Below are 227,569 nucleotides of genomic sequence, written 5' to 3'. Positions count from 1 at the left end.
ATCGATGGAGGCCACCGCGTAGCCGCACGACGCGGAGTACCGGGCCCGGGCCACCAGCCGGGGTTCCCCCTTGGACAGGCCGTTGTTGTGGGCCATCAGGATGAGCGGGGCCGGGGCGGCGGATCCGGGCGTCCACAGGGTGCCGGGGATCTCGCCGAGGGTGAACTCGCGTTCGAGGACGCCGTCGTCGAGGCGCCGTTCGGAAGTGAATCGCATGGTCGTGCCTTTCAGGAGTGCGCTTCCACGGCGCTCCCGGACGACCTACCGCCCGACCGTGACCCCGGAGGGGAGCACCCATGTCGATACTGCGTTCACGGGTACCACCTCCTCGTTCTCTCGCACGGCCGCCCGAAAGGTAGCAGTGGCCGACGGGTGCCTCCAACCGGTTTTCCGCACATCGGGTACCGAAGGGCCGAACGGGTACTCTCGCTGACACGACGTCACCCGGAGGGACCCCCCAACAGGCGCCATCTCATATCTGAGATAACCTCTGTCTCATGTCAGACGACTACCTCGTACGCATCGGCAAGCTCATCCGTGACGCCCGGCAACACCGTGGCTGGACACAGGCACAGCTCGCGGAGGCGCTCGGCACCAGCCAGAGCGCTGTCAACCGCATCGAGCGCGGCAATCAAAACATCAGCCTTGAGATGATCGCCCGAATCGGTGAAGCCCTGGACAGCGAGATCGTCTCCCTGGGCTACGCGGGCCCGATGCATCTGCGGGTGGTCGGCGGCCGTCGGCTGTCCGGTGCGATCGACGTGAAGACCAGCAAGAACGCGTGCGTGGCCCTGCTGTGCGCCTCCCTCCTCAACAAGGGCCGTACGGTGCTGCGCCGGGTGGCCCGCATCGAGGAGGTGTACCGCCTCCTGGAGGTGCTCAACTCCATCGGTGTGCGCACCCGCTGGATCAACGACGGGGTCGACCTGGAGCTGGTGCCGCCCGCCGACCTCGACATGGCGTCCATCGACGCCGAGGCCGCCGTGCGCACCCGCTCGATCATCATGTTCTTCGGTCCGCTGCTGCACCGCATGGACCACTTCAAGCTGCCCTACGCCGGCGGCTGCGACCTCGGCACCCGGACCATCGAGCCGCACATGATCGCACTGCGCCGGTTCGGTCTGGACATCGCGGCGACCGAGGGCCAGTACCACGCGCAGGTGGACCGCTCGATCCGCCCCGACCGGCCGATCGTGCTGACCGAGCGCGGCGACACGGTGACCGAGAACGCGCTGCTCGCCGCCGCCCGGCACGACGGCGTCACCGTCATCCGCAACGCGTCCTCCAACTACATGGTCCAGGACCTCTGCTTCTTCCTGGAGACGCTCGGGGTCCGGGTCGAGGGCATCGGCACCACCACCCTGACCGTGCACGGTGTCCCGAACATCGACGTGGACGTGGACTACTCCCCCTCCGAGGACCCGGTCGAGGCGATGAGCCTGCTGGCCGCCGCGGTGGTGACGGAGTCGGAGCTGACCGTGCGCCGGGTGCCGATCGAGTTCCTGGAGATCGAGCTGGCGGTCCTGGAGGAGATGGGCCTCGACCACGACCGCAGCGCCGAGTACTTCGCGGACAACGGCCGTACCCGCCTGACCGACCTGACGGTCCGGCCCTCCAAGCTGGAGGCGCCGATCGACAAGATCCACCCCATGCCGTTCCCCGGTCTGAACATCGACAACGTCCCCTTCTTCGCCGCCATCGCCGCGGTCGCCCAGGGCAAGACGCTGATCCACGACTGGGTCTACGACAACCGCGCGATCTACCTCACCGACCTCAACCGCCTCGGCGGCCGCCTCCAGCTCCTCGACCCGCACCGGGTCCTGGTGGAGGGTCCGACCCGCTGGCGTGCCGCCGAGATGATGTGCCCGCCGGCCCTGCGCCCCGCCGTGGTCGTCCTGCTCGCGATGATGGCCGCCGAGGGCACCTCGGTCCTGCGCAACGTGTACGTCATCAACCGCGGTTACGAGGACCTCGCCGAACGCCTGAACTCGATCGGCGCCCAGATCGAGACGTTCCGGGACATCTGAGGGTCCTCGGAGCAGGCGCCGTCACACCCCTGCTGACCCGCATGCATGCGATGCGGGAGGGGAGGTGGCGGCGCCTCTGGGACTCTTCTGCGTCATCGGAGTCATGACGTGCGCCTCAGCGGGACCCCGGCCCGAGGTCCGCGAGCAAGTCGTCCAGCACCGTCTCCTCCTCGACCCGGACACCGCACTCGGCGAGAGCGACGGCCAGAGCAGGGTCCCAGGGAGTCGCGGCGGGCGAGCCCGACAGGGCCGGGGCTTCGGCCGCCGCGGTCACTGCTGCTCGGTAATCGGCGGCCGTGTAGCGCCAGGGCCGCCAAGGAACGCTTCGCGCCAGCGCTGCGGCGATGCGCACACCGCCCCAGTCGAAATCGCCGTGGTAGAGAAGGCGGGCTCCACGCTTGGACAGGTCGCGCAGCAAGGTGAGCGCGGCGGCCGACGGTTGCCCCTGGAGGCACACCATGGGCGGGCAGTCCGGGCCGAGAGTGTCGGCGGCGGCGGACAGCACGGCCGGGTTCTCACAGATGTGAACGGCTCCCGTCGGTGGAACGGGCGCTACCGGTGCACGACGGGTGAGGGAGCGAAGGGTCAGCACCGTCGGCTCCCCCGCGTCGGCCATCCAGTCGAGGGGTGGCGTACCGCGCAGGTTGAGGGTGAGGACGGTCGACGACAGGTCGTCCTTGAGCAGGCCGACCGAGGCCCACGCCTCCCGCCGCCACTGCGCACCGGAGCCGGCGGGGAAGCCGGTGAGGCAACGGATGCCGGACAGGACGAGAGTGGCGAGCGGCGTCCCCTCGTCCAGGGCATGGGCGCCCGAGAGGTTCTGTGCCGCGAACGTCGCCCGCGATGTCGGGGGTGACGCGGGCAGCGCACGCAACGCGCGCACGGCAGCCTCCACCAGCGGGCCCGCGGCCTCCGGTGTGCGGGCGAGGCGCCGTACGAGACCGTCACTGCGGATCCGCTCGGCCCAGCGGGCCAGCTCTGCGTCGAGAACGGCGAGCGGGGCGTACGCCTCCTCCCAGGCCCGTTCCTCCCTGTTCCGTGTCTCGGCGTGGAGTATGACCGGGCCGGTGAGCGCGACGACGGCCGCCGCCAGTCCGTCGGGGCTGACACCGGAGCGGCGCAGGATCTCATCAACGGTGGCGAGGCGAATGCTGAGGGAGCCACTGGATCGCGGTGCCCGTCCGAGCAGGCGATCGGCGGCGCGCCGTTGGGATTCGTCGGGGTCGGACAAGGTGATGGAGCCGGTGAGCGGTCGGCCGCGGGCCATGCGCTGCCGCGCGCGTTCTACGAGCCAGGCAAGGCCGGGATCGCCGAGCAGACGTCCGAGGCGCTCGGTGTCCACGTCGGTCCGGGCTTCTCCCGCCTGCGGCCCAGCCGGCACCGCGTCCGCGGTGGGGTCCGCCGGTGTCGTGCGTCCGGCCGCCGCCCGGCCTCCGTCGCTGTCAGGCGGGGTCGCCGAACCGTCTACGTCCACAAGGCCCCCTGTCCACCGACGCTGTCGACGGCGGCTGTCCGCCCTGGCTCACCGAAAGGACTCACCGGCCCGTCGTCGGTCCCCTCGCCGGAGCCGTCGGCGCCTGCAGCCGCCCGGGCTGCGCCTGTCCGCGCACCCGGCTCCGTGCCGCGCCGCCGTTCGCTGCCGTCCCATTCCCACCGCGTCACCAGTACGGCGTCGATGTCGTCGACGCGGGAGAGCTGGGCGATGGCGATGCCCGGCACCTGCGGGTAGCACGCCCATTCGCGTTCGCTGGTCATGACGACGTCGAGGTCGAAGGCGCGTAGCAGACCGAGGCACTTGGCGCGTGAGTCGTCGTCGACACCGGCGAACGCCTCGTCCAGGGTGACCAGGCGTGGGGCATGCGCGCCGCCCGCGCTCGCGTAGTGGGAGGACGCGGCGGCGAACAGGGGGACGGACGCGGCCAGTACCCGCTCCCCGCCCGAGGCGGGTCCGGTGGCCGGCACCCACTTGCCGTGCTGATGGCGTTCGACGCCGAACTCGTGCCATGACCGGTAGTCGAGGGCGGCGGTGAGGTCCTCCAGCCAGCTGCCGGCGCTGTCGTCGGCCTGTCGGCGGGCGATCTGTTCCTGGAGGAACGCGCCGACCGCGGCCCGGTCCTCGGGCGACCATGCGTCGGCGGACTGGCGCAGCCGTTCGCGGGCCTGGGCCAGTCCCTGCGGGGCCCGGCGGGACGCCCTCCACACCAGCCGCAGTTTCATTCCTGTGGAGGTCGGGCGTTCCTCCAGCTCCCTGTTCATGGCGGCCACCTGCCGTTCGGCCGCCCCGATCAGTTCCTGGAGCGTCCCGGCGACCTCGGTGATCAGATGAGTCTGGAGGATCTCGCGCTCGCGTGCGGACAGGATGCGGGTCAGTTCCGCGACCTCCACGGCCAGTGCCTCGGCGAGTTCGGGCACGGCGCGTTCCCTGCCCTGGTAGACGATGTCGACTCGCATGCCGTCCTCGCTCGGGCGGGCGGTGGCGGTGTGGCCGTGCCGCGACAGCGCGTCCTGGAGCCTGCCGAACTCCTCACTCAGCCGCTTCTGCACGCGCTCCCAGGCCGCGTCGGTGTCGTCGACCGAGGACAGCCGGGACTCGACGGTCCGCGCGAGGGCGATGGCCGGGGTCGTCGCCCACGTCCCTCCGCCGTCGTCCGGTACATCGATGTCGGGGAGCGCGACGGCGAGCAGCCCCGTCGCGGCGAACCGCTGAAGCGCCGCGACGGCTTCCGCACGCGCGGCGGTCGCCTCGGTGACGTCTTCGGCGAGCCGCTCGATGCGTCCCTCGGCGCGGCTGGCCCGCCGGTCCGCGTCCCCGTACTCCTCCCGGACCTGCCGCTGTTCCTGCTCGCAGACCCGGGCCGCCTCGGCCGTCTCCTCCAGTTGGCTCTGGAGCTCGGCGACTGCCGCTCCGACGGTCGAGCGGAGCGTCGTGAGGTGTTCGTCCGCCGCCGCGGCCACCCGGGCCGCCTCCGTAGCGCGCTCCGCGAGTTCGGACACGAGGAGTCCGGCCCGGCGGGTCTCCTCCTGTTCGCCGGTCACCGCACGCTCGGCCTCCGCGCGTTCGCGCAGTGCGGGCCACAGGGCCGCCAGGAGGGCGGTGTGGTCGGCGAGCGCCTGGCGCACGGCGCCCAGTGCCGTGTGGTCGGTGGGGAGGTTCAAGGCTGCCGCGGTGTCGGCGAGTTCGGTCGCCGCGCGCTCGGCCTGTCGCGCCGCCGGAGCCAGTTCCGCGGCCCGTTCGTCCCGCCGGGCGCGGGCGCGGCGGACCGCCTCGGCCGCGGCGGTGACGCGGGCGTGGGCGTGCCGCAGGTCGTCGTCGCCGGGCAGTGCGGCGAGTTCGGCGTCCAGCACGGCACGGCGCCCGGCCACGGCGCGGGACTCCTCGGCCAGTCGTTCCCGCTCCGCCGTCAAGCCGTCGATCTCGGCACGCAGTTTTCCGATCCGGACGCGACGTGCCTGTTCCCGCGCTCCTTCCCCCACGTACTGGGCGCTGTCCTTGGCCCAGCTTCCGGTGAGCGCCCCGACGCGGAAGCGCCCGTCCGCGCAGACCCAGGTGTCGTGGCCACCGACCTCCCATGAGGCCTCGCCGGGCCCGTGCCCGCCTACGGCCAGCCCGATCGAGGCGAGCAGGCGCGCGACCGTCTCCTCCCCCACGGCGGCGGCCCCCGCGTCCCCGGGGTCGACCGCCGGGCACAGCACGCGGTCGAGGCCGGTTCCGCCGAACAGCCCGACCGGGTCGAGCAGCACGTCATGGCCGTCCACCGCGACCGCGGAACCGTCCGGCCGCACCCAGGCGTCCAGGAGTCCCGACGCCTCCAGCGCGGCCTCCAGTCCCGCGCGGTCGGCCTGGGTGACGTGCGGGCGGAAGTCGACGAGCCGCCACAGCGGAGCACCGGGTCCGCGGTCCCGCACGCCGGGTGTGCGCGTCGGGGGAGCCGCAGGGCCGCGCTCCCCACCCGTTTCCAGGGCAGTCAGTTCCTCCGCTGCCAGCCTCTGCCGCTCCGCCGTCGCCGCTTCGCGGTGGGCCAGTCCTGCCGCCCGGTCGGCCAGCCGGGAGGCGGCGGCGCGATGCGCCTCGCTCGCCGCCGTACGGGCCGGCGGCGGACCGTCCAGTGAGCTCGCCCAGTCCTGTACGGCGTCCAGGACCCCGGGCAGTCCGGGCACCCGCAGCTCCAGGCACCCGGAGAGGTGCTCCCGTACGGCCGTGACCAGCGCCCGCTCCTCCCGGGCGACGCCCTCCTCCGCCTGGGCCGACCGCTCCTCGGCGTGCACGGCCTCCTCGTCGGCCTCGTCGACGCGCAGCCGGGCGGCCCGGTGCCGCTCCTCGGCCTGCTCGGCCCGCGTGGCGAGTTCCGCCACGTGCTCGACGGCGCGCCGTCTGCTCGCGATCGCCTCGTCCGCCGCCCGGCGCAGAACCGTGTCGGGGGCTCCCTCCGTCCTCGGGAGGTCGAGCCGAGCTGCCGCGGCGCTCTCGGCCACCCGGTCCCGGATGCCGTCCAGCGTCTCCCGGGCGGCCGTGAGCCGGTTGTCCGCGGTGGCGAGCCGGCCCAGTGCCCGCGTGTGCGCCTCGGACGCCGTACGCCGGTCCGCCTCGGCCCGCTTCAGCTCCGCGGCCGTGCGGGAGGCGTCGTCCGCCGCCCGGTCGAGCGCGCGGGCGTCGCGCATCTCGGGCCGGGACCGCAGCGTGGCGTCCTGGGCGGCCAGCCGCGCGGCCCGCTCGTCGAGGGCGGCGCCCCTCGCCCTGGCCTCCTCGCGGTCCGCCACCGCGCGGTCCCGGTCCGCCTGCGCCCTGGCAAGCTCCCGTTGCAGGTTCTCGTACCGGGCGTGTTCGCGGCGGGGCAGGCGGGCGCGGCGCCGGGAGGCGAGGCGGGCGTAGCGGCGGTAGTGGTCGAGGAACGCCGAGGACGCCTGTTCGGCCTCGCGGGCCGCCCGCAGTTCCTCCTTCTCCTCGTCCAGCGACCGGAACGCCTCCGCCGCGTCGGCGACGACCGCCTGGTCCATCGGCGGCAGCGCCTCGGTCAGTGCTCGGGAGAGGGCGGCCTCGCTGGGGCGCTTGGACAGCTGGGGCTGACGCAGCTGGATCAGGAGGTCGACGAGGGCACCGTAGCGCCGCTCCCCCAGCCCGAAGAGGGCTTCGTCGACGGCCCTGCGGTAGGCCTTCGCCGTGTCGTACACCATGCCGTGGCTGCCCACGGCCTCGGCGAGCCGGTCCCGGGACAGTGCCGTCCCGGTCGCGTCCAGCAGGTCGAGGCCTGCGCCGATCCGTTGGTCGGTGACCGCGAACCAGTGGCGGGCGATGCCGCGTCCGGCGACCGCCTTCAGTCCGCACAGCAGCGTGCGGAAGTGCGCCACGCCCGTGGTGCCGTCGAGCCGTCCGAACTCGATCCAGGTGTAGCCGAGCCGCTCGGGATGCGGGTGCGCGCCTCCCAGGAGCAGGTTCCACTCCATGCGTTTGCCCGGGTCGCCGTCGGGTTCGACGCGGCGGGCGGACAGATCGCCGTCCAGGAGGAACGGCAGGGTGAGGGCGAGCACCTTCGATTTGCCGGTGCCGTTGTTGCCGCGCAGCAGCAGCCGGCCGTCGCGGAACCAGAACTCCTCGATGTCGTAGTGGAAGAGGTCGACGAGTCCGATGCGCAGGGGCCGCCACCGGCCGGGAACGGGAGCGGGGAGCGCGGTCACTGGGTGGTTCACCTTTCGTCCTGCACGGGCTGCACGGGCTGCACGGGCTGCGCGGTCTGCACGGTCGTGGCGGGGGGCCGTCGAGCGCCTCCGGGTTCCCTGACGACGGGCTCGCCGACCGCGTACCGGGCCAGGGCAGGCTGCGGTACGACGCCCCGTTCGGTGCGCTCGGCGAGTCCCAGCGCCACCAGCTTGGTCAGCGCCTGCTCGACGAGTTCGGGCTCCGCTCCCGGTTCCCTCGCCGTCTTGGACCAGAACCCGCCGTGCTCCAGGGCCAGTTCCCGTACGCGGGCCGCCAGCTCCGCCGGCTCCACGGGCCCGGCCGCCCGGGCCAGGTGCCCCGCCAGCAACAGGGTGATGTGGCCGTGGGTGCCCTGCTCCGGCATGCGCACGTCCGTGAGGTCGTCCATCGGGTCGACCATGGCGATGCCCTCGGCCCGGATCTCCGGGACGAGTCCCGTCAGTTCGTTGATGCGGGCGGTGATGAAGCCGCGCTGCCGGGTGAGGTAGGCCAGTTCGTCGTCGGTCAGGTCGTCGAAGTACAGCACCGGGTCGTCCAGCAGGATGCGGGTCAGCTTCCAGCGGACCGCCCGGAACCTGAGCTCGTCGCTGTCGAGCGCGGTCCACGCGGTCATCTCCGCCAGGCGCTCCTCGAAGCCCTCGGCCTCGACCATGGAGGGGCCCCGCAGGGAGGCCGGCATCCCGGCCAGCACCCGTCGCCGCACGTCGTACAGCACATCGCCCGATCCACTGACGTAGGCGTCCTCGTCGCCGGCCACCCGCCGCAGCACCCCGAGCCGCAGCAGCAGCCGGACGACGGCCGCGAGGTCGAGGCGCTCGTCGCGCCGCTCCAGAGTGAACGCGATCCCGGCGGCGACGAGTTCGGGATCGGCGGCGGCCAGGACGACCTGCTCGGCGAGGCGTCCGAGCGCCACCTGCGACTCGCCACGTTCCAGCGCGGCCAGGGCCAGGCAGAGCAGGACGTAGCGGCGGCGGGTGAAGGGCAGGGCGCTGCGGGCGGCCTCGCGCGCGGGGTGCGTGGCGTCGATGAGGGTGCCCGGCGTCTTGCGCAGCCGTGCGGCGTCGGCGTCCGTGCGCAGCGTCCAGCCGACGTTGCGTTCGAACCACTCCCGCAGCTCGACGGTGTGCCGGCGCACCAGCCGGAACTCGTCGGCGTACGGCCCGTCGGCGGTGAGCAGCGGCTCCTTCAGCAGGGCGCGTGCGGCTTTCTGAAGGTCGGCCTGGCGCTGGCCGTCGAGGACCTCGGCGAGCGGGCCGCTCATCGGTCCTCCGCGAGCTGGGGAGCGGTGTCCCGTCGGGGGACGGAGAAGGGAACGGAGGGCGGTGCCGGCGCGGCAGCGTGACCGTGCCCGACCGTGAGGTCGACGATGTCGATCAGGTGGTCGGGGCCGCTGAACACACCGTCGGGGGTGTGCACTTCGGCTGTCGATCCGTCGTCGAGGGCGGTCAGCCGGATCTCCATCGAACCGTCCCCGCTGGTGGCCGCGGTGCTGGTCGTGCCCGGCCGCCAGGTGGCGAGCGCGTCGCCGAGCAGCCGCAGGAACAACTGGAAGGCGAGCGGGTCGAGTTCGCCGAGCCGGGACAGCCGCACCGGTCCGCCCGTCACGAGACGGTCCCGGGCCCGTCTGGTCTCCTCCGTCTGCCGGGCGGCGATCTCGGCGAGCCGGCGCTTCGCCTCGCCCCGGTCGGCCACTCTGCGCGGCTTGCCACGCCGTTCGTAACTACCCGTACTGCGTAGTTGGGGGCTGATCCGCAGCGGTCGCGCCTCGCTCCACGGGGTGGCGGCCGGCTCCGGGGTGGCCGTCCGTTCGGCGAGGGTGTCGGCGTCGACGGTGAGGTGTCGGGAGGAGTGCAGCCCGAACGCCACGCGCCACAGCCGGTGCCGTGCCGCGTCGTCCGGCGCCTGGGCGAACCAGCGTGCGAGAGTACGGAAGTCGGCCGAACGGTCCGAGCGTCCGGCCCGGCGCTCGTTGAGCTGCCGTACGACGGCCAGGAGCTGCGGGATCGAGCCCAGCGCCCGCCCGCGCAGCAGCCTGGCCTGCGACTCCCGTCCCTCCCCCGACACGAACCACTCGGCGAGCCCGGACCACCGCGCGGCCCACCGCTCGTACGCCACCGCCTCGGCCCGCTCGGCCTCCTCGGGAGCGGCGTCGGCGGCCTCGCGGGCGGCGGCGAGCCGCAGCAGCGGACCGACCCGCTCCTGCTCCTCCAGTTCCCCGATCAGCAGGGCGATCCGCCCGCCGAGGGTGATGAGGTCCTGGATGAAGCGCTCCAGGTACTGGATCAGCCGGTCCTTGTAGGCGAGGAACGCCTCGACCTCGATGTCGTGCAGGTCGATGGTGCGCTGCAGCGAGCCCATGAAGGCACGGGCGTTGTCCGCGAGGTCGGTGAACCGCGCCGTCAGCACGGACAGCGCCACGTACGTCTTGGCCGGGTCCGGCTCGTCCTCCATGGCGATCACGAGGAGCGCCCGCAGCTGCGTGACGATGTCGTGCAGCGCGACCGCCTGGAGTTCCCCGCGCCGTCCCAGCACCTCGTCGTACGTCCCCAGCGCCGCCTCCGCCGCCTCACCGGCCCGGGTGAGCTGGTAGATGAAGCGCCTGCGGTAGAAGTCCTCGACCGTCGTGACGTGCGCGTGGTCCGGGTCGGCCCGCAGATTGCCCCACTCCACGAGCTTGTCCAGCGCCTGCGTCACCGCTTCGAGATCGGCGGGCCGACTCCCCGCGTCCAGGGCGGCGTACACGTCCTCCGGCCGCAGATGCACCGCGAACCGCTCCTTGGCGGCGAGGAACGCTCGCATCACCTGTCGGTAGAGGGGGGCGTTGGGGGTGGTGAGGTGGGCGAACGGAGAGTAGTCGGTGGCGGTCATCTCGGCACATTCTTCCACCGCGGCCACGAGCTCACGCGGGAGTTGCGAACACGCACTCCGCCCAGACGGTCTTGCCCGGGCCCTCGGGCCGCAGGTGCCAGCCCCAGCGGGCGGCGAGCGCCGCGACCAGCAGCAGCCCTCGGCCGCGGGTGCCCTCGGAGCCGGGGGCGGGCAGCGCTTCCGGTTCGGGCGGCGTGCGTTCGGCACGGGTGTCGGTGACCTCGATCCTGACCGTGCGGGCGGGTGCGCTCACGTGCAGGAGCAGATGGAAGTCCCGGCCGGGGACGTGGCCGTGCCGTACGGCGTTGGCGGTCAGCTCGCCGAGGACCAGCACGACGTCTTCGTGCGGACCGGTGCCGTACGGAATGCCCCAGGTGTCCAGCCGATGCGCGGCCAGGCGGCGGGCGAGGCGGGCGCCGCGTGGCGTGGAGGTGAAGCGCATCTCGAAGGTACGGCTCAAGTCGTCGCTGGGGTGTACGGGTTGGCAGGCGCCGATGGGGCTGGGGAGTTGGCTCGTCATGCCGACAACGGTGTCTCCGGTCGCGTAGCGTGACCAGCGGTGACGCACCGACGCGGGCCGTTGTACGCGTGGAGGCGGTACGGGTACGAGGTGCGCGGCGTGACGAGGCCGCCGGTGCGGCGTTGGGCCAGGGAGGCGGTGGCGATGACCGAGGGTACGGACGAGAGGGCCGGGACCGTGATGGCGGACGACGCGGCACAGGCGACGGCGGACACGTCCGGCCAGGCCGTGGTCATCGCGTTCGGGCAGACGATGAAGACCCTGCGGGTGCGGGCGGGCCTGGAGCGCGAGGAGTTCGGACGGCGGATCGGATACTCGGCGTCCACGGTCGCGTCGTACGAGCAGGGGCGGCGGATTCCGTCGCCCAGGACCATCGAGCGGGCGGACGAGGTTCTGGACGCGGGCGGGTTGCTGACGGTGTGGAAGGAGCAGGTGGAGCGGGCTCAGTATCCGGTGTTCTTCCAGGGGATGGCAGCCTTGGAGAAGGAGGCCATCGAGTTGCTCTCGTATGACACGTTGGTGGTCAAGGGCCTGCTTCAGACCGAGCAGTACATGAGGGCGGTACTAGCCATGCGGCGGCCCCCTCTGGACCAGGAAACCATCGAACAGCGCGTGGCCGCTCGGCTCGCCCGGCAGGACATCTTCGACCGGCAACCCGCCCCACTTCTCAGCTTCGTGATGGACGAGTCGATATTGTGGCGTCGGCTTGGTGGAAAAGACGTTCTTCGAGGGCAGTTGGAGCATCTGCTACTCGTCGGCCAGAAGCGAAACGTCGAAATCCAGGTCATGCCGCTCGACTGTGAGGAAAGCGCGGGCGTGGACGGAGCATTCACGGTCGTCACGCGCGACGACGGCAAGAAGTTCGCATACACCGAGGCGCAGGGATCCAGCACGCTTCAGACCGACCCGCAGCGGGCAGCGCTCGCCGCCGCCCGTTATGGGATCATCCGATCGCAGGCTCTCACTCCACGAGAGTCCCTGGAGTTCATCGAGAGGTTGCTGGGAGAGCTATGAACACCGCTGAGTCCTCGGCAGTCGCGTCCGGCCTCGCCTGGTTCAAGAGCAGCTACAGCGGAGCGGAGGGCGGCGACTGCGTCGAGGTCGCGGCCGACATGGGAACCGTACACATCCGTGACTCCAAGGCCTCGGCCGGACCCGTCATCCGTGTGTCACGTGAGACGTGGGCGGGGTTCGTCGGGGAGGCCTGACGGTCGTACGCCGAGCGTGAGCACACCCTTGCCTGGGCAGGTCCGTACGCGGTCGGCGGCTGGCTAGGGTGGTGTACATGGACGCTCGCACAACTCCCGTGGATCCGAACGCCGTTGGCGAGCTGCTCGCCGACCCCTACGCCGGGTATGCCCGGCTCCGGGAGGCCGGGTCCGTGCACCGGGTCGTCGGGACCGACGGGCTCCCGGCCTGGCTGGTGACGCGGTACGAGGACGTACGGCACGCCCTCGCCGACCCGCGGCTCTCGCTCGACAAGGCGCACGCCGCGCCCGGCGGCTACCGCGGGCTCGCGCTGCCGCCCGCGCTCGACGCCAACCTGCTCAACATGGACCCGCCGGACCACACCCGGGTCCGGCGCCTGGTGTCCCAGGCGTTCACCCCGCGGCGCGTCGCCCGGCTGCGCGAACCGGTCCGGCGGACCGCCGACGCCCTGCTCGACGCCCTCGCGCCGCTCGGCCGCACCGACCTGATCGCCGCCTACGCCGCGCCGCTGCCCATCGCCGTGATCTGCGAGCTGCTGGGCGTCGCCGAGTCGGACCGGCCGGACTTCCGGTCCTGGACGGACGCGCTCGTCGTCCCCGACCCCGCACGCCCGGAAGGGGCCAAGGAGGCGGCCGGGGCGCTGCTCGCCTTCTTCGCCCGGCTGCTCGCCCGCAAGCGCGCCGAGCCCGCCGACGACCTGCTCTCCGCCATGATCGCGGTCCGCGACGAGGAGGACCGGCTCAGCGAGGACGAGTTGATGTCCCTGGCCTTCCTCATCCTGTTCGCCGGGTACGAGAACACCGTCCACCTCATCGGCAACGCCACCCTGGCCCTGCTCCGCGACCCCGCCCAGCTGGCCGCGCTGCGCGCCGATCCCACCCGGATCGGCCCGGCCGTGGAGGAGCTGGCCCGCTACGACGGTCCCGCCCCGCTCGCCATCCGCCGCTTCCCCGTCGAGGACGTCGTCATCGGCGGGGTCACCGTCCCGGCGGGCGAGACCGTGCTGCTGTCCCTGGCGGCGGCCCACCGCGACCCGCGCCGCTTCCCCGACCCCGACCGGCTGGACCTCGGCCGGGACACCAGCGGGCATCTGGCCCTCGGCCACGGCATCCACTACTGCCTCGGCGCACCGCTCGCCCGTCTGGAGACCGAGATCGCCCTGACCGCCCTCCTGGAACGTCTCCCCGGTCTCGCACTCGACACTCCCGTGGACCGGTTGCGCTGGCGTCCCTCGATGCGCACCCGGGGCCTGCTGGCTCTTCCGGTGCGGTACTGAGGGAGGGTCAGAGCGCCGTGGACGTGTCCCGGCGGGAGGCGGCCAGATAGCCGACGAAGCAGACGATGGCCGCCGTCCAGCCGAGGGTGACCGGCCCCAGTCCGAACGCGAGCCCGCCCCGGCCGTGGCCGAGCGCCATCCAGTCGGCGAGGGAGGCGCCGAGGGGGCGGGTGATGACGTAGGCCGTCCAGAACGCGGGCACGGCGCCCAGGACCCCGCCCCGGTGGGCGACGGCGGGTACGCAGATCGCGACGGCGAAGAGGACCGCGGAACCGAAGTAGCCGAGACCGGCGGTGGCGCTCAGGTCGCCGGCCGCGGTGCCGAGGGCGAAGGTGGCGAGGACGGCCGCCCAGTAGAAGGCCTCGCGCCGGCGGGTGCGGATGCTGTGGATGGACAGGGTCCGCTCGACGGCGTACCAGAGGGCGAAGACCGCGGCCAGCGCGAACAGGAAGAACGGCGTCGACAGCGTGTAGGGCACGCCGAGGCCGACGTGCAGGACGTCGGCGGCCATCGTGCCGAACACGCTGACCATGACGACGGCCGTCCAGTACACCCAGGCGATGTACCGGCGGACGGCGAACTGGACCGCCAGCGAGGCCGCCAGAGCGAGTCCGCCGAGGGCGACCGCGGGCACCGGGCCGAGGACCTTGGCGAGCAGGTCCGACGCGGTCTCCCCCATCCCGGTGGTGAGCACCTTGATGATCCAGAAGTAGGCGGTCACTTCGGGAACCTTGTTCGCCAGCACGCGCAGGGTGGCCCGGGGGCGGTCGTCGAGGAGGTGCTCTGGGGTCATGAGTCGCACCATGACACGACGCACCTTCGGTGCCACAGATGTCTTTGCCATTGTTTTGAGGCTTCTGGTGCATGAGTTTCATCAACGCCCGGCGAACCTGAGCGCAACCTGAACACGGCGGCGAATCCCCTGGTCGGCGCGGCTCCCGCGGTGGTAGGCGCCGAGTGCCTGCCCCGCGGGCCTTCCCTCAGGCCCGGCGCTCCCGGAGCCGCGCGTAGGTCATGAGGCCGAGCAGGACGGCCAGCAGGACCGCCGAGGAACCGGCCGTACCGAGGTTCAGACCGCCCTTGGCGACCGGTTTGGTCAGGAAGTCGCCCGCGGTCGCGCCGAGCGGGCGGGTCAGGACGAACGCGATCCAGAACAGCAGGACGTTCGGCACCGCGGGTACCGCCATGAGGGCGGCCAGCACCGCGAGCGCCCCCGCCACCAGCAGCGCGCCGCCGGCGTAGCCGAGGCCGGAGCTGTCGGAGAGGAAGTCGCCCATGGAGGTGCCGAGCGTGTTGGAGACGAGGATCGCGGACCAGAACAGCGCCTCCCCGCGGAAGCTGACGATGTCGCGGATCTGGAAGGTCGTCCCGGTCAGCCGCCAGACGGCGAAGACGGCCATGAGCAGGGAGATGAGGATCGCCGCCCCGGCCGGGTAGCCGAGGCCGAGGCCCTGCGGCCCCCAGCCGAGCGAGGTGGCGCCGGCCGGCAGGTACTTCGCGTCGGCGTCGCGGTTCATGAAGTCGGACATGGTGGTGCCGGCCATGCTGGTCGACAGGATCACGGTCCAGTAGAAGAACGGGTTGTAGCGGTCGGCGCGGAGCTGGACGACCAGCGTCACCACGAAGACCAGGAACAGCGCGATCGTGGTGAGGAAGTAACCGAGCTTCAGGGTCTGGGAGAAGAGGTCGCCGGCGGTCTCGCCGAGGGTGGTGGCGGCGATCTTCATGATCCAGAACGCCAGGGTCACCTCCGGGAGTTTCTTCATCGCCGACGTGGCCGGGGCCGGGAGGTCCGGGCCGGTGCGGATTTTTGACTGCTGCACGGTGGGGGGCTCCTGTTCGGTCGGGCGACCGTGGGACGGTCACCAGGAGCGACCCTGGCAGTTCCGGCCCGAACGGCTCCGGCACGACTCCGGTGTTACCCCCGGGAGAGTGAATCGCCGTTCTCGCGGCTCACCTCGTGGTGACGGCCGCCGGGTCCGGGCAGCGGCTTGAGGTCGACCTGGATGCGGTGGGTGGAGTCATGGCTCACCGAGCCGCCGAGGCGGGCGTCGACCACGCCCAGCCGCAGACCCGCGCCGCCCTCGCCGGCCCGGTGGAACTGCACCGCGAACTCCAGGCTGACCTGCTCGACGCTGAACCGCCAGTCGCTCTCGGCCCCTTCGGCCTGGGCCCGCGCCAGCTCGGCGCGCACCGTGCCGATGGCCTCCGCGAGGCCGATCGGTTCCGGATCCCCCATCACCACACTCCCGTCGGCTTCCGTTGAGACCTGTCCGAGCCCCTCACAAGTCTAGGGACGCGGCATGCCCCGCGCGTAGTGTGGGACAGCATGGGGGAGCTGCGTGCGGACTGGAGACTCAGGCTGCGACGCGAGGACGCGCACGGACCCGTCTGCGGGGCCGGTGTACTCGTCGACCAGCACACGGCGCTGACCTGTGCACATGTGGTACGCCACCCGGACGCGGTGATGTGGCTGGAGTTCGCCGAGAACGCCGCGCTGGAGCCGGTCGCCGCGCGGGTCATGCCGGGCGGCTGGCTGCGGGACGGCGAACGCGGCGCGGACGTGGCCGTGTTACGACTGGAAAGCCCGCGCCCGTGGGCCCGTCCCGCCCCGCTGGAACGCCGGCTCAGGGCGGGCCTGGAGGTGTACGCGACCGGCTACGCCGAGGGCTTCGACGACGGCATGAGCCTGTGGGGCCGGATCGGCGGGGCCAGCGGCGAGCGGGTACAGCTCGACTCCGTCACCAAGGCGCACGTGGTGCGCGCCGGTTTCAGCGGCGCGGCCGTGTGCACCCGGCCGCGGGACGGCGGCCCCGCCCGCGTGGTCGGGCTCGTCGTCAGCTGGCGCGGCGACCTGGGCGCACCGCTGCCCGAGGACAACCGGCTCGCCTTCTCGTATCTGGTGCCCATCGACCGTATCGCTGAACTCTCGCCTTTGATCGCTGAGTTGAGCGGGCCGGACGCCTGGGACCGCGGGTTCGAGGAGCGGCTGGGGCGATGGTTCGAGGACCCCGACGAGGACCCGGTGAAGATCAGCGTGGTGGCCCCGGGCAGCGGCAAGGAGCGCTCGCTGCGCCATCTGCTGCACCGTGCCGACGTGGTCCATCGCGCCGGCGACAGCAGACCGCGCCTCGCCGACCGGGCGCTGGGGGTGGTCTCCTTCCCGGTCGGCGGCTATCTCGCGCACTGGGAGTGGTTGCTGGGCACCAGGCGCCGGCCGACGCCTGCGGCCGAGGTCCCGGCCGCGCGGCCGGTCACGGTGGTCGTCCTGGGTCTCGACGAGGAGCCGCAGCCCGGCCCGCTGATCGAAATCCTCGCGCGATTACTGGAGTTGGGGTTCCGTCTGTTGCTGGTCTTCCACCATGAGGGCGGCGCCGGCTGGACCGCGGCCCGCGACGAACTGCTGCGTCCCGCGCTCCTCGGGCACACGGACGCCCTGCTCGACCGGCTGGAGCTGGCCGAGTTCGGCAAGGCGGCCCGCCGGGGCGTCGTGGCCAGCGCCTCCCTCGGTTCGGTCACCGAAACCGCCGACCTGCGCCGTGCCGAACGCCGCCGCCTCGACGCGGTACGGGACCCCCAGCACCACCTCACCCGCCTCCGCACCCTGATCGACACCCTCCGCACCGACCTGGCCCGCCAGGAGAACCGCTGATGCGGCGCGACGGACGGGAACCGGCGCCGACCCACCCGCCACACGACCCCACGCCGACGTCCGCCGCACACGGCACACGGCACCCACGGGAAGGCAGGGAGGCGATGAGTCGGTGTCCGCATCGTCGGTTCGACGGGACTCCCTGTGCGGGGGCCGTGCTGCCGACCGGCTGGTGTGCCGTGTGCGGTCGCGCGGAGCGGCACCCCGGGCTGCCCGCGCTGCCGGCCGACCCGCGGGAGCTCGGCCCGAGCGACCTCCTCGCGCTCCCCGAGCGCACCGCCCGCCCCGCCGAAGCCCGCCTGATCCGTCCCGAGGCGCCGCTGCGCATCCGGATGGGCTGTTCGGCCGTCGGCTGCGGCATCACCTTCGCCCCGCCGTACACCGCGGGCCCGGTCCCCCTCAAGGGGCACTGCCCGGCCTGCGGCACCCGCTACTCGTACGAACCGGAACTCGCCGCCGGCGACCTGCTGCGCGACCAGTACCGGATCATGGGGCCGATCGCGCACGGCGGCCAGGGCTGGGTCTACCTCGCCGAGGACACCCACCTGGGCGAGGTCGTCGCCGTCAAGGGGCTGCTCAACCGGTACGAGGACGACGGCGCCCGGCTCGCCGACGTCGAGCGCCGCAACCTCGTCGCCATCCGCCACCCCCGTATCGTCCAGATCCGCGACTTCGTCGCCCGGCGCGCCGACAGCGGCGAGACCACCGGCGGTCACATCGTCATGGACGACGTCGGCGACGGCACCCTCGCCAAGGTCGTCGAGGAGACCAGGCGCGGCGAGTCGGTCCTGGACATCGAGCATGTCGCGGCCTACGGCTGCCAGATCCTGGAGGCGCTCGCCCATCTGCACGCCGGCGGCGAACGGCCCTTCGTCTACGGCGACATGAAGCCCTCGAACGTCGTGCACCACGGGGCCGGCGTCAAGGTCATCGACCTCGGCGGCATGCGCGAGGAGGGGCAGAGCCGGCCGCCCGCCCATGTCACCCCCGAGTACATGGCGCCGGAGATCGCCTTCTCGGGCCTGCCCACCGTCGCCCACGACCTGTACACGGTCGGCGTCACCCTGCGGGAGCTGGCCGACTGGGCGGTCACGGTGGTGCCCGGCCTCGGCACCGACTCCTTCCGCCGGGTCGTCGAGCGCGCCCTCCGCGAGGACCCGGGGCGGCGCTTCGCCGACGCCCGCGAGATGGCGAACCAACTGCGCGGCGCGCTGCGGGAGATCCGTGCCCTGCGCGGCAAGAGCGACCCGCCCGAGCCGTCGGACTACTTCCGGCCCTCCCCGCAGCTGCTGGGGGCCCGGCTCGGCACGGTGCCCGGCATCGAGCACTGGCTGTACCGCCCGCGACCCGACCGGTACGCGCCGCCCGTGGCCCCGGCCCTCGACCTCGGCGCCCCGACCCCCGCCGAGATCGCCGGCTGCCTGCCGGTGCCCCGCCGCTACCCGGGCGACCCGCAGACCGCCCGCTTCGAGGTGAGCAGCGGCTACGACCCCGGTCAGCTCCTCGCCCAGGAGGACGAGAAGCCGCGCTCGGTGGAGATCTGCCTGCACAACGTACGGGTCCTGCTGGGCCGCAACACCAGGGAGGACCTGGAGCTGGCGCAGACGGAACTCGACACCGCGGACTCCATCCCCGGGCCGTCCGCCGTGCGCCGCTGGCGGCTGGAGTGGCACCGCGCCCTGCTCGCCCTGCGCAGCGCCGGCCTGGACGACAGCCCGCAGCAGGTCGCCGAGGCCAGGGCCCACTTCATGCGGGTCCACCTCGAACTGCCCGGCGAGTACGCGCCGAAGCTGGCCCTCGCGTACTGCGGGGAGCGGCTCGGCGACGACACGGCCGGACCCACCGCCCGGGAACTGTACGAGGCGGTGTTCGCCCGGAACCCCGCGCACGGCGGCGCCGCGCTCGGCCTCGCCAGGCTCGCCCTGCGCGCGGGCGACCGCCGGGCGGCCCTCGACGTGCTCGGCAGGGTGGGGCCGGGCACCCTGGACCACACCGTCGCCCGGATCGCCGCGCTGCGGATCCGTGCGGCCCGGCTGCCCGGGGACGTGGATCCTCCTCCGGACCTCGTCCGGGGGGACCCCCGTCTCGCTTCGCTCGCGGCGCCCGCGGAGGTGGACGCGGCACTGGCCGAGCTGCCGCAGCTGGTGGGCCGCAGACCGGGCGCGGCCGAGCCGAGTCTGTCCGAGGACGAGGCGCTGCGGCTCAGCATCGAACTGCACGAATGGAAACTGGACGCGCTGCACAGCCTCGACGACCGGCCGGGGCCGCGGGGCGGCGGAGCCGGCCGGCTGGACGCCCGCGGGCTGCGGCGGCTGAGCGCGGCGGAACGCGCGCTGCGCGCCCGGTTGGAGTCGCTCTACCGCCAGCTGGCCGCCCGGCACCACGAGTCGCCCGCCACCCACGAACACCTGGTGGACCTCCTGCACGCGGTCCGCCCCCAGACCCTGTTCTGATCGCACCCTGTTCTGATCGCGCCCTGCTGCGATCGCACCCCGGAAGGAGCGGTGACACAGGACATGAGCAGCCACACCCGGCCGCCGCAGCCGGGCATCCGGCTCCACGTCGACCTGGACCGCGATGTGCTTCCGCACCGCAGCGCGAAGATCGAGGCCCGGCTCCGGGTCGACGTGGCCGCCGACGGGGCGCCCACCGACCTGCCCGCGGTGGAACTCGCCGTGATCATCGCGGTGGACGTCGCCGAGGCCCACCGGGCGGCCGTCCGGCACGCGCTGCCCGCCGCGTTGCGCGCGCTGCCCGACCGGATCTCGTTCGCCGTGCTGGGCAGCGGGCCCGAGCCGGTGCGCTGCTATCCGCTGGGGGCCGACGAGTGGGCCGTCGCCGACCAGTACCAGCGGCGCCGGGCCGCCTTCGCGGCGGGCTCGCTGCCCCTGCACCGGGACCGGCCGCGTCCCGCCGGGTACGCGCACTGGGTGGCCGGGGCGCGCGCCCTGCTGGCCGGCCGCCCGCTGTCCGTACGGCACCTGGTGCTGATCACCGACGGCAGCAGCGCCGCCTTCCAGGAGCCCCGTCGGGAGGCGGAACTGGACGCCTGCGCCGGGCTGTTCACCTGCGACGTGTTCGCGGTGGGCGCCGACTGGGCCCCCGACCCGCTGCTGGTCCTGGCCGAACGGCTGCACGGTACCGCCCAGTTCGTGGACGACGGGCTGGGCCGGGCGATCACGGACGCCATCGCGCGGCTGCGCCGGGTGCACTCGCCGCAGCTGCCGATCGAGGTGACCCTGCGGCCCTCGGTGCGCCAGGTCTCGCTCAGCGAGAAGGCGCCCCGGCCGCACCGGCTCGGCGGGCTGCCCGAACCCGGCCGGCCGCACCGCTGGAGCTTCCCGACCTACCAGTGGGAGCAGGGCAGCCGTGACTACCTGCTGACCCTGGTCGCCGACGCCGACGCCGATCCGCTGGAGACCGAGCTGCAGTTCGCCATGGTGTCCGTGGGGGACGTGCACGAGCCCGTCGTCGCCCGCTGGCACCTCGCCGACCGGTCCCTGCCGCCCGCCCTGGCCGGTGCCGGAAGTGTGCAGAGCCTCAACGCCACCGCCCAGATGCGCGGTGCGCTGCGCGAGGGCCTGGCCGCGCTGCGGGACCACCGGCGGGACACCGCCGAGCACTGCCTGGGGCGGGCCGCCCGGCTCGCGGCGCGGTTCGGCACGGGATGGGTGCTGGACGAGATCCGGACGGTCGCCGACATCGAGGACGCCGCCGAGGGACGGATCCGGCTGCGCGCCGTCGACGCCGGGACGCTCGCCCCGATGATCCTGCGCGCGGGCTCGGGTCCCGGCGCGGCCCCGGCCGGCACCGTGGGCATCCGGCCCGGCCCCCGCTGCGGCAACTGCGACACCCCGGCCGGGAGCGAGGCCCGGTACTGCATCACCTGCGGGAAGGAGCTGCTGTGACCGCCGCACCGGGCGGCCGGCGAGTGACGGTGGCGGGGACCGTACGCGCGGTCCCCCGGCGCCGCCGCTCCCCCGCCGCGTCCTGGCGTCGCCGCTCCCCCGCCGCGTTCTGGCGCGGGCGGTTGCGCCGCCGGCGGACCCGGTGGCTGCTGGAGGCGCATCTGCTGGTGCTGTTCCTGTGCGCCGTCCTGGCGGCGACGTCGCTGTCCCTGTCCTGCCGGCAGGCCCAGCGCAGCGCCGAGGCGCTCGCCTCCCGGGAGGCACCGGCCGTGCAGGGGCTCGCCGCGACCCGGCTCGCGGCGCTGCGTTCCTACCAGGAGGCCCAGTACCTGGTGAACCGCGATCTCGTGGACGTGGCGGGGTCGAGCGAGGCCTACCGGGCCCAGCTCTCGGCCGCCGACCAGGGCCTGTCCCGGATCGCCGACCGCACCGACCAGGACCTCGGCACGGTCAACGGCCTGCTCGCCACCTACGGCAACTCGCTCGGCCTCGGCACCTCGCAGTACCGCGACCAGCCCCTCATGCGGGAGCAGAAGCTCCGCGAGGCGTACTCACTGCTCACCCGCCCGGAGGTGGGCGTGGTGCCCCGGCTGCACCGCCTTGAGGGGAACCAGCTGCGGCACGCCGAGGCCACCGCCGCCCAGGGCCGCTGGCGGCGCGCCGGCTGGTGGCTCGCCGAACTCGCTCTTGCGGCACTGGCGTTGACGCTGCTGTCGGCGCTGTTCGTGCTGCGCGACCGCTGCGGCCGGGACTGGAATCCCTACCTGCTCGCGGCCTTCCTCCTGACCGTGCTGCTCGCGGTGGTCCCGCTGACGGCGGTGTCCGCCGCCGGTCGCGATCTCGACCGGGCGGTCGGGAACCTCCACCTGATCACCGAGGTGTCCGGGCGCGGCGGGCTGGCGGAGGCGCAGCAGAGCGTCACGGACCGGTCGGAGCTGGTCCGGGGGGAACTCGGCGGCGGCACCTGGGCCGCCCGGGTGTACGAGGGCACGCTCGTCGGCGGCCTGCTGGTCGTCGTCCTGCCCGCGCTGGGCCTGGTGCTCCGGCTGGACGGCGACTACTGGAGGCGGCGATGACCCGGCGGCTGGGGATCCTGGTCTTCTTCGTGGCGATGGTGCTGATCGCGGCCGGCGGTCTGGTGGTGGCCTGGGCGCGGCACGACGACGAGGAGCCGGTGTCCATCCTCGGTACCTGGACCGGGGAACAGGCGACGCAGTTCAAGACCCTGCTGCGGGGCTTCGGCATCCCGTTCCGCTACCAGGGGACCGCGGCCCAGCGTGAGGTGCTGCTCTCCAAGGTGCAGTCGGGGGAACCGCCGGACCTGGTGATCATGCCGGGGCTCGGCGAACTCGCCGAGTACGCCGACCAGCACCGCCTCTACCCGCTGAACGGGCTCTACGACCCGCAGGAGTACGGGGCCCCCTGGAAGCCGACGGGCACGGCCTCCGCACACGTCTACTGGGTGCCGGTCAAGGCGGACCTGAAGAGCGTCGTCTGGTACCGCCAGGACGATCCGCCCGCCGACTCGCCCGCCCCGATGGGGAGTTGGTGCGTCGGCATGGGGGACGACGGCGCCTCCGGCTGGCCCGGCACCGACTGGATCGAGGACCTCCTGCTGCAGCGGTCGGGTCCGGCCGTCTACGAGGACTGGGTACTGGGCCGGGACGGTGTGACCTGGACCAGCACGCCGGTGCGCGCCACCTGGGAGGCGTGGGCCGGCCTGCTCCGGAAGGACCGGGCCGCGGCCCGGCACGCCCTGCTCACCGACCACCGCGGCGCCCCCGGCGGCCGGGGGCTGCTCTTCGACGCATGGCACGGCTGCTCCCTGGAGCACCAGGGCTCCTTCGCCCGTTCCTTCTACGACGCGGCCGACGCGAAACGCGCCCGGCTGACGGACTCCGCCCCGCTGCTGCCCGGCGGCCCCGCCGTCCGGGCCCACGAGGTGAGCGGTGACTTCGCGGCGCTGTTCAGCGACCGCCCCGAGGCGCAGGCACTGCTCAGACGGCTGGCCTCGCGGGAGGGCCAGCAGAAGTGGGCGGAGGTGGCGGACGTCTTCTCCGCGAACCGCCGGGTGGCACCGCGGGGCGGCACGGTGGAACGCGGGATCGCCGAACGGCTCCGTACGGGCCCCCGCTGCCTGGACGCCTCGGACGTGATGGCACCCGCCGTACGGGACGCCTTCTACGAGGCCGTCCTGGGGACCATCGCACGGGTCGCCGAGGGCCGGGCCCCGGGCATCGCGACCCTGCTGCGGGATCTGCAGCGGTTGCAGGACGCGCAGTCCGCGCAGGCGGGCGACGGCAGAGCGGCGCCGCAGACGGTGTGCAGCACGCGGTGAGCGACCGGTCGGCGCCCCGCCGCCGCCCGCTCGGACGCCCCGGACCCCTTTGTTGGAACGTCAGGACAAAGTGATTGACATCCCCTGGGAGCGACCCCATAGTACGTGTCACTAGAGCGCGCTAATAAAGCGCTCTAGGTCCTACACAAGTCGTCGACGGCCGCACCCCTGGCCGTCGGCACGGAGCTCCGTCCCCGTTCGTGCGAGGCACCCGGTCGGCCGCCGGTGCCGGACCGCCGAAGTCACGCTCTCCCCCTTTCTCACGGCTCTTCCCACTCTCCCGAGCCGACCCATACCGCACAGCGAGGTGCCAGGGACATGCACAGAAACCACCGAGCCGCAGCCATGGCCGCCACCGTCCTGGCGGGCGCCCTGCTCGCCACGGGCTGCTCCAGCAGCTCCGGCGGCAAGAAGTCCGAGGACGGCGGCGCGGCCGCGGCCGCGGGAAAGGCGTCCACGCCCCGCATGACGGTGGCCATGATCACCCACGCCCAGCCCGGCGACACCTTCTGGGACCTGATCCGCAAGGGCGCCGCCGCGGCCGCCGCCAAGGACAACCTCAAGCTGGTCTACTCCGCCGACCCGAGCGCCGCCAACCAGGCCAACCTGGTGCAGAACGCGATCGACCAGAAGGTCGACGGCATCGCCCTGACCGCCGCCACGCCGGACGCCCTGAAGGCCGTCGTGACCAAGGCGAAGACCGCCGGCATCCCGGCGGTCGGCTTCAACTCCGGCCTGGACGCCTGGAAGAAGCTCGGCATGCTGGAGTACTTCGGCCAGGACGAGAACATCGCCGGCCAAGCCTTCGGTGAGCGCCTCAACCAGCTCGGCGCCAAGCACGCCCTGTGTGTCGTGCAGGCCCAGGGCCAGGTCGCCCTCGAAGCCCGCTGCGCGGGCCTGACCAAGGGCTTCAAGGGCAAGACGGACAAGATCTACGTCAACGGCACCGACATGCCCTCGGTCAAGTCCACCATCACCGCCAAGCTCCAGCAGGACTCCTCGATCGACCAGGTCGTCACCCTCGGCGCCCCGATCGCCCTGACCGCCGTCCAGTCGGTGAAGGACGCCGGCAGCAAGGCCAAGGTCGCCACCTTCGACCTCAACAAGGACCTGGTCTCCGCCATCCAGAACGGCTCGGTCGAGTTCGCCGTCGACCAGCAGCCCTACCTCCAGGGCTACCTCGCCGTCGACTCCCTGTGGCTCTACAAGAACAACGGCAACTACAGCGGCGGCGGCACCGCCCCCGTCCTGACCGGACCGGCCTTCGTCACCAAGGACAACGCCGACACCATCGCCAAGTTCGCCGCCAACGGCACCCGCTGACGAACCGTCAGCACCTAGCGGACACTCGGGCCGTCCCCAGCGGGGGGCGGCCCGGTCGTGCCCCGCACCACCAGCTTCGGGTCGAGGACCGCCTCGCGCGGCGCCAGTTCGGGGTTCTCCAGCCGCTCCACGGCGAACCGCACCGCGTACTCGGCCATCAGCCCGGCGTCCTGACGCACCGTGGTGAGGCCGATCGGCATGAGGTGGGAGAGGTGGCTGTCGTCGAAGCCGACCACGGAGATGTCCCGCGGCACTTCGACCCCGCCGCGGGTCATGGCCATCAGCACACCCATCGCGCACCGGTCGTTGCCCGCGAGCACCGCGGTCGGCAGCGGCGCCCCCCGCTCGCGTTCCGTCAGCAGCAGACGCCCGGTCTCAATGCCGGACCGCTCGGTGTGCTCACCGGGTATCACCCGGATCTCCGGTTCGAGACCGTGACGGCGCATCGCGGCCCGGTACGACCGGCGCCGCTCGGCCGACCCGGGGCCGCGGCCCCCGTCGATGTGGACGATCCTGCGGTGTCCGAGCTCGACCAGGTACTCCATGGCCTGCCGGACGCCCTTGCTCTCCGCACTGTGCACGAAGTCCACCCGGGCCCGGGGCACCCGCCGGCTGATGGACACGGTCACGACGCGCTGGCCGAGCCCGTCGAGGTAGACGGGGTCCGCGTCCGGGCCGAGCAGGATCAGTGCCTCGCAGCGGTGCCCGAGCAGCGCCTCGACCGCCTTCTCCTCGCTGCGGCCCTGGGCGGCGGCGGAGAGCAGCACGTCATAGCCGAGCCGCTCGGCCTCCGGGTAGATGCCCTCGATGAGGTCGGTGTGGAAGGTCTGGTGGACGGTGAACATCACACCGAGGGTTCGGCTGCGGCCGCGGGCCAGCAGCCGCGCCGCGCTGTCGGGGCGGTAACCGATCTCGTCGGCGACCCTCAGCACCCGCTCGCGCGTCTCCTGGCTCGCGCCGGGCTGGTTGCGGAACACGATCGACACCAGCGCCCGGGAGACACCGGCTCTCTCGGCGACGTCGGCCATCGTCGGCCGCTGCCTGCCCGCTGCATCCACCTGCGCACCCACCCTTCGACGGAGCCCACCCTAGGGCCTGTCGTCATGGCTCCAGGAAATCCCCCGGCAACAAGGTATTGACATGACATTTGGACAGGGGTCATCTTACTCGCACTAGAGCGCGCTAGTAGAGCGCAGCAGTCCGCTGACGATACGACGTTTTCGTCCCCTCCCCCGAAGGACACGCCATGGCAACGGCGCCAGCTCCCCTCCGCACGACCGTCGGCAACCTCTGCCTCGGCTCGGCCCCCGACTCCTGGGGCATCTGGTTCCCGGAGGACGAGCACCAGGTCTCGTACACCCGCTTCCTCGACGAGCTGAAGCAGGCCGGTTACGAGTGGTTCGAGCTCGGGCCCTACGGCTACCTGCCCACCGACCCGCTGCGGCTGAAGGAGGAACTCGACACCCGTGGCCTCAAGGTCTCCGGCGGCACCGCGTTCGGCGCGCTGCACCGGCCCGAGGCGTGGGACAAGATGCTCGCCCACGTCCGTCAGGTCGCCACCCTGACCCAGGCTGCCGGCGCCCACCACCTGGTCCTCATCCCGCCCATGTACCGGGACGAGAAGACCGGCGCGTTCACCGAGTCGCCGGAGCTGACCGCCGAGCAGTGGGCGGGCTTCGGCAAGGCCGCCGACCGGCTGGGCAGGCTGCTCCTCGATGAGTACGACGTGCGTCTCGTCGTCCACCCGCACGCCGACAGCCACATCCAGACCCAGCCGGAGATCGAGCGGCTGCTGAACGAGTCCGACGGGCGGTACACGAACCTGTGCCTGGACACCGGGCACGTCGCCTACGGCGGCGGTGACAACGTCGACCTGATCAGCCGCTTCGGCGAGCGCGTCGGTTACGTCCACATCAAGCAGATGGACCCGGAGATCCTGGCCCAGGTCGCCGCCGAGGACCTCGGCTTCGGTGAGGCCGTCAAGCGGGGCGTGTGCGTCTCGCCGCCGGCCGGTGTGCCGAACCCGGCCGACGTGGTGGCGGAGCTGGCGAAGCTCGACGCCGAGCTGTTCGTGATCGTCGAGCAGGACCTGTACCCGTGCGCCCCCGAGGTGCCGCTGCCCATCGCCACCCGCACGCGTGAGTACCTGAACGGCCACGGCCTGTCGGGTACCCGTCGCCCGAACCCGAACCGGTAGGAGGCGGCCACATGGACGTCAGGGACGACGCGATCCGGGCCACCGCCACGGACAACGAGCCGCCCTCGCCCGCGGTCTCCCGGCGGCTGCGGATCGTCACGATCATCGCCACCTTCGGCGGACTGCTCTTCGGCTACGACACCGGTGTCATCAACGGCGCGCTGCCGTACATGAGCAAGGACCTCGGGCTGAACTCGGTCACCGAGGGCATGGTCACCAGCTCGCTGCTGCTGGGTGCCGCGCTCGGCGCGGTGGCCGGCGGCCGCCTTTCGGACGCGCGGGGCCGCCGCCGTACGATCCTCACCCTCGCGGTGCTGTTCTTCATCGGCGCGCTCGGGGCCACCCTCGCCCCGACCACCGCCGTCATGATCGTGGCCCGGTTCGTGCTGGGCCTCGCGGTCGGCGGCGCCTCGGTGACGGTGCCGGTCTACCTCGCGGAGATCTCCCCCGCCGAGCGGCGCGGCGCGCTGGTCACCCGTAACGAGCTGATGATCGTCAGCGGCCAGCTTCTGGCCTTCACCTCGAACGCGGTCATCGCGAACGTGGGCGGCGAGTCCGGCGGCGTCTGGCGTTGGATGCTGGTGATCGCGACCGTTCCGGCCGTGGTGCTCTGGTTCGGCATGCTGGTCATGCCGGAGAGCCCGCGCTGGCTGGCCTCCCAGACCCGCTTCAGCGAGGCGCTGGAAGTCCTGAAGCAGGTCCGCTCCCAGCAGCGTGCCGAGGCCGAGCTGGCCGAGGTGTCCGCACTCGCCGTGCAGGAGGAGCAGGAGAAGCTCGGCGGCTGGCAGGACATGAAGGCCACGCCGTGGATCCGCAAGCTGATGTTCATCGGCTTCGGCATCGCGATCGTGCAGCAGATCACCGGCGTCAACACGATCATGTACTACGGCACGCAGATCCTCTCTGACGCCGGATTCGCCTCGGACACCGCGCTGACCGCGAACATCGCCAACGGCGTGATCTCGGTGCTGGCCACCTTCGTCGGCATCTGGCTGCTCGGCCGGGTCGACCGGCGGCCGATGCTGATGACCGGGCAGCTCGGCACCACGGTGGCGCTGCTGTTCATCGGCGTCTTCTCCCTGGTGCTGCCCACCGGGGACGGCCGGGCCTACGCCGTGCTCGCCATGACGGTCACCTTCCTCGCCTTCCAGCAGGGCGCGATCTCCCCGGTGACCTGGCTGATGCTCTCCGAGATCTTCCCGATGCGGATGCGCGGCTTCGGGATGGGTGTCGCGGCGGTGGTGCTGTGGCTGACCAACTTCGTGATCGGACTGGTCTTCCCGTCGCTGGTGTCCGCGATCGGGATCTCCAACACCTTCTTCCTGTTCGTCGTGGCGGGGATCTTCTCACTCACCTTCGTGAAGCTCTACGTCCCCGAGACCAGGGGCCGCACCCTCGAAACCCTCGAAGCCGAGCTCCGGGCCCGCTTCTCCTGATCCCCTCGAAGGACTGACCCATGACTGTACGTATCGGCGTCATCGGCGCCGGCTGGATCGGCAACGAGCACATCCAGCGCCTCACCCACACCGTCACCGGCGCCCGGGTCACCGCGGTCACCGACATCGACCCGGCGCGTGCCGCCGAGGCCGCGGAGCCGGTCGGCGCCCGGGTGCTGCCCGACGGCGCGTCCGTGGTCGCCGCGGACGGCGTCGACGCCGTCCTCGTCACCTCCTGGGGCCCCACCCACGCCGAGCACGTGCTGAACGCCGTCGCCGCCGGGAAGCCGGTGTTCTGCGAGAAGCCCCTCGCGACCACCGCCGAGGACTGCCTGAGGATCGTCGAGGCCGAGCAGGCGCACGGCCGCCGGCTGGTCCAGGTCGGCTTCATGCGCCGCTACGACACCGGCTACCGGCAGATGAAACAGGTCATCGAGTCGGGGAGGATCGGCGAGCCGCTGATCGTGCACTGCGCCCACCGCAACCCGGCCGTCCCGGAGACCTACACCTCCGCGATGGCCGCGCTGGACACGGCGGTGCACGAGGTGGACGTACTGCGCTGGCTCCTCGACGACGAGATCGTCTCCACCCAGGTGATCACCCCGCGCGCCACCGGCAAGCGGTTCGAGCACCTCAAGGACCCGCAGATCATGCTCTTCGAGACCGCCAAGGGCGTCCGCATCGACCTGGAGGTCTTCGTCAACTGCCAGTACGGCTACGACATCCAGTGCGAGACCGTCGGCGAGGAGGGCCTGGCCCGGCTGCCCGACCCGGCCGCGGTCGCCGTCCGCACCGCCGCACAGCACAGCACGGCCGTCCTCACGGACTGGGTGGGGCGCTTCAAGGACGCCTTCGACACCGAGTTCCGGGAGTGGATCGCCAACCTGGAGGCGGGCCACGCGCCCACCGGCCCCTCGGCCTGGGACGGCTACGCCGCCACCGTCATCACCGCCGCGACCGTCGAGGCCCTGGAATCGGGCACCGTCGTCGCCACCGACATCAAGCCCCGCCCGGCCCTCTACGGAGGCATCGCGTGAAGATCGCACTCGACCCCTACATGTTCCGCGCCCTGCCGATCGACGACATGGTGCGCACGGTGGCCGAACTCGGCTACGGGTACATCGAGTTGTCGCCCCGCGACGACTTCATGCCGTTCTTCCTGCACCCGCGCGCGGACGACCGGCGGATCGCGGAGCTGAAGAACGCGCTGCGCAGGTACGGGGTGCAGCTGTCGTCCGTGCTGCCGCTCTACAAGTGGTCGTCCCCGGACGAGACCGAACGGCAGGCGGCCGTCCGCTACTGGAAGCGGATGATCGAGATTACTTCCGACCTCGAATGCCCTTTGATGAACAGCGAGTTCAACGGCAGGCCGGAGCGGGCCGCCGAGAGCGAGGCCGCGTTCTGGCGCTCGCTGGAGGAGTTGCTGCCGGTGTTCGAGCGCGAGGGCATCGCGCTGAACCTGGAGGCCCACCCGGACGACTTCTGCGAGGAGAACGCCCCGGCGGTCGACCTGGTCCGCGCGATCAACAAGCCGTGGGTGAACTACCTGTACTGCGCCCCGCACTCCTTCCACCTCTCCGGTGCCGACCCCACCGCCGACATCGCGGCGATGATGCGCTACGCCGGTGACAGGCTCCAGCACGTGCACATCGCGGACTCCTTCAACCACAAGGGCTCCAGCGGACTGCGCTACATCCTCAACCCGCCCGGCACCGCGGCCCGGATCCACCAGCACCTGGACATCGGACAGGGCGAGGTCGACTGGGACGCGTTCTTCGGCACCCTGCGCGAGCTGGACTTCGACGGGGTCGCCACCGCCTGCGTCTTCGCGTGGGAGGAACGGGCACGCGAGTCCTCGGCGTTCATGCTGGACCGCATCAAGAAGGAGCTGGCCGGCTAGCGGAGCGCCTGCTCGATCGCCGCCAGCCAGGTGTCGGTCGGCCCTGCCGTCAGCAACCCGCTTCCCGCGGCTGCGAGTTGGCCGGCGGCCGGGCGCAACCGGTCCAGGCACCGGCGCAGCGTCGGGTGGTCGCCCAGTTCCAGGGCGACGGCCGCCACGACACACCACAGCGCCTCCTGCACAAGGTCGGCGGGAGGTTCGGGCAGCTCGCGAAGGGTGTCGCGAGCTGCCCTCCCGCCGTCCGCGACGAGCACGAGGGCGGGCCGCACCCAGGGGAGGTACGGCCCCCAGTCGGCCCCCGGCTCGACGGCCTCCCGGATGCCGTACGGAGACCGGGCGAGGCGGGCACAGAGCAGCGCCAGGGGCAGCAGCCCGTCCCGCACCCCGGGCATACCGGGCCCTTCGAGCATCCGCCCGACCTCGCGGTAAGCGGCCTCGACGGCCTCGGAAGAGGTGTCCGGCGTACGGATCCCACGGCCCGGCGGAAGACCGGCCCCACTGCCCGGCCCCGCCGCCCCGGCCCCACCGATCCCCCCGCCCGCAAGGGACCCGACGCCCGTACCCGCACGGCCTCCCGGCCCCCTGGGGCCCGTGACGCTGCTTGGCTCCGCTCTCCCGTTCCGTCCCCGGAGTCCGTCGGCTCCTCCCCCGGTGTGCCCGGGATGGCCCGTAGCCGCCAGCCGCACCGCCCGGTAGCCCGCCGTGAAGACGCTGACCAGCGGGAGTTCATGGCGGTCGGCCAGGTGGTCGGCTGCCTGGGCGTGCGCGTCGGCGGTGGTGAAGTCGGCGAGGGCGGCGCGTGCCTGGACCCGGATCAGATGGCCGAGCACCTCGTAGGTGACCAGGCCGTGCCGGGTGGCCAGGGTGACGAGTTCGGTGCCGATGGCGTCGCGGCGCGGGGCGAGCCCGGCCCGGGTGCAGGACTGCATGAAGACACCGTTGAGGGCGAAGGCGAGCAGCGCCGGGTCGTCCAGGCGGCGGGCGAGGCGTTCCGCCTCGGCGGCGGCCGCCAGGGCGGGCGCCGACCGGGTGCCCCGGGACTCCAGGGCGATCGTGGCGAGCAGCCGGCAGCGGCTCGCGTCGTGGGTGCCGGTCGCGGGGAGCCGGGCCAGCGCCCGCTCGGCGGCCTCGGTCACCCGGCGGGCGCCGGCCGGGTCGTCGGACCGGGTCCAGATCGCGGGGACGTCGTAGGCGCCGATGACCCGCGCCGTCAGTTCCGGGTCGCCGGTCTCCTCCGCCGCGGCGATCGCGGCGAGCCGGTGTTCACGGGCGGCTGCGAGGCCGCCGGAGCCGGTCACCGCGAGGGTGCGCAGCAGGCCGACGGTGGATTCGAGACGGGCCCGGGCACCGGTGGCCACCGTACGGTCGTACGCCTCGGCCACCCGGGACCACACCCGGGCGGCGGCGCCCCGGTCCGCGCCCCGGTCCGCGTCCAGGGCGGGGTCCTGGGCGAGGATGCCGGCCTCCAGTCGGCGCAGCGCGGGTCCGGGGTCCAGACCGAGCCGACCGGCGAGGACGGCGCGGGCCCTGCGCAGCACCCCGAGGGCGTCGCCCTGGCGGCCGGTGCGGTAGAGGGCGAGCGCCAGCAGCCGCCAGCCCTCCTCCCGCCACGGGTGTTCCGCGAGGTGGGCGTCCAGATCGGGCACCGCGTCGGCCGGCCGGCCCGCGGCGAGCAGCACCGTGGCCCGCTGCTCGACCGCCCGCAGCCGCAGTTCGGCGAGCCTGCCCCGTTCGCCTCGGCACCATGGCTCGTCGGCGAACTCGGCGTAGGCGGGGCCCCGCCACAGCTCCAGTGCCGCGCCCAGCAGCCGGGCGGCCTCGGCGGGCTCCGCCTCCGCGGCGGTCTCCAGGGCCGCCTCGAACCGCCGGGCGTCCACCGCGTCCGTGCGCAGTGCGTAGCCGGGGCCGTCGGTGACCAGCAGCCGGGCCGGGGCGCGGGGCGGCCGGCCGGGTTCGAGGGCGCGCCGGAGGTCGCCCACGAAGGTGCGCAGGGCGCCGACCGCGGCGGGCGGCGGCTCGTCCCACAGGTCGGCGACCAGGCGGCCGACGGGTACGACCCGGCCGCGGGCGACGATCAGCCGGGCCAGTACGGCGCGGTGCCGGGGGCCCTTCAGGGCGAGCGGGACACCGTCGCGCTCGGCCGAGACCGGCCCGAGCACCGCGAAGGCGACCTGGTCCATGCTCACCCGTCCACGGTACGTGCTGCTGATCGGCTGCTGATCCGGGCGGGAGAGGCTCGGCGCATGAACATCCCCGGTTTCCAGACCCACCGTGTCGAGGTCGCCGACGGTGTCCGGCTGCACGCCTCCGTCGGCGGCACCGGCAGCCCCGTCGTCCTGCTGCACGGTTTCCCGCAGACCCACCTGATGTGGCGGCACGTGGCGCGCGCCCTCGCGGACGAGCACACCGTGATCTGTCCCGACCTGCGCGGCTACGGCGCCAGTGACAAGCCGGCCGACCCGGACGGGACGTCGTACGCCAAGCGGACCATGGCCGCCGACGTGGTGGCGCTCGCACGGGAGCTCGGGCACGGGCGGTTCGCGCTGGCCGGGCACGACCGGGGCGCCCTGGTCGCCTTCCGGGCCGGCCTCGACCACCCGGACGCGATCACCCGGCTGGCCCTCCTCGACGTGCTGCCCACGCTGGACATGTGGGAGGTGCTGCACGGCACCACGGCGGCGGTCGCCTTCCACCTCTATCTGATGGCCCAGCCGCCCGGCCTGCCCGAGGAGCTGATCGGGGCGGCCCCGGACGCTTTCTTCGGCCACTTCCTCGACCTGTGGTCCCGTGACCCGGCGGCGCTCCCCGCCGACGTCCGGGCCGCCTACCTGGCCGCCTGCCGGGCGGCCGTGCCGTCGATCGTGGCCGACTACCGGGCCTCGGCCGGCGTCGACACCGAACACGACCGCGCCGACCGTGAGGCCGGGCGCACCCTGCGCATGCCGGTCACCGTGCTCCAGCAGGACTGGGGGGCCGCCCTCGGCTACGACGCGCCCGCGCTGTGGCGGGCCTGGGCACCGGACCTGGAGCACCGCACGGTGGACTGTGGGCACTTCATGGCCGAGGAGGCCCCCGGTGAGGTGGTCTCCGCGCTGCGGGGGCTGCTGGCCCGCTGACCGGCCGCGCTCCCGGCACCCGGGCCGCCCGGTCCGGGCGCCCGAGCGGCCCGGTCCTCCCGGCAGCCGAGGGGGCCGGTACCGGCCGGGAAACGGGGGTCAGGCCTTGACGAGGGTGATGTCCTGGTCCTTGGTGGCGTGGAAGTACGGCAGGGGCAGGCCGCCCGCGGGGCGCAGTTCCAGGATGGTGGCCTGCACCTGGGCCTTGCCCGGGGTCAGTTTCTCCGAGGAGACCTTGCCGGTGTTCTGCCACTTGTGCGCGGTGCCGTCGCACTCGGCCTGGGTGCCGCCGATGCCGTGCCGGAAGGTGGGCGAGTCCTGGCTGATCGAGGAGCTGATGAACACCGGCCCGGTGGCAGCGGTGCAGGTGTAGGTGCCGGAGAGGGTGACCGTGCCGTCGCCGGCGAGCCGGCCGGTCGTCTCGACGGTGACGGATTCGGTGGGGCCGGCGGTCGCGGACGCGGGGGCGACGGCGACGCACAGCAGGGCGGCCGAGCCGAGGGCCGCTGCGAGTACGGGGCGTACGGGGCGTACGGGCATGGTTTCCTTCCCGGAATGCGGAGGTGGGGGCATGCCCTGGATACCGGGCGGCCGGGCCTCGCAGCGTGACCGTCACCCCTTCGGTGGCGCGTCCCGTGGGGGTTCCGTGTCCCGGCGGCGCGGCGACCGTCGTGACGGCGTCCGAAGGTTGTCCGCGTGTTGTCACAGGTCGCGGCGGTCGGTTCCCCGGCGTTCACGACGGGAGCATGGTCTGGGTATGCCGGTCGGCGACCGTGCCGGAGGCAGACCCGTGGAGGTGCGCCATGTGTTCCCACCAGTTCCCGAGCGCGACGGCCGACCGCGGCCCGGCGCACATCGTCGCCGCCCACCCCGAGCAGGGCTGGAACCTGCTGTGCGACGGGGCGATCGTCTTCGACGACACGGGTGAGCTGCGCGCCGACGGCAGCGTGGTCCCGCCGCGCCGCGGCCCGGCCGAACGGCTCGCCGTCGCCGCCTGACCCGACCCGGCCGCCGCCGTCCGGCGGACCCCGGAAGCCTGACTCTCATTCAGCCGGGCACCAGAGGTGACCAGCAGCGATGCCGGGGACCTAAAATGATCAACGTGCCCGAGCAACACGCCCCGAGGTCCCTCATCGTCACGCTCTACGGCGCGTACGGCCGCTTCCTGCCCGGTCCGGTGCCCGTCGCCGAGCTGATCCGGCTGCTGGCCGCCGTCGGCGTGGACGGCCCCTCCGTCCGCTCCTCGGTGTCCCGGCTGAAACGACGTGGGCTGCTGGTCCCGGCGCGGACCGCGCAGGGCACCGCCGGGTACGAACTGTCCGCGGAGGCACGACAGCTGCTCGACGACGGCGACCGCCGGGTGTACGCCGAGGCGCCCCCGGAGGACGAGGGCTGGGTGCTCGCGGTGTTCTCGGTGCCCGAGTCGGAGCGGCAGAAACGGCATGTGCTGCGCTCCCGGCTGGCCGGGCTCGGCTTCGGCACCGCCGCGCCCGGGGTGTGGATCGCCCCCGCCCGGCTGTTCGAGGAGACCCGGCACACCCTGCGCCGACTCGGCCTCGACCCGTACGTGGACTTCTTCCGGGGGGACCACCTCGGGTTCGCGCCCACCGCGGAGGCGGTCGCCCGCTGGTGGGACCTGACGGCGATCGCAAAGGCGCACGAGGAGTTCCTGGACGCCCACGAGCCGGTGCTGCGCGGCTGGGAACACCGCGCGGACACGCCTGCGGAGGACGCCTACCGCGACTACCTCCGGGCCCTCGACTCCTGGCGCCACCTGCCGTACACCGACCCGGGCCTGCCGACCGGGCTGCTGCCCGCCGACTGGCCGGGCATCCGCTCGGCCGCGGTCTTCCGGGCGCTGCACGAGCGGCTGCGGGACGCGGGAGCCGCTTTCGCCGGTCTGTAGCCGTCACAAGGTCACGGCGCGTCAATAAGGCGGTAACAGTGAGGGGGGATGTGCGAGAGGGGCGATCGGCCGGGGTAAGCCCCCTGCCGACGGCCTCCGGGACGGGGCCCGTACCATTCCTACAGTTGAAAGCAGGACAAGCTGTGATCGCCTGCGCCATGAACGGACCAGCCGTGTACGAACCGCCTTCCGCCTCCCCCGCCTCCTGGCGCGTCGCGCTGCCGCACACCGTCGCGGCCGTGCCGGTCGCGCGTGCCCTGGTGCGTTCGGCGATGGAGGAGGCGGAGCACGCGGCGGACGCCGACACCGCCGAGTTGCTGACGGCGGAACTGGTCGCCAACGCCGTGGAGCACACCGCCGGCCGGGGGCCCATAGAGCTGGTCGTCGAGCTGCTGCCGGGGGGCTGCAAGGTCGAGGTGCACGATCCGGACCCGGCGCCGCCCGGCCATCTGACCCGGCCGGTGATCGAGGAGCCCGACCTCATGCAGGAGGGCGGCCGTGGCCTGCTGCTGATCCGCGCCCTGAGCTCGTCCTGCGGACACCGCCCCACCGAGTCCGGCAAGGCGGTGTGGTTCAGGCTTCCTGTAGTACCGCGTCAGTGGCGTCCGGCGTGACGTCCGCCGCGGTGGCCAGCGTGGAGTTCCGGCGCCCGTAGCCGAGGTAGACCAGCAGGCCCACGGCCAGGAAGACGGCGAACTGGAGCCAGGTCGTCCACCCGGTCTCGTACATCAGATAGAGGCAGAAGCCGACGCCGAGCACGGGCACGACCGGGTAGAGCGGGACCCGGAAGGTGCGGGCGAGGGCCGGTTCGCGGCGGCGCAGGGCGAGCACCGCGATGTTCACCACGGCCATGATCGCGAGCGTGCCGACGGTGCACAGGTTCATCACCGCGTCCAGCGAGGCGAAGGCCGCGGGGAGCGCGAAGACGGCCGCGACGATCAGGGTGCCGGCCACCGGGGTGGCGGTCCGCGGGGAGACCTTCTCGAAGACGCGCGGGATCAGGCCGTCCCGGGACATGGACATCAGGATGCGGGTCTGCCCGTACATCACCGCGAGCACGACGGAGGCGATGGCGACGACCGCGCCGAAGGCGATCACCCCGCCGCCGACGGTGGACCCGGTGACCCGGTTGACGACGTAGGAGAGGGCGGCGGGACGGCCCGCGACCTGGCCGCCGCCGATGGCGCCGATCGCGGCGAGCGCGACCGCGCAGTACAGCAGGGTGACCACACCCATGCAGACGAGGATCGCGACCGGGATGTCCCGGCGCGGGTTCTTCGCCTCCTCGCCGGCCGTGGTGATCGCGTCGAAGCCGATGTACGAGAAGAACGCGGCGGTGGTGCCCGCGCCGATGCCGCCGAGGCCGGCCGGGGAGAACGGGACGAGGTTGCCGTCCTTGAAGGCGCTGAAGCCGATCGCGCAGAAGGCCAGCAGGATGGCGAGCTTCACGGCGGCCATCGCGGCGGTGGCCCGGGCGCTCTCCCGCACCCCGCGCACCAGCAGGACGGCGGCCATCGCGATGACGATCACCGCGGGGAGGTTCACGATGCCGCCGTCGCCGGGTCCCGCGGACAGCGCGTGCGGGAGCTGGAGCCCGGTGAGGCTGTGCAGCAGTTCGTTGACGTACTGGCTCCAGCCGACCGCGACGGCCGAGATCGAGACGCCGTACTCCAGGAGCAGACACCAGCCGACCAGGAACGCGGTGGTCTCGCCGAGGCCCGCGTAGGCGAAGGAGTACGACGATCCCGAGACCGGGATCGCGCCGCCCAGCTCGGCGAAGGAGAGGGCGGTGAACACGCAGGTCACGGCGGCCAGGACGAAGGAGACGACGACCGCTGGACCGGCCTGGGCGACCGAGTCGGAGAGGCCGACGAAGATGCCGGTGCCGACGATCGCGCCGATGCCGAAGCAGATCAGCTGGAAGAGGCCCATGGTGCGGCGCAGGCCGTGGCCCGCGCGGTCGGCGCCGGATTCGGCGAGCAGCAGGTGCGGGGACTTGATGCGGGGCATGCGGGTGGTGCTCTCTCTGGTGGTGCGGACGTCCTTCTTGGGGACGCGGTGGCGGCATCGGCAGGGGTGGCGCCGGGCCGCCGGAAAGAATAGGGCCTTATCGCGCTACCGGGCGCGGGCGAGTGTGGCCACCAGGACCGCCTTGATGGTGTGCATCCGGTTCTCGGCCTCGTCGAAGACGACCGAGTACTCGGACTCGAACACCTCGTCGGTGACCTCCAGCTCGGTCAGTCCGTGCCGCTCGTGGATCTCGCGGCCGACGTCGGTGCCGAGGTCGTGGAAGGCCGGCAGGCAGTGCAGGAACCTGACGTCGGGGTTGCCGGTGGCGCGCAGCACGTCCATGGTCACGGCGTAGGGGCCGAGCAGCGCGATCCGCTCGTCCCACACCTCCTTGGGCTCCCCCATCGACACCCAGACGTCGGTGGCGACGAAGTCGGCGTCGAGCACCCCGTCCTTCACGTCGTCGGTGAGCGTGATCCGGGCGCCGGAGGCGGTGGCCAGCTGCTGGGCCAGCTCGACGATGGTCTCGTCCGGCCACAGCACCCGGGGCGCGACGATCCGGACGTCCATGCCGAGCAGGGCTCCGGTGACGAGATAGGAGTTGCCCATGTTGTAGCGGGCGTCGCCGAGGTAGGCGAAGGTGATCTCGGCGAGCGGCTTGTCGGTGTGCTCGGTCATGGTGAGCACGTCGGCGAGCATCTGGGTGGGGTGCCACTCGTCGGTGAGACCGTTGTAGACGGGGACCCCGGCGAACGCGGCGAGCTCCTCCACGACGCCCTGGCCGTGGCCGCGGTACTCGATCGCGTCGAACATGCGGCCGAGGACCCGTGCGGTGTCCTTCACCGACTCCTTGTGACCGATCTGCGAGCCGGACGGGTCGAGGTAGGTGGTGACGGCGCCCTGGTCGGCGGCGGCGACCTCGAAGGCGCAGCGGGTGCGGGTGGAGGTCTTCTCGAAGACCAGCGCGATGTTCCTGCCGCGCAGGTACTGGATCTCGGTCCCGGCCTTCTTCGCCGCCTTCAGCTCGGCGGCCAGCTCGACCAGCCCGCGGAACTCCTCCTGGGTGAAGTCCAGCTCCTTGAGGAAGTGGCGGCCGGCGAGGGCGGTCGGGACAGTCGCCATGGGGGCGCTCCAGCGGTAGGGGTCGACTTCGGGGACGATGGAAGTCTATACGATATTCCACATTTCTATACAGCGACCCTCCCCTCACGCATGCGGTACCTCACACCGGGTCCCGCTGGACCGGACAGCTCATGCAGCGGGGGCCGCCCCTGCCCCGGCCCAGCTCGCTGCCCGGGATCTCTATCACCTCGATGCCCTGTTTGCGCAGGTGGGTGTTGGTGGTGGAGTTGCGCTCGTAGGCGACCACGACACCCGGTTCGACGGCGAGCACGTTGCAGCCGTCGTCCCACTGCTCGCGCTCGGCCGCGTGCACGTCCTGGGTGGCGGTCAGGACCCGGATCTCGCTCAGGCCGAGGGCGGCGGCGATCGCCCGGTGCATGTGCTCCGGCGGATGGTCGGTGACCTTGAGCTCGTTGTCGCCGGCGCCCGGTTCGATGGTGTACGAGCGGAGCATGCCGAGCCCGGCGTACTGGGTGAAGGTGTCGCCGTCGACCATCGTCATCACGGTGTCGAGATGCATGAAGGCACGCCGCTTCGGCATGTCCAGGGCCACGATGGACCGCGCGGAGCCCGCCGCGAACAGCTTGTGCGCGAGCATCTCGACGGCCTGTGGGGTGGTGCGCTCGCTCATGCCGATGAGCACCGCGCCGTTGCCGATCACCAGGACGTCCCCGCCCTCGATGGTGGACGGGTAGGCGGCCTGCCCCTCCGACCAGACGTGGAACGGCTCGGCGCGGAACAGCGGGTGGTGCCGGTAGATCGCCTCGAAGTGCACGGTCTCGCGCTGCCGGGCGGGCCAGCGCATCGCGTTGATGGAGACCCCGTCGTAGACCCAGGCGGAGGTGTCACGGGTGAAGAGGTGGTTGGGGAGCGGTTCGAGGAGGAAGTCGTCGAGGTCCATGGCGTGGAAGCGGACCGAGGTCGGCTCCTCGTGCGCGTCCAGGAACTCCCGCTTGGTCATGCCGCCGACCAGCGCCTCGGCCAGTTCCTGCGCGGGCAGCGTCTCGAAGGCGGCGCGCAGGTGGTCGGTGGCGAGCGGGCCGTACTCCTTCTCGTCGAAGACCCGGTCCAGGACCAGGCCGCGGGCGGCCGGGACGTCCAGGGTCTCGGTGAGCAGGTCGCCGAAGAGGTGGACGGCGACCCCGCGGTCGCGCAGCACGTCGGCGAAGCCGTCGTGCTCCACCCGGGCCCGGCGCACCCAGAGGACGTCGTCGAAGAGGAGGGCGTCCTTGTTGCTCGGGGTGAGCCTTTTGAGCTCCAGATCCGGCCGGTGCAGGATGACGCGGCGCAGCCGCCCGGTCTCGGAGTCGACGTGGAATCCCATGACTCCATCCTGACCACCGGAGGCCGGGTTCACCCCCGCCTCGACCGTTTCCCCGCCCTCTTGTTCTCGCCGCCCTCTTATTCTCGTCCCCTTGACGACAAACGGAACCAAGATTATGGTCATGATGACTCTAAAGCGAGGGGGGCCTCATGGCCGACATCACCCGGCGCCTGGGCTGGCGCCATCTGCGCGGGGCTCCGACGGCGCACGTCAGACACCACCACGCCGGGAAGCTGACGCACGAGGGAGCGGGGCTGAGCTTCTGGTTCCGGCCGCTGGCCGCCGCGATCTCCGAGGTGCCGGTCGACGACCGCGAGCTGGCGATGACCTTCCACGCCCGTACGGCCGACTTCCAGGACGTGGCGGTCCAGGCGACGGTCACGTACCGCATCGGCGACCCGGCGGTGGCCGCCGCCCGCCTCGACTTCTCCCTCGACCCGGACACCGGCGTCTGGCGCGGCACCCCGCTGGAGCAGCTGGGCACGCTGCTCACCGAGACGGCCCAGCAGCACGCGCTCGCCGTGCTGGCCCGTACCGCGCTGGCCGAGGCGCTGGTCGACGGGGTGGCGGCGGTGCGGGAGCGGATCGCGGCCGGGCTGGCCGCGGAGCCCCGCCTGCCGGCTACCGGGATCGAGGTGGTGGCCGTGCGGGTGATGGCGCTGCGGCCCGAGCCGGAGGTGGAGCGGGCGCTGCGCACCCCGGCCCGTGAGCAGATCCAGCAGGAGGCCGACCGGGCGACCTACGAGCGGCGGGCGGTGGCCGTCGAACGGGAGCGCGCGATCGCCGAGAACGAGCTGGCCAGCCAGATCGAACTGGCCCGCCGCGAGGAGCAGTTGGTCGAGCAGCGAGGCACCAACGCCCGCCGCGAGGCGGAAGAGCACGCGGCGGCGGACGCGGTCCGCGCGGAGGCGGAGGCCACGCGGTCGGTACGGCTCGCGGAGGCCGAGGCGGCGCGGTCCCTGAAGCTGGGTGAGGCGGAGGCGGCGCGGGCGGTCACGCTCGCGCGGGCCGAGGCCGCCGCGGCACGGGAGGTCGGTGAGGCGCGCGCTGCCGCGCAGGCGGCGTGGCTGCGGGTGCACGGCGAGGTGGACGTGGCCACGCTGCACGCCCTCACCGGCACCCGGCTCGCCGAGAACCTGCCGCGCATCGACAGCGTGACCGTCTCCCCGGACGTCCTGACGGGTCTGCTGGCGAAGCTGGGTTCAACGGACCAAGCATGAACACGCCCCCCAGCCCCCCGTCCGGACACCGCACGACACCTCCGCCTCCGGCCGCCCGGCCCCACCGGCTCGTGGAGGTGGGGTCGTGAGTCTCGCGCCGCGGGCCGTGGTCGTGCATCGCACCACGGAGTACGAGGAGTTGCTGGCCCGGCACGGCACGCACGGGCAGGCCGCCTTCTTCCTGGCCTCCCGGGGCCGGGACATCGCGGAGGTCTCCGCACGACACCGCCGGGCCCGCCGGGCGCTCGCCGAGGTCACCTCGGCGATCCCGCTGGCCTGGCGCCGCACCCAGGTCGAACGGGCCGATCTGGACCGCTTCCTGTTCGCGCCCGAGGACGTGGTCGTGGTGGTCGGCCAGGACGGACTGGTCGCGAACGTGGCCAAGTACCTGGACGGCCAGCCGGTGGTCGGCATCGACACCGATCCCGGCCGCAACCCCGGGGTCCTGGTACGGCACCGGCCGGAGCAGGCGTCCGTGCTGCTGCCCGCCGTCGGGAGCACGCACGCCGACGAGCTGACGATGGTCGAGGCGGTCGCCGACGACACCCAGCGGCTCGTGGCGCTCAACGAGATCTACCTCGGTACCGCCGGTCACCAGACCGCCCGATACCGCCTGGGCCTCGAGGACGACGGGGGTGCCGTCGAGGCCCAGGCCTCCTCCGGGGTGCTGGTGGGCACCGGCACCGGGGCCACCGGCTGGCTGCGCTCCCTGTGGCAGGAGCGCGGCGCCCGGTCGGCCCTGCCCGCACCCACCGAGGACCGCCTGCTCTGGTTCGTCAGGGAGGCCTGGCCGTCGCCGGCGACCGGCACCTCCCTGGTCGCCGGCGAGCTGACCGCCTCCGCGACCCTGACCCTCACGGTCGAGTCGGACCGCCTGATCGCCTTCGGCGACGGCATCGAGACCGACGCCCTGGAGCTGACCTGGGGCCAGACGGTCCGCGTCGGCGCCTCCCGCCGCCGCCTGCGGCTGGTCGGCTGACCCCTTCACAGCCGGGGGTCGACCGGCTCCGACTCCAGGGCCAGCACCCCGAACACCGCCTCGTGCACCCGCCACAGCGGCTCGCCGTCCGCGAGGCGGTCCAGGGCCTCCAGACCCAGGGCGTACTCACGGACCGCCAGGGACCGCTTGTGGTTGAGGAACCGCTTGCGCAGCCGCGTGAGGTTGTCGGCGCGGGTGTACTCGGGGCCGTAGATGATCCTCAGGTACTCGCGGCCCCGGCACTTGATGCCGGGCTGGACCAGCCGGCCGTCCGGGCCCCGTACGACCGCGCCGACCGGCTTGACGACCATGCCCTCGCCGCCCCGGCCGGTCATCTCCAGCCACCAGTCGACGCCCGCGCGGACCGACTCCGGGTCGCCGGTGTCGACGTACAGCCGGCGGGTGGTCCTCAGCAGACCGCTCGGGTCGTGCTCCACCAGCCGGTCCAGGAGGGCGAGCTGCTCGTCGTGCGGGAGCGCGGCGAGGCTGCGGCCCTGGACCGCGAGGAGTTGGAAGGGGGCCAGCCGCACCCCGTCCAGTCCTTCCGTGGTCCAGCAGTAGCGGCGGTACGCGTCGGTGAACGCGTTCGCGTACGCGGCGCGTTCCCGCTGCCGGGCGAGCAGCCCGGTCACGTCGACGCCACGCTCCACCGCGCTCTGCAGGGCGGCCAGCGCGCTCGGGAACACCGCGCCGGAGGCGGCGCCCACGGCCGCGTACTGGGTGCGCAGCAGACCGCCGGCCTTGAGCGACCAGGGCAGCAGCTCCGCGTCCAGCAGGATCCAGTCGGTGGCGAGCTCGTCCCAGAGGCCGGCCGCGTCGACCGCGGCCCGGATCCGCCCGAGGACCTCCTCGGTCACCGTCTCGTCGTCGAAGAACGGGCGTCCGGTACGGGTGTAGAGGGAGCCGGTGGGGCCGGGAGCGACACCGAAGCGCCGGTGCGCGACCTCGGCGTCCCGGCACACCAGCGCCACCGCCCGCGAGCCCATGTGCTTCTCCTCGCACACCACCCGGGCGACGCCGTCCCGCGCGTACTGCGCGAACGCCTCCACCGGGTGCTCCAGGTAGCCGTCGAGGTGACTGGTGGCGGTCGGAGCCATGGTCGGCGGCAGGTAGGGCAGCAGACGCGGGTCGACCGCGAAGCGGCTCATCACCTCCAGGGCCGCCGCCGCGTTCTCCTCGCGGACCGCGATCCGGCCCTGGTGCCGGGTCTCGACCGTCCGGCGGCCGTGCACGTCCGCGAGGTCCAGCGGCCGTCCGTCCGCGCCGCCGGGCGCCTCGGGGCGCAGCGGCCGGGCCGGTTCGTACCAGACCCGTTCGGCCGGGACGTCCACCAGCTCCCGCTCCGGCCACCGCAGCGCGGTCAGCCGGCCGCCGAAGACCGCGCCGGTGTCCACGCAGATGGTGTTGTTCAGCCAGGTCGCCTCCGGGACCGGGGTGTGACCGTAGACGACGGCGGCCCGGCCCCGGTAGTCCTCGGCCCACGGGTAGCGCACCGGCAGGCCGAACTCGTCGGTCTCGCCGGTGGTGTCGCCGTACAGCGCGTGCGAGCGGACCCGGCCGGAGGTGCGGCCGTGGTACTTCTCGGGCAGCCCGGCGTGGCAGACGACCAGCCGGCCGCCGTCGAGCACGTAGTGGCTGACGAGCCCGTCGACGAACGCGCGCACCTGCGCCCGGAACTCCTCCGGCTCCCCGGCCATCTGCTCGACGGTCTCGGCGAGTCCGTGGGTGTGCTGGACCTTGCGGCCCCTGAGGTACCGCCCGAACTTGTTCTCGTGGTTGCCGGACACGCACAGGGCGTCGCCCGACCCGACCATGGACATCACCCGGCGCAGCACGCCGGGGCTGTCCGGGCCGCGGTCGACCAGGTCGCCGACGAAGACCGCGGTACGGCCCTCGGGGTGCACGCCGTCCTGGTAACCCAACTTGGCCAGCAGGGACTCCAGTTCGTGGGCGCAGCCGTGGATGTCGCCGACGATGTCGAAGGGGCCGGTGAGGTGGGTCAGGTCGTTGTAGCGCTTCTCGGTGACGACGGTGGCCGACTCGATCTCCTCGGCACCGCGCAGGATGTGCACCTTGCGGAAGCCCTCGCGCTCCAGGTGCCGTATCGAGCGCCTCAGTTCGCGGATGTGCCGCTGCACGACCCGGCGCGGCATGTCGGCGCGGTCGGCGCGGGCCGCGTTGCGCTCGGCGCACACCTCCTCGGGCACGTCGAGCACGATGGCGATCGGCAGCACGTCGAACCGCTTGGCCAGGTCGATCAGCTGACGCCGGGAGTCCTGCTGCACGCTGGTCGCGTCCACGACCGTGCGGCGGCCGGCGGCCAGCCGCTTGCCCGCGATGTAGTGCAGGACGTCGAAGGCGTCCCCGCTCGCGCTCTGGTCGTTCTCGTCGTCGCTGACCAGCCCCCGGCAGAAGTCGGAGGAGATCACCTCGGTCGGCTTGAAGTGGCGGCGCGCGAAGGTGGACTTGCCGGAGCCGGAGGCGCCGACGAGGACGACCAGGGAGAGGTCGGTGACGGGGAGGACCCGTCCGGTGCTTTGTGTCTCGGTCATGCTGCCTTCGCCTCCTTCGCGGCGGACGTGAACGTGGCCATCTGGGTGGGCGGGCCGACCTCTGGGTCGTCCGGGCCCACGGGGGTGAACTCCACGTCGTAGCCGTGGCGTTCGGCGACCTGCCGCGCCCAGGAGCGGAACTCGGCGCGGGTCCACTCGAAGCGGTGGTCACCGTGTCTGCGGTGTCCGGCGGGGAGCGTCTCCCAGCGGACGTTGTACTCGACGTTCGGGGTGGTCACGAGGACCGTGCGCGGGCGGGCGGCGCCGAACACCGCGTACTCCAGGGCGGGCAGCCGGGGCAGGTCGAGGTGCTCGATCACCTCGCTGAGCACGGCGGCGTCGTATCCCTTGAGCCGTCTGTCGGTGTAGGCGAGCGAGCCCTGCAGGAGCCTGACCCGGGCAGCCTGCCGCTCCCCCATGCGGTCCAGCTTCAGCCGCCGGGAGGCGATGGACAGGGCCCGTATCGACACGTCGACACCGACGACCTCGGTGAACGACGCGTCCTTCAGCAGCGCCTGCACCAACTGGCCCTGGCCGCAGCCGAGGTCGAGGACCCGGGCGGCGCCGGCGCGCTTCAGCGCGGTGAGGATCGCCTCGCGCCGCTGCGCGGCGAGCGGGGTCGGCTTCTCCTCGGTCTCCGTCTCCTCCTCGACCGCGTTGTCGATGTCCTCGACCTCGCTGTCGTCGGTCTCGGCGAGCCGCACCAGTTCCAGCCGTTCCATCGCCTGCCGGGTCAGCGACCAGCGGCGGGAGAGGTAACGGCTGGTGATGAGCCGCTGCTCGGGGTGGCCGGGCAGCCAGCCCTCGCCGGCCCGCAGCAGCTTGTCGACCTCCTCGGAGGTCACCCAGTAGTGCTTGGCGTCGTCGAGGACCGGGAGCAGGACGTAGAGGTGGCGCAGTGCCGCGGAGAGGGTCAGGGTCTCCGACTCCAGGACCAGCCCGACGTAGCGGGAGTCACCCCACTCGGGGAACGCGCCGTCCAGGGCGACCGGTTCGGCGGTGACGGTCCAGCCGAGCGGCTCGAAGAGGCGCCGTACCAGGTCGGGGCCGCCCCGGGCGGGCAGTGCGGGGACCTCCACGCGCAACGGCCTCGGCTGCGCGGGGGCCTCGGGGAGGGCGCGGCACACGCCGCGCAGCGCGCTGGAGAAGACGTTGCCGATCGCCACCGCGAGCAGCGAGGAGGCCGCGTACGGGCGGTCGTTGACGTACTGCGCGAGCGCCGCGTCGGGTGCTCCGCCGCGTCCCTTGCCCTTGCCGCGCCGGATCAGCGCGACCGCGTCGACCTCCAGCAGCAGCGCCGCCGTGCAGCGCTCGGCGTCCGCCTCCGGGTAGAAGACGTGCGCGACGCCGTAGGAGGTCGAGAACTGCTGCGCGCTGTCGGGATGCTTGTGCAGCAGGTACCCGAGGTCGGTCGCGGGACGTACGGGGGTGCCGGTGGTGGTGATCGTCAGGAACACGGTGGGTCGCCTCGGAAAGGGTCGGAAAGAGCGCGAAAGCGCTGGTCGTGCGCTTGTTCGCGGCTCCAACGTACCTAGGATCCCGGTACGGGACCCGGGATTTTTCCCCGCTACCGGTCGGCCGGTACCCAGGCACCGACGCCGAGTCGTCCCGTGGTGCCGAGGTCCAGGTCCGGGGTGACCGTCACGGGTGCGGCGCCCGGCCCGGCCAGGACGCGGACGTAGGGGACGGTCACCGGGGTGCCCGCCAGTGTCGTGTTGCGCCAGACCAGGCCGGAGCGGGCGGCCTGGCCGGGCTTGAGGGTGAAGGGGGCGGGCGGGTCGTCGTAACCGGTTCCGGAGGCGATGGCGGCGCCGCCGTGCAGGATGCGGACGCCGGGGACGGGCTCGCGGTTCTCGTCCAGGAGGCTCAGCCGCGGATAGCCGTCGAGCGCGTGGTCCCTCTTCCCGCAGTTCTCCAGGTGGAGTCCGACGACCCGCAGGCCCATCGCGGCGTCGCCGTCGTCGGCCCACAGCCGCAGACCGGAGGCCGGGCAGGCGCCCGTGCGGGCCGGTGCCTCGGCGGCGGGCACCCTGCTGACCTTCTCGATCTTCACCCTGGTCACCGGGGAGGCGCCGGGGGCGAGCACGCCGAGGTCGACTGTGCCGCTCCTGCTGCCGCCGGGAGCGACCCCGCTCACGGTCACCTCCCTGTGGTCCATCACCCCGCCGGTGTCCGTCGTGAAGGCGAAGAGCACGGTGTAGGTCATGGCCTCGTCGCCGTCGTTGCTGACCTGGTAGGCGGCGGAGACGCCGGAGTCGCCGGGCAGCCGGTCCGGGTGGACCGGGCCGAGGGTGGCCGACGGGGTCGGGGAGGCGGACGGGAGGGTGACCGAGGTGATCCGGACGCCGTCCACCGGGGGGTCGGTGACGGGGGCGCGGGGTGCCGGGACGGCCGCTCCGGCACCCCGGTCCTGGTCCGGGTGGTCCGCGCCGCACGCCGTGGCGAGGAGCAGGGCGGCGGCGGGGGCGAAGAGGCGAGTGCGGGAGCTGCGCATCCGGCCACCCCATCAGGGCGAACCCCGGGGCGACTGTGGCGGAGGCCATACCTCCGGTCACAGCCGTGTCACAGCCGGCCGGATGCGCGGGTCCGTACCGGTTACGACAGCTGGGACTGGACCTGGGCGGAGATCAGCTCCAGGTGGTCCAGGTCGGAGAGGTCGAGGATCTGGAGGTACATCCGGCGGGAGCCGACCTCGGCGTAGCGGCCGATCTTGTCGACGACCTCGGCGGGGGTGCCGGCCAGGCCGTTCGTCCTCAGCTCGTCGACCTCGCGGCCGATCGCGGCGGCACGGCGGGCGACCTCCTGGTCGTCCTTGCCCACGCAGACCACGAGGGCGTTGGAGAGCACCACCTCGTCGCCCTTGCGGCCGGCGGTCTCGACGGCGGTGCGCACCCGGCCGAACTGGGCCTTGCTGTCCTCGACCGAGGCGAACGGCATGTTGAACTCGTCGGCGTACCTGGCGGTCAGCCGGGGCGTGCGGGTGGCGCCGTGCCCGCCGATCAGCACCGGGATCCTGGCCTGGGCGGGCTTGGGCAGCGCGGGCGAGCCGGTGAGGTCGTAGTACGTGCCGTGGAAGTCGAAGGTCTCGCCGACCCGGGTCTTCCACAGGCCGGTGACGATCGCGAGCTGCTCCTCCAGGCGGCCGAACTTCTCCTTCGGGAAGGGGATGCCGTACGCCTTGTGCTCCTCCTCGAACCAGCCCGCGCCGAGACCCAGTTCGACCCGGCCGCCGGACATCTGGTCGACCTGGGCGACCTGGATGGCGAGGACTCCGGGCAGGCGGAAGGTTCCTGCGGTCATGAGGGTGCCGAGCCGGATCCGCTTGGTCTCCCGGGCGAGCCCGGCGAGCGTGATCCAGGCGTCGGTGGGACCGGGCAGGCCGTCGCCGTCGCCCATCCTCAGATAGTGGTCGGAGCGGAAGAAGGCGTCGAAACCGAGGTCCTCGGTGGCCTTGGCGACGGTGAGGAGGGTGTCGTAGCTCGCGCCCTGCTGGGGCTCGGTGAAGATGCGAAGGTCCATGCGTCCATCCTGCACGGCCCCGGCCCCGGCGACCGCATCGGCACCACCCGCCGCGCCTGCCCCCTCGGGTGCATGGCGTCAACCTGGGTCGTCGGTCGTCGACATGGCCGGTGACCGGCACGTTCGGTGATCGTTGAGCGAGGGGAGCCGGACCGCCCGGCACCCGTGCCGGACGGCCTTCGCCGTCGCGCGTGGTCGTGGCCCGTCGACGCGGGCCGGGGGCCGAGGAGGCCGTCTTGTCCTTGTCCGAAGAGTCCGTTCCACCGCCGGGCGGCCGGTCCGGTCGACCGGAGGGGCTGCTCCAGCAGATGGAGGAACTCATGGCCGCCCTGAACGCCGGCCTGTCCGCGCTGGACGCGGATCTCCAGCGGGCCCCGGAGACCGAGGCCGCCCCGGGCCGGGAGAGCGCGGGCTAACCGTCGCGGACCTCCTCGCGGGCCGCGAGTTTGCGGAGCATCTCCAGGACCCGGTCGCGGGACTCGTCGGCCGCGTCGATGGCCTCCATGCACTGCCAGTACGTCGTCTCGTCGGCCGCGGCGCTGGCCATGCCGACCAGCGCGATGCCGGTCTCGGCGAGCAGGGCGCCGAGGGAGAGCAGCGTCACGCGGGCGTCGTCCAGTTCGGTGAGCTGGGCGGCGCGCAGGGTGCCGGGGTCCAGGTCGGGGGTGGTGAGGACGCCGCAGCCGCGGCCCGCCAGCTCGGTCAGGCCGAGGGCCTCGCCGCGCAGTTCGGGCGGCCCCGAGACGGCCAGCCGGCTGCCGATCGCCTGGGCCAGGGCCTGGGCCTGCCACACCTCGGTCATCAGTTCCGCCACGCCCGCGCCGTGCGCCAGCGCCCGTCTGCTCGCCATGATGAGCCGCGTCGCGTCCATCCGTCGCCCCGTCCCCGTCGGTCCGAACTGCCTTGCCGCACTCAGTAGTTCACTACCCAGAGTGAGAGTGCGCGAGACGTGAAGCCAGAGGAAGGCGGAAATCTGTGGACAACAATTCGGATTCGGGCGAGATTTTGGTTACCGAGCGTCAACCATGCGTCCGGTTCACCGGGGCCGACGGGGTGTCAGGCGGGCGGGAACCGGTTCTCGTTGCGGTCGATCTTGGCGGCCAGCGCGGCCAGCGGGTCGATGTCCAGGACGTCGCAGAGCTGGAGCAGATAGGACAGGACGTCGGCGACCTCGTCCGTGACCCGGTGCGCGGTGCCGGGATCGGCCATCACCCGGGACGACTCCTCCGGGGTCAACCACTGGAAGATCTCGACCAGTTCGGAGGCCTCCACACTGAGGGCGGCCACCAGGTTCTTGGGGGTGTGGTACTGCCGCCAGTCGCGGGCGGCGGCGAAATCGGCCAGTCGGCGCTGGAGTTTCGCCACGTCGAGGGGTTCGTCGGTCACGCGTCCAGGTGTACCACTGTGATCGCCCCCGCTCCGTCCGCCCACGACGCGTCGCCGACCGCACCGACGAAGCGGATGTGCCCGCGTTCGCCCATCAGGACCGCCGTGCTGAGGAGTTCGGTGCGCTGGCGGGGGTCGAGGCAGCGGTCGAAGCCGTCGGCGAGGACGGTGAGTCCGCGCATGGCGTCGGGGACCTCGCCGGGGGCGTCGACCTCGAGGACGCCGGGGCCGGTGAAGAGGACCAGGGCGAGCGCGAGATAGCGCAGTTCGCCGTCGCCGAGCCGCGCCAGCTCCGTACGGTGGCCGTCGCCGCGGTCGAGCAGCGCCCGTACCGTGCCGTCGCCGAGCAGCTCGGCCACCAGGTCGGTCACCGGTCCCGCGCACCCGGTGCGCACGGCGTCGACGAGAAGCCCGTGCCGTCGGCCGCATTCGGCGCGGGTGCGCCACAGGACGTCGGCGAGGTTGTCGCAGCCGCGCAGCAGCCGGCCGGAGCCGGTGAGGACCGGGGTGCGCATGCTCTCGGGCCGCGGGTCGCAGGGGAACACCGACCGCAGGGCGACGACCATCTGCTCGGCGGCGGCGAGGACCCGCCGCTGACCGTCCGTCTTGCCGGCGACGCGCAGCGGCAGCAGCGCGGTGCCGAGGCGGTCGTCGGGCAGCGGGGCCCTGGTCACCGGTGCGGTGCCCGCGGTGTGCCACGCGGCCTGCACGGACCGGCGGCCCGGGTCCCGCAGGGCGGTCTCCAGGAGGACCAGCCCCCCGGCGGTCAGCCGCTCCCCCACGACGCGCAGTTCCGGCTCGGCCTGTACGGCGACGTCGAGCCGCACCGGTCCCTCGGCGCCGTCGGCCGTACAGCCGATCCGGAACCCGCGGCGGTGCTGCGCGTCGGGCCGGGCCCGCTCGGGTACGAGCGCGCCGGGATCCGGGAACACCTCGGCGAGCGCGGCGCCGCCGCCGAGCCGTGCGAGCGCCTCGTAGGCCGCGAGCACCGTGCTCTTCCCGCTTCCGCTGGGCCCGGCGAGAAGGGTGACCCGCCCGACCGGAAAGGCGGCGCCGCGGTGCCGGGCGAAGGCGGAGAGCCGCAGTTCGGTGACGCGGGGACGGGGGTCGCGGCGGAGGGGGGCGGCCGGGGGGCCGGAGGGCCCGGGAAGCCGGGAAAGCGCCGAGGAACCGGGGGAACGACGGAGATCAGCGGCGTCGGGAGAGCCGGGCGGCGGGGCGGAGGCGGAGGGGGCGGAGGGGGCGGCCATATGCGGACCGTAGGACTCCGCCCGTCAGCCGAACCGTTCCGCCCACCGCCCCTTCCTCCGATCGAGCGACACCGGACAGAGCCACCCGAGCACGCACCGCCGACAGCGGCACCCCGTCGGTGGAACCGCCCGCCGCCCCCCTCTCCCCCGCCCCTCAGCCGCCGGAGGCGCCCGCGTCCTGCATCAGGCCGCTCACCTCGGTGCCGGGCGGGGTGAGGAGGAACACGTTGCGGTCCACCCGGTGCATCCCGCTGGCCAGGCCGAAGACCACGCCCGTGCTGAAGTCGAGGACGCGCTTGGCGACCTCCGTCTCCGCACTGGTCAGGTCGAGCAGGACGGGTATCCCGGCCATCAGTGTCTCCGCGACCTCACGGGCGTCGGCGAAGATGTTGACCCGCAGGACGACGAATCGGCGCCGCGTCTCGGTCTCCGCGTCCGGCAGCGCGCGATGGTCCACGGCCGACGGCCAGGCGTCCCGGCCCCGTAGCGGCACCACCTGGGCGAGCCCCTCCCACTGTTCATCGGTGACGTCGTAACGGCTCACCGGCTCCCCCTGACCTGACTCGCACCCATTGCATGCACCAGCCAATTCTTACGCCAAGTCACCCGTTCGGCCCAACAGCGACACGAAGCGCGAACGAATGGGCAGGCCACACCGGACCAGAAGGTGGATTTTCGTACCATCACCCTGATTGTGGTGCATTGGAGGCTTCTTACCGGCCTCACACCGGACTCTTCACCTCTGGCGACGCCCCGTTCACCGCCCGCGATTACCGTCCGGTGCGTGCACTTGGCAGAATCTCAGCAGGTGGCACCCGGCCGGCGGACACAGTCGGCGGTGTCCGCCGCTCCGGGGGACACCGGTGCCCCCGCCCACTGGCACCGCGTCCTCACCCTCCTCGCCGACATCGGCCTCTTCATCGGCACCCGGTCGATCTGGACCCAGGCCGCGACGCACCATCTGGTCCTGGCCGCCCTGATCTCCCTGTGCTACGTCTCGATCCTGGTCACCGGGGTGCTGACGCTGACGGTCCGCAGGACCCGCTCGCTGGCCCGCCTCGACCTGCTGGTCCTGGTCACGGCGGTGGTCCTCGCCCTGTGCGGCTGGGCGCTCAACCACGCCGGCGGCGACGAGGGCGCCCTCACCACCCAGGCCGCCAGGGAACTGGTCGCCGGCCACGCGGTCTACGGGCGGCCCTGGCCCTGGCTGTTCCACGGCACGGGCATCGCGCTGACGCCGACGACGAGCGGCGGTTACGACTACACGTACGGTTACCCCCCGCTGGCACCGCTGCTCACCGCCCCGCTGCTGTGGCTCGGCCACCAGGGCGCCCCGGCGACTGCGGCGTGCACGGGCGCCCTGATCGCCGGCACGATCGCGCTGTGGCGGCTGCTCCCGGTGCCGTGGCGGTCCGCGGCGACGCTGTGCTGCCTGGGCTTCGGCCTCCTGACGGGGTACGCCCGGGTCGGCTACCCGGCGGTCGTCGCGCTGGCCCTGCTGGTCCCGGTGGCGGTGCGCTGGCCCCGGATCGGGCGGGGCGGCCGGCTGGGCGCGTCCGGGATCGCCCGGGCCGCGTGCCTCGGCGCCGCCTGCGCGGCCCAGCAACTGCCGTGGTTCGTCGCCCCGTTCCTGCTGGCCGGGATCTACGCGGTGCGGCGCGGTGAGCTGGGCGGCCGGGCCGCCGCCGGGGTGGTGCTGCGGGTCGCCGGGGTGGCCGTGACGGTGTGGCTGCTGATCAACGCGTACTTCATCGTGTCCGAGCCGGCCCGCTGGCTGCGCGGGATCGCGCTGCCCCTGATCCAAGGCGCCGTGGTGCACGGCCAGGGTCTGGTCGACATCTCGCTGTACTACACGAACGGCAGCGACCGGCTCGACTGGTACTCGTACGCGAGCCTGCTGCTCGCGGCGGCCCTGCTCGCCCTGTTCGTGCTCTTCGTGCGGCGGCTCGGCCCGGCCGCGACCGTCCTGCCGTGGCTGGCCTTCTTCCTCGCGACCCGCTCCCAGGACGGCTACTACCTGCTGATGACCCCGCTGTGGGTGGCGGCGGCGGTGACCGCTCCCCTGACGGAGTTCGAGCGGGCCTGGCAGCCGCGCCCGGCCGTGCTGACGGGCTCCCGCCGCCGCCCCGCGCTGGTCGTCGCGGTCGCGCTGCTGCTCGTCCCGGCGCTGGGGAGCGCGGCGCTCGCGGTGACCGGCGGGCCGCCGCTGCGGATGGAGATCACCTCGCTGCGGCGGGTGAAGCACCACGACGCGGTGGTCAGGTCGATGACGCTGAAGGTGGTCAACACCGGAAGCGTGCCGCTCACCCCGCACTACACACTCACCACCGGTCAGGGCATGAGCATGTACTGGCTGCTGGTGCGGGGGCCGGCGACGATCCCCGGGCACGGCACGGCGAGCGTCGAACTGCGACCGGCGAACGGCCGGTTCGACATCCCCGCCAGGCCGAGCACCCGGATCCGGCTGCGCGCCTTCACCGCGGACCCGCAGACGCTGTCCAGTCAGGACGTGAAGCTGCGCAGGACGGCGGGTTAGGCCGCCGCTCGCGTGAAGCGCAGGGTGGCGGTCACCGTGGTCGGGCCGCCCATCATGCGCAGCTGGTTGAAGGTGACGCCGAACTCCTCGCGGATCACCTGGAACTCGGTCTCCAGCGTCAGCCCCTCGGCATCGGCCGCGACCAGCTTCGCGGTGACCTGCTGGGGGCGGCTGATGCCGCGGACGGTCAGCCGGCCGTCGACCCGCACCGTGTCACCCTCGCCCCGCTCGGCCCCGCGCACCGCGAAGGTGATCTCCGGGTGGTTGCCGACGTCGAGGAAGTCGGCCGAGCGCAGGTGGTCGTCGCGCTTCTTGTTCCTGGTGTCCAGCGAGGCCGCGTCGATGACCAGGGTGCCGGCCGCGGTGCCGTCGGGGGCCACCTCGCCCCGGCCGCTGACGCCGGTGAAAGTGCCCTTGACGGTGACCAGACCCCAGATGCTCTTGTGCCGGAAGGCCACGGCGGAGGCGGTCGGGTCGAGCTGCCAGAGGCCGGTTTCCACGCTGACGGTCATGGCCGTGCTCCGATCGATCGTGATGTTCAAATTTGGATGACTGACACGCTAGCCCACTATCCAAATTTGGACAACGGGTAGGATCGATGTCATGGCCGCATTCCAGGAACACCCCGTCGAGCTGCCCGAATGTCCGTCCCTGGCGGGCGGCGGTCTGCTCCCGGCCGAGCTGCGCGCCTGGATGGTGCTGCTGGCCGCGACGGGCGCGGCGGAGCAGCGGCTGCGGTCGGTGGTGAAGGACTCGCTCGACGTCTCGCACGACGAGTTCCTGATCCTGTGCCTGCTGGCCGAGCAGCCGCACGAGGGCCTGCGCATGACGCGCGTCGCCGAGCTGCTGGGCCGCCCCAAGACCCGCCTCACCTACCAGATCGCCTGCCTCCAGCACGCCGGCCTGGTCACCCGCAGGTCCGTCTGCGGCGACAAGCGGGGCATCGAGGTCGCCCTCACCGACAAGGGCCGCCGGCAGCTCCAGGAGGCCTCCGCCGACCTCGCGGAGACGGTCCGCGACGCCGTCGGGCACGTCATCGGCCCTGAGCAGCGCGAGGCGCTGTGCGCCCTGGCCCCCGGCCTCGCGAACGAGCCAGACCGACCCTCCGAATCAGGCCACTTCCCCCCGCGAGGCCCAGGTCACAGCGACGGCGAGGGCAAGGTCACAGCCGTGCCGCCGGGCCCGTCCGGGCAGTCTGCCCTAGCATCCGAGCATGACGGTCCTGCCTGACGACGGGCTCTCCCTGGCCGCCGAGTTCCCTGACGCGACGCACGAGCAGTGGCAACGCCTGGTCGAGGGCGTGCTGCGCAAGTCGGGCAAGGAAGTCTCGGGCGAGGCAGCCGAGGACGCCCTGTCCACCACGCTGGAGGACGGGCTGCGCACCCGCCCCCTCTACACCGCGCGCGACACCGCGCCCGACCCCGGCCTGCCCGGCTTTCCCCCCTACGTGCGCGGCGGCCGCCCCGAGGGGAGTGCCGCGGGCGGCTGGGACATACGGCAGCGGCACGCGGTGGCTCCCGACGGCGCGGTCCTGGCCGACCTGGAGAACGGCGTCACCTCGCTGTGGCTGCTCGTGGGCCGGGGCGGCATCCCGGTGTCCGGCCTCGCCCACGCCCTCGACGGTGTCCACCTCGACCTGGCCCCGGTGGTCCTGGACGCGGGCCGCGACACCGAGGCGGCGGCGGCCGAGCTGCTGCGGCTGTACGACGCGAAGGGCGTCGCCGCCGAGGCGGTACGCGGCAATCTGGGCGCCGACCCGCTCGGGTACGAGGCGCGTACGGGTGAGCCCCTGGACTTCGCCCCCGTCGCCGCGCTCGCCCGGCGCACCGCCGAGGAGTTCCCGGGTCTGCGGGCGCTGACGGTGGACGCGCTGCCGTACCACGAGGCGGGCGGCTCGGCCGCGCAGGAGCTGGGCGCCTCGCTGGCCACCGGCGTCGCCTACCTGAGAGAGCTGACCGAGGCCGGCCTCGGTGTCGACCGGGCCCTCCGGCAGCTCGAGTTCCGGTACGCGGCGACCGCGGACCAGTTCCTGACGATCGCCAAGCTGCGCGCCGCGCGCCGGCTGTGGGCGCGGGTCGCCGAGGTCAGCGGCGCGGCCGACGCGGGCGCCCAGGTACAGCACGCGGTCACCTCGCCGGTGATGATGAGCCGCCGCGACCCGTGGGTGAACATGCTGCGCACCACGATCGCGACGCTGGCCGCCGGGGTGGGCGGCGCCGACTCCGTGACCGTGCTGCCGTTCGACCACGCGATCGGCCTGCCCGACGCGTTCGCCCGGCGCATCGCCCGCAACACCTCCACGATCCTCGTCGAGGAGTCGCACCTGGCCCGGGTGATCGACCCCGCGGGCGGCTCCTGGTACGTCGAGCGGCTCACCGACGAACTCGCCCACGCGGGCTGGGAGTTCTTCCGGACGATCGAGCGCGACGGCGGCCAGGCGGCGGTGCTGCGCTCGGGCCGGCTGCGCACCGACCTGGCGGCCACCTGGGCGCAGCGCTCCAAGAAGCTCGCCAAGCGGCGCGAACCCATCACCGGCGTCAGTGAGTTCCCGCTGCTCGCCGAGAAGCCGGTGGAGCGCGAGCCGGCGCCCGAGCCGCCGTCGGGCGGCCTGCCCCGGGTCCGCAGGGACGAGGCGTACGAGGAGCTGCGGGCCCGCTCCGACGCCCATCTCGCGGCGACCGGCGCCCGCCCCCGGGTCTACCTCGCCACGCTCGGTTCCGCCGCCGAGTACACCGGCCGGGCGACCTTCGCCTCGAACCTCTTCCAGGCGGGCGGCATCGAGCCGGTGACCGGGGGGAGCTTCGAGGAGAGCGGCGCCGACGAGGCCGTGCTCTGCTCCAGCGACGACCGGTACGCCGAGCAGGCCGAGTCCGCCGCCCGGTCGCTGAAGGCGGCCGGGGCCCGGCACGTCTTCCTCGCGGGCCGCGGCGGGTACGCGGGCGTCGACTCGTACGTCTTCGCGGGCTGCGACGCCGTGGCCGTGCTGTCCGAGACCCTCGACCGCATGGGAGTGTCCTGATGGGAATCCCCGACTTCTCCGGCATCGAGCTGGGCACCCCCGTCACCGAGGGCAGCGCCGACCAGTGGCGGGCGGCCGGCGGTGACCTGCCGGTGTGGGAGACCCCGGAGGGCATCGGGGTCAAGCCGCTGTACACCGGACGCGACCTGGAGGGCCTGGACTTCCTGGGCACCTACCCGGGCATCGCGCCGTACCTGCGCGGCCCCTACCCGACGATGTACGTCAACCAGCCGTGGACCATCCGCCAGTACGCGGGCTTCTCCACCGCCGAGGAGTCCAACGCGTTCTACCGGCGCAACCTGGCGGCCGGCCAGAAGGGCCTGTCGGTCGCCTTCGACCTGCCCACCCACCGGGGTTACGACAGCGACCACCCGCGCGTGACCGGTGACGTCGGCATGGCGGGCGTGGCCATCGACTCGATCCTCGACATGCGCCAGCTGTTCGACGGGATCCCGCTCGACCGGATGACCGTGTCGATGACGATGAACGGCGCGGTGCTGCCCGTGCTGGCGCTGTACATCGTGGCGGCGGAGGAGCAGGGCGTGCCGCCCGAGAAGCTGGCCGGGACCATCCAGAACGACATCCTCAAGGAGTTCATGGTCCGCAACACCTACATCTATCCGCCGAAGCCGTCGATGCGGATCATCTCCGACATCTTCGCCTACACCTCGCAGCGGATGCCCCGCTACAACTCGATCTCCATCTCCGGCTACCACATCCAGGAGGCGGGCGCGACGGCCGACCTGGAGCTGGCGTACACGCTCGCGGACGGCGTCGAGTACATCCGGGCCGGCCGGGAGGCGGGCCTGGACGTGGACGCGTTCGCGCCGCGGCTCTCCTTCTTCTGGGCGATCGGCATGAACTTCTTCATGGAGATCGCCAAGTTGCGGGCGGCCCGGCTGCTGTGGGCCAAGCTGGTCGCGCAGTTCGAGCCGAAGAACTCCAAGTCCCTCTCGCTGCGCACCCATTCGCAGACCTCGGGCTGGTCGCTGACCGCGCAGGACGTCTTCAACAACGTCACGCGTACGGCCGTGGAGGCGATGGCGGCGACCCAGGGGCACACCCAGTCGCTGCACACCAACGCCCTGGACGAGGCGCTGGCCCTGCCGACGGACTTCTCGGCGCGCATCGCCCGCAACACGCAGCTGCTCATCCAGCAGGAGTCGGGCACCACCCGGGTCATCGACCCGTGGGGCGGCAGCGCCTACGTCGAGCGGCTGACCTACGACCTCGCCCGCAAGGCCTGGGCGCACATCCAGGAGGTCGAGGCGGCGGGCGGCATGGCCAAGGCGATCGACGCGGGCATTCCCAAGCTGCGCATCGAGGAGGCGGCGGCCCGCACCCAGGCCCGGATCGACTCCGGGCGGCAGCCGGTGATCGGCGTCAACAAGTACCGGGTGGACAGCGACGAGGCGATCGAGGTCCTCAAGGTCGACAACTCCTCCGTACGCGCCCAGCAGATCGAGAAGCTGCGGCGGCTGCGCGCGGAGCGGGACGAGACGGCGTGCCGGGACGCGCTCGACGCGCTGACCCGGGCGGCCGACGGCGACGGCAACCTGCTGGAGCTGGCCGTGCGCGCGGCCCGCGCCAAGGCCACCGTCGGCGAGATCTCCGACGCCCTCGAGAAGGTGTACGGCCGGCACGCGAGCCAGATCCGTACGATCTCCGGTGTGTACCGCAACGAAGCAGGCGAGTCGCCGAACGTGGACCGCACCCGGGCCCTGGTCGACGCCTTCGACGAGGCCGAGGGGCGCCGCCCGCGCATCCTGGTCGCCAAGATGGGCCAGGACGGTCACGACCGCGGCCAGAAGGTGATCGCGACCGCCTTCGCCGACCTCGGCTTCGACGTCGACGTCGGCCCGCTGTTCCAGACCCCGGAGGAGGTCGCCCGCCAGGCGGTGGAGGCGGACGTCCACGTGGTCGGCGTGTCCTCGCTGGCGGCCGGTCACCTCACCCTCGTACCGGCGCTGCGTGAGAAGCTCGCCGAGGAGGGCCGGGGGGACATCATGATCGTGGTCGGCGGGGTCATCCCGCCGCAGGACGTGCCGACCCTCCTGGAGATGGGCGCCACGGCCGTGTTCCCGCCCGGGACGGTGATCCCGGACGCGGCCTACGACCTGGTGCGGCGGCTGTCGGCGGAACTCGGGCACGACCTGTGATCGATGTCGACGCCTATGTGAAGGGTGTGCTCGACCAGAAGCGCGCGGTCATCGCCCGCGCGATCACCCTCGTCGAGTCCACCCGGCCACAGCACCGGGCGCTGGCACAGGAGTTGCTCACCGAGCTGCTCCCGCACAGCGGCCGGGCCCGGCGCATCGGCGTCAGCGGGGTGCCGGGCGTGGGCAAGTCGACGTTCATCGACGCGTTCGGCACCCTGCTGACGGGGCTGGGACACCGGGTGGCGGTGCTCGCCGTGGACCCGTCGTCGACGCGGACCGGCGGCTCCATCCTCGGTGACAAGACGCGGATGGAGCGCCTCGCCGTCGACCCGAACGCCTTCGTCCGCCCCTCCCCCAGCGCGGGCACGCTCGGCGGAGTGGCGAAGGCGACCCGCGAGTCGATGGTGGTGATGGAGGCCGCCGGGTACGACGTGATCCTGGTCGAGACGGTCGGCGTCGGGCAGTCCGAGACGGCGGTCGCCGACATGGTGGACTCCTTCCTGCTGCTCAGCCTGGCCCGTACCGGCGACCAGCTCCAGGGCATCAAGAAGGGCGTCCTGGAACTCGCCGACGTGATCGCCGTCAACAAGGCGGACGGCCCCCACGAGCGCGACGCCCGGTCGGCCGCCCGGGAACTGGCGGGCGCGCTGCGGCTGATGCACGGCAAGGACGCGTTCTGGACCCCGCCGGTGCTCAGTTGCAGCGCCCGGGAGTCGACCGGCCTGGAACTGGTCTGGGAACGGCTGGAGCAGCACCGGGCGCTGCTCGACTCCACCGGGCGGCTCGCCGCCAAGCGCCGGGACCAGCAGGTGGGCTGGACCTGGTCGATGGTCCGCGACGAACTGCTGGGCCGGCTGCACGCGCACCCGGCGGTGCGCGCGGCCGCCCCCGGCCTCGAACAGCGGGTCAGGGACGGCTCGCTGACGGCGACGCTGGCCGCCGAGGAGATCCTCCGGGCGTTCGAGGGACCTCAGGACAGCTGATCCTGGAGCGCCTCCCGGGCCCGGGCGACCCGGGAGCGGACCGTGCCCACGGGGCAGTCGCTGACCTGGGCGGCCTCCGCGTACGGCAGTCCGAGCAGCTGGGTGAGGACGAACGCCTCCCGCCGCTCGGCGGGCAGCGCCGCCAGCAGGTCGAGCAGCGCGACCCCGTCCTCGAAACCGGGCAGCCCGTGCGGCTGGGCGCGCTCCACGGCGAGCTGCCAGTCGGGGACGTCCGCGGCGCGCGGGCGGGCGGCGGCGTAGCGGTGGCTGTCCACGACCGCCCGGCGGGCGATCGACAGCAGCCAGGACCGGGCCGAGCAACGGCCCTCGAACCGGTGCAGGCTGCCCAGCGCGCGCAGGAACGTGTCCTGCGCGAGGTCGTCGACCGCCTGCGGGTCGGCGCACAGATGGGCGACGAAACGGGTCACGTCACGGTGCAGGGCCCGTACGAAGGCGTCCACGGCGGCCGGGTCGCCGGAGCGGGCCGCGAGGGCCCAGGCCGTGACCGACGCGTCGCGTTGCGCGTCCGGCGCGGGGCGTGCGGGCAGGACGGAAGTGATCACTCGGTGTCCTCGGGAGAAAGGTGCGGGGGCGGCGGCCCGCCGTGCGGCGCCCAAGCGGGGGACGCGGGCTCAGGGGGCCGCCGTGTTCGTCCGGGGCGCGCAGGGGCGGCCCGGACCACCGGCTGTCGTCAGGCGACAGCGGTCCCCGCAGGCGGGCCCCGGGTGGTGATCGCGTGACCGAGGAGCAGCAGCCGCGGCGCCCGGTCCGAGCGGCGGCGGTACGGCCGGGGGCGCGGCGGCCCGGCCGGGGCGGGCAGGGCGAGCAGCAGGCGCAGCGGGGCGGTGAGCCGGCCGGCCACGGCCCGCAGGACACGGAACGCGGCGCGCTCGCCGTGGCCGAGCCACAGTCCGCACAGCAGCGCGGCGAGGAGGTGGGCGGCGAGCATGCCGGCCGCGGCGGGGCCGGTGCTGCCGAAGCCCAGGTACGCGAGGGGGTTCGACGGCGCCGCGGCCATGTGCATGTCGGCCATGCCGCCGGTCGCGGCACTCGACGCGCCACTGGTCATGTCCATGTGCATGGCGGTCATGGGGGCCGTCTGGGCCGTCCACGTCTGGACCGCGGAGAACCCGGAGTGCAGCGCCGTCTGGGCGCCCACCGCGGCGCAGACCACCAGCGGCAGCCCGCGTTCGCGTCCGGCCAGGGACCAGCCGACGGCCGTGGTGGCCACCAGGCCGGTGGCGAGCGCCCAGGGCGGCACCGCACTGCCGGACATCAGGACGTGACCGACGGCGGCGAGCAGCACGCAGACGGCCGCGAACACCGCGGACCGTAGCGTGCGCGCACACCGACCTGCCGTCATGGCGCCTCATCCTTGCATCCGGCGCTGGGTTGTCAGGGAGTGGTACGCAGACGCACAGGCGGCGTGCTCAACTCACAGGTCCGCCGATCCGGTTCACAGCGGGCCGCGGGGCCGTCAGCCCGGTGCCCACGCGCCGTCAGCCTCGTGCCCACGGGCCGTCCGGCACCCCCGGGCGTACCCGGGTGGCCGTCATGTCCACCATGATCGTGCGGTCGTCGTCCAGGTCCTCCCTGACGCGCCGCAGCCGGCCCGTCCCGTCGACCCAGAACCGCAGCGACGGGGGCGCGGAGAAGATGTCGTAGCGGCGGCCGCCGATGCGGTCCTGGCCCACGTGGCGCCGGGCCGAGCGGGCGAACAGGCGGGCGCTGTCCGGGCGCTCGGCGGCCAGGGACAGGGTCAGCCGCAGGGCCGTGTCCAGGGACGCGGGCCCGTAGCTCCGGCGGATCCACACCCCGCGCCGCAGCCGCCCGGCCTCTGCCACCGCCTGGGCCAGGGACGCCGGCCGGGTCAGCGGCGCCGCGCTGCCGTCGGTCCTCGGCCGGGCCACCGCCAGGCCCCGGGTGTCCCACGCCAGCAGGCCGCGCTCCGCCGCGTCGCCCGTGTCGAACCAGCCCACCGCCCGCTGCCGGTGCTCGTCGACCACCGCGCGGACCACGGCCGTGCCGCCGGGCAGCGGCGCCCGTACCGTCACCGCGGCCGGACTGTCCCGGTAGGCGCGGAACCGGGTGAGGGCCAGCCGCCGGGCCTCGTCCGCCGTGAGCGGCCGGGGGGCGTCGCCGCCTGTCACGGCGTACGGGAGCACCCCGCACACCGCCGTCACGACGGCGAGGGCGGCCCAGGTCCAGGGGGATCGCATCGGTGTCCGCATGGTCACGTACCTACACGGGGACGGGCCGCGCCCGGTCGACACCGGTACGCGGCCCGCGCTGCGTCACCCTTGCGGGGTGCGTGGTGTACTCCGTGCCTGCTCCGTGCCTACTCCGTGGCGAGGGACAGCACGGCCGCACGGATCACGTCGGCGACCTCCCGCGGGTGCGCGAGCATGACCAGGTGCGACGAGTCGACCTCGACGGTCGTCATGCCGGCGCGCGTGTAGCCGTAGCGCTCGACGTCCGGGTTGATGGTGCGGTCCGAGGACGACACCAGACCCCAGGACGGCTTGGTCCGCCAGGCCGCGACCGGTGCCGCCTCGGCGAAGGCGGCACCCGCCAGCGGGCGCTGGGACACGGCCAGCACCCTGGCCAGGTCCGGCTCCACGTCGGCGGCGAAGATCTCCGGGAACCGGTCGGGGTCCACCGTCACGTCGGTGCCGGGCTCGTCGGAGCCTTCGACCGGGAACGGCGTGTACACGAGGGCCGAGGCGAGCTCCGAGTCCGGGAAGCGGCCCTGCAGCTCGCCGAGGCTCTCGCCCTCCGCCAGGGCGTACCCGGCCAGGTAGACCAGGGCCCGGACGTTGGGTTCGGCGCCCGCGACGGTGATGACGGCACCGCCGTAGGAGTGGCCGACCAGGACGACCGGGCCGGGGACGGCCCGGACCACCGAGGCGATGTAGGCGGCGTCACCGGTGAGACTGCGGTTGGGCACCGCGGGCGCGAGGACCTTCAGGCCGTCGGCCTGGAGTTCCGGGATCACCCGGGCGAAGCTGGAGGCGTCGGCGAAGGCCCCGTGCACCAGGACGATCGTGGGCATCGAGTCGGTCATGTCAGGCCGTGTGCAGGGCCGTGTGCAGGGTGCGTGCGGCCAGCGAGATGGCGGCCTCGGCGGCGTGCGTCCCGCGCAGCGCGTTGAGCATCACGAAGTCGTGAATGATGCCCTGGAAGCGGACCGCGGTGACCGGGACGCCGGCCTCGCGCAGCTTGTTGGCATAGGCCTCGCCCTCGTCGCGCAGCACGTCCGCCTCGGCGACGATGACCAGCGCCGGGGGCAGGTCCTTGAGCTGCTCGGTGGTGGCGCGCAGCGGGCTGGCGGTGATCTGCGCGCGCTCGGCCTCGTCGGTCGTGTACTGGTCCCAGAACCAGAACATGCCGTCACGGCGCAGGAAGTAGCCCTCGGCGAACTGGTGGTAGGAGGCGGTGTCGAAGCTCGCGTCGGTGACCGGGTAGAACAGCACCTGCTGGAGCAGCGGGACCCCGCCGCGCTCCTTGGCCATCAGGGTGAGGGCCGCGGTCATGTTGCCGCCGACCGAGTCACCGGCGACGGCGATCCGGGTGGGGTCCAGGTCCTTGGTCGCGCCCTGCTCCACGACCCACTTCGCGACCGTCCAGTTCTGCTCGATGGCGACCGGGTAGCGGACCTCGGGCGAGCGGTCGTACTCGGGGAAGACGACGGCGGCCTGCGCGCCGACGGCGAGTTCGCGGACCAGGCGGTCGTGGGTGTGGGCGTTGCCGAAGACCCAGCCGGCGCCGTGGATGTAGATGATGACCGGCAGGGTGCCGGTGGCGCCGGCCGGCTTCACGATGCGGGCCCGGACCGCGCCGGTGGGACCGCCGGAGACCGTGATCCACTCCTCGTCCACGGCCGGCTTGGCGATCTCGCCGGACTGCACCTCGTCGACGGCCTTGCGGCCCTCCTCCGGGGCGAGGTCGAAGAGGTACGGCGGATTGGCGGTGGCCTCGACGAAGGCCTGCGCGGCGGGTTCCAGCACCGGCTTGACGGGCGAGGGGGCTTCGGACATGCGAGTCTCCTGGGTTTGCGTGCGGCGCACCGGTCGGTTCCGGTGCCGCCGGGCCCCACGCTAGGGGCGTCCCGGCCACGGCAGTTGACCGCGAGCGCACATCCGGCGACCCCGCAGCGCACGCCGGGCGCGACGCGTCGCTCATCTCTGCCCGAGATGACTGACATCCCGGATGATCGCCGTGTACTGGGAAGTACGGCGGGCGGCGCGGCGCTGTGGGGGTACGTGAGTACACAGCCTCCTGTGAGGAAAGTTCCCGTGTCCCAGTCGTCGTCCGATCTCAGCTCCCCGCGCGGGGAGGCGCCCGCCGGATCCGCCCACGGGGTGCCCGGCTGGCTGATCGCGCTGTTCGCCGTCGCCTGCGGGATGACGGTCGCCAACCTGTACTACGCCCAGCCGCTGCTGTCCGAGCTGCGCGGGGTCTTCCACATCGGCGAGTCCGCGGCGGGCGGGCTGATCACGCTCACCCAGGTCGGCTATGTGATCGGCATGGTCTTCCTGGTCCCGCTCGGTGACCGGCTGGAGAAGCGCAGCCTGGTCACCGCCCTGCTGACGGTGACCACGCTCGCCCTGGTGGCGGCCGGACTGGCGACCGGGTTCCCCATGCTGCTGGTCGCCTCGCTGGTCAGCGGTGCCACGTCCGTGGTGGCGCAGATCCTCGTGCCGTTCGCCGCGAGCCTGGCGCCCGACCACGCCCGGGGCCGGGTCGTGGGCCGGGTGATGAGCGGCCTGCTGACCGGCATACTCCTGTCCCGCACGCTCAGCAGCCTGGTCTCCGGGGTCGCCGGCTGGCGGGTCGTCTACCTCGGCTCCGCCGTGCTGATGGCCCTGCTGGCGGTCGCCCTGCGGCTGGCCCTGCCCCGGCACGCGCCGACCACGTCCGTGCCGTACCACCACGTGCTGCGCTCCACCGCGGCACTGGTGCGCACGCATCCGGTGCTGCTGCGCCGCGGCCTCTACCAGGCGGCCATGTTCGGCGCCTTCAGCGCCTTCTGGACCACCGTCTCGTACGTCCTGACCGGGCCGCGTTTCCACTACTCCGCCGTCGGTGTCGGGGTGTTCGCGCTGGTCGGAGCGGCCGGTGCGGCCGTGGCCCCGTTGGCCGGGCACTGGGCCGACCGGGGGCTGACCCGACCGATGACCGGGGCCGCGTTCGGCGTCGCCGCGCTGGCCTTCGCCGTGGCCGGTCTCGGTCAGCACAGCGTCGTCCTGATCGGCCTCGCGGCCGTCGCCCTCGACACGGCGGTGCAGACCAGCCTGATCCTCGGACAGCACACGGTCTACCAACTGGACCCCCTGGCCCGGGCCCGCCTGAACAGCGCCTTCATCGCGATCTTCTTCATCGGCGGCGCCATCGGCTCCCAGGCGGCCTCCTTCGCCTTCCGAGCGGACGGCTGGACCGCGGTGACCCTGCTCGGCGCCGCCCTGCCGATCCTGGCCCTCCTGTACTGGCTGACCGAACGGCGACGGGGGGTGACGCGGTCGGCGTAGGGCCCTGGGGCCGGGGACCGGGGTGAGGGCGTGTCTAGGATGCGGCGGAGGTCGTCGCTCGGCTCGGACGGGCGCTGTGTCGGTGGGAGCGGATGATGGACCTGCGGCAGATGGAAGTCGTGGTCGCGGTGGCCGACGCGGGTGGGTTCACGGCGGCGGCACGGCGGCTGCACGTGGTCCAGTCCGCCGTCTCCGGTACGGTCCGCGCCCTCGAACGCGAGCTGGGCACCCCGCTGTTCACCCGGACCACGCACCGGGTCGGCCTCACCCCGGCCGGCGAGGCGTTCGTGCCGGCGGCCCGGCAGGCGCTGCGCGCCGCCGAGGCGGCCAGGGAGGCGGTCGACGCGGCGCGGGGCGAGCTGCGCGGCCGGGTGACGGTGGGCACGATGCAGGGCGTCTGGGCGGACCTGCACCTCGCGCTGGCCGCGCTGCGGGCGGAACATCCCCGGGTGGGCGTCCGGTTGCGGCAGGCCGCGGTCACCGACATCCGGCAGGCGCTGCGCGAGGGCACGGTGGACCTGGCGGTGGTGGCACTGGACCGGCAGCAGCAGCGCGGGCTGGTGACCCGGCTGCTGTCCCGGGAGGAGATGGTCCTGGTGGCCTCGCCCCGCCGTGATCTCCCCGTGAGCGGCCCGGAGGACACCGTCGACCTGGCCGACATCGCCGAGCTGCCCCAGGTGGAGTTCACCCCCGGGTGGGCCATCAGGGACGCGGCGGACCGCTCGTTCCGGGCGGTCGGCGTCGAACGCGCCACGACCTTCGAGGTCAACGACATCGTGGCCGCGTCCGAACTGGTCCGGGCCGACCTCGGCGTCTGCATCATGCCGCCGACCATCGCCCACCGCTTCCCGGACCTGACGTCCTACCGGTTCACCCGGCACGCGCCGAGCTGGAAGGTGATGGTGGTACGATCGCCCGGCGAGCCCCCGGCGGCGGTCGCGGCTCTGCTACGCCACCTGCACCGGCCACCGGCCCCGAACCGACCACCGGCCGCGAGCGAACCGTCGGACGTCCACGGCCCCTCGGACCCGAACTGAGCAGAACCTGAACGGAGCACCGGACCCGAGCCGACCTCGAACCCGAGCCGACCTCGAACCCGAGCCGACCCCGAACCCGAGCGACCTCTGACCCGAGCGACCTCGAACCCGAGCTGCCACCGGACCCCTACCGACCACCGCACCCGGCCCGAACTGGCCGACCGGCCCGAACTGGCCGACCGGCCCGGGCGGGTTGTCGGGCGGCGCTTGGATGCGCCCCCCCGCCACGGGGCCGGAAGGGGCGGCGGTCGAGTCAGTAGGTGTCGGCCTCCGGGATCACGTGCATCGCGGCCTCCTCCGCCGACGCGCCCGCGCCGTCCAGGCCCCGGTCGGAGGCGAACAGGTCGGAGTCGGTGACCTCGTGCGTCCCCTCGTCCGGTGCGAGGAGCCGTCCGGCACGGTGGTCGCCGACCTCGTCGTCGATGAGTTCGCCGTCCGTGTCCCAGGCGTCGCCGATACCGTCGCCCTCCGGGACGCCGAGGTCGGGCACCTCCTCGGCGAGACGCTCGTCCAGGGTCTCCCCCCGCTGCCCCTCCGCCGCCGTCACACCGGTGTGCTCCACGGCCCAGGGCCGCTCCGGCGGCGAGTAGCCCTCGTCCAGGGCCTCCTCGCCGGCCCGGTAGTCCAGGGTGTCCGCGGCGTCCAGCAGCCCCGCGTCGTCCTGCACCTCCGAACCGTCCGGCTGGTAGACCTCGTCACCCATCGCCTCGTCGGTCATGTCCGCTCCATCGCTCCCAAGGGGCAGTTCCCGAAGGACGGACCCCAAGCGGCAGCCCCACCCCATCGACCCCAAGTATCGGGGCGCCGGCCCCCGCCCCGCCCGCCGATCGGGCATCTGTGCGCTCCCGGAGCACGACAGGGCACTGTCGTCACTGTTCCTCGGCCGCCGCCCGCCGCCACTGCGCCGGTGACATCCCGTACGTCTCGCGAAAGGCCCGGCTGAAGTGGGAGGCGCTGGTGAAACCCCACCGGGCGGCCACCGCGGCGATCGACCGCCGGGCGGCGCCGGGCCCGGCGAGTTCCGCACGGGCCGCGGCCAGTCGGCGGGCCCGCACCCAGGCACCCATGGTGGTGCCGTGCCGCTGGAAGAGCCGGTGCAGGTAGCGCAGCGAGATGGCGTGCTGGTCGGCGATGTCCCGCGGGGCGAGACCGGGTTCGCCGAGCCGGGCCTGGACCGACGCCGTGATCCGCTCCCACAGGGCCGACTCGGGCGGCTCGCCGATCCGCTCGACGGCGAGGGTGGCCAGGATCTCCGGGACGGCACGGGCGAGCTGCTCGCGCCGGGACGCGCCGGACCGGGCGACCTCGTCGAGGAGCCCGTCGAGCAACGGCAGCAGCAGCGCCGCCGCTCCCCCGGCGGCGTCGTCCACGACGGTGGCCGTGAGGGCGTGCAGCTGCCGTTCCTCCAGCCGCAGCAGGGCGCGGGGCAGCATCAGGATCCGCGCCCGCTGCCGTTCGGGGAGCACGAGGCGGAACGGGCGGCGGGCGTCGTGGAAGGCCAGCCGGCCGGGCGTGAGTTCGGCGGTGCGGCCGTCCTGGAGCAGCAGGGCGGTGCCCGCCAGCTGCCGTCGGACCAGGATGTGGGTGCGCGGGTCGGCGGCGACGGTGCGGGCGTCGCGCAGGATCGCGCCGGGGCCGAACTCCTCGGTGGCGATCTGGAGGGCGCCCAGCCGTTCGGCGGCCAGGGTGCCGGTCCACGGGCGGTCCCGCTCCACGCCGACCTCGACGTCCACGAAGGTCCGGGAGAGGGCGCGCTGCCAGGCGGCGAGGCGCTCGTCGGGTGCCGGTTCCCGGGTGGCGCGGGTGACCGCGGTCAGCATGGCGCCCCGCCCGCCCGTACCCGGTCCAGCCAGTCGGTCGGGGACAGTCCGTAGGCGGTGCGGAAGGCCTTGCCGAGGCCGGCGGGGCCGCTGAAGCCCCAGCGCCGGGCGACCCGGCCCAGGTCGACGGAGCCGGGCGGCTGCGCGGCGAGGTCCCTGCGGCACTCCCGCAGCCGCAGTTCGCGGATGAACCGGCACACGGTGGTGTCCTCGTCCTGGAACAGCCGGTGCAGGTAGCGGACCGAGATGCCGTGCGCCCGGGCGATGCCCGCCGGGGTCAGCCCGGGGTCGGACAGCTGCCAGCGGATGTACGTCCTGACGCGCAGCAGCAGGACGCCGTCGGCGCCGGGCAGTTCGGCGGGATCCTGAGCGAGCTGGTCCGCCGCGGTGGCCGCCACCAGGTCGACGACGCTCCCGGCCAGCCGCTGAGCCGTCGGGGTCGCGTACGACTCCGAGGTGTCCGCCAGCCGTTCCAGGAACGGCGCGAGCAGGGCGGGGAGTCCTCCGCGGGGGCTGACGGCGCGGCCGGTGAGCCGCCGCAGGTCGGCCTCCGGGAGGTCCAGCAGACGCCGGGGCACCGCGAAGATCTTCATCCGGAAGCGTTCCGGGAAGGCGGTGCGGAAGGGTCGTACGGTCTCGAAGAACCCGATGTCCCCGGCCCGCAGTTCGGTGCTGCGGCCGTCCTGTTCGACCCGGGCGCGGCCGGTGCTCTGGACGGCCACGAAGACCTGCTGCCCGTCGCCGCGGGCGATGAAGCGCGGCGCGCGGTGGACCGTGCCGGGGTCGGCCTCCACCGTGGTGATCTGCAGGTCGCCGAGGCGGTCGGTGCGCAGGGTGGCGTCGTAGGTGCGGCCCTCGGCGGTGATGTCCATCCCCACCAGGGTGTCGAGCACGGCGTCGTGCCAGTAGTCCAGGCTCTCGCCCGGCGGCACCGAGCGCGTGGTCAGCACCCTGGCGCGGGGGCTCTCCTCGGGGGAGTCGATGACGGTCGGCATGGTGTCAGCCTCACCCGGCGACGGGCGCCGGCGCATCAGTCGCCCGACTGGTCCTCAGTGGCAGCGAGGGCCGCGATGGCCGCTGTGGTGGTGGTGCCGGGCTCCGTCCGGGGTGGCCGCGTGGGGTCGAGGCGGGCGCGCAGGAAGGAGCCGCCCGTGCGGATCGCGGCCCTGGTGGTCTCGCTGTCGGCCAGGGCGTGCAGCGCCACGAAGTCGTGGACGGTGCCGAGGAACCGGACGGACAGCGCCTCGACGCCCGCCTCGGTGAGCAGCCGCGCGTACTGCTCGCCCTCGTCCCTGGCCACGTCGGCCTCGGCGGTGACGACCAGCGCGGGCGGCAGTCCCGCGAGTTCCTGCGGGCGGGCGCGCAGCGGCACGGCGGTGGGTTCGGCGCGCCCGGCCGGGCCGGTGACGTACCTCGCCCAGTAGGCGCGCAGTGCCCGGCGGGTGAGCAGGTGGCCGGTGGCGAACCGGCGTTGCGAGGCGCTGTCGCAACGGGCGTCGGTGAGCGGGTAGTAGAGGAGCTGCGCGGCGATCTTCGGACCGCCCCGGAGCTTGGCGAGCATGGTCACGGCGGCGGCGAGGGTGGCGCCGGCGCAGTCCCCGGCCACCGCCAGCAGGCCGGGGGCCAGGGCGAGTTCGCGAGCCTGGGAGACCGCCCAGGTCAGCAGGGCGTAGCACTCTTCGAGGGCCACCGGGTAGCGGGCCTCGGGGGTGCGGCTGTACTCGGGGACGACGGCGCACACGCCGGCGTCGGTGACGAGTTCGCTGATGAGCCGGGCGTGGGTCTGGGCGTCGCCCAGGGTCCAGCGGCCGCCGTGCAGGTACAGCAGGACCGGGAGCGGTCCCGGGACCCCCGCCGGGCGGACCGTCCAGAAGCCGAGCAGCCCGGACGGACCGACCGGTGCGGTGCGGAAGACGGCGTCCACGGCGAAGTCCTCGAACCGGTCGGCCTGGGTCTCCCGCAGCGCCTGCCGTGCGGTGTCCGGACCGAGGTCGTCGAGGGCGGGCGGTGCGGCGGTGGCGCCGAGCAGGCGCCGCACGGCCTGGTCGAGGACGACGGCCGTGGCCGGCCTGCCGGGTGTCACGGGCACTCCCGCGACCGGTGTCCCGATGTCATGGGCGTCCGGCCGGCCGGGCTCCTGGTGTCACGGGCTGTCCTCCGGCCGCCGTCCGTCGGCCCGCTCACCGTCCCTGCACCAGGTCACGGAGCTGGTGGCGGCTGCTGATGCCGAGTATGGGATACACCTTGTACAGGTGCGAGCCCACGGTACGCGGCGAGAGGAAGAGCCGCTCGCCGATCTCCCGGTTCGACAGGCCGCCCGCGACGAGCTGGACGATCTGCCGCTGCTGAGCGGTCAGTCGCTCCAGCGGACCGACGCCTTCGGGGGCCGGTGCGGCGCCGCTGGCGCGCAGTTCGCGGTGGGCGGCGTCCGCGAGGGTACCCGCGCCGAGGTGCTCGGCGGTCTCCAGGACGGTGGTCAGCTGTGCGCGCGCCTCCCGGGTGCGGCGGGAACGGCGCAGCCAGATCGCGTAGCTGAGGCGGGCGTGCGCGCACTCCCACGGCCAGCGGTTCGCGGAGTGGTTGACGAGGGCGAGCTGGTAGTGCTGCTCGGCCTCGCGCTCCGCGCCGACCAGGGCGGTGGCGTGGTGCAGCAGCAGGGTCATCCTGGTGCTGGGGCGGTCGCCCAGGGCCGCCCCGACCCGCTCCAGGACCGGCAGGGCTTCGGCCGGGCGGCCGGTGCGCTGGGCGGTGACGGCGAGTTCGGCGATGCCGCGGGGCGACAGGTGGGGATGCAGAGGTGATCCGTCGGCGGTGAACAGGCCGCGCAGGTGCCGCCAGCCGTCCTCCATGTCCCCACGCAGGACGGCGACCAGGCCGCGGGCGCGCAGCAGCCGGGCGTGGGTGGCCAGGTTCTCCTGAAGGCAGACGGCACGCCAGACGGACGGGGTGAGCCGGGGTTCCGGGGACGGGGCGCCGCGCAGCGCCCACAGGGCCAGGGCCTGTGCCTCCAGGTCGGCCGTCAGGCCCGGCAGCCGCAGTACGGCGGCCTCGGCGCGGGCGTCCTCGATGACGGACCCGGCCTCGGTGAACCGTCCGACGGCGAGCAGGGTGTCCACGTGCGGGACGACCGACCAGCCGCGCAGCCCGAAGGCGCGGGCGGCCCGCAGCCGGTCGTCGGCCGTGCGGGACCGCCCCAGGTCCGTGTCCGCCTCGTCGGCGTGGTGCGCCACCGCGGCGAGAACGGCCCGGACGACCGGCGCGTCCGCACCGCCGAGCGGGGCCCGCCGCGGCCGCCCGAGGCCGGCCCGCACCCCGGGGGCGGTCTCGGGCCGCCCCACCACGCCGACCAGCGCCGTCATGGCCCGCCGGGCCCCCGCGGAGTCCAGCCCGGCCAACGGCCCCTCCGCCTGGACCGGCCGAGCCACATCACCCACCGCAGCCCCGCCACCCTGCCCGACCCTCTCGCCCGCCTCGTCCGCCTCGCCCTGCGATGTCCGGCGTACCCGGTCGAGCAGGGTCGGCAGGGTCGCCCGGTGGTCCGGCAGGCCCGAGCGGGCGGTGATGCCGGCGGCCAGGGTCGTGAGGGCGAGGGCGAGCGTCGGGTCGAGGGCGGGGAAGTGCTCCGAGGCGGCGGTCAGCAGCTCGAACGCCTCGCGCTGGGCGGACTCGTGGGACAGGGCGGAGGCCAGGGCCCCGGCCGCCACGCACAGGAGTTCCGGGTCGGCATCCTCCTGGACGAGCCGTCCGTACAGTTCCCGGGTCCAGTCGGGGTCCCCCACCGCGAACGCCGCCGTCAGTGCCGCGGCGAGCCGGCGGGCGCGCTGCGGGCGCCCGGGACTGAGCCGCGCCGCCTGCTCCAGGTCGCGCGCGGCCCGCACCGCGTCCCCGCGCCGCCAGGCGGCCCCCTCCAGCGCCGCGGCGACGGACCCGTCCGTGCCCACGGTGGCCGCGGCCAGATGGCGTGCCCTGGCCTCGGGCCGCGCGGCGACCTCCGCGAGGTCGCGGTGTGCCCGCTGGCGCTCGGCCGCGGGGCGTCGCAGGCTGGCGGCCGACCGGGCCAGCGGATGCCGGAAGTACAACCGGTCCTCGGCGAGCACGACCAGCCCGGCCGCCTCGGCCGGCGCCCACACCGCGAGGTCGGCGGTGCCCAGGGCGGCCATGACGGCGGCCACGCTCTCGTCCGGTTCCGCGGCAGCCGCGTACAGCAGGGCCCGGCCCGTCGCGACGGGAAGCGCGGCGAGTCGGGCGCCGAAGACGTGTTCCGCGGGGGCGTGCCGCACCGCCTGCGCGGGGCCCGGCGCGGCGCGGCCGAGTTCGACGAGGGCCAGCGGGTTGCCCGCGGCCTCGGCGAGGATCTCCAGACGGTGCCTGCCGGTGGGCGGCAGCGGCAGCCGGTCGAGGAGGGCGGCGGCCGCGGCGGCGTCCAGGGGGCCCAGCCGCAGGGTCTCGGTACCGGGTGGCGGCACGGGCAGGGCCGCCTCGTGGCGGGCGCCGAGCAGCAACGTCAGGGCTCGGCCGGCCAGCAGCCGCCCCGCGCTGAACAGGATCTCCAGGAAGGCGTGGTCGCACAGGTCGGCGTCGTCCACGCACACCAGCACCGGCCGGTCGGCACCGAGCCGGTCGAGCAGGGCCGTCAGCGCCGTGGGCAGGTCGTCCTCGTCCGGTCGCCCGTCCCCCGGCGGTACGGCCCGCGGCGGACCCGCGTCGGCCGCCGGCGACGACGCGAGGAGCTGCCGCAGGCAGGCGGACGCGGGCCGCGGGTCGCCGACCCAGCCCTGCGCGGCCAGCACCCGTACGCCCTCGGCCCCGGCCCGCTCCCGGACGTGCCGGAGCAGCGTCGTACGCCCGATCCCCTCGTCGCCGAGGAGCAGCAAGGTTCCCGGGGTGCCGGGTTCGCGCCGTACGCACCGCAGGATCCGCTCGATCTCGCCGTCCCGGCCCAGCGGGGCGCTCCCCGGGGCACCCGGCGTGGCCCCCTGGGGTGGGTGGACCGTCATTCACGTACTCCCGTGGCGGTGCGTTCTCGCTGGCCAGGGGAATCCTCGCGGAGTCGCGGCCGGTCCGCTTCCGTCATCTGACCAGTCACCGCGGTACCGGTCGCCCCGGTCGCCACTGGCAGGATGGTCGTACCAGCGCGCACACCTCGACCCGTGGCGGCGCACCGACGAGAAGGACCCTTATGCACGGCGGCACCGACCACCCCCGCGAACCGCGCATCCTGGGCCGGACCGCCGAACTGGGCCGCATCGACCGGCTGCTCGCGGCGGTGGACGGCAGCGGTCCCCAGGTGCTGGTGCTGACCGGGGAGCCGGGGGCGGGCAAGAGCACCCTCGTCGACCGGGCGGCCGAGCGGGGCCGGGAGCTGGGCCTGGGGATCCTGCGGGTGCGCGGCAGCGAGGGGGAGGCGGGCCTCGGTCTGTCGGGGGTGCACCAGCTGCTGCATCCGCTGCTGCCGGGCGACGGGCTGCCCGCGGCCCAACGGGAGGCGCTGGACCGCGCCTTCGGTCCGGACGGGGCGCGGTACGAGCTGAAGCTCGATCAGCTGTCCCTGTGCGTCGGTGTGCTCGCCCTGGTCACCGAGGCCGCCGCCCGTCGGCCACTGCTCCTGCTGGTGGACGACGCCCAGTGGCTGGACCTCGGTTCGGTGGACGTGCTGGGCTTTCTCGCCCGGCGGCTGGAGGGCAGGCCGGTGGTGCTGCTGCTGGCCGCCCGCGAGGACGGCGTACCGGCCCGCTTCGACCGGGACTTTCCCCAGGTGACCGTGGGGCCGTTGAGCCGCACCGCGGCCGGGCTGCTGCTGGACACGCAGCCGGATCCGCCCCGGGGCAAGGCACGGGCCGAGATCCTGAGGCAGGCGGCCGGCAATCCGCTGGCCCTGATCGAGCTGCCCCGCGCGCTGGCCCGCGGCCGGAGCGCGGACGGCGGCCAGGGCGCCGCGGGTACCGCACTGCCGCTCACCGCGCGGCTGGAGAACCTGTTCGCCGCCGACCTGCCCGCGCTGCCCGCGCCCACCCGCCGGGCCCTGCTGCTGGTGGCCGCGGCCGGCACGGCCCAGCTGGCCGACCTGATACGGGCCGCGCCCGATCTGGACGTCGTACAGGCGCTGGACCCCGCCGAGCGGGCGGGGCTGGTGCGGGTGGCGGACGGCAGGGTGCTGCCACGGCATCCGCTGGTGCGTTCGGCCGTCTACCACGCGGCCTCCTTCCACGAGCGCCGGCAGGCGCATCTCGCGCTGGCCGCCGCGCTGACCGAGGAGCCCGACCGCCGGGCCTGGCAGCTGGCCGCGGCGGCCACCGGCCAGGACGCGGAGGTCGCCGACGCCCTGGCCGAGAGCGCCGAACGGGCCCGGGACCGGGGCGGCTACGCGGCGGCCGCGACCGCGCTGGAACGCGCCGCCGAGCTGACCCCGGTGCCGGACCTGCGCGCCCGGCGGCTGCTGACGGCGGCCCAGGCGGCGATGTTCGCCGGCCATCCGCAGTGGGTCGGCGAGATGAGCGGCCGGGTGGGCGGGATCACCGAGGATCCCCGGCTGCGTTCCGAGGCCTCGCTGCTGGGCGGCTGGGCCCTCGGGGTGACGCTGCGGCACGAGGACGCGCTGGCGCTGCTGCTCGGCGTCGCGGAGGCCTGCGCGGCGCCGGCTCCGGGCCTGGCCCTGGACGCCCTGAGCACCGCCGCGACGTCCGTCTACAACTCGGGTGCGCCCTACTACCGGGAGGAGCTGCGCCGGATCGGCGGCCTGATCGACGCGGACGGTGATCCGGCGGGCCGCGCCTGGGTCCGGGCGGTCGGCGATCCGCATCATGAACGGCCGCTGCTGGCGAGGCACTTGACGGAGGGACTCGCCGCCCTGGCGCGGGCGGAGACCCTCGGGAACCTCACCGCGCTGGGCGGCACGACCTGGATCCTGGACGAGACCGGGCAGGCGGTGCGCATCCTGGGGCGCACCATGGACCTACTGCGGCGGGCCGGCAGCGCGGGCACCAACGCGACCGTCACCCAGGCGCTCGCCCTCGCGCTGTTCGAGAACGGCTCCTGGGCGGCGGCGAAGGACGCGGCGGACGAGGCGTTCTGGATGGCGACGGAGGCGGGGGCCGACAACGTGACCGTGGGCGCCCGGATCCTGCGGGCCACCCTGAGCGCGCTGCGCGGCGACCACGCGGCGGCCCGGACGCAGGCGGCGGAGGCGGTCCACGGCGTGGACCTGCGCCGCTCGCTGAGCCTCCAGGTCCGGCACCGGTACGCCGTGGGCATGGCCGCGTTCGTCGCGGGCGAGCACGAGGACGCCTACGAGCAGCTGCGGGCGACGTTCACCCGGGACTTCCGCCCCGCGCCCGTCCACTACCACGCCTCGCTCTACCACCTCGGCGACCTGGCGGCCGCGGCGGTCCGCGCCGGACGGGCGGACGACGCCCGCACGGTGGTCGACGCCGTGGCGCACGCCCTGAAGCCCGACCCCTCACCCCGGCTGGCAGCCGTACTGAGCCGGGCCGCCGCTCTGCTGACCGACACCGACGAGGCGGAACGGCACTTCCGCGCCGCACTCGACGACCCCGCCACCGACGCCTGGCCGTTCGAGAAGGCGCTCGGGCGGCTCGACTTCGGCGAATGGCTGCGCCGGCGCCGCCGCAGCGTCGAGGCCCGTGCGCATCTGGCCGCCGCCCTGGAGTGCTTCCAGCGTCTGGACGCCCGCCCGTGGACCGAGCGGGCGACGGCGGAGCTGCGGGCGGCGGGGGCGGTAACGGGCCCCTCGGCCGGCGGTGAACTCACCCCGCAGGAGCGGCAGATCGCCGAACTCGCCGCGCAGGGCCTGACCAACCGTGACATCGCGGCCCGCCTGTACCTCTCCCCCCGTACGGTCGGCTACCACCTGCACAAGGTCTTCCCCAAGCTGGGCATCACGGCCAGGGCGCAGCTCCGGGACGCGCTCTCGGCCGACGTCCCGCGGTGACGGTCCGTCGGCCGGGCACAGGAGCGGCACCCGTCACCCGGTACCGGTGGACCTCCCGGCGCACAGCGCGTGGTCGACGAGGGCGCCGGTGGCGCGGTTGAGGGCGGGCAGGTCCGGTGGCGCGGTGGTCGTGGTGACCGAGACGGTCACCGCGCGCCTGCCGTCCGCGCTCACCGCGGGACGGGTGTTGACGCCCGCCCCGTCGCCCTCGTGGGTGTAGTAGTGACCGCCGCAGGAGAGCGGGATCCTGCGCAGCCCGAGGCCGTAGGTGCCCTCGGGCATCTCCGCGACGTCCTCCGGGTCGTCGGTGCGCTCCACCGTGCGCCGCATCTCGCGCCACTGCGCGGCGGGGAGCAGCCGGCCGCCCGCCAGGGCGCGGAAGAAGGTGTCGAGGTCGGCGGTGGTGCTCACCACCCCGGAGTCCGCGGTGTGCTGGAGGCTGTGCTCGGTGACGTCGAGGCGCCTGCCGTCGGCGGCGGTCAGGTACGCGTGCACGTGCGGGTCGGGCAGGCGCGGGTCGAGTCCGGGGACGGAGGTGTCCCGCAGCCCCAGCCGGTCGATCACCCGGCGCTCGACGAGCTCCTGCCAGCTCGCGCCGCCGGCCTTCTCGGCGATCATCCCGGCCAGCAGGTAGTTGGTGTTGGAGTACGCCCACCGGGTGGCCCCGCCCCGCTCGGGCACGAACAGCGGGGGGTGCCCCATGGCCACCGCGACCAGGGCGGCCGCGGGCGTGGTGTCGTACCGGTTCTCGTCGAAGTGGTGGAGCAGCCGGTCCTGGATCTCCGGGTCGTCGACGTAGTCGTACAGACCGCTGGTCTGGCGGAGCAGGTCGCGGACGGTGATGCGGCTGCCGTCGTTGCCGTGGCCCGCGACGACTCCGGGGAGCCAGTGCGCGACGGTGTCGTCCAGGGACAGCCTTTTCTCCGCCGCGAGTTGGAGGACGACGGTCGCCGTGAACGTCTTCGTCGTGCTCGCCACCCGGAAGTGGGCGTTCCACGGGACCGGTTCCGCGGAGTCGGCCGTGCGGGTGCCGATCCGTGCCAGGAGCGGCCCGCCGGCCGTCCCGTCGACCCTGGCCAGCACGTTCACGTCGCCTCCCCCGGCCCGCCGGACGGCCGCCAGGTCCCGCCGGAGCACGTCCTCGCCGTAGTGCCGCGCCGGCCACGGCGGTCCGGCGGTGGCGGCCGTCGCGATCCCGGGCGGTGCCAGCGTGAGCAGCGCGGCGGTGAGTACGACGGCTCCGGCCCTCTTCGGTGTCGGCATCCGCATGGTCGGTCCCCCCGTGGTGAGTTCTGTCGGTGACGTGCACCAGCCAACCGGACCGGGGGGCGCGCGAGAATGGTGCCGTCCGCAGGGTCCGGGGTGTACCCAACCCCCCTTCGGGTGCGCACGGCCCCGCCGCTCAGGTTTCGAGGGCCCGGCGGACGAACGCCTCACGGGTCGCGGTGGCCGCCCGGGAGACCGCCGCGTCCGGTGCCGTCCAGTCGAACCCGTGGAAGCCCCCGCCCCACATGTGGAGGTCCACGCTCACCCCCGCCTCGGAGAGACGGCGGGCGTAGTCGAGGATCTCGTCGCGGAACCCCTCCGCCGAACCGGTGTCGAGGTAGGTCCTGGGCAGCCCGGTGAGGTCCGCGGCGCGGGCCGGGGCGGCGTAGGGCGACACGTCCGGGCCGCCCCGCCGGTCGCCCAGCAGGGCGTTCCAGGCGTAGAGGGCGGCGTTGCGGTCCCAGGTCCCCGTGCCGTCCAGCATGCGGCTGCTGTGCGTCCCGAAGCGGTCGTCGAGCATGGGGCACATCAGCACCTGGTGGCTCAGGCCGGGGAAGCCGCGGTCGCGGGCGAGCAGTGCGGTTCCCGCCGCGAGGCCGCCCCCGGCGCTGGCGCCGAACACGAGCAGCCGCTCGGGACGGATGCCGAGCCGCTCCGCGTTCTTCGCGGTCCACACCAGCCCCGCGTAGCAGTCCTCGACCGGCGCGGGGTCGGGGTGCTCGGGGGCCAGCCGGTACTCCACGGACACCACCACGGCGGCGCCCTCGGCGACGAACGGCAGCACCGTGCGCAGGCCGTTGCGGCGGTCTCCCACGACCGTCCCGCCCGCGTGGACGTGATAAATGCCGCCGACCGGCTCCCGTCGCCCGGCCGGGCTGAGCACCAGCAGGGTGAGGTCCGGGGCGCCCTCGGGTCCGGGGACCCGGAACTCCGACAGGCGCACCCTGCCGCCCGCCCGCAGTTCCTCCGGCCCCTCTCCGGGCAGCCCCTGCGCCGTCAGCCGCCGGGCCTCGGGGAGGGTCGCGTCCGACAGGGCCGGCAGGTTCTCGCGCAATTCGGCCTCGACAGGCGCCAGTTCGGGGTCCAGCGGCGGCCGTACCGGCGTAGGACCGAGATCGGCGGCCGTCGTGCGGTCGGGCATCGTGCTCTCCTTCTCGAACCGGGCGGACTGCTCGTGGGCCGACCAGCTGTTCCGGCCGCCACTTGTGCGTCGTCCAGCGGACGCGTACCCCGCCGTACGCCTCGGTGCGCACCGCGTGCGCTCATCGGCCGACGGCAGGACGTCACGGGGCGGACCGTTCAGGCGGAGCGCCAAGCGATCCGTCGCGGGCGTAGGAGGCGAGGCGGGTGGCGAGTGCGCCGACGAGATCGCGCAGTTCGTCGGGGCGGTCGATGACGAACGGGCGGTTCAGGGAAGCGAGGACGGGAGGCAGCCAGTCGAGCCGCTCCACCCGCATGTCGACGCGCCGCCAGCGCTCGGCCGCCGGGTCCTCGCCCGTCGCGGGCCCGGGATCCGCCAGCCTCGCGACGGCGGCGGGGAGGCGGGCGCGGATCTGCGCGACCGTCCCGTGGATCCGCAGGGTCACCTCGTGCCGGTAGTCGGCCGTGGCCAGGGCCGACAGCAGGCGCTGCGCCGGGGCGGGCCCGGCGGGTGGCTCGAACGAGCCCGGCAGGGCCCTCGCGTCCGCGATGCGATCGAGCCGGAAGGTGCGGTCCTCGTCGATCCCGGCGTCCCTGCCCGTGACGTACCACCGGCCGGAATGGGCGACGATCCCGTACGCGTGCAGCGTGCGCTCGCTGCGCCGTCCCGCGCCGTCGGTGTACCGGACCGAGACCGGCCGCCGGTGGCGCACCGCGTCGGCCAGGGTGAGCAGGACCCCGGCGTCCGGGGCGTCAAGTGCTCCGGTCCCGTCCGTGAACGCGAGTGTCTCCAGGAGCGCGGCGAGCCGGCCGGCGAGGTGTCCGGGCAGCACGCGCCGGATCTTCGCGGACGCCGTCTCGCCCCCCGTGTCCGCCGCCGTCGTCAGCCCGGTGCGGCGGCCGGCGACCAGGCCGAGCACGACGGCCAGCGCCTCCTCGTCGGTGAGCATGAGCGGAGGCAGGCGGTGTCCGCGAGCGAGGCGGTACCCGCCGTAGCGGCCGCGCACCGACTCCACGGGCACGTCCAGGTCGATCAGCTGGTCCACGTACCGCCGTACGGTGCGTTCCTTGACGCCGAGCCGGTCGGCGAGTTCGGCCGCGGTCCGGGTGCCGCCCGACTGGAGCAGTTCCAGGAGGGTCAGCACGCGTCCGGTGGGTCGGTACATGCTCCCAGCCTAGGGCGAATACCGGACCGGTTCCGTCCGCTATCTCTCCTAGCCTGCGAGGCACACACCGTCGGCACAGCCAGGGAGACCCCGTGAACTTCGTATCGATCCGCATCATCACCGGCGACGTGGCGCGCCTCGTCGAGTTCTACGAGCGGGTCACGGGCGTCCCGGCGACGTGGGCCACCGAGGACTTCGCCGAACTCAGGACCCCCACCGCCACCCTCGCGATCGCCGGCACCCGCACCGTCCCGCTGTTCGCCCCGGGCTCCGCCCGCCCGGCGGACAACCGCAGCGTGATCACCGAGTTCCTCGTCGACGACGTGGACCGCGTCCACCGGAACCTGACCGGTTTCGTCACCGACTTCGTCGCCGAGCCCACCACGATGCCCTGGGGCAACCGCTCACTGCTGTTCCGCGACCCCGACGGCAACCTCGTCAACGTCTTCACCCCGGTCACCCCGGCGGCCGTCGCGAGGTTCGCCCGCTGAGGCCCGAGCGGCACGCCCGTCGTGCGGTCAGCGCCCGTCGAGGTCCGCCAGCACCTCCCGGGCGGCCCGCGCGCCGGAGGCGAGGGCGCCCTGGACGGAACCCGTGCCGCGGTGGTCCCCGCAGACGTAGCGGCCGGGGCCGATGCGGCAGGGGCGGGTCAGCCGCCAGGGCGGCGGCATGGCGGGCAGCGCGGCCTCGACGGTGCGCGCGACCAGCAGGTCCCAGGCGCCGGTATCGGTCCCGTACAGCTCCGACAGCGCCGTGCCGACGGCCGCCCGCACCGGCGCGGTGTCGCCGCCCAGCACCGAGGTCGCGACCAGGGCGCTGCCACGCGGCGCGTACTCGGGTGCGACATCGCTGAGGACACACGTGTTCAGTACGCGGCGGCCGGTGTCGACCAGCAGGACGGGTCGGCCCAGGGGCGAGCGCGGAGCGACGTGGTAGTAGGTCGTGACCGTGCGGTGGGCGGGGACGTCGAGGCCGGGCAGCAGCCGCGCGGCGGCGTCGGCGCCGGTCGCCACGACCACGGCACGCGCGGGCAGTTCCGTACCGTCGGCCGTGACCACGCCCCGGCCGGCGAGCCGTGCCACGGGGGTGCCGAGCCGTACGGTGCCCTCGGGCAGGGCGGCGGCCAGGGCACGGGGAACCGCCTGGACACCGAAGGCCGGCAGGCACAGGGCGCCGCGCAGCATGCTGCGCCACACCAGGTGGAACACCCGGCTGGAGGTCTCCAGGGCGTCCTCCAGGAAGACTCCGGAGAGGAACGGCCGGAAGAAGCCCTCCACGAACGGCTCGGAGAAGCCGGCCCCGGCGAGGGCGGCGCGGGTGGTGCGCTCCGGTGACCGCTTGAGCGCACCGGCCGGAGCGAGCGCGTCGCGGGCGCCGAGCGCGACCAGCGCCGCCAGGTCGCGCGGCCCGGCGAGCCGTCCGGACAGCAGCGACCGCACCGTGTCGGGGCGGCGGCGCGGATCGGCCAGCAGCACGCGCCGGTCACCGGTGTGCACCAGGACCCCCGGCAGGAAGGGCCGCGGGGCGAGGAACGGGGCGGGCAGGCGGCGGCGCAGCTGCGGGTAGGCGGGGTTGACGACCTGGAAGCCGCGGTCCACCGTGAAGCCGTCCAGCCGGTCGGTCCGCATCCGTCCGCCCACCCCGTCGCCCGCCTCCAGCACCGCGACGCGGAGCCCGGCGGCGGCCAGATCACGGGCGCACGCGAGGCCGGCGACCCCGGCACCCACCACGACGACGTCCGCGACCGCGGATCCGTCCGCCACGGCCCACCACCTCTCCTCGTTCCTCGGGGACCTGCTGCGACGTCCGCACGGGCGCGGGGCCCGGCGTCTTCCTCAGGTACTTCCCCGTCGGCCGCCGCCTCGGATGCGGCGGCACTCGAACGGGCGACCATCGGCGGCCGGCCGCATCCGGGACCGGCCGCCGGGGCGAAACCTTCAGAGAGCGAGACATCGGAAGCGGAAGTGAGCCCCCATGCACACCTCGGTCGTCGTGTTCACCTGCGATCTGCGCCTGTCGGACCATCCGCCGCTGCGCGCGGCCCTGCACGGCGGAGGCCGGGTGGTGCCGCTGTTCGTGCGCGACCCGTCCGTGGACGCGGCGGGCTTCGCCGCGCCGAACCGGCTGGCGTTCCTCGCCGACTGCCTGCGCGACCTGGACGCCCGGCTGCGGGAGCGGGGCGGGCGGCTGGTGCTGCGCGAGGGCGACACGGTCACCGAGGTGTGCCGGGTGGCCGCCGAGGCGGACGCCGACGAGGTGCACATGGCGGGTGACGTGAGCGCCTTCGCACGCGCGCGGGAACGGCGGCTGCGCCGCGCCCTGGAGGCCGAAGGGCGGCGCCTGTACGTGCACGACACGGTGAGCACGGCCGTGCCGCCGGGCGCGGTCACCCCGAACTCCTCCGACCACTTCGCGGTGTTCACGCCCTACCACCGGCACTGGTCCGCCCAGGGCCTGCGGGACGTGCTGGAGGCCCCGCGCGCGGTCACCGTGCCCGAGGAGGTGGGCTCCGCCCCGCTGCCGGAACGCGGTGCCGTGAACGGGGTGTCCCCGGGGCTGTGCGCGGGCGGCGAGACGGAGGCCCGGCGCAGGCTGGCCGCGTGGCTGCGCTCCGGCGTGGCCTCGTACGAGGACGGACACGACGACCTGGCGGGCGACGCCACCTCCCGGCTCTCCCCCCACCTGCACTTCGGCACGCTCTCCCCGGTCGAGGTGGTGCACCGGGCCGGCCGGGCGGGCGGCCCGGGCGCGGAGGCGTTCGTACGGCAGATCGCCTGGCGCGACTTCCACCGCCAGGTGCTCGCCGCCCGCCCGGAGGCCGCCGTCCGCGACTACCGCACCAAGCGGGACCGGTGGCGCCGCGGCAGGGACGCGGAGGCGGACGCCGAGGCGTGGCGGGAGGGCCGCACCGGCTACCCGGTGGTGGACGCGGCGATGCGGCAGCTGCGGTACGAGGGCTGGATGCACAACCGGGGCCGGCTGCTGGCGGCGAGCCTGCTCACCAAGACGCTGTACGTCGACTGGCGCGTGGGCGCCCGGCACTTCCTGGACCTGCTGGTCGACGGCGACCTGGCGAACAACCAGCTGAACTGGCAGTGGATGGCCGGCACGGGCACCGACACCCGGCCCAACCGGGTGCTCAACCCCGTCACCCAGGGCAAGAAGTACGACCCGGACGGGGCGTACGTGCGGCGCTGGGTGCCGGAACTGGCGGACGTGAAGGAGAGCCAGGTGCACGAGCCGTGGAAACTTCCGGCGCGGGAGCTGGCGAGGACCGGCTACCCCGAGCCGGTGGTGTCCCTGGCGGAGGGCCTGGACCGCTTCCGGCAGGCCCGGGAGCGGCCCTGAAAGTCATCCGGCCCCGCCGCTCCCCGCTCCGCACAGCGCGCGCAGCGCCTCCACCGCCTGCGCCAGTCCGGCCGGCCTGAGCACCTCGGCGGGCTGGGTCCGGCTCCAGCCGGGGCCGCCCAGCAGCACCGCCGGACCACGGCGCGTCCCCTTCATGCCCCAGCGCAGCGCGGCGACGTGCCGGGCCAGGGCGGGAGCGGCCCGAGCGCTGTCCTGGGCCCACAGCACGACCGCGACCGGTCCCAGCCTGCGGACCGCCGCGTCCAGCGCCTCGACGGGCACCGCCGCTCCCAGCATGCGCACCGGCAGACCCTCACGGCCGAGCGCGGCGTGCAGCGCCTCCAGCGGCAGCGTGTGCTGTTCGCCGGGCGCACAGGCCAGCAGGACGCAGCCGGTCGCCGGGGCGGTCACCGGGACGACGGGCGGCGCGCTGCGGCGCAGCACCGTGGAGACGTGCCAGGCGAGCAGGTGCTCCACCTCCACGTAGCGGTCCTCGGAGGAGGCCCAGCGGCGTCCCACGGCGCGCAGCGTGGGAGCCATCACCTCCTGCCAGGCGACCACCACGCCGTACCGCTCGACGGCCGCGGTGAGCTGTTCCTCCAGGGCCGGCGCGTCCAGCCGTACGGCGGCGCGGGCCAGGCCGCGGCACTCCAGGCGCACGTCACCGAGGGGCAGCGCGCCCGCGGCCCGGGACCGCGCCGCGGCCGGCGGGAGCGCCGGGACGGCGGCGGTCACGGGCGCGGGCGGCGGCTCGGCGACGGCCGCGCGGGCGGCGCGGGCGGCGCGGGCCGCGTCGGCCGGCGGGATGCCGGTCGCCGTCAGCCTGCACATCTCCTCGACGGTGGCCACGTCCCCCGCCGTCCAGCGCCGGTGGCCGCCCCCGGTGCGTGCGGTCGGTCCGATGCCGTAGCGGCGGTCCCAGGAGCGCAGGGTCATGGGCGAGACGCCGAGGCGGCGCGCCAGCACTCCCGTGGTCACGCCGGCGCCGCCGGGTACGGCGGCCGGTTCGGGCGGGGGCTGCCCGGCGGGGTTCGCGGTGGTCATGTGCTCCTCTTCCCGTGCCCGGCACCCGGGTACCCGGCGGGCGCCGAGCCGTCCGCCGGGCGGCCTTCCTACGCGGCCTCGCCGTCCAGGCACCGGCCCAGGCGGAGCAGGCCGCGCCGGGCGTGGCTCTTGACCGTACCCAGCGGCCAGCCGGTGACATGGGCGATCTGCGTCTGCGTCAGATCACCGTAGAACGCCAGGCACAGCACCCGCCGCTGGGCCTCGGGAAGACGGCGCAGCTCCCGGGTGACGTCCACGCGGTTCAGGACCGCGTCGTGCGCGTTCGACGGATCCGGCGAGCTGGTGGACTCGCGCGCGGCCGCCGCGGCGGCGACGTCGGTGCGCCGGGTGCGGGCGGACAGGGCGTCGGCGATCTTGCGCCGGGCGATGCCCACGAGCCAGGCGGGCAGCGGGCCGCGGCCGGGGCGGTAGCCGTGGCGGCCGTGCCAGGCGGCGAGGAACACCGTCTGGGTGACGTCCTCGGCCTCCGCGCCGTCTCCCAGCGACTGCCGGGCCAGGGAGAGGACGAGAGGTGCCCACCGGCGGTAGACCGCCTCCAGGCCGCCCTCGTCCCCGGCCACGAAGCGCAGGGCCAGCGCGCTGTCGGAATCCGTCGTGGTGACGGGCGGGTTCTCGGTCATGGCGACTGCGGTCATGTGGCTGCTCCTGGTACCGGATCGCTCCTCGGACGGGATTGCTCCCTGTCTCAGCACCACCGTCCGTCCCGTGCTCCCACCCCGGCAACTCGCATCGAGTCTGCATCGTCTCGCTCGGTCCCCGGCCGGGTGGGCCACCACACGCGGCCCCCGGCGTCCCGCACGAGCGCCGGCACCAGCAGCGAGCGCACCACCAGGGTGTCCAGCAGCACGCCGAACGCGACGATGAAGGCGATCTGCACCAGGAAAGCCAGCGGGATCACGCCGAGCGCCGCGAAGGTGGCGGCCAGCACCACCCCGGCGGAGGTGATGACCCCGCCGGTGGTGACGAGCCCGCGCCGGACGCCCTCGCGGGTGCCGTGCCGCAGGGTCTCCTCGCGGACCCGGGACATCAGGAAGATGTTGTAGTCGACGCCGAGTGCCACCAGGAAGACGAACCCGTACAGCGGTACGGACGGATCGGTGCCGCTGAATCCGAACAGGTCGCGGAAGACCAGCGCGGCCACGCCGAGGGTCGCGGTGAAGTTGAGGCCGACGGTCAGCACCAGCAGGACGGGCACCGCGAAGGAACGGAGCAGCAGCACGAGGATGGTCAGGATGACGGCGAGCACCACGGGGACGATGACCACGCGGTCGCGTTCGGCCGCGCGCAGGGTGTCGTACTGCTGCGCGGTGTAGCCGCCCACGAGGGCGTCCGCGCCGGGCAGCGCGTGCAGCGAGGCGCGCAGCCCGGCCACGGTGTCGCGGGCGGCCTGCGTGTCGGGGGCCGCCTTAGCGGTCGCCTCGAACCTGACCCGGCCGTCCGCCACCAGCGGTTCGGCCGCCGGACGGCCCTGCGCGCCGGTCGCGGTCACCGCGGCGACGCCCGGGGCGGCGCGCAGGGTGCGCGCCACCCGGTCGGCGGCGGTGGCGTCGGCGACGACCACCACGGGGGTGCCCGCGCCGGCCGGGAAGTGCCGGGCGAGGGTCTGCTGGGCGGTGACGGACGGCACGTGCCGTACGAACGTCTCGTCGAGCGGGACGCCGCGCGAGTCCAGGGTGAGGGCGCCCGCCGAGCAGACGAGCAGTCCGGTCAGGGCGAGCGCCCACACCCGGCGCGGCGCCCGGTCGACCAGGTGGGCGACGCGCTGCCACAGCCCGGTCGCGCCGCCCCCGCTCCCGGGTTTGGCCGGCCAGTACGCGCGGCGGCCGAGGAGGGCCAGGACGGCCGGCAGGAAGGTGAGCGCGCTGAGGGCGGCGCAGGCGATGCCGACGGCGCCGACCGGCCCGAGCGCCCGGTTGTTGGTGAGGTCGCTGAGCAGCAGCGCGATCAGGCCGAGGGCGACGGTGCCCGCGCTGGCCAGGACGGCCGGGGCCGAGCGGCGCAGGGCGGCCCGGGCGGCGGCGTACCGGTCGCGGCCGGCGGCCAGTTCCTCCCGGCAGCGGGCGGTGACCAGCAGCGCGTAGTCCGTCGCGGCGCCGATGACGAGGATCGAGAGGATGCCCTGCACCTGGCCGTCGACGCGCACCAGGCCGTGGTCGGCCAGGGCGTAGACGACGGCACACGCGAGGCCCAGGGAGAACACCGCGCCGAGGATGACGACCAGCGGCAGCAGCAGGGAGCGGTAGACCAGCAGCAGGATGACGAGCACGGTGGCCAGGGCGACCGCGAGCAGCACCCCGTCGATGCCCGAGAAGGCGTCCGCGAGGTCGGCCTGGGTGGCGGCGGGGCCGGCGAGTCGCACCTGGGTGCCGGGGACGCGGGCCGCCGTCCGCACCCGTTCCAGGGTGGGTGCGAGCCGGTCGCCGAGATCGGGGCGCAGCGGTACGACGGCCTGGAGGGCGGCGCGGTCCCGGGAGAGGAGGGCGGGGGAAGGAGATCCGGCGGTGCCGGGGGTGCCGGCGAGCGCGGCCACCGCGGCGGTGGCCGCGCGCTGCTCGCCGCTGACGGCCGCGCCGCCGGCGGCGGTCCACACCACGACGACCGGCAGGGTCTCACGCTGCCGGAAGGCGGCCTGCTCGGCCAGCACCCGGGTGGACTCGGCGCTCCTCGGCAGGAAGGCGGCCTGGTCGTTGGTGGCGACCTCGCCCAGTCGTCCGGCGAAGGGACCCAGCAGGCCTCCGAGCACCAGCCAGACGGCGACCATGGCGAACGGGACGAGCCCGCGGGTGCGGCGGCGGGGCGGGGGTGTCATGTGACTCCTGGGGGCGCGCGACAAGGGAGACTCCCGAACAGAAAGCTCGACGATGAACTATCTCAATGATCAAACAATATTGGCCGATGGCATGTGTCACCCCTGCTTCTCCGGGCGCCGAACCTTCGGATGCAGCCCTCAGCGGCCGGCGGCGGACTCCCCGGGCACCTCGGCCAGGATGTCGTTCAGCTCCGTCAGGAACCGCAGGGCCACGGCCAGCTCGTGCGCGTCGAAGCCCGCACCGGCCCGGCGCACGGCGTCGGCCAGCGGCCGGAAGTGGGTACGGGCGGCGGCGCGGGCGTCGTCGACGTACTGGAGGTGCACCACCCTGCGGTCGGCGTCCTCGCGCACCCGGCGGACGTGCCCGGCGCGCTCCAGCCGGTCCACGCAGGCGGTGACCGCGCCCGAGGTGAGGCCGAGCAGCGCGCGCAGCCGGGTGGGCGTCATGGGCTCGGGGGCGTCGAGGATGGCGGCCAGCGCCTGCACGTCGGTGGCGTGCAGGTTCTGCCGGGCCGCGTACTGCTGGATGACCCGGCCGACCTCGCCGTGCATGCGACGCAACTGCACCGCGAAGGCCGACAGGTCGCCCGGGAAGGCGGGGAGGTCTCCGGGGGCCGGATGCCCGCCGTTCGTCTCCGTGCTCACCGGCGCATCGTACCGGGGTACTCGGAGATCACACGCGGGCCGCATCCGCGGGCGGTGCGACGGCCGAAGACCCGGGTACGAGGAGGAGCCATGGAGACGACGGCGGAACGCCCCCTGTGCCTGGTGACCGGGGCCAGCGGCTACATCGGCGGGCGACTGGTACCGGAACTGCTGGCCGCCGGATACCGGGTGCGCTGCCTGGCCCGGTCCCCCGGGAAACTGCGCGACCACCCGTGGGCCGGGGAGGTGGAGGTGGTCCAGGGGGACGTCACCGACCCCGTCACCGTCGGTACCGCCATGCGGGAGGTCTCGGTCGCCTACTACCTGGTGCACGCGCTCGGCACCGGACACGGCTTCGAGGACACCGACCGGCGGGGCGCCCACGTCTTCGGCACGCAGGCCGCCCGCGCCGGCGTGCGCCGCATCGTCTACCTCGGCGGGCTGACCCCCGCCGGGGTGCCCGAGCGGGAGCTGTCACCCCATCTGCGCTCCCGCTCCGAGGTCGGGCGCATCCTGCTGGCGAGCGGGGTGCCCACCACGGTGCTGCGCGCCGCCGTCATCATCGGGTCGGGCTCGGCCTCCTTCGAGATGCTGCGCTACCTGACCGAGCGGCTGCCGGTGATGGTCACGCCCAGCTGGGTGCGCACCCGCATCCAGCCGACTGCGGTCCGGGACGTGCTGCGCCTGCTGGTGGGCAGCGCCCGGATGCCCGCGGACGTGAACCGCGCCTTCGACATCGGCGGCCCCGACGTGCTGACGTACCGCGACATGATGCTGCGCTACGCGGCGGTCGCCGGACTGCCCCGGCGCGTGATCGTGCCGGTGCCTGTGCTCACCCCCCGCCTGTCCGGTCTCTGGGTCGGCCTGGTCACCCCGGTCCCCGCGTCCATCGCCCGGCCGCTCGCGGAGTCGCTGCGGCACGAGGTGGTGTGCCGGGAGAACGACATCACCCGGTACGTGCCCGACCCGCCCGGCCACCCCATCGGTTTCGACGACGCGGTACGGCTGGCGCTCAAGCGCGTGCAGGACGCCGAGGTCACCACCCGCTGGTCCTCCGCCTCGGTACCCGGCGCCCCCAGCGACCCGCTGCCCACCGACCCCGCCTGGGCGGGCGGAAGCCTCTACACCGACCTGCGGGAACGTCCGGTCGACGCCCCGCCCGAGGCGCTGTGGCGGGTGATCGAGGGCGTCGGCGGGGAGAACGGCTGGTACTCCTTCCCGCTGGCCTGGAACGTGCGGGGGATCGCCGACCGGCTCGTGGGCGGGGTCGGGCTGCGCCGCGGGCGCCGGGACGCGCACCGGCTGCGCGTGGGCGACTCGGTGGACTTCTGGCGGGTGGAGGAGATCGAGCCGGGCAGGCTGCTGCGGCTGCGCGCGGAGATGCGGCTGCCGGGACTGGCCTGGCTGGAGATGTACGCCGACACCGACGGCACCGGCCGCACCCGCTACCGCCAGCGCGCCGTGTTCCACCCGCACGGACTGCTCGGCCACGCCTACTGGTGGAGCGTCTCCCCCTTCCACTCCGTCGTCTTCGGCGGCATGGCCCGCAACATCACCCGCACCGCCGAGGCCGAGCACGGCCACGCCCCGCCCGGCACCGAGGTCGCGCAGGGCGTGGTGGGCGTAGTTGAGCGGTAGCGGGTCCTGTTCACCCGCATGAAGGTGCCCGCCGGTGCGGGTCGCGGACCTGGTCGACGCCCTCCCCGCAGGCGGACCGGGCCCGTCGTCGTGCCGCTACGGGCCGCGGCCGACGGGCTGGGACACGGAGGGATCTCGATGAAGGCGACGAGCGACGGGCGGCTTCATTCTGGCACGCGGGCTTCGGCCCGCTCCACGGCCGCGTCCGCGGACCGGGCGGCTCCGAGCAGGGCGGAAGTCCCCCACCCGGCGGCGAGGGGCGGCGCCCGGCTCCCTCGCCTCACCGCACGGCGGCCTCCTGCGGCTCCGCTGCCGTCCCGGCGTTCGCCCGCGCCGGCAGCCGTGCCCCCTCGATGTCGACATCCGGAGTGATCCGGGCCAGCCATCCGGGCAGGCCCCAGGCGCGGCGGCCGAGCAGCGCCATGGCCGCCGGCACGAGGGTCATGCGGACGACGAAGGCGTCGACGAGGACACCGAAGGCGAGGGCGAAGCCGATGGACTTGATGATCGGGTCGTCGTTGAAGACGAAGCCGCCGAAGACCGCGGCCATGATGAGCGCGGCGGCGCTGACGACCCGTCCGCTGCGGGCCACCCCCTGAGTGACGGCCTCGGCGGCGTCGCCGGTGTGCTCGTGGTGCTCGCGCATCCGGCTCACGAGGAACACCTCGTAGTCCATGGCCAGTCCGAAGAGGACGCCGATGAGCAGGACGGGCAGGAAGCTGGTGACCGGGCCCGCCGAAGGGATGTCCAGAACGCCGTCGAGGTGGCCCTGCTGGAACACCCACACCGTGGCGCCCAGGGACGCGGCCACCGACAGCAGGAACCCGAACGCGGCCTTGAGGGGCACCAGCACGGAGCGGAAAGCGATCGTCAGCAGGATCAGGGCCAGGACCACGATGATGGCGATGAACAGCGGAAGCGCGTCGGAGAGCTTGCCCGCCACGTCGATCGCGGCAGCGGTCGTACCGGCGATGTAGAGGGTGCCGCCGGCCCTGCCGACGGCAGGCGCCTCGGCACGCAGCCGGTGCACCAGGTCGGTGGTGGCTCGGGCGTCGGGTCCGGTCTTCGGGACCACGGCGACGACGGCCAGGGTCCCGTCCGCGTTGCTGACCGGCGCGGCGGCGACGGCCACCCCGCGGTCGCCCGCCAGGGCCGTACGGAGCCCGGTCACGGTCGCGGTACGGTCGGCGGCCGGGACGCCCTTGAGGTCGACCACGGCGGTCAGCGTGGCGTTGAAGCCGGGCCCGAAGCCCTCGGTCAGCAGGTCGTAGCTCTTGTGCTGGGTGCTGTCGGCGGGCTGCGAGGCGTTGCTGGGCAGGCCGAGGCGCAGGTCGCGGGCGGGCACGGCCAGGGCGAGCAGGCCGACGACCCCGGCCAGGAGGACGAGCAGGGGCTTGCGGGTGACCGCTCGGGCCCAGGCCGGCCCCCAGGAGCCGGCCGCCTTCACGGTGGTACGACGGCTGCGCGGCCGTAGGCGCTCGCCGAGCAGGGCGAGGGCGGCGGGGACGAGGCTGACGGCGACCAGGACGGCCAGCAGCACGGTCGCCGCGGCGGCCAGGCCCATCACCGTCAGGAACGGGATGCCGGTGACCGCGAGTGCCGCGAGTGCGATGATCACGGTGGCACCGGCGAAGACGACGGCACCGCCCGCGGTGGCCACGGCCCGGGCGATCGAGTCCTCGACGTCCTGTTCCGGGTCGGTGAGTTGCTCGCGGTGGCGGGAGATGATGAACAGGGCGTAGTCGATGCCCACGGCCAGCCCGATCATCAGGGCGAGCACCGTGGCGGTGCTGGTCATCTCGACGTACCGGGTCATGAACTCCACCCCGAGAACGCCGATCGCCACCCCGACCAGGGCCGTCAGCAGCGGCAGCCCGGCGGCCACCAGGGAGCCCAGGGCCAACGCCAGGATGACGAAGGCGAGCACCACCCCGATGACCTCGGCCGGGCCGCCGACCTCGGTCTTGCGGTCCATCGCCGAACCGCCGAACTCGACCTCGAGTCCGGCGTGGCGGGCCTGCGCCATCGCCCGGTCCAGGGCGTCCTTCGACGCCTGCGGCACCTCGCTGGCCGGTTCCCGGAAGCGGACGTCGGCGTAGCCGATCCGCCGGTCCGCCGAGAGCGTCCCGCCCTTGAACGGGTCGGACACCGCCACCACGCCGGAGACCCGGGCCGCCTCCCGCAGGCTCGCCTCTACGGCCGCGTTCGCCTTCGGCCGGGTCAGGTCGCTGCCCTCGGGTGCCGCGAGGACGATCCGGGCGACCCCGCCCGCGGCCTCGGGGAACTCCTGCTTCAGCAGGTCCTGCGCTTGCTGCGACTCGATCCCCGGCACCGAGAACTCGGTGGTCACCTTGCCGTGCAGGGTGACGCCGAGACCGGCGACGACGGCGAGCAGAAGCAGCCAGGCCGCTACGACCCTGCCGCGCCGGCGTATCGCCCACCGTGCCCAGCTGTACAGGCGTGAGGCCATGCCCGTCTTCCCTCTCTTCCACACTGGTCCGCTCCCCCGACTCGCTACACCGTACGGCATTTTTGCAGTCGACTGTAACTTCGCCACGAATGGTAAAGTCATGGTCGTGATGAGCGAGGGCCTGCGGGAGCGTTCCAAGGCGCGACGCCGGGAGGCGATCCTCCGTGCGGCGTACGAACTGTTCGCCGACCACGGCTACGAGGCGACGACGATCGCCGACATCGCGGCGGCCGCGGAGGTGTCGCCGCGCACCGTCACGCTCTACTTCCCGTCGAAGCTGGAGCTGGCGACGTCGCACCTCGACGCGGTCGCGGACCGGCTCGCCACGACCCTGCGAGAGCGTCCGGCCGGGCGGACCACCCTGGACGCGCTGGAGCTCTGGCTGCGCGGCGAGGTCGCCCTGCACAGCGACCTGGACGACCTCCACGACCGGATGCTCGACCTCAATCCGCAGCTCAGGGCCGTCACCAACGTCCGCCTCACGGAGGTGATCCAGGAGGGCACCCGGGTCTTCGCCGAGGAGCGCGGAGTCGCCCCGGACGACTTCGGGCCGCGCATGGCCGCCGCCGCGGCGGCCGCCGTGGTGGCCGAGGTCTGCCGCCACACGCGGGAGGCCGACATCGACAGGGCGATGACCTTCCTGCGGGCCGGGGTCGCCTCACTCGACGCCGAGTAGCCCCGGCCGCCGGCCCTCGCCTCCCGGCAGGGGCGCGGCCGCACACTCCACCCACACCGTCTTGCCCGGCCCGTCGGACCGGGCGTGCCGGCCCCAGCGGGACGCCGGCCCCGCGACGACGACCGGCCCCCGGCCGCCGACACCCTCGGGGTCCACCGCGCGCCGCGCGTCCGGGCGGGGCGGTGTGCGCTCGGCGCGAGCGTCGCAGACCTCGACCCGGACCACGCCACCGGCAAGCCCGGTCTCGTAGAGACGCAACCGGAAGTCCCGGCCGGACACGTGCCCGTGCCGCACCGCGTCGGCGGCCGGCTCGCCGACGACCAGCACGATCGCCTCGTGCGTGTGTCGCGTGCGGCGTGGGCGGGGTTCCTCGGGCGCGCCCAGACCGGCAGCAGGTCCTGCCCGGTGTGACGGCCGAGACGACGCCCCGGCCTGATCACGGGCGGCCGGCCCGCAAGGCCGAGGTGCGAACGGGTCTTCCTCTGTGCGGCCCCCATCGCGCGCCCTTTCAACTCCCTTACTCTCGCGGGGATTCAGGAGATCGACGGCAACTTGTTACCCGGCCGTAGCGGATGTCCATCCACCCCCTCTAGGCTCTGCCCGACCACCGAGCACACGGAGGGATCTGACATGCTCATGATCCGAAACAAAGTCCGGGCCGCCCTGCTGACGGCCTCGGCCCTGCTGCTCGGTGTGGCGGCGATGCCCGCCGCGCACGCCGCCGATGTCGGCGGGCAGACGCTGGCCGGGGTCTCCGGCACGGGCATCCACAACACGTACGACGACGGGTCCACGTACACCTATCTGGCGAACGCGCTGGACACCGGCACCTCCCTGGTCGAACTCGACACCTGGCACAACGTGTTCACCGGCAAGTGGAACGTGAGTCACAGCAACCCGCTGGGCAGCGGCAACAACTGCGTGCAGGCGAGCACGGCCGCCGACCTCTACACCGGCAACCGCAACCAGAACCTCGACAGCTGCCTTGACGACATCCGGATCTGGCTCCAGGCCCACCCCACGAGCCACCCGGTCATGGTCAAGATCGAGATGAAGAACGGGTTCTACAACACCCTCGGCATGACGCCGACCACGTTCGACAGCTACGTCAAGGCGCACCTCGGCAGCGTTCTCTACACGCCCGCCGACCTGCTCACCAAGAGCGACGGCTCGCGGTACGCGGACCTCGACACCGCCGCCAAGGCGAACAACTGGGCGAACTACGGCTCGCTCACCGGCCGGGCGATCGTGGAGATCATCCCCGGCACCTTCGAGCAGGCCGTCAGCCCCGCCTCCTCGTGGTCGGACGTGGTCTACGCCCAGCACCTCAAGGACCTCGCCGCCGCGGGGAACATCAGCCAGGCCGCGGTCTTCCCGAGCGTCCTCGGCGCCCAGGCCGGCGACCCGCGCACCCGCTACAGCGACACCACGCTGCGCCCCTGGTTCGTGGTGTTCGACGCCGACGCGGGCGCCTGGGTCGGCGACGGCACCACCGAGTGGTACAACACCAACCACTACCTGACGGTCGTCACCGACGCCTACGACGTCCCGCCCGCGCTGAGCTCCTCCGCGCCGTCCCTGGCCGACGCCCGGGCCCGGGTCGCCCTGCTCGCCGCCGACGGGGCCTCGTACATCTCCTCGGACTGGATCACCGCCCCCGCCGACGGCGTCCTCAGCGACGTACTGCTCCGTGGCTGACCCCCGGCGCCGACACGCGCTCCTGCGTCTGCTCACCGCGGGTGCCGCGGCCCTCGCGCTCGCCGTGTCCGCCCAACCGGCCGGCGCGGCGGGGCCGGTGGCCGCGGCCACGGCCGACCCCGTGTCGCTGGTCGACCCGTACATCGGCACCGGCGGCAACGGCGACTTCAGCGCCGGGAACACCTTCCCGGGCGCCGACGTGCCGCACGGCATGCTCCAGTGGTCGCCCGACACCTCGTCACGCCCCAAGGGCGGCGGCTACGGCTACTCCGACTCCGCCGTCTCGGGATTCAGCCTCACCCACGTCTCCGGCGTCGGCTGCGACGCGGCCGGGGATCTGCCGATCCTGCCCGTGGTCGGTTCGCTCGGCTCGGACCCCGCCTCGACGACCGAGTCCTTCGCGCACTCCGGCGAGACGGCCGCACCCGGCTCCTACTCCGTCAGCCTGGGCAACGGCACCAGCGTCGCGCTGACCACGAGCACACGGGCCGGCATCGGCCGGTTCACCTTCCCGTCCTCCGCACAGGCGAGCCTGCTCCTCAAGGTGCAGGACACCCAGACCCCGTACGCCTCCTCGACGCTCGGCCTGTCCGGCGGCGACACGGTGACCGGGTCGATCACCAGCACCGGCTTCTGCGAGGACACCACCCCGATCACGCTCTACTACGCGATCACCTTCGACCACCCCTTCACCGCCTCCGGCACCTTCACCGGCGGCGAGTACCTGACGTTCGACACCACGAGCAGCAGCACGGTGGAGGCCCGGGTCGGCATCTCCTACACCTCGGTGGCCAAGGCCGCGGCCAACCGGGACGCCGAGGTGACCGGGAAGACCTTCGCGGCCGTCAAGGCGGCCGCGGCGGCAGCCTGGAGCGCCGAACTGTCGAAGATCGCCGTCACCGGCGGCACCCCGGACCAGCAGAAGGTCTTCTACACCGCGCTCTACCACGCCTCGCTCTTCCCCGCCGTCATCAGCGACGCGGACGGCTCCTACCGTGGCTTCGACGGCGCGGTGCACGCGGTGGGCAGCGGCCACGCGGCGGAGTACGCCGACTTCTCCACCTGGGACACCTACCGCTCACAGGCCCAACTCACCGCCCTGCTGGACCCGTCGGCCGCGTCGGACATGGCACAGTCGGTCGTCGACGACTACCGGCAGGGCGGCACGCTCACCAAGTGGGGCATGGAGACCGCCGAGACGCACATCATGGTGGGCGACTCCGCCGTACCGCTGCTCGCCGCCTACTACGCCTTCGGCGCACGGGACTTCGACACGTCGACGGCGCTGTCCGCCATGGTCGAGGAACAGACGACGGACACCGACGTCACCCCCGGCGTGACGTACCTCGACTCCTTCGGCTACCTGCCCACCAACTCGCTCTACGGCTGCTGCCACGAGTACGCCACGACCTCCACCCAACTCGAGTACGACACCGACGACTTCGCACTCTCGGCGTTCGCGGGCGCCCTGGGCGACACCGCCACGCAGAAGAAGTTCCAGGACCGGGCGCAGGACTGGCAGAACATCTACAACCCGTCCTCCGGCTACCTCCAGCCCCGGCACTCCAACGGCCGCTGGATGGACGGCTTCAACGCCAAGCTGATCACCGGCACCTCGTCCAACGACTTCGCCGAGGGCGACGCCTTCACCTACACGCCGATGATCCCCTTCGACCTCGCCGGGCTGGCGTCCCTGGAGGGCGGGAACGCGTCCCTGGCGTCGTACCTGGACAGCGTGCTCAGCGGCTACCAGGGCCTGGGCAGTGTCATCGGCACCCAGTCGAACATGGGCAACGAGCCCAGCATCGGGCTGCCCTGGGAGTACGACTGGGTGGGCAAGCCGTACAAGACGCAGTCCACGGTGCGGGCCGTCCAGGACCAGCTCTGGACGGACACCGCCGGCGGCCTGCCCGGCAACGACGACCTCGGCGAGATGAGCGCCTGGTACGTGTGGTCCGCCCTCGGCCTCTACCCGGAGATCCCGGGCACCGGGGACCTGGCCATCGGCAGCCCGGTGTTCACCTCGGCGGTCGTCACGACCGGCGGGGGCACGCTCACGGTCGACGCCCCGGCGGCGGCCGACGGTGCGCCCTACGTCCAGTCGCTGCGCCTCGACGGCGGCTCCTGGAACAAGGCGTACGTACCGGCCTCCTACCTCGGCGGCGCCACGGAGCTGGACTTCGTCCTGTCCTCGTCCGCCAACACCTCCTGGGCGGCGGCCGCTTCCGCCGCTCCGCCGTCCTACGGCGGGACCCCCGGCACCGGAGTGGCACAGCCCAGCGGCCCGCTCACCGAGACCGCCACCGGCAAGTGTGCCGACGACGCCGGCTCGGGCACCTCGAACGGCACCGCCGTCCAGCTCTACACCTGCAACGGCACCACCGCGCAGAGCTGGAAGGTCGTCCCGGACGGCACCCTCCAGGTGCTCGACGACTGCATGGACGTGACAGGCGGCGCCACCACCCCCGGCACCAAGGTCCAGCTGCACACCTGCAACGGCACCCAGGCCGAGCAATGGCGGCCGGACACGTCCGGCGAGATCGTCAACCCGGCCTCCGGCCTGTGCCTCACCGATGCGAGCAACGGCGCCACCGACAGGACCCGACTGACCATCGCCGCCTGCACGGGCGCCGTCGGCCAGCGCTGGACGGTGCCGTCGTCCGGCTGACGACGGAGACCGGCGGCCCGGTCAGATCGGTTGCCGTAGTCCGGCGACGAGGAGCGCGACCAGTCGGCGTGCGTCGTAGTGGGGGTCGTTCTCGGCGCCTGCGCAGAGGTTTCCGACGCCGCGCATGAGGTGGTAGGCGTCGAAGCCGGAGCGGATCTCGCCGGAGGCGGCGGCGGCTTCGAGGAGTTCGGCGCACACCGGCAGGAGGCGTTCGAGGAACTGGGCGTGGAGCGCCTCGAAGCCGGCGCTGTCGCCCTGCATGGCGCCCGCGAGACCGTGTTTGGTGACGAGGAAGTCGACGAAGAGGCCGACCCACCGCTCCAGGGCGCGATAGGGCGTGGGGCCGGCCGCCAGCAGGTCGGGGCCGGCTTCGACGCAGGCGTCGATCTGGTGGCGGTAGACGGCGACGACGAGGTCCGCCCGGGTGGGGAAATGGCGGTAGATCGTGGCCACCCCGACCCCGGCCTCGGCCGCGATGTCGCGTACCGGCGCCTCCACTCCCGAGGTCACGAAGACCGCTGCGGCCGCGTCCAGCAGCGCTTGCTGGTTGCGCCGGGCGTCCTTGCGACTGGACCTGGCCGAGCTTCCCGGGCGCCGGCCGCCGTCGTTCACCACAGGACTCCTTCCATGGCCGATCTTGCAAAACGGATCGGCGTTCCGTATCTTATGCGGAACAAGGTTCCGTTTGCTTCATGATGGCAGACCGCCGGTCCGGCGGCCAACCGCTGTCCGCGACACCCTCCCCCGCCCCGGCGCGGCGCCGCCGCCCGCCGGAGCCACCGAACCCCACAGTGCGCACGCACCGAACGGAAGGCACACCCATGTCCGCATCCAGGACCGCCCACGCCCACCAGAGCACGGGCACCCCCACCACCGTGATATCCGCGCGGCCGATCGTCCTGTCCGCCCCGGAGCGCGGTGACGACCTCCAGGTGCGTGTGTCCGCCCCCGCGACCGGCACCGGCCTGCCCGTCGTCGTCTTCTCGCACGGCTTCGGCCAGTCGATGGACAGCTACGCCCCCCTGGCCGACCACTGGGCCGCCAACGGCTTCGTGGTCGTCCAGCCCACCCACCTCGACTCCCGCACCCTGAACATCCCCGCCGAGGACCCCCGTACGCCGCGGATCTGGCGCATCCGCGTCAAGGACCTCACCCGCGTGCTCGACGAACTCGACGTCCTGGAAGCAGCCGTGCCGGGCCTGGCCGGCCGCCTGGACCGTGACCGCGTCGCCGTGGCCGGGCACTCCTGGGGTGCCCAGTCGGTGAGCACGCTGCTGGGCGCGCGCGTCCTCGGCTCAGACGGCAGGCCGGGCGAGGACATGTCCGATCCCCGCGTCGAGGCGGGGGTGCTGCTCGCCCTGCCCGGCCTCGGCGACGACCTCGTCCCGTTCGCCGCCGAGAACTTCCCCTTCATGAGGCCGTCCTTCGACACCATGACCACCCCGGCCCTCATCGTCGCCGGGGACCGCGACCAGTCCCACCTGTCCACCCGTGGTCCGGACTGGTTCACGGACCCCTACACCTACAGCCCGGGCGACAAGAGCCTGCTCACCCTCTTCGACGCCGAGCACTCCCTCGGCGGCATCACGGGACACGAGGTCGTCGAGACCACCGACGCCAACCCCGCACGCGTCGCCCTGATCCAGCGGCTCACCACGGCCTACCTGCGCAGCGCCCTGTACGGCGAGGCCACCGCCTGGAAGACGGCGACCGCCGCCCTGGAGACGGACCCCGACCCGCTCGGGAAGCTGCAGAGCAAGTGACACGGCCGGCCCCTCCCCTCCCGCCACCCTGACCCCCGCGGCGCGGACGGGCCCCCGCGACCCGCCCACCAGAGGGGGGCCGCGCGGGGGCGTCACCGTTTTCCCGGTGACGTGACGGGCACCCGGCGGACGGCCGGTCGTGACCGGACCGGCGGGCCGCGGACAAGGAGTGGTGCGATCATGCCGACCGCGAGGGAACGGGCCAGGGCCGACGCCCTGCTCGCCGGTCACGGACAGACGTACGCGCGAGAAGCCGGGGTGAAACTGCGCGACACACCGCAGCCGCTCTACCAGTTGCTGGTGCTCGCCCACCTGCTCAGCGCACGGATCAGGGCGTCCGTGGCCACGGACGCCGCACGCGCCCTGTTCGACGACGGGATGCGCACCCCCAAGCGCATGAGCGAAGCCACCTGGCAACAGCGTGTCGACGCCCTCGGCAAGGGCCACTACCGCCGGTACGACGAACGCACCGCCACCCAGCTCGGCGAGGCCGCCGACCAGCTGCTGGAACGGTACGGCGGCGACCTGCGCAAGCTCCGCGAGGCCGCCGACGGCGACGTGGCGGAATGCAAACGCCTGCTGCGCGAACTCCCCGGCATCGGGCCCACCGGGGCGGACATCTTCTTGCGAGAGGTCCAGGGCCTGTGGCCGCAGGCCGCACCGTACTTCGACGCCAAGGCCCTCCAAGGCGCCGAACGGCTCGGACTCCCGACCTCCGCGAGCGCCGTCGCCCGCCTGGTCGATCAGAGCGAGTACCCGGCGCTCGCGGCCGCACTGGTGCGGTCCGCGCTCGAGAAGCAGGTCGCGGACGACGTCACCGCACACGCCGGCGACTGACCGCCCGCGCGCGTGAGTGGTCGGCGGCCGGTCCGCTCGGAGCGGGACCGGCCGCCGACGGGTGGCTCAGGCCGGTTCAGCGTTGCAGGGTGAGGACACCCGGCCGCCACGGCAGCTGGTCGTACGGGCCGCTCGCGGAGGGGGACTTGCCCTGGTAGAGCAACTGCAGGTTGCAGGGGTCGATGGTCATGGTCTGGTCGGGGTTGTTGCGGACCAGGTCACCGTGGCTGATGTCGTCGGTCCAGGTGGCACCACTGTTGGCCTTGCCCGCGAAGGGATTGCTCCCGGTGGCGGCCTGGGGAGTCCACGAACCGTTCAGGCTGGAGGCCGTGAAGGAGCGGAAGTAGCGCTGCTCGTTCGCACCGCGCGCCTCGACGATCATGAGGTACTGGTTCTGGCCCTGGACCTTGTAGACCTGGGGTGCCTCGAACAGGTTCTTCACCGTGTCGCTCATGACCGTGGTGTACGACGAGCCGAAGTTGCCCGGGAAGTTCCCGATCGGCATGCTCGCGCGGTAGATCTTCCCGTTGTCACCGGCGAAGAACAGGTACATGTTCTGGCCGTCGGCGATCAGGGTCTGGTCGATCGGGGCGGAGCCGGAGACACTGCCGGTGAACAGCGGCTGCGGTGCGGACCAGCCGTTCGGGTTGGTGGGGTCGCTCGACGTGCGGTAGACGAAGGGCGACGCGCCCCACTGGGACGCCAGCACCCAGATGTTCTTCGGCGCGAAGTAGAACAGCGTGGGCGCCACCGCGGACTGGCTCATCCCGGTCTGCCCGGCCGACGCCATGTCCGACCAGTTCGTGAAGGGCTTGAACATCATCGAGCCGTACGCCGATCCCGACACGTTCGACGCGTAGACCAGGTGCTTGCCGTTGTACGTCACGTTGGTGAAGTCCTTCAGCGAGACCCACCCGTTCGCCGGCTGCGCCAACGCACCCGTCGACGTCCACCGGTACGTCGACGGCAGAGCGCACGTGCCGCCTCCCGGCGAGGTCGTCCCCGGCAGACCGGTCCACTTCTGGTTGCTGCCGCCGTTGCACGTCCAGATCTGCACCGCCGTGCCGTTGGCCGTTCCGGCTCCGGCGGCCTCCAGGCACAGCCCGGACTCCACGCCGACGACCGTGCCGTCCGAGTTCACCCGCCACTGCTGGTTCGCACCCCCGTTGCAGGTCCAGATCTGCACCCGGGTACCGGCCGCGGTGGCGTGGCCCGGGACATCCAGGCACTTGTTGCCGTACACGGTGAGCTGGTTGCCGTCCGTCGCCGTCCACTGCTGGTTGGCCCCGCCCCAGCAGTCGTAGATCTGCAGATACGTGCCGTCGGTCTGGTCGGCGCCCGGCACATCGAGACACCGGCCGGAACCAACGCCGGTCAGGGCGCCGCTGGAAGCCGCCTGAGCCGGGACGGCGACAAGCAGCGCCGCCATCGCGGCCAGGGCCGCGACCAAAGCGGCGAGCACCGCTGACGGATGCCTTCGGCCGAAACTTCCTCGGTGCATAGGATGCTTCCTCACATTCGATCGTTGGCAGGCCCATGACATGCCACAGGCCTGATGCATTCGCTATGTCGAACAAGGATCGAAGGGTCGAGCAACCTGGATCATAGGGAACCGGCGAGCGGCGTCAATACCTCTCGCATCTATCGCCATCAACCCCGAATGTTTCGCACTGCCAGGGACCGAACCGCCCCCGACACACGAGCTCCCCCGTAACAGCGCCTTGCGCCGGCCTTACCGCTCCCCCGAAAGTTTCGTGGCGCCCGACCTCCGTCCCGCTCCCCCCAACCGGTCAGAAGCTCCGCCGGACGGCCGCGGCGCACCACCACTCTTCGTCGGAGCCGCGTCGGTGCGCCCAGCACGGGCGAGCGGCCCGAGGCCGCATGGGCAGTGTGCTCGACAGGTTGCCGACGAGGCGTGTCGCGCCCTGTCGTCGGAGATGGAAACGGGAAACAGCTTCGATCGCCTTGTCCGTCCGGGAGTTGGTACCGCACTCTTCGTGCAGTACCACCTCAGCCCTGACGACCGGGCTCGGGAGGTTCCCGTGCCACATCCGCCCACATCGTTCGGCGAGGAACTGAGGAAGCGACGTCTGGAGGCCGGACTGAGCCTTACGGACCTGTCCGGTCTCGTGCACTACAGCAAGGCCCAGCTCAGCAAGGTCGAACGAGGCATCAAGGCACCCAGCCGTGATCTCGCGCGGCTGTGCGACGCCGCACTCGGTGCCGACGGGGCGCTGATCGCCCTGAGCATCCCTACCGCTGTCGATGCACCTGCCGTGTCGGCGCCAGGCCTGGTCGAGGAGGAGAACTGGATGATGCAGTTGTCACCGGACGGCCCGAACTCGTTCGGGCCCGTGGGCCGGCGTGAGGTGATGAATGCCGGTGTCGCCTCGCTGATGACCTGGAGGTCGGACGGATCGAGTCCGGGGGCCCCGGCCGCCGGCGTCAGCATGCTGGAAGCCTCACGCTCACTCTTCACGCACTACCGCAGACTCGGCCAGGCCGTGGAACCGGGCCTGCTCCTATCCGTTCTGATCGCGCAGACACACACGCTGCGGGAGCTGTCGGCGCAGAGCGACAGCGGCACCAGGCGTCGCCTGCTGGCGCTCGGTTCCCGGTACGCCGAATACGTGGGCTGGCTGGTGCAGGAGACCGGGGACGAGCGTGCGGCGCTGTGGTGGACGCAACGTGCGGTCGACCTGGCCGCCGCCGGCGGTGATCACGCACTGGCCGGTTACGCGCTGGTCCGCAGGGCGTTGGTCACGCTGTACCGGGAGGACGCCGAGCAGACGATCACGCTGGCCCGCCGGGCGCAGAGCGGCGTGCTTCCGTCACGGATCCGCGGTCTCGCCGCGCAGCGCGAAGCGCAGGGTCATGCCCTCGCCGGCGATGCCGGCGCCTGCTTTCGTGCCCTGGACCTGGCTCGTACTCTGCTCGCCCGCCGGAACGACGGTGCCGACGATCCGGTGATCGGCTCTATGCATCTCCCCGATCCGGTCGGCATGGTCACCGGCTGGTGCCTCGTCGATCTCGGGCGACCGCGCGAGGCGGGCGAGGAACTGGATCGGCAGCTCACCCAGGTCGGCACCGACGCGGTGCGCACTCAGGTGCGGTACGGCGTACGCCGCGCGCTCGCCTATGCCTCCGCCGGCGAGATCGACCACGCGTGCGCGCTGACGGAACCACTACTCCACGGCGTGACGGCGGTGCGCTCGGCGACCGTCACGACCGATCTGCGGCGGCTCGTCCGGGTGTTGGGCCGCTACCCGGACCACCCACCGGTACGCCGGCTGACACCGCGGCTCGGCATCTTGTCACGCCCAACCACCCCTCTCGAGGAGTCACCGTCGTGAGCGAGATCTTCATCAACTACCGCACCGGGGACGGGGAGAAGACTGCGGCCCTGCTCCGCCAAGGGCTGTCGCACCGCTTCGGCCCGGGACACGCGTTCCACGCGTCCCAGTCCATCGTCCCTGGCGAAAGCTGGCCCGAACGGCTTCTGACCGCGGTACGGCGCAGCTCCGTACTCCTTGCCGTCATAGGACCGGACTGGACCAACTTCCGCACGCGGCTGGCGGATCCCGAGGACTGGGTGCGCAGGGAGATCGAGGAGGCTTTCGAGTGTGAGGTCCCATTGGTCCCCGTTCTGGACGGACGCAAAACCAACCGGCTGAGCAAGGCCGATCTTCCGCCCGCCTTGCGAAGGCTTGCCGATCTCCAGTCCATCGCGTTCGACTCCGGTGACACCGACGTATGTGTCGCGCGCATCGGTGATCTGATGGCCGACATGATTCCCGGCCTCGACGACCGGTCCGGGACCGAGCCGGGGACGCCCGCGCCGGGCAGCGTGACCAATTCCATCGGGACCGTGAACGGTACAGCCGTGCAAAGCCGCGACTTCACCGGTGACGTCGGCACGGTCGTCAAGGGCGCCCACGGTCCTGTCCACACCGGGAGCGGCAACATCTACGCGCATTCACGTCACGTCTCGGGCGACCGTCACTTCTCGGGTGCCGGGATGACGTACTTCGAAGGTGACCACAACGGCCCCGTCCAGCACCGGTTCGGTGAACGGGACGGTCACGAGGACGGAGACCGGTGAAGCAGCACACCGGCACTTGGGTCCGGGACTCGGGCGTCACGGTCACGGGCTCTGGCGACGTCTACATCGGCACGCCGTTGCAGGACTCGGACAAACCAGCTTTCCGTCGATTCGCGGAGGACCAACTCCGTCGACTGCGCTATGTACTGGTCGCTCCGCCGTGCATGGGCGAGGCTCGTACCGTACTCGCCGACTCCGGCACCGTCATCCTGGACGGTGCCCCGGGCAGCGGCCGGTCGGCTGCGGCCCGCGTACTGCTGCACGAACACCACCGGGACAGTGGTGTCTTCCACGAACTCCTGCCCGGTGAGGAGGACGAGCTGTCCCTCCAGGACCCCGCTCTGGTCGGGACCGGTGATCAGTTGCTGCTGGACCTGTCCGCCGCGGACGACCACCGCTGGGCCGCGGCCCAGGCCGACCTGCCGGCGCTGCGCAAAGCCGTGCACGAGCAGCGGGCTCATCTCGTCGTGGTCATGCCGCACCGCGGCGTTCTCGACCCGGACCTGCAGTACTGTCGCGTGGTGCTCGACGAGGCGCCCGCCTCCGGCGCCCCCTTCACCCAGGAGCAGACGCGTGGACGGTGAACTGGCCGTACTCGCGGCGTCGAGCGCCGCCACACTGGTCTCCCTCATGGTCACCGACTCCTGGACATACGCCCGGGAACTCGTCGGGCGGTACCTGACCCGCACAGGCGCGGACGCCGACATGTTCGACGACCTGCAGGACGCGAGGACCCTGCTCCTCGCCGCGGACGCCACAGAACGTGAAGGGACCAGCCGCGAGATCAGCCGACGATACGGTGACCGTCTGCGCCGCCTGGCGGAAGCCGACTACGGCAGCGACGAAGCCCTACGGGCTCTACTGACCTCCTTGCTGCAGCTCTCGGCGTCCGCGGCAGGCACCTGGCGCACGGTGGACAACCGCATCAGCGGAGGAGTCCAGCACGGTCCCGTGATCCAGTCGGGTACCGTCGCCGGGCTGACCTTCCACGTGGATCACGTCCCTCGCGCGGATCGCCAATAGCGCCGGTGGCGCCGGCACAGGGGGGCATTGCGCGCACCTGGCTCAGCCAACCCGCAAGTCGTCGCCCACGACGGGAGGCGGACTCCAAGGAGCCGGACACGGCCCTAACCCGGTGCGACACCGCGGGGCACGGCCGCAGAGCAAGCGGCTTCCGTCTGCTCCCCTCGTACGTACGAGGGGAGCGCTAGCCTCGTGCTGCGCGCGCCCTGCCCTCATATCGTGGAACGTCAGGAAACGGGGAACCAAGCCGCCAGGCGCTTGGCAATGACTGGTACATCGATGTTGTCCTGCGCGACGTCCTCGACGAACGGGCCGGCAATGGAGACATGCGGCGGAACGGTAGTGGCGCTGACGCCGTTGAACCGCAGGAAGACGCGCATGGCGAGCCAGGCGGTGCGCTTGTTGCCATCGATCAGCGCGTGATTGCGGGCGACGGAGTGCAGCAGTGCCGCAGCCTTCTCGTGCAGCGTGGGATACAGCTCGACTCCGAACACGTTCGTCCGGGGCCGCTCGATCGCCGACACCAGAAGGCCCATGTCTCGCACGCTGTGCTCGGTACCGTTGACCGCGCGGGCGATGGCCAGGACTTCGTCGATCTGGAGATGGCGAACGTCCGTCACCTCAGGTAGTCCAGAATCTCGGCATCGCTGTCGATCAGCTCAGCCAGGACGTCGTCGACCTTGAGCTCGGCCCGGTTCTGAGCGTCACGGATGGCTTCAATGGCAAGTTCCTGCTTGCTGCGGCCCTCCCGGCGAGCCCGCTCGGTGAGCTTCGCGTCAAGGTCGTCGGGGAGTCGGAGTGTCATCGCCATACAGAGATGATACCAGGCCGGTATCAGACGGCACGGTCGGACCGCACCTGGCTCCGCGGAGTGTGGATCCGGACGGTGTACAGACGCCCGGAGCGTCGAACGAGCGTCGAAGCCGCTGGGCTGCGCTGCTGCGGGTGTGGGCGAGGGCGTTGCCCCAGGACAGGAGCTGGTCGAGCATCGCCGTCAGCGCGGTGCCCTGGTGGTCGCCGGGGGCGAACGTGACGCTGTCATGGATTGCTCCTGGATGCGGGGGGGCTGAGGGCGCGGGTCTCACCGGGCTGCCGGACCGGAGGTGAAGAAGGCGACCATCTGCTCCAGGCCCTTCTCGCTGAACATCGTGTCCAGGTTGGCGGCGGACTCGGCGGCGGATGCCTCGCTGCGCGGGAAGAGGGCCTCCTCGTAGGCGGCCAGGGCGGCCTCGGTGTCGCCGGGATGGGCGGCGACGGCCAGGGCGAGTTCGGCACCGTCGAGCATGGCGAGGTTGGCGCCCTCCCCGGCGAAGGGGGACATCAGATGGGCGGCGTCACCGAGCAGCGTCACGCCCGGGACGCGGTCCCAGCGATGCCCCACGGGCAGGGCATGGATACGGCGCGGGGCGATCGTGTCCGCGTCGGCGACCAGGGCGCGCAGACTCTCGTCCCAGCCCTCGAAGTGGGCGAGGACCGCGACCTTGGCGGCTTCCTGGTCGGTGAAGTCGACCGTGTCCAGCCAGCCTTCGGCGGCCTTGAGCGCGGTGTAGACGTGGAGACTGCCGTCGCTCTCCCGGTGCGCGAGGACCCCGCGCTCGTGGCCCAGGGCGATGAAGAACCCGCCGCCGATGACCGCGGCGCTGCGCGGGTGGCGGGTGTCGGCGTCGGACAGGTCGGTCTCGACGAAGGAGATGCCGGTGTAGGCGGGCCAGGCGCTGGAGACCAGTGGCCTGATCCGGGACCAGGCGCCGTCCGCGCCGATCAGGAGATCGGTGGTGATGGCCGAGCCGTCGGCGAACGTCACCTCGTGGCGCCCGTCGCCCAGCCGCCGGGCCCCGGTGACCTTGTGGCCCCAGTGGATCGTGCCGTCGGGCAGGGATCCCAGCAGCAGGTCCCGCAGGTCGCCGCGGTCCACCTCCGGCCGGCCGCCGGTGCCGTCGTCCTCCTCGGCCACGTGCACCGTGCCGTCGGGGCCGAGCAGGCGCATGGCCTGACCGCCCTCGTGGACGATCTTGAGGAAGTCGTCGTGGAGGCCGGCGGCGTGCAGGGCCTTCTGCCCGTCGACCTCGTGGATGTCGAGCATCCCGCCCTGCGTACGGGCCGCCGCCGACGCCTCCAGCTCGAAGATCGCCGACTCGATGCCGTTGACGTGCAGGACGCGGGCGGCGGTCAGGCCACCAAGGCCCGCGCCGATGATCGCTGTCGGGAAATGGGTGGTGTTCACGGGGCCTCCGAAAGCAGTAGGGGGAAACACCTGGGCGGCGTGACGGGCGGCAAGGGATGCCTCGGCCGCCCCCTCAACATAACGAACATGTTCGTTGCGAACAAGTTCGCCCGAGGCTGCGCGGAAGGCGGAGAAGACGTGCGCCCCCCAGCCCGCCTCCGCCGCCGGGGCGGCCCGCTCGGCCCCGGGCTCAGTCCCCCGCGCCCGGAACAGGTGTGTGCGTGATGCCGTTGACGAGGACGTCGAAGCTCCAGCGCATCCTGTCCGGCACCGAGCCGCCGATCAGGGCGGGCATGTGCGCGGCGATCGCCGGATGCGTGGTGGCGTCCACGGCGTGCAGGGCACGCACGGTGGCGTTCCAGTCGTCCTCGGAGGAGGGGTCGTGCTCGCGCGTCGAGTGCTCGGCGGCGGTGGCCGTCGCGTCCTGGAGCAGTTTGTCCACCCCCCAGGCGACCTGCTCGCGGCCGGCGCCGCTCTGCGCAAGGAGGTCGAGGATGCGCTCCACCAGGCGCAGGTAGTTCTCGCCGCTCGGACGGGCGACGAGCGTGGCCCGGGCGAGCTGCGGGTGCTCGAACAGCACCTGGGTGTACGACGTCATGACGGCGCGGAGCTGCTCGCGCCAGCCCTCACCGCCGTCCCGTCCGGTCAGGTCGACCTCGCCGAGCAGGGAATCCAGCACCGCTGCGTGCAGCTCGGCGGTGTTGGCGACGTAGACGTACAGCGACGCCGGACCGGTGTCCAGCTCCTGCGCCAGGCGGCGCATCGTGACCTTCCCCAGCCCCTCCGCCCGCATGATCCGCACGGCGGTGTCCACGATCCAGCGCCGGGACAGAGCGGGCTTCGCCGGACGCTCACGGCGGCTGATCGGCTCTCTTCTCGCAGTCATAACCCGATCGTAACGAACGTGTTCGAAGTGTCGTCGCCCGATGAGTGACGCGGAGCACCGGTTCCTGCTGCGGCAGGTCCGGCCTGGAACATGGATATTCGAGTGGGCCAGGGCCGCCGTTGAGGGCCGTGCACCCGACCACTGGTATTACTGGGGCATGCAGGAAGAGACGGCACGCTCCGCGATCGACACGTTCATCTCCGCGTTCAACGCCTCGGACGAGAACTATGTGACTGCCCTGCTCTCCCAGGCCCTGACCACAGACGTGGTCTTCTGGGGACCGTTGGGTCGCAGCGAAGGAATCGCGGCGGTCGAGCGGTTCGTACTGGACATCCGGCGCCACCCGGCGGGGACCGGCACGATGGTGCGCTGCTCGGCGGTGGACATGCCTGACGAGTGGGCCCGGTACCAGTGGGTCTTCACCACACCGGACGGAGGCCCCCGCCTGGCGGGAACGGACGTCGTCCACCTGCGGCGGAGCCTCATCGACCAGGTCATCGTCTTCGCGGGGGACATCGAGCCGCACGCCTCCTGAGTCGTCCTCCTGTCCGCCCTTCTCGCTGCGGAGGCGGGCGCGTTCCTCGCGTGGGGCGGCAAGTACGTCGGGGTGGCGGGCACTTCAGCGCGGCCGGCGTGTTCGCGGCGCCTTTTCTGCGGCGGTTGACGCCCCGGAGGCGGTCGACGCCGATGGAGCAGCAGCCGTGGAAGCAGCGCACCCCGTGAGTGCGGTGGCAGGTGGCCGGCACGCGGCCGGGAGGGTCCCGGTCGGGGAAGCGGGTGACGCCGCGGCGGTCGAGCAGACCGCGTAACGCCTCGCGGCCCCTGCGGATCACCCGGCCGTGGACTTTCTGCCGGGCTGTTGCTCAGGCGTCGATGATGACGGGGATGATGAGGGGCTTGCGGCGGTGGGTGCGGAACGCCCAGTTCGCCACGGCGCGGGCGAGGAGCTGTTCGAGTTGGCGGGCGTCCCCGACGCCTTCCTCGGCCGCGGTGGCCAGGGTCTTCTCGATGACGGGGATGACCGGCTCGAAGGTGGTGTCGTCGTGGACGAAGCCCCGGGCCAGGAAGTCGGGGGCCTCGGCGAGGGCGCCGGTGTCCGCGTCGACGATCGCCACCACCGTGACCACGCCTTCGGCGGCGAGGGTGAGGCGGTCCTTGAGAGAGGCTTCGGTGGCTCCGCCGACTTCCATGCCGTCCACATAGACGTTGCCGGCGGGGACCTTGCCGGTGATGGACGCGCGCCCGTCGACCAGGTCGACGACGACGCCGTCCTCGGCGATGACGACCCGCTCGGGGTCGACACCGGTACGGATGGCGAGGTCGGCGTTGGCCCGCAGGTGGCGCCATTCGCCGTGCACGGGCATGACGTTGCGGGGCTTGACGATGTTGTAGCAGTAGACGAGTTCGCCGGCGCTGGCGTGCCCGGAGACGTGCACCTTGGCGTTGCCCTTGTGGACGACGTGGGCGCCCCACCGGGTGAGTCCGTTGATCACACGGTAGATGGCGTTCTCGTTACCGGGGATGAGGGAGCTGGCGAGCAGGACGGTATCGCCCTCGCCGATACGGATCACGTGGTCGCGGTTGGCCATCCGTGACAGCGCGGCCATCGGTTCGCCCTGGGAGCCGGTGCACACCAGAGTGATCTTGTGGTCCGGGAGCTTCTCCAGCTCCTTCGTGCTCACGACCAGACCGGAGGGAACCTTCAGATAGCCCAGGTCACGGGCGATGCCCATGTTGCGGACCATCGACCGGCCGACGAAGGCGACCTTGCGGCCGTGCTGGTGGGCGGCGTCCAGGACCTGCTGGATGCGGTGCACATGGCTGGCGAAGCTGGAGACGATGACCCTGCGCGGCGCGGTGCGCATCACCTGCTCGATCGCCGGGTTCAGCTCTCGCTCGGAGGTGGTGAAGCCGGGTACTTCGGCGTTGGTGGAGTCGGTGAGGAACAGGTCCACGCCCTCCTCGCCGAGGCGGGCGAAGGCGCGCAGATCGGTGATGCGGTCGTCGAGAGGGAACTGGTCCATCTTGAAGTCGCCGGTGTGCAGCACCATCCCGGCCTGGGTGCGGATCGCGACCGCGAGGCTGTCGGGGATGGAGTGGTTGACCGCCACGAACTCGCAGTCGAAGGGCCCGAAGCCACGCCGGTCGCCCTCCCGCACCCGCGCCGTGCGCGGCCGGATGCCGTGTTCCTTGAGTTTGGCCTCCAGGAACGCCAGCGTCAGCTTGGAGCCGACGACGGGAATGTCGGACCGCTCGCGCAGCAGGTACGGCACGCCACCGATGTGGTCCTCGTGGCCATGAGTGAGTACCACGGCCACGATGTCGTCCAGCCGGTCCCGGATCGAGGTGAAGTCCGGCAGGATCACATCCACCCCGGGCTGGGTCTCCTCGGGGAACAGCACCCCGCAGTCGACGATCAGCAGCTTGCCCGCGTGCTCGAAGACGGTCATGTTGCGGCCGATCTCACCCAGGCCGCCCAGGGCGATGACCCGCAGCCCTCCTTCGGGAAGGGGCGGTGCGGCTTTCAGTTCGGGGTGCGGATGACTCATACCCTGACGGTACCCGGAGAGCGGGACAGGGTGATCCACTACCTCGATCTCTTCCACCCGACAGGGTGGGGGCACCTGGCCGGTTGTCGTGGCGGCCGGCCTCCGCGGCCTCCCGGTGCGCCTCGTCGCTGGGCCGGCTGATCGGCGATCACGGCGTCCGTGAAGGCGCGCTGCCCCGTGACTCCACGTCGCCCGGACCTGCAGGGCGTCGTGGGAGTGCCGGAGACGGGCGGGATGTACCGCGTTGTGATCGAGCACGTCAGTGCCTGGACCGTGGGCGACTTCAGCTACTCCGGCCACTGACCCACCAGCACACGACACCCGGTGAGAGCCGCCCGGCACACGCCGGTCGGGCCTCACTGCTCGGTTCGGCTCACACCTGTCCGTATGTCAGGCGAACCGGAGGAGCACCGAGCGCCGCGGACGCCCGCTGGTACGGGCCGGCCATGGGCGCGGTAGCGGCGACGGGGCGGGTGCGGCAGGTGAAGCCGAGTTGCGTCATGGCCCTGAGGACTTCGCCGGTGCTGAAATCACGGCGGTCCTGGCGGGTGACGACCTCGCCGACCTGCTTGGCGGGGTAGTGGCGTCGTCCGATGATGACAAACTCACCGGTGACCGGCTCGGGTCTGACGCCCTTCATCGATTCCACCACGCCGCTCTTGGTCAGCTCGAACGGGAAGCGGGCGATGACACAGCGCATGGTGCCTCCAGGGAGACGAGGGCGGTTCAGCGGGAGAGGGCGAGGGCGCTCAGAGCGTTGCCGTGTTCGTCGGCCACGGGTGCGGCCCCGAGCCGGCGGCAGCGCACCGCACGTTCGGCTTCGGCCCCAGTGGTCAGCGGTGGGGCGAAGGGCCCGATGACGTCGGCGACGTCCCGCAGGCGGATCCGGTCCGTGTATCCGGAGCCGTCACGAACGGCCGTGAGCCCGGCCCGGGTGACCAGGCCGGTGCGCAGACCGTCCTCGTCGCAGACCGCCAGATGACCCGTACGGGCGGCGGTCATCACGGACAGTGCCACCTCCACGGTCATGTCCTCCCAGACCTGCGGTCCGGCCGTGTCCATGGTGTCGGCCACCGTGCCGTGCGCGGGGAGGGCGCTCGCCGGGCGGAAATGCGTCTGGTCCAGCGTCAAAGGGTGCCTCCTGCGGAGTTGGCGGGCTTCCTGGTCACGAAGGTTCTATGCAGCCGCACCCGTGGTGGACTGCCGTACGGGCGCACGGCGGGCCGCCGCGACGGGGCGGCGTCGGCCGCGTGAGGTGGCGCCGCGCTTCTTGGGGCGTTCGACCACCGGTGCGGTGATGACGACCGGGATGCCGGAGGGTGCCTGGGCGCCGGTGATGCGGTGCAGGGCCTCTTCGCCCGCGCGGACCGGGGTGGTCTGCGGGACGATGCCGGCCGCTGCCATGAGTCGAGTCAGGGCGCGGCGCTGGTTGGGGGTGGCCAGGGTGACGACGCTGCCGGACTCTCCTGCGCGGGCGGTACGGCCGCCACGGTGGAGGTAGTCCTTGTGGTCGGTCGGAGGGTCGACGTTGACGACGAGGTCGAGGTTGTCGACGTGGATGCCGCGCGCCGCAACATTGGTCGCCACCAGTACGTTGACGTGCCCGCTCTTGAACTGTGCCAGCGTGCGGGTGCGCTGCGGCTGCGACTTCCCGCCGTGCAGGGCGGCAGCCCGTACCCCGCTGTTCAGGAGGTGCTCGGTGAGGCCGTCGACGGCGTGCTTGGTGTCGAGGAACATGATCACGCGGCCGTCGCGTGCGGCGATCTGGGTGGTGGCCCTGCGCTTGTCGGCGCCGTGAACGTGGAGCACGTGGTGCTCCATCGTCGTGACCGCGCCGGCCGAGGGGTCGACAGAGTGCACGACGGGGTCGCTGAGGTAGCGGCGCACGAGCAGGTCGACGTTGCGGTCGAGAGTGGCGGAGAACAGCATGCGCTGCCCTTCGGGGCGGACCTGGTCGAGGAGGGCGGTGACCTGCGGCATGAAGCCCATGTCGGCCATCTGGTCGGCCTCGTCGAGGACGGTGACGGAAACCTGGTTCAGCCGGCACTCGCCACGGTCGATGAGGTCTTTGAGGCGTCCCGGCGTGGCGACGACGACCTCGGCGCCACCGCGCAGCGCGCTCGCCTGCCTGCCGATCGGCATTCCGCCCACCAGTGTGGCCAGCCGCAGCCGCACGGAGCGGGCGTACGGGGCGAGCGCGTCGGTGACCTGCTGCGCCAGTTCACGCGTGGGTACGAGGATCAGTCCGAGCGGCTGCCTGGCCTCGGCGCGCTGCCCGGCCGTGCGGGCCAGCAGCGCCAGCCCGAAAGCGAGGGTCTTGCCGGAGCCGGTGCGGCCACGGCCCAGCACGTCCCGGCCCGCGAGGGAATTCGGCAGGGTCGCGGCCTGGATCGGGAAGGGCACGGTCACGCCTTGGGAGCCGAGCGCAGCCAGCAGTGCCCCGGGCATGTCGAGATCGGCGAAGCGCTCTGCGGCGGGAAGCGCGGGTGTGATCGTCGTGGGCAGCGCGAACTCCTCCTGGACCGCGGCGGGCCCGCGGCCGTGACCACCGGAGCGGCTCGGGCCGCCGGAGCGGCTCCTGGCCGCCGAGCCGGATCGGCTGCCGCCCCTGCCGGAGTCGGTACTGCCGTTACGGGTGCGGGCGAAGCGGTCGTTCGTGCGTGTGCGGTTCATGCGGAACCTTCCTCGATACGGCACATATCAAGGAATTCCCGGAGCAATGAGCAGCAGAGAGAATTGCAAGAATGGACCGATGGGATGCGAGAGCGCACCTGACCGACGGAAGATCCGTGCGGGCACAGGCGCTGAAATGAGTGGCTATGAAGCCCATGAAGGCATGCGTGCACCCCTGAAGGATGCTCCGTATGCGGTGGGCCTACGGGTTTACTACTTGTCGTCCGCAGGCGAGACCACCGGGAAAATGCGAGCAGCTGGGGCCCGCACCCCGAAGGACGCGGGCCCCAGCTGCAAGTACGCGACAGTCGGCGTCAGGCGAGAACGATGTTCTCGGCCGTCGGGCCCTTCTGGCCCTGAGCGATGTCGAAGGTCACCTTCTGGCCCTCCAGCAGCTCGCGGAAACCCTGGGCGGCGATGTTCGAGTAGTGGGCGAACACATCGGCGCCGCCACCGTCCTGCTCGATGAAGCCGAAGCCCTTTTCCGCGTTGAACCACTTCACGGTGCCAGCAGCCATGTCATTTCTCCTTTGGGGCAGTGCATCGGGATCCGCACTGCGCGGACCCCGTGTCGCCGCGATGATCAGCCCGTCCGGAAAAAGACCGGATAACAAAAGCGCTTCCAACGGCACAGGCGCCGCCCGGAGGACACTTGGAGTTTTGGGAACCACAACTGCAACTGAGATCGACAGTAGCACGCCGCAGCGGCCTATGTACGGCGAAGAATCCCACTCCACTTAAAGCGACAGAGAATCTGTCTGCCCGTTCCGTCGAAATCTCAGCTCGCGAGCACAGATATTTGCCCAGCCGGAGCATGACGTTTCAGGGGGCATGGGCGGCCGGATCGAAGACGGATGCGTCGGGCGGTCGGATGTGCCGCCGCCCAGGTGGTACCGAGTGTGCGTATCCAGCCGGTGTCCATCGTGTCCTGCAACCGGAGGGGAGGCGGTCTTCCTCGTCGAGCGTCAGAACTGCCCGGCGCGGACCCGGATCCTGAGAGTCAGGAAATCAGCAGGTCAGAGCCCCTTCGCAGCGGGCTCCAGGATCGCCACGCACTCCACATGGTGGGTCATCGGAAAGACGTCAGAAGCAGGACGTCCTGGCGAATTCGCAGGTCAGCTGCGATTTGTAGCTCCATCGAAGGACCCCACGGACGCCCAGAGCGTCAAACGAGCGTCAAGACCGAGGAAGGAGCTGGCCTCCGCGCGACGAGGCCCAGCCAGCGGCAGGCGCTCCCGCCGCCCCGCAGCCGTCGGCCCACCTCCCCGTGACTACGACCCGCCGAAGGCCGTGGAGTGAGGAACCTACCGCTCCTTATGCCCGGACCTCACGGCGTCGGACGTCGAGAGAGTGGGAACCAGGCCGACAGTCGCTTTGCGATGACCGGTACGTCGACGTTGCCCTGCGCGACTTCCTCCACGAACGTGACCGGCGTCTCGGCCATCCGCCCCGGTGGCCATCCGCGCCGGATCGCCGCCCTGCCCGCCGACGGGCTGCCCAACGACCTCGCCCTCGACAAGCGCACACAGAAGCTCTACGTCACCAGCTCTACGTCACCGACTCCGTCCACGGCGTCATTTACCGCCTGCCCGCCCGCGGCGGCGGCGGCGAGGCCACCGTCTGGGCCCGCGGCGAGGCGCTCGAACCCAGCACCTTCGCCGGTGCCAACGGCCTGAAACTCCACAACGGAGCCGTCTGGGCCACCAACCTCGACAAAGGCACCGTCCTGTGCACTCCGGTCACCGCGCACGGCGCCGCGGGCAGGATCCAGGTGCACGCCACCGGTATGCCCTCCATCGACGACTTCGCCTTCACCGGCCGCGGCGACACCCTCCTCGCCACCCGCGACGACAACCAGGTCGACCTCGTCCGTCCCGACGGCACCCACACCGCGGTCCTCACGGCCGCCGACGGTCTCCAGACCCCGACCTCCGTCGCGGTCCACGACCACATGGTCTACGTCCCCAGCGCCGCGTACCTCACGAATGAGGACCCCCACCTCCTCGTCGCCCGCCTCGACCGCTGACACGGCGGTACCGGTCAACCCCTGCTCAGGCTGACCTCCTGGCGCGGCGTGTTCGTCACCCTCACGCTCCTGGGGCTGGCCATCCAGGCGGCCACTGCCGCTGTGCTGCCCGAGACCCTGCCACGTCCGGAGCGGCGACACGGCGGGCTCCCGGCAACCCTGCGCACCATGCGCGAGCTGGTGGACGACCGCTCCTTCACCGGTTACCTGCTCACCGGCAGCCTCGGCTTCGCCGCCCTGTTCGCCTACATCTCCGGCTCCTCCTTCACCCTCCAGGAGGTCTACGGCGCCTCCCCGCGGACGTACAGCCTGCTCTTCGGCCTCAACTCGCTCGGCATGGTCGCCACCGGGCAGCTCAACGGCAATCTCCTGCTCGGCCGCTTCCCCTCGCACCGTGTGCTGGCCACCGGCCTGGCCGTGCTCGCCGCCGCGGGCGTGGCCTTGGCGCTCCTGGTCACCGCCACGCACGCGGGTCTGCCGTGGATCACGGTCGCGCTCTTCTTCACCGCCTGTCCGGTCGGCATGATCCTGCCCACCACCACGGCCCTGTCCCTGCAGCGCACCCCGCACGCGGCGGGCAGTGCCTCCGCGCTTCTGGGCACCACCCAGTTCCTCATGGGTGCCCTCGCCCTGGCCCTCACCGGTCTCGGGGGGCAGTCCACCGGCCTCCCCATGGCGACGTCGGTGCTCGGCCTCGCCGTGGCCGCGGCCGCGGCCGGATGCTTCCTTGCGCTGTGCCGTCCCTGGCAGGCCGGTCCCGATCCGCTGGCGCGGTGAGCCCGGTTTCGGTCCGGCAACCTCCACTGCCCTGACGCCTCATCAGAGCGAGCGTCATCTGAGCGTCGAGATTGCTGGCGCCGTCCGGGCCGAGGCCGGCAAGACCATTCCCGCCGATCCGGCAGCGGCCCCGGACATGCCAGGTCGGACGGCCCCGGCGAGCCGAGCAGACACCCCACGTCATGGGCTTCGGGAAACAGGTCGAGCACCACCGACCTCATCTGAAAAACTCAAGAAAGTCGCAGCTCAGAGCCCCTTCGCAGCAGGCTCGGGCCGTCTGTGCATCTTCCAGGACGCCGCGGATGTCCGCAGGGGACAGGGGGTGGGCAGGAACTGCCGGGGGGAGCGGCGGGAGCGTGCGATGTCGGTGAAGGGTGATGCGGTGCCGGGCAAGGCGATTCCTCTCCGGCGCGCGCAGTCACCGCCACGGAGGCCGCGGCACAGCGCGGTACGGCAGGCCGTGCGACGAGGCAGCTGACGTAAGGGCCGGACGCGGGACGCACCCTTCGCGGGTACCGGCAGGCATGCGGATGCTCGCAGGCAGCGGAGTGCTGAGACCGCAGGTCGCAGCGTGGGGGACTGCGCGCCTCTCGTGTTCGTCGTGTGTGTTCGTGGGCTGCCGAACGCCGCCGCTCTTGTGCGGTTGCGTGCGCGAGAGTCGTGTCGGGTGTCTCAGCGGTGGGCGGCGCGGTTCATTTCGACGACGTCGTCGACGGTGGGGTTGGCCGGGAGGGCGGCGAAGCGTTCCGGGAGGCTGTCGCGGATGGCCGCGTCCTTGACACGGTCGGCCGCGGCCAGGGCTGCGGGCAGCTCGTCGAGGGTCAGCTCGGTGCAGTAGGCGGGGCTGTTGGGCTGCTGGCGCCAGGAGTCGGCCAGCGTGCCGGCGTCGTAGGGGTCGAAGCCGGTGTCGTCCACCAGGCTCATGGCCACCTTTCGCGCCTCCTCGGAGTCGCCGGCGACGGGGATGGCGAGGCGGCCGGGCGTTCCGGCCGGAACGCCCTTGGTCCGCTGGGTTTCGGCCAGCGCGGCGTTCCACGCCTTGACCACGGGGCGGCCGAGCAGCTCGGCGGTGTACACGCTCTCCACCTGGCCGTTGTCCACCGCCTCGATCGGCTCGCTGAGCATGCCGGGGTAGTAGTTCGAGGTGTCGATGACCACCGTCTCGTCGGGCACCGACGCGAACAGGTCCGCCAGCTGGCCCGCCACCCCGAACGGGATCGACAGGACGATGACGTCCCGGCCCTGGACGGCGGCGTCGGCGAGCTCCACCGCGCGGGCCCCGGACTCCAGCACCTCGGCCCGGACGGCCTCGGGGCCGCGGGCGTCGGCCACCTGGACGTCGTGACCGGCCGTGCTGAGCTTGGCAGCGAGGTTCCCACCGATGGAGCCAGCGCCTATGACAGTAATTTTCATGATTTGTTCCTTAGGAGGTTGTGCCGCCCTGGGGGCAGCACAATGTGATGGATGGGTGGTGGTGCCGCCTGGCGTTGCGGGGGCGCAGCGGGGTGCCCGGCGATTTACGCCTGGGTGTCCTGCTGGCGGTAGCCGCTCGCGATGAGCGTGCGGAGCCGATCGAGCGACTCCTCCTCGGTACCGGTGCCCTTGATCCAGGCAACGGAACAGGCCGCGAGAAACAGGTCGTGCCCCCGCACCGACGCGCGCACGCGCCCCGCGAGCTGCGCGGCTCGCACGTATCGATCGGTGGCGGAGATGAGGATGTCGCAGGGAATCGTGAGCGGGTTGTCCGGCTCCTGCGCCCGGGCCGCGGCCATGAGCGGATCCGGCAGCCCGCTGAAGGCGCTGAAGTACTCCTCCATCGCCCGCAGCCACTGCTCCAGCGCCTCGGCCGGGTCACCGAGCTGCTCGATGTCCGCGCGGCGGGCCACCAGCTCCTCGGAGCGCGTCTGCAGCACGGCCGCCAGCAGCGCCTCCCGGGTGGGGAAGTGCCGGTACAGGGTGGCGGGCCCGACGCCCGCCTCCTTGGCCACCGCCTCGAGGGAGGTGCCGACCCCGTGCTGCAGGAAGTGACGCTGTGCGGTCTCCAGGAGGGCTGCGCGGTTGCGCTGGACGTCCGCGCGGGGCCTGCGTTCCCGCTGTGCACCGGCGCTCATGCGCCCTCCTGCCTGCCGTGATCCTGCGGCCGCACCAAAACGGATGCTGCCTCCGTACTTAGTCGAGAGTAAAACGGAGGCAGACTCCGGTCAAATGGGCGGCTTGAGCGCGGAGCCCGGACACCGCAGAAGGCCGGCACATTGAGCAGCCGTAGAGCGCGGGAGCCGTGCGGGCTGCACCATTCCAGGGACTCCTGTCCCGTCTCTCCAGCGCGGAGCCCGGTTCTCGGTCCAGGACGTCAGGGGGTGAGCTGCTGGTGTCCGATGACGGAGAGCAGTTCGAGTTTGCTGTGGCTGTCCGTGCCGGGGCGGGTGGTGAGCACCACCAGGGTCTGAGCGCGGTTCTCGGTGTACAGGAGCTGGGCGTCGACGTCGATGCGGCCGAGTTCGGGATGGAGGAGGGTTTTGCAGTCGCCGTAGCGGGCGACTTCCTGAAGTTCCCACATGCGGACGAACTCGGCGCTGTGTTCCTGGAGTTCGGCGAGGATCCGGGCGGCTCGAGGGGTGTCGCTGCCGGCTGTCAGCGCGGCCCGCAGGCGTGCCGCCTGGGCGCGGCCGTGGCTTTCGTGGGTCTCCTCGGGGTACACCAGACGTTCGGCCGGGTCCATGAACCAGCGGTAGTAGCCGCTACTGGCCAGACCGGTGTGGCGGGTCTGGTCGCCGAGCAGCGCGACGGCCAACGGGTTCATCGCGAGGGTGTCGGACAGGTCGGTCGTTACCAGGGCCGGGGAGTCGTCCAGGCGGTCCAGGACCCGCAGCAGCGTCGGGCTGACATGCTCCGAGCGCAGAAAGCGGGCCGGGGCGTTGTGGCCGATGAGGGCGAAGAGATGGTCGCATTCATCCAGGGACAGCCGCAGCGCTCGAGCGAGAGCCGTGGTGATCTGGACGGAGGGCTGCGGGGCGCGCTGCTGTTCCAGCCGGGCGTAGTAGTCGGTGGACATACCGGCGAGCTGCGCGACCTCCTCGCGGCGCAGCCCCCGCGTACGCCTGCGCGCACCCTCGACCAGCCCGACATCACGAGGCCGCAGCGCCTCACGCCGGTGGCGCAGGAATTCCGCCAGTTCCTTCTTGTCCATGCCCCCCATCCTCGCCGCATCCCGCCCGGCTATCCAGAGACCGCCGATCCATGGCTGAGCCCTCCCCTCCCACTCCTGTGTAGGCGCCTCTACGGCCGCGCCGAGGGCGCTCGCGGCGAGACGACCCGACGATCACCTGCACCTGCGTGACCCGCTGGGAAATGCGCCGGCTGTCGGCGGTACGCCGCAGGCCGTCGGCATGGAAGACCGCCCGCCGCGACGGTCCTCCGTCGCGGATACCCAACGCTTTGGACCCAGCGCCTTGACCGGCCCCGGGCCTCGTCGCCGGTTCCGCGTCTTCGGTGAGAACCTCCCCGAGGCGGGTCCAGCTCGCGTTCGTCCATGATGTGGCCCAACAGGACCCACCCGCGTGCTGTTGTTCGGCGTCTGTCACAGGTCGGTCAGCTGCCGCTGATCATGGCGAGGACGTCGTCGTAGGAGCCGTTGGCCTGAGCGTCGCGGATGAACCTGGCGCGCTCGACGACCAACTCCTTCGCATCCGGCTTCTCCCGCAGCAGGTCGAGAGCCTCGGTGAGGAAGTCGTCCAGCGGCATGGACTGCTCGTTGTCCTGCTGGCCCATCAGGGTCGTGCGCACAGCCGGCGGGACCACCTCGATCACCTGGACGTCGGCCTCAGCGCCGGCGAGCTGGATGCGCAGGCTCTCGGAGAAGGAGTGCAGCGCGGCCTTGGTCGCGCTGTAGGTCGGCGTGATCGGGAACGGTACGAACGCCAGCGCGGAGGTGACGTTCATGACGACCGCGTCGTCCTTGCCCACCAGGAGGGGCAGGAAGGCGTACGTCATCCGGATCGTGCCGAGCAGATTGGTCGCGACGTGATCCTCGGCGACCTGGAGTCCGGCCGGGTCGAGGACGCTCTCCAGCATCTGAATGCCTGCGTTGTTGACCAGGACGTTCAGTCCCGGGTGGCTCGCCGCCACGGTCTGACGGGCCCGGGCGATCGAGTCGGGGTCCGCGATGTCGAGGACGAGCGCGTCGATGCCGGGGTGCTCGGCCGTGACGTCGTCGAGGAGTTCCTTGCGCCGGCCGGCGACGATCACCTTGTTTCCGGCCTCATGCAGACGACGGGCCAGACCGAGGCCGATGCCCGAGGTTCCGCCGGTGATCAGGATCGTGTTGCCGGTCATCTTCATGGGGACTTGCTCCTTCGGTACGGCGGGCCGGTGAGCGCCCGCAGCCTCGACCGTAGAGACGCCCGCGCAGCGGTGGGAGAGGACGGTTTATCCATGGATCGGCGGTCTCTGCCTCGTGAAGTGAACGTCGGCAGTCGGGCTGGGTCCTGCAGAAGCTGGACGGCGGCCGCGGTCCCGGCCGAGGCGTCGTCCACGCCGTCGACTGCGAGGGAGCACCCGCCGGGGCGCCGCTGCTGACCCTGGACCAGGCACTGGACGCAGCGAAGCATCCCGGTACCCGGCTGTGCTCCCCGCGCTCCAGGCGAACGAGCCCTCAAGCTCGGCGGCAACGAGTCCTACCCAGGCGAGTTCCAGCCCACCGGCGGCTTCGCCGACGACGCCGTCGTCGAGAAGAGCCGCGTCGGCCTGACAGGCCGCCGGGCGCGGCCTGGAGGAGGCGGGGCAGGACCCGGCGGCGCAGGATCTCTCCGGCGCTGTAGCGGCCGTTGGAGTTGAAGCCGTAGCCCACCACGGGCTTGCCGTCCCGGATGACGTCGCTCTCGATCGCCACGATCGAGCAGTCCATGGAGCTGAAGTCGATCCAGGCGTTGCGGATCGAGGAGCTGATCGGAGCGACGCCCTCGTAGACGTTGGTGATCTTCACTACTGAGTCATGACGACCGGCTCGTCACTTCCCCGGGGACCGGACGGCTGCCACGACGCGGCCACCGCGCCCGTGATCAGCCTGCTTCAGTCAAGGCTGCGTGCGCGGCGGCGAGGATCTCCCCGGAGAGCGGGGAGCCCTTGGTGGCCCGGGACAGGACCAGCGCACCGAACAGGGTGCAAAGGCGGACGATGCCGTCCTGGTCGTCACTGGCCAGGAAACCGGCGAAGTCGGCCACCCCCTCGGCGTAGACGCGACGGGCCTCGCGCCCCCCGCCCTCGCGCGCGATGTCGGTGGCGAGCGCGGCGACCGGGCAGCCGTCCGCCAGGTCGTCGCGGTGCTCGACGGAGAGGTATGCGTCGATCAGCGCCTGCTGGGCGGCGGCGCGCTGCCCGTCGTGCCGCTCGAGCCCGGCGCTGTGGCGCTGGGCGAGCTCGGCGAATGCGTGGGCGGTGGCCTCGTCGACGAGCGCCTCCTTGGAGGCGAACTGCTTGTAGAAGGCGCCGTGGGTCAGACCGGCCGCCTTCATCAGGTCGGCGACGCTGACCTGCATGCCCTGCTCCCGGAACAGCCGGGACGCGGTGTCCACCACCCGCCTGCGATTTTCCTCCGCCTGCGCCAGCGATACGCGGCCCATAGTCACCTCCCATTTAGATGTCGACTGGCATCTATCATAGACCCACATTTAGATTACATTCATAATCTAAACAGTTGCGGGTGGCAGCCGCCGCCCGCCACGGCCGGGAGTGAACATGGAACTGAGGAACGCGGTCGCAGTCGTCACCGGCGCCAACCGGGGCTTCGGGCGGCACCTGGCCGCCCAGCTCGTCGAGCGCGGCGCGAAGGTGTACGGCGGGGCCCGACGCCCCGAGACAGTCGACGTGCCGGGCGTCATCCCGCTGCGACTGGACGTCACGGACGAGGCGTCGATACGAGAGGCCGCGCGCGTGGCGTCAGACGCGACACTGCTGATCAACAACGCGGGCATCTCCACCGGCGCGACGCTGATGGGAGGCGACGTGGCTGAGGTGCGCCGGGAGATGGAGACCAACTTCTTCGGCCCGCTCGCCGCGACCCGCGCCTTCGCCCCCGTCATCGAGGGCAACGGCGGCGGCGCCGTGCTCAACGTCCTGTCCGCCCTGTCCTGGTTCCACCCGGCAGGACTCGGCTCCTACGCCGCGTCCAAGGCCGCCGCTTGGGCGCTGAGCGACGCGACCCGTGAGGAGCTGGCACCGCGCGGGATCACCGTCTCGGCGCTGCACGTCGGCTACATGGACACCGACATGGCCGCCGGCGTGCCCGCCGATCAGAAGGTCGCCGCCGCCGACGTCGCGGCCCAGGCCCTGTACGGCATCGAGACCGGCCTGCCCGAGATCCTCGCCGACGAGACCAGCCGGTACGTCAAGCAGAGCCTGTCCACGGCACCCCAGCCGAACGCGGACTGACGCTCACCCCTCCACCCCGGCGCGACCACCCTCACACCCCTCATGCAAGGACATCTCATGCGCTACACAGCCTTCGGCCACCGGACCGGCCTGCGCGTCTCCGAGTACGCGCTCGGCACCGCGAATTTCGGCACCGGCTGGGGCGCAGGCGCCGAGCCCGACGAGGCCCGGCGGATCTTCGACCGGTTCGCCGAGGCCGGCGGCACCTTTCTCGACAGCGCGGACGGCTACCAGTTCGGCGAGTCGGAGGAACTGACCGGAAAGCTGATCTCCGCCGACCGCGACCACTTCGTCCTGGCCACGAAGTTCACCCTCGGCGCGGCCCCGCAGCCGGACATCTCCAAGACCGGCAACAGCCGCAAGACCATGGTCGCCTCGGTCGAGGCCAGCCTGAAGCGCCTGGGGACCGACTACATCGACCTGTTGTGGGTGCACTTCCCCGACGAGCTCACTCCGATGGAGGAACTCCTGCGCGGGCTCGACGACCTGGTGAGCGCCGGCAAGATCCACCACGCCGCGCTGTCCAACTTCCCCGCCTGGCGCGTCTCGCGCGCGGTAACCCTCGCGGACCTGAAGAACTGGGCCCCGATCGTGGGCATCCAGCACGAGTACAGCCTCGTCGAGCGCACCGCCGACCGTGAGCTCCTGCCCATGGCCGAGAGCCTCGGGCTCGGCGCAGCCCTGTGGTCCCCGCTCGGCGGCGGACTGCTCACCGGCAAGTACCGCAGCTCCGCCGAGGGGCGCCTGAGCGACCTGGGCATGGTCATCCACACCGAGAGCACCGGCCAGAAGACCGCCGTCGTCGACGCCGTCCTGGCGATCGCCGAGGAGACCGGCGTGACGCCCGCCCAGGTGGCGGTGGCCTGGGTGCGCGAGCGCGCCGCCCGCTCCGTTGCCACACTCGTCCCGATCATCGGCCCGCGCAGTCTCTCCCAGCTCGACAGCTACCTCGGCGCCCTCGACGTCCAGCTGACCGATGAGCAGTACACCCGCCTGGCCGAGGTCAGCGCGGTGCCGCTCGGCGTGCCCCACGAAGGGATCGCCGCCACCTTGGACCGCCTCCAGGGAGGCGCCGCCGACCGCGTCACCGCCCCGGTCGTGCCGGTGGCCTGATGGGTGAACGCGGCTGAGGACGAGGTGCGCCCGCGCCGCAGCTAGGAGCGCAACACAGCTGTCTCGTACTGGGAGAAGCCCGGGGCGAGCGGAGACCCCGACCTTTCACGGACGGGAAACGGAACGGAGACAACTATGAAAGCTTTCATGGTCGAGAAGTACGGCGACCAGGCCTGGATGCGCGCCGCCGAAGCACCCGACCCCCAGGTGGGCGCCGACGACGTCCTGGTCAAGATCCACGCGGCGGGCGTCAACCCGCTGGACATGAAGATCCGCAACGGAGACCTCAAGGCGATCCTGCCCTACCGCCTCCCGCTCGTCCTGGGCAACGACCTCGCCGGGACCGTCGTCCGGGTCGGCCCGTCCGTAGACCGCTTTGCCGTGGGCGACGAGGTCTACGCCCGGCCCGACAAGGACCGCATCGGCACCTTCGCCGAACTCATCGCCGTCCACCAGGACGACCTGGCGCCCAAACCGGCCACCCTCACCATGGCCGAGGCCGCCTCCCTCCCCCTGGTCGCCCTCACCGCATGGCAGGCACTGGTCGAGCGGGCCCGCGTGCAGCCGGGCCAGAAGGTCCTCGTCCACGCGGGCGCCGGCGGCCTCGGCTCCATCGCCGTCCAGCTGGCCAAGGCGCTGGGCGCTCACGTGGCCACCACCGTGAGCACCGCCAAGGTCGACCTGGCCTGGGACCTCGGCGCGGACGTCGTCATCGACTACCGCACCCAGGACTTCGAAGAGGTCCTCGACGGCTACGACGTCGTCCTCGACAGCCTCGGCGGCGAGAACCTCGCCAAGTCGCTGCGCGTTCTCAAGCCCGGCGGCATGGTCATCAGCGTCGCGGGGCCGCCCGACCCGGCCTTCGCCCGCGAACTGGGTGCGAACCCGATCCTCCACCTGGCCATGACCGCCCTCAGCTTCAGAACCCGGCGCAACGCCAGGCGCCACGGTGTGACGTACTCGTTCCTGTTCATGAAAGCCAGCGGCGACCAACTGCGCGAGCTGACCCCCCTCATCTACACCGGGAAGATCCGCCCCGTCGTCGACCGCGTCTTCCCGTTCGAAGAAACCCTCCAGGCCATGGAATACGTCGAGAGGGGACGGGCAAAGGCCGGCAAAGTCGTCGTCGCGATGACGTAAGGGTGAAAACGAGTCCCAGGCGCCAGTCACCTCCGACAGCAACAAGACCCTGCACGCCCCACTCCCCCGCCACACCACCTCAGGACCCGGCCATGAGCGCACCGTCCAGTTCACCCACCCCGATGTCGTACAAGAACACGCCGAACCACTCCGTGTCCGTGCGTGGCGTGACCTTCGCCTACCGGCGGCTCGGCGCGGACGACGGCGTACCCTTGATCCTCCTCAACCACCTGTCCGCAGTCCTCGACAACTGGGATCCCCGCGTCGTCGACGGACTCGCCGCCCGGCGCCCCGTGATCACCTTCGACAACCGCGGCGTCGGCGCGTCCGGCGGTTCCACACCCGACACGATCGAGGCGATGGCTCGCGACGCCGTGCTGTTCATCCGGGCCCTCGGGTACGACAGAGTCGACCTGCTCGGCCTGTCGATGGGCGGCTTCATCGCCCAGGTCATCGCGGCAGAAGAACCCGATCTTGTACGCAAGCTCATCCTCGCGGGCACGGGCCCCGCCGGAGGTCCCGGCATCGACAAGGTCACACGCCTCACCATCAAGGACACCGTCAAGGCAGTCCTGACCCGCAAGGACCCCAAGCAGTACCTCTTCTTCACCGACACCGCGGGTGGCCGCCGGGCGGCCCACGCCTTCCTGGACCGGCTGAAGGAACGCACGAACGACCGCGACAAAGCCATCTCGCTCTCATCGTTCCGCGCCCAGCTGAAGGCCATCCACCGCTGGGGCCGCCAGGCACCGGCCGATCTGTCGCGCATCCACCAACCGGTCCTGGTGGCCAACGGCGAGAGCGATCGCATGGTCCCGAGCGTCAACACCGTCGACCTGGCGGCCCGGCTGCCCCAGGGCGAACTGGAACCCCTCTACCCCGACGCCGGACACGGAGGGATCTTCCAGCACCACGACAGATTCGTCCCGCGGGCGCTCGAATTCCTGGAACGGTAGCCAGCCGCCGGACAGGTCCATGGCCCCTGCCCCGCGCTCAGCGAGACCGGCACCAGGAAATCCGTCCTCACACATCGCCACGACTCTGGGAGCCCCACCGACTGCGGCTCGCCTGCTGACCACGGCCGTACAACTCGTCACCACCGGCCGTCGGTGAAACCTCCGCCTCGCCGGCACTGGCCCTGGACCGGTCACATCACCCCAGCCCTCGACCGGCTCACCCCCGTGCCGCCCCATCGGATCTTCGGCATGCGCACCCTCAACCCACGGCACGAAAGCAGTCCACCGACTCCGCCGACGAACCGTCATGGAACTTCGAGGCCGACGCGCTGCTCGACGGGTCAAGCCCGACACGTCGATTGACCCACGCTAGCTGATCCAGGACGACCACCTCACGCGCCGTCAGAAACAGCGTCGAACGAGCGTCAAGACATTTCCGAACCCGTCCCTGACGGCGTTGGGACAGAGCGTTCTCGACCCACGCCCCACTACGAAACCGCAGGTGAGGCACGTGACGGAAACCGGCAACATGCTCCACCCGGTGGGCCTGCAGAAACAGGTCGGCACAACCCGCCCGCAACCTGGGGAATCAGACAATCAGCAGGTCAGGAGCCCTTTGCTACGGGCTCAAGAATGGCCACGCACTCCACATGATGCGTCATCGGAAACAGGTCGAACGCCCGCAGCATCCGCACCCGGTACCCCCCGTCCCGGAAGTACGCCAGGTCGCGGGCGAGGGCTGCCGGGTCGCAGGCGACGTAGGCGATGCGGCGGGCGCTCAGGGACGTCAGGTGTTCCACCGTCCTGCGGCCCGCGCCCGCGCGGGGCGGGTCGAGGACGATGAGGTCGACCTCGGTGATACCGGTGCGCGGGAGGACCGACTCGACCTTGCCCTGTTCGATGCGGACCCGCGGGAAGTCCGCGAGGTTGTGGCGCGCGTCCTCGACCGCTCGCTTGCCGGACTCGATGCCGAGCACCGCCCCCTTCTCGCCGAGACGGTCCGCAAGGGCCCCCGCGAAGAGGCCGACCCCGCAGTACAGGTCCAGCGCCATCTCGCCCTTGCGCGGGAGCAGGCCCTGCATGACCGCGGTGACCAGGGTGTCCGCCGCCTTCGGGTGGACCTGCCAGAAGCCGCCGCTGCCGACCCGGTGGGTGCGGCCGTCGGCGCGCTCGCGGACGAAGGCGCGGCCGTGGACGCGGTGGATGCCGCCGTCGTGCTCGTCGACCCGCATGACCGAGACCGGCCTGTCGAGTTCGACGAGGGGCAGGCGGGCGCCGGGACGGGGCTCCAGGATCACCATGCGGTCCTGGGAGCCGGTCGCGGCGATCGCCTCCACGGAGGCCATGCCGGACCAGTCGCGCTCCTCGATGCCCAGCTCGCTGACGCCCGGCGCCGCGATCATGCAGTGCTCGATGGGCTCCACCTCGTGCGAGCGGTGCCTGCGCAGTCCCGCGTTGCCGTCGGCGTCGACGGCGTACTGCATCCGGGTCCGCCACTGCGGCACCTCACCCGCCGGCAGCTTGTCGCCCTCGGCGGGCATCACCGTGCCGTCCCAGCCGACGTCCTCGGGCGTGAGGCCCGCGAGCCGCCGCAGCTGTTCGGCGATCACCTCGCCCTTGAGGCGGCGCTGGGCGCCCGGCTTGGCGTGCTGCCAGTCGCAGCCGCCGCAGCGGCCGGGTCCGGCGTAGGGGCAGGGGGCCTCGACGCGGTCCTTGGACGCGTCCACGATGTCGACCGCGTCCGCGCGCAGGAAGCGGGCCCCCTCCTCGCCCTCGGTCACCCTCGCCACGACCCGCTCGCCGGGCAGCGCGTGCCGGACGAACAGCACCTGGCCCTCCGCGGTCCTGGCGATGCAGTGCCCGCCGTGCGCGACCGGGCCGACCTCGACCTCGTACTCCGTCCCCACCAGCGATTTCTTCGGTTCTGCCTGCATGGCGGGATGACTCCAGATCGAGGGGAGGGGGGAACGGTCCGGGCGCGGACCGACGACAGCCCACCAGTCTACGCGGTCGCCCGGACCCCCCGGTCAGCTCCCGCTGTGCTCCTTCGGCCGGTGCTCGGCGGGACCGCGCCGCACCGCACCCGGGGCGTTCCACTCCTGGCGCTTGCGGGCCCGGTTCTTCGCCGCCTCGGAGGACGCCAGCTGGTAGGGCACGGAGGTCACCATCACGCCGGGCGTGAACAGCAGCCGGCCCTTCAGGCGCAGGGCGCTCTGGTTGTGCAGGATGTGCTCGTACCAGTGGCCGACGACGTACTCCGGGATGATCACGGAGACCGCGTCCCGCGGGGACTGGGCGCGCAGGCCCTTGACGTACTCGATGATCGGCCGGGTGATCTCGCGGTACGGGGAGTCGAGGACCTTGAGCGGCACGTCTATCCCGCGCCGCTCCCACTCCTCGCGCAGCGCCTTGGTCTCGGCCGGGTCGACGTTGACGGTGAGCGCCTCCAGGGTGTCGGAGCGCATCAGCCGGGCGTACGCGAGGGCACGCAGGGTGGGGCGGTGGATCTTGGAGATCAGGACGACGGAGTGCACCCGGGAGGGACGGGCCAGGTCGTCGTCGGGTTCCTCGGGGGCGACGATCTCCTCGGCGACCCGGTCGTAGTGCTTACGGATCGCGGTCATCGTGGCGTAGAAGATGCACATGCCGAGCAGCGCCACCCAGGCGCCGTGGGTGAACTTCGTGACCAGGACGACGACCAGCACCAGGCCGGTGAAGAAGGCTCCGAAGGCGTTGATCGCGCGGGAGCGCATCATGTGGCTGCGCTTGGCCGGGTCCTGCTCGGTGGCCAGGTGGCGGTTCCAGTGCCGGACCATGCCGGTCTGGCTGAGCGTGAAGGACACGAACACGCCGACGATGTAGAGCTGGATGAGACGGGTCGAGTCGGCGCCGTAGATGACCACCAGGAGCGCGGCGGTGCCGGCGAGCAGCACGATGCCGTTGGAGAAGGCGAGCCGGTCGCCGCGGGTGTGCAGCTGGCGCGGCAGGTAGCGGTCCTGGGCGAGGATCGAGCCGAGCAGCGGGAAGCCGTTGTACGCGGTGTTGGCGGCGAGGAAGAGGACGAGGGCGGTGGCGGCGGCGAGCAGCACGAACAGGAAGCTGCCCTTGCCGAAGACGGCCTCGGCGACCTGGGAGATGACCGGGTTCTGGACGTAGCCGGAGCCGATCGGGACCCCGTTGCGGATGAGGTCGGTGGCCGGGTTCTCGGCCATGCGGACCTTGGTGGTCATGGCGAGCGCGATGATGCCGCAGAACATCGTGACGGCCAGCAGGCCCATCATGGCCAGGGTGGTCGCCGCGTTCTTCGACTTCGGCTTGCGGAAGGCCGGGACGCCGTTGGAGATCGCCTCGACACCGGTGAGCGCGGCACAACCGGAGGAGAACGCGCGCAGCAGGAGGAAGACCAGCGCGAAGCCCGCCAGGCCCTGGTGCTCCGCCTTGATGTGGTAATCCGCGGTCGGGGCGCGCATCGTGTCGCCGAGGACCAGGCCGCGGAAGGCACCCCACGCGATCATGACGAAGACGCCGCCGACGAACACGTACGTCGGGATCGCGAAGAGCTTGCCGGACTCCTTCACGCCGCGCAGGTTCATCAGGGTGAGCAGCAGGATCACGGTGACCGCGCAGAACACCTTGTGCTCGACGACGAAGGGGATCGCGGAGCCCAGGTTCTCGATGCCGGAGGCGATGGAGACCGCGACGGTCAGGACGTAGTCGACGAGCAGGGCACTGGCGACGGTGAGGCCGGCCTTGGCGCCGAGGTTGGTGGTGGCGACCTCGTAGTCACCGCCGCCGCTCGGGTAGGCGTGCACGTTCTGCCGGTAGGAGGCGACCACCGTGAACATCAGCACGACGACCGCGACGGCGATCCAGGGGCTGAAGTGGTAGGCCGACACGCCCGCGATGGACAGGACCAGCAGGACCTCCCCCGGCGCGTAGGCGACGGAGGAGAGCGGGTCGGAAGCGAAGACGGGGAGTGCGATGCGCTTCGGCAGGAGCGTTTCGCCCAACCGGTCGCTGCGCAGTGCGCGCCCGATCAGGATCCGTTTGGGCACGTCGGTCAGTTTGGACACGAGAGAGGATCGTAGGCCTTCCGCGTGGCAGGTCTCCAGCCGCGGGGCCGGATCTGCCTCACGGGTGAAAAAGGAGACGCAGGTAACTGCGGATTCCGCAGCCTACGCCCGATCCGTGCCTAGATGACAGATCCCGCCTGTCATCGCACTTCGGAGGTCATATGCCCGCTGCCGCTGAGCTGATCGGCGCCGCGGTCGCCCTCGTCGGCCTCGGAATCCTCACCGCGTGGAGCGTGCGCAGCATCACTCGCCGGTGAGCGTGTCCGAAGGGTGCCCGGCCGGGACCGTGCGTGTGTAGCTTGGGGCTCGGTCTGAGACCCTGATGTGGCTGAGCAGTAACTTTTGGACACCGGAAGGACGGTCGTGCACATCGTCATCATGGGCTGCGGCAGAGTGGGTTCCGCTCTCGCCCAGACCCTGGAGCAACAGGGGCACACGGTCGCCGTGATCGATCAGGACCCCACCGCCTTCCGCAGGCTGGGACCGGGGTTCGGCGGCCGCCGGGTCACCGGGGTCGGCTTCGACCAGGACACCCTTCGCGAGGCGGGCATCGAGGAGGCCGGCGCCTTCGCCGCCGTCTCCAGCGGTGACAACTCGAACATCATCTCGGCGCGGGTCGCGCGCGAGATGTTCGGCGTGGAGAACGTCGCCGCCCGGATCTACGACCCGCGGCGCGCCGAGGTCTACCAGCGCCTCGGCATCCCGACCGTGGCCACCGTCCGGTGGACCGCCGACCAGATGCTGCGTCGGCTGCTGCCCTCGGGCGCCGAGCCGCTGTGGCGCGATCCCACCGGCGGGGTGCAGCTCGCCGAGGTGCACGCCTCCCCGAAGTGGGTCGGGCACAAGATCAGCAAGCTGCAGGAGGAGACCGGGGTCCGGGTGGCGTTCCTGACCCGGCTCGGGGAGGCGATGCTGCCCACCTCGCAGACGGTGCTGCAGGAGGGCGATCTGGTGCACGTGATGATGCGGACGGACGACGTCGACAAGGTCGAGGCCGCCTTCGCCGGGGGTCCGGAAGAGGAGGGCGGTCACTGATGAGGGTCGCCATTGCCGGGGCCGGTGCCGTCGGCCGCTCCATCGCGGGCGAGCTGCTGGAGAACGGCCACGAGATCCTGCTGATCGACAAGGCCCCGACCGCCATCTCGGTGGAGCGGGTCCCCCAGGCGGAGTGGCTGCTGGCCGACGCCTGCGAGATCACCTCCCTGGACGAGGCCGCGCTCCAGCGCTGCAACGTCGTGATCGCCGCGACCGGTGACGACAAGGTGAACCTGGTCGTCTCGCTGCTCGCGAAGACGGAGTACGGCGTTCCGCGCGTCGTCGCCCGGGTGAACAACCCCAAGAACGAGTGGCTGTTCAACGAGTCCTGGGGCGTGGACGTCGCCGTCTCCACACCGCGTCTGATGTCGGCGCTGGTCGAGGAGGCGGTGAGCGTCGGCGACCTGGTCCGCCTGCTGCGCTTCAGCCACGGCGACGCCAACCTCGTCGAGCTCACCCTCCCGGAGGAGTCGGCCCTGGCCGGCACCCAGGTCGGTGACGTGGCGTGGCCCGAGGACACCTCCCTGGTCACGATCATCCGGGGTACCCGGGTGCTCACCCCCTCCCGGGAGGACTCCCTGGAGGCGGGCGACGAACTCCTCTTCGTGGCGGCCCAGGCCCGCGAGGAGCAGCTGGAGGACCTGCTGTCGGTACGGCGCGAGGACGGCTGACGCGGGGCGGGTACGGGAGAAGGGCGCCCTCCGCCGCGGAGGGCGCCCTTCTCCGTGTCCGGCTACTTGCGGTGGCGTCCGGCGGAGGGCTCACCCTGCTCCGCCGCAAGGGCGGCCTTGCGCTCCTCCTCGGCCTTCTCCTCCGCCTCCATCTCCGCGAAGACGTCGATCGGAGCCGGTGCCTTCGCCAGGAAGACCCAGGTGAGCCAGACGGCGAGCAGGAACGGCGGGATCTTCAAGGCGACCAGTACCCAGCCCAGTTGGGCGGTGTTGGCCCACCAGTACAGCGGGAAGAGGATCGCGCACTTGGCGAGCAGGATCAGGCCCCACGCCCAGCTGGCCTTGGCGTACGCCGTCTTGCGGCCCGGGTTGCGGGTGCGCCAGGAGAGGTTCTCCTTGAAGACCGGGCCGAGGATCAGGCCGATCAGGGGGACCCCGCACAGGGTCGTGATGATGTACGCCAGCGCCAGGCCCAGCGTGTAGAGCATGCCGGGGAGGTAGAAGTCCTTGGCGTTGCCGGTCATCATCGCGAAGACGACACCGAAGGCGACGCCGAAGACACCGCTGAAGGCGTGCTTGACGGTGTCCCTCATGGCGAGCCGCACCACGACCAGCACCACGGAGACCGCGAGGGCGGCGATCGCCGACCAGTGCAGGTCCTTGTTGATGGTGAAGATCGTGACGAACAGCAGGCCGGGCAGCACCGTCTCGACCATGCCGCGCACCCCGCCGAAGGCCTCGAACAGCGCGGCCTCGGTCACCGCCCGCGCATCGCCTTGAGCCTGCGTGTCTTCGGTCGGCTTGTCGAGCGACGTCACCGGCTACTCCCTACCGAGGGGTCTCAGTTCGTACTTGGGGTTGAACAGCACCCGGCGGCCCCGGCTCAGCGAGATCCGGCCCGATGCGATCAGCCTGCGCCCCGGTTCTATGCCGACGATGGAGCGCCTGCCGAGCCACACCACGTCCAGGGCGGCGGAGCCGTCGAACAGCTCGGCCTCCAGGGCCGGGACTCCGGCTCGCGGTCGTAGGGTGACCGTGCGCAAGGTACCAGTAACGGTGACGATCTGCCGGTCCTGACAGTCACCGATCCGGGTGCATCCGGTCGTGTCGGCGTCCTCGCGCAGCTCCTCCGACTCCAGGTCCTCCTGCGACGAGGAGAGCCGGTCGAGCATGCGCCGGAACCGGCCGGCCGGCTTTTCGGAACGAGGAACAGCACTCATGTCTGAAAGCCTACCGGGGCCCACGGACACCGCCGTAGGCCATCTCACTCCGTCCCCCGAAAGCCCGCCTCACTTCTCGAACCGGTACCCCATCCCCGGCTCCGTGATGAAGTGCTTCGGGTGCGCGGGGTCCGTCTCCAGTTTCCTGCGGAGCTGGGCCATGTACACCCGCAGGTAGTTGGTCTCCGTCCCGTACGACGGTCCCCACACCTCCTGGAGCAGCTGCTTCTGGCCGACGAGCCGGCCGGTGTTGCGGACCAGGACCTCCAGCAGGTGCCACTCGGTCGGCGTGAGCCGGACGTCGCGGCCGGCCCGGTTGACCTTCTTCGCGGCCAGGTCGACGGTGAACCCCTCGGTCTCCACCAGGACGTCGTCCTCGCCGCCCCCGGCGACGGGCTCGGCGCGCCGTACGGCGGCCCTGAGGCGGGCCAGCAGCTCGTCCATCCCGAAGGGCTTGGTGACGTAGTCGTCGGCGCCCGCGTCGAGCGCCTCGACCTTCTCGTCGGAGGAGTGGCGGGCAGACAGGACCAGGATCGGCACCCGGGTCCAGCCGCGCAGCCCCTTGATCACCTCGACGCCGTCCATGTCCGGCAGGCCGAGGTCGAGGACGACCACGTCGGGGTGGCGGGAGGCGGCGAGTTCGAGGGCGGTACGGCCGTCGGGGGCCGCGTCGACCTCGTACTTGCGCGCCTTGAGGTTGATCACGAGGGCGCGCACGATCTGCGGCTCGTCGTCGACCACGAGCACACGGGTCATGAGACCTGCCTTTCCGGTTCCGCCACTGCCTTCACCCTCTCCCTCGTCTCCCCCGCCTCCGCCGCGGCGGCCGATCCCGCCGCGCGCAGACTCAGGACCATGGTGAGCCCGCCGCCCGGCGTGTCCTCGGCGTCGAGGGTGCCGCCCATCGCCTCGGCGAAGCCGCGGGCGACCGCGAGCCCGAGTCCGACCCCGGCGCCGCGCGGAGCGTCACCGTAACGCTGGAAGGGCTCGAATATGCGCTCCTTGGCGTCGTCGGGCACGCCGGGCCCGCGGTCCACGATCCGCACCTCCACGCGGTTCGCGAGGGGACTGGCGGAGACGAGCACGGGCCGGTCGTGCGGGCTGTACTTGACGGCGTTCTCGACCAGGTTGGCCACCGACCGCTCCAGCAGCCCGGCGTCGGCCTCGACCATCGGCAGGGTCTCGGGCACGTCCAGGTCCACGCTGCCCTCGGGGACGCCGACCAGCGCCATCGGGACCACCTCGTCGAGGTCGATCTCACGGACGATCGCGGTGACGGTGCCGGTCTGCAGGCGGGACATGTCGAGCAGGTTGCCGACGAGGTGGTCGAGCCGGTCGGCGCCCTCCTCGATGGCTTCGAGGAGCTCCGCCCGGTCCTCCTCGGACCAGGCCACGTCGTCCGAGCGGAGCGAGGTGACCGCCGCCTTGATCGCGGCCAGCGGCGTGCGCAGGTCGTGGCTGACGGCGGCCAGCAGCGCGGTGCGGATCCGGTTGCCCTCGGCGAGCGCGCGGGCCTGTTCGGCCTCCTCCTGGAGGCGCCTGCGGTCCAGGACGACGGCTGCCTGGGCGGCGAAGGCGGCGAGCACCCTGCGGTCCTCGGCGGGCAGCACCCGGCCGGTCAGCGCGAGGGCCATGTGGTCGCCCACGGGCATGTCGACGTCGGCCTCCTCGGGCCGCTCCAGGGCGGGTCCGAAGCCGGCCCGTCCGGCGCAGGTCCAGGGCTCGACGTCGCCCGCCCGCTCCAGCAGGGCCGCGGACTCCATGCCGAAGGTCTCCCGGACCCGTTCGAGGAGTTCCTCCAGGCTGGTCTCGCCGCGCAGCACGTTGCCGGCGAGGAAGGAGAGGATCTCGGACTCGGCGCGCAGCCGGGCGGCCTGGTGGGTGCGGCGGGCGGCCAGGTCCACGACCGAGGCGACCGACAGCGCGACCCCGAAGAAGATCACTATGGCGACGATGTTCTTCGGGTCGGCGACGGTCAGCCGGTGCAGGGGCGGGGTGTAGAAGTAGTTGAGCAGCAGCGAGCCGAAGGCCGCCGAGGCCAGCGCCGGGAAGAGCCCGCCGAGCAGCGCCGCCGCGACCGTGAGGGTCAGGAACAGCAGCATGTCGTTGGCGAGGCCCAGGTTGACGGTGTTCAGCAGGACCGCCATGACGGCCGGGCCGGCCAGGCCGACCACCCAGCCCGCGATGATCCGGCCGCGCCCGAGCCGGGCGCCCCGGGCCACCGGCAGCCCGCGGCCCTTGCCCGCCTCGCCGTGGGTGACGATGTGGACGTCCAGGTCGGGTCCCGACTCCCGGGCGACGGTGGCGCCGACGCCGGGTCCGAGGACGTACTGCCAGGCCTTGCGGCGTGACGAGCCGAGGACGATCTGGGTGGCGTTGACCCCGCGCGCGAAGTCGAGGAGGGCGGCCGGGATGTCCTCGCCGACGACGTGGTGGAAGGTGCCGCCGAGGTCCTCGACGAGGGTGCGCTGGACGGCGAGTTCCTTCGGGGAGGCCGAGGTCAGTCCGTCGCTGCGGGAGATGTAGACGGCGAGCACCTCGCCGCCGGCGCCCTTCTCGGCGAGCCGGGCGGCCCGCCGGATCAGCGTGCGCCCCTCGGGGCCGCCGGTGAGCCCGACGACGATCCGCTCCCGGGAGCCCCAGATCGCCGACACCTGGTGCTCGCTGCGGTACTGCTTCAGGTACTCGTCGGCCCGGTCCGCGACCCACAGCAGGGCGAGTTCGCGCAGGGCGGTGAGGTTGCCGGGCCGGAAGTAGTTGGACAGGGCCGCGTCGACCTTGTCCGGCTGGTAGATGTTGCCGTGTGCCATGCGCCGGCGCAGTGCCTGGGGTGACATGTCGACCAGTTCGATCTGGTCCGCGCGCCGTACCACCTCGTCGGGCACCGTCTCGCGCTGGCGTACGCCCGTGATGGCCTCGACGACGTCGCCGAGCGACTCCAGATGCTGGATGTTGACGGTGGAGACGACGTCGACGCCGGCCGCGAGCAGTTCCTCGACGTCCTGCCAGCGCTTGGCGTTGCGGGAGCCGGGGACGTTGGTGTGGGCGAGTTCGTCCACCAGGGCGACCGCAGGGGCGCGGCGCAGCACGGCGTCCACGTCCATCTCGGTGAAGGCGGCGCCGCGGTACTCCAGTTCCCGGCGCGGAACCTGCTCCAGGCCGTGCAGCATCACCTCGGTGCGGGGGCGACCGTGGTGTTCGACGAAGGCGACCACGCAGTCGGTGCCGCGCTCCACGCGCCGGTGCGCCTCGGAGAGCATGGCGTAGGTCTTGCCCACGCCCGGTGCCGCACCGAGGTAGATCCGAAGCTTGCCGCGTGCCATGGTCCCATTGTCTTCCCGTAACTGCCGCCTACGCAGCGTCGACCTTACGGCCAACGGTCCCGGCGGGCCGGACGGAAGGCGGGGGCCAGGGGCATCCTTGACGGAACCCTGATGGCCGCGCGTACGGGCGCCCGACGCGAAAAGAGCCGCACCCCGAAGGATGCGGCTCTCGAACGGTCCCGTCGGGCGCGGCCCCTAGCGGACCTCGGTGATCTCCGGTCCGCGCTGCAGCTGGCCCATGCCCCCGGAGAAGCGCGAGGACTCCTCCTGCTGGACGCCCTCGGGGACCATCTGGGCGTCGTTCGGCAGCTTCAGGACGATCGGGTCGCGGGGCGCCATCGGGCCCTCGCCGCGGACCACCACGGTGTCCCGGAAGATCTGCTCCAGGAGCCCGGCGGCCTGCGGCTGCACCGCCCCCTGCCCCGAGATCACCCCGCGCAGGAACCAGCGCGGCCCGTCCACACCCACGAACCGCACGACCTGGAAGCCACTGGTGCCGTCCGGCAGCTGCACCGGCACCTGGGCCCGCAGCTCCCAGCCCAGCGGACCCTCGACCTCGTCGACGATGCCGCCCTGCTGGGTGATGCCGGAGCCGATCTCCTCGCGCACCTCGCCCCAGATGCCCTCGCGCTTGGGCGCGGCGAAGGCCTGCAACTGGACGGCGCTGTCGCGCAGGACGACGGTCGCCGCGACGATCGCGTCTCCCGCGACCTCGACCCGGAGCTCCATGCCGTCCACTCCGGGCACGAACAGACCGCCGAGGTCCACCCGGCCCTCGCCGGGGTCGCGCACCTCACTGGCGTCCCACGGCCCGTCGGGCCGGGGCTCCGGTTCCAGGCGTACGCGCTCGCGCTCGCCCTCTTCCTCGTCCGCCTCGGTGTCGACGTTGTCGACGACCTGCTCGGCCTCGCCGGCCGCGTCCTCGGCGGCACCCTTCTTGTTGCGACGTCCGAACACGTCACTGTCCTTCCCGGTCGGATACGACCGAAGCGTATCGATTCCCACCCGTCCGACCGCCCTCGGCGGCCTGACCGCTTGTGCCGCTCACGTCGCCCACCGCGGCATGACCGCCGGTGGACCCGAAGCCCCCCTCGGCCCGCGCCGAGTCGGGAAGTTCCGCCACCTCCTGGAAGCGGACCCTCTCGACCTGCTGGACGACCAGTTGGGCGATCCGGTCGAAGCGCTCGAACCGCACGGCCTCGCGCGGGTCGAGATTCACCACGATCACCTTGATCTCCCCACGGTACCCGCCATCAATCGTCCCCGGGGCATTCACGAGGGCCACACCGCACCGGGCGGCGAGCCCCGAACGGGGATGCACGAAGGCCGCGTACCCGTCCGGGAGGGCGATCGACACCCCCGTGGGCAGCACGGCCCGTTCACCCGGCGCCAGCTCGCACGCCTCGGTGGTGCGCAGATCGGCGCCCGCGTCACCCGGGTGCTCGTACGCCGGGAGCGGTACGTCGGGGTCGACACGGCGCAGCAGGACGTTCAGGGGAGCGGGGCTCACGGGTTCACCTCGAAGGCGCGGGCGCGCCGGGTCCGGTCCGGGTCGTTCATGGCGGCCTGGATCTCCTCCGGCCGGCCGTGGTCGGTGAAGTGCGCGAGGGGGACCTCGACGAAGAGGGCGTCGGCGCGGACGGCGACGGGCCCGTGGGGGCCGCCCATGCGGCCGGTGGCGGTCGAGTAGATCTTCCGGCCGGCCACGGCGACGACCTCGGCCGCCAGGTGGAGCGTGGTGCCCACGGGCACCGGCCGTACGAAGTCGGTCTCCAGGCGTCCGGTGACAGCGGTCCTGCGCAGCAGCCAGTTCAGCGAGCCGAGCGTCTCGTCGAGGGCGGTGGCGAGCACCCCGCCGTGCGCGAGACCCGGGGCGCCCTGGTGAGCGGGGCGCACGGTGAACTCGGCGGTCAGCGAGACCCCCTCGCCGGCCCGTGCCTCCAGGTGCAGCCCGTGCGCCTGCCCGTGCCCACATCCGAAACAGTGTTCGTAGTGTGCGCCGATGAGCTCGCCGGGCGCGGGCGCATCGGGATGCCGCTCCGGTTTCCGGGCACTGGCGGGAGGCTGAAGAGCTGCGGAACTACCACTCACAGCCGCAGACCTTACCCGCGCGTCCGGGGAATCCGGACACCGTGCCAAGCTTGCTCCATGCAGCTTTCCGCCACCCCGTACGAAGAACGCCTCACCGCCCCGCGGTCGTGGTGGTTCATCAGTTTTCTGGTCGGTGTCTCCTTCGCCCTGATACTGCTGCCCTTCGGCACGCTGCCGGCGCTCGGCGGCCTGGCCGGCGGCACGGCGGCGGCAGCGGTGGTGGCCAGCTCGTACGGCTCCCAGCGGATCCGGGTGGTGGGCGACTCGCTGATCGCGGGCGAGGCGAAGATCCCGGTGTCGGCCCTTGGCGAGGCGCACGTCCTCGACCCCGAGGAGACGCGCGCCTGGCGCACCTACAAAGCCGACGTGCGCGCGTTCCTGCTGCTGCGCGCCTACATCCCGACGGCGCTGCGCGTGGAGGTCACGGACCCGCAGGACCCGACGCCCTACCTGTACCTGTCGACGAGGCAGCCGGAGGCCCTGGCGGCGGCGATCGAGGCGGCGAAGACCGCGCAGGCGTGAGGACCACGCAGGTGTGACGGGTGTGACGGGCCCGGGGCGGGCGTCAGGCGCCGAAGTCCTCCGGCAGCTCGGCGATCGGCAGCGGCTCGGCCGGCTTCTCCAGCGGCGGCAGCTCCGGCAGTTCCTCCCAGGGCACCTGGATCTTCCTCAGGTCTCTGCGGATCCGCGCCGCGAGCTTCCTGGTGTCCCGGCGGTTCATGACCGCACCGACCGCGGCGCCGACCATGAACGGCATCAGGTTGGGCAGGTCCCGGACCATCCGCTTCATGATCTGCTGGCGCAGTTCGCGCTTCATCTGCCCGCCGAGGGCGTTGTTGACCGACGACGGTCTCATCACGTCGATCCCGCGCTCCCCCGACCAGGAGGACAGATACGCGGTGCTGCGGGCCTTCAGGTTCCCCGGCGGCCGCACGCCGTACACCTCGTGGAGTTCGGCGATCAGCTTGAGCTCGATCGCCGCGACGCCGGTGATCTCCGCGGCCAGTTCGGTCGGCATCGCAGGCGGCACCGGCAGCATCGCCGCCGCACCGACCCCGGCCCCGACCGCCGAGGTCGCGCCAGCGGCGCCTGCCACCAGCTTGTCGGCGAGCTGCTCGGGCCCGAGGCCCGGGAACTGCCGGCGCAGGGTCGCGAGGTCACGTACGGGGACACGCGGGGCGATCTCGATGATCCGGTCCGCCAGGTACGCCAGCCCCGCCTTCGCCCGGCTGCCGCCCTTACGGGCCCCTTCCCGGGCCATCTCCACGGCCCTGCCGCGGATGACCGCGGCCCGTCGCCTGGCGACGGGCGCGGGCTGCTCCGACGGCGCCGGGAGGTCACCCCGGTCGGCCGCCGGTTCGAGCGAGGCTCCCGGATCGGACGAGCCCCGCTCGACGTCACGCGCGCGTGGGCCGTCGGACGGCCCCGAGTCCGCTCCCCGTAGAGGGAAACGGCGCTTCCGAGGTGGGGTCGAGCCAGTCATGCCCGACCCGCTCTCAGTCGCAGTCGCGGCAGATCGGCTGACCGTTCTTCTCGCGGGCCAGCTGGCTGCGGTGGTGCACCAGGAAGCAGCTCATGCAGGTGAACTCGTCCTGCTGCTTGGGCAGCACCCGGACGGCCAGTTCCTCGTTCGAGAGGTCCGCGCCGGGAAGTTCGAGGCCTTCCGCGGCCTCGAACTCGTCGACGTCCACCGAGGACGTCGACTTGTCGTTCCTCCGGGCCTTCAGCTCTTCAAGGCTGTCCGAGTCGACGTCGTCGTCGGTCTTGCGTGGAGTGTCGTAATCGGTTGCCATGTCGCTCTCCCCCTCTGGGTGTCTGCGGTGTCTCCAGCGCACGTAACGCGTGAGAGGCCGGACTTGTGCCCGACCCGAGGCGGAGATTTTGCCTCACATCAAGGTCTGTTACTCAATCGACACCCAACCGGACCCCTCAAGAGTGATCAGGTTGAATGGCGATGGGGACCGTACACGGTCCTCATGAGACACCTCAAAGGCGCCTCACCCTGTACTTCCCGTGATCAAGACCCCTGAAAACAGGGATTTTCCCGCCTTTATTCCCCCGGCCATGATCACTGAGAGTAGATGACCGGAAATCCGCCCCTGTGATCGATCACACACACGGCGACGCGCCACGCCGTCCGAAAATTCAGCGCAAAGCGAACATCCCTCGCGTGTGTCGCGATCTTGTAACGCCATCAGACGGGCAGCGTGACCCTCATCACGAGCCCTCCGCCCTCGCGGGGCTGGGCGGCGATGTGACCGCCGTGCGCCCGCGCCACGGAGCGGACGATGGACAGGCCGAGGCCGACGCCCTTGTCGCTGCCCGTGCGCTCGGTACGGAGCCGCCTGAAGGGCTCGAAGAGGTTGTCGATCTCGTACGCCGGCACCACCGGACCGGTGTTCGACACGGAGAGTACCGCCTGGCCGTGCTGCACGTCGGTGGTGACCTCGACCCAACCGTCCTCGGGCACGTTGTAGCGCACCGCGTTCTGCAGCAGGTTCAGGGCGATCCGCTCCAGCAGCACGCCGTTGCCCTGGACCACGGCCGGTTTCCGTACGCCCCTGATCGTCACTCCCTTGGCCTCCGCCTCGGCGTGCACCTGGTCGACGGCCTGGGTGGCCACCTCGGCCAGGTCGACGGGTTTGCGCTCGACGATCTGGTTGTCGCTGCGGGCGAGCAGCAGCAGGCCCTCCACGAGCTGCTCACTGCGCTCGTTGGTGGCCAGCAGCGTCTTGCCGAGCTGCTGGAGCTCCACGGGGACGCCAGGGTCGGAGAGGTGCACCTCAAGGAGCGTCCGGTTGATCGCCAGGGGTGTGCGCAGTTCGTGCGAGGCGTTGCCGACGAAGCGCTGCTGGGCGGTGAAGGCCCGCTGCAATCGCTCCAGCATGTCGTCGAAGGTGTCCGCGAGTTCCTTCAGCTCGTCGTCGGGGCCGTCCAGCTCGATCCGGCGGGACAGGTCCGAGCCGGCCACCGCGCGGGCGGTCCGGGTGATCCGGCCGAGCGGGGACAGCACGCGGCCGGCCATCGCGTAGCCGAACGCGAAGGCGATCACGGCGAGGCCCAGCAGGGCGAGCAGCGAGCGGCTGAGCAGGTTGTCCAGGGCCGCCTGCCGCTGGTGGTCCACGCACTGGGCGATCGCGCTGTTGAAGTCCCCCAGCGACAGGGAGCTGGAGCCGGCCATGTTGATCGCGGGGCAGTTGTCGCTGGAGACCGACAGCTTGTCGTAGCCGACGATCTTGAACAGCGGCTGGTTGCCGGTGCTGATCGCCTGCGCGGCGAGCAGGTAGATGATCGACAGCAGCAGGATGCCGGCGATCAGGAACATGCCGCCGTACAGCAGGGTGAGCCGTATCCGGATGGTCGGGCGCAGCCACGGGAAGACCGGCTGGGGTCTCCTGGGGTCCCAGGTGGGCTTCGGGGGGGCCTGCGGGGGTGCGGGAGTGGTCGCCACGTTCATCAGATCCGGTAACCCGAGCCGGGGACGGTGACGATCACAGGGGGCTCGCCGAGCTTGCGGCGCAGGGTCATCACGGTCACGCGCACCACGTTGGTGAAGGGGTCGGTGTTCTCGTCCCAGGCCTTCTCCAGGAGCTGCTCGGCGCTGACCACCGCGCCCTCGCTGCGCATCAGCACCTCCAGGACGGCGAACTCCTTGGGAGCGAGCTGGACCTCCTTGCCGTCCCGGAAGACCTCGCGGCGGTTCGGGTCGAGCTTGATGCCGGCGCGCTCCAGGACGGGCGGCAGCGGCACGCTGGTACGCCGGCCGAGGGCGCGCACGCGGGCGATGAGCTCGCTGAACGCGAAGGGCTTGGGGAGGTAGTCGTCGGCGCCGATCTCGAGGCCCTCGACGCGGTCGCTGACGTCGCCGGACGCGGTGAGCATGAGCACGCGCGTGGGCATGCCGAGTTCGACGATCTTGCGGCAGACGTCGTCGCCGTGCACGAGGGGGAGGTCCCGGTCGAGGACGACCACGTCGTAGTCGTTGACGCCGATGCGCTCCAGGGCGGCCGCACCGTCGTACACGACGTCGACGGCCATGGCCTCCCGGCGCAGTCCGGTGGCCACCGCATCGGCGAGCAGTTGCTCGTCCTCGACGACGAGTACGCGCACGTCGCTTGTCCTTCCTCTGTCCACCCGCGTAGCGCGCACCAGGCGCACCCGGGCGGGGGTCTGCATGGGGTGTGGTGCCTCCATCCTGCCCTTTTCGGCCATAAGTCGGCAGTAAGACGGGGGCCGGGACCGTCGGATCGGATGCCGCGGGGCGGGAATGCCAGATTTTCTCCTGCGGTTGAGGTTTCCACGGAGGGGAGCGGGGGGAGGACCGCATGTACACCCCGCGATCACGCTCTGCATGTGCCGCAGCACCATGCGGTACGTACGTCGCCGCTACAGCAGAGTGGACGACGGGGGTGTCCGGCACCGTCGCCGCCCAGCAGGGCAGCGCTGGGCACCCGCCAAGACGTGATCGTCCCTTCCCGACCGGCACTTCCCCGTGCCACCGACCCACGACCCAGGACGAGGGGGCGCAGCATGGACGCATTCACGACAGGACTTCTGCAGCGCATAAAGGCGACCGAGTCCGACATCACCCGGGCTCGTGACGAGGGCGACGACTTCCTCGTCGAAGTGGAGCAGGCCGAGCTCGACGACCTGCGCCGCCTCGCCGCCGAACACGGTGTGGAAGTCGGCGCGACCAGCGTCTGACAGTCCCGCAGCAGCAGCACACCGGCACACGAGCAGGGCCCCGGCGAATCCAGCGCCGGGGCCCTGCTCGTACGTGATCTCCTACCCGCGCATCGGCGTTCGATTCCAGTCCGGCCGCCGTGGCGAAGATCTTCCCAGGATCGGTCCGCGTCCGGGACGGGCCTCAGTCGTGCCAGGCCCCGAAGTCCTCCAGGAGACGCTGGAGGGGCTCGAAGACCCCGGGGGTGCCCGCGACCGTCAGGTCCCGGGAGGGGCGTTCTCCGGGGCGGCCACCCGTCAGGGCACCGGCCTCCCGCGCGATCAGGTCGCCCGCGCCCCAGTCCCACGCGTTCAGGCCGCGCTCGAAGTACCCGTCCAGCCTGCCGCAGGCCAGATCGCACAGGTCGATCGCCGCCGAACCGCCGCGGCGTATGTCGCGCAGCAGCGGGATCAGCCGGGCGGCGACCTCGGCCTGGTGGGTGCGGACGTCCGTCACGTAGTTGAAGCCCGTGGAGACCAGGGCCTCGGCCAGCGGCGCGGCCGGCCGGCAGGCCAGCGCCCGCTCGCCCCGCCACGCCCCGGTCGCCCAGGCCCCGCCGCCGCGCACCGCGTGGTACGTCTCGCCCCGCATCGGCGCCGCCACGACCCCGACCACGGTCTCCCCGTCCTGCTCGGCGGCGATGGACACCGCCCAGGTCGGCAGGCCGTACAGATAGTTGACCGTGCCGTCGAGCGGGTCGATCACCCAGCGGACCCCGCTCGTGCCCGGCGTCGACGCGCCCTCCTCGCCGAGGAAGCCGTCGTCGGGCCGGTGGGCGGAGATCAGGTCGGTGATGAGCTTCTCGGCCGCGATGTCCATCTCGGTCACGACGTCGATCGGGCTGGACTTCGTACGGGCCACGGACAGGTCGGCCGGGCGGCCGTCCCGCAGCAGCTCGCCCGCGCGGGCGGCCGCCTCCCGGGCGAGGTCCAGCAGGTCCGAGTACGGGGCGTCGGTCACGGGGCTCCTCACGCGTAGGGGCTGTCGGCGCCCGCGGCGGCCGGCCGGGGAGCGCGGGCGGGGCAGCAGCCGACCGGGCAGAGGTCGTGGCTCGCGCCGAGCGCGCCCAGGGCGCACCGCGTGACCTCCCGGCCGCGCTCCGTGGCCGCGCGCTCCACCACGAGGTCACGGATCGCGGCGGCGAACCGCGGGTCGTCGCCGACGGTCGCGGAGCGCCGTACCGGCAGGCCCAGCTCCGCGGCCTTGGCCGTGGCCTCCGTGTCGAGGTCGTAGAGGACCTCCATGTGGTCGGAGACGAAGCCGATGGGGGCCATGACGACGGCGGGGACGCCCGCGCCGTGCAGCTCCTCCAGGTGTTCGCAGATGTCGGGCTCCAGCCACGGGATGGTCGGGGCGCCCGAGCGGGACTGGTAGACGAGCCGCCAGGGGTGGTCGACGCCGGTGCGCTCGCGGACGGCGTCGGCGATCACCTCGGCCACGTCCAGGTGCTCCTCGACGTACGCGCCGCCCTCGCCGTGCGCCTCGACGGGGCCGGAGGTGTCCGCGGACGCGGTCGGGATGGAGTGGGTGGTGAACGCGATGTGGGCGCCCGCACGGACGTCCTCGGGCAGCTCGGCGAGCGAGGCGAGCACCCCGTCGATCATCGGGGCGAGGAAGCCGGGGTGGTTGAAGTAGTGCCGCAGCTTGTCGATCCTCGGCAGTTCCAGGCCCTCGGCCTCCAGCGCGGCCAGCGAGTCGGCGAGGTTCTCGCGGTACTGGCGGCAGCCCGAGTAGGAGGCATAGGCGCTGGTGGCGAGCACCAGGATGCGCCGGCGGCCGTCGGCGACCATCTCGCGCAGGGTGTCCGTGAGGTACGGCGCCCAGTTGCGGTTGCCCCAGTAGATCGGCAGGTCCAGGCCGTGCTCGGCGAAGTCCTTGCGCAGGGCGTCCAGCAGGGCGCGGTTCTGGTCGTTGATCGGGCTGACTCCGCCGAACAGGAAGTAGTGCTGCCCGACCTCCTTGAGGCGTTCCTTCGGGATACCGCGCCCGCGGGTCACGTTCTCCAGGAACGGGACCACGTCGTCCGGGCCTTCCGGGCCGCCGAAGGAGAGCAGGAGCAGGGCGTCGTAGGGGGTGGCATCGAGCGCGTCTGACATGAGCCGATCCTGCCACCCGGCACTGACGACCCGGAAACAGGAGGGTGAAGAGTCGGATTCGGGAGCTTTATCCCGGACGCCGACCGGGTGCGTCGGGGCGCTCCCACTCGTAAGCTGTATCAGCCGCAGTCACGCCTTACCCAGCCGTCGGAGTCCCCGTGCCCAGCCCTTATCGCGCCCTGTTCGCCGCACCCGGCACGAAGGGCTTCTCCGCCGCGGGCTTCGTCGGCCGGATGCCGTTGTCCATGATGGGCATCGGCGTGGTCACGATGGTCTCCCAGCTCAGCGGGCGGTACGGCCTCGCGGGCGCGCTCTCCGCGACCATCGCGCTGTCCGCCGCCGCGATCGGCCCGCAGGTGTCCCGGCTGGTCGACCAGTACGGCCAGCGCCGGGTGCTGCGCCCCGCGACGCTGCTCGCGCTCGCGGCGGCGGCCGGGCTGCTGTTCGCCGCGCACTACGGGTGGCCGGACTGGGCGCTGTTCGTGTGCGCCGCCGGGATCGGCGCGGTGCCGAGCCTGGGCGCGATGATCCGGGCCCGCTGGGCGGTCCTGTACCGGGGCACCCCGCAGCTGCACACCGCCTACTCGTTCGAGTCCGTCGTCGACGAGGTCTGCTTCATCTTCGGGCCGATCATCTCCATCGGTCTGTCCACGGCCTGGTTCCCGGAGGCGGGACCGCTGCTGGCCGCCTGCTTCCTGGCGGCCGGCGTCTTCTGGCTGACCGCCCAGCGGGCCACCGAACCGCAGCCGCACCCGCGCGAGCACGACGGCGGCGGTTCGGCGCTGCGCGTGTCCGGCCTCCAGGTGCTGGTGGCGACCTTCGTGGCCACCGGGGCGATCTTCGGGGCGGTGGACGTGGTGACCGTCGCCTTCGCCGACGAACGCGGCCACAAGGGCGCTTCCAGCGTGGTCCTGGCCCTGTACGCGGCCGGTTCCTGCGCGGCCGGGGCGGTCTTCGGCCTGATGCGGTTCGCGGGCAGGCCGGAACGCAGGTGGCTGCTGGGCATATGTGCGATGGCCGTGAGTATGATCCCCCTCCTACTGGTCGGAAACTTGCCGCTTCTGGCCGTGGCGCTGTTCGTTTCGGGCCTGTCCATCGCACCGACGATGATCACGACGATGTCCCTCATCGAAGAGCACGTACCTCGCGCGAAGCTCACCGAGGGCATGACCTGGGTGAGCACCGGCCTCGCGGTCGGGGTCGCGCTCGGCTCCTCGGTCGCCGGCTGGGTGATCGACGCGGCCGGCGCCCGTGCGGGGTACGGGGTCCCGGCCGTGTCCGGGGCCGTCGCGGTCGCGGTCGGTTTCCTCGGGTACCGCCGGCTCGACAGGCCGGTCACGCGTCGGGGAGGCACCGTTGAGCAGTACAGCGAGCGGCAGGAGCGGCACGTGGCGTAACTGGGGCGGGAACGTCACCGTTCGCCCCGCGCGGGAGGTCACGCCCGCCTCCGTCGACGAGCTGGCCGCGGCCGTGCGGCAGGCGGCACAGGAGGGCCTGAAGGTGAAGGCGGTGGGCAGCGGCCACTCCTTCACCGCGATCGCCGCGACCGACGGTGTCTCGATCCGCCCTCAGCTGTTGACGGGCATCCGCACCATCGACCGCAAGGCGATGACCGTCACGGTCGAGGCCGGCACCCCGCTCAAGAGGCTCAATGTGGCCCTGGCCCGTGAGGGACTGTCGCTGACCAACATGGGCGACATCATGGAGCAGACGGTCTCCGGGGCCACCAGCACCGGCACCCACGGCACCGGCCGGGAGTCCGCCTCGCTCGCCGCCCAGATCAGGGAACTCGAACTGGTGACCGCCGACGGCTCCGTGCTCACCTGCTCCGAGAAGGAGAATCCGGAGGTCTTCGCGGCCGCCCGGATCGGCCTGGGCGCCCTCGGCATCGTCACCGCGATCACCTTCGCCGTGGAGCCGGTCTTCCTGCTCACCGCGCGCGAGGAGCCGATGCCCCTGGACCGCGTCCTCGCCGAGTTCGACCAGCTCCGCACCGAGAACGAGCACTTCGAGTTCTACTGGTTCCCGCACACCGGCAACACCAACACCAAGCGCAACAACCGCAGCGCGGGCCCGCCGCAGCCGGTGGGGCAGTTCGCCGGCTGGTTCGAGGACGAGTTCCTCTCCAACGGCGTCTTCCACGCCGCTCAGTTGGTCGGCCGCGCGGCCCCCGCCGTGGTGCCCGCCATCGCCCGGATCTCCAGCAGGGCACTGTCCGCGCGGACCTACACGGACATTCCCTACAAGGTCTTCACATCCCCGCGCCGGGTGCGCTTCGTGGAGATGGAGTACGCCGTTCCGCGTGAGGCGCTGGTGGACACGCTGCGGGAACTGAAGGCGGCCGTCGACCGTTCCGGTCTCAGGGTCAACTTCCCGGTCGAGGTCCGCACCGCCCCCGCCGACGACATCGCGCTGTCCACCGCCTCCGCCCGCGACAGCGCCTACATCGCCGTACACATGTTCCGGGGCACCCCCTACCAGGCGTACTTCACGGTCGCCGAGCGGATCTTCACCGCGCACGAGGGGCGTCCCCACTGGGGCAAGGTGCACACCCGCGACGCGGACTACTTCGCGGAGGTCTATCCCCGCTTCGGTGAGTTCACGGCGCTGCGGGACCGGCTCGACCCGGACCGGCTGTTCCAGAACGACTATCTGCGGAGGATCCTGGGGCAGTAGCCGGGGAACCGGTGGGCGCGGGAGTCGCGTTCGGGTCCCCGCTCGTGACGGGCGCCGGTGTCGTGGTCCCGGCGCCGGCGGGCGTTTGGTCCGGGCTCTTCGAAGACCCGTCCGGCGCCGGGGACGAGGGCGAGGGACCCGGCGAAGCGGTGCTGCCCTGCCCGGACTTCGGGGCGGACGAGGCCGGGGTGCGCGAGGATCCCGACGCCCCGGACGGCCTGGTCCCGCCGGTGACGGCGCCGCTGACCGTCGTACCGGAGCCGCCGCTGAAGCTGCCGCCGGAGACCAGTTCACAGGTGGTGATGCCGGCCAAGGTCACGGCGAACACCAGCGCGGCCGCGACCAGCGGACGGCGCCAGGTCCGCACCCGGGCGCGGTAGACGGTGCCCTCGGTGAACGCGCCGGGCGCCGCGGGCTCCGGGTCCCGTTGCCTGGCGGGCCCGGTCGCGTCGCGGAACTGCTGCCCGGTGCGCTGGAAGAAGTGCTGGAACAGGGTGCCGCCGCAGGTGGCGATCACGCTCACGACGCCGGCACCGAGGATCGTGCCGTACACCCCGAAGGAGGACGCGAGTTTGGCGGCCACCACGGCGGCCACCGCACTGCCCGCGACCTGGGGCACGCTGAGTTCGATCCGCTTCGGACGTCCCGTCACCTCCTCCCCCGTACTGGTCTCGACACCGGAACCGGGCCTTTCACGCATTCCTGAACCTTGCCTGCCCTTCCCCTGCTTGTTCGACCGACTGCACAAGAAAAGGACGTACGGACGAAACCATTGGTTCCGTTTCTGTGGATTGGGTGAACTACGCCACGTTCAAGATCCCCGGAACCGGGCAACCGAGGGTGAGAGAGCGGTTGTTGCAAGAAGTTCGGCGGCGCGCCAATCCACGCACGTGGCCCGAATGGAGTACTGTTGCGAGCCCTGGGTCCGGTCTCCCGCCAGGGTGTCCGGGGCCTTGCAGGACCACCGGGAGGGGGGCTCGTTGCACAGGGTGACGGAGTTGGTCACTTAGCGTTGCGAATAGGTAACCGTGCCATAACGGCGTTCCAGGGCCTGCGCCCGACACGCCGGGCAACTCGGCAAGGTTGTGGCAGGCTGCACCCGGGCAGGCCACACTCGACTAGCGGAAGCAGCGACGCACGTGACGTCGGCAGGCACCACCCGGGAGGTCCCCATGCCCGAACTGCGTGTCGTGGCCGTCTCCAATGACGGCACACGGCTGGTGCTCAAGGCTGCCGACTCTACGGAGTACACCCTTCCGATCGACGAACGGCTCCGTGCCGCCGTACGCGGCGACCGGCCCCGGCTCGGGCAGATCGAGATCGAGGTCGAGAGCCATCTGCGGCCCCGAGACATCCAGGCGCGGATACGTGCGGGCGCGACGGCGGAAGAGGTCGCGCAGCTCGCCGGGATCCCCGTCGACCGGGTGCGGCGCTTCGAGGGTCCGGTACTGGCCGAGCGCGCCTTCATGGCCGAGCGGGCGCGCAAGACGCCCGTCCGCCGGCCCGGTGAGAACTCCGGTCCGCTGCTCGGCGAGGCCGTACAGGAACGGCTGGTGCTGCGCGGTGCCGACAAGGACACCGTGCAGTGGGACTCCTGGCGCCGCGACGACGGCACCTGGGAGGTCCTCCTCGTCTACCGGGTCGCGAGTGAACCGCACTCGGCGAGCTGGACCTACGACCCGCCCCGGCGGCTCGTGCAGGCGGTCGACGACGAGGCCCGCTCACTGATCGGCGAGTCCGACGACCTCGCCGTTCCGGAGCCCAGCTTTCCGTTCGTGCCCCGGATCGCACGGCTGCCGCGCGACCGACCGCTGGACCGTCCCGGTGACCGCGAGCGGCCGAGCCTGCCCGCGGCGGCCGAGCCGGTCGAGGAGACGGCCGGTGAACGCGACTCGCTGACCAGCCTGCTGGAGGCGGTACCGAGCTTCCGGGGTGACCTGGTGGTCCCGGAGCGCCCGGTGGAGCCGCTGGAGGAGGCCGTCGAGGAACCGGTGGCCGAGGAGCCGCCGGCCCCCGCGGCCTCGGCCGGCTCCGCCTACGCCGACGTCCTCATGCCCCGCTCGGTCGGCAGCCACCGCGACCGGCTGGTCGGTGCCACCGACCGTCAGGCCGAGGCCGACGGCGTCCGCCCGGGCCGCCGGGCCGCCGTGCCGAGCTGGGACGAGATCGTCTTCGGCACGCGCCGCAAGAAGCAGGAGTAGGCGCGAGGGCGAGAACAGGTCTTACGACCGTATGAAAGCGGGGGGCACGCGCGCGTGCCCCCCGCTTTCCCGTCGCCCTACTGCGGGTCGGGGCCGACCACGACCGGACGGGACGGGTCGGCGGTCCACTCCGACCACGAACCGACGTACAGCGCCGCCGGGATGCCCGCGACGGCCAGCGCGAGCACCTCGTGGGCGCCGGAGACGCCCGAACCGCAGTACACGCCGACCGCCGCCCCCTGCGTGGCGCCCAAGCCCTTGAACCGGCCCTGGAGTTCGGCGGCGGGCAGGAACCGGCCGTCCGGGCCGACGTTCTCGGCGGTGGGCGCCGACACGGCGCCCGGGATGTGCCCGCCGACCCGGTCGATCGGCTCCACCTCACCCCGGTACCGCTCCCCCGCGCGGGCGTCGAGCAGCACACCCGAGCGAGCCAGCGCCGCCGCCCCGTCGGCGTCGAGCAACCCGGCCGCGTCGGGCGCCGGTTCGAAGTCACCCTGGACCGGCGTGACCGCGTCGGTCGAAAGAGCGCCCTCCCAGGACGGCAACCCGCCGTCGAGGACCCGCACGTCCGGGTGACCCGTCCAGCGCAGCAGCCACCAGGCGCGCGCGGCCGCCCAGCCCGGCCCCCCGTCGTAGACGACGACCGGGCGGCCCGCCGAGACGCCCGCGCGGCGCATCGCCGCGCCGAAGACGGCCAGGTCGGGCAGCGGGTGCCGGCCGTTCTCGCCGGGCGCGGAGGCGAGTTCCCCGTCCAGGTCCACGAAGACCGCGCCCGGCAGGTGGCCTTCCGCGTACGCGGCCCGGCCGTCGAACGGCGGTGCGCCGGGCGAGGTCAGCTGCCAGCGGACGTCCAGCAGGACGGGCGGGTTCGGCCCGGTCAGAGCGTCGGCGAGTTCGGTTGCGGTGATGATGGCTTCCATGGCCCCATCCTTACGCCAGGGGTGGCCGCCGCGTCCAGGTACGACTACTCTGCTCGGCCGGGCAGGCTCGATCACCTGGTGTACGGGATCGGGCACATGCTGTACAGCAGATGGACGCCCCCCGGCGATCGACCGGGACGGGCGGGAAGCGGCAGACGAGGCATCCCCGCGGCGAGGCCGCCCCACAGCCGTGGCCACAGGCCGCCACGGACGGTGCGGGCATCGGTACGGGGCGTGTCCGCGGTCGGGGTGCGACCCGTCCGCGGAACGGAAGCGACACGGCCACCGCGAGGGGCCGAGGAGAGAGTGACGATGACCGAGGTACGGGGATCGGCCGGCCCGAACGGCACGCACGCTCGGCGCGCGCCCGGCACCCCCTGCTGGGTGAGTCTGATGGTGCACGGCTTGACCACGACCGAGGAGTTCTACGGAGCGCTGTTCGGCTGGGAGTTCGAGCCCGGCCCGCAGCAGCTCGGCCCCTACGTCCGGGCCCTGCTCGACGGGCGGGAGGTCGCGGGCATCGGTCAGCTGCCGCCGGACCTGCGGCTGCCGATCGCCTGGACGCCGTACTTCGCCTCGCACGACGTGGATCTGACGGCGGAGACGGCCCGGCTGTGCGGGGGCACGGTGGGAGTCGGTCCGCTCGACGCGGCCGAGGCCGGGCGGATGGCCATCGCCAGTGACCCCTCGGGCGCGGTGTTCGGCATCTGGCAGGCCTCGGCCCACCTCCTCACCTCCCTGACCGGGGTTCCGGGCACACCGGTCTGGGACGAGCTGCTCACCTTCGAGACGTCGAGCGTCGCCAAGTTCTACGAGACGGTGTTCGGCTACGAGGAGGAGCCGGTGGTGTCCGCCGACTTCGACTACGTGACCCTGCACGTGGGGGGCCGCCCGGTGGCCGGCATCCACGGCGTCGGCCTCTCGCTGCCCCGGGACCGGGGACCGCACTGGCTGACGTACTTCCAGGTGGCCGACCTTGACACGACCCTGCGTGCGGTCGCCGAGCTGGGCGGGCAGGTCCTGAAGCCGGCCCGGGACAGCGCGCACGGCCGGGTCGCCACGGTGGCCGATCCGGAGGGCGCGGTCTTCTCGCTGATCGAGGACCCGCGGTGACGGGCCGGTACCGGCGTCCTACGTGGTGACCGGGAGCACGTCCGGGGACAGGGCCGCCGCGCGGGCCGACGCGGCGGTCATCCGGCGCCGGTGGTGGCGTCGGCAGAGCACTTCGTAACCCACCTTCCCGGCCGCCTCGTTGACGTCCCCCACGACAACCTGGGCGCCCTCGACGACCATCTCGCCGCCGACCGTGCGGGCGTTGTGGGTGGCGCGGGCGCCGCACCAGCACAGCGCCTCGACCTGGAGAACCTCGACGCGGTCGGCCAGCTCCACCAGCCGCTGGGAGCCGGGGAACAGCTTGGAACGGAAGTCGGTGGTGATACCGAACGCGTAGACGTCGAGACCGAGATCGTCGACCACGCGCGCGAGCTGGTCGATCTGCTCCGGTCCCAGGAACTGCGCCTCGTCGGCGATGACGTAGTCGGCCCGGCCGCCCTGGGAGAGATGGTCGACCAGGTAGGCGTACAGGTCCTGCTCGTCCTCGACCTCCACGGCGTCGGTGACCAGTCCGAGGCGGGAGGAGAGCTTGCCGTGGCCCGCGCGATCGTCACGGCTGAAGATCATGCCGACGAGGCCGCGCGCCGATCGGTTGTGCTCGATCTGCAGAGCCAGCGTCGACTTCCCGCAGTCCATCGTTCCGGAGAAGAACACCAGCTCGGGCATGGGGAGTTGAGCACCTTTCGGCGAGTTTCGGTCAGGGGGCGTCAGGAGCGTACTTCGAGCAGCGGCACGAGCTGCTCGGCGGGGGTCATCGAACCGTGGTTGCCGACCATCGCCGACTCCTTGGGCTCCCGCTCGGAGGCGATGATCAGGACGTCGTCGTGCGCGGCCGCGACGACGTCGCCGATCCGCTCGTACACCCGCTCGTCGAACCTGGCCGGCGGGCCGAACCAGCCGGCGGTGATCGCCTCGTCCCGCGAGGCCACCCAGAACTGCTCGCCGAGCACCTCGCGCCAGCAGGTCAGCACGTCGTTCTCGGCGCCCGGCACCGCGTACACGTGCCGGGCCCGGCCCTCGCCGCCGAGCAGCGCGACCCCGGCCCGCAGCTCCCAGTCCTCGTCGAAGTCGATGCGGTGCTGTTCGTCGAACGGGATGTCGACCATGCCGTGGTCGGCGGTCACGTAGAGCGCGCTGCGCGGGGGCAGTTGTTCGGCGAGCCGCTGCACCAGCCGGTCGACGTGCATCAGCTGACCCCGCCAGGTGTCGGAGTCGACGCCGTAGCGGTGGCCCGCGCCGTCCAGTTCGGCGTAGTACGTGTACACGAGGGACCGGTCGGCGGCGCCGAGCTGCTCCGCCGCGAGGTCCATCCGCTCCTCGCCGGTCAGCCGCCCGTGAAACGTTCCGCCGCTGAGCGCGACCTTGGTGAGCGGGGTGCGCTCGAAGGTCGGCGAGGACACCTGGGCGCAGTGCACCCCGGCGTCCTGGGCGAGCTGGAAGACGGTGGGGTACGGCTGCCAGGCGGCCGGGTCGGTCCAGGGCTGCCAGCGGAGCTGGTTCATCAGCTCACGGGTCGACGGGTTGCGGACCGTGTAGCCGGGCAGACCGTGCGCGCCGGGCGGCAGACCGGTACCGACGGAGGCGAGGGAGGTCGCGGTGGTCGCCGGGTAGCCTGCGGTGATCGGCCGTGCCGTGCCCCCGCGCGAGCTGCCGAGCAGCGAGGTCAGGTAGGGCGCCTCGGCGGGGTGGGCCTTGATCTGCTCCCAGCCCAGCCCGTCGATCAGGAAGACACAGTTGCGGTCCGCCGGGGTGAGCTCCGCGATCGACGCGGTCATTCCGGGTACGGCCATCCCGGCGGCCAGGGTGGGCAGGAGGTCGGCGAGGGAGCCGCTGCCGTACTCGGGCAGCGGAGCGGAGCCGAGGGCGAGGGGTTCCGGATGGTCCCAGGCGGCGTACGCCATCAGCGTGTGACGTCCGCGGTCGCCTCGGAGATCGCCTGCGCGAAGGCGAGCGCCTGGCGCACCGTCTCCGGGCCGTCCCCGGCCTCGCTCACGCGCAGGCTGAGGTCGTCCGCCGTGGAGCTGCCGGTGTAGCCGTGGTCGGCGTCGCAGTTGGGGTCGCCGCAGGCGGCGGGCTCCAGGTCGATCCGGGAGACGGCGCCCCAGCCGATGGTCAGCACGATCTCCCGGGGCAGGGTTCCCGGCGTGTACTGCTCCGGGTTGGCGACCACCCGGCTGACCACGACCGACGAGATCCGGCCGAGCTTGACGGACTCCGTCGAGGTGGTGGCGTACGGCGTCGGGGAGGTGCTGTCGGCGGCCTGCTCGTCGGTGTGGCTGACGATGAAGCGGTTGCCGGTGAGGACGAGCACGGTCACGTGCCGCCGCACCTCGTTCTGGTCGAACGTCGTCTCCTGGTGGACCAGGTACGACCGGATCGGCTCACCACCCACGGCAGCCTCCACCGCCTCGGCCACGAGGGCCGGGTAGTAGCCGCTGCGCTCGATCGCGACGCGCAGCCCCTGGGTCGTCGTACTGGTCTTGGCCATGGCGTCCATCCTAATCCGTGGGCAAGGGGCCCCGGGCCAGTCACGGGCACCTCCTCGAACCGCGCCACCGGGTGCGGAGGTTCGCCGCCCTCAGTACGCGGGCAGGGTGCGGGGGCCGAGGTCGTCGCGGGCCGGCGGGGGTGCGAGGCGGACCGTGGCACCGAGGACGCTCACGCCCCGCCGGGCGACCACGACCGGTTCCAGGGTGACCGCCACCACCTCCGGGTGGTCGTCGACCAGCCGGGAGACCCTGAGCAGCAGCTCCTCCAGGGCGGGCGTGTCGACGGGGGCCGAGCCGCGCCAGCCGAACAGCAGGGGTGCGGTCCGGATCGACCGCACCAGCGAGGCCGCGTCCCGGTCGGTGACCGGAACCAGCCGGTGCGCCATGTCGTCGAGCAGCTGCGAGGCGGCCCCGGCGAGCCCGAACGACAGCACGGCTCCGGCCGCCGGGTCGATCACGGCCCGTACGACGGTGTCGACGCCCCGGGGCGCCATCCGCTGCACCACCGGCCGCAGCCCCTCCGGCGGCCCGAACAGGTGTGCCAACTCTGCGTAGGCCCGGCGCAGTTGCTCCTCGTCCGCGAGGTCGAGGCGGACGCCGCCCAGGTCCGCGCGGTGGCGCAGATGGGGAGCGGTGGCCTTGAGGGCGACGGGGTAGCCGAGGTCGCGGGCGGCCCGGACGGCGGCGTCCGGGCTGGGCGCGGGCAGCGCCCGGTGCACCGGGATCCCGTACCTGCCGAGCAGCGCGCAGGTCTCCTCGACGCCGAGGGTGAGGCCCTGGCCGGCCGCCGACAGCGCGCCGACCAGCTCGGCGGCCCCCTTCTCGTCGATGTCGTCGTATTCGGGCACCCGTCCGGGCTCGGCGGCCTCCCGCCGCCACTGCGCGTACTTCACGGCCTCGGCGAGCGCCCGCACGGCGCGCTCGGCGGCGGGGTAGGCGGGGATGAGCCGGGAGTACGAGTGGCGCACCGCGGTGGGAAGCACTTCCGCAGGGGGGACCGGGTGGGTACCGGCGCCGGTGCCCGGTGCCGTCGTTCCCGCCTGCGGTGCGGTACGTCCCGCGGCCGACAGCGCCTCCGCCAGCCCCCCGAGTTCCACGTGCACCACCAGCACGGGCTTCCCGGGCACCGACTCGGCGGCCGACCGCAGCGCCTGGGCCAGCTCGGCGTCCCCCACCGGTCCCTCCCCGATCGCCGGTATCGCCGTCACGACCACCGCGTCGCAGGACTCGTCCGCCAGCGCCCGGGCCAGCGCCCGGTGGAAGTCGGCCGCGGTCGCCCCGGTCGTCAGGTCCAGCGGCCTGGCCGGGCGCAGCCCCTCCGCGAGACACCGGTCGTACGTCAGCAGCCCCAGCGACTCGGAGTTCCCGAGGATGGCGACCCGGGGTCCGGACGGCAACGGCTGCCGTGCGAGCAGCAGACCCGCGTCGACGAGTTCGGTGATCGTGTCGACGCGGATCACCCCGGCCTGCCGCAGCAGCGCGGAGACCGTGGCGTACGGCAGCCGCGTCGCCCGTACCGCGTGCCCCTGCGGTGCCGATCCCGCGCTCTGCACCACGACCAGCGGCTTGACGGCCGCCGTGCGCCGTGCGAGCCGGGTGAACTTGCGGGGGTTGCCGATCGACTCCAGGTACATGAGGACGACGTCGGTCTCGGGGTCGTCGTACCAGTACTGGAGCACGTCGTTGCCGGAGACGTCCGCGCGGTTGCCCGCCGAGACGAAGGTGGACACGCCGGTGGTCCCGGTGACTCCCCCGCCCCGCCGGTGCAGCCGGGACAGCAGGGCGATGCCGATGGCGCCGGACTGGGCGAACAGCCCGATGCGGCCGGGGCGCGGCATCTCGGGCGCGAGGGACGCGTTCAGCCGGACGTCGTCCGCCGTGTTCATGACCCCGAAGGCGTTCGGCCCGATGATCCGCATGCCGTACGTGCGCGCGCGGCGGACCAGTTCGCGCTGGCGTTCACGGCCGTCGGGACCGCTCTCCGCATAGCCGGAGGCGAGGACCACGAGGCCCTGGACGCCGTGCTCCCCGCACGCGGTGACGACGTCGGGGACGTGGTCGGCGGGTACGGCGACCACCGCGAGGTCCACCGGTCCTGCGATGTCCCGTACGGAGCGGTGCGCGGGCACCCCGTCGACCTCCTTGAGGTCCTCGGGGAAGGCCAGGTTCACGGCGTGCAGACGACCGGTGAAACCGGCGTCCCTGAGGTTGCCGAGAACGCTGCGGCCCACCCCGCCGGGCGCGCGGCCGACGCCGATCACGGCCACGGAGCCGGGCGCCAGCAGCCGTCGTACCGAACGGGCCTCGGCGCGCTGCTCGCGGGCCTGTTGGACGGCGACCGAGCGGTCCGTGGGCTCCAGGCCGAACTCCAGGCGGACTACGCCGTCCTCGAAGCTGCGCCTCTGGGTGTAGCCGGCGTCCGTGAACACCTTGATCATCCTGCTGTTGGCGGGCAGCACCTCGGCGGCGAACCGGCGGATCCCGCGCTCGCGCGCGACGGCGGCGATGTGCTCCAGGAGGGCGGAGGCGACTCCGCGGCCCTGGTGGGCGTCCTGGACGAGGAAGGCGACCTCGGCCTCGTCGGCGGGGGCGGAGGCGGGCGTGCCGTCGGCGCCGATGCGGTCGTAGCGTACGGTTGCGATGAACTCGCCGCCGATGGTGGCCGCGAGTCCCACCCTGTCCACAAAGTCGTGGTGAGTGAAGCGGTGGACGTCCTTGGCGGAGAGTCTGGGATAGGGCGCGAAGAAGCGGTAGTACTTCGACTCGTCCGAGACCTGCTCGTAGAAGCTGACCAGGCGGTCGGCGTCATCGACGGTGATGGGCCGGATGCGCGCGGTACCACCGTCGCGCAGCACCACGTCCGCCTCCCAGTGGGCGGGGTACTCGTGCCGGTCCTGCCGGTCCGCCGGGGTCTGCATGGGCCCCAGAGTACGGCTCGCGTCCGACAACGGCGCGAGGCAGTCTGTGGAGGACGGAAGCCGGACCGAGGCCGCGGTCCGGTGACACACCCGGAGGGACCCACGTCCGCTCCGGGGATGCTTCACGATATGGAAAACTGGTCTAGACAACCCTGAACACCGAAGGGCAGCATCACATGGCTGAGCGCCGCGTCAACGTCGGCTGGGCCGAGGGCCTCCACGCCCGCCCCGCTTCCATCTTCGTCCGAGCCGCCACGGCCGCAGGCGTCCCGGTGACGATCGCCAAGGCCGGGGGCAACCCCGTCAACGCGGCCTCCATGCTGGCGGTCCTGGGTCTGGGCGCCCAGGGCGGCGAGGAGATCGTCCTCGCCTCCGACGCCGAGGGTGCGGACGCCGCCCTCGACCGGCTGGCCAAGCTGGTCGCCGAGGGCCTCGAGGAACTCCCCGAGACCGTCTGAGCGCCACAGCGCCCGCACGACCGGGGCCGCGCCACCCCTCCGGGGGTCGGCGCGGCCCCGCTCTTTTCACGCACGAAAGGCACCCGGCCGCAATCAGCGGCACGCTTGAATAAGTGCGCACCGCAATAGGGCGCACTCGGCAGCGGCACGCGCAAAAAGGGGCACGCCCGATACGGGCGCACCTGGATATGGACACGCCTGGATACGGGCAGCGAAAAAACCGCCCCCGCGAATAACACCTCTTTGTATACGGCGCCCGTGTTAATGCCGCACGCCCGACATGTTTACGGGATGTTGCGAAGTCCTCACACCGTTCGCCCGTTCGGTGGCACCGGGAAACCGGAGCCGGTGGAAGGCCGTGGAGCGCTCGGTGTGCAGCGCCGTCACCGCCCGGGCGCGCTCCCCGTCCCCGCGCGCCACCGCGTCCACGATCGCGCCGTGCTCGGCCCAGGACTCCACCGGGCTGACGGGCGCCTCCACCGTGTACATCCAGGCGATCTTGTGCCGCAGCTGGGTGAGCGTCGACGTCAGGGCGTGGCTGGCGGATGCCTGGGCGAGCGTCTCGTGGAACCAGCCGCCCAGCGAGCGCAGGTCGTCGCTGTTGCCCGTCCTGGCCCGCTCCTGACCCAGCCTGACCAGCCCGCGCAGCACCTTCAGGTGGGCCTCGGTGCGGCGCTGGGCGGCCCGCAGGGCGCCGAGCGGCTCCAGGAGCAGGCGCATCTCCAGCAGGTCGGCGGCCTCCTGCTCGGTCGGTTCGGCCACGCACGCGCCCGCGTGCCGGCGGGTCACGACGAAGCCCTCGGCCTCCAGAGTGCGCAGCGCCTCGCGGACCGGGACGCGCGAGACGCCGTAGCGGCGGGCCAGGAGTTCCTCGGTGAGCCGGCTGCCGCGCTCGTGGACACCCGCGACGATGTCGTCCCGGATCGCCGTGCATACCGAGTGCGCCGGAATACGCATGTCCGACCTCCGCCTTAATCCCCGTGAAACGCCGCCGAGTGACGCCGGTTCCGTGACTCTATTGCAATGCGCGGGAATTTCCGACGGAGGGCCGGAATCCATGAGTATTTTTTGGACAGCGGGGGCGCGAAAACGGCGAAAGCCCCGGCCGGCCGCCGGGGCTTCGCAGGATGTCGCCGGAAAAGGCTGACGTCAGACGTTCACTCCGTGTTTGCGGAGGTAGGCGACCGGGTCGACGTCGGAGCCGTACTCCGGGGTCGTGCGGGCCTCGAAGTGGAGGTGGGGACCGGTGGTGTTGCCGGTGGACCCGGACAGGCCGATCTGCTGGCCCGGGGTCACCTGCTGCCCCACCGAGACGCCGATGGACGACAGGTGGCCGTACTGGGTGTACATGCCGTCGGCCATCTTGATGACGACCTGGTTGCCGTACGCCCCGCCCCAGCCGGTGGAGACGACCGTGCCGGTGCCGACCGCGTGCACGACGGTGCCGGCGGCGGCGTGGAAGTCGATGCCGGTGTGGGAGCCGGAGGACCACAGGGAGCCGCCGGTCTTGTAGCCGGTGGAGACGTACGAGTCGCTGATCGGCGCGACGAAGGCGTTGAGGCGCTTGCGCTCGGCCTCCCGCGCGGCCCGTGCCTTGGCCTCGCGCTCCTTCTCGGCCCGCGCCGCGGCCCGCTCGCGCGCGGCCTGCTCGGCCGCCTTGCGCTCCGCTTCGGCCTGCTGCGCGGCGGCCTGGGCGTCGACGTGCTCGGCGACCGAGTCGCTGACCGTGATGACCGGGGTGAGACCGGTCTGCTCGACGGAGTTCTCGGCGGCGAGCGCCGGGGCGGCGGAGACGGTGCCGATGACGCCGGTGGTGGTGAGGGCCGCGATGCCGACGGCCTGCGCGGTGGTGCGCGTCACGCGGCCGGGACGGCGGTGCTTCCCGGAGGCGCACATGAACGCCATGTAGAGGCTGGTCCTTTCCTTCCCTCTCGCCTACCGGGTTAGCTGACGGGTTCGGAGCAGGAAGGTCTCCTACGGACCCCCTCGCGACACGCGCGGGCGCCCGATTCACCCCAGGGACTGCGTGGGTCCCCGGCTCCCCTGGCTCGCGCCGTACGGGGACTCGGCGATGGCTGTCCGGTGCCGCGGGCGCGGCTCGGTGCCTGACGGACAGCCCGAAGGAACCTACGGCGGCGTTCTTTCAAGACTCAAACCGATCGCGGCTTTTGTAGCGCATCCCACAGGGCAGACAGGCAACCTCCGCCCCAATTCGGACATACGAGAGCCCTGGTGGCCGACGGCCGCCAGGGCTCCGCACGCGCGCGTGGAGCTACTCCGCCGCGACGACGGTCACTTCGCCGATACCGAGGGCCTCGACGGGCTCCCTGATCTGCGCCGCGTCGCCGACGAGGACGGTCACCAGGCGGTCCACCGGGAAGGCGTTCACGACCGCCGCGGTGGCCTCCACGGTGCCGGTGGCGGCCAGTTGCCGGTAGAGCGTGGCCTGGAAGTCGTCGGGCAGGTGCTGCTCGACCTGGTCGGCGAGGGTGCCGGCGACGGCCGCCGCCGTCTCGTACTTGAGCGGCGCCACACCGACGAGGTTCTGCACGGCGACGTCGCGCTCGGCGTCGGTGAGGCCCTCGGCGGCGAGGGTGCGCAGCACCTTCCACAGGTCGTCGAGGGCGGGGCCGGTGTTCGGGGTGTCCACGGAGCCGCTGATGGCCAGCATGGCGGCACCGGTGCCGTCGGGGGCGGAGCGCAGCACCTGCCCGAAGGAGCGGACGCCGTACGTGTAGCCCTTCTCCTCGCGCAGCACGCGGTCCAGACGGGAGGTCAGGGTGCCGCCCAGGCAGTAGGTGCCGAGCACCTGGGCGGGCCAGACCCGGTCGTGCCGGTCGGGGCCGACGCGGCCGATGAGCAGCTGCGTCTGGACGGCGCCGGGGCGGTCCACGATGACCACCCGCCCGGTGTCGTCGGCGGTCACCGGCGGCACCGGCCGGGGCTCTGCGGTGGAGCCGGTCCAGGCGCCCAGGGTGTCGCCGAGCAGCGCGTCCAGGTCGATGCCGGTCAGGTCGCCGACGACGACCGCGGTGGCGGTGGCGGGGCGCACGTGACGGTCGTAGAACGCCCGTACGGCGGCGGCGTCGATCTTCTCGACGGTGTCCTCGGTGCCCTGGCGCGGGCGGGACATCCGCGCGGTCGCCGGGAACAGCTCCTTGTAGAGCTGCTTGGCGGCCCGGCGGCTGGGGTTGGCCAGCTCGTGCGGGATCTCGTCGAGGCGGTTGCGGACCAGCCGCTCGACCTCGCTGTCGGCGAAGGCGGGCGCCCTGAGGGCGTCGGAGAGCAGTCCGAGGCCCTTGGCGAGGCGGGAGGCCGGGACCTCCAGGCTGATGCGGACGCCGGGGTGGTCGGCGTGCGCGTCGAGGGTCGCCCCGGCCCGCTCCAGCTCGGCGGCGAAGTCCTCGGCGGAGTGCCGGTCGGTGCCCTCGGAGAAGGCCCGCGCCATGATCGTGGCGACGCCGTCCAGGCCGGCCGGTTCGGCGTCCAGGGGCGCGTCCAGGAGCACCTCCACGGCGACGACCTGCTGGCCGGGGCGGTGGCAGCGGAGCACGGTCAGGCCGTTGTCGAGGGTGGTGCGGTCGGGGGCGGGGAAGGCCCAGGGCCTGGCCTCGCCCGGCTGCGGCTGGGGATGGAAGTCCATGCTGGCGAGCTCGGTCACTTGGCCGTCTCCTCATCGTTGTCGCCGGCTTCGACCGTGGCTTCGGCCTCGGGGTCCTCGGGCACGTCGGCGTCCTCGACCGCCTCCGGGGACTTGGGCTCGTAGACGAGCACCGCGCGGTTGTCGGGGCGCAGCCGGGCCTTGGCGACCTCCTGGACCTCCTCGGGGGTGATCTGGAGGACGCGCTGGACGGCGGTCAGGGCGAGCTGCGGGTCGCCGAACAGGACGGCGAACCGGCACAGTTCGTCGGCGCGGCCGGCCACCGTGCCGAGCCGGTCCAGCCACTCGCGCTCCAACTGGGCCTGGGCGCGCTCCATCTCCTCCGGCGTGGGGCCCTCCTCGGCGAACCGGGCGAGCTCCTCGTCGATGGCGGCCTCGATGACCGGCACCTCCACGTCACCGGAGGTCTTCACGTCCAGCCAGCCCAGGGACGGCGCGCCGGCGAGCCGCAGCAGGCCGAAGCCGGCCGCGACGGCCGTGCGGTCGCGTCGCACCAGGCGGTTGTAGAGGCGGGAGGACTCACCGCCGCCGAGGACGGTGAGGGCCAGGTCGGCCGCGTCGGCCGCGCGCGTGCCGTCCTCGGGGAGCCGGTAGGCGGCCATCAGCGCCCGCGCGGGTACCTCCTCGACGACGACCTCGCGCAGCTGCTCGCCCATGGTCTCGGGCAGCGCGCCGTCGCGCGGGGTGGGCTTGCCGTCGTGCGACGGGATGGAACCGAAGTACTTCTCGATCCAGGCGAGCGTCTGCTGCGGGTCGATGTCGCCGACGACCGACAGGACGGCGTTGTTGGGCGCGTAGTAGGTGCGGAAGAACGCGCGGGCGTCCTCCAGGGTGGCCGCGTCCAGGTCCGCCATCGAGCCGATCGGCGTGTGGTGGTAGGGGTGGCCCTCCGGGTAGGCGAGGGCGGTGAGCCTCTCGAACGCCGTGCCGTAGGGGACGTTGTCGTAGCGCTGGCGGCGCTCGTTCTTCACGACGTCGCGCTGGTTCTCCATCGACTCGTCGTCCAGGGCGGCGAGCAGCGAGCCCATGCGGTCGGCCTCCAGCCAGAGGGCGAGCTCCAGCTGGTGGGCGGGCATGGTCTCGAAGTAGTTGGTGCGCTCGAAGCTCGTGGTGCCGTTGAGCGAGCCGCCGGCGCCCTGGACGAGCTCGAAGTGGCCGTTGCCCTTCACCTGGGCGGAGCCCTGGAACATCAGGTGCTCGAAAAGGTGAGCCAGGCCGGTACGGCCCTTGACTTCGTGCCGGGAACCGACGTCGTACCAGAGGCAGACCGCCGCGACCGGGGTCAGGTGGTCCTCGGAGAGCACCACGCGCAGACCGTTGGCCAAGCGGTGCTCGGTCGCTGTCAGGCCTCCGGAGCCTGTCTCGGCCGTGGTCGTGTGACCCATGGGCATGTACGTCCCTTCGCTCGCGGAAGCGGTCTCGAACCGCGGTTTTTCTGCCGGTCCTGCCACTGTATGCAAGCGTGCGGGGACCCGGCGAAGTTCCCGCACGACGTACGCCCACAGCGGATCGCGTAGCCTGCGTCAGACCCGCTCTCGAACGCCGCCGGGCGGCGGAGCGGGCCGCGGAGACCGGGTCCTGACCCGGGTTGTCAGTAGGGCGGTCCACAATGGTCCGCGTCAGATCCCGTTCACGCATGAGCAAGGAGCCGGCAGCGATGGCCCGCCGCAGCACGAAGACCCCGCCGCCCGACGACTCGTTCGAGGAGAGGATCCTCGACATCGACGTCGTGGACGAGATGCGCGGCTCCTACCTCGAGTACGCGTACTCGGTCATCTACTCGCGCGCCCTGCCGGACGCCCGTGACGGCCTCAAGCCGGTGCACCGCCGGATCGTCTACCAGATGAACGAGATGGGGCTGCGTCCCGAGCGCGGCTACGTGAAGTGCGCGCGCGTGGTCGGCGAGGTGATGGGCAAGCTGCACCCGCACGGCGACTCGTCGATCTACGACGCGCTGGTGCGGATGGCGCAGCCGTTCTCGATGCGCGTCCCGCTGGTCGACGGCCACGGCAACTTCGGCTCGCTGGGCAACGACGACCCGCCGGCCGCCATGCGGTATACCGAGTGCCGGATGGCCGAGGCGACCAGCCTGATGACCGAGTCCATCGACGAGGACACGGTCGACTTCGCGCCCAACTACGACGGCCAGGAGCAGGAGCCGGTGGCGCTGCCCGCCGCCTTCCCGAACCTGCTGGTGAACGGCTCGTCGGGGATCGCCGTCGGCATGGCGACCAACATGCCGCCGCACAACCTCGGCGAGGTGATCGCGGCCGCCCGGCACCTGATCCGCTACCCGAACGCGGACCTGGACGCGCTGATGAAGCACGTCCCGGGCCCCGACCTGCCCACCGGCGGCCGGATCGTCGGCCTGGAGGGCGTCCGGGACGCGTACGAGACGGGCCGCGGCACCTTCAAGATCCGGGCCACGGTGGCGGTGGAGACGGTGACGGCACGCCGCAAGGGCCTGGTCATCACCGAACTGCCGTTCACGGTCGGCCCCGAGAAGGTCATCGGCAAGATCAAGGACCTGGTCAACGCCAAGAAGCTGCAGGGCATCGCCGACGTCAAGGACCTCACCGACCGCGAGCACGGGCTGCGCCTGGTCGTCGAGATCAAGAACGGCTTCGTGCCGGAGGCGGTCCTGGAGCAGCTCTACAAGCTGACGCCGATGGAGGAGTCCTTCGGCATCAACAACGTGGCCCTGGTGGACGGCCAGCCGCTCACCCTGGGTCTCAAGGAGCTCCTCGAGGTCTACCTGGACCACCGCTTCGACGTGGTGCGCCGCCGCAGCGAGTTCCGCCGCACCAAGCGCCGCGACCGCCTGCACCTGGTCGAGGGACTGCTGACCGCCCTGGTCGACATCGACGAGGTCATCCGGCTGATCCGCTCCAGCGAGAACAGCGCGCAGGCCAAGGAGCGCCTGATGGAGCGCTTCTCCCTGTCGGAGGTCCAGACCCAGTACATCCTCGACACGCCGCTGCGCCGCCTCACCAAGTACGACCGCATCGAGCTGGAGGCGGAGAAGGAGAAGCTCACCGCGGAGATCGCCGAGCTGACCCGGATCCTGGAGTCGGACGCGGAGCTGCGCAAGCTGGTCTCCGCGGAACTGGCCGCGGTGGCCAAGAAGTTCGGCACCGAGCGGCGCACGGTCCTGCTGGAGGCCTCCGGTGCCCCGGCGGCCGTGGTGCCGCTCCAGGTGGCCGACGACCCGTGCCGGGTGCTGCTGTCCTCCACGGGCCTGCTCGCCCGCACGATGAACGGCGAGCCCTTCCCGGCGGACACCGACGGCAGGCGCGCCAAGCACGACGTGATCGTCTCGGCGGTCCCGGCGACCGCGCGCGGCGAGATCGGCGCGGTCACCTCGACGGGCCGGCTGCTGCGGATCAACGTGGTCGACCTGCCGCAGCTCCCGGAGACGGCCGGCGCCCCCAACCTCGCGGGCGGCGCCCCGCTGTCCGAGTTCCTCTCCCTGGAGGACGGCGAGAGCGTGGTGTGCCTGACCACGCTCGACGAGTCCTCGCCGGGTCTGGCCCTCGGCACCGAGCAGGGCGTCGTCAAGCGGGTGGTGCCCGACTACCCGTCCAACAAGGGCGAGTTGGAGGTCATCACCCTCAAGGAGGGTGACCGGATCGTCGGCGCCATGGAACTGCGCACCGGTGAGGAGGACCTGGTCTTCATCACGGACGACGCGCAACTGCTGCGCTACCAGGCTTCCCAGGTGCGTCCGCAGGGCCGTCCGGCGGGCGGTATGGCGGGCATCAAACTCGCGGAGGGGGCGAAGGTCATCTCCTTCACGGCCGTGGACCCGGCGGCCGACGCGATGGTCTTCACGGTGGCCGGCTCGCGCGGCACGCTCGACGACTCGGTGCAGACGACGGCCAAGCTGACCCCGTTCGACCAGTACCCGCGCAAGGGCCGGGCCACCGGCGGTGTGCGCTGCCAGCGCTTCCTCAAGGGCGAGGACTGCCTGTCCTTCGGCTGGGCCGGTCCGGTCCCGGCGAAGGCGGCCCAGAAGAACGGCACCCCGGCCGACCTCCCGGAGGTCGACCCGCGCCGCGACGGCTCCGGCGTCTCCCTGCCGAAGACGGTGTCGGTGGTGGCGGGGCCGGTCTAGGCCTCGTCGACGTCACGGGCGAGGACCTCGGCGGGGTCCTGGGCGAGGACCTCGTCCGGGTCGTCCGCGAGGCCCTGGACGTAGCGCAGGACGCCCCACATGCCGTGCTCGTCGGCTTGGGGGGCGTCGCTCGTGCACGCCTCCAGCTCCTTGCGGAGCGTGGCGGTGTCGATGCCGGAACCGATCAGCACGAGCTGCGTGAGCCGTTCCCCGCCCGGCTCCCAGGCCTCCGGGTAGAACCGCAGGAAGCGCCCGACGGCGTGCACCGCGTACCGGTTGCGGGTGTCGTAGGGCCCGAAGTCGACATATCCCTTGATCCGGTAGAGCCCCTCGGGTCGGCTGTCGAGGAAGGCCATGAGCCGGCGGGGGTCGAGCGGGCGGCCGGAGACGAAGGACAGGCTGTCGTAGCCGGTGTGCAGATGCGCCGGGTGCTCGCCGTCCTCGTGGTGGTCACGGAGGTCGTCGAAGGACAGCTGTCCGATGCGCTCCTCACCGGGCCGGCAGTCGAACAGGAGCTCGGGGTCGATACGGCCGTAGGTGGCGGGTACGACGGCGGCGGCCCGGTCGGTGAGCGACCGCACGAGCCGCAGGACGCGCTCGCCGCCCCGCTCGGCCCGGTCGAGCTTGTTCACGACGACGAGGTCCGCGAGGGCGAGGTGCCGGTCGATCTCGGGATGCCTGGCGCGCGTGTCGTCGAACTCGGCGGCGTCCACGACCTCGACGAGGCCGCCGTAGACGATTCCGGGGTGTTCGCTGGCGAGCAGCATCCGGACGAGTTCCTGGGGTTCGGCCAGCCCGCTGGCCTCGATGACGATGACGTCGATCCCGGTGGCCGGGTCGGCGAGCCGCTCCAGGTAGAGGTCGAGTTCGCTGGCGTCGACGGCGCAGCACAGGCAGCCGTTCCCGAGCGAGACGGTCGAGTCCCCGAGGGCGCCGGCCACCGCCATCGCGTCGATCTCGACGGCCCCGAAGTCATTGACGAGCGCCCCGATCCTGCTGCCCCCGCTGCGGTGCAGCAGGTGGTTGAGGAGCGTGGTCTTGCCGGAGCCCAGGAATCCGGCGAGGACCACTACCGGGATCTGCCGGGGACGGTGGTGGTGCTCCACGGGGCGGCCTCCCTGACGCGACTGAGGATGGCGGGCCGGTCCAGGATAGGAAACCCCGGGACCGCGCTGCGCGCCCCCGCCGTGGCCGCCGCGGACGGTCGACGGCGTGCCGCCACTCGACGGCCCTGCCTGCGGCGTGTTACCCGGCGGTCCCGCAGACGGCCTTCGGCTGGGGCCCCACGTACCGCGCCACCGGCCGGATGATCTTCGAGTCGGCCGCCTGTTCCAGGATGTTCGCGCTCCAGCCGACCACCCGCGCCGCCGCGAACGTGGGCGTGAACATCTCGCGGGGCAGGCCGCACAGTTCCATGACCACGCCCGCGTAGAACTCGACGTTGGTGTGGAGTTCGCGGCCCGGCTTCAGCTCGGCGAGGATGCTCTCCACCCGCCGTTCCACCTCGACGGCGAACTCGACCCGAGGGCCGCCGAAGCCCTGGGCGATCTCGCGCAGCAGGCGGGACCGCGGGTCCTCGGTACGGTAGACCGCGTGCCCGAAGCCCATCACGCGGTCGCCGGCGAGCACCCGTTCACGGATCCACCCGTCGATCCGGTCCGTGGTCCCGATCGCGTCCAGGGTGTCCAGTGCCCGGCTGGGCGCGCCCCCGTGCAGCGGCCCGGACAGCGCACCGACCGCCCCCACGAGGCAGGCCGCGACATCGGCGCCCGTCGACGCGATGACCCGTGCGGTGAACGTTGACGCGTTGAATCCGTGGTCAATGGTTGAGATCAAGTATTGCTCGACGGCCCGCGCCTGCCGGGGATCCGGTTCCGAGCCCGTCACCATGTACAGGTAGTTGGCCGCGTACGGGAGGTCCGCGCGCGGTTCCACCGGTTCGAGCCCCCGCCCGAGCCGGTACAGCGCCGCGAGGAGCGTGGGTACGGCCGCGCACGCGGCGACCGTGTCGGCGCGCCGCCGGTCCGCGTCGATGTCGTACACCGGCCGCAGCCCCCTCGCCGCGCCGAGCAGGGAGAGCGCGGTGCGCATCCCGGCGAGCGGTCCGGACGCACCGCTCGCCGCGGCCAGCGCGGGCAGGGCGGCCCGGACCTCGTCGGGCAGCCGTCGCAGCCCGGCGGTCTCGGCGGCGAAGGCCGCGGCACGCTCCGGGCCCGGCAGCTCGCCGTGGACCAGGAGGTGCCAGACGTCCTCGAAACCCCGGGTGCGGGCGAGTTCCACGGCCGAGTACTGGCGGTAGTGGTAGTACCCCTCGCTCCCCCGTACGTCCCCCACTTCGGTGTCCGTGACGACGACACCGGCGAGCCCGCGCGGCACCTCGACAAGGGTCGACACGGTCCTGTTGACGGTCATGACATGCCTCCGCTGTCCAGCCTGAACTTGATCCGACTGTCCATGCTTGACTCATCTCCTGTCAATATTGATTGGATCAATACGAGTCGGGGCGGCTACGGTGTCGGCATGCGCGATCAACACCCTGCTCCCGACAGCTCCGAGCGGCGGCTGAGCACCAAGGAGACCGCCGAACTGCTCGGCGTGAAGCCCGAGACGGTGTACGCCTACGTGAGCCGCGGTCAGCTCAGCAGCAGGCGCGAGCCCGGAGGCCGGGCCAGCACCTTCGACGCCGCGGAGGTGGCGGCGCTGGCCCGGCGCAACCGGCGGGAGACGGCGGGAGGTTCCGGCTCCGTCGGCGGAGACCTCTCGGTACGCACCCGGATCACGCTCATCGACGGTGACCGGTACTACTACCGGGGCGTCGACGCCACCGAACTGGCCGCCCACCACTCCTACGAGGAGGTGGCCGAGTGGCTGTGGACGGGCCGGATGGAGCGGGGCGTGGCCTTCGCCGCGCCGAAGGCGACGGTCTCGGCCGCCCGCCGGGCCGTGGACGCGCTGCCCGAGCACACCACCCCCACCGACCGGCTGCGGGTCGCCACCATCGCCGCGGCCGCCGAGGATCCGCTGCGCTTCGACCTGTCCGAGGAAGCCGTCCTCGGCACGGCGCGGGTACTGATCCCCACGCTCGTCGCCGCGCTGCCGCAGCAGCACCGGCGCGGGCCCGACGACGGCCCGCTGGCCCACCGGCTGTGGCGCCGGCTGACCGGCATCGAACCCACCGACGCAGCGCTGCGTGTCCTGGACACTGCCCTCGCGCTGCTCGTCGACCACGACCTGGCCGCCTCCACCCTCGCGGTGCGGGTCGCCGCCTCCGCCCGCGCCCACGCGTACGCGGCCGTGTCGGCCGGACTCGGCGCGCTCGAAGGCCCCCTGCACGGCGCCTCCAGCGGACTCGCGCACCGGCTGCTGCTCGACGTCCTCGACCAGGGCACCGCCGTGCCGGTGATCGCGGACGAACTGCGGGCCGGCCGCCGTATCCCGGGGCTCGGCCACCGGCTCTACCAGGGAGAGGACCCACGCGCGCGCGTGCTGTTCGACCTCTTGGAGGACATTCCGCGCGCCCAGCCCGCCCTCCTCGCCGCGCGCGACATCATGGCGACGACCGCGCGGCACGCTCCGCTGCACGCCAACGTCGACCTGGCGCTGGCCGTGTTCACGGCCTCCTGCGGGATGCCTGCCACCGCGGGGGAGACCGTCTTCGCCGTGGCCCGGACGGCGGGCTGGATCGCCCACACCCTGGAGGAGTACGGCGAACGCCCGCTGCGCATGCGCCCCAGCGGCCACTACGTCGGCCCCAGGCCGCCGCAGCCGCTGCCGGAATGACCCCTTCGGCGGGTGGGCGGGCGGGGCCGGAAGTCACCGCGGGCGAAGTCAGGTTAGGCTCACCTCTGTGAGTAGGTGCGCAACCGTCTCCCGGATGCTCGACGAGCCCGTTTCCGGCACCGCCGCCACCGCGACGACGTGGCTGCTGCTGGAACAGCCGGGCCCCTGGGGTCCCAAGGCGCTCACCTCGAGCCACCTGGACCCCGCGCTCGGCCGCGCGCTGGAGGCCGCCGCCGAAGGGACCGGCGTGCGCATCGCGCTCATCCGCCGCCCCGGCCGCCACGCCGACCCCGGTACGGCCGCCGTGCGGCAGGTGTACGCGGCCCACGTGGTTCCCGGGAACCTCTGGCTGCACAGCGCCGAGACCCGGGACCCGCACCGGCTGCTCGACCTGGACCTCGCGGCGCTCGGCGCGGGCGACCACCGTTCGTTCGGCACCGCGCTCGGCGGCCGGCCGCACTCCGGCAGCCCCCTCGCCCTCGTCTGCACGAACGGCAGGCGCGACCGCTGCTGCGCCCTGCTGGGCCGCCCGCTCGCCGCCGAGCTGGCCGCCTCCGGGGTAAGGGGTACCTGGGAGGTCACCCATCTGGGTGGTCATCGCTTCTCTCCGACGGTGCTCGTGCTGCCGTACGGCTACGCGTACGGGCGCGCCGAGGCCCATGCCGTCAAAGAAGCCCTGCACGGCGCCCAGGAGGGCCGTGTGGTGCTGGAGGGATGCCGGGGGTGCTCCGCCTGGGGACGGCCGGGCCAGGCGGCCGAGCTGGCCGTGCGCGAAGCGGTGGGCGAGTACGGCGCGGGCGCGCTGAGCGTCGTACGCACCGACGGCGCGGCCCCGCGCTGGCACGTCACCGTCGACCACGCCGACGGCCGCCGCTGGCGGGTCGAGGTGGCCCAGGGCGCTTCCCTGCCGCCGCGCCCGGAGAGCTGCGGGGTCTCGGTGCTGGGGTCACCGGCGCGGATGGACGTGGTGTCGCTGCGGGAGCTGCGGACGGCGTCGGCCATCGCGAGCTGATCCTCCTCGTCCCACCCGTCCCGGTTTCCCCAAGAACTGGTCAAGAGATCCGCGCCACACCCCTTAGGTACGGCGCATCCGCGCACGTACCGTCGTGGTCATGAGTCCCACGCCCCCCGCGCGCCGCCTGCGCCCCCGGCTGCCCCGGACGGCGTTCACGCAGGTCCTGCTCATGCAGCTGACGATCGCCGCGGGGGTCGCGGTGCTCGCGACCGGGCTCTTCCTCGCGCCGCTGAGCAAGCAGCTGGACCAGGAGGCGATGCGCAGGGCCCTGGCGATCGCCCAGACCACCGCCCAGGACCCCCAGATCGCCGAGGGCGTCCTGACCACCCCGCCCAGCGTGAACGGTCCGGTGCAGCAGGAGGCCGAACGGATCCGGAAGGCCACCGGCGCGGAGTACATCGTGGTGATGGACAAAGGCGGCTTCCGCTGGTCCCACACCACGCCGTCGGAGATCGGCGGGCATGTGACGACCGACCCCGGGCAGGCACTGAAGGGCAAGGACGTCATGCAGATCGACAGCGGCACCCTGGGCCGCTCGGCGCGCGGCAAGGTACCGCTGTACGACTCCCGGCACCGGATCATCGGAGCGGTCTCGGTGGGCATCGCCTACGACAGCGTGCGCGCCCATCTGCTGAGCACGATCCCCGTGCTGTTCGCCTACGCGGGCGGCGCTCTCGCCGCCGGCGCGCTGGCCGCCTGGCTGATCTCCAGGAGGGTGCAGCGGCAGACCCGGGACCTGGCCTTCTCCGACATCTCGGCGCTGCTCGCGGAACGCGAGGCGATGCTGCACGGCATCCGCGAGGGCGTCGTCGCCCTGGACCGCGGCGGCCGCGTCCGGCTGCTGAACGACGAGGCGCGGCGCCTGCTGGGCATCGGCGACGAGGCCGTCGGCCGGACCCCCGACGAGGCGCTCGGTGCCGGCCGTACGACCGATGTGCTGGCCGGCCGGGTGACCGGCACCGACCTGCTCACCGTGCGCGGCCAGCGGGTCCTGGTGGCCAACCGGATGCCCACCGACGACGGCGGCGCCGTCGCCACCCTGCGCGACCGCACCGAGCTGGAGCAGCTGGGCCGGGAACTCGACTCCACGCGCGGGCTCATCGACGCCCTGCGGGCCCAGGACCACGAGCACGCCAACCGGATGCACACCCTGCTCGGGCTGCTGGAGCTGGAGATGTACGAGGACGCGGTGGAGTTCGTCGGCGAGGTGGTCGGCGACCACCGGGTCACCGCCGAACAGGTCACCGAGAAGATCCAGGACCCGCTGCTGGCCGCCCTGCTGGTCGGCAAGGCGACCGTCGCGGCCGAGCGCGGGGTCGCCCTGTGGGTGTCGGACCGCACTCGCCTCCCGGACCGGCTGATCGACCCCAGGGGGCTGGTCACGGTGGTGGGCAACCTCGTCGACAACGCGCTCGACGCGGTGGCCGGCACTCCGCACGCGCGCGTGGAGGTCGAGTTGCGCACCGAGGACCGCGCGGTCGTCCTCAGCGTGCGGGACACCGGGCCCGGGATCCCGGCCGAGCATCGGGAACTGGCGTTCACCGAGGGGTGGTCCACCAAGAAACCGCCCGCGCACGGCAAGCGCGGCATCGGGCTCCCCCTGGTGCGCCGCCTCGCCGAACGGCAGGGCGGCAGCGCGTCCGTGGGCGAGGCGGAGGGCGGCGGCGCGCAGTTCACGGTGGTGCTCCCCGAGGCATTGACCGAGCCGGAACTCGAACCGGTGCTCACACCGGCCGACGAAGAGACACGATGACCGAACGGCAGGGAAGCACGATGATCGAGGTCCTGGTCGTGGACGACGACGCCCGGGTCGCCCGGGTCAACGCCGCCTACGTCGAGAAGGTGCCCGGCTTCCACGTGGCCGGCGAGGCCCACAACGCGGCCGAGGCGCTGCACCGGCTGGAGACGCTCCCCCGCCTCGACCTGGTCCTGATGGACCACTACCTGCCCGACGGCACGGGTCTCGGGGTGGTCCAGGAGATGCGCCGGCGCGGCCACCAGACCGACGTGATCATGGTGACGGCGGCCCGGGACGTGTCGACCGTGCAGGCGGCGATGCGTCAGGGCGCCCTGCAGTACCTGGTGAAGCCGTTCGCGTTCGCGGGACTGCGCGCCAGGCTGGAGGCGTACGCGCGGCTGCGGCGCGCCCTGGACGGTGGCGGCGAGGCCGAACAGGCCGAGGTGGACCGCATCTTCGGCGCCCTGGCCACGCCGTCCGAGCCGGAGCTGCCCAAAGGGCACTCGCCCACCACCGCCGAGTTGGTCCGCCAGTCGCTGATGAACGCCGGGAGCCCGCTGTCGGCCCAGGAGATCGCCGAGCGGACCGGGGTGAGCCGTCAGACCGCCCAGCGCTATCTGAAGCTCCTGGAACGCACGGGCCGCGCCCGGCTGACCCTCAAGTACGGCGACGCGGGCCGCCCCGAACACCGTTACGTGTGGGCGACCCGCGGCTGAGACGTACGCGTGGGCAGCCTGCTACTTGGCTGCCTTGACGAACTCCGTCGTGTACGTCTTGCTCAGGTCGACGTCGTGGTTCTGGACGTTCGTGTTGAACGCCTTGAGCACCTTCTCCACGGTCTCCGGGCCGTTCTCGGGCATCAGGCCGTCGTCGGTGAACATCGGCAGCGTGCTCTTGATGGACTGCGTGTAGAGGGCCTTGTTCCCCTGGGCGTAGTCGGCGGGCATCTTGGCCGCGATCTCGGCCGCGCTGTGCGTGGACATCCACTTGAGCGTCTTGACGAACGCATTGACCATCTTCTGGACGGTGTCCTTGTGGCTGTTGACCCAGTCCGTCTGCATGTACAGGCTGGAGGACGGGTACGGGCCGCCGAGCGCCTTCTGGGAACCCTCCGGCGTCCGCATGTCCAGGAGGATCTTGCCCGCCTTCTTGTCCAGGATGGTCGCCACGGTCGGGTCCGTCGTCATACCGCCGTCGATGGAGCCCTGCTGGAGCGCCGAGATGAAGGTCGCGCCCGCCCCGACGGCGACCGGCGAGAAGTCGCTGACCTTCACACCGTTCTTGACGGCGAGGTACTTGGTCAGGAAGTCGGTCGAGGACCCGAGGCTGGTGATGCCGAGCTTCTTGCCCTTGAAGTCCTTGGGCGAGGTGATGTCGCCGGCCGCCTTGGTGGAGACGATCTCGACCTCGCCGGGCGCCCGCGAGAACTGCACGACGGACTCCACCGCCTTGCCCTTGGTCTGGAGGTCCAGCGTGTGGTCGTAGAACCCGACCGTGCCCTGGACCTGCCCGGCGACGAGGGCCGTCTCGGCCTGGACACCCGCCGGTTCCGTCAGCAGTTCCACGTCGAGACCCTCGGCGTCGAAGTAGCCGAGCCGCTGGGTGAGCATCGCCGGCAGGTAGATGACCTTGTCGAGGCCACCGACCATGATCTTGACCTTCGTGCCCTTGCCGTCGCCCTTGCCGGCGGATCCGCTGGAGGTCGTGCTCGCCGCGTCGTTGGCGCAGGCGGTCAGGGAGGACAGGGCGAGCAGGCCGGCGGCGGCCAGGGTGGTGTATCTGGCGGACTTGCGCATGACGTTCACGTCCTTGTGAGAGGCGGTGCGGGAGGAGAAGGCCGGGTTCAGCTGTCGGAGTCCGACGGCTTCCAGCGGAAGATGCGGCGCTCGGCGAAGGTGAGCAGCCCCTCGGCGGCGAGCGCGACGACGGCGAGGATGACCATCGCGGCGTACACACCGGCCGAGTTGAAGGTGCCCTGCGACTGCGCGACGAGCAGGCCGATGCCCTTGGTGGCGCCGATGTACTCGCCGACGATGGCACCGATGAGGGCGAAGCCGAAGCTGACGTGGAGGCTGGTGAAGATCCACGAGGTGGCGGACGGGATGACCACCTGGAGGGTCACCCTGCGGTCGCTCGCGCCCAGGATCCGGGCGTTGGCGACCAGGTTGCGGTCGACCTCGCGGGCGCCCTGGAAGGCGTTGAAGAACACCGGGAAGAACACCAGGACCACGGCCGAGGCGACCTTCGAGGAGGCGCCGAGCCCGAACCAGATCACGAAGATCGGGGCCAGCACGATCCTGGGGATCGAGTTGAGCACCTTGATGTACGGGCCGAGGACGTCGGCGAGGAACGCGATCCGTCCCAGGGCGATACCGAAGACGACACCGGCGACCACACCGATGACCCAGCCGAGCAGCGCCTCGTAGAGCGTGTACCAGATCTGCTCGCCGAGGGAGCCGAGCGCGGTGCCGTGGGTCACCCAGGTCCAGATCTGCTGCCAGATCTTCGACGGCATCGAGAAGTTGAACGGGTCGATGACGCCGGCCCGGGAGAGGACCTCCCACAGGCCGAGGACGGCCACCAGAAGCAGCACCCGCACGGCGTACACGATCACCCTGCGTCTGCGGGCGGCCTGGGCCCGCGTCTGGGCGCGGTCCGGGGTCTTGGCCGTGTCGACGACCGGTGTGCTGAGGACGTCAGGCGACATGGGCGGCGCCCCTCTCACGGGTGATGCGGACCTCTTCGCCGAGGGACTCCCAGATCTCGCGGTAGATCTCGATGAACCGCGGCTCCAGACGCACCGACTCGACCTTGCGGGGGCGGGGCAGGTCGATGTCGAAGACCTGCTTGACGGTCGCGGGCCCGGCGGTCATGACGACGACCTTGTCGGCCAGCGCGATGGACTCCTCCAGGTCGTGGGTGACGAACACGACCGAGGCGCCCGTGCCCTCCCACAGCTCCAGGAGTTCGTCCGACATCAGCGCCCGGGTCTGCACGTCGAGCGCGGAGAACGGCTCGTCCATGAGCAGGATCTCGGGGTCGTTGACGAAGGTCGCGGCGAGCGCCACCCGCTTGCGCTGGCCGCCGGAGAGCTGGTGCGGGTAGCGGTCCTCGAAGGCGGCGAGACCGACCCTGGCCAGCCAGGCGCGGGCCTTCTCCTTGGCCTCCGCCTTCGGCACGCCCCGGAAGCGGGGTCCTGCCATCACGTTGGACAGCACGGTCCGCCAGGGGAAGGTGGCGTCCTGCTGGAAGACGAAACCGACCTTGTCCCCGACCCCGGCGACCGGCCGGCCGGCCACCAGCACATCGCCCTCGGTGGGCTCCTCCAGCCCGCTGACCAGCGTCAGCGTCGTGGACTTGCCGCAACCCGTCGGCCCCACGACGGCCACGAACTCACCACGTCCGACGGTGAGGTCGAGGTCGCGGACAGCCGTGTGCAGACCCCCCGACGGGGTCTTGAAGATCTTGCTCGCGCCCCGCAGCTCGATGGCGGGGCTGGTGTCTGCGCTCATGGGCCGGGACGGTAGGTGTGGCACGGACCACAGCAGCAGTCTTCTGGGCGCAAGCCGTTCTTTTGCTCGCAAGCACCTGTTGTGCTCATTTTGCGCGCGCTACAACTGCGCAGACGAAACACGGGCTTAACGCTCGCCGGCCTTGAAGGAGAGGCCTGATGATTGACGTCCTGGTGGTCGACGACGACTTCCGCGTCGCTGAGATAAACGCCAAGTACGTGGGGAAGGTTCCCGGCTTCCGGGTGGCCGCCCGCGCGCACAGCGCTGCCCAGGCCCTGGCAGCCGTGCAACGCGGCACCATCGACCTGGTCCTGCTGGACCACTATCTGCCGGACGAGACCGGCCTCGAACTCGTCCACCGGATGCGGGAACAGGGCCATGGCACCGACGTCATCATGATCACGGCGGCCAGCGACGTCACCACCGTCCAGCGGGCGATGCGCCTGGGCGCCCTGCACTACCTGGTCAAACCGTTCACCTTCACCGCGCTGCGCACCCGCCTGGACTCCTACGCGGCACTGCGCCGCACCGTCGACCGGGTCGGCGGCCGGGGCCTGACCGGGCAGGAGCAGGTCGACCGGATCTTCGGCGCCCTGCGCACCTCACCCGCCCCGTCGACGCCGGGTCTGCCCAGCGGCCACTCCGAACCCACCACGGACCTCATCTGCGGGGTCCTGCACAGCGCCGACCATCCGCTCTCCGCCCACGAGGTGGCCGCCGAGACCGGCCTGAGCCGCTCCACCGCCCAGCGCTACCTCCGTCATCTGGAACAGGCGGGACGGCTGCGCCTCTCCCTGAAGTACGGCGACACCGGCCGTCCGGAACACCGGTACGCCTGGGTGGCGCCGTAGGCCCTATACAGCCCCCGCTCCGGTCAGCGACCGCACCTCGGTCTCCGCGTGCCGGGCCTCGTCCGGCACCTCGTCCGAGGTGACCGTGCCGAGCCAGCCGGCGAGGAAACCGAGCGGGATAGAGACGATCCCCGGGTTCTGCAACGGGAAGTACTGGAAGTCGACGTCCGGGAACAGCGCCCCCGGGCTCCCGGACACCACCGGGGACAGCACGACCAGCACAAGGGCCGGAACGAGTCCCCCGTACACGGCCCACACCGCGCCGCGGGTCGTGAAGCCCCGCCAGAACAGCGCGTACAGCAGCACCGGCAGGTTCGCCGAGGCGGCCACCGCGAAGGCCAGACCGACCAGGAAGGCGACGTTGAGGTCACGGGCCAGCAGGCCGAGCGCGATGGCCACCACTCCGATGCCGACGGCCGACACGCGCGCCACCGCCACCTCGCTGCGGGGTCCGGCGCCCGGCCTGCGCAGCGAGGTGTACAGGTCGTGGGCGACGGACGCCGAGGAGGCGAGGGTGATCCCGGCGACCACCGCGAGGATCGTCGCGAAGGCAACGGCGGCGACGACCGCGAACAGAACCGCTCCCCCGGTGGAACCCGCGCCGCCGCCCAGGTCGAGTGCCAGCAGCGGAACCGCCGTGTTCCCCGACTCGTTCGACGCGCGCACCACGTCCGGCCCGACGACGGCGGCGGCCCCGAAACCGAGCACGATCGCCATCAGATAGAAGCCGCCGATCAGCCCGATCGACCAGACCGCCGACCGCCGGGCCGCCTTCGCGGTCGGCACCGTGTAGAACCGCGACAGGATGTGCGGCAGTCCCGCCGTGCCCAACACCAGCGCCAGCCCCAGGCTGATGAAGTCCAGCCGCGCGCTCCAGCCCCCGCCGTACCTGAGCCCCGGCGCCAGGAACGCCTTCCCGTGTCCACTGCGCTCCGCCGCCGTGCGCAGCAGCTGGTCGACATCGCCGTGGAAGCGCAACAGCACCAGCACGGTCAGCGTCACCGTCCCGCCCAGCAGCAGGACGGCCTTCACGATCTGGATCCAGGTGGTGGCCCGCATCCCTCCCAGGGACACGTAGATCACCATCAGCGCGCCGACCCCGATGACCGTCCACGCCTGCGCGGCCTGGCTGGTCCGTCCCAGCAGCAGCGTGACCAGGCTGCCCGCCCCCACCATTTGCGCCACCAAATAGAGAACGGACACGGTGACCGAGGACGCGCCCGCCGCGATCCGCACCGGCCGCTCGGTCATCCGTGCGGCGATCACGTCGGCGAGGGTGAACCGGCCGCAGTTGCGCACCAGCTCGGCCACCAGGAAGAGCACGACCAGCCACGCCACCAGGAAGCCCACCACGTAGAGCAGCCCGTCGTACCCGAACAGCGCGATCAGCCCGGTGACACCGAGGAAGGAGGCCGCCGACATGTAGTCACCCGCGATGGCAAAACCATTTTCCATGGGCGAGAACAGCCGGCCCCCGGCATAGAACTCCTCCGCCGAACCATGCCGCCGCCTGCTCACCCAGGTCGTGATCCCGAGCGTCACCGCGACGAAGGCGCTGAACAGCATGAGCGCCAGGGTTTCATGACGGCCCGTCACAAGGCACCGCCCCGGGCGCCACGGGTCAGCTCCTGGGTGTCCCAGCGCAGTTCCAGCGCGGCACGGTCCCTGCGCAGCCTGGCGTGCCAAGCATAGGCCCAGGTGAGCACGAACGTGCTGAGGAACTGGCCGAGCCCCGCGAGCATCCCCACGTTCACCGCGCCGGCCACGGGTCTCGCCATCAGACCGGGCGCGGTCGTCGCCGTGACCACGTACGCCACGTACCAGGTGAAGAAGACGGCAACCCCAGGCACCACGAACCTCCGGTAGCTGCTGCGCACCTCCTGGAAAGCCGCACTGCGCTGAACCTCCAGATACACGTCCCGGGCGCGAACCTCCGCCCTCTCCCGCTCGGTTCGGGCGGCGGGCACCGCCGGGGCCGGCCTCATGGTGGTGTCCGGCTCGCCCCAGCCGGGGGCCGGCACGTCGTCCCAGGGGTCCTGGTACCTGACTTCTGGGGAGGTCGTGCCGTACTCGCCCTGGTCCTCGTGCCGCTCGGCGGAACTCTCGGAGCCCTCCCCGCCGTCGCGGTGACGCCCGTTGCTTGACTGCATGCCCAAGGATGGACAGATCGGGAAGTTCCCTGACTCTTCTTCCCCCCTCTCTCACCCCATCAGGTGACTCAATTCGCTGGTGGCCGCACCATTCCCCTCCCGTACGCGTAACGCACCGCCTGTGCACGGTCCTTGAGCCCCGTCTTCGCGAACAGGTTGTTGATGTGTGTCTTCACCGTCGCGGTCGAGACGTGCAGCCGCCTGGCGATCTCCTGGTTGGTGAGCCCCTCGGCGATCAGCACCAGGACCTCCGTCTCCCGCAGGGTCAGCCCGTCCGGCGCCTCGGTCGCCACCGGCGGCTGCGGCGGCTCGGGCTGCGACAGCCTTTCCAGCAGCCTCAGCTGGATGCTCGGCGACAGCCCCGCGTCCCCCGAGAGCACGCTCTCCACCGCGCGTACGATCTCGTCCCCGCCCGCGTCCTTCGTCAGGTAGCCGCGAGCGCCGGCTCTCAGTGCCGGGAACAGTGATTCGTCGTCCGCGAACGTGGTGAGCACCACGACCTGGGTCCCCGGGTACTGCGAGCGGATCCGTCGGGTCGCCTCCACCCCGTCGCAGCGCGGCATCCTCAGGTCCATCAGCACCACGTCCGGGGAGAGCTCGCCGACCAGCCGCACCGCCTCCTCGCCGTCGCCCGCCGCTCCCACGACCTCCACACCGGGCAGCAGGCCGAGGAGCATCACGATGCCCTCCCTGACCACCGTCTGGTCGTCGGCGACCACCACCCGCGCCGGCTTCTTCTCGCCCGCCGTCATACGGGCACCCTCAACCGCACCTCGAACCCCTCGTCGTCACGCGCCGCCTCCAGCGACCCGCCCAGCAGTTCGGCCCTCTCCCGCATTCCCAGCAGACCGTACCCGCTGCCGGCACCGGTGAGTTCGCCCGGACGGCCGCCCGAGTCCCTCACGTTGAGGGTCACTTCGTGCTCGCTGTAGTCCAGCAGCACCCTGACCCTGGCGCCGTGAGCGTGCTTGCGGACGTTGGTCAGCGCTTCCTGGGCGACCCGTCGTACCGTCTGCGAGGCCTCGGCGGGCAGCGTTCTGCGTTCGCCCGTGACGGTGACCTCGGCGCCGTCGGTCGCACCGGCCAGTTCGGTGAGGAAGTCCTCCAGCGGGGTCAGCTCACCGCGCAGCGCCGACAGGGCCTGTCGGGTCTCGGCGAGTCCGTTGCGGGCCATTCCCCGGGCGGCCACCACCCGTTCGAGGATCTGCTCCCGGTCGGCCCCGCGCTCGATCAGCAGCCGCGCGGCCTCCAGGTGCACCATCTGGGCGGAGAGGCTGTGGGCCAGCACGTCATGGATCTCCCGCGCGATCCTGGCCCGCTCCGCGAGCGCAGCCGACTCGGCTTCGGCCGCTCTGGCGGCGCGCTCCTGGGCCAGCAACCGCTGTGCGTGCCCACGGGCCTCGGCGTCGAGTCGCATGACGTAGCCGGAGAGGGCCATGCCGACGACGGTGGCCGCGGTGGTCAGCCAGACGTCGTTGTTGAACGCGGAGTACGAGGCCAGGGCCACGCAGGTGACGGGCACCGCGATCGCGATGGGCAGCCGCTCCAGGGCCGAGATGCCGCAGCCGCACCAGATCACGAGAGCCGGCCCGCGAAAGCCCGTGCTCTCCGCCACGACCGCGAAGGCCAGCAGGAAGGTGATGAGGACCAGGGAGGGCACGAGCCGGTGGGCGTAGGTGGTCCGGAAGAAGCCCCAGGACGCCACTGCGGTCACCAGCACACCCGCCACGGCGGCCGCCACGCCCCAGCCGTGGACGCGCGACTGGTCAAAGGCGCTCCACAGCAGCAGGGCGAGGACGAGCAGTCGCACTCCCCAGGCCAGCACGCGCCGAGGCGGGGAGACCCCCGAGCGGCTCAGGGCTTCACGTGAGGGCCAGCGCGTCCAGGCGTTCTCCGTCACACGCCTTCCTTCCTGGTGACCCGGGCCATGTCGTCACCGTACGCCCGGGTGGGGCCGCTCGTGGACGGGCCGGAGGGGAGCGACTGCGCCCGCCACAGGAGGATGCCGGAGCGGACGAGGAGAAGGAGCGCCAGGCCGAGCATCAGGGCGGAGCTGTCCTGGTGGACGCCGAGCGCGGCGCCGAGGGCGAAGAGGCCGACGCGCACGAGCAGACCGCCGAGCCAGACCATCGCGCCGGCCCTGGTGCTCTTGGTCCACACGACGCCGTCAGGTTCGGTCCAGATCCGGGTGGTCCAGGCCCAGGCGGCGCCCATCCCGAGCCCCACCAGCAACTCGGCGCCGAGCAGCAGGGCGGATTCGGTGCGGTGATGGGCGTCGAGTATGCCGGGTTCGCGCAGCGCGACCACCGCGAGGACCGCGGGGAGCAGCCACCAGCGCCGGCCGGTGTTGACGGGGCGGGCGCGGAACTGGCGGGCGATCACCACGACGACCACGGCCACGATCAGCAACGCGTTGACGAGCCCGGACATCGGAGCCTCCGTGAGCGGGAAGGGGCGGTGCCGGGAGCGGGAGCTGCCGACGCCTTCGACGCTACGGAAACGCGCAGGTCGGGGGATCGGCGCCAGGGTGGATCACAGGTGGATTCCGAGGAGTGTGATCTCTCCACCCTCAGGTGGAGAAGCGCCCTGCGCAGAGGCGGGGGGCACCCGCGATCTTGGGATGTGCGGGTGCGCGGACGTGCGGTGCGCCGGGGGCCGCGGGCACCGGGGGCCGGGGGCCGGGCTCCGGAGCGACATGAGGCCGACATACCGGTCTCGGCATCACGGACTCGATGTACCGTACGCCGCACCCCAGCGCATCATGCACCGCACCTCGACACACCGCGCCCCCCACCCCGGCGCATCAGACGCCCTGCCCGGAAGCGCCCCGGGGCCCCGGCAGATGCCGGGGCCCCGGGGCGCTCCCTGTGGCTCGCACGCGCCTGAGCGGGCGCGAGGGCTGTCGGCCGGCGGATCGCCCTGGGTGGGGCGTGACCGGGTGGGACGGCCGAAGCCCGCGCAGCGGTTATGCGTCGATCCGCGACCGGTCCAGCGTCGCCGCCGAGCCGGAGATGAACTCCTTGCGGGGGGCCACGTCGTTGCCCATCAGCAGGTCGAAGACCTGTTCGGCCGCTTCGAGGTCCGAGAGGTTGATGCGGCGCAGGGTGCGGTGGCGCGGGTCCATCGTGGTCTCGGCCAGCTGGTCCGCGTCCATCTCACCCAGACCCTTGTACCGCTGGATCGAGTCCTTGTAGCGGACGCCCTTGCTCTGGAACTCCATGAGCTTGTCCCGCAGCTCACGGTCCGAGTACGTGTACACGTACTTGTCCTGGCCCTTCTTGGGCTGGACGATCTCGATGCGGTGCAGCGGCGGGACCGCGGCGAAGACCCGGCCGGCCTCGACCATGGGCCGCATGTACCGCTGGAACAGCGTCAGCAGCAGGCAGCGGATGTGCGAGCCGTCGACGTCGGCGTCGGTCATCATGATGATCTTGCCGTAACGGGCCGCGTCGATGTCGAAGGTGCGTCCCGAGCCTGCCCCTATGACCTGGATGATCGCGCCGCACTCGGCGTTCTTCAGCATGTCCGTCACCGAGGACCGCTGAACGTTGAGGATCTTGCCCCGGATCGGCAGCAGCGCCTGGAACTCGGAGTTCCGGGCCAGCTTCGCGGTACCGAGCGCCGAGTCGCCCTCGACGATGAAGAGCTCGCTGCGCTCGACGTCGTCGCTGCGGCAGTCTGCGAGCTTGGCCGGCAGCGACGAGGACTCCAGGGCCGTCTTGCGGCGCTGTGCGTCCTTGTGCTGGCGGGCCGCGATGCGCGTCCGCGCGGCGGCGACCACCTTCTCCATGACCACCCGCGCCTGGGCGGCGGCGTCACGCTTGGTGGAGGTCAGGAACGCCTTCAGTTCCTTGGAGATCACGTTGTTCACGATCCGGCGGGCCGCCGAGGTGCCGAGGACCTCCTTGGTCTGGCCCTCGAACTGCGGCTCGGCGAGCCGGACGGTGACGACGGCGGTGAGTCCCTCCAGGGCGTCGTCCTTGACGATGTCGTCCTCGGCGACGCGCAACAGCTTCTTCGCCCGCAGCACCTCGTTGAGGGTCTCGCGGACGGCCTGCTCGAAGCCGGCCACGTGGGTGCCGCCCTTGGGGGTGGCGATGATGTTGACGAACGACCTGATGTTCGCGTCGTACCCCGTTCCCCAGCGCAGCGCCACGTCCACGCCCAGTTCCCGGGTGACCTCGGTGGGGGTCATCTGACCGTGGTCGTCCAGGACGGGGACGGTCTCCTTGAAGGTGCCCTGTCCGGAGAAGCGGAGGACGTCGCAGACCGGCTTGTCGGTGGCCAGGTACTCACAGAACTCGCTGATACCGCCGTCGAAGCGGAACGACTCCTCACCCTTGCTGCCGCTCTCGCCGAGCCCGTACTCGTCGCGGACGACGATGGTCAGGCCGGGCACCAGGAAGGCGGTCTGCCGGGCGCGCTGGTGGAGCGTGTCCAGGGAGAGCCTGGCGTCCTTGAGGAAGATCTGGCGGTCGGCCCAGTACCGCACCCGCGTGCCGGTGCGGGTCTTGGGCACCCTCTTGACCTTGCGCAGTCCGCTCGCGGCCTCGAACTTCGCGTCCGGTCCGTCGGCGGCGAAGGCGCCGGGCACACCGCGGCGGAAGCTGATGGCGTGCACCTGGCCGCCGCGGTCGACCTCGACGTCGAGACGCGCGGAGAGCGCGTTGACCACGGAGGCACCCACACCGTGCAGACCGCCGGAGGCCGCGTAGGAGCCACCGCCGAACTTGCCGCCGGCGTGCAGCTTGGTCATGACGACCTCGACACCGGACAGGCCGGTCTTGGGCTCGACGTCCACGGGGATGCCGCGGCCGTTGTCCCGGACCTCGACGGAACCGTCGTCGTGGAGGATGACCTCGATGTGGTCGCAGTAGCCGCCGAGGGCCTCGTCCACGGCGTTGTCGATGATCTCCCACAGGCAGTGCATCAGACCCCGGCTGTCGGTGGATCCGATGTACATGCCGGGGCGCTTGCGCACGGCTTCGAGGCCCTCGAGAACGAGCAGGTGCCGCGCGGTGTAGTTGGAGCCGTCCCGGTCTGCTCCTGCCAGCAGCGCAGTGGACGGCACGGACGTATCGGCGGTCACGCGGTTCGCTCCTCGCTGAATTTCAGTGGAGCCCCTTTGGGGTAAGGGGCCGGCTTCGGTCGCCGCTCAGAGGGTACCCAGGCCTGGTAGAGCCGTTGTAACGCCACCCTCGCAGGAAACTCACCCTAGTCCACGGTCGCATGGGTGTTCGATCCCTCGATGGGGTGAAGTACATATCACGTTCCCTTCGAGGCATGAACCATTTAGGCTCCGGGCACGTCCTCACAAACAACCGGCAACCCAGCCGGGAGGATGAGACCGATGAACCGAGCGAACCCGTAAGCACTGAAGAAACGCACTACGGCACATTCGCCGCCAACCGGCAGCAGACGGCCACCTCGAAAGATTTTTTTTCGAGGAGAAGCCCCGAGCGGGAACGTTTTCGGGCTGGTTGGATGTTGACCCTGGTACGACAGCTCGTCGAGCTAGAGAAGAGGCGACGTGACTACTGTTCTGACCCCCGCGAGCCACCTGACGGCCGCCGATCGCTGCGACCGCTGCGGCGCCCAGGCATACCTGCGCGTCGTACTGCTCAGCGGCGGAGAACTGCTCTTCTGCGCCCACCACGGCCGCAAGTTCGAGCCGGAACTCAAGAAGATCGCCGCTGAGATACAGGACGAGACGGAGCGGCTGACGACCGTTCCGGCCACCTCTTCCGAAGATGAGCGCTGACCTCTCGCACCCACGACGAGCCAGCTCCGGCACAGGCCGGTGACGGGCGGTCGCTCCCCTCGGGAGCGACCGCCCTTCGTCATGTCGTCCCCGCAGCGGCCCTCAGGAGGGGCTGTGAGGGCGGCGTGAGGCATTCAGGGCACCGCCGGGGCCCAGAGCCCGGGCAGCCTCTGAGACGCGCGTGTAGACGCCGGGGCTGCCCGGCCGGCCGCAGCCGCTCCCCCACGACACGAGCCCGATCAGCTTCCCGTCGGCGACCAGCGGACCGCCACTGTCGCCCTGGCAGGCGTCAGGGCCGCCCTGCGCCTCCCCCGCGCACAGCATGGAGCCCGGGCGATAGGTGCCGTCGGGCCCGCCGGGGTAGGCGCGCTCGCACGTCTGATCGGGGAGCACATGAACGCGCGCCGCGTGGATCCGGCGCGCGTAGTCGCCACCGCCCGTGATGTCGCCCCACCCGGACACCAGGGCACCGGTGCCTGGCGCGTAGGCGGTGTCCCCCTCGGCCGCCATCGGGATGACCGCACTGGCCTGCAGCGGCTGGGCGAGGGTGAGGACGGCGAAGTCGCCGGTGTTGGCGTCGGCGTCGTAGTCCGGGTTCACCCGGAGGTCCGTCACGGGGATCTCCTGCCCCTGTGCGGACAGCAGGTCCGTGCGGCCCGCGATCACCTTGAGATCGCGCACCGGGCCCGTCGGACCGCCGATGACGTCGTCGGCCAGGCAGTGGGCCGCGGTCAGGACCGTGGTCCGGCCGATCGCCACACCACCGCAGAACTGACCGGCCCGGGTACCCCCGAACCGGTCACGGCTGGACAGAGCGACCGTCCAGGGGGCCTGCGAGACATCGATGGGAAAGCCGCCGACGACAACGCTGTCGGCGGCAGCCGGAGACGGGCCGGCGAGCGGTATGACCGCGGCGACGGCCGCCAGGACCAGCGGCCGGATCAGGACCGGGGCAGACGAATGACGCATGCACCCTCCTCACTCTGGGTGGTACTCGGAAACCCAGAGTCATCCAGCGGACGGTGCTCCGCAGCCCGAAGGCCCGGCCTCCCGAGGGAGACCGGGCCTTCGGGGTCGTACGACTCCGACTAGTCGAGGTAGTCGCGCAGCACCTGGGAACGCGACGGGTGACGCAGCTTCGACATGGTCTTGGACTCGATCTGCCGGATGCGCTCGCGGGTGACGCCGTAGACCTTGCCGATCTCGTCGAGGGTCTTCGGCTGACCGTCGGTGAGACCGAACCGCATGGAGACGACGCCCGCCTCGCGCTCGGACAGGGTGTCCAGCACCGAGTGCAGCTGCTCCTGGAGGAGCGTGAAGCTCACGGCGTCGGCGGGAACGACGGCCTCGGAGTCCTCGATGAGGTCACCGAACTCGCTGTCGCCGTCCTCACCGAGCGGGGTGTGCAGGGAGATGGGCTCACGGCCGTACTTCTGGACCTCGATGACCTTCTCGGGGGTCATGTCGAGTTCCTTGGCCAGCTCCTCCGGGGTGGGCTCGCGGCCCAGGTCCTGGAGCATCTGGCGCTGCACGCGGGCGAGCTTGTTGATGACCTCGACCATGTGCACCGGAATACGGATGGTGCGGGCCTGGTCGGCCATGGCCCGGGTGATCGCCTGCCGGATCCACCAGGTGGCGTACGTGGAGAACTTGTAGCCCTTGGTGTAGTCGAACTTCTCGACCGCGCGGATCAGACCGAGGTTGCCCTCCTGGATGAGGTCCAGGAAGAGCATGCCGCGGCCGGTGTAGCGCTTGGCCAGGGAGACCACCAGACGGAGGTTGGCCTCCAGGAGGTGGTTCTTGGCGCGGCGCCCGTCCTCGGCGATGATCTCCAGCTCGCGCTTGAGCTTCGGCGCCAGCTTGTCGGCGTTGGCCAGCTTGTCCTCGGCGAACAGACCGGCCTCGATGCGCTTGGCGAGCTCCACCTCCTGCTCGGCGTTGAGCAGGGGGACCTTGCCGATCTGCTTGAGGTAGTCCTTGACCGGGTCGGCGGTGGCACCGGCGGCGGCGACCTGCTGCGCCGGCGCGTCGTCCTCGTCCTCGTCGGACAGGACGAAGCCCGCGCTCTCGGTGCCCTCGGGCTCCTCCGCACCGGCCTTGGGCTCCTCGAGAACCTCGTCCTCGAGGATCTCGACGTCGTCCTTCTTGGCGGCGGTCTTCTTCGCCACCGTCTTCTTCGCGGCGGTCGCGGTCTTCTTCGCGGCCACCTTCTTGGCGACGGGCGCCTTCTTGGCTACGGCCTTCTTCACGGGCGCCGCCTCCTCGCCCGGATCGTCTGCGGCAGCGGCGGGGGCCACCGTGGGGGCGGCCGTGGCAGTGGCCTTCCTGGTGGTCACCGTCTTCGCCGCGACCGTCTTGGTGGCGGTGCGCTTGGCCGGACTCTTCGCTGCGACGCTCTTACGGGTGCGCTTGGGCTCCGCGGCACTGACCATCAGCGTCACACCCTCTTCCTCCAGGATCTGGTTGAGGCTGCGCAGTACGTTCTTCCACTGAGTGGCCGGGATCTGGTCAGCTTCGAAGGCCCGACGCACATCGTCGCCGGCGATCTGCCCCTCAGCCTTTCCCCGCTCAATGAGAGCCATGACAGAGACGGACTCGGCGATCTCCGGCGGGAGCGTACGGGATGTGCTGGCCGACACGAACAACCTCTCGGAACGTTGGAAAACGGCTTCCGGCCCCGTCCTGGACGGACTGGAGCCGACCGCCGGCTTGGGGATGGGCCGACGGCGCGGGCGGGGGCCGGGAAGATGCACAGCGCCATGAATGGCGTCCGTATTCCCTCCGCGGCTGTCACCTCTTAGGTCATCGCGCTGTTCGCAAGAGCGTTACGCCCAATCTACGTGGCCCGAGTCACACCCCGTAAGCACTCAAAAGCGGTCAGACATGGGCGAAGGTAGTCGTCAATGATCTCTTCGGGTCGTTCGACCCTCGTGCAGCCCACCGCATGGCCCCTCACCGTGCGCCCGCCCCGCCGCCGGGCCCCGCCGGAGCCCTGAAGGATCCGGCGGGGTCCGGCGGAAGCGGGTTACCGGATCGACGGCGCCCCTTGCGGGCGGCACCGGCCGAGCGCACCGCTCTCGACGCGGATCAGTGCTCGCGCGGGGCGGGCACCACACGCTCCACCTCGGGGTGGACGGTCAGCAGCTGGCGCATCGCCGACTCGGCGGCCGTGCCGTCGCCGGTGCCGAGGGCGTCGACGATCCGCGCATGCTGCGCCAGGGACGTCTCGTTCGGCCGGTCACAGCCGGTGACCGGGCCGCCGGAGACCTGGAGGGCCGCCGACACGATGCCGGAGAGGTGCTCCAGCATGCGGTTGTCCGCGACCTGGATGAGCAGGGAGTGGAACTCGGTGTCGGCACGGGAGAAGGTCAGCGCGTCACCCTGGGTCATGGCGTGGCTCATGATCTCGACCATGTCGCACAGGCGCTGTTGGACGTCCTCGCGCCCGTGTCCGGCAGCGAGACGGGCGGCGAGCGGCTCGATCGTCCAACGCAGCTCGCTGAGCTCACGGCGCTGGTCGTCGCGCTGCGGCCCGAAGGCCCGCCATTCGATGATGTCCGGGTCGAGGAGGTTCCAGTCACTGACGGGACGCACGCGCGTGCCGACGTTCGGGCGGGCGCTGACGAGGCCCTTGGCCTCCAGGACCCGGAGGGACTCACGGACGACGGTGCGGGAGACCTCGAAACGCTGGCCGATCTCCTCGGGAACCAGCGGACGGTCCGCGCCCAGGTCCCCGGAGACGATCATCTGACCCAGCTGCTGAACGAGTTGACCGTGCAGTCCGCGGCCACGGCTGCCCGCGGCACGTCGGCCCACACGGCCCAGCTCCGGGTCGGCGCCCTCCCAGGAGGGCGCACCGAGACGATCGGTGACGGGAGCCTCCGCATAGGGGTAGCGGTCGAGTTCGCCCGGGCCGACCAGACCAGAGTCTGCGGAGCGGGCGGCGGTCATCATGGTGTGCGCAAGGGTACTCACGGATCCTTTGTCGGCGTTGCCTCCAACTCCCTTGAGGTCTTTGGTGAAAAGCACACGAAAGGGTGATCGCTCACTCCGTCGCAATTGACGCCTTATCAGAAAGAAATGGGCGTTCTGCAGGGATTTGTGTGCGGGGTGGGATCGCAAGCGTGCGATCCGTGTTCATCGAACCCTCGCCCGCAGAGTGGTGAACAGGTACGCGCCGAGCAACGCGGACAGCGACAACGCCAGTGCTCCGCCCACGGGTTGGGCGAGCACCCGGACCGCACCGATCAAATAGCGCTCTCCCCCGAAGGGCCACTGCAGCAGGAACGCTTCCCTCAATCGCATCGGCAGACCGATGGCCAACCGTGCTCCCGGTCCCCGCAGCGCCTGGTGCACGGCCGGCACGACGAGCACGGGCACGGCGAGCACCGCGGCGAGTCCGGCGGTGGTGGACCGGAACACGCCTGCGGCGAGCACGCCGGCCCAGGAGCAGCCGACGACCAGCCCGAACCAACTCACGGTGAGCGCAAGCCAGTCCGCGGGAACCTTGGCGAGCTCCCGGCCGTAGACGAGATAGAGCGCTTCGGCGTCGCAGCCCAGGGTGAGGAACGAGAGCAGCATCGCGGTGGCCCCGGACACCAGCAGTTTCGCGGTGAGCAGCCCCAGTCGGCGCGGCACGGTGCCGCGGTCCGCCGCCAACGCGGGGTGACGGAACTCGTCCCCGAAGGACAGCGCTCCGAGCAGACCCGCACCGAGTGCCGCCGGAGGCAGCGGCAGTTCCTGCGGCCAGGCCGCGAACAGCCGGTCCTGCGAGGTGTGCCCGAGCCGGGCCAGCAGTACGGAAGTGAGGGCGGACAGCAGCAGTACCGCTCCGCAGGTGACGAAGCCGGCGCCGATGCCGGCGGCCCGACGGAGTTCGTAGCGCAGGGGACGGAGCGGACTGGGGGTGCTGCGCACGGAGATGGCGGGCGGGAGGGGGGACAGGACGTCCGGGGCGGCGGCCTCGGCCTGGCGGGCTGCCGGAGCGGCGGCCCTGGTCCGGTGGGCGGGGGCTGCCGGAGCGGCTGTGGCCGGGCGGGCGGGGGCTGCCGGGGGCGGGGCGAAGACGGTTTTGGTTTCGGCTTCGGTTGCGGCTTCGGCTTCGGCTGTTGTGGGCTTGCCGGGTTGCGGCTGGTGAAGCGGTTCGTCGGCAGGGACGGGGTCTTTGCCGGGTACGGCGCGAGGTTGCGGGCGGGAGGAGGGGCGGGGGGCGGCATCGTTCGGTTCGGCGCCGATCGGCGAGTGGGCGGACACCTCGCGGGGCTGGGATGCGGCGGTCGGTCCGGCGGAGGCCGTCGGCTGGGCGGTCGCGGCGGGAGTCGATCGCCGGGCGGGTCCGGCCGAGTCGGACGGCTGGCCGACAGCAGCGGCGGCCGGCTGGTGGGGGGACGGGGCGGCGATGGGTGGCTGGCCAGCGGTGGTGGTTGGGCGGTGGGCGGACGGCTGCGCGGATGCGGGCGCTGTCGGCAGCCGCACGGGGGTGGCCGTGACCGGGGGCTGGGCAGGGGTCGTAGCGGCCGGCGGTTGGGCGGGGACGGTGGCCGACGCCTGGTCCGGGGACGTGGTGCGGGCAGTCGGGTCGGGGGAGGCGGCCGGGGACGGCCTGTGTGCCGGTGCTGTGTCGGCCGACGGCCGGGGACCTGCGGAGGCAGTCACCGGCTGAGCCTTGTGCGTGACGAGGGAGGCGTGGGCGGTCCTGGACTCCGCCGCGAGGTCGTCGGGCCGCGCCTCGGCGGACACGGGTGACCGATGCGCGGCCGTGACGGACGGTTCAGCCTGGCGGGACAGGCCGCTCGGAGCGGGCTTGTCGTCGTCCCTGCGCGACCGGGCCGCCGGCTCGGCGGTGGCCGACGCCCGGGGCTGCGGGGTGACGGGGGAACCGGCGGCCCGCTGAAGTTCCCCACCGGGCTCGTCGCGCGGGTCGTCGGTCAGGGCTTTCCCAGCCGGCCGGCACTCCTCCGCCGTGCCCGGTTCGCTCGCGTCCCGTACCCGCCGCACCACCTCAGGCACCGGCCCGGTCAGCGGTTCCGCATCGGCGCCGGGTCCCATGTCGCCGGTCTCGTCGGCGAGTTGGTGGACGAGGATGCCGTGCCGGAACGCGGTCTCGCCGACCTCGGCGGTGGTACTGCCGTACACCGAGAGGCGGTTGCCGCCTTCCCGTACGACCTCCACGGAACGGTGGGCCGTGCGGGCCTCCTTGCTGAGGAGGGCGGCGAGCCGGGCGGCGTGCGGGCTGCGGACGGCCACCCGGGGGCGCAGCCGGGTACGGGCGAACTCGGTGACCTCCTGGTCCGCTACGAGTCTCCCGGCGTCCAGGGTGACGACCCGGTCGGCGGCGCGGGCGGCCTCCTTGGGGTCGGCGGTGGTGAACAGGACCGTGCCGCCCTGCGCCGTGTACGCCCGGAGCATGCGGTGCAGCCAGTGGGCCTCGCGGCCGGCGAGCCCCTTCGTCGGCTCGTCCAGGACGAGGGTGTGCGGGTCGGGAAGCAGGGCGCAGGCGAGGCCGAGACGGCGGTCCATGCCGCGCGACAGCGTGCCCAGTGGTTCGTCGCGCAGGCTGACGATGCCGATGGCTTCGAGCACTTCGTCCGCGCGCCGGGCCGGGACGCCGGTGGCCGCGCACAGCATGCGCAGGTGGCCGCGGACGGTGCGGCCGGGGTGGCCGGGAACGTCACCGAGAAGCACGCCGACCTCACGCGAGGGGTGGGCGATGCGATGCAGGGGGCGACCTCTGAACTGGGTGATTCCGCGGCCCTGTTGCAGTTCGAGCATCAGTCTGAGCGTCGTGGTCTTGCCCGCGCCCGCCTCTCCCAGGAGTGCGGTGACACGGCCCGCGCGCGCCTCGAAGGTCACGTCGTCGACGGCGGGCGGGTGCGCCTTGCGGGGATTGCTGGTCAGTCCGAAGGCCTCGATCACCTAAGGGAAGATAGCGCGGAATGACCGTTTTTCCAGGTATAGGAGCGTTTAAACCTCTGTGGGTTCGCACGGTCGGCCGGTCACACCTCGGGCCGCAACATCGGCGGGTTGAGCAAGGTGGCCCCGCCCGCCCGGAAGAGTTGCGCCGGGCGGCCGCCCTGACGAGTGGTCGTGCCGCCGGTGGGGACGAGGAAGCCGGGGGTGCCGGTCACCTTGCGGTGGAAGTTGCGCGGGTCGAGCGCCACCCCCCACACCGCCTCGTAGACCCGGCGCAGCTCGCCGACCGTGAACTCGGGCGGGCAGAACGCGGTGGCCAGGGACGAGTACTCGATCTTGGAGCGGGCCCGTTCCACACCGTCGGACAGGATCTGGGCATGGTCGAAGGCGAGCGGGGCGGCGGGCTCGCCGTCCCGGCCGTAGCCACCCTGCGCGAGGAGTTCCTCGACCGGGGCCCAGCGCGCGTTGCTGGCGTCGCCGCCCGCGCGGGGTGCGGGGAGGTCGGGGGCGAGGGCGAGGTGAGCGACGCTGACCACGCGCATCCGGGGGTCACGCTTGGGGTCGCCGTAGGTCGCCAGTTGCTCCAGATGAGCGCCGCCCTCCTGGGCGGGCACCTCGGGGTCGTGGGCACTCAGCCCGGTCTCCTCCGCGAGCTCCCGTGCCGCCGCCTGCGAAAGATCCTCATCGGCCCGTACGAAGCCGCCCGGCAGCGCCCAGCGCCCTTGGAACGGCGACTCGCCTCTGCGTACCGCCAGCGCGCACAGGGCATGGCGGCGCACGGTCAGCACGACCAGGTCCACGGTGACGGCGAACGGCGGAAAGGCTGACGGGTCGTAGGGCATGCGGTGATCATAGTCGTCTGCCTGACGATAAACACTCCCTTCGCCGCCCGGTCGGACAGCTTCCACTTCGTTCCGGTATGCACCCCGCCCTCAACCGAGTTGTGTGTACGACGCCCGGCCTCCTGTTCCCGCACGACCGTGCCGGCCTGCCCGCGCCCTTCGGTACAGCCGGGTCACTTCCCCAGTCGCAGGCCGTCGGCGGCCTCCTCGACCATGGCCAGGCCCAGCCGGCTGACCCGCACCGAGAAAGGCGCTCCGGCGACCCGCAGTCCGGTCAGGCCGAGTTCCCCCAAAGGGGCGCTGGGCAGCGGGCGAAGGATGACGGTGCCGGCGGGGACGTCGGGGCGGATGCCGACGAGCGTGGTCAGGAGCAGGATCCCGGAGGCGGCGGCCGTCGCGGCCGGGCGGCACGCAGCGGGGTGCGGCAGGGGAGCACTCCCGTCGGAGCGCTGCTCGCCGGCGAACATCTCAGGCAGTCGGTGGCCGAAGTGCACGGCCGCCGCCAGCAGCCCGCGCAACAGCCCGCCTGCCTCCTTCTCGTAGCCGGCGGCGGCCAGTCCGGCGACGGCGAGTGCCGTCTCCTGGACCCGGACGGCCCCGGACCGGTGGCCGAACGGGTTGTGCCCCGCCTCCTTCGCTCCCAAGCCACGCAGCCCCCACCCCGAGTCCATGGCCGGACCACCGAGCAGCCGGGCGAGTTGCTCGGTCTGGATCTTGTCGAGCAGGCCGGGTGCCGGACGGCCCGCGCCCAGCAGGCCGGTGTCGAGCAGATGCACGGCGGTGGCGCCGAGCAGGGCCAGAGGGCGGCCGTCGGGATCCAGGGCCGCCGCCGGGCGGCCGCCGCCCCGGTCCGCGGCCCAGAAGTCCACCCTGAACGCTTCCCCCAGCTCGTGCGCCCACTGCCGCAGCGCGGCGGCACCCGGCCGTCCGTAGGCGTCGAGGAGGTCGGCCCCCAGCAGCGCGGCGCGGTGGGCGTGGGCCTGGGTCTCACTGCGCACAAGGCCGCCCGACTCCGGGGCACAGAGGTAGGTCCCGTCGCCGGCCTGGGTGCGCAGCCAGGTCAGGCAGCGCTCGGCGGCCGGCAGCAGCTCCCGTGTCTCCTGTTCCGGCAGCCCCCAGCGACGTGCCTCCGCGAGCAGCACGGGGAAGAGCAGGGTGGCCTCCGTTCCGGTGCAAGCAGGTGGCAGGTGTGCCCCCGCGTCGCGTCGGGGGCCGGGAATCATGCCGGTCCGCGGCCCTGCGCCGCGGAGTTGGGTCCGGGCCAGGGTGCGCAGAGTGCCGACGGCGAGGCGGGTGCCGAGGGGCAGGGCCATCCTGGCGGCGGCGAGCGCCTCGGCCGGGGCCAGGCCGCACCGCCACGGTGCCCCGGCTGCGAGGCAGGTGTCGGAAGGGTGCGCCGGGTCACGGATCAGCAGTGCCTCCAGGTCGTCGATGCTGGTCCTGAGCAGCGCCGCGACCCCCGGGTGGTCGCCCGTGGCCCTGGCCGGTGCGAGGGGGCTGGTCGCGGCCCGTCCCACGGCGCGCGACGGGCCCGCACCCTCCGCTCGCACCCGCAGCTTTACGTCGGCCGTGCCGCCCGGCGGCAGTTCGAACTCCCAGCGCAACAGTCCTGCCGAGGCCAGCGCGTCGGCGGGTGGCGGGTCGGCGGTGATCGACGAGCTGCCACTGGGGGTGGTCCAGCGCAGGCCGGAGCCGTGGACGCCGGCCGGGAGTTCGGGGCCCGGGGTACCTGCGGCGATGGCGCTCAGTTCCGCGAGATCGGTGGCCAGGGCCACCTCGAGCGGCAGACGCAGGGGGTGGACCGCGTAACTGCGCAGGGTGATGCGCTCCGTGCCGTCGGCGTGCCGGGTGCGTTCCACGACGACGTCCGGGTCCGGGCCCGCCGTCGGAGAGACCCGGACGGTGCCGACGAAGCGAGCGGAGTCCGCCCCCGTCATCCGGGCCTGCACGGCGAGCGGTTCCCGGCCGGCGACACGGACCTGGCAGCGCGCGAGCAGCCGCCGCCCCGCGCGGTAGAAACCCTCCAGTCCCTGACCGGTCAGCTGACCGCGGTCCGTGGAGATGGCGAGCCCGGGGAGCGCGACGCAGATCAGGGCTGTGTGCGCGGGCGGCAGCCCGGTGGCGTGCCGAGGGCCTGGAGCCGCTCGTGCGGGAGCCGACGCGGACCGGGGGGCGCGGGCGGGTGGCCGGCCCGGACCGTCGTCCGTCGGGGGGAGCCAGGGCGGGAGGTCCCTCGGTCGGCGGTTGACGTCAGCGGTGGAAGGCGGAGTCGGCTGATGCATGGGGAGGCTTCTTCTGCGCTCTGTGCGCCTGTGACGTGCTCGGCGCCGGACGGAGGGCTCCGGAGGGGCGACGGCGGGTGGCGGCACGGCCCGTCCAGCCGTTCCGCCACTCAGGTGAACGGGCGCGGGCTCTTCCTGGTCACGCCCCCGCCCGCCGAACCCGGCCGAATGAGCGTGCGGCCGGCTCATTCGTCGGACTCACTGCGGCTGTTCCCGGATCGCGCGCCCTGCGTGCCGGTCCGGCCTGCTCGCGTGCCGCTCTCCTCCCCCCTGTCCGCCGCTGCGGGCCGGTCCACCGCGCGCGTGCGCGTGCCACCGGGCCTGGTCGAACCGGGGCGGGCGTGCTCCGCGTCCGCTCGCCGTGGCCGGGCACCGTCCGGCCGCCGCCGTCGGTTGTCGGTGGCGTTCCCCGTACGCGTACGACGCCTCGGGGCTGCCGCGGACCCGCCGACCGGCGGGTGGTCGGCCCCCGGGGCGAGCGGGGTGGCGTCGGTGACCGCCGCCGTGCTGTCCGCGCTGCGCTGTTCGGCCCGGCCGGCGCGCAGGCAGCGGCGGATCGACTCCGGATCCAGGCCCTCGTTGCAGGCCTGGTGCAGCAGGTGGGCGAAGAGGTAGTCAGGGTCCGCGCCCAGTGCCATGGCCAAGGCCTCGCGCCCCTCCAGGTCGTCACCGCTCGACCAGGCGACCCAGCCGGCCAGCGTCAGGGGCGCGGCGGCGTGTTCGCCGTAGGGGCCGACGCAGCGGCGAGCCAGGGCTCGCCACAGCCGCAGGGCCGGGCCGGCCTCGGCGCCCTCCATCCAGGCGGCCGCGCGATCCCGGGTCGTGCGGTCCTGGAGCCCGAGGATCAGCCGCGCGGCCTCGTCGTGGGCGAGCAGCCGGTCGTCGCGGAGGTCTGCCTGGTGGATGTCGGGCTCCGGGGCGGCGGCCGCGAACCGTTCGATGATCCGCTCCGCGAGGGCGAGGGTGTCCTCTGCCACCTGCGCGCGGAAGGCGTCGTCGAGGATGCGGGGCACCAGGGCCCGGCCGGCGCGGTCCAGGGCGGTCTCCTGTTCCCGCGCGGCGCCGCTCTCCCAGGGGAGCAGCCTGGCCCGCAACTCGCGCAGGCTGCCGCGCACCTGGACACCGGCGTAGGTGGCGGCGGCCGCGAGCACGGAGGTGCCGGGCAGTCCCATGGGGGTGCCGTCGGCGGGGCAGCACTCCTGTGTCGGGCAGCAGTACGACCAGAAGCGGGCGTCCGAGACGCACAGCGCCTCGATCACGGGGACGTCGAGCCGGCCGCACTCGGTGCGCAGCAGGTGGGCCAGCGGAGCGAGCCGGTGCATGACGTCACGGCCCGTTTCGCCGGGCGCCGGTTCCTGGCAGACGTAGGCGACCATCTGCTCGGGCCGGGTTCCCCTGCGCTCACTGCCCGTCACCAGGCCTTGGGCGAGCTGGCGTGCGGCCGGCTCCCAGTCGTCCTTGTTCGCGGGGATGCCGAGTCGGGCCCGGCCGCCGAAGCGGCCGCGGCCGCCCCGGTCGTGCAGGGCCATCAGGACCATGCTGTCCTCGGGGCGGTACCCGAGCAGGTAGGGCAGTGCGTCGGCCAGTTCGGCCGGGGTGCGCAGGGTGACCTGGGGGTCGTGGGCTGATCGGCGCAGGGGTGCAGGACCGTCCGTGATGTCACCGTTTTCGACCGGTCCGATGTTTTCGCTGTGATTCGTCATGCGCCGACGATCTCGCGGATCTTGCGATTCCGGTTCGGCCTGTGGATAAGTCGGACCAGGGACACGACAACCGTGCCGCCCTCGTCCACAGGCAGCCCGGGCTGTCGGTCCCGTCCTGTTGTATGGGACTCATGGAGCACACGAGCAACGCGGATCTCCGGGCCCGGGCGGACGCCGTCCTCGCCCGTCTCGTCGGCAACGAAACCGGCACGGCCCGGCTGCGCGAAGACCAGTGGCGGGCGATCGAGGCACTGGTCGCCGACCGGCGCCGGGCCCTGGTCGTGCAACGCACGGGCTGGGGCAAGTCCGCGGTGTACTTCGTGGCGACCTCACTGCTGCGGGCCACGGGCAGCGGCCCGACGGTGATCGTCTCCCCGCTGCTCGCGCTCATGCGCAACCAGGTGGAGGCGGCGGCCCGGGCGGGTATCCACGCCCGCACCATCAACTCCTCCAACACCGAGGACTGGGACGCGATCCAGGCGGAGATCGCGGCCGGTGAGGTCGACGTCCTCCTCGTGTCACCCGAGCGCCTCAACAACCCCGACTTCCGCGACCAGGTGCTGCCCAGGCTCGCCGCGGCGACCGGCCTGCTCGTCGTGGACGAGGCCCACTGCATCTCCGACTGGGGCCACGACTTCCGGCCCGACTACCGACGGCTGCGCACCATGCTCGCCGACCTCCCGGCGGGCGTGCCGGTGCTGGCCACCACCGCCACGGCCAACGCGCGTGTGACCGCGGACGTCGCCGAGCAGCTCGGCACCGGTGGCGGCTCGGACGCGCTGGTGCTGCGCGGCCCACTGGACCGGGAGAGCCTCAGCCTGGGCGTGCTGCGGTTGCCGGACGCCGCGCACCGGATGGCGTGGCTGGCCGATCACCTGGGCGAACTGCCGGGTTCCGGCATCGTCTACACGCTCACCGTGGCGGCGGCCGAGGAGGTCACCGCCTTCCTGCGGCAACGCGGGCACGCCGTGGCGTCGTACACGGGGAAGACGGAGAACGCCGACCGGCAGCAGGCCGAGGACGACCTGCTCGGCAACCGGGTCAAGGCGCTGATCGCCACTTCCGCCCTCGGCATGGGCTTCGACAAGCCCGACCTCGGCTTCGTGGTGCACCTGGGCTCGCCTTCCTCCCCGATCGCCTACTACCAGCAGGTGGGCCGTGCCGGACGCGGTGTCGAGCACGCCGAGGTGCTGCTGTTGCCGGGCCCGGAGGACGAGGCGATCTGGAGTTACTTCGCCTCGCTCGCCTTCCCGTCGGAGGATCTGGTCCGCCGCACCCTGGACGTCCTGTCCCGGGCCGGGGGCCCGATGTCGTTGCCCGCGCTGGAGCCCTTGGTGGAGCTGCGTCGGTCCCGGCTGGAGGCCATGCTGAAGGTTCTCGATGTGGACGGCGCGGTCAAGCGGGTCAAGGGCGGCTGGATCGCGACCGGACAGCCGTGGACGTACGACGCCGAGCGGTACGCGTGGGTGGCACGGCAGCGCGAGGCCGAGCAGCAGGCCATGCGGGAGTACGCGGCCACCGGGGACTGCCGGATGGAGTTCCTGCAGCGCCAACTGGACGACGAGGGCGCGAAGCCGTGCGGCCGCTGCGACAACTGCGCCCGGCCGCGCTTCACCGCGGACACCTCATCGGCCGCGGTGGACGCGGCTCGGGTCGATCTGGGGCGCGCCGGTGTCGAAGTGGAACCCCGCCGGATGTGGCCCACCGGTCTGCCGGCGATCGGCATCGAGCTCAAGGGACGCATCCCGGCCGGTGAACAGGCGTCGCCGGGGCGCGCCCTGGGACGGTTGTCGGACATCGGGTGGGGCAACCGGCTGCGACCGTTGCTCGCACCGCAGGCCCCGGACACCCAGGTGCCGGACGATGTGGCCCGTGCCGTGGTGGAGGTGCTCGCCGACTGGGCGAAGGGTCCCGGCGGCTGGGCCGCGGGAGCGGCCGACGCACAGCCCAGGCCACGAGGGGTCGTCACCGTCGCCTCGCGCACCAGGCCTCGACTGGTCCACTCCCTCGGGGCGCGGATCGCTGAGATCGGCAGACTGCCGCTCCTGGGGTCCGTGGAGTACGCGCACGAGGCGCAGCCGGTCCCACGCAGCAACAGCGCGCAGCGCCTGAAGGCTCTCGACGGTGCGCTGACCGTGCCGCCCGCCCTCGCCGACGCCCTCGCCGAGGTCCAGGGGCCCGTGCTGCTGGTGGACGACTTCACCGAGACGGGCTGGACGCTGGCCGTAGCGGCGCGGCTGCTCAGGAGGGCCGGGGCGCGGGGCGTGTTGCCGCTGGTCCTGGCCGTTCAGGGCTGATCGGCGCGGTGTCGTTCGCATACGGTGCCGGGTTCGGCGCACGAGTGTGCCGTTGCGGGATGTCCCAGGGGTCGCCGAGCGCCTCCGGGGGTAGGGATATAAGTAACACACCCCCAGATAACAGTCGGTGGCCCCATTTGCTCGTTGCCGCATCCAAGTTCGACAGGAAGAATTGAGGTCCGCTCCCCGCACGGCTCGTCCGTGATCCGGTTGGGCTTTGCTGCGGTGCGCGCTCCCCCGAATCCAATCCCGCCCGCTGTGTGGGCGCGTAGCCGAAGGGAGGAACGTGACCTTCGGATTCGCTCCGTCCTCGGCAGCATCGTTGTCGACGTCCGCGTCCGCCGCTTCCGCCAGTCGTCTGCTCGAGCCCGCAGAGTGGGCCGACGCCGGAATACCGCTGCTGCGCAACCCGCGTGAGGTGGTCAGCGGGCTGCACACCCGGCACCGTCCACGGCTGGGCACCGCGATCGTGGCGGTCCTCGACCCGGAGGAGCGCCTGTGCGCCAGCGCCTCCTTCACTCGGCGTTCCGCCCCGGCCGACGGCTGGATGTCCCGCAACGTGCTGCTCGCCCAGTTGCGCCGGGTCATCCCGCACGACCTGCGCCGCCGCACCCCGGTGCGGACCGCCGTGCTGCTCTACTGCCGCGAGGGGGACGCGCGTTGGACGGAGGAGGACGGCGCCTGGATGTGGGGGCTGCGGGACGCCTGCACCCTGCACGGGCTGCGCTGCGGGGCGTACATCACGCTGACCCACGACGGCTGGCAGGTGCTCGGCGAGGGCCGCGGCGGACGCCGCCCCAGTGCCGACTCGACTCCTGAACCCTTCGCCCTGTCCGCGGTGCCGCCGCCGGCACCGCGCACCGGGGGCGCCGCCTCGGAGGTACTGCGCCGCGCGGCCGCTCGCTGAACCCCGGCCCCAAAAGGGGCACCGGCCGGACACGCACCACCGGGCACGGCACCCTGAACCTGCCGCACCGTGCTCGCCGGCCGCTCGCGGCACTCCCGACGAACCTGCCGCGGCGGCGAGAGGGCCTGCCGTGTCAGTGAGCAGGAGCGACCTACCGTGTCGCTGAGCGGCAGCGGCCTACCGTCTCACCGAGGCGGGGCGGCCTGCCCCATGGTGAGCCGGGGCGGCCTGCCGCATCGGTGAGCCGGGGCGTCCCGCCGTGCGAGCGATGCGTCCCGCCGTGCGGCCCCTCGGCGGCCCCGGCCCGGTACCCGCGTTGCGGACCCACGGCCCGGTGTCCGCGTTGGGGATCCAGGGACGGTACCCGCGTTGCGGACCCACGGCCCGGTGTCCGTGTTGCGGATGCGCCCCAGCGCCCGCGCGGCGACCCTCCGCCCTCTGCCGGACGGCGGCTCCACGACGGCAGCGGCCACCGCGGTTCTCCAGGCATGCCGAAGGCACCACTGTGCCGGTCTCCGCCGAACCCCTTCGGTACCTCCGCGTCCACGGAGGCGCCGGAGGCGGCTCAGACCCCCGCGCCCAGTACCGAGTTGATGCGCTGCGGGTCGCCGCAGACGATCAGCAGGGCACCGGCCCGCGAAAGGGCCAGCGGCAAGGCGGTGGCGGCGACGGTGTCCGGACCGCCGTTCACGGCGACGACCACGACGGCGCGGGTCGCGGCACGGGAGGCGACCGCGGCGTCCGCGTAGAAGACGTCGTCGCCCGCGTCGTGCTGCGCCCAGTAGGAGGTTTCACCGAAGGACAGCTCGTGCTCGGCCCACGGGTGCTGCGGGCCGGTGGTGATCACCAGCACGTCACCGGGGGCACGGCCCGAGTCGAGGAGCAGGTCCACTGCTTCCTCGGCCGCGTCGAGAGCGCTCTCGACCGAGGCCGGGATCAGCTGGATCTGCGGGGCCGCCGCTGTCGCGGCGGGCACGGCCGGGCCGGACGGGCCTGGCTTGGCCACCTCCCGCGGGGTGCGCTGCACCGGCGGCGTCGGCCGCACGGGGCCGGGACGACCGGGACGCGACGGAGCCGCGGGGCGGGGGCCGGGTACGGGACGGGGGGTCGGCGCGGTACGGCCACTGGCCGGAGTGGCGCGGGGACCCTGGGCACTCTCGTGAATCTGAGGCTCCTCGGGAATGAGAGGCATGAGCTGATATTTATCAAACGTTGGTGCAGGTGAGGTGAACTGGGTGGCACAACAGTGCGACTGGAGCGTCAGAAGTCGAAGCCGAGCTGACCCTCGATCTCCGGAACGCTGCCCTCCGCCCAGCTGCGGACCTTCTTGAGGTGCCGCCACTGGGGCAGCGCATCAAGATACGCCCACGACAACCGGTGGTACGGGGTGGGGCCCCGCTCCTCCAGTGCGGCCTTGTGCACGGGCGACGGATACCCGGCGTTGGCCGCAAATCCGAAGTCTGCATGGTCGATACCCAGTTCGGCCATCATTTTGTCGCGCTGAACTTTGGCGATCACCGAGGCCGCCGCGACGGCCACGCACGAGCGGTCACCCTTGACGACCGTGCGCACTTGCCAGGGGCGGCCCAGGTAGTCGTGCTTACCGTCGAGGATGACGGCGTCGGGACGGACCGGCAAGGCTTCCAGGGCACGGCCGGCCGCGAGCCGCAGCGCGGCCGTCATCCCGAGGTCGTCGATCTCCTCCGGGGAGGCATGCCCCAGGGCGTACGCCGTGACCCATGTCCGTAGGACCTCGGCAAGTTCCGTACGCCGCTTGAGGGTCAGCAGTTTGGAGTCCGTGAGCCCCTCGGGCGGCCGGCGAAGACCGGTGACCGCGGCACAGACGGTGACGGGCCCGGCCCAGGCGCCCCGCCCCACCTCGTCGACCCCGGCAATGACCTTCGCTCCGGTCGTCGCGCGAAGGGAGCGCTCGACGGTGTGGGTAGGTGGTTCGTACGGCATGGCGCCCTTAGCGTACGCCGCACTGATCCCTGAGCGACACCCGGCCCACCGGGGCCCCGGCCGACGCCGGGCCGTGGTTCAGACCCCGCGCGGCGCCAGCAGCGGGAGCATCAGCTGGTCGACCATCTCCTCGATTTCCTGATCGCTCCATTCGCTTGCAGAAATCTTGGATCGGTACATCATCATCGCCGGAATGACATCGAGGACATAGCTGTTGGCCCCGCCAGCCCGTACGTCACCCCGCTCCACGCCGCGCTTGACCACCTGTCTCACCAACCTGGTGGTCGGGCCCACAACCCCTTCGAAGATCACCCCGTGGAAACGTTCGACCTGCATGTGATCGCATTCGTGAATCACTGATCGCAGCGCGAAACCAGGCCGCGAGAACATCGCGCCCCGGGCCTGGCGGCACAGTGCGAGCAGGTCCTCGCGCACACTTCCGAGATCGGAGGCCTCCTCCAGCCGGGGCAGCCCGGCCTGCAGTGCGTCGGCGACCAGGTCCTCCTTGGAGGACCAACGACGGTAGACCGCGGCTTTCCCTGTCTGGGCGACGGCGGCGACGCCCTCCATGGTGAGACCGCTCCAGCCGACGGTGCTGAGCTGCTCCAGGGAGGCATCCAGGATCGCGCGTTCGAGAGCGTGGCGCTGGTCGGCAGACCTTCGTCAAGCCGGACAGCTCGTACCTCGGCGGCGGGCTGGGGCCCATGCTGGTCTTCGGTTTTGGGATGGGCCTGAACTTCGTGACGGTGACCAGCATGGCGGTCGCCGGTGTCACGCCGCAGGAGGCCGGCGCGGCGTCCGGTCTGCTGAACGCCATGCAGCAGATGGGCGGTGCACTGGGTCTGTCGATCCTGACCACGCTCTTCGGCTCGGCCAGCAAGGACGAGGCGAAGAAGCAGCTGCCGAAGTTCCTCGCCCACGGTTCGCCGGCGCAGAAGGCGGAGTTCGCCAGGTCCCATCAGCTGCCGGCGCCGTGGGGACACGAGGTGCTCGCGCACGGCATCTCCACGGCGTTCGTCCCCGCCGCCGTGATGGCCGGACTCGGCCTGCTCACCGCCTGGCTGGTGATCAAGGTCAGCAAGAGCGATCTCGAAGCCCTCGCCGGCGCCGGCGGCCCAGAGGCGGGCTGACCTCACGCAGACACCGATGGTGGCCCGGAGTTCCCTCCGGGCACGGGGAGCGCCCGCGGGCGGCGCCAGAGGGGAGCGGTGACCGTACGCCGGGAGCCGTGCAGGCACATCGTGACCGGTGGCACGGACGGCGGCCGGTGCCGGTGGGGTGGTCACCCGCCTGCGGCGGGGCCCGTTCCCGTCGGCACCCATCCCGGCAGCGGCTCCGTCCGCTGCGCCCAGGCGGCCGGCGGGGCGCCCGCCTTGCCGCCGGCCAGTACGCCGCCCACGATGGCGCAGGTGGTGTCCACGTCACCGCCGACCTGGGCGGTCGTCCAGAAGGCCGTCTCGTAGTCGCCGAGGGCGCGTGCCGCCGACCAGAGGGCGAAGGGGACGGTGTCATGGGCGGTCGTACGCCGTCCGCAGCCCAGGACGGCCGCGACGGTGCCCGCGTCACCGTAGTCGAGCATGTCACGGGCGCGACGCAGACCCTGGCCGACGGCGCTCCTGGGGATGAGCGAGACGACACCGTCGAGGAGGGCCTCGGGGCTCGGCGGGCCGTCGGGCGCGGCCGCGAGGGCGGCGGCCGCCGCCACGGCCATGGCCCCTACGACCGCCTCGCGGTGCTGATGCGTGGGGTAGGCCGAGATCTCGGCCTGGTGGGTGGCCTGCTCCGGGTCGTCCGCGTACCAGGCACCCAGGGGCGCGATTCGCATCGCCGCGCCGTTGCCCCATGATCCCTGGCCGTTGAAGAGGGCGGCGGCCAGTTCACGCCAGTCGCCTCCCTCCCGGACCAGGCGGAGCAGCCGGTTGACGGCGGGGCCGTAGCCCCGGTCGAAGTCATGGTGCGTGGCGAAGGAGTGGGCCAGTGCGTCCTGGTCGATGCGGTGGTGGGCGGCCAGGACCGCGACGACGGAGCCGGCCATCTCGGTGTCGTCGGTCCACTGCCAGGGGTCGGGTGGCAGCTCGCGCCGCTTGAGCAGCGGAAGGTTCGCCGGCACGAAGAACTGTGAGCCGAGCGCGTCGCCGACGGCGAGTCCGCGCAGGGCCGCCAGGGCGCGGTCCAGGCGCCCTGAGGTCGAGGAGTCGAAGGAGGAGGTCATCGCGGCCAGCCTAGCCGCTCATCCAGTGGGGTTCCGGGTCCCGCCAGCGGTCGAACGGCTGGTCGAGGGTGTACTTGCCGTCGTCTCCGAGAAGGAGCATCCGCATCTCGGCGTTCCCAGGATTGGAGAGCGACTCGAACTCCGCGACCGTCCAGTGGAACCAGCGCATGCAGAACAGCCGCATCGCCAGCCCGTGGGTCACGAGGAGCACGTTGGGCGGGTGGTCCGGCGCCTCGAAGCTGCGGAACAGGCTCTCCAGGAAGCCGCCGACCCGGTCGTACACGTCGGCTCCGGACTCGCCCTGCGGGAAGCGGAAGAAGAAGTGCCCGTACGCGTCCCGGTACGTCTTCTGCAGGCGTACGTCGTCGCGGTCCTGCCAGTTTCCCCAGTCCTGCTCGCGCAGCCGGGGCTCCTCGCGCACGCGTATGAGATCCGGGTCCAGCTGGAAGGCGCTGAGGGTCTCGTGAGTACGGCGGTACGGGGAGACGTACACGCTGACGCGCTCCCGGCCGAAGATGTCCCGGATGCGTTTGCCGGTCTCCTCCGCCTGCCGCCGGCCCCGCTCGGTCAGGGCCAGCGCGTGGTCGGGTTCGCGCTCGTACACGGAGTCGTCGACGTTGCCGGTTGACTCGCCGTGCCGGACAAGGACGATGCGCCGTGGTCGTGCCATGCCAAAACCCTAGATCCAGTGGCGCGAAGTCGGGCACTCGGATGGGCCCCATACAGCGCAGGTCACACCCATCACGGGTTGGATTTTCAAACGATCCAGCTCGGTTCGAGCTCCACGATGTCGCCCGTGAGGGCCGCGATATCGGCTTCCGTCTGGGCACGCAGCGCCAGCCGCTCCACCCGTTCGGTGCGGTACTTGCCGTGTTCGGCGGCCGACCGCCACATCGAAAGGATCATGAACTCGTGGGCCGGGGCCTCCGCGAACATGCCGCGGATCATGCCGGGGGAACCGGCCATCGCCGGGTTCCAGACCTTCTCCTGCATCAGGGTGAAATGCTCCACCCGCTCCTCGTGCACCCGGCAGAGCGCCACCCGGACCAGGTCGGCGTCCGTGAACCGCGGCTCGAAGCCGGTCTTCACGTCGAACCGGTACTCGAACAACTTGACCTGCTGATCCTTGTACGTACCGGCCTGGGACGCGGCCAGACGGTCGTGCGAACGCGCCATGAAGGAGTCGTAGAAGGCACGGCTCTCCCAGAAGGCGAAGGTGTGCGCCACTCCGGGACGCTGCCGACTCCAGCCCCCGCCCTGTCCCCGAAATCCCGGCTCCCCCGGAAGCCCCGCCCATTTCCGCTGCCCCCGCTCGAAGCCCCGGCGGTCCACCACGGTGCAGCGAATCCACTTGACCAGCACCGCGCCATCGTAAGGCCATGGAGCGTGGCGTCGGTCACGCTCCGGCTGAGATCACCCGCGCATGCGCCCCCGCGCGCGTGGCACGATGGACAAAGAGCCTTGGCAGCCCATCAGTTGGGGAAGTGGACCTCTAGGGGGAAGGGGACGCGTGGTGAGCGGTTTCAGCAAGGCGATCCGCAAGGTCGAGGTCGCGGTGAAGTGGGATCCCAGCCCGTCCGGGCAGCCGCCCACCGATCTCGACGTCGTGGCCGGGACGTTCACGGCGGCGGATCCGTACGGAACTCCGGCCTATCTGGTGCACTTCGACAGCCGGTCGCCGGACGGAACCATCTTCCTCAACCGCGACAGCCAGGACGGCAAGGGCTTCGGCTGGGACGAGGTGATGACGCTCGAACTCGACCGGCTCGCCGACCGGTACGCGCGCGTGGTCGTCGGAGTGGTCATCCAGCAGCGGTCGGCGCACCGGACGTTCGTCAACGTCCTGAACCCGGCCGTGCGGGTCCGCGAGGGATACACCGTGCTGGCCGAGGACGACTTCGGCTCGGTCCTCGGGTCCACGGCCGCCGCGGTCGCGGAGTTCGTGCGCGACGAGTCCGGTGACTGGGGCTTCCGGCCCGGCCTGCACGGCTTCGACGACGACCCGGAGGACTTCGCCCGCGCCATGGGCGGGCTGGGGCGTCCCTGACGACGGAAGTGGAAGACGGTGAACGGTAAGGGGCGTCGGCCATGGCCGACGCCCCTTACCTCACTTCATCGAACCGTCAGCTGCAGCCGCTGGTCGAGCCGCAACCCTCGCAGATGTAGCAGGAGCCGGCCCGCTGCATCTTCGTACCGCAGGAGAAGCAGAGCGGGGCGTCGGCCTGGATGCCCAGCTGCATCTCCACCAGTTCGGCGCTGGTGTGGGCCTGCTGCGGTGCGGGCTTGGCAGCCTGGGGCCGCGGGGAGGCGACGGCCTTCAGCTCCTGGGCGCGCGGCGCCGACTGGGCCAGGCCCTCGACGTCGACCTCGTCGTCCTCGATGGACGGCTCGTACGAACCGGTCTCCAGGTGGCGCTGACGCTCTTCGGCGGAGTGGATGCCGAGCGCCGAGCGCGTCTCGAAGGGCAGGAAGTCCAACGCCAGGCGGCGGAAGATGTAGTCGACGATCGACTGCGCCATCCGCACGTCCGGGTCGTCCGTCATGCCGGCCGGCTCGAAGCGCATGTTGGTGAACTTCGAGACGTAGGTCTCCAGCGGCACGCCGTACTGCAGGCCGACGGAGACCGCGATGGAGAAGGCGTCCATCATGCCCGCGAGGGTGGAACCCTGCTTGGACATCTTCAGGAAGACCTCGCCCAGGCCGTCGTCGGGGTAGGAGTTGGCCGTCATGTAGCCCTCGGCGCCGCCGACGGTGAAGGACGTGGTGATGCCGGGACGACCCTTCGGGAGGCGCTTGCGGACCGGGCGGTACTCGATGACCTTCTCGACCGTCTCGCGGATGGTCGCCTCGGCCTTCTCGGCGACCTCCTCCTTCTCCTTCTCCTTGGTCTTGGCGGAGAGCGGCTGGCCGACCTTGCAGTTGTCGCGGTAGATCGCGAGCGCCTTGACGCCGAGCTTCCAGGCCTCGAAGTAGATCTCCTCGACCTCCTCGACGGTCGCCGACTCCGGCATGTTGACCGTCTTGGAGATGGCACCGGAGATCCACGGCTGGATCGCGGCCATCATGCGGACGTGGCCCATCGGGGAGATGGCGCGCTCGCCCATGGCGCAGTCGAAGACCTCGTAGTGCTCGTGCTTGAGGCCGGGGGCGTCGATCACGTTGCCGTGTTCGGCGATGTGGGCGACGATCGCCTCGATCTGCTCCTCCTGGTAGCCCAGGCGGCGCAGGGCCTGCGGGACCGTGCCGTTGACGATCTGCATCGAGCCGCCGCCGACCAGCTTCTTGAACTTGACCAGGGCGAGGTCGGGCTCGACCCCGGTGGTGTCGCAGGACATGGCGAGACCGATGGTGCCGGTCGGCGCGAGGACGGACGCCTGGGAGTTACGGAAGCCGTTCTTCTGGCCGAGGCGCACCACGTCCTGCCAGGCCTCCGTGGCGGCGGCCCAGACCGGGGTGTCCAGGTCGTCCATGCGGACGGCGACGGTGTTGGCGTCGGCGTGCTGCTGCATGACGCGGTTGTGGGCGTCGGCGTTGCGGGCGTAGCCGTCGTACGGGCCGACGACCGCGGCGAGCTCCGCGGAGCGCTTGTACGCGGTACCGGTCATCAGGGAGGTGATGGCACCGGCGAGCGCACGGCCGCCTTCGGAGTCGTAGGCGTGACCGGTCGCCATCAGCAGGGCGCCGAGGTTGGCGTAGCCGATGCCGAGCTGGCGGAAGGCGCGGGTGTTCTCGCCGATCTTCTGGGTCGGGAAGTCCGCGAAGCAGATGGAGATGTCCATCGCGGTGATGACGAGCTCGACGACCTTGCTGAAGCGCTCGACGTCGAAGGACTGGTTGCCCTTGCCGTCGTCCTTGAGGAACTTCATCAGGTTCAGCGAGGCGAGGTTGCAGGACGTGTTGTCCAGGTGCATGTACTCGCTGCAGGGGTTCGAGCCGTTGATCCGGCCGGACTCCGGGCAGGTGTGCCAGTGGTTGATGGTGTCGTCGTACTGGATGCCCGGGTCGGCGCAGGCCCAGGCGGCCTCGGCCATCTTGCGGAACAGGCTCTTGGCCTGGACCTCCTCGATGACCTCTCCGGTCATCCGGCCGCGCAGCCCGAACTGGCCGCCCTGCTCGACCGCCCTCATGAACTCGTCGTTCACGCGGACCGAGTTGTTGGCGTTCTGGTACTGGACGGACGTGATGTCGTCGCCGCCCAGGTCCATGTCGAAGCCCGCGTCACGCAGGGCGCGGATCTTCTCCTCCTCCTTGACCTTGGTCTCGATGAAGTCCTCGATGTCGGGGTGGTCGACGTCGAGGATGACCATCTTGGCGGCACGGCGGGTGGCACCGCCCGACTTGATGGTTCCGGCGGAGGCGTCGGCGCCGCGCATGAAGGAGACCGGTCCGGAGGCGTTGCCGCCGGAGGAGAGGAGTTCCTTGGAGGAACGGATGCGGGAGAGGTTGAGGCCGGCTCCGGAGCCGCCCTTGAAGATCATCCCCTCTTCCTTGTACCAGTCGAGGATCGACTCCATGGAGTCGTCGACGGACAGGATGAAGCAGGCGGAGACCTGCTGGGGCTGCGGGGTGCCCACGTTGAACCACACGGGGCTGTTGAAGCTGAAGATCTGGTGCAGGAGGGCGTAAGCCAGCTCGTGCTCGAAGATCTCGGCGTCGGCGGGGGTGGCGAAGTACTTGTGGTCCTCGCCGGCCTTCCGGTAGGTCTTCACGATGCGGTCGATCAGCTGCCGGAGGCTGGTCTCGCGCTGCGGGGTGCCGACGGCACCGCGGAAGTACTTGCTGGTGACGATGTTGACCGCGTTCAACGACCAGAAGTCGGGGAACTCGACGCCACGCTGCTCGAAGTTGACCGAGCCGTCGCGCCAGTTGGTCATGACGACGTCACGGCGCTCCCAGCTCACCTCGTCGTACGGGTGCACGCCGGGGGTGGTGTGGATGCGCTCGATACGCAGTCCCTTGGTGGCCTTCGTCCCCTTCGCGCGGGAACTCCGTGCCGGACCGCTCGCCGTCTCTGTCATGCCGCCTCCCTGTACGGGCTAAAACGCCCTGAAATGCCACGATGTTCCCGTGACACGCTGTTCTGTTTCCGCGTCGCGGGCACGCTGAGCCGCCCCCACGACAAGTCCTGGATCGCCGTCCGACCACCGGACCCGAGTCCTCCGACCGGAACCGGTCCGCCCGTCAGTCGGCGATGTGGACGGGCGCGGGCACCCGAGCGGTCCCGCCTGGCCCGTGATCGTCCTCCTGGCTCCCCGCTGTCGCGCCTTCGTTGTCCGCGACCGGGTCCTGCGCCGCCTGCCTGAGTTCCGCGATCGCGGCCTCGAAGTCCTCGAGCGTGTCGAATGCCCGGTAGACGGAGGCGAATCGCAGGAAGGCGACCAGGTCGAGTTCTTGCAACGGGCCGAGTATGGCCAGCCCCACGTCGTGGGTGGTCAGCTCGGCGCTTCCGGTGGCCCGCACCGCCTCCTCGACCCGTTGGCCGAGCTGGGCGAGCGCGTCCTCGGTGACCGGTCGCCCCTGGCATGCCTTGCGCACACCGTTGATGACCTTGGTACGGCTGAACGGCTCGGTGACTCCGGACCGCTTCACCACCATGAGCGAGCACGTCTCCACGGTCGTGAAACGACGGGAGCAGTCAGGGCACTGGCGGCGCCTGCGGATCGACGTGCCGTCGTCGGTCGTGCGACTGTCGACGACCCGGCTGTCGGGGTGCCTGCAGAAGGGGCAGTGCATGATCTCCAACCCTCCTCACAGCAGACTCGACAGCCTCGCCGGACCTCATGGGTCCCGCGAAGCAGCCCCAAGCATAGGCGATCCCAGAGAGACCGGAGACCCGGGGGACCACAACTTGTGGGCCGCGGCCGCAATCCAACCACTAGATGTGGTGATTGGCTGATACATCGCCAGGTTGCGCGTGTCGCACACGTACCGCTACGGCGGATTCGGAGATAGCGTGAGCGCCGCACGGAGGTCGCGTGCGACTCCGGCGCAGATGGGGACGGATGTCCCGGTCGGCGACAGCACTGATGGCAGACTGGGGGCACCCACGAGGCCGTCACCGGCGGTGAAGAGTACAACAATGAACCTTTTTGCCCGCCGGACACCGCATGACCCATACACCCGGACACGTGATCGCGTCCGCTGAACCGCGTTTTTTCACTCGAACGTGTGTTTGGCGCAACCTTTCGAAAGCAACTACCGTTGTCCAGCAGGGAGACCATCGAGAGGGGCCGACGTGACCACGACCGCAGACAGTGCCACCATCACCGCCCAGGACCGCTCCCAGGGCCGAATCGACCCGGTGCACGCCATGAACGAAGCCGTGAATCCCGAGGGACACAAGCGTTCCCTGCCGGGCCGACCTCCAGGCATCCGGGCGGACAGCTCGGGCCTCACCGACCGGCAACGCCGGGTGATCGAGGTGATCCGGGACTCGGTGCAGCGACGGGGCTACCCGCCGTCGATGCGGGAGATCGGCCAGGCCGTCGGCCTGTCGAGCACGTCCTCGGTGGCCCACCAGCTGATGGCACTGGAGCGCAAGGGCTTCCTGCGCCGCGACCCGCACCGCCCACGCGCGTACGAGGTGCGGGGCTCCGACCAGGCCGTGACCGTGCAGCCCACGGACACCGCCGGCAAGCCCGCGGCGTCCTACGTCCCGCTGGTCGGCCGGATCGCCGCCGGTGGGCCGATCCTCGCCGAGGAGTCCGTCGAGGACGTCTTTCCCCTCCCCCGGCAGCTGGTCGGCGACGGCGAGCTGTTCGTCCTCAAGGTCGTCGGTGACTCCATGATCGAGGCCGCGATCTGCGACGGCGACTGGGTGACCGTCCGCCGCCAGCCGGTCGCCGAGAACGGCGACATCGTCGCCGCCATGCTCGACGGCGAGGCCACGGTCAAGCGCTTCAAGCGCGAGGACGGCCATGTCTGGCTCCTCCCCCACAACGCGGCCTACGAGCCGATCCCCGGCGACGACGCGACCATCCTCGGCAAGGTCGTCGCGGTACTGCGGCGCGTATGACGCCTGCGGCGGGCACTCATGCCTCCCGCCCTCAGATCGGGCCCCGGGACCCCTGCGCCGGTTCCGGGGTCCTGCATTGTCCGGCGCACCGCCGGACGCCTGCTCGCACCCGAGGGGTGGCCCCGTACCGTCACGGGACCGCCGGGACCACCCCTCGGATCACTCCGCCTCCGCCTGCCGTGCCAAGGCGTCGATCGCCGCCAGCGACTTCCGGACCTGGTTACGGTCCGTGGTGTACCAGAAGTCGGGGAGTGACGCCTTGAGATAGCTCCCGTACCGAGCGGTCGCCAGCCGCTGATCGAGTACGGCGACCACGCCCCGGTCCCCCGACGCCCGCACCAGCCGGCCGGCACCCTGGGCCATCAGCAGCGCGGCATGGGTGGCGGCGACCGCCATGAAGCCGTTGCCACCGGCGTCCTCCACCGCCTTCTGGCGCGCGCTCATCAAGGGGTCGTCGGGGCGCGGGAACGGGATCTTGTCCATGACGACCAGCTGGCAGCTGGGACCCGGGACGTCCACGCCTTGCCACAGGGACAGCGTGCCGAACAGACAGGTCCGGGGATCGGCCGCGAAGTTCTTGATCAGCTCGCCCAGAGTCTCCTCGCCCTGTAGGAGTATCGGGAACTCGGGGATCCGGACGCGCAGTTCGTCGGCGGCCTGCTGGGCGGCGCGCATCGAGGAGAAGAGGCCGAGGGTGCGGCCGCCGGCCGCCTGGATCAGCTCGGTCAGTTCGTCGAGCATGTCGGCGCGGTCGCCGTCCCGCGCGGGGCGGGCGAGGTGTTTGGCGACGTAGAGGATGCCCTGTTTCGGGTAATCGAAGGGCGAGCCGACGTCCACTCCCTTCCAGCGCGGGAAGTCCTCCCCCTCGGCGCCCTCCGGCGCGAGGCCGAGGGAGGCGCCCACGCCGTTGAAGTCGCCGCCGAGCTTGAGTGTCGCCGAGGTGAGGGTGACCGAACGGTCGGCGAAGAGCTTCTCCCGGAGCAGACCCGAGACGGACATCGGGGCGACGCGCAGGGAGGCACCGAAGCGGTCGTGGCGTTCGTACCAGACGACGTCCCACTCGGAGCCGTTCACGATCCGCTCGGCCACGTCGTGCACGCTCTCCACCGACGCCAGCGCCTGCTTGCGGACCGCGTCCTCGTCCTGGACGGACTTGTCCCGGGTCGTCCCGATCGCGGAGATCACCGTGCGGGACGCGTCCCGAAGCGCCGCGAGGGCATAGCCGAGATCCTCCGGGATCTCCTCCAGACGGCCCGGCAGGGCCAGCTCCATCAGCCGCTCGAAGCCCTCCGCGGCGGTCTGGAGCTGGTCGGCGGCCTTCTCGTCGACCAGCTTGGCGGCGCGCCGGACCGCGCGGTTGACCTGGCCCGGGGTGAGCTCGCCAGTGGCGACACCGGTGACCCGGGAGACCAGTTCGTGCGCCTCGTCCACGATCAGCACCTCGTGCTGGGGAAGCACGGGGGCGCCCTCGATGGCGTCGATCGCCAGCAGGGCGTGGTTGGTGACGACCACCTCGGCGAGCTTGGCGCGCTCGCGGGCCATCTCGGCGAAGCACTCGGCGCCGTAGGCGCACTTGGACGCACCGAGGCACTCCCGCGAGGAGACCGAGACCTGCGCCCATGCCTTGTCGGAGACACCCGGCGTCAGATCGTCACGGTCACCGCTCTCGGTCTCGTCGGCCCAGTCCCGCAGCCGCAGCAGGTCCTGCCCCAGCCTGCTGGTCGGGGCGGCCGCCTCGAACTGGTCGAACAGGCCATCTTCCTCGTCCTGCGGCACTCCCTCGTGCAGCCGGTGCAGACACAGGTAGTTCGACCTGCCCTTGAGCATCGCGAACTCCGGGCGGCGGCGCAGCAGCGGGTGCAGGGCGTCGACGGTCCGCGGCAGGTCCCGCTCCACGAGCTGTCTCTGCAGGGCGAGGGTCGCCGTCGCCACGACGACCCGCTCCCCGTGGGCGAGCGCGGGCACCAGATAGCCGAGCGACTTTCCGGTGCCGGTGCCGGCCTGGACCAGCAGATGGGATCCGTCGTCGATCGCTTCGGCGACCGATTCGGCCATGGTCACCTGGCCGGGGCGCTCCGTGCCGCCGACAGCTGTGACAGCGGCATGCAGGAGTTCAGGGAGTGAGGGCTTCGTCATAGCGCGACCACCCTACGGCCCTGCGCTGACAATCGGGCGGTCAAGACGGACGCGAGGGGTGCGAGCACGCCGAGGACTCCTCAAGGACGGGCCTGACGGAGAAGGGACGGGCCGGAATTCGGGCCGCCGCGATTTTCTTCGGGCGGCCGGGAACTCGATCGGCCGCCGCTTCGTACTACATGTGTGCACGCAGTCACTCAGCGCTACATCAGATGACGGAGGGCCCGGTCTCGGATCATGAGGGCGGCCCGTTTGGCAGGCAGGTCGACCTCGGCTGCGTAGCGGTAGCCCGCGTTGAGGAAGGCAGCCACGGAGGGGGTGTTGTGAAGATCAGGTTCCGCGACGACCCGCGCGCAGGCGGGGCGGTGGTCGAGTACGAGATCGGCGACGGCTCTCAGCAGGGCCGAGCCCAGTCCCTTTCCCCGGTCGGCGGCATCGCCGATGAGGAGGTGCAGTCCGGTGTCGTGCGGGCGGGCCGGATAGCGGCGGGCGAGCGGGTCGAGGTCGGCACGGTAGATCTCCCAGTAGCTCATGGGGGTGCCGTCCAGCAGGCCCAGACACGGGACGCTGCGTCCGTCACCGGCGAGTTGGCCGCGCAGGTGGTCCTCGGTCCGTGTCGGTGAGCCGGCCAACTGCCAGAACCTGGCCACTGCGGGGTCGTTCATCCAGCGGCTGATGACCGGGAGGTCCCGTTCCACCTGCGTCGGCACCAGCTGGAAGGAGCCGACCGGGGTCGGGGTCGGGCCCCAGGCGCCCACGTGGTCGAGCAGGTCCGGCGCGTCGGCAGGGCCCGGGGCCGGCCGGTCGGACGTCTTCCCGGCGAAGAGAGCGCGAAGTCCCGCGGGCAGACGGAGGTCCAGGGTGTCCTCGCAGTCCCCGGTGATCTCGGCGGGTCCGGAGCGGCCGGGGTGGCAGGGGCGGCCGGGACGGACCGGTACGGGGCCTGCGTCGGCGCTCGCGTCGGTGGGAGGCACGGTGCGCTCCTCTCAGGAGACGAGGTGGGTCATGTTCCTCGGTCGGTGAACGAAGGGGGTGGTCGGCGGAGTCGGTGAGGGGGTCGGTGTGGTCGGGCGAGTCAGGAGTGGAGGGGGTTGGCGATGGTGACGTAGACGGACTGGGTGTCGACCGGGCCGACGAGTTCGTCGAGGCCTTTCAGCCGGGTCAGCAGGTTGGCCTTGCAACGCAGGACGGGTGAGTCGAGCAGGCGGCCGGGCAGGGAGCTGTGCGATCGGGTGGGGCCGGCGGCCGTGTCGGTGAGGAACCGGCGGAACGCCGCGAGCAGCAGACGTTCGTCCGCGAGATGCTGGGAGCCGAACGCTCCGATGAGACCGAACACGTTGTTGATGCCGAGGTAGTAGGCGAAGCGCTCGTCGGTGGTCTCGTCGGAGACGAAGGTGTCGCTGTGTTCGCCGATGCCGGGCAGTTGGGCGTCGAGGTCGGCCCGCCGTGACTCGCGGAAGTAGTAGCCCTGGTTGTCACGGTAGCGGCCGCCGGCGGGCCAGCCCTCGGAGTCCAGCAGGAGCAGGGTGTTCTGCTGGTGCGCCTCCAGGGCGATGCCGGCCTCGCCGTCGAGCCACAGCAGCGGGCGGACGACCTGTTCCAGGTAGCGCAGGAACCACTCGGCGCTGACGGCGCTGACGGGCCGGCCGGTGCGTGCGGCGAGCCGGGCGACCACCCGGGCCAGCCGTGAGCGGTACGGCCGGGGCGGCCTGCCGTCCGCGGCCGGTGTGCCGTGGGGGCGTGCGGTGCCGTGAGGGTGTGGGGCGTCATGGGGGCGGGGGGCGTCATGGGGGCGTGGGGCGACCAGCCCGGCGACGCAGGACACGTCGTCGGCCGGGGCGAACGGGTTGTGCCGGATCATCACGTCGAGGCCGGGCACCGGCCGGCCGTCCTGGCCGTCGACGGCGAGCCAGGCGGGGTCGCGCACGACGTCGAACCCGGGGTGGGCGGCCTGCCACTGCTTGCCGAGGCCGGTGCGCAGCAGACGGTGCACCTCCACGCCACGGTGGAGTTCCTTGCGGAGGTTCTCGCGGCGGGAGTTGGTGATGCGCAGACCGAGCGACAGCTTGAGCATGGCGGCGGCGCCGGTGCGGTGGACGGTTCGTACGGAGGAGGTGGGGTGCCAGGGGGCGCCGAGGGGGCCCAGGTCGCGGAGCAGTCCGGCGTCGAGAAGGGCGGCGCTCTCCTCGCGGTGGCGGACCTCGCGGGCCTGCCAGGGATGCAGGGGCAGCGCGGCGGCATGGCCTTCGGGCAGCGGCAGGGGCGTCCCGGCGAGGCGTTCCATGAGGTGCGTCGCGGGGACCGGTCGGCCGCGTTCGGTCCAGGCCGAGTCGGTGGCGAGCAGCGAGGAGTGGACTGTCATCCAGTGCAGGGGGAAGGAGCCGCGCAGCTCCGGTGAGTACAGGCGGACTTCTGATTCGGTCAGGCCTTCGCGGCTCTTCGGGGTCGGGTGCAGGGGGTGGCCGAGGAGGAGCGCCTGCTCGGCGGCGAGGAAGCGGTCGGGGCCGTCGGTGGGATGGGCTCGCCGGTCGGCGATGAAGAGGGCCGTGCGGCGCAGAGAGTCGGCGACCCGGGCCACGAGGTCGTCGTCGGCGGGGGTGGCGGGAGCGGCCGGGGTGACGGGCGCGCTGTCGGCGACTCGGGGCGTGCCTGTGTCGGCGGCTCGGGCCGGTCGGCCGGGGTCGTTGTCGGTTCGGTCAGCCGTGCACGCCGCTGTCCGGGGCGTCTCCCGGGCGAGCAGGGCGGCGAGGGTGACCGCGTCCACGGGCGGGGCGGAGCCGGGGGCGCCGGCCAGCCGGGGCGGGCCGAAGCGGTGCCAGCCGGTCGGGGACCAGTGGCGGACCGGGGTGATCAGGGCCGTACCGCTGGCGGGCAGCGGGATGCGGAGGGTGCCGGTGTCCGGGGTGGGGAGGGCGGTCTCGCGCGTCCAGCAGCGCAGCAGGTTGTCCACGGCGGCGGCCTGGGCCGCGGTGTACGGGTCGAGGTGTTCCAGGGGGTCCCCGGGGTCGTCGTGCGGCCGCTCGGGCCGGAAGGCGCGGCCGCCTTGCGGGGGGACCGACTCGGCGAGCGGAACGCGGCGTGCCTGGGGGCCTGGGTCTCCGGGCTCGTCGGGGTGGGGGGTGGCGTTCAAGGGGTTCCTCGGGGCTCGGGCGGTGCGGGTTCGCCGTCCTGGGTCCTGACGGCAGAGACGGCCAGGACGAGGAGGTGCGGATGGTGTGGGGTTTCGTGCGGGGGCCGGTCGGCATGTGTCCGGACGTTGGACGGGCCGGGAGTCCCGGTCGCTTCCTGGTTTTCCTAGTCCTTCCGGACGCTTTCCTGGTCCGTTCGGACGCCGTGGCGGCCGGACGGGTCTCGGGCCACCGCGGCCACGGCGTCGGCGAGCCGGTCCAGTACGGCCTCCGCTTGTTCGTCGGTGACGGTCAGCGGCGGAAGGAGACGTACGACACCGGCGTGGCGGCCGCCGAGCTCGACGATCAGGCCCCGTTCCAGACAGGCACGCTGGACGGCGGCGGCCAGTCCCGGGGCGGCGGGGTGCGGGCCGGGTCCGGCGTCACCGTCCCGCTCGCCGGTCGCACCGCTGTCCGTGCCCGCGGGCCTGCCGTCCTGGCTCCCGGTCGTATCGGCGGAGCCGGTGGGCTTGCGCTGCCCCGGGCTCCGCTCCGCCTCCGGATCCACCATCTCCACGCCGATCATCAGACCCCGCCCCCGCACCTCCCCCACGCACGCGAAATCGTCCTGGAGTCCGCGCAGTCGGGTCAGCATGCGGGTGCCGAGCGCGCGGGCTCGGTCGGCGAGGGCGTTCTCGCGGACGTGGGCGAGGGTGGCCGTGCCGGCGGCCATGGCGAGTTGGTTGCCACGGAAGGTGCCGGCGTGGGCGCCGGGATCCCAGAGGTCGAGATCGTCGCGGTAGACGACGACCGCGAGGGGGAGGCTGCCGCCAATGGCCTTGGACAGGACCATCACGTCGGGGGTGATTCCGCTGTGCTCGACGGCCCAGAAGGCGCCGGTCCGGCCCACACCGGTCTGGATCTCGTCCGCGATGAGGGGGATGGACCGGTCGGCGGTGAGCCGGCGCATCCGGCGCAGCCAGTCGTCCGGTGCGGGATGCACCCCGCCCTCGCCCTGGACGGGTTCGAGGATCATGCCGGCGGGCAGCGGGACGCCGGACTTGGGGTCGTCGAGCAGCGACTCGGTCCAGCGGGCAGCGAGTTCGGCGCCGCGTGGGCCGCCGACGCCGAACGGGCAGCGGTAGTCCTGCGGATAGGGCAGCCTGGCGACCCGGACGTCACCGGCTCCGCCGGAGGCGGCCAGAGCACCGGCGGTCATCCCGTGGTAGGCGCCGGTGAAGGCGAGTACGCCGGTGCGCCCGGTCGCGGTGCGCACCAGTTTGAGGGCGGCTTCCACGGCGTCCGTCCCGGCGGGTCCGCAGAACTGGACGCGGGCGCGGTCGGCGAGGCCGGGTGGCAGGGTGCGGAACAGTTCGGTGACGAACGCGTCCTTGACAGGGGTCGCCAGGTCGAGGACGGAGAGCGGGGCGCCGGAGTCGAGTACTTTGCGGATCGCCTCGAGCACGACCGGGTGGTTGTGGCCGAGGGCGAGGGTGCCGGCACCGGAGAGGCAGTCCAGGTAACGGCGGCCGTCGGCGCCCTCGATGGTCATTCCGCGCGCCCGCACCGGCACGATGGGCAGGGCGCGCGCATAGGTACGGGCCCGCGATTCTCGCGCCGACTGGCGCCTGAGAATCCCCTCGTGCGCTGCGCGCGCTCCCCCGAACGTCTCCTCGGTCACCGACTCGGTCACGGCCACGGCTCGCTGTCCTCCCGCTGTCCAGAGGCGAGTTGTTCGGCGGGCACCGGACACGGACAGCCGGACCCCCACCGCTACAACCCCGGGCCGTCCGGCGGGTTACGGGTCGACTCGGAACAGTTGCCGACTCCTGGGATCCGCACTGGACGTGATCCGCCCCGGCGGGCTGGAGTTCGAGGGCGGTGAGTCCGCCTCACCACCGGCCCCGCCCCCGGGGGAGCTCGACCACGAGGCCCTCCACCGACCGCACCGGCTGTACCTGGAGTCGGCTGTGCGCACCCGCGACGACACCGGTTGCGCGCGCCCCGTCGACCCCGGCTGCGAACTGCGGTTGCCTCGCCGGTGAGGCCGTAGCGAAACCGTTGCCCAGCCGGGGATGGCCCCCCACAGCGAGCGCATAGTGTGTGGCGCTGAAGTCCTATGACAACAGGGGGAGTCACCACCATGCGATCCATCCGGCCGTCGTCCGTCCTTCGCCGGGGAGGGGGCACGCCCCGGGCGCTGGCGGCCGTCGCCCTCGCCTCGGCGCTGGCGCTCACCGCCACCGCCTGCAACGGCTCGGGCGACGACCGCGCGGGCGGCCCGGCGTCCGCGTCCGCCACGGCCGACCCCGGCGACGGCAAGATCAAGATCCCGGCGGACATCAGGAACAAGCTCAAGGAACACGGGATCGACATCGACAAGTGGAAGCACGGCGCCTGGAAGAAGTGGGACAGGCAGGAGTGGCTGCGCGAGGCCGACGATTTCATCAACCCCATCATCAAAGGCCTGTGGAACCCCGACCGGATGCGGGACGCCGACGACCCGGACCAGCACAAGGCCGTCGACGACAACGACCTCTCCGGTGACCAGGGCGTGACCGACCCGGCTCCGGCACCGGTGCCGGCGACGGCGGTGCGGCCGACGTACCACGCCGCGGCGGCCACGGCCGGGAAGGTCTTCTTCGACTCCCCCGAGGGCACGATGGTCTGCTCGGCGACGGTCGTCGAGGACCCCGCGCACCCGGGCAAGTCCAACCTGGTGTGGACGGCGGGGCACTGTGTGCACGCCGGCAAGAAGGGCGGCTGGTACCGCAACATCGCGTTCGTGCCGTCGTACAACGACAAGGGTCTGACCGGGGCGGCGCTGGCGAAGGCCACCCGGTCGGAGGTCGCGCCGTACGGCGTGTGGTGGGGTGACGGAGCGCGGACCTCGCAGCAGTGGATCGACCAGGGCGGGGAGACGGGCGGCCAGGGCGCCTCGTACGACTACGCCGTGATCCATGTGACTCCCGAGCAGGGCAGTGGCGGCAAGTCCCTGGAGGAGACGGTCGGTTCGGCGCTGCCGGTGAACTTCGACGCGCCGGCCGTTCCGAAGGTGTCGAGCATCACGGCCACCGGGTATCCGGCGGCCAAGCCGTACGACGGGTCCTTGCTGTACCAGTGCGCGGACAGGCCGGGGCGGCTGTCGATCGATGCCGCGGCACCGACGATGTACCGGATCGGGTGCACGATGACCGGCGGGGCGTCCGGCGGTGGCTGGGTGGAGAAGGGTGCCGACGGGAAGGTGGCGCTGGTGTCCAACACGTCCATCGGGCCGGTGAGTTCGGGGTGGCTGGCCGGGCCGCGGTTCGGGACCGTGGCGAAGGGTGTGTACGAGGCGGTCAGCACGGAGTTCGCTGATCAGTGAGGGGGCTGAGGTCGCCGTTCCACGCGCCCCCGGGTAAGTGAAAGGGCCGCCCCCTGGAAAACAGGGGGCGGCCCTTTCACTTACGAGCTGTCATGCAAGCGGTGCCGGAACATACGGCGCGAGTTCCGCTGCCAGTTCCTCGTGGACGCGGGCCTTGAGGAGGGTGCCCTCGGCGGTGTGCTCCTCCGAGAGGACCTCGCCCTCGTTGTGCGCGCGGGCGACCAGCTTGCCGTGGGTGTACGGGACCAGGGCCTCGATCTCCACCGACGGGCGGGGCAGGTCGTTGTCGAGGAGGGCGAGCAGTTCATCGATGCCCTGGCCCGTGCGGGCCGAGACGGCGATGGACCGCTTCTCGACACGGAGCAGGCGCTGCAGGACCAGGGGGTCCGCCGCGTCCGCCTTGTTGATGACGACGATCTCCGGGACGTCGGTGGCGCCGACGTCCCTGATCACCTCGCGCACCGCGGCCAGCTGCTCCTCCGGCGCCGGGTGCGAGCCGTCGACCACGTGCAGGATCAGGTCGGAGTCGCCGACCTCCTCCATGGTGGAGCGGAACGCCTCGACCAGGTGGTGGGGCAGGTGGCGGACGAATCCGACCGTGTCCGCCAGGGTGTACAGGCGGCCGCCGGGGGTCTCGGCCCGCCGGACCGTCGGGTCCAGGGTCGCGAACAGGGCGTTCTCGACCAGGACACCGGCACCCGTGAGGCGGTTGAGCAGGGAGGACTTGCCGGCGTTGGTGTAGCCCGCGATGGCGACGGAGGGCACCTTGTTGCGGCGGCGCTCCTGGCGCTTGATCTCGCGGCCGGTTTTCATCTCCGCGATCTCCCGGCGCATCTTCGCCATCTTCTCGCGGATCCGCCGCCGGTCCGTCTCGATCTTGGTCTCACCGGGACCACGCGTGGCCAGGCCGCCGCGACCGCCACCCATCTGCCGGGACAGCGACTGACCCCAGCCTCGCAGCCGCGGCAGCATGTACTGCATCTGCGCGAGCGCGACCTGCGCCTTGCCCTCGCGGGACTTGGCGTGCTGGGCGAAGATGTCCAGGATCAGGGCCGTCCGGTCGATGACCTTGACCTTGACGACGTCCTCCAGCTGGATCAGCTGGCCGGGGCTCAGCTCACCGTCGCAGATGACCGTGTCAGCGCCCGACTCGAGGACGATGTCGCGCAGCTCCAGGGCCTTGCCGGAGCCGATGTAGGTGGCCGCGTCGGGCTTGTCGCGGCGCTGGATGACGCCGTCGAGCACCAGCGCGCCCGCCGTCTCGGCGAGGGCGGCCAGCTCCGCGAGGGAGTTGTCCGCGTCCTGTGCGGTGCCCGAGGTCCACACCCCGACCAGTACGACCCGCTCCAGGCGGAGCTGCCGGTACTCGACCTCGGTGACGTCCTCGAGCTCGGTGGAGAGGCCGGCGACACGGCGCAGGGCCGCGCGCTCGGAGCGGTCGAACTGGTCGCCGTCCCGCTCTCCGTCGATCTCGTGGCTCCAGGCGACGTCCTCTTCCATCAGGGCATCGGCCCGAAGACCGTCGGGGTAGTCCTGCGCGAGGCGCCTGGTGTCCTGGGAAGGGGAAGAAGAGGAGGTCATTGGGTCCTTTGTGTCGATGGAATGCCGAAGTCGGCCGTTGTCAGTCCGACGACTGTTCAACGTACGAGTACCCGGGGAGATTCCCGCTGACCCGCGGCGTGCCGTGCCGACTCCATGATGGTCGCACGGCACGCGCCGCCTCGGCACCGTGTTATTCCCGGGGCCGCGTCATTCCCGGGGCCGCGTTATTCCCGGGGCAGCCCCGCCGTCACTTGTGCGCCTGCTTGCGCGGGGCCTGCTTGGCGGGTTGCTGCTTCCAGTCCGGGTGACCGGGCATGGGCGGGGTCTTCGCGCCGTACAGCCAGGGGTCGAGGAAGGCGGTGAGGTCACGGCCGGCGACCGCGGAGGCCAGGCGGACGAAGTCGGCGGTGCCGGCGTCGCCGTCCCGGTGGCTCTGCACCCAGATCCGCTCCAGGCGCTCGAAGGCGGGTTTGCCGATCTCCTGGCGCAGGGCGTAGAGGACGAGGGCCGCTCCGTCGTAGATGTTCGGCCGGAAGATGCTGATCTTCTGGCCCGGTGCGGGGGCCTTGGGCCGTGCGGGCGGTCCACCGGAGGCGCGCCAGGCGTCGGATTCGCCGTAGGCCGCCTTCATGCGGTCGATCATGGGGTGGTGGCTCTTCTCCTCCGCGTACAGCTCCTCGTACCAGGTGGCGTGCCCCTCGTTCAGCCAGACGTCCGACCACACGCGCGGGCTGACGCTGTCTCCGAACCACTGGTGCGAGAGCTCGTGGACCATGATCGACTCGATGTACCACTTGGGGTACGCGGGCTGGGTGAACAGGTTCTTCTCGAACAGCGAGAGGGTCTGGGTCTCCAGCTCGAACCCGGTCGTGGCCTGTGCCATGAGCACGCCGTACGTCTCGAACGGGAACGTGCCGACCTTGCTCTCCAGCCAGGCGATCTGGTCCGGCGTCCTGGCCAGCCAGGGTTCGAGTTTCTTGGCGTCGGCACGGGGGACGACGTCCCGGACCGGCAGTCCGTGCGGCCCCTTGCGGTGCAGGACGGCGGAGTGGCCGATGGAGACCTGGGCCAGCTCGGTGGCCATGGGGTGCTGGGTGCGGTAGGTCCAGGTGGTCCGGCCGCCGGTCCGGGCGGCCTCGGTGGACAGTCCGTTGGCGACGACCGTGTAGTCGTCCGGGGCGGTCACGTGGAAGGTGAACATCGCCTTGTCGGACGGGTGGTCGTTGCACGGGAAGACCAGGTGGGCGGCGTCCGCCTGGTTGGCCATGGCGAGTCCGTCGGTGGTGCGCACCCAGCCGCCGTCCTGGTCCTTGGCGGGCACCGGGTCGCTGGTGTGCCGCACCGTGATCCGGGTCCAGCTGCCCTTCCGCAGCGGCCGGTCGGGCGTGACGACCAGATCCTCACCGGCGCTCGCGTAGTCGGCGGGCCGGCCGTCGACCTCCACGGACTCGACCTTGCCGTGCGCGAAGTCGAGGTTGACCCGGTCCAGGTCCGCGGTGGTGACGGCGTCGATGGTGGTGACCGCCTGGAGCGGCTTGTCGTTGCGGCCGGGGTAGGTGAAGGAGAGGTCGTACGACGCCACGTCGTACCCGGGGTTGCCGAGGTAGGGGAAGAGCCGGTCGCCGAGGCCCAGCGGGACCGGCGGTGCGCTCGCGCCCAGCAGGGCGACGGAGACGGCGGAGGCGAGAAGGGCGGCGGCCCGCCGGGGCCGGGACGGGCGGCTACGGCGCGGCAGCGGGCCGGTGCGGAGGGTGAGCGGCATGGACCACCGCTACCAGCGCGGTCCCGGTCGGCCGGGACGACTCGCGACCAAACCACTCGAACGAGTACTTCAACGGCCCATACCGTCCCGCCGGGCACGTCACCGGTGAAGCGCGCGGCTCGGTGTCACCGGTGAGGCGCGCGGCTCGGTGTCACTGGTGTTGCGCGCGGCCCACGTCGTACACGCCCGGTACGTTGCGCATCGCGCGCATCAGGTCCGGCAGGTGGGCCGCGTCGGGGAGTTCGACGGTGTAGGTGTGGCGCACGCGCTGCTGGCTGGGCGGTTCCACGGTCGCCGAGACGATCTCGGCGCCCTCCTGGGCCATCGCCTCGGTGAGGTCGGCGAGCAGATGGGGGCGGCCGAACGATTCGGCGACCAGGGTGACCCGGCAGGCGGCACTGTCGCCCCAGCTCACGGCCATCTCCGGGCGGCCGGTGCCCTTCATGTGGGCCACCGCGGCGCATTCCACGCGGTGCACGGTGACCACTCCCCCGCGTACCGCGAAACCGGTGACCTCGTCGGGGGGTACGGGGGTGCAGCAGCCGGCCAGCCGTACGGTCGCGTCAGGCCGGTCGGCGACCACGGCGCTGGCGGTGCGGGGGGCGGGTGCCTGGGGTTCGGGGGCGGGGCGGCTGGGGACGGGGGCCGGTGGTTCCTCCGCGGCGGTCGCCGGGTGGGTGGCGATCCAGCGCTGGATGGCGATGCGGGCGGCGGGCGTGTGGGCGTGCTCCAGCCATTCCCTGGAGGGCTCGGAGGCCGGGTCCTGGCCCATCAGGAGCTGGACGGTGTCGCCGTCCCGCAGGACCGTGCTGAGGGTCGCGAGCCGGCCGTTGACACGGGCGCCGATACAGGCGTGGGCGTCCTCGCCGTACTGGGCGTACGCGGCGTCCACGCAGGTGGCGCCCTCGGGGAGGCCGAGGGTGCCCCCGTCGGGACGGAAGACGGTGATCTCGCGGTCCTGGGCGAGGTCCTCGCGCAGGGTGGACCAGAAGGTGTCGGTGTCGGGCGCGGCCTTCTGCCAGTCGAGCAGGCGGGAGAGCCAGCCAGGACGGGTGGGGTCGGCACGCTCGCCGTCGGCCGCGTCGTCCGTGGGGTCCGCCGCGGGCGCCTCGGCGGCCTGCGCGTAGGGGTTGCCGAGGGCGACCACGCCGGCCTCGGCGACCTTGTGCATCTGGTGGGTGCGGATGAGGACCTCGGCCACCTGGCCGTCGGCACGGGCGACCGCCGTGTGCAGCGACTGGTACAGGTTGAACTTCGGTACGGCGATGAAGTCCTTGAACTCCGACACCACCGGGGTCAGACAGGTGTGCAGTTCCCCGAGGACGGCGTAACAGTCCGCGTCCTCGTTGACCAGCACCAGCAGCCGGCCGAAGTCGCAGCCGCGCAGTTCGCCGCGCTTGCGGCTGACCCGGTGGACGGAGACGAAGTGCCGGGGACGGATGAGGACCTCGGCCGGGATGTCGGCCTCGCGCAGCACTCCGCGCACCTCGTCGGCGATGTCCGCGAGCGGGTCGTCCGCGCGGGCCGTGTTCGCCGCGATCAGCTCGCGGGTGTGCTCGTACTCCTCGGGGTGCAGGATCGCGAAGACCAGGTCCTCCAGTTCGGTCTTCAGCGCCTGCACGCCTAGTCGCTCGGCGAGCGGGATGAGGACGTCCCGGGTGACCTTGGCGATGCGTTCCTGTTTCTCGCGGCGCATCACGCCGAGGGTGCGCATGTTGTGCAGCCGGTCGGCGAGCTTGATCGACATCACCCGGACGTCGCTGCCGGTGGCGACGAGCATCTTCCGGAAGGTCTCGGGCTCGGCGGCGGCCCCGTAGTCGACCTTCTCGAGTTTCGTCACCCCGTCGACCAGATAGCGGACCTCCGCGCCGAACTCCTCCCCGACCTGGTCGAGCGTCACCTCGGTGTCCTCGACGGTGTCGTGGAGCAGAGAGGCCGTCAGGGTCGTGGTCTCGGCGCCGAGTTCGGCGAGGATCAGGGTGACCGCGAGCGGGTGCGTGATGTACGGCTCGCCGCTCTTGCGCATCTGGCCGCGGTGCGAGGACTCGGCCAGGACGTAGGCGCGGCGCAGTGGTTCGAGGTCGGCGTCGGGGTAGTGGGCACGGTGCGCCTCGGCGACATGGCCGATGGCGTCCGGGAGTCTGCCGCGGGCGGCGTTGCCGAGCAACGCGGCCAGACCGAGTCGACGCAGGTCGATCCGGGGGCGGGCCTTCCTGCGGGCCACCGTGGGCACGACAGGCCCGGGCGTCGCAGGGTTCGTGGCCTCCGCACTCATGGGCACCTCCGGCTCGTGGACCGGCGGACGGGGCCCCAGGGCATACGTGGCTCAGGGATGGGCGACGTCCCCCCGTCCGTGCCGGTGCTTGATGCTACCGAGCCCATCGGGCCCGATTGACCGGCTCCCGCCGAGCGTGAAACGGATCACCCCATCGAGCGACGATTTCGAGGTTTACGATTTTGCGCCACCTGTTCGGCGGGTGGCCGACGTTTTGCGCCACGCGGGCGACGGCTACCGTGGATCCGGGTGTCGCACAACGGCCCGGACCACGGTTCACGATGTCAGGTCGCCTCAACGGAGGGCGTTTTCCAGCCAGTCGGCGTCGATCTCGCCCTCGGCCACGATCACGGCGGGGCCTGTCATCTCGATCTCTCCGTCGGGCCGTTCGGTGATGACGAGCCGTCCGCCGGGCAGATCCACGGTGTACGTCGCCGGGGTGCCACTGACGGCGGGGTCGGCGCCGTCACGGCGGATGGCGGCGACGGCGACCGCGCAGGCGCCGGTGCCGCAGGAGCGGGTCTCACCGGAGCCGCGCTCGTGGACGCGCATCGCGACGTGGCGGGGGCCGCGGTCCACGACGAACTCGACGTTGACCCCTTCGGGGTAGGCCGACGGCGGGCTGAAGGGGGGCGGGGTGTGAAGATCCCCGGCGTCGGCGAGGTCCGCGACGAAGGCGACGGCGTGCGGGTTGCCCATGTTCACGTTCAGCGCGGGCCAGGTGCGGCCGCCGACGGACACGGTGACGTCGCCCTCCGGGAGACGGGCGCGGCCCATGCCGACGGTGATGTCACCGGCCTTGTCGATGTGAACGGTCTTGACGCCCCCACGGGTGGCGACGGCGAGGTCCCCCTCCGTGACGTGGCCGGCCTGCTGGAGGTAGCGGGCGAAGACGCGGACGCCGTTGCCGCACATCTCGGCGATCGAGCCGTCGCCGTTGCGGTAGTCCATGAACCACTCGGCGTCGGCGGCCATCCCCCTGGCCTCGGGGTGCGCGGCGGAGCGTACGACGTGCAGCACGCCGTCGGCGCCGATGCCGGCGCGGCGGTCGCAGAGAGCGGCGACGGCGGCCGGGGTGAGGTCGAGGGCGTTGTCCGGGTCCGGGACGATCACGAAGTCGTTCTCGGTGCCGTGGCCCTTGAGGAAGGGGATGCTCATCCTTCGAGGGTAAGGGAGGGGTGCGTCGCATCCCGGCCGCGGGGCGGTGGGGGCTGGGCGCGCCCTCGCAGCGGTGACCGCACGCCCGACACAGCCTCGCGCCCCTACCAGGCCCGCGCGCGTTCAGGCCCGCGCCCCTTTTCGGGGCGCTCCGCCGAGAGGCCTTTTTCAGCGCAGGCGCGCCACGCGCCAGACGGCCAGGACGACCACGATCGCCACCAGCACCGCGTAACCGATCACCACGCGCCAGTCGGGCCTGCGGCCCGAGCCCCTCGCCGGGACGCCCGGCCAGGTGTAGCCGACCCTGCGGGCGGCCGTCATGCCCCAGCCGGCCGCGCAGAAGCAGATCAGCAGGCCCAGCATCGCGATCACCGCGCCGCTGTCGCCGAAGTCGAAGGCGAGCGGGAAGGCGAACATCAGGGAGCCGACCGCGGCCAGGCTCACGATGGGGGCCAGCTGCCACAGGCGCAGGCGGCGCTGCGGGCGGAGTTCGACCTCCACCTCGGGGCCGCTCGCGAACATCTCCTCCGGCTCGGGACCGTCGGCGGTCACACCGCCGTCCACCGTGTCGTCCGGGCCGTCCGAGCTCAGCCTGTCCTCGGCCTCTTCGGTCTCACTGCGCCCGACTGCGACATGTTCGGTGTCTTGTGCGGTGTCGCGAGGGCCGGCCTCCATCGCCACGCGCCCTCCCAACCTAGGACTCCACTTGCGATCGAAGCTCGATGATGGCACGGCGCCGGAGGCCGGGATGACCGGTGGCGCATCCCGATGCCATGACGTGATCAGGCTGTGACCGGTCGTTCGACCAACGCCAGGGCCAGTCGCGGAAGTTCCTCGCGGTCCGCAGCGGCCCCACTCAACCAGTGCACGCGCGGGTCGCGCCTGAACCATGAATCCTGACGGCGCGCGAAGCGTTTGGTGGCACGGACGGTCTCGGTACGGGCCTCCGCTTCCGTGTACTCCCCGGCGAGCGCCGCCAGGATCTGCTGGTAGCCGAGGGCGCGCGACGCCGTGCGGCCCTCGCGCAGCCCGTGCGCCTCCAGTGCGCGCACCTCGTCCACGAGGCCGGCCTCCCACATCCGGTCGACGCGCAGCGCGATGCGCTCGTCGAGTTCGGGGCGGGTCACGTCGACGCCGATCTGGACGGTGTCGTACACCGAGTCGTGGCCCGGCAGGTTGGCCGTGAAGGGGCGGCCGGTGATCTCGATCACCTCCAGGGCGCGGACGATACGGCGGCCGTTGCTGGGCAGGATGGCGCGTCCGGCCTCGGGGTCGGCGGCGGACAGCCGGGCGTGCAGGGCGCCGGAGCCGCGCAGGACGAGCTCCTCCTCCAGGCGGGCCCGGACCTCGGGGTCGGTACCGGGGAACTCCAGGTTGTCGACGGCGCCGCGGACGTACAGCCCGCTGCCGCCGACCAGGATCGGCCAGCGGCCCTCGGCGAGCAGGGCGTCGATGCGGGCGCGGGCCAGCCGCTGGTACTCGGCGACGGAGGCGGTGACGGTCACGTCCCAGATGTCGAGGAGGTGGTGCGGGACGCCGGCGCGCTCCTCGGGCGTCAGCTTGGCGGTGCCGATGTCCATCCCCCGGTACAGCTGCATGGAGTCGGCGTTGACGACCTCCCCGCCGAGCCGTTGGGCCAGGAAGACGCCGAGATCGGATTTTCCGGCCGCGGTGGGGCCGACGACGGCGATGACACGGGGGGCCGAGGGTGCGGTGCTCACCGCACCAGTCTCGCAAACCTCCGAAGCGGGTCTCGAACGAGTTACGTGACGGTCCGTGTCCGGGCTTCGTTGCCCGTTGCGAGGTTCCTGCCGCCCACGAGAGGCGGCGACCGGGGTGGCGCCGACGGGACGCACCGGGTCACGCGGGATTTCGCTCGCACGAGTAACGTATGGAGTGGATATGGGCGTTTTTGCATGGCTCCTCGGGAAGAAGCCGAAGGCGACGGAGGAGGCGACCGCCACGACAGCGGCGGAGGACGCGATGGCGGACACGGCGGTGGATCCGGTGGCGGGTTCGGTGGTGGATCCGGTGGCGGACTCGGCGCCGGCCGACAAGGGCGACGGCAGCGGAGGTGACGCCGGTCCGGAGGCCCGTACGGAGCCGGAGCCCGAGCGCGACGCCTCGGTCGCCGCCGCCGAGAGCACCGAGATCCCCCAGCAGCAGTCCGCGCGGGAGGCCGCCGACAACGAGGCCGGCGAGAGCGCCCGCACATAACAAGCCCGCGAGGGAAGGTGGACCATGGGTCTTTTGGAGAATTTGAAGGCCAAGCTCGCCCCGGCCAAGGACAAGGCCTCTCACCTCGCGCAGCAGCACGAGGACACGATCGACAAGCTCCAGCACGGCATGGAGAAGGCCGCGCGGGTCGTCGACGAGAAGACCAAGGGCAAGTACAGCGACAAGATCCAGACGGGGACGGGCAAGGCCAAGCACGCGATGGACCGGTTCGTGCACCCGGACGCCATGGGTGGTACGACGCCGGCCGACCCCACCACCCCGACCCGGTCGGAGGGGCCGCCGCCGGCCTCCTGAGCCGCGCGGGTCCCGTGGCACGGCGGACGGACGGGAGTCACCGGGGCTCCCGGCCGGGGGGGGGGGGCCCGCCCGGGCCGGGGGCGCGGGCGGGGGGGGGGGCGGGCCGGGGGGGGGCCGGG

General features: G+C 72.2%; 194 protein-coding genes, 4 pseudogenes and 1 riboswitch (1 of these 199 running past the window's edge). Of the genes and pseudogenes, 77 read left to right on the top strand and 121 right to left on the bottom strand.

Going from position 1 to position 227,569, the window contains the following annotated elements; genetic code table 11:
• On the bottom strand, window positions 1-216 hold the beginning of the coding sequence (locus ACZ3KP_RS11550) for a dienelactone hydrolase family protein (RefSeq protein WP_467498484.1). It extends 507 nt beyond the left edge of the window; the window shows 216 of its 723 coding nt (coding positions 1-216); its start codon is at window positions 214-216; the stop codon falls past the left edge of the window.
• Window positions 217-497: 281 nt separating this feature from the next.
• Between ACZ3KP_RS11550 and ACZ3KP_RS11545 the strand changes: the two genes are divergently transcribed.
• Window positions 498-2,027, top strand: coding sequence for a helix-turn-helix domain-containing protein (locus tag ACZ3KP_RS11545; protein ID WP_366894577.1), 1,530 nt, complete (start codon window positions 498-500; stop codon window positions 2,025-2,027).
• Between the two features lie 115 nt (window positions 2,028-2,142).
• Here the strand turns inward: ACZ3KP_RS11545 and ACZ3KP_RS11540 are convergent, their stop codons facing one another.
• From ACZ3KP_RS11540 to ACZ3KP_RS11520, 5 genes are all read right to left on the bottom strand, one after another.
• Window positions 2,143-3,369, bottom strand: coding sequence for a TIGR02679 family protein (locus ACZ3KP_RS11540; protein ID WP_467498481.1), 1,227 nt, complete (start codon window positions 3,367-3,369; stop codon window positions 2,143-2,145).
• Between the two features lie 122 nt (window positions 3,370-3,491).
• The gene (locus ACZ3KP_RS11535) at window positions 3,492-7,712 is read right to left on the bottom strand and encodes a TIGR02680 family protein (RefSeq protein WP_467498479.1); all 4,221 of its coding nucleotides are present in this window, start codon (window positions 7,710-7,712) and stop codon (window positions 3,492-3,494) included.
• On the bottom strand, window positions 7,709-8,983 hold the full coding sequence (locus tag ACZ3KP_RS11530) for a TIGR02678 family protein (RefSeq protein WP_467498477.1): 1,275 nt from the start codon (window positions 8,981-8,983) through the stop codon (window positions 7,709-7,711). Before ACZ3KP_RS11530 ends, ACZ3KP_RS11535 begins: the two co-directional genes overlap by 4 nt.
• Window positions 8,980-10,590, bottom strand: coding sequence for a TIGR02677 family protein (locus ACZ3KP_RS11525; RefSeq protein ID WP_467498475.1), 1,611 nt, complete (start codon window positions 10,588-10,590; stop codon window positions 8,980-8,982). Before ACZ3KP_RS11525 ends, ACZ3KP_RS11530 begins: the two co-directional genes overlap by 4 nt.
• Window positions 10,591-10,621: 31 nt before the next feature.
• Complete coding sequence (locus ACZ3KP_RS11520; RefSeq protein ID WP_467498473.1) at window positions 10,622-11,110, bottom strand: ATP-binding protein; 489 nt, start codon at window positions 11,108-11,110, stop codon at window positions 10,622-10,624.
• A gap of 144 nt (window positions 11,111-11,254) precedes the next feature.
• Between ACZ3KP_RS11520 and ACZ3KP_RS11515 the strand changes: the two genes are divergently transcribed.
• The 3 genes from ACZ3KP_RS11515 (at window position 11,255) to ACZ3KP_RS11505 (ending at window position 13,595) form a co-directional block, all read left to right on the top strand.
• A complete protein-coding gene (locus ACZ3KP_RS11515; protein ID WP_467498471.1) occupies window positions 11,255-12,124 on the top strand; it encodes a helix-turn-helix domain-containing protein in 870 nt (289 codons plus the stop codon).
• Window positions 12,121-12,318: a DUF397 domain-containing protein gene (locus tag ACZ3KP_RS11510; RefSeq protein WP_467498469.1), complete on the top strand. Its 198-nt coding sequence runs from the start codon at window positions 12,121-12,123 to the stop codon at window positions 12,316-12,318. The genes ACZ3KP_RS11515 and ACZ3KP_RS11510 overlap by 4 nt, the downstream gene beginning before the upstream one ends.
• Before the next feature lie 77 nt (window positions 12,319-12,395).
• Window positions 12,396-13,595, top strand: coding sequence for a cytochrome P450 family protein (locus tag ACZ3KP_RS11505; protein WP_467498467.1), 1,200 nt, complete (start codon window positions 12,396-12,398; stop codon window positions 13,593-13,595).
• Between the two features lie 7 nt (window positions 13,596-13,602).
• Here ACZ3KP_RS11505 and ACZ3KP_RS11500 read toward each other — a convergent pair whose 3' ends face one another.
• The 3 genes from ACZ3KP_RS11500 to ACZ3KP_RS11490 form a co-directional block, all read right to left on the bottom strand.
• Entirely contained in the window at window positions 13,603-14,388 is a 786-nt protein-coding gene (locus ACZ3KP_RS11500) for a COG4705 family protein (RefSeq protein WP_467498465.1), read from the bottom strand.
• A 187-nt stretch (window positions 14,389-14,575) separates the two neighbouring features.
• A complete protein-coding gene (locus tag ACZ3KP_RS11495) occupies window positions 14,576-15,418 on the bottom strand; it encodes a COG4705 family protein (protein WP_467498463.1) in 843 nt (280 codons plus the stop codon).
• Window positions 15,419-15,513: 95 nt separating this feature from the next.
• Complete coding sequence (locus ACZ3KP_RS11490) at window positions 15,514-15,834, bottom strand: trypco2 family protein (protein ID WP_358977772.1); 321 nt, start codon at window positions 15,832-15,834, stop codon at window positions 15,514-15,516.
• A gap of 90 nt (window positions 15,835-15,924) precedes the next feature.
• Between ACZ3KP_RS11490 and ACZ3KP_RS11485 the strand changes: the two genes are divergently transcribed.
• The 6 genes from ACZ3KP_RS11485 to ACZ3KP_RS11460 all read left to right on the top strand — a co-directional run bounded on the left by ACZ3KP_RS11485 (window position 15,925) and on the right by ACZ3KP_RS11460 (window position 24,816).
• Window positions 15,925-17,247, top strand: a complete 1,323-nt coding sequence (locus ACZ3KP_RS11485) for a S1 family peptidase (RefSeq protein ID WP_467498461.1) — start codon at window positions 15,925-15,927, stop codon at window positions 17,245-17,247.
• A 104-nt stretch (window positions 17,248-17,351) separates the two neighbouring features.
• Window positions 17,352-19,700, top strand: a complete 2,349-nt coding sequence (locus tag ACZ3KP_RS11480) for a serine/threonine protein kinase (RefSeq protein WP_467498459.1) — start codon at window positions 17,352-17,354, stop codon at window positions 19,698-19,700.
• A gap of 63 nt (window positions 19,701-19,763) precedes the next feature.
• On the top strand, window positions 19,764-21,155 hold the full coding sequence (locus tag ACZ3KP_RS11475) for a vWA domain-containing protein (RefSeq protein WP_467498457.1): 1,392 nt from the start codon (window positions 19,764-19,766) through the stop codon (window positions 21,153-21,155).
• Window positions 21,152-22,231: a hypothetical protein gene (locus ACZ3KP_RS11470; RefSeq protein ID WP_467498455.1), complete on the top strand. Its 1,080-nt coding sequence runs from the start codon at window positions 21,152-21,154 to the stop codon at window positions 22,229-22,231. Before ACZ3KP_RS11475 ends, ACZ3KP_RS11470 begins: the two co-directional genes overlap by 4 nt.
• Complete coding sequence (locus tag ACZ3KP_RS11465; protein ID WP_467498453.1) at window positions 22,228-23,493, top strand: ABC transporter substrate-binding protein; 1,266 nt, start codon at window positions 22,228-22,230, stop codon at window positions 23,491-23,493. Before ACZ3KP_RS11470 ends, ACZ3KP_RS11465 begins: the two co-directional genes overlap by 4 nt.
• Before the next feature lie 318 nt (window positions 23,494-23,811).
• A complete protein-coding gene (locus ACZ3KP_RS11460) occupies window positions 23,812-24,816 on the top strand; it encodes a substrate-binding domain-containing protein (protein ID WP_467498451.1) in 1,005 nt (334 codons plus the stop codon).
• A gap of 14 nt (window positions 24,817-24,830) precedes the next feature.
• On the opposite strand, the gene ACZ3KP_RS11455 is transcribed toward ACZ3KP_RS11460, so the two are convergent.
• Window positions 24,831-25,844 (bottom strand): LacI family DNA-binding transcriptional regulator, encoded by a 1,014-nt coding sequence (locus tag ACZ3KP_RS11455; RefSeq protein ID WP_467499231.1) that lies wholly within the window; start codon window positions 25,842-25,844, stop codon window positions 24,831-24,833.
• 218 nt (window positions 25,845-26,062) lie between these two features.
• On the opposite strand from ACZ3KP_RS11455, the gene ACZ3KP_RS11450 reads away from it, so the two are divergent.
• Genes ACZ3KP_RS11450 through ACZ3KP_RS11435 form a run of 4 tightly spaced genes read left to right on the top strand, consistent with a single transcriptional unit; the run spans window position 26,063 to window position 30,349 of the window.
• Complete coding sequence (locus ACZ3KP_RS11450) at window positions 26,063-27,013, top strand: TIM barrel protein (RefSeq protein WP_467498449.1); 951 nt, start codon at window positions 26,063-26,065, stop codon at window positions 27,011-27,013.
• A gap of 11 nt (window positions 27,014-27,024) precedes the next feature.
• The gene (locus tag ACZ3KP_RS11445) at window positions 27,025-28,449 is read left to right on the top strand and encodes a sugar porter family MFS transporter (RefSeq protein WP_467498447.1); all 1,425 of its coding nucleotides are present in this window, start codon (window positions 27,025-27,027) and stop codon (window positions 28,447-28,449) included.
• A gap of 20 nt (window positions 28,450-28,469) precedes the next feature.
• Complete coding sequence (locus ACZ3KP_RS11440; RefSeq protein ID WP_467498445.1) at window positions 28,470-29,486, top strand: Gfo/Idh/MocA family protein; 1,017 nt, start codon at window positions 28,470-28,472, stop codon at window positions 29,484-29,486.
• Window positions 29,483-30,349: a sugar phosphate isomerase/epimerase family protein gene (locus ACZ3KP_RS11435; protein ID WP_467498443.1), complete on the top strand. Its 867-nt coding sequence runs from the start codon at window positions 29,483-29,485 to the stop codon at window positions 30,347-30,349. The genes ACZ3KP_RS11440 and ACZ3KP_RS11435 overlap by 4 nt, the downstream gene beginning before the upstream one ends.
• Here the strand turns inward: ACZ3KP_RS11435 and ACZ3KP_RS11430 are convergent.
• Window positions 30,346-32,529: an AfsR/SARP family transcriptional regulator gene (locus tag ACZ3KP_RS11430; protein WP_467499229.1), complete on the bottom strand. Its 2,184-nt coding sequence runs from the start codon at window positions 32,527-32,529 to the stop codon at window positions 30,346-30,348. The two genes, ACZ3KP_RS11435 and ACZ3KP_RS11430, sit on opposite strands and share 4 nt — an antisense overlap.
• A 63-nt stretch (window positions 32,530-32,592) precedes the next feature.
• Between ACZ3KP_RS11430 and ACZ3KP_RS11425 the strand changes: the two genes are divergently transcribed.
• A complete protein-coding gene (locus ACZ3KP_RS11425) occupies window positions 32,593-33,465 on the top strand; it encodes an alpha/beta fold hydrolase (RefSeq protein ID WP_467498441.1) in 873 nt (290 codons plus the stop codon).
• A 99-nt stretch (window positions 33,466-33,564) separates the two neighbouring features.
• Here ACZ3KP_RS11425 and ACZ3KP_RS11420 read toward each other — a convergent pair whose 3' ends face one another.
• Window positions 33,565-34,005: a DUF6299 family protein gene (locus tag ACZ3KP_RS11420; protein ID WP_467498439.1), complete on the bottom strand. Its 441-nt coding sequence runs from the start codon at window positions 34,003-34,005 to the stop codon at window positions 33,565-33,567.
• A gap of 263 nt (window positions 34,006-34,268) precedes the next feature.
• On the opposite strand from ACZ3KP_RS11420, the gene ACZ3KP_RS11415 reads away from it, so the two are divergent.
• From ACZ3KP_RS11415 to ACZ3KP_RS11405, 3 genes are all read left to right on the top strand, one after another.
• Window positions 34,269-34,463: a DUF5999 family protein gene (locus ACZ3KP_RS11415; RefSeq protein WP_387141306.1), complete on the top strand. Its 195-nt coding sequence runs from the start codon at window positions 34,269-34,271 to the stop codon at window positions 34,461-34,463.
• A 95-nt stretch (window positions 34,464-34,558) separates the two neighbouring features.
• Window positions 34,559-35,371: a PaaX family transcriptional regulator gene (locus ACZ3KP_RS11410; RefSeq protein ID WP_467498437.1), complete on the top strand. Its 813-nt coding sequence runs from the start codon at window positions 34,559-34,561 to the stop codon at window positions 35,369-35,371.
• 158 nt (window positions 35,372-35,529) lie between these two features.
• Entirely contained in the window at window positions 35,530-35,985 is a 456-nt protein-coding gene (locus tag ACZ3KP_RS11405; RefSeq protein ID WP_358977788.1) for an ATP-binding protein, read from the top strand.
• Here the strand turns inward: ACZ3KP_RS11405 and ACZ3KP_RS11400 are convergent.
• The 3 genes from ACZ3KP_RS11400 to ACZ3KP_RS11390 form a co-directional block, all read right to left on the bottom strand.
• On the bottom strand, window positions 35,945-37,381 hold the full coding sequence (locus ACZ3KP_RS11400; RefSeq protein WP_467498435.1) for an amino acid permease: 1,437 nt from the start codon (window positions 37,379-37,381) through the stop codon (window positions 35,945-35,947). The genes ACZ3KP_RS11405 and ACZ3KP_RS11400 overlap by 41 nt on opposite strands.
• A gap of 105 nt (window positions 37,382-37,486) precedes the next feature.
• On the bottom strand, window positions 37,487-38,503 hold the full coding sequence (gene argF, locus ACZ3KP_RS11395; RefSeq protein WP_467498433.1) for an ornithine carbamoyltransferase: 1,017 nt from the start codon (window positions 38,501-38,503) through the stop codon (window positions 37,487-37,489).
• Between the two features lie 100 nt (window positions 38,504-38,603).
• Entirely contained in the window at window positions 38,604-39,827 is a 1,224-nt protein-coding gene (locus ACZ3KP_RS11390) for an arginine deiminase (RefSeq protein ID WP_467498431.1), read from the bottom strand.
• 149 nt (window positions 39,828-39,976) lie between these two features.
• On the opposite strand from ACZ3KP_RS11390, the gene ACZ3KP_RS11385 reads away from it, so the two are divergent.
• Window positions 39,977-41,047 carry an SPFH domain-containing protein gene (locus tag ACZ3KP_RS11385; RefSeq protein ID WP_467498429.1) on the top strand — a complete coding sequence of 357 codons (1,071 nt, stop codon included), beginning with the start codon at window positions 39,977-39,979 and terminating at the stop codon, window positions 41,045-41,047.
• Window positions 41,048-41,132: 85 nt separating this feature from the next.
• Window positions 41,133-42,026, top strand: coding sequence for an NAD(+)/NADH kinase (locus tag ACZ3KP_RS11380; protein ID WP_467498427.1), 894 nt, complete (start codon window positions 41,133-41,135; stop codon window positions 42,024-42,026).
• Between the two features lie 5 nt (window positions 42,027-42,031).
• Here the strand turns inward: ACZ3KP_RS11380 and ACZ3KP_RS11375 are convergent, their stop codons facing one another.
• From ACZ3KP_RS11375 to ACZ3KP_RS11360, 4 genes are all read right to left on the bottom strand, one after another.
• Window positions 42,032-44,578 carry a polynucleotide kinase-phosphatase gene (locus ACZ3KP_RS11375; RefSeq protein WP_467498425.1) on the bottom strand — a complete coding sequence of 849 codons (2,547 nt, stop codon included), beginning with the start codon at window positions 44,576-44,578 and terminating at the stop codon, window positions 42,032-42,034.
• Entirely contained in the window at window positions 44,575-46,035 is a 1,461-nt protein-coding gene (locus tag ACZ3KP_RS11370) for a 3' terminal RNA ribose 2'-O-methyltransferase Hen1 (protein WP_467498423.1), read from the bottom strand. Before ACZ3KP_RS11370 ends, ACZ3KP_RS11375 begins: the two co-directional genes overlap by 4 nt.
• A gap of 110 nt (window positions 46,036-46,145) precedes the next feature.
• A complete protein-coding gene (locus ACZ3KP_RS11365; protein WP_467498421.1) occupies window positions 46,146-47,072 on the bottom strand; it encodes a DUF4232 domain-containing protein in 927 nt (308 codons plus the stop codon).
• A 101-nt stretch (window positions 47,073-47,173) separates the two neighbouring features.
• Window positions 47,174-48,097: an LLM class F420-dependent oxidoreductase gene (locus ACZ3KP_RS11360; RefSeq protein WP_467498420.1), complete on the bottom strand. Its 924-nt coding sequence runs from the start codon at window positions 48,095-48,097 to the stop codon at window positions 47,174-47,176.
• 236 nt (window positions 48,098-48,333) lie between these two features.
• Here ACZ3KP_RS11360 and ACZ3KP_RS11355 point away from each other — a divergent pair, with 236 nt between their 5' ends.
• Window positions 48,334-48,513: a hypothetical protein gene (locus ACZ3KP_RS11355; protein ID WP_467499279.1), complete on the top strand. Its 180-nt coding sequence runs from the start codon at window positions 48,334-48,336 to the stop codon at window positions 48,511-48,513.
• Here ACZ3KP_RS11355 and ACZ3KP_RS11350 read toward each other — a convergent pair.
• From ACZ3KP_RS11350 to ACZ3KP_RS11335, 4 genes are all read right to left on the bottom strand, one after another.
• The gene (locus ACZ3KP_RS11350) at window positions 48,510-48,968 is read right to left on the bottom strand and encodes a DUF6099 family protein (protein WP_358977817.1); all 459 of its coding nucleotides are present in this window, start codon (window positions 48,966-48,968) and stop codon (window positions 48,510-48,512) included. The two genes, ACZ3KP_RS11355 and ACZ3KP_RS11350, sit on opposite strands and share 4 nt — an antisense overlap.
• A gap of 185 nt (window positions 48,969-49,153) precedes the next feature.
• Window positions 49,154-49,483: a nucleotide pyrophosphohydrolase gene (locus ACZ3KP_RS11345; protein ID WP_358977819.1), complete on the bottom strand. Its 330-nt coding sequence runs from the start codon at window positions 49,481-49,483 to the stop codon at window positions 49,154-49,156.
• On the bottom strand, window positions 49,480-50,733 hold the full coding sequence (locus ACZ3KP_RS11340; protein WP_467498417.1) for an AAA family ATPase: 1,254 nt from the start codon (window positions 50,731-50,733) through the stop codon (window positions 49,480-49,482). Before ACZ3KP_RS11340 ends, ACZ3KP_RS11345 begins: the two co-directional genes overlap by 4 nt.
• Before the next feature lie 154 nt (window positions 50,734-50,887).
• Window positions 50,888-51,277 carry a cell division protein SepF gene (locus ACZ3KP_RS11335; RefSeq protein WP_132892245.1) on the bottom strand — a complete coding sequence of 130 codons (390 nt, stop codon included), beginning with the start codon at window positions 51,275-51,277 and terminating at the stop codon, window positions 50,888-50,890.
• A 240-nt stretch (window positions 51,278-51,517) separates the two neighbouring features.
• Between ACZ3KP_RS11335 and ACZ3KP_RS11330 the strand changes: the two genes are divergently transcribed.
• Window positions 51,518-53,269: a hypothetical protein gene (locus ACZ3KP_RS11330; RefSeq protein WP_467498415.1), complete on the top strand. Its 1,752-nt coding sequence runs from the start codon at window positions 51,518-51,520 to the stop codon at window positions 53,267-53,269.
• Here the strand turns inward: ACZ3KP_RS11330 and ACZ3KP_RS11325 are convergent.
• Window positions 53,266-53,781 (bottom strand): YceI family protein, encoded by a 516-nt coding sequence (locus ACZ3KP_RS11325; RefSeq protein WP_467498413.1) that lies wholly within the window; start codon window positions 53,779-53,781, stop codon window positions 53,266-53,268. The genes ACZ3KP_RS11330 and ACZ3KP_RS11325 overlap by 4 nt on opposite strands.
• Window positions 53,782-53,872: 91 nt before the next feature.
• On the opposite strand from ACZ3KP_RS11325, the gene ACZ3KP_RS11320 reads away from it, so the two are divergent.
• From ACZ3KP_RS11320 to meaB, 4 genes are read left to right on the top strand one after another with little or no spacing between them, the layout of a single operon-like run.
• Window positions 53,873-54,499, top strand: coding sequence for a MarR family winged helix-turn-helix transcriptional regulator (locus ACZ3KP_RS11320; protein ID WP_467498411.1), 627 nt, complete (start codon window positions 53,873-53,875; stop codon window positions 54,497-54,499).
• Window positions 54,483-56,288 carry a methylmalonyl-CoA mutase family protein gene (locus tag ACZ3KP_RS11315; RefSeq protein ID WP_467498409.1) on the top strand — a complete coding sequence of 602 codons (1,806 nt, stop codon included), beginning with the start codon at window positions 54,483-54,485 and terminating at the stop codon, window positions 56,286-56,288. Before ACZ3KP_RS11320 ends, ACZ3KP_RS11315 begins: the two co-directional genes overlap by 17 nt.
• A complete protein-coding gene (gene scpA, locus ACZ3KP_RS11310; RefSeq protein WP_467498407.1) occupies window positions 56,288-58,447 on the top strand; it encodes a methylmalonyl-CoA mutase in 2,160 nt (719 codons plus the stop codon). Before ACZ3KP_RS11315 ends, scpA begins: the two co-directional genes overlap by 1 nt.
• Window positions 58,444-59,430 (top strand): methylmalonyl Co-A mutase-associated GTPase MeaB, encoded by a 987-nt coding sequence (meaB, locus tag ACZ3KP_RS11305; protein WP_360560736.1) that lies wholly within the window; start codon window positions 58,444-58,446, stop codon window positions 59,428-59,430. The genes scpA and meaB overlap by 4 nt, the downstream gene beginning before the upstream one ends.
• On the opposite strand, the gene ACZ3KP_RS11300 is transcribed toward meaB, so the two are convergent.
• The 5 genes from ACZ3KP_RS11300 to ACZ3KP_RS11280 form a co-directional block, all read right to left on the bottom strand.
• Window positions 59,418-59,993, bottom strand: coding sequence for a sigma-70 family RNA polymerase sigma factor (locus ACZ3KP_RS11300; RefSeq protein ID WP_467498405.1), 576 nt, complete (start codon window positions 59,991-59,993; stop codon window positions 59,418-59,420). The two genes, meaB and ACZ3KP_RS11300, sit on opposite strands and share 13 nt — an antisense overlap.
• Before the next feature lie 128 nt (window positions 59,994-60,121).
• A complete protein-coding gene (locus tag ACZ3KP_RS11295; RefSeq protein ID WP_467498403.1) occupies window positions 60,122-60,793 on the bottom strand; it encodes a hypothetical protein in 672 nt (223 codons plus the stop codon).
• Between the two features lie 136 nt (window positions 60,794-60,929).
• Window positions 60,930-61,649: a hypothetical protein gene (locus tag ACZ3KP_RS11290; protein ID WP_360560740.1), complete on the bottom strand. Its 720-nt coding sequence runs from the start codon at window positions 61,647-61,649 to the stop codon at window positions 60,930-60,932.
• Between the two features lie 119 nt (window positions 61,650-61,768).
• Window positions 61,769-62,494 carry an alpha/beta fold hydrolase gene (locus tag ACZ3KP_RS11285; RefSeq protein ID WP_467498400.1) on the bottom strand — a complete coding sequence of 242 codons (726 nt, stop codon included), beginning with the start codon at window positions 62,492-62,494 and terminating at the stop codon, window positions 61,769-61,771.
• A gap of 1 nt (window position 62,495) precedes the next feature.
• On the bottom strand, window positions 62,496-63,467 hold the full coding sequence (locus tag ACZ3KP_RS11280) for an alpha/beta hydrolase (RefSeq protein WP_467498398.1): 972 nt from the start codon (window positions 63,465-63,467) through the stop codon (window positions 62,496-62,498).
• Between the two features lie 324 nt (window positions 63,468-63,791).
• Between ACZ3KP_RS11280 and ACZ3KP_RS11275 the strand changes: the two genes are divergently transcribed.
• Complete coding sequence (locus tag ACZ3KP_RS11275; RefSeq protein ID WP_467499227.1) at window positions 63,792-64,958, top strand: MFS transporter; 1,167 nt, start codon at window positions 63,792-63,794, stop codon at window positions 64,956-64,958.
• Window positions 64,959-65,053: 95 nt separating this feature from the next.
• Complete coding sequence (locus tag ACZ3KP_RS11270) at window positions 65,054-65,995, top strand: LysR family transcriptional regulator (protein ID WP_467498396.1); 942 nt, start codon at window positions 65,054-65,056, stop codon at window positions 65,993-65,995.
• Between the two features lie 253 nt (window positions 65,996-66,248).
• Here ACZ3KP_RS11270 and ACZ3KP_RS11265 read toward each other — a convergent pair whose 3' ends face one another.
• The 5 genes from ACZ3KP_RS11265 to ACZ3KP_RS11245 form a co-directional block, all read right to left on the bottom strand.
• A complete protein-coding gene (locus ACZ3KP_RS11265; RefSeq protein ID WP_467498394.1) occupies window positions 66,249-66,713 on the bottom strand; it encodes a DUF5709 domain-containing protein in 465 nt (154 codons plus the stop codon).
• Between the two features lie 151 nt (window positions 66,714-66,864).
• Entirely contained in the window at window positions 66,865-67,815 is a 951-nt protein-coding gene (locus ACZ3KP_RS11260; protein ID WP_467498392.1) for a helix-turn-helix domain-containing protein, read from the bottom strand.
• Window positions 67,809-68,810, bottom strand: a complete 1,002-nt coding sequence (locus ACZ3KP_RS11255) for an AraC-like ligand-binding domain-containing protein (RefSeq protein WP_467498390.1) — start codon at window positions 68,808-68,810, stop codon at window positions 67,809-67,811. The genes ACZ3KP_RS11260 and ACZ3KP_RS11255 overlap by 7 nt, the downstream gene beginning before the upstream one ends.
• Window positions 68,811-68,845: 35 nt before the next feature.
• Complete coding sequence (locus ACZ3KP_RS11250; protein WP_467498388.1) at window positions 68,846-69,898, bottom strand: alpha/beta hydrolase; 1,053 nt, start codon at window positions 69,896-69,898, stop codon at window positions 68,846-68,848.
• Window positions 69,899-69,995: 97 nt separating this feature from the next.
• A complete protein-coding gene (locus tag ACZ3KP_RS11245) occupies window positions 69,996-72,812 on the bottom strand; it encodes a helix-turn-helix transcriptional regulator (protein ID WP_467498386.1) in 2,817 nt (938 codons plus the stop codon).
• Window positions 72,813-72,994: 182 nt separating this feature from the next.
• Here ACZ3KP_RS11245 and ACZ3KP_RS11240 point away from each other — a divergent pair, with 182 nt between their 5' ends.
• Window positions 72,995-75,763 carry an ATP-binding protein gene (locus ACZ3KP_RS11240; RefSeq protein WP_467498384.1) on the top strand — a complete coding sequence of 923 codons (2,769 nt, stop codon included), beginning with the start codon at window positions 72,995-72,997 and terminating at the stop codon, window positions 75,761-75,763.
• A gap of 33 nt (window positions 75,764-75,796) precedes the next feature.
• Here ACZ3KP_RS11240 and ACZ3KP_RS11235 read toward each other — a convergent pair whose 3' ends face one another.
• The 3 genes from ACZ3KP_RS11235 to ACZ3KP_RS11225 form a co-directional block, all read right to left on the bottom strand.
• Complete coding sequence (locus ACZ3KP_RS11235; RefSeq protein WP_467498382.1) at window positions 75,797-77,026, bottom strand: serine hydrolase domain-containing protein; 1,230 nt, start codon at window positions 77,024-77,026, stop codon at window positions 75,797-75,799.
• 139 nt (window positions 77,027-77,165) lie between these two features.
• The gene (locus tag ACZ3KP_RS11230; RefSeq protein ID WP_467498380.1) at window positions 77,166-78,170 is read right to left on the bottom strand and encodes an alpha/beta hydrolase; all 1,005 of its coding nucleotides are present in this window, start codon (window positions 78,168-78,170) and stop codon (window positions 77,166-77,168) included.
• Window positions 78,171-78,312: 142 nt separating this feature from the next.
• Window positions 78,313-79,335, bottom strand: a complete 1,023-nt coding sequence (locus ACZ3KP_RS11225; RefSeq protein WP_467498378.1) for a helix-turn-helix transcriptional regulator — start codon at window positions 79,333-79,335, stop codon at window positions 78,313-78,315.
• Between the two features lie 92 nt (window positions 79,336-79,427).
• On the opposite strand from ACZ3KP_RS11225, the gene ACZ3KP_RS11220 reads away from it, so the two are divergent.
• Window positions 79,428-79,826 carry a VOC family protein gene (locus ACZ3KP_RS11220; RefSeq protein WP_467498376.1) on the top strand — a complete coding sequence of 133 codons (399 nt, stop codon included), beginning with the start codon at window positions 79,428-79,430 and terminating at the stop codon, window positions 79,824-79,826.
• A 27-nt stretch (window positions 79,827-79,853) separates the two neighbouring features.
• Here the strand turns inward: ACZ3KP_RS11220 and ACZ3KP_RS11215 are convergent, their stop codons facing one another.
• A complete protein-coding gene (locus ACZ3KP_RS11215) occupies window positions 79,854-81,098 on the bottom strand; it encodes an NAD(P)/FAD-dependent oxidoreductase (RefSeq protein ID WP_467498374.1) in 1,245 nt (414 codons plus the stop codon).
• 211 nt (window positions 81,099-81,309) lie between these two features.
• Between ACZ3KP_RS11215 and ACZ3KP_RS11210 the strand changes: the two genes are divergently transcribed.
• Window positions 81,310-82,683, top strand: a complete 1,374-nt coding sequence (locus tag ACZ3KP_RS11210; protein WP_467498372.1) for a cryptochrome/photolyase family protein — start codon at window positions 81,310-81,312, stop codon at window positions 82,681-82,683.
• A gap of 3 nt (window positions 82,684-82,686) precedes the next feature.
• On the opposite strand, the gene ACZ3KP_RS11205 is transcribed toward ACZ3KP_RS11210, so the two are convergent.
• The 4 genes from ACZ3KP_RS11205 to ACZ3KP_RS11190 form a co-directional block, all read right to left on the bottom strand.
• A complete protein-coding gene (locus ACZ3KP_RS11205) occupies window positions 82,687-83,727 on the bottom strand; it encodes a MerR family transcriptional regulator (RefSeq protein ID WP_467498370.1) in 1,041 nt (346 codons plus the stop codon).
• A gap of 68 nt (window positions 83,728-83,795) precedes the next feature.
• Entirely contained in the window at window positions 83,796-84,383 is a 588-nt protein-coding gene (locus ACZ3KP_RS11200) for an RNA polymerase sigma factor (protein ID WP_467498368.1), read from the bottom strand.
• A gap of 50 nt (window positions 84,384-84,433) precedes the next feature.
• Window positions 84,434-86,557 (bottom strand): MMPL family transporter, encoded by a 2,124-nt coding sequence (locus ACZ3KP_RS11195; protein ID WP_467498366.1) that lies wholly within the window; start codon window positions 86,555-86,557, stop codon window positions 84,434-84,436.
• A gap of 138 nt (window positions 86,558-86,695) precedes the next feature.
• Window positions 86,696-87,247: a MarR family winged helix-turn-helix transcriptional regulator gene (locus ACZ3KP_RS11190; RefSeq protein ID WP_467498364.1), complete on the bottom strand. Its 552-nt coding sequence runs from the start codon at window positions 87,245-87,247 to the stop codon at window positions 86,696-86,698.
• A 45-nt stretch (window positions 87,248-87,292) separates the two neighbouring features.
• Between ACZ3KP_RS11190 and ACZ3KP_RS11185 the strand changes: the two genes are divergently transcribed.
• A complete protein-coding gene (locus ACZ3KP_RS11185) occupies window positions 87,293-88,840 on the top strand; it encodes an SDR family oxidoreductase (protein ID WP_467498362.1) in 1,548 nt (515 codons plus the stop codon).
• Window positions 88,841-89,120: 280 nt separating this feature from the next.
• Here ACZ3KP_RS11185 and ACZ3KP_RS11180 read toward each other — a convergent pair whose 3' ends face one another.
• On the bottom strand, window positions 89,121-91,310 hold the full coding sequence (locus ACZ3KP_RS11180) for an MMPL family transporter (protein WP_467498360.1): 2,190 nt from the start codon (window positions 91,308-91,310) through the stop codon (window positions 89,121-89,123).
• Between the two features lie 100 nt (window positions 91,311-91,410).
• Between ACZ3KP_RS11180 and ACZ3KP_RS11175 the strand changes: the two genes are divergently transcribed.
• Window positions 91,411-91,986 carry a TetR/AcrR family transcriptional regulator gene (locus ACZ3KP_RS11175; protein WP_360560768.1) on the top strand — a complete coding sequence of 192 codons (576 nt, stop codon included), beginning with the start codon at window positions 91,411-91,413 and terminating at the stop codon, window positions 91,984-91,986.
• Here ACZ3KP_RS11175 and ACZ3KP_RS11170 read toward each other — a convergent pair.
• Entirely contained in the window at window positions 91,969-92,313 is a 345-nt protein-coding gene (locus ACZ3KP_RS11170) for an ATP-binding protein (protein WP_467498358.1), read from the bottom strand. The genes ACZ3KP_RS11175 and ACZ3KP_RS11170 overlap by 18 nt on opposite strands.
• Window positions 92,314-92,622: 309 nt before the next feature.
• Here ACZ3KP_RS11170 and ACZ3KP_RS11165 point away from each other — a divergent pair, with 309 nt between their 5' ends.
• Window positions 92,623-93,684, top strand: a complete 1,062-nt coding sequence (locus ACZ3KP_RS11165) for a PI-PLC domain-containing protein (RefSeq protein WP_467498356.1) — start codon at window positions 92,623-92,625, stop codon at window positions 93,682-93,684.
• Window positions 93,677-96,352 carry a lectin gene (locus ACZ3KP_RS11160; RefSeq protein ID WP_467498354.1) on the top strand — a complete coding sequence of 892 codons (2,676 nt, stop codon included), beginning with the start codon at window positions 93,677-93,679 and terminating at the stop codon, window positions 96,350-96,352. The genes ACZ3KP_RS11165 and ACZ3KP_RS11160 overlap by 8 nt, the downstream gene beginning before the upstream one ends.
• 21 nt (window positions 96,353-96,373) lie before the next feature.
• Here ACZ3KP_RS11160 and ACZ3KP_RS11155 read toward each other — a convergent pair whose 3' ends face one another.
• Window positions 96,374-96,964, bottom strand: a complete 591-nt coding sequence (locus ACZ3KP_RS11155) for a TetR/AcrR family transcriptional regulator (RefSeq protein ID WP_467498352.1) — start codon at window positions 96,962-96,964, stop codon at window positions 96,374-96,376.
• A gap of 209 nt (window positions 96,965-97,173) precedes the next feature.
• Between ACZ3KP_RS11155 and ACZ3KP_RS11150 the strand changes: the two genes are divergently transcribed.
• Window positions 97,174-98,115 (top strand): alpha/beta hydrolase family protein, encoded by a 942-nt coding sequence (locus ACZ3KP_RS11150; protein ID WP_467498350.1) that lies wholly within the window; start codon window positions 97,174-97,176, stop codon window positions 98,113-98,115.
• A gap of 180 nt (window positions 98,116-98,295) precedes the next feature.
• A complete protein-coding gene (locus tag ACZ3KP_RS11145; protein ID WP_467498348.1) occupies window positions 98,296-98,952 on the top strand; it encodes an HhH-GDP family DNA glycosylase in 657 nt (218 codons plus the stop codon).
• Between the two features lie 76 nt (window positions 98,953-99,028).
• Here ACZ3KP_RS11145 and ACZ3KP_RS11140 read toward each other — a convergent pair whose 3' ends face one another.
• Window positions 99,029-100,453, bottom strand: a complete 1,425-nt coding sequence (locus ACZ3KP_RS11140) for a non-reducing end alpha-L-arabinofuranosidase family hydrolase (protein ID WP_467498346.1) — start codon at window positions 100,451-100,453, stop codon at window positions 99,029-99,031.
• Window positions 100,454-100,994: 541 nt separating this feature from the next.
• Between ACZ3KP_RS11140 and ACZ3KP_RS11135 the strand changes: the two genes are divergently transcribed.
• The 4 genes from ACZ3KP_RS11135 to ACZ3KP_RS11120 are packed head-to-tail and all read left to right on the top strand — an operon-like array spanning window position 100,995 to window position 104,077.
• Complete coding sequence (locus ACZ3KP_RS11135; protein WP_467499225.1) at window positions 100,995-102,305, top strand: helix-turn-helix domain-containing protein; 1,311 nt, start codon at window positions 100,995-100,997, stop codon at window positions 102,303-102,305.
• Window positions 102,302-103,054 (top strand): toll/interleukin-1 receptor domain-containing protein, encoded by a 753-nt coding sequence (locus ACZ3KP_RS11130; RefSeq protein ID WP_467498344.1) that lies wholly within the window; start codon window positions 102,302-102,304, stop codon window positions 103,052-103,054. The genes ACZ3KP_RS11135 and ACZ3KP_RS11130 overlap by 4 nt, the downstream gene beginning before the upstream one ends.
• The gene (locus ACZ3KP_RS11125) at window positions 103,051-103,638 is read left to right on the top strand and encodes a hypothetical protein (RefSeq protein ID WP_467498342.1); all 588 of its coding nucleotides are present in this window, start codon (window positions 103,051-103,053) and stop codon (window positions 103,636-103,638) included. Before ACZ3KP_RS11130 ends, ACZ3KP_RS11125 begins: the two co-directional genes overlap by 4 nt.
• The gene (locus tag ACZ3KP_RS11120; protein WP_467498340.1) at window positions 103,628-104,077 is read left to right on the top strand and encodes a hypothetical protein; all 450 of its coding nucleotides are present in this window, start codon (window positions 103,628-103,630) and stop codon (window positions 104,075-104,077) included. The genes ACZ3KP_RS11125 and ACZ3KP_RS11120 overlap by 11 nt, the downstream gene beginning before the upstream one ends.
• A 227-nt stretch (window positions 104,078-104,304) precedes the next feature.
• Here the strand turns inward: ACZ3KP_RS11120 and ACZ3KP_RS11115 are convergent, their stop codons facing one another.
• The 4 genes from ACZ3KP_RS11115 to ACZ3KP_RS11100 all read right to left on the bottom strand — a co-directional run bounded on the left by ACZ3KP_RS11115 (window position 104,305) and on the right by ACZ3KP_RS11100 (window position 107,187).
• The gene (locus ACZ3KP_RS11115; protein WP_467498338.1) at window positions 104,305-104,697 is read right to left on the bottom strand and encodes a type II toxin-antitoxin system death-on-curing family toxin; all 393 of its coding nucleotides are present in this window, start codon (window positions 104,695-104,697) and stop codon (window positions 104,305-104,307) included.
• On the bottom strand, window positions 104,694-104,888 hold the full coding sequence (locus ACZ3KP_RS11110; RefSeq protein WP_467498336.1) for a ribbon-helix-helix protein, CopG family: 195 nt from the start codon (window positions 104,886-104,888) through the stop codon (window positions 104,694-104,696). Before ACZ3KP_RS11110 ends, ACZ3KP_RS11115 begins: the two co-directional genes overlap by 4 nt.
• Window positions 104,889-105,158: 270 nt before the next feature.
• On the bottom strand, window positions 105,159-106,301 hold the full coding sequence (locus tag ACZ3KP_RS11105) for an FAD-dependent oxidoreductase (RefSeq protein ID WP_467498334.1): 1,143 nt from the start codon (window positions 106,299-106,301) through the stop codon (window positions 105,159-105,161).
• Between the two features lie 190 nt (window positions 106,302-106,491).
• A complete protein-coding gene (locus ACZ3KP_RS11100) occupies window positions 106,492-107,187 on the bottom strand; it encodes a TetR/AcrR family transcriptional regulator (protein WP_467498332.1) in 696 nt (231 codons plus the stop codon).
• A 157-nt stretch (window positions 107,188-107,344) separates the two neighbouring features.
• On the opposite strand from ACZ3KP_RS11100, the gene ACZ3KP_RS11095 reads away from it, so the two are divergent.
• The gene (locus tag ACZ3KP_RS11095) at window positions 107,345-107,722 is read left to right on the top strand and encodes a nuclear transport factor 2 family protein (RefSeq protein ID WP_467499223.1); all 378 of its coding nucleotides are present in this window, start codon (window positions 107,345-107,347) and stop codon (window positions 107,720-107,722) included.
• A 328-nt stretch (window positions 107,723-108,050) separates the two neighbouring features.
• Here ACZ3KP_RS11095 and ACZ3KP_RS11090 read toward each other — a convergent pair whose 3' ends face one another.
• Window positions 108,051-109,736 carry a ribonuclease J gene (locus tag ACZ3KP_RS11090; protein ID WP_467498330.1) on the bottom strand — a complete coding sequence of 562 codons (1,686 nt, stop codon included), beginning with the start codon at window positions 109,734-109,736 and terminating at the stop codon, window positions 108,051-108,053.
• A gap of 177 nt (window positions 109,737-109,913) precedes the next feature.
• Between ACZ3KP_RS11090 and ACZ3KP_RS11085 the strand changes: the two genes are divergently transcribed.
• Complete coding sequence (locus ACZ3KP_RS11085) at window positions 109,914-110,039, top strand: hypothetical protein (RefSeq protein WP_467499277.1); 126 nt, start codon at window positions 109,914-109,916, stop codon at window positions 110,037-110,039.
• A 70-nt stretch (window positions 110,040-110,109) separates the two neighbouring features.
• On the opposite strand, the gene ACZ3KP_RS11080 is transcribed toward ACZ3KP_RS11085, so the two are convergent.
• From ACZ3KP_RS11080 to ACZ3KP_RS11065, 4 genes are all read right to left on the bottom strand, one after another.
• Complete coding sequence (locus tag ACZ3KP_RS11080) at window positions 110,110-110,436, bottom strand: SCO5918 family protein (protein WP_467498328.1); 327 nt, start codon at window positions 110,434-110,436, stop codon at window positions 110,110-110,112.
• Between the two features lie 26 nt (window positions 110,437-110,462).
• Window positions 110,463-110,867 (bottom strand): CBS domain-containing protein, encoded by a 405-nt coding sequence (locus ACZ3KP_RS11075; protein WP_467498326.1) that lies wholly within the window; start codon window positions 110,865-110,867, stop codon window positions 110,463-110,465.
• A 45-nt stretch (window positions 110,868-110,912) separates the two neighbouring features.
• Window positions 110,913-112,409, bottom strand: a complete 1,497-nt coding sequence (locus tag ACZ3KP_RS11070) for a DEAD/DEAH box helicase (protein WP_467498324.1) — start codon at window positions 112,407-112,409, stop codon at window positions 110,913-110,915.
• Between the two features lie 314 nt (window positions 112,410-112,723).
• Entirely contained in the window at window positions 112,724-112,927 is a 204-nt protein-coding gene (locus ACZ3KP_RS11065; protein WP_014145516.1) for a cold-shock protein, read from the bottom strand.
• A 1,268-nt stretch (window positions 112,928-114,195) separates the two neighbouring features.
• Here ACZ3KP_RS11065 and ACZ3KP_RS11060 point away from each other — a divergent pair.
• Window positions 114,196-114,435: a hypothetical protein gene (locus tag ACZ3KP_RS11060; RefSeq protein ID WP_467498322.1), complete on the top strand. Its 240-nt coding sequence runs from the start codon at window positions 114,196-114,198 to the stop codon at window positions 114,433-114,435.
• A gap of 21 nt (window positions 114,436-114,456) precedes the next feature.
• Window positions 114,457-115,212, top strand: coding sequence for an MFS transporter (locus ACZ3KP_RS11055; protein ID WP_467499221.1), 756 nt, complete (start codon window positions 114,457-114,459; stop codon window positions 115,210-115,212).
• Between the two features lie 672 nt (window positions 115,213-115,884).
• On the opposite strand, the gene ACZ3KP_RS11050 is transcribed toward ACZ3KP_RS11055, so the two are convergent.
• The 4 genes from ACZ3KP_RS11050 to ACZ3KP_RS11035 form a co-directional block, all read right to left on the bottom strand.
• Entirely contained in the window at window positions 115,885-116,625 is a 741-nt protein-coding gene (locus ACZ3KP_RS11050) for an NADPH-dependent F420 reductase (protein WP_467498320.1), read from the bottom strand.
• Between the two features lie 104 nt (window positions 116,626-116,729).
• Window positions 116,730-117,323 (bottom strand): TetR/AcrR family transcriptional regulator, encoded by a 594-nt coding sequence (locus ACZ3KP_RS11045; protein ID WP_467498318.1) that lies wholly within the window; start codon window positions 117,321-117,323, stop codon window positions 116,730-116,732.
• 239 nt (window positions 117,324-117,562) lie between these two features.
• Window positions 117,563-118,399, bottom strand: coding sequence for a helix-turn-helix transcriptional regulator (locus ACZ3KP_RS11040; RefSeq protein WP_467498316.1), 837 nt, complete (start codon window positions 118,397-118,399; stop codon window positions 117,563-117,565).
• A 401-nt stretch (window positions 118,400-118,800) separates the two neighbouring features.
• Complete coding sequence (locus tag ACZ3KP_RS11035) at window positions 118,801-119,550, bottom strand: SDR family oxidoreductase (protein WP_467498314.1); 750 nt, start codon at window positions 119,548-119,550, stop codon at window positions 118,801-118,803.
• 146 nt (window positions 119,551-119,696) lie between these two features.
• Here ACZ3KP_RS11035 and ACZ3KP_RS11030 point away from each other — a divergent pair.
• Window positions 119,697-119,828: pseudogene (locus ACZ3KP_RS11030) on the top strand (DUF6233 domain-containing protein); the annotation flags it as partial.
• A 35-nt stretch (window positions 119,829-119,863) separates the two neighbouring features.
• Here ACZ3KP_RS11030 and ACZ3KP_RS11025 read toward each other — a convergent pair.
• Both ACZ3KP_RS11025 and ACZ3KP_RS11020 read right to left on the bottom strand, forming a co-directional pair.
• The gene (locus ACZ3KP_RS11025; protein ID WP_467498312.1) at window positions 119,864-120,193 is read right to left on the bottom strand and encodes a hypothetical protein; all 330 of its coding nucleotides are present in this window, start codon (window positions 120,191-120,193) and stop codon (window positions 119,864-119,866) included.
• 76 nt (window positions 120,194-120,269) lie between these two features.
• A complete protein-coding gene (locus ACZ3KP_RS11020; protein ID WP_467498310.1) occupies window positions 120,270-120,830 on the bottom strand; it encodes a TetR/AcrR family transcriptional regulator in 561 nt (186 codons plus the stop codon).
• Window positions 120,831-120,945: 115 nt separating this feature from the next.
• Between ACZ3KP_RS11020 and ACZ3KP_RS11015 the strand changes: the two genes are divergently transcribed.
• The 5 genes and pseudogenes from ACZ3KP_RS11015 to ACZ3KP_RS10995 all read left to right on the top strand — a co-directional run.
• Window positions 120,946-121,638, top strand: a complete 693-nt coding sequence (locus ACZ3KP_RS11015; protein WP_467498308.1) for an SDR family oxidoreductase — start codon at window positions 120,946-120,948, stop codon at window positions 121,636-121,638.
• A gap of 57 nt (window positions 121,639-121,695) precedes the next feature.
• Window positions 121,696-122,751, top strand: coding sequence for an aldo/keto reductase (locus tag ACZ3KP_RS11010; protein ID WP_467498306.1), 1,056 nt, complete (start codon window positions 121,696-121,698; stop codon window positions 122,749-122,751).
• Between the two features lie 135 nt (window positions 122,752-122,886).
• Window positions 122,887-123,891 (top strand): NADP-dependent oxidoreductase, encoded by a 1,005-nt coding sequence (locus ACZ3KP_RS11005; RefSeq protein WP_467498304.1) that lies wholly within the window; start codon window positions 122,887-122,889, stop codon window positions 123,889-123,891.
• A 92-nt stretch (window positions 123,892-123,983) separates the two neighbouring features.
• Complete coding sequence (locus tag ACZ3KP_RS11000) at window positions 123,984-124,847, top strand: alpha/beta fold hydrolase (protein WP_467498302.1); 864 nt, start codon at window positions 123,984-123,986, stop codon at window positions 124,845-124,847.
• A gap of 80 nt (window positions 124,848-124,927) precedes the next feature.
• Window positions 124,928-125,078 (top strand): annotated as a pseudogene (locus ACZ3KP_RS10995) (IS1380 family transposase); the annotation flags it as partial.
• 374 nt (window positions 125,079-125,452) lie between these two features.
• On the opposite strand, the gene ACZ3KP_RS10990 reads toward ACZ3KP_RS10995, so the two are convergent.
• Both ACZ3KP_RS10990 and ACZ3KP_RS10985 read right to left on the bottom strand, forming a co-directional pair.
• The gene (locus ACZ3KP_RS10990) at window positions 125,453-126,781 is read right to left on the bottom strand and encodes a class I SAM-dependent RNA methyltransferase (RefSeq protein ID WP_467498300.1); all 1,329 of its coding nucleotides are present in this window, start codon (window positions 126,779-126,781) and stop codon (window positions 125,453-125,455) included.
• A 93-nt stretch (window positions 126,782-126,874) separates the two neighbouring features.
• Entirely contained in the window at window positions 126,875-128,920 is a 2,046-nt protein-coding gene (locus ACZ3KP_RS10985; RefSeq protein ID WP_467498299.1) for an APC family permease, read from the bottom strand.
• Between the two features lie 363 nt (window positions 128,921-129,283).
• On the opposite strand from ACZ3KP_RS10985, the gene ACZ3KP_RS10980 reads away from it, so the two are divergent.
• Together ACZ3KP_RS10980 and ACZ3KP_RS10975 are read left to right on the top strand one after the other, a co-directional pair.
• A complete protein-coding gene (locus ACZ3KP_RS10980) occupies window positions 129,284-129,955 on the top strand; it encodes a potassium channel family protein (protein WP_089104280.1) in 672 nt (223 codons plus the stop codon).
• Entirely contained in the window at window positions 129,955-130,626 is a 672-nt protein-coding gene (locus ACZ3KP_RS10975; protein ID WP_132893510.1) for a potassium channel family protein, read from the top strand. The genes ACZ3KP_RS10980 and ACZ3KP_RS10975 overlap by 1 nt, the downstream gene beginning before the upstream one ends.
• Window positions 130,627-130,688: 62 nt before the next feature.
• Here the strand turns inward: ACZ3KP_RS10975 and ACZ3KP_RS10970 are convergent, their stop codons facing one another.
• The 7 genes from ACZ3KP_RS10970 to ACZ3KP_RS10940 all read right to left on the bottom strand — a co-directional run bounded on the left by ACZ3KP_RS10970 (window position 130,689) and on the right by ACZ3KP_RS10940 (window position 137,260).
• Window positions 130,689-131,444 carry a DUF3159 domain-containing protein gene (locus ACZ3KP_RS10970; protein WP_467498296.1) on the bottom strand — a complete coding sequence of 252 codons (756 nt, stop codon included), beginning with the start codon at window positions 131,442-131,444 and terminating at the stop codon, window positions 130,689-130,691.
• A 3-nt stretch (window positions 131,445-131,447) separates the two neighbouring features.
• Window positions 131,448-131,846 (bottom strand): OB-fold nucleic acid binding domain-containing protein, encoded by a 399-nt coding sequence (locus ACZ3KP_RS10965; RefSeq protein WP_132893513.1) that lies wholly within the window; start codon window positions 131,844-131,846, stop codon window positions 131,448-131,450.
• 69 nt (window positions 131,847-131,915) lie between these two features.
• A complete protein-coding gene (locus ACZ3KP_RS10960) occupies window positions 131,916-132,602 on the bottom strand; it encodes a response regulator (RefSeq protein ID WP_467498294.1) in 687 nt (228 codons plus the stop codon).
• On the bottom strand, window positions 132,599-135,169 hold the full coding sequence (locus ACZ3KP_RS10955; protein ID WP_467498292.1) for an ATP-binding protein: 2,571 nt from the start codon (window positions 135,167-135,169) through the stop codon (window positions 132,599-132,601). Before ACZ3KP_RS10955 ends, ACZ3KP_RS10960 begins: the two co-directional genes overlap by 4 nt.
• 195 nt (window positions 135,170-135,364) lie before the next feature.
• Entirely contained in the window at window positions 135,365-136,126 is a 762-nt protein-coding gene (locus tag ACZ3KP_RS10950) for a DUF3710 domain-containing protein (RefSeq protein WP_358979595.1), read from the bottom strand.
• A gap of 1 nt (window position 136,127) precedes the next feature.
• Window positions 136,128-136,679 (bottom strand): dUTP diphosphatase, encoded by a 552-nt coding sequence (gene dut, locus ACZ3KP_RS10945; RefSeq protein ID WP_358979592.1) that lies wholly within the window; start codon window positions 136,677-136,679, stop codon window positions 136,128-136,130.
• On the bottom strand, window positions 136,676-137,260 hold the full coding sequence (locus ACZ3KP_RS10940) for a PaaI family thioesterase (protein ID WP_467498289.1): 585 nt from the start codon (window positions 137,258-137,260) through the stop codon (window positions 136,676-136,678). The genes dut and ACZ3KP_RS10940 overlap by 4 nt, the downstream gene beginning before the upstream one ends.
• Window positions 137,261-137,317: 57 nt before the next feature.
• Between ACZ3KP_RS10940 and ACZ3KP_RS10935 the strand changes: the two genes are divergently transcribed.
• Window positions 137,318-137,782, top strand: coding sequence for a DUF3093 domain-containing protein (locus ACZ3KP_RS10935; RefSeq protein WP_132893522.1), 465 nt, complete (start codon window positions 137,318-137,320; stop codon window positions 137,780-137,782).
• A 43-nt stretch (window positions 137,783-137,825) separates the two neighbouring features.
• Here the strand turns inward: ACZ3KP_RS10935 and ACZ3KP_RS10930 are convergent, their stop codons facing one another.
• The 4 genes from ACZ3KP_RS10930 to ACZ3KP_RS10915 all read right to left on the bottom strand — a co-directional run bounded on the left by ACZ3KP_RS10930 (window position 137,826) and on the right by ACZ3KP_RS10915 (window position 141,370).
• Window positions 137,826-138,743 (bottom strand): hypothetical protein, encoded by a 918-nt coding sequence (locus ACZ3KP_RS10930; protein WP_467498286.1) that lies wholly within the window; start codon window positions 138,741-138,743, stop codon window positions 137,826-137,828.
• 13 nt (window positions 138,744-138,756) lie between these two features.
• Window positions 138,757-139,053 carry a DUF4193 domain-containing protein gene (locus ACZ3KP_RS10925; protein WP_003997302.1) on the bottom strand — a complete coding sequence of 99 codons (297 nt, stop codon included), beginning with the start codon at window positions 139,051-139,053 and terminating at the stop codon, window positions 138,757-138,759.
• Between the two features lie 401 nt (window positions 139,054-139,454).
• The gene (locus ACZ3KP_RS10920; RefSeq protein WP_467498284.1) at window positions 139,455-140,711 is read right to left on the bottom strand and encodes a sensor histidine kinase; all 1,257 of its coding nucleotides are present in this window, start codon (window positions 140,709-140,711) and stop codon (window positions 139,455-139,457) included.
• Window positions 140,712-140,716: 5 nt separating this feature from the next.
• Window positions 140,717-141,370 (bottom strand): response regulator transcription factor, encoded by a 654-nt coding sequence (locus ACZ3KP_RS10915; protein WP_003993508.1) that lies wholly within the window; start codon window positions 141,368-141,370, stop codon window positions 140,717-140,719.
• A gap of 420 nt (window positions 141,371-141,790) precedes the next feature.
• Here ACZ3KP_RS10915 and ACZ3KP_RS10910 point away from each other — a divergent pair, with 420 nt between their 5' ends.
• Window positions 141,791-141,964, top strand: coding sequence for a hypothetical protein (locus tag ACZ3KP_RS10910; protein WP_165939545.1), 174 nt, complete (start codon window positions 141,791-141,793; stop codon window positions 141,962-141,964).
• Between the two features lie 163 nt (window positions 141,965-142,127).
• On the opposite strand, the gene ACZ3KP_RS10905 is transcribed toward ACZ3KP_RS10910, so the two are convergent.
• The gene (locus ACZ3KP_RS10905; RefSeq protein WP_467498282.1) at window positions 142,128-142,943 is read right to left on the bottom strand and encodes an inositol monophosphatase family protein; all 816 of its coding nucleotides are present in this window, start codon (window positions 142,941-142,943) and stop codon (window positions 142,128-142,130) included.
• 8 nt (window positions 142,944-142,951) lie between these two features.
• On the bottom strand, window positions 142,952-144,079 hold the full coding sequence (locus ACZ3KP_RS10900; protein WP_467498280.1) for a ferrochelatase: 1,128 nt from the start codon (window positions 144,077-144,079) through the stop codon (window positions 142,952-142,954).
• Window positions 144,080-144,237: 158 nt separating this feature from the next.
• Here ACZ3KP_RS10900 and ACZ3KP_RS10895 point away from each other — a divergent pair, with 158 nt between their 5' ends.
• The 4 genes from ACZ3KP_RS10895 (at window position 144,238) to sepH (ending at window position 148,956) form a co-directional block, all read left to right on the top strand.
• Complete coding sequence (locus ACZ3KP_RS10895) at window positions 144,238-145,476, top strand: MFS transporter (RefSeq protein ID WP_467498278.1); 1,239 nt, start codon at window positions 144,238-144,240, stop codon at window positions 145,474-145,476.
• A complete protein-coding gene (locus ACZ3KP_RS10890; protein WP_467498276.1) occupies window positions 145,436-146,755 on the top strand; it encodes a D-arabinono-1,4-lactone oxidase in 1,320 nt (439 codons plus the stop codon). Before ACZ3KP_RS10895 ends, ACZ3KP_RS10890 begins: the two co-directional genes overlap by 41 nt.
• Window positions 146,756-146,766: 11 nt before the next feature.
• Window positions 146,767-147,135: a hypothetical protein gene (locus tag ACZ3KP_RS10885; protein WP_467498275.1), complete on the top strand. Its 369-nt coding sequence runs from the start codon at window positions 146,767-146,769 to the stop codon at window positions 147,133-147,135.
• 792 nt (window positions 147,136-147,927) lie between these two features.
• Window positions 147,928-148,956, top strand: a complete 1,029-nt coding sequence (gene sepH, locus ACZ3KP_RS10880; protein ID WP_467498273.1) for a septation protein SepH — start codon at window positions 147,928-147,930, stop codon at window positions 148,954-148,956.
• A gap of 77 nt (window positions 148,957-149,033) precedes the next feature.
• Here the strand turns inward: sepH and ACZ3KP_RS10875 are convergent, their stop codons facing one another.
• Window positions 149,034-149,876 carry a sulfurtransferase gene (locus ACZ3KP_RS10875; RefSeq protein WP_467498271.1) on the bottom strand — a complete coding sequence of 281 codons (843 nt, stop codon included), beginning with the start codon at window positions 149,874-149,876 and terminating at the stop codon, window positions 149,034-149,036.
• A 312-nt stretch (window positions 149,877-150,188) separates the two neighbouring features.
• On the opposite strand from ACZ3KP_RS10875, the gene ACZ3KP_RS10870 reads away from it, so the two are divergent.
• A complete protein-coding gene (locus ACZ3KP_RS10870; RefSeq protein WP_358979574.1) occupies window positions 150,189-150,989 on the top strand; it encodes a VOC family protein in 801 nt (266 codons plus the stop codon).
• Window positions 150,990-151,007: 18 nt separating this feature from the next.
• Here ACZ3KP_RS10870 and ACZ3KP_RS10865 read toward each other — a convergent pair whose 3' ends face one another.
• The 4 genes from ACZ3KP_RS10865 to ACZ3KP_RS10850 form a co-directional block, all read right to left on the bottom strand.
• Window positions 151,008-151,655: a thymidine kinase gene (locus ACZ3KP_RS10865; protein ID WP_132893540.1), complete on the bottom strand. Its 648-nt coding sequence runs from the start codon at window positions 151,653-151,655 to the stop codon at window positions 151,008-151,010.
• Window positions 151,656-151,696: 41 nt separating this feature from the next.
• Window positions 151,697-152,890 carry an alkaline phosphatase family protein gene (locus tag ACZ3KP_RS10860; protein WP_467498268.1) on the bottom strand — a complete coding sequence of 398 codons (1,194 nt, stop codon included), beginning with the start codon at window positions 152,888-152,890 and terminating at the stop codon, window positions 151,697-151,699.
• The gene (locus ACZ3KP_RS10855) at window positions 152,890-153,477 is read right to left on the bottom strand and encodes a DUF5998 family protein (RefSeq protein ID WP_132893543.1); all 588 of its coding nucleotides are present in this window, start codon (window positions 153,475-153,477) and stop codon (window positions 152,890-152,892) included. Before ACZ3KP_RS10855 ends, ACZ3KP_RS10860 begins: the two co-directional genes overlap by 1 nt.
• A 90-nt stretch (window positions 153,478-153,567) precedes the next feature.
• A complete protein-coding gene (locus ACZ3KP_RS10850; RefSeq protein ID WP_467498266.1) occupies window positions 153,568-156,396 on the bottom strand; it encodes a bifunctional acetate--CoA ligase family protein/GNAT family N-acetyltransferase in 2,829 nt (942 codons plus the stop codon).
• Between the two features lie 176 nt (window positions 156,397-156,572).
• Here ACZ3KP_RS10850 and ACZ3KP_RS10845 point away from each other — a divergent pair, with 176 nt between their 5' ends.
• Window positions 156,573-156,854, top strand: a complete 282-nt coding sequence (locus tag ACZ3KP_RS10845) for an HPr family phosphocarrier protein (RefSeq protein WP_030563197.1) — start codon at window positions 156,573-156,575, stop codon at window positions 156,852-156,854.
• Window positions 156,855-157,115: 261 nt separating this feature from the next.
• Here the strand turns inward: ACZ3KP_RS10845 and ACZ3KP_RS10840 are convergent, their stop codons facing one another.
• The 4 genes from ACZ3KP_RS10840 to ACZ3KP_RS10825 form a co-directional block, all read right to left on the bottom strand.
• Window positions 157,116-157,811, bottom strand: a complete 696-nt coding sequence (locus tag ACZ3KP_RS10840) for a GntR family transcriptional regulator (protein ID WP_467498264.1) — start codon at window positions 157,809-157,811, stop codon at window positions 157,116-157,118.
• 192 nt (window positions 157,812-158,003) lie between these two features.
• Window positions 158,004-158,759 (bottom strand): M23 family metallopeptidase, encoded by a 756-nt coding sequence (locus ACZ3KP_RS10835; protein ID WP_467498262.1) that lies wholly within the window; start codon window positions 158,757-158,759, stop codon window positions 158,004-158,006.
• A gap of 12 nt (window positions 158,760-158,771) precedes the next feature.
• Window positions 158,772-158,935, bottom strand: a riboswitch (cyclic di-AMP (ydaO/yuaA leader).
• Window positions 158,936-159,126: 191 nt separating this feature from the next.
• On the bottom strand, window positions 159,127-160,515 hold the full coding sequence (locus tag ACZ3KP_RS10830) for a M16 family metallopeptidase (protein WP_467498260.1): 1,389 nt from the start codon (window positions 160,513-160,515) through the stop codon (window positions 159,127-159,129).
• Window positions 160,512-161,906 (bottom strand): M16 family metallopeptidase, encoded by a 1,395-nt coding sequence (locus tag ACZ3KP_RS10825; protein ID WP_467498258.1) that lies wholly within the window; start codon window positions 161,904-161,906, stop codon window positions 160,512-160,514. The genes ACZ3KP_RS10830 and ACZ3KP_RS10825 overlap by 4 nt, the downstream gene beginning before the upstream one ends.
• 266 nt (window positions 161,907-162,172) lie before the next feature.
• On the opposite strand from ACZ3KP_RS10825, the gene ACZ3KP_RS10820 reads away from it, so the two are divergent.
• Window positions 162,173-164,629, top strand: coding sequence for a DNA gyrase/topoisomerase IV subunit A (locus tag ACZ3KP_RS10820; RefSeq protein WP_467499219.1), 2,457 nt, complete (start codon window positions 162,173-162,175; stop codon window positions 164,627-164,629).
• On the opposite strand, the gene ACZ3KP_RS10815 is transcribed toward ACZ3KP_RS10820, so the two are convergent.
• Both ACZ3KP_RS10815 and ACZ3KP_RS10810 read right to left on the bottom strand, forming a co-directional pair.
• Window positions 164,626-165,735 (bottom strand): CobW family GTP-binding protein, encoded by a 1,110-nt coding sequence (locus ACZ3KP_RS10815; RefSeq protein ID WP_467498256.1) that lies wholly within the window; start codon window positions 165,733-165,735, stop codon window positions 164,626-164,628. The two genes, ACZ3KP_RS10820 and ACZ3KP_RS10815, sit on opposite strands and share 4 nt — an antisense overlap.
• 139 nt (window positions 165,736-165,874) lie before the next feature.
• The gene (locus ACZ3KP_RS10810; protein WP_467498254.1) at window positions 165,875-167,041 is read right to left on the bottom strand and encodes a citrate synthase; all 1,167 of its coding nucleotides are present in this window, start codon (window positions 167,039-167,041) and stop codon (window positions 165,875-165,877) included.
• Window positions 167,042-167,149: 108 nt separating this feature from the next.
• Between ACZ3KP_RS10810 and ACZ3KP_RS10805 the strand changes: the two genes are divergently transcribed.
• The 4 genes from ACZ3KP_RS10805 (at window position 167,150) to ACZ3KP_RS10790 (ending at window position 171,878) form a co-directional block, all read left to right on the top strand.
• Entirely contained in the window at window positions 167,150-168,409 is a 1,260-nt protein-coding gene (locus ACZ3KP_RS10805) for a citrate/2-methylcitrate synthase (protein WP_467498252.1), read from the top strand.
• A 67-nt stretch (window positions 168,410-168,476) separates the two neighbouring features.
• Window positions 168,477-169,421 (top strand): sucrase ferredoxin, encoded by a 945-nt coding sequence (locus tag ACZ3KP_RS10800; protein ID WP_467498250.1) that lies wholly within the window; start codon window positions 168,477-168,479, stop codon window positions 169,419-169,421.
• 100 nt (window positions 169,422-169,521) lie between these two features.
• The gene (locus ACZ3KP_RS10795) at window positions 169,522-171,177 is read left to right on the top strand and encodes an ATP-binding protein (protein ID WP_467498248.1); all 1,656 of its coding nucleotides are present in this window, start codon (window positions 169,522-169,524) and stop codon (window positions 171,175-171,177) included.
• Between the two features lie 20 nt (window positions 171,178-171,197).
• Window positions 171,198-171,878, top strand: coding sequence for a response regulator (locus ACZ3KP_RS10790; protein WP_467499217.1), 681 nt, complete (start codon window positions 171,198-171,200; stop codon window positions 171,876-171,878).
• Between the two features lie 21 nt (window positions 171,879-171,899).
• Here the strand turns inward: ACZ3KP_RS10790 and ACZ3KP_RS10785 are convergent, their stop codons facing one another.
• From ACZ3KP_RS10785 to ACZ3KP_RS10775, 3 genes are read right to left on the bottom strand one after another with little or no spacing between them, the layout of a single operon-like run.
• Window positions 171,900-172,958 (bottom strand): ABC transporter substrate-binding protein, encoded by a 1,059-nt coding sequence (locus tag ACZ3KP_RS10785; RefSeq protein ID WP_467498246.1) that lies wholly within the window; start codon window positions 172,956-172,958, stop codon window positions 171,900-171,902.
• Between the two features lie 47 nt (window positions 172,959-173,005).
• Entirely contained in the window at window positions 173,006-173,869 is an 864-nt protein-coding gene (locus ACZ3KP_RS10780) for an ABC transporter permease (protein WP_467498244.1), read from the bottom strand.
• Window positions 173,859-174,674 (bottom strand): ABC transporter ATP-binding protein, encoded by an 816-nt coding sequence (locus ACZ3KP_RS10775; RefSeq protein ID WP_358979549.1) that lies wholly within the window; start codon window positions 174,672-174,674, stop codon window positions 173,859-173,861. Before ACZ3KP_RS10775 ends, ACZ3KP_RS10780 begins: the two co-directional genes overlap by 11 nt.
• Before the next feature lie 158 nt (window positions 174,675-174,832).
• On the opposite strand from ACZ3KP_RS10775, the gene ACZ3KP_RS10770 reads away from it, so the two are divergent.
• Complete coding sequence (locus tag ACZ3KP_RS10770) at window positions 174,833-175,525, top strand: response regulator (protein WP_358979548.1); 693 nt, start codon at window positions 174,833-174,835, stop codon at window positions 175,523-175,525.
• A gap of 3 nt (window positions 175,526-175,528) precedes the next feature.
• On the opposite strand, the gene ACZ3KP_RS10765 is transcribed toward ACZ3KP_RS10770, so the two are convergent.
• The 6 genes from ACZ3KP_RS10765 to ACZ3KP_RS10740 form a co-directional block, all read right to left on the bottom strand.
• Window positions 175,529-177,121 (bottom strand): solute symporter family protein, encoded by a 1,593-nt coding sequence (locus ACZ3KP_RS10765; RefSeq protein ID WP_467498241.1) that lies wholly within the window; start codon window positions 177,119-177,121, stop codon window positions 175,529-175,531.
• Window positions 177,118-177,675 carry a DUF485 domain-containing protein gene (locus ACZ3KP_RS10760; RefSeq protein WP_467498239.1) on the bottom strand — a complete coding sequence of 186 codons (558 nt, stop codon included), beginning with the start codon at window positions 177,673-177,675 and terminating at the stop codon, window positions 177,118-177,120. The genes ACZ3KP_RS10765 and ACZ3KP_RS10760 overlap by 4 nt, the downstream gene beginning before the upstream one ends.
• Window positions 177,676-177,743: 68 nt before the next feature.
• Complete coding sequence (locus ACZ3KP_RS10755) at window positions 177,744-178,427, bottom strand: response regulator transcription factor (protein ID WP_467498237.1); 684 nt, start codon at window positions 178,425-178,427, stop codon at window positions 177,744-177,746.
• Window positions 178,424-179,575 carry a sensor histidine kinase gene (locus tag ACZ3KP_RS10750; protein ID WP_467498235.1) on the bottom strand — a complete coding sequence of 384 codons (1,152 nt, stop codon included), beginning with the start codon at window positions 179,573-179,575 and terminating at the stop codon, window positions 178,424-178,426. The genes ACZ3KP_RS10755 and ACZ3KP_RS10750 overlap by 4 nt, the downstream gene beginning before the upstream one ends.
• Entirely contained in the window at window positions 179,572-180,105 is a 534-nt protein-coding gene (locus tag ACZ3KP_RS10745; protein ID WP_467498233.1) for a DUF1453 domain-containing protein, read from the bottom strand. The genes ACZ3KP_RS10750 and ACZ3KP_RS10745 overlap by 4 nt, the downstream gene beginning before the upstream one ends.
• A 535-nt stretch (window positions 180,106-180,640) precedes the next feature.
• The gene (locus ACZ3KP_RS10740; protein ID WP_467498231.1) at window positions 180,641-182,764 is read right to left on the bottom strand and encodes a DNA gyrase/topoisomerase IV subunit B; all 2,124 of its coding nucleotides are present in this window, start codon (window positions 182,762-182,764) and stop codon (window positions 180,641-180,643) included.
• A gap of 441 nt (window positions 182,765-183,205) precedes the next feature.
• Between ACZ3KP_RS10740 and ACZ3KP_RS10735 the strand changes: the two genes are divergently transcribed.
• On the top strand, window positions 183,206-183,436 hold the full coding sequence (locus ACZ3KP_RS10735; RefSeq protein ID WP_133028110.1) for a DUF7455 domain-containing protein: 231 nt from the start codon (window positions 183,206-183,208) through the stop codon (window positions 183,434-183,436).
• A 102-nt stretch (window positions 183,437-183,538) separates the two neighbouring features.
• Here the strand turns inward: ACZ3KP_RS10735 and ACZ3KP_RS10730 are convergent, their stop codons facing one another.
• From ACZ3KP_RS10730 to ACZ3KP_RS10700, 7 genes are all read right to left on the bottom strand, one after another.
• The gene (locus tag ACZ3KP_RS10730) at window positions 183,539-184,405 is read right to left on the bottom strand and encodes a serine protease (RefSeq protein ID WP_467498229.1); all 867 of its coding nucleotides are present in this window, start codon (window positions 184,403-184,405) and stop codon (window positions 183,539-183,541) included.
• 119 nt (window positions 184,406-184,524) lie between these two features.
• Window positions 184,525-186,075: an RNA polymerase sigma factor gene (locus ACZ3KP_RS10725; protein ID WP_467498227.1), complete on the bottom strand. Its 1,551-nt coding sequence runs from the start codon at window positions 186,073-186,075 to the stop codon at window positions 184,525-184,527.
• A 448-nt stretch (window positions 186,076-186,523) separates the two neighbouring features.
• Entirely contained in the window at window positions 186,524-187,411 is an 888-nt protein-coding gene (locus ACZ3KP_RS10720) for a FadR/GntR family transcriptional regulator (RefSeq protein ID WP_467498225.1), read from the bottom strand.
• A gap of 162 nt (window positions 187,412-187,573) precedes the next feature.
• Window positions 187,574-190,351: an ABC transporter ATP-binding protein gene (locus ACZ3KP_RS10715; protein WP_467498223.1), complete on the bottom strand. Its 2,778-nt coding sequence runs from the start codon at window positions 190,349-190,351 to the stop codon at window positions 187,574-187,576.
• An 80-nt stretch (window positions 190,352-190,431) separates the two neighbouring features.
• On the bottom strand, window positions 190,432-191,190 hold the full coding sequence (locus ACZ3KP_RS10710; protein ID WP_467498221.1) for an NUDIX hydrolase: 759 nt from the start codon (window positions 191,188-191,190) through the stop codon (window positions 190,432-190,434).
• A gap of 173 nt (window positions 191,191-191,363) precedes the next feature.
• Window positions 191,364-193,472, bottom strand: a complete 2,109-nt coding sequence (locus ACZ3KP_RS10705; protein ID WP_467498219.1) for a glycogen debranching N-terminal domain-containing protein — start codon at window positions 193,470-193,472, stop codon at window positions 191,364-191,366.
• Between the two features lie 185 nt (window positions 193,473-193,657).
• The gene (locus ACZ3KP_RS10700; RefSeq protein ID WP_467498217.1) at window positions 193,658-195,175 is read right to left on the bottom strand and encodes a DUF4192 domain-containing protein; all 1,518 of its coding nucleotides are present in this window, start codon (window positions 195,173-195,175) and stop codon (window positions 193,658-193,660) included.
• A gap of 131 nt (window positions 195,176-195,306) precedes the next feature.
• On the opposite strand from ACZ3KP_RS10700, the gene ACZ3KP_RS10695 reads away from it, so the two are divergent.
• Window positions 195,307-197,472, top strand: a complete 2,166-nt coding sequence (locus ACZ3KP_RS10695) for a RecQ family ATP-dependent DNA helicase (RefSeq protein ID WP_467498215.1) — start codon at window positions 195,307-195,309, stop codon at window positions 197,470-197,472.
• 286 nt (window positions 197,473-197,758) lie between these two features.
• Window positions 197,759-198,379 carry a hypothetical protein gene (locus tag ACZ3KP_RS10690; protein WP_467498213.1) on the top strand — a complete coding sequence of 207 codons (621 nt, stop codon included), beginning with the start codon at window positions 197,759-197,761 and terminating at the stop codon, window positions 198,377-198,379.
• Between the two features lie 565 nt (window positions 198,380-198,944).
• Here the strand turns inward: ACZ3KP_RS10690 and ACZ3KP_RS10685 are convergent.
• From ACZ3KP_RS10685 to ACZ3KP_RS10675, 3 genes and pseudogenes are all read right to left on the bottom strand, one after another.
• Window positions 198,945-199,571: a hypothetical protein gene (locus ACZ3KP_RS10685; protein WP_358979517.1), complete on the bottom strand. Its 627-nt coding sequence runs from the start codon at window positions 199,569-199,571 to the stop codon at window positions 198,945-198,947.
• Between the two features lie 68 nt (window positions 199,572-199,639).
• Window positions 199,640-200,341 (bottom strand): ribonuclease HII, encoded by a 702-nt coding sequence (locus ACZ3KP_RS10680; protein ID WP_467498211.1) that lies wholly within the window; start codon window positions 200,339-200,341, stop codon window positions 199,640-199,642.
• Window positions 200,342-200,419: 78 nt separating this feature from the next.
• Window positions 200,420-200,977 (bottom strand): annotated as a pseudogene (locus ACZ3KP_RS10675) (TetR/AcrR family transcriptional regulator); the annotation flags it as partial.
• Window positions 200,978-201,003: 26 nt separating this feature from the next.
• Between ACZ3KP_RS10675 and ACZ3KP_RS10670 the strand changes: the two are divergent.
• Window positions 201,004-201,471: pseudogene (locus ACZ3KP_RS10670) on the top strand (MFS transporter); the annotation flags it as partial.
• Between the two features lie 152 nt (window positions 201,472-201,623).
• Here ACZ3KP_RS10670 and ACZ3KP_RS10665 read toward each other — a convergent pair.
• The 3 genes from ACZ3KP_RS10665 to ACZ3KP_RS10655 all read right to left on the bottom strand — a co-directional run bounded on the left by ACZ3KP_RS10665 (window position 201,624) and on the right by ACZ3KP_RS10655 (window position 203,915).
• A complete protein-coding gene (locus ACZ3KP_RS10665; RefSeq protein WP_467498209.1) occupies window positions 201,624-202,553 on the bottom strand; it encodes an ADP-ribosylglycohydrolase family protein in 930 nt (309 codons plus the stop codon).
• A gap of 10 nt (window positions 202,554-202,563) precedes the next feature.
• Window positions 202,564-203,223: a histidine phosphatase family protein gene (locus ACZ3KP_RS10660; protein ID WP_467498207.1), complete on the bottom strand. Its 660-nt coding sequence runs from the start codon at window positions 203,221-203,223 to the stop codon at window positions 202,564-202,566.
• An 86-nt stretch (window positions 203,224-203,309) separates the two neighbouring features.
• The gene (locus ACZ3KP_RS10655; RefSeq protein WP_132893609.1) at window positions 203,310-203,915 is read right to left on the bottom strand and encodes a YdbC family protein; all 606 of its coding nucleotides are present in this window, start codon (window positions 203,913-203,915) and stop codon (window positions 203,310-203,312) included.
• A gap of 151 nt (window positions 203,916-204,066) precedes the next feature.
• Between ACZ3KP_RS10655 and ACZ3KP_RS10650 the strand changes: the two genes are divergently transcribed.
• Window positions 204,067-204,600: a TerD family protein gene (locus ACZ3KP_RS10650; protein WP_467498205.1), complete on the top strand. Its 534-nt coding sequence runs from the start codon at window positions 204,067-204,069 to the stop codon at window positions 204,598-204,600.
• 76 nt (window positions 204,601-204,676) lie between these two features.
• Here ACZ3KP_RS10650 and ACZ3KP_RS10645 read toward each other — a convergent pair whose 3' ends face one another.
• Both ACZ3KP_RS10645 and nrdR read right to left on the bottom strand, forming a co-directional pair.
• Complete coding sequence (locus ACZ3KP_RS10645; RefSeq protein ID WP_467498203.1) at window positions 204,677-207,571, bottom strand: vitamin B12-dependent ribonucleotide reductase; 2,895 nt, start codon at window positions 207,569-207,571, stop codon at window positions 204,677-204,679.
• 163 nt (window positions 207,572-207,734) lie between these two features.
• On the bottom strand, window positions 207,735-208,286 hold the full coding sequence (gene nrdR / locus ACZ3KP_RS10640; protein ID WP_467498201.1) for a transcriptional regulator NrdR: 552 nt from the start codon (window positions 208,284-208,286) through the stop codon (window positions 207,735-207,737).
• A 502-nt stretch (window positions 208,287-208,788) separates the two neighbouring features.
• Here nrdR and lexA point away from each other — a divergent pair.
• Entirely contained in the window at window positions 208,789-209,568 is a 780-nt protein-coding gene (gene lexA, locus ACZ3KP_RS10635) for a transcriptional repressor LexA (RefSeq protein ID WP_132893616.1), read from the top strand.
• Between the two features lie 159 nt (window positions 209,569-209,727).
• On the opposite strand, the gene ACZ3KP_RS10630 is transcribed toward lexA, so the two are convergent.
• The 4 genes from ACZ3KP_RS10630 to ACZ3KP_RS10615 all read right to left on the bottom strand — a co-directional run bounded on the left by ACZ3KP_RS10630 (window position 209,728) and on the right by ACZ3KP_RS10615 (window position 216,510).
• Window positions 209,728-211,704, bottom strand: coding sequence for an ATP-dependent DNA helicase (locus tag ACZ3KP_RS10630; protein ID WP_467498199.1), 1,977 nt, complete (start codon window positions 211,702-211,704; stop codon window positions 209,728-209,730).
• A 203-nt stretch (window positions 211,705-211,907) separates the two neighbouring features.
• The gene (locus ACZ3KP_RS10625) at window positions 211,908-212,678 is read right to left on the bottom strand and encodes a GNAT family N-acetyltransferase (protein WP_467498197.1); all 771 of its coding nucleotides are present in this window, start codon (window positions 212,676-212,678) and stop codon (window positions 211,908-211,910) included.
• Between the two features lie 101 nt (window positions 212,679-212,779).
• Window positions 212,780-214,834, bottom strand: a complete 2,055-nt coding sequence (locus ACZ3KP_RS10620) for an IucA/IucC family protein (protein WP_467498195.1) — start codon at window positions 214,832-214,834, stop codon at window positions 212,780-212,782.
• A 164-nt stretch (window positions 214,835-214,998) separates the two neighbouring features.
• Window positions 214,999-216,510: a diaminobutyrate--2-oxoglutarate transaminase family protein gene (locus tag ACZ3KP_RS10615; RefSeq protein ID WP_467498193.1), complete on the bottom strand. Its 1,512-nt coding sequence runs from the start codon at window positions 216,508-216,510 to the stop codon at window positions 214,999-215,001.
• Between the two features lie 148 nt (window positions 216,511-216,658).
• Here ACZ3KP_RS10615 and ACZ3KP_RS10610 point away from each other — a divergent pair, with 148 nt between their 5' ends.
• Entirely contained in the window at window positions 216,659-216,856 is a 198-nt protein-coding gene (locus ACZ3KP_RS10610) for a hypothetical protein (RefSeq protein ID WP_467498191.1), read from the top strand.
• A gap of 98 nt (window positions 216,857-216,954) precedes the next feature.
• The gene (locus tag ACZ3KP_RS10605) at window positions 216,955-218,178 is read left to right on the top strand and encodes a trypsin-like serine peptidase (protein WP_467498189.1); all 1,224 of its coding nucleotides are present in this window, start codon (window positions 216,955-216,957) and stop codon (window positions 218,176-218,178) included.
• Between the two features lie 90 nt (window positions 218,179-218,268).
• Here ACZ3KP_RS10605 and hflX read toward each other — a convergent pair whose 3' ends face one another.
• From hflX to miaA, 6 genes are all read right to left on the bottom strand, one after another.
• Window positions 218,269-219,759, bottom strand: coding sequence for a GTPase HflX (gene hflX, locus ACZ3KP_RS10600; RefSeq protein ID WP_467498187.1), 1,491 nt, complete (start codon window positions 219,757-219,759; stop codon window positions 218,269-218,271).
• 208 nt (window positions 219,760-219,967) lie between these two features.
• Window positions 219,968-221,482, bottom strand: a complete 1,515-nt coding sequence (locus ACZ3KP_RS10595; RefSeq protein WP_467498185.1) for a M1 family metallopeptidase — start codon at window positions 221,480-221,482, stop codon at window positions 219,968-219,970.
• A gap of 151 nt (window positions 221,483-221,633) precedes the next feature.
• The gene (locus ACZ3KP_RS10590; RefSeq protein ID WP_467498183.1) at window positions 221,634-223,757 is read right to left on the bottom strand and encodes a RelA/SpoT family protein; all 2,124 of its coding nucleotides are present in this window, start codon (window positions 223,755-223,757) and stop codon (window positions 221,634-221,636) included.
• Between the two features lie 294 nt (window positions 223,758-224,051).
• A complete protein-coding gene (gene dapF / locus ACZ3KP_RS10585; protein ID WP_467498181.1) occupies window positions 224,052-224,915 on the bottom strand; it encodes a diaminopimelate epimerase in 864 nt (287 codons plus the stop codon).
• Between the two features lie 168 nt (window positions 224,916-225,083).
• Window positions 225,084-225,590 carry a hypothetical protein gene (locus tag ACZ3KP_RS10580; protein ID WP_467499215.1) on the bottom strand — a complete coding sequence of 169 codons (507 nt, stop codon included), beginning with the start codon at window positions 225,588-225,590 and terminating at the stop codon, window positions 225,084-225,086.
• Between the two features lie 107 nt (window positions 225,591-225,697).
• Entirely contained in the window at window positions 225,698-226,636 is a 939-nt protein-coding gene (gene miaA, locus ACZ3KP_RS10575) for a tRNA (adenosine(37)-N6)-dimethylallyltransferase MiaA (RefSeq protein WP_467498179.1), read from the bottom strand.
• A gap of 181 nt (window positions 226,637-226,817) precedes the next feature.
• Between miaA and ACZ3KP_RS10570 the strand changes: the two genes are divergently transcribed.
• Both ACZ3KP_RS10570 and ACZ3KP_RS10565 read left to right on the top strand, forming a co-directional pair.
• A complete protein-coding gene (locus tag ACZ3KP_RS10570; protein WP_467498177.1) occupies window positions 226,818-227,132 on the top strand; it encodes a hypothetical protein in 315 nt (104 codons plus the stop codon).
• Window positions 227,133-227,156: 24 nt separating this feature from the next.
• Window positions 227,157-227,447 (top strand): antitoxin, encoded by a 291-nt coding sequence (locus ACZ3KP_RS10565; RefSeq protein WP_467498175.1) that lies wholly within the window; start codon window positions 227,157-227,159, stop codon window positions 227,445-227,447.
• Window positions 227,448-227,569: the final 122 nt, after the last annotated feature.

This window comes from Streptomyces sp. NPDC020958 (assembly GCF_055562175.1).
This window is presented reverse-complemented; position numbering and strand designations above follow the sequence as displayed.

Bases quoted from the DNA above. Each gene is read 5' to 3' on its own strand.
- ACZ3KP_RS11545 (WP_366894577.1), top strand. From the start codon at position 498: ATGTCAGACGACTACCTCGTACGCATCGGCAAGCTCATCCGTGACGCC.
- ACZ3KP_RS11530 (WP_467498477.1), bottom strand. From the start codon at position 8,983: ATGAGCGGCCCGCTCGCCGAGGTCCTCGACGGCCAGCGCCAGGCCGAC.
- ACZ3KP_RS11525 (WP_467498475.1), bottom strand. From the start codon at position 10,590: ATGACCGCCACCGACTACTCTCCGTTCGCCCACCTCACCACCCCCAAC.
- ACZ3KP_RS11520 (WP_467498473.1), bottom strand. From the start codon at position 11,110: ATGACGAGCCAACTCCCCAGCCCCATCGGCGCCTGCCAACCCGTACAC.
- ACZ3KP_RS11515 (WP_467498471.1), top strand. From the start codon at position 11,255: ATGACCGAGGGTACGGACGAGAGGGCCGGGACCGTGATGGCGGACGAC.
- ACZ3KP_RS11510 (WP_467498469.1), top strand. From the start codon at position 12,121: ATGAACACCGCTGAGTCCTCGGCAGTCGCGTCCGGCCTCGCCTGGTTC.
- ACZ3KP_RS11505 (WP_467498467.1), top strand. From the start codon at position 12,396: ATGGACGCTCGCACAACTCCCGTGGATCCGAACGCCGTTGGCGAGCTG.
- ACZ3KP_RS11500 (WP_467498465.1), bottom strand. From the start codon at position 14,388: ATGACCCCAGAGCACCTCCTCGACGACCGCCCCCGGGCCACCCTGCGC.
- ACZ3KP_RS11490 (WP_358977772.1), bottom strand. From the start codon at position 15,834: ATGGGGGATCCGGAACCGATCGGCCTCGCGGAGGCCATCGGCACGGTG.
- ACZ3KP_RS11485 (WP_467498461.1), top strand. From the start codon at position 15,925: ATGGGGGAGCTGCGTGCGGACTGGAGACTCAGGCTGCGACGCGAGGAC.
- ACZ3KP_RS11480 (WP_467498459.1), top strand. From the start codon at position 17,352: ATGAGTCGGTGTCCGCATCGTCGGTTCGACGGGACTCCCTGTGCGGGG.
- ACZ3KP_RS11475 (WP_467498457.1), top strand. From the start codon at position 19,764: ATGAGCAGCCACACCCGGCCGCCGCAGCCGGGCATCCGGCTCCACGTC.
- ACZ3KP_RS11465 (WP_467498453.1), top strand. From the start codon at position 22,228: ATGACCCGGCGGCTGGGGATCCTGGTCTTCTTCGTGGCGATGGTGCTG.
- ACZ3KP_RS11460 (WP_467498451.1), top strand. From the start codon at position 23,812: ATGCACAGAAACCACCGAGCCGCAGCCATGGCCGCCACCGTCCTGGCG.
- ACZ3KP_RS11455 (WP_467499231.1), bottom strand. From the start codon at position 25,844: ATGGCCGACGTCGCCGAGAGAGCCGGTGTCTCCCGGGCGCTGGTGTCG.
- ACZ3KP_RS11450 (WP_467498449.1), top strand. From the start codon at position 26,063: ATGGCAACGGCGCCAGCTCCCCTCCGCACGACCGTCGGCAACCTCTGC.
- ACZ3KP_RS11445 (WP_467498447.1), top strand. From the start codon at position 27,025: ATGGACGTCAGGGACGACGCGATCCGGGCCACCGCCACGGACAACGAG.
- ACZ3KP_RS11440 (WP_467498445.1), top strand. From the start codon at position 28,470: ATGACTGTACGTATCGGCGTCATCGGCGCCGGCTGGATCGGCAACGAG.
- ACZ3KP_RS11430 (WP_467499229.1), bottom strand. From the start codon at position 32,529: ATGGACCAGGTCGCCTTCGCGGTGCTCGGGCCGGTCTCGGCCGAGCGC.
- ACZ3KP_RS11425 (WP_467498441.1), top strand. From the start codon at position 32,593: ATGAACATCCCCGGTTTCCAGACCCACCGTGTCGAGGTCGCCGACGGT.
- ACZ3KP_RS11420 (WP_467498439.1), bottom strand. From the start codon at position 34,005: ATGCCCGTACGCCCCGTACGCCCCGTACTCGCAGCGGCCCTCGGCTCG.
- ACZ3KP_RS11415 (WP_387141306.1), top strand. From the start codon at position 34,269: ATGTGTTCCCACCAGTTCCCGAGCGCGACGGCCGACCGCGGCCCGGCG.
- ACZ3KP_RS11410 (WP_467498437.1), top strand. From the start codon at position 34,559: ATGATCAACGTGCCCGAGCAACACGCCCCGAGGTCCCTCATCGTCACG.
- ACZ3KP_RS11405 (WP_358977788.1), top strand. From the start codon at position 35,530: ATGAACGGACCAGCCGTGTACGAACCGCCTTCCGCCTCCCCCGCCTCC.
- ACZ3KP_RS11400 (WP_467498435.1), bottom strand. From the start codon at position 37,381: ATGCCCCGCATCAAGTCCCCGCACCTGCTGCTCGCCGAATCCGGCGCC.
- argF (WP_467498433.1), bottom strand. From the start codon at position 38,503: ATGGCGACTGTCCCGACCGCCCTCGCCGGCCGCCACTTCCTCAAGGAG.
- ACZ3KP_RS11390 (WP_467498431.1), bottom strand. From the start codon at position 39,827: ATGGGATTCCACGTCGACTCCGAGACCGGGCGGCTGCGCCGCGTCATC.
- ACZ3KP_RS11385 (WP_467498429.1), top strand. From the start codon at position 39,977: ATGGCCGACATCACCCGGCGCCTGGGCTGGCGCCATCTGCGCGGGGCT.
- ACZ3KP_RS11375 (WP_467498425.1), bottom strand. From the start codon at position 44,578: ATGACCGAGACACAAAGCACCGGACGGGTCCTCCCCGTCACCGACCTC.
- ACZ3KP_RS11365 (WP_467498421.1), bottom strand. From the start codon at position 47,072: ATGCGCAGCTCCCGCACTCGCCTCTTCGCCCCCGCCGCCGCCCTGCTC.
- ACZ3KP_RS11360 (WP_467498420.1), bottom strand. From the start codon at position 48,097: ATGGACCTTCGCATCTTCACCGAGCCCCAGCAGGGCGCGAGCTACGAC.
- ACZ3KP_RS11350 (WP_358977817.1), bottom strand. From the start codon at position 48,968: ATGGACGCGACGCGGCTCATCATGGCGAGCAGACGGGCGCTGGCGCAC.
- ACZ3KP_RS11340 (WP_467498417.1), bottom strand. From the start codon at position 50,733: ATGGCCGCCCCCTCCGCCCCCTCCGCCTCCGCCCCGCCGCCCGGCTCT.
- ACZ3KP_RS11325 (WP_467498413.1), bottom strand. From the start codon at position 53,781: ATGACCGTCAGCGTGGAAACCGGCCTCTGGCAGCTCGACCCGACCGCC.
- ACZ3KP_RS11320 (WP_467498411.1), top strand. From the start codon at position 53,873: ATGGCCGCATTCCAGGAACACCCCGTCGAGCTGCCCGAATGTCCGTCC.
- ACZ3KP_RS11315 (WP_467498409.1), top strand. From the start codon at position 54,483: ATGACGGTCCTGCCTGACGACGGGCTCTCCCTGGCCGCCGAGTTCCCT.
- scpA (WP_467498407.1), top strand. From the start codon at position 56,288: ATGGGAATCCCCGACTTCTCCGGCATCGAGCTGGGCACCCCCGTCACC.
- ACZ3KP_RS11295 (WP_467498403.1), bottom strand. From the start codon at position 60,793: ATGACGGCAGGTCGGTGTGCGCGCACGCTACGGTCCGCGGTGTTCGCG.
- ACZ3KP_RS11290 (WP_360560740.1), bottom strand. From the start codon at position 61,649: ATGCGATCCCCCTGGACCTGGGCCGCCCTCGCCGTCGTGACGGCGGTG.
- ACZ3KP_RS11285 (WP_467498400.1), bottom strand. From the start codon at position 62,494: ATGACCGACTCGATGCCCACGATCGTCCTGGTGCACGGGGCCTTCGCC.
- ACZ3KP_RS11280 (WP_467498398.1), bottom strand. From the start codon at position 63,467: ATGTCCGAAGCCCCCTCGCCCGTCAAGCCGGTGCTGGAACCCGCCGCG.
- ACZ3KP_RS11270 (WP_467498396.1), top strand. From the start codon at position 65,054: ATGGACCTGCGGCAGATGGAAGTCGTGGTCGCGGTGGCCGACGCGGGT.
- ACZ3KP_RS11265 (WP_467498394.1), bottom strand. From the start codon at position 66,713: ATGACCGACGAGGCGATGGGTGACGAGGTCTACCAGCCGGACGGTTCG.
- ACZ3KP_RS11260 (WP_467498392.1), bottom strand. From the start codon at position 67,815: ATGCTGACCGCGGTCACCCGCGCCACCCGGGAACCGGCACCCGACGAG.
- ACZ3KP_RS11255 (WP_467498390.1), bottom strand. From the start codon at position 68,810: ATGCCGACCGTCATCGACTCCCCCGAGGAGAGCCCCCGCGCCAGGGTG.
- ACZ3KP_RS11245 (WP_467498386.1), bottom strand. From the start codon at position 72,812: ATGACGGTCCACCCACCCCAGGGGGCCACGCCGGGTGCCCCGGGGAGC.
- ACZ3KP_RS11240 (WP_467498384.1), top strand. From the start codon at position 72,995: ATGCACGGCGGCACCGACCACCCCCGCGAACCGCGCATCCTGGGCCGG.
- ACZ3KP_RS11235 (WP_467498382.1), bottom strand. From the start codon at position 77,026: ATGCCGACACCGAAGAGGGCCGGAGCCGTCGTACTCACCGCCGCGCTG.
- ACZ3KP_RS11230 (WP_467498380.1), bottom strand. From the start codon at position 78,170: ATGCCCGACCGCACGACGGCCGCCGATCTCGGTCCTACGCCGGTACGG.
- ACZ3KP_RS11225 (WP_467498378.1), bottom strand. From the start codon at position 79,335: ATGTACCGACCCACCGGACGCGTGCTGACCCTCCTGGAACTGCTCCAG.
- ACZ3KP_RS11210 (WP_467498372.1), top strand. From the start codon at position 81,310: ATGCACACCTCGGTCGTCGTGTTCACCTGCGATCTGCGCCTGTCGGAC.
- ACZ3KP_RS11205 (WP_467498370.1), bottom strand. From the start codon at position 83,727: ATGACCACCGCGAACCCCGCCGGGCAGCCCCCGCCCGAACCGGCCGCC.
- ACZ3KP_RS11200 (WP_467498368.1), bottom strand. From the start codon at position 84,383: ATGACCGCAGTCGCCATGACCGAGAACCCGCCCGTCACCACGACGGAT.
- ACZ3KP_RS11195 (WP_467498366.1), bottom strand. From the start codon at position 86,557: ATGACACCCCCGCCCCGCCGCCGCACCCGCGGGCTCGTCCCGTTCGCC.
- ACZ3KP_RS11190 (WP_467498364.1), bottom strand. From the start codon at position 87,247: ATGCGGCCCGCGTGTGATCTCCGAGTACCCCGGTACGATGCGCCGGTG.
- ACZ3KP_RS11185 (WP_467498362.1), top strand. From the start codon at position 87,293: ATGGAGACGACGGCGGAACGCCCCCTGTGCCTGGTGACCGGGGCCAGC.
- ACZ3KP_RS11180 (WP_467498360.1), bottom strand. From the start codon at position 91,310: ATGGCCTCACGCCTGTACAGCTGGGCACGGTGGGCGATACGCCGGCGC.
- ACZ3KP_RS11175 (WP_360560768.1), top strand. From the start codon at position 91,411: ATGGTCGTGATGAGCGAGGGCCTGCGGGAGCGTTCCAAGGCGCGACGC.
- ACZ3KP_RS11165 (WP_467498356.1), top strand. From the start codon at position 92,623: ATGATCCGAAACAAAGTCCGGGCCGCCCTGCTGACGGCCTCGGCCCTG.
- ACZ3KP_RS11150 (WP_467498350.1), top strand. From the start codon at position 97,174: ATGTCCGCATCCAGGACCGCCCACGCCCACCAGAGCACGGGCACCCCC.
- ACZ3KP_RS11145 (WP_467498348.1), top strand. From the start codon at position 98,296: ATGCCGACCGCGAGGGAACGGGCCAGGGCCGACGCCCTGCTCGCCGGT.
- ACZ3KP_RS11140 (WP_467498346.1), bottom strand. From the start codon at position 100,453: ATGCACCGAGGAAGTTTCGGCCGAAGGCATCCGTCAGCGGTGCTCGCC.
- ACZ3KP_RS11110 (WP_467498336.1), bottom strand. From the start codon at position 104,888: ATGGCGATGACACTCCGACTCCCCGACGACCTTGACGCGAAGCTCACC.
- ACZ3KP_RS11100 (WP_467498332.1), bottom strand. From the start codon at position 107,187: ATGACTGCGAGAAGAGAGCCGATCAGCCGCCGTGAGCGTCCGGCGAAG.
- ACZ3KP_RS11095 (WP_467499223.1), top strand. From the start codon at position 107,345: ATGCAGGAAGAGACGGCACGCTCCGCGATCGACACGTTCATCTCCGCG.
- ACZ3KP_RS11090 (WP_467498330.1), bottom strand. From the start codon at position 109,736: ATGAGTCATCCGCACCCCGAACTGAAAGCCGCACCGCCCCTTCCCGAA.
- ACZ3KP_RS11080 (WP_467498328.1), bottom strand. From the start codon at position 110,436: ATGCGCTGTGTCATCGCCCGCTTCCCGTTCGAGCTGACCAAGAGCGGC.
- ACZ3KP_RS11070 (WP_467498324.1), bottom strand. From the start codon at position 112,409: ATGAACCGCACACGCACGAACGACCGCTTCGCCCGCACCCGTAACGGC.
- ACZ3KP_RS11065 (WP_014145516.1), bottom strand. From the start codon at position 112,927: ATGGCTGCTGGCACCGTGAAGTGGTTCAACGCGGAAAAGGGCTTCGGC.
- ACZ3KP_RS11060 (WP_467498322.1), top strand. From the start codon at position 114,196: ATGCCCTCCATCGACGACTTCGCCTTCACCGGCCGCGGCGACACCCTC.
- ACZ3KP_RS11050 (WP_467498320.1), bottom strand. From the start codon at position 116,625: ATGAAAATTACTGTCATAGGCGCTGGCTCCATCGGTGGGAACCTCGCT.
- ACZ3KP_RS11045 (WP_467498318.1), bottom strand. From the start codon at position 117,323: ATGAGCGCCGGTGCACAGCGGGAACGCAGGCCCCGCGCGGACGTCCAG.
- ACZ3KP_RS11040 (WP_467498316.1), bottom strand. From the start codon at position 118,399: ATGGACAAGAAGGAACTGGCGGAATTCCTGCGCCACCGGCGTGAGGCG.
- ACZ3KP_RS11035 (WP_467498314.1), bottom strand. From the start codon at position 119,550: ATGAAGATGACCGGCAACACGATCCTGATCACCGGCGGAACCTCGGGC.
- ACZ3KP_RS11020 (WP_467498310.1), bottom strand. From the start codon at position 120,830: ATGGGCCGCGTATCGCTGGCGCAGGCGGAGGAAAATCGCAGGCGGGTG.
- ACZ3KP_RS11015 (WP_467498308.1), top strand. From the start codon at position 120,946: ATGGAACTGAGGAACGCGGTCGCAGTCGTCACCGGCGCCAACCGGGGC.
- ACZ3KP_RS11010 (WP_467498306.1), top strand. From the start codon at position 121,696: ATGCGCTACACAGCCTTCGGCCACCGGACCGGCCTGCGCGTCTCCGAG.
- ACZ3KP_RS11005 (WP_467498304.1), top strand. From the start codon at position 122,887: ATGAAAGCTTTCATGGTCGAGAAGTACGGCGACCAGGCCTGGATGCGC.
- ACZ3KP_RS11000 (WP_467498302.1), top strand. From the start codon at position 123,984: ATGAGCGCACCGTCCAGTTCACCCACCCCGATGTCGTACAAGAACACG.
- ACZ3KP_RS10990 (WP_467498300.1), bottom strand. From the start codon at position 126,781: ATGCAGGCAGAACCGAAGAAATCGCTGGTGGGGACGGAGTACGAGGTC.
- ACZ3KP_RS10975 (WP_132893510.1), top strand. From the start codon at position 129,955: ATGAGGGTCGCCATTGCCGGGGCCGGTGCCGTCGGCCGCTCCATCGCG.
- ACZ3KP_RS10965 (WP_132893513.1), bottom strand. From the start codon at position 131,846: ATGAGTGCTGTTCCTCGTTCCGAAAAGCCGGCCGGCCGGTTCCGGCGC.
- ACZ3KP_RS10960 (WP_467498294.1), bottom strand. From the start codon at position 132,602: ATGACCCGTGTGCTCGTGGTCGACGACGAGCCGCAGATCGTGCGCGCC.
- ACZ3KP_RS10955 (WP_467498292.1), bottom strand. From the start codon at position 135,169: ATGGCACGCGGCAAGCTTCGGATCTACCTCGGTGCGGCACCGGGCGTG.
- ACZ3KP_RS10935 (WP_132893522.1), top strand. From the start codon at position 137,318: ATGCAGCTTTCCGCCACCCCGTACGAAGAACGCCTCACCGCCCCGCGG.
- ACZ3KP_RS10930 (WP_467498286.1), bottom strand. From the start codon at position 138,743: ATGACTGGCTCGACCCCACCTCGGAAGCGCCGTTTCCCTCTACGGGGA.
- ACZ3KP_RS10925 (WP_003997302.1), bottom strand. From the start codon at position 139,053: ATGGCAACCGATTACGACACTCCACGCAAGACCGACGACGACGTCGAC.
- ACZ3KP_RS10910 (WP_165939545.1), top strand. From the start codon at position 141,791: ATGGACGCATTCACGACAGGACTTCTGCAGCGCATAAAGGCGACCGAG.
- ACZ3KP_RS10900 (WP_467498280.1), bottom strand. From the start codon at position 144,079: ATGTCAGACGCGCTCGATGCCACCCCCTACGACGCCCTGCTCCTGCTC.
- sepH (WP_467498273.1), top strand. From the start codon at position 147,928: ATGCCCGAACTGCGTGTCGTGGCCGTCTCCAATGACGGCACACGGCTG.
- ACZ3KP_RS10875 (WP_467498271.1), bottom strand. From the start codon at position 149,876: ATGGAAGCCATCATCACCGCAACCGAACTCGCCGACGCTCTGACCGGG.
- ACZ3KP_RS10870 (WP_358979574.1), top strand. From the start codon at position 150,189: ATGACCGAGGTACGGGGATCGGCCGGCCCGAACGGCACGCACGCTCGG.
- ACZ3KP_RS10865 (WP_132893540.1), bottom strand. From the start codon at position 151,655: ATGCCCGAGCTGGTGTTCTTCTCCGGAACGATGGACTGCGGGAAGTCG.
- ACZ3KP_RS10860 (WP_467498268.1), bottom strand. From the start codon at position 152,890: ATGGCGTACGCCGCCTGGGACCATCCGGAACCCCTCGCCCTCGGCTCC.
- ACZ3KP_RS10855 (WP_132893543.1), bottom strand. From the start codon at position 153,477: ATGGCCAAGACCAGTACGACGACCCAGGGGCTGCGCGTCGCGATCGAG.
- ACZ3KP_RS10850 (WP_467498266.1), bottom strand. From the start codon at position 156,396: ATGCAGACCCCGGCGGACCGGCAGGACCGGCACGAGTACCCCGCCCAC.
- ACZ3KP_RS10845 (WP_030563197.1), top strand. From the start codon at position 156,573: ATGGCTGAGCGCCGCGTCAACGTCGGCTGGGCCGAGGGCCTCCACGCC.
- ACZ3KP_RS10840 (WP_467498264.1), bottom strand. From the start codon at position 157,811: ATGCGTATTCCGGCGCACTCGGTATGCACGGCGATCCGGGACGACATC.
- ACZ3KP_RS10835 (WP_467498262.1), bottom strand. From the start codon at position 158,759: ATGGCGTTCATGTGCGCCTCCGGGAAGCACCGCCGTCCCGGCCGCGTG.
- ACZ3KP_RS10825 (WP_467498258.1), bottom strand. From the start codon at position 161,906: ATGCCCATGGGTCACACGACCACGGCCGAGACAGGCTCCGGAGGCCTG.
- ACZ3KP_RS10820 (WP_467499219.1), top strand. From the start codon at position 162,173: ATGGCCCGCCGCAGCACGAAGACCCCGCCGCCCGACGACTCGTTCGAG.
- ACZ3KP_RS10810 (WP_467498254.1), bottom strand. From the start codon at position 167,041: ATGACCGTCAACAGGACCGTGTCGACCCTTGTCGAGGTGCCGCGCGGG.
- ACZ3KP_RS10805 (WP_467498252.1), top strand. From the start codon at position 167,150: ATGCGCGATCAACACCCTGCTCCCGACAGCTCCGAGCGGCGGCTGAGC.
- ACZ3KP_RS10795 (WP_467498248.1), top strand. From the start codon at position 169,522: ATGAGTCCCACGCCCCCCGCGCGCCGCCTGCGCCCCCGGCTGCCCCGG.
- ACZ3KP_RS10790 (WP_467499217.1), top strand. From the start codon at position 171,198: ATGATCGAGGTCCTGGTCGTGGACGACGACGCCCGGGTCGCCCGGGTC.
- ACZ3KP_RS10785 (WP_467498246.1), bottom strand. From the start codon at position 172,958: ATGCGCAAGTCCGCCAGATACACCACCCTGGCCGCCGCCGGCCTGCTC.
- ACZ3KP_RS10780 (WP_467498244.1), bottom strand. From the start codon at position 173,869: ATGTCGCCTGACGTCCTCAGCACACCGGTCGTCGACACGGCCAAGACC.
- ACZ3KP_RS10775 (WP_358979549.1), bottom strand. From the start codon at position 174,674: ATGAGCGCAGACACCAGCCCCGCCATCGAGCTGCGGGGCGCGAGCAAG.
- ACZ3KP_RS10770 (WP_358979548.1), top strand. From the start codon at position 174,833: ATGATTGACGTCCTGGTGGTCGACGACGACTTCCGCGTCGCTGAGATA.
- ACZ3KP_RS10760 (WP_467498239.1), bottom strand. From the start codon at position 177,675: ATGCAGTCAAGCAACGGGCGTCACCGCGACGGCGGGGAGGGCTCCGAG.
- ACZ3KP_RS10755 (WP_467498237.1), bottom strand. From the start codon at position 178,427: ATGACGGCGGGCGAGAAGAAGCCGGCGCGGGTGGTGGTCGCCGACGAC.
- ACZ3KP_RS10745 (WP_467498233.1), bottom strand. From the start codon at position 180,105: ATGTCCGGGCTCGTCAACGCGTTGCTGATCGTGGCCGTGGTCGTCGTG.
- ACZ3KP_RS10730 (WP_467498229.1), bottom strand. From the start codon at position 184,405: ATGCGTCATTCGTCTGCCCCGGTCCTGATCCGGCCGCTGGTCCTGGCG.
- ACZ3KP_RS10710 (WP_467498221.1), bottom strand. From the start codon at position 191,190: ATGCCCTACGACCCGTCAGCCTTTCCGCCGTTCGCCGTCACCGTGGAC.
- ACZ3KP_RS10705 (WP_467498219.1), bottom strand. From the start codon at position 193,472: ATGCATCAGCCGACTCCGCCTTCCACCGCTGACGTCAACCGCCGACCG.
- ACZ3KP_RS10700 (WP_467498217.1), bottom strand. From the start codon at position 195,175: ATGACGAATCACAGCGAAAACATCGGACCGGTCGAAAACGGTGACATC.
- ACZ3KP_RS10695 (WP_467498215.1), top strand. From the start codon at position 195,307: ATGGAGCACACGAGCAACGCGGATCTCCGGGCCCGGGCGGACGCCGTC.
- ACZ3KP_RS10685 (WP_358979517.1), bottom strand. From the start codon at position 199,571: ATGCCTCTCATTCCCGAGGAGCCTCAGATTCACGAGAGTGCCCAGGGT.
- ACZ3KP_RS10680 (WP_467498211.1), bottom strand. From the start codon at position 200,341: ATGCCGTACGAACCACCTACCCACACCGTCGAGCGCTCCCTTCGCGCG.
- ACZ3KP_RS10665 (WP_467498209.1), bottom strand. From the start codon at position 202,553: ATGACCTCCTCCTTCGACTCCTCGACCTCAGGGCGCCTGGACCGCGCC.
- ACZ3KP_RS10660 (WP_467498207.1), bottom strand. From the start codon at position 203,223: ATGGCACGACCACGGCGCATCGTCCTTGTCCGGCACGGCGAGTCAACC.
- ACZ3KP_RS10645 (WP_467498203.1), bottom strand. From the start codon at position 207,571: ATGACAGAGACGGCGAGCGGTCCGGCACGGAGTTCCCGCGCGAAGGGG.
- nrdR (WP_467498201.1), bottom strand. From the start codon at position 208,286: ATGCACTGCCCCTTCTGCAGGCACCCCGACAGCCGGGTCGTCGACAGT.
- ACZ3KP_RS10630 (WP_467498199.1), bottom strand. From the start codon at position 211,704: ATGACGAAGCCCTCACTCCCTGAACTCCTGCATGCCGCTGTCACAGCT.
- ACZ3KP_RS10605 (WP_467498189.1), top strand. From the start codon at position 216,955: ATGCGATCCATCCGGCCGTCGTCCGTCCTTCGCCGGGGAGGGGGCACG.
- hflX (WP_467498187.1), bottom strand. From the start codon at position 219,759: ATGACCTCCTCTTCTTCCCCTTCCCAGGACACCAGGCGCCTCGCGCAG.
- ACZ3KP_RS10595 (WP_467498185.1), bottom strand. From the start codon at position 221,482: ATGCCGCTCACCCTCCGCACCGGCCCGCTGCCGCGCCGTAGCCGCCCG.
- ACZ3KP_RS10590 (WP_467498183.1), bottom strand. From the start codon at position 223,757: ATGAGTGCGGAGGCCACGAACCCTGCGACGCCCGGGCCTGTCGTGCCC.
- dapF (WP_467498181.1), bottom strand. From the start codon at position 224,915: ATGAGCATCCCCTTCCTCAAGGGCCACGGCACCGAGAACGACTTCGTG.
- ACZ3KP_RS10580 (WP_467499215.1), bottom strand. From the start codon at position 225,590: ATGGAGGCCGGCCCTCGCGACACCGCACAAGACACCGAACATGTCGCA.
- ACZ3KP_RS10570 (WP_467498177.1), top strand. From the start codon at position 226,818: ATGGGCGTTTTTGCATGGCTCCTCGGGAAGAAGCCGAAGGCGACGGAG.
- ACZ3KP_RS10565 (WP_467498175.1), top strand. From the start codon at position 227,157: ATGGGTCTTTTGGAGAATTTGAAGGCCAAGCTCGCCCCGGCCAAGGAC.